Origin of the sequence: Paenibacillus melissococcoides (assembly GCA_944800085.1) — a bacterium.
GTDB classification, from domain to species: Bacteria; Bacillota; Bacilli; order Paenibacillales; family Paenibacillaceae; genus Paenibacillus_B; species Paenibacillus_B melissococcoides.
In genome coordinates, this window is record CALYLO010000001.1 from 645,001 (window position 1) to 875,686 (window position 230,686).

General features: G+C 54.8%; 170 protein-coding genes, 11 tRNA genes, 2 rRNA genes and 9 pseudogenes (2 of these 192 running past the window's edge). 151 read left to right on the forward strand and 41 right to left on the reverse strand.

Annotated features, from left to right (window positions below; translation table 11 throughout):
• The 14 genes from OCY70_RS03005 to OCY70_RS03070 all read left to right on the forward strand — a co-directional run.
• Positions 1 to 1,720: ribosomal RNA gene (locus OCY70_RS03005) — 23S ribosomal RNA — on the forward strand (it extends 1,206 nt beyond the left edge of the window).
• A gap of 62 nt (positions 1,721 to 1,782) precedes the next feature.
• Positions 1,783 to 1,899: ribosomal RNA gene (gene rrf, locus OCY70_RS03010) — 5S ribosomal RNA — on the forward strand.
• Between the two features lie 48 nt (positions 1,900 to 1,947).
• Positions 1,948 to 2,023, forward strand: a tRNA-Asn gene (locus OCY70_RS03015).
• 3 nt (positions 2,024 to 2,026) lie between these two features.
• A tRNA-Ser gene (locus OCY70_RS03020) sits at positions 2,027 to 2,118 on the forward strand.
• Positions 2,119 to 2,122: 4 nt separating this feature from the next.
• Positions 2,123 to 2,197: transfer RNA gene (locus OCY70_RS03025), tRNA-Glu, on the forward strand.
• A gap of 12 nt (positions 2,198 to 2,209) precedes the next feature.
• Positions 2,210 to 2,285 (forward strand) — tRNA-Val (locus tag OCY70_RS03030).
• 6 nt (positions 2,286 to 2,291) lie between these two features.
• Positions 2,292 to 2,365: transfer RNA gene (locus OCY70_RS03035), tRNA-Met, on the forward strand.
• 56 nt (positions 2,366 to 2,421) lie between these two features.
• Positions 2,422 to 2,498, forward strand: a tRNA-Asp gene (locus OCY70_RS03040).
• Positions 2,499 to 2,515: 17 nt separating this feature from the next.
• Positions 2,516 to 2,590 (forward strand) — tRNA-Glu (locus OCY70_RS03045).
• A gap of 3 nt (positions 2,591 to 2,593) precedes the next feature.
• Positions 2,594 to 2,669 (forward strand) — tRNA-Lys (locus OCY70_RS03050).
• Positions 2,670 to 2,908: 239 nt separating this feature from the next.
• Positions 2,909 to 4,027, forward strand: a complete 1,119-nt coding sequence (locus OCY70_RS03055; protein ID WP_213429167.1) for an ROK family transcriptional regulator — start codon at positions 2,909 to 2,911, stop codon at positions 4,025 to 4,027.
• A 197-nt stretch (positions 4,028 to 4,224) separates the two neighbouring features.
• Entirely contained in the window at positions 4,225 to 5,334 is a 1,110-nt protein-coding gene (locus OCY70_RS03060) for an MDR/zinc-dependent alcohol dehydrogenase-like family protein (protein WP_213429168.1), read from the forward strand.
• 15 nt (positions 5,335 to 5,349) lie between these two features.
• On the forward strand, positions 5,350 to 7,038 hold the full coding sequence (gene araB, locus OCY70_RS03065; RefSeq protein WP_213429169.1) for a ribulokinase: 1,689 nt from the start codon (positions 5,350 to 5,352) through the stop codon (positions 7,036 to 7,038).
• A gap of 54 nt (positions 7,039 to 7,092) precedes the next feature.
• On the forward strand, positions 7,093 to 7,785 hold the full coding sequence (locus OCY70_RS03070) for an MFS transporter (RefSeq protein ID WP_213429170.1): 693 nt from the start codon (positions 7,093 to 7,095) through the stop codon (positions 7,783 to 7,785).
• 61 nt (positions 7,786 to 7,846) lie between these two features.
• Here the strand turns inward: OCY70_RS03070 and OCY70_RS03075 are convergent, their stop codons facing one another.
• Entirely contained in the window at positions 7,847 to 8,719 is an 873-nt protein-coding gene (locus tag OCY70_RS03075; RefSeq protein WP_213429171.1) for a helix-turn-helix domain-containing protein, read from the reverse strand.
• A 117-nt stretch (positions 8,720 to 8,836) separates the two neighbouring features.
• Here OCY70_RS03075 and OCY70_RS03080 point away from each other — a divergent pair.
• The 6 genes and pseudogenes from OCY70_RS03080 to OCY70_RS03105 all read left to right on the forward strand — a co-directional run bounded on the left by OCY70_RS03080 (position 8,837) and on the right by OCY70_RS03105 (position 13,292).
• Positions 8,837 to 10,818: pseudogene (locus tag OCY70_RS03080) on the forward strand (beta-galactosidase trimerization domain-containing protein).
• A 40-nt stretch (positions 10,819 to 10,858) separates the two neighbouring features.
• Positions 10,859 to 11,878 (forward strand): asparaginase, encoded by a 1,020-nt coding sequence (locus OCY70_RS03085; protein ID WP_213429172.1) that lies wholly within the window; start codon positions 10,859 to 10,861, stop codon positions 11,876 to 11,878.
• A gap of 231 nt (positions 11,879 to 12,109) precedes the next feature.
• Positions 12,110 to 12,184, forward strand: a tRNA-Gly gene (locus tag OCY70_RS03090).
• 6 nt (positions 12,185 to 12,190) lie between these two features.
• A tRNA-Arg gene (locus tag OCY70_RS03095) sits at positions 12,191 to 12,267 on the forward strand.
• Positions 12,268 to 12,281: 14 nt separating this feature from the next.
• Positions 12,282 to 12,363, forward strand: a tRNA-Leu gene (locus tag OCY70_RS03100).
• 764 nt (positions 12,364 to 13,127) lie between these two features.
• Complete coding sequence (locus OCY70_RS03105) at positions 13,128 to 13,292, forward strand: hypothetical protein (RefSeq protein WP_306433952.1); 165 nt, start codon at positions 13,128 to 13,130, stop codon at positions 13,290 to 13,292.
• A 429-nt stretch (positions 13,293 to 13,721) separates the two neighbouring features.
• Here OCY70_RS03105 and OCY70_RS03110 read toward each other — a convergent pair whose 3' ends face one another.
• A complete protein-coding gene (locus OCY70_RS03110; protein WP_213429173.1) occupies positions 13,722 to 14,459 on the reverse strand; it encodes a LytR/AlgR family response regulator transcription factor in 738 nt (245 codons plus the stop codon).
• Between the two features lie 255 nt (positions 14,460 to 14,714).
• Between OCY70_RS03110 and OCY70_RS03115 the strand changes: the two genes are divergently transcribed.
• The 9 genes from OCY70_RS03115 to OCY70_RS03155 all read left to right on the forward strand — a co-directional run bounded on the left by OCY70_RS03115 (position 14,715) and on the right by OCY70_RS03155 (position 32,781).
• Positions 14,715 to 17,225, forward strand: coding sequence for a non-ribosomal peptide synthetase (locus OCY70_RS03115; protein ID WP_213429174.1), 2,511 nt, complete (start codon positions 14,715 to 14,717; stop codon positions 17,223 to 17,225).
• A 2-nt stretch (positions 17,226 to 17,227) separates the two neighbouring features.
• Positions 17,228 to 18,472 (forward strand): ACP S-malonyltransferase, encoded by a 1,245-nt coding sequence (fabD, locus tag OCY70_RS03120; RefSeq protein ID WP_213429175.1) that lies wholly within the window; start codon positions 17,228 to 17,230, stop codon positions 18,470 to 18,472.
• A gap of 4 nt (positions 18,473 to 18,476) precedes the next feature.
• The gene (locus OCY70_RS03125) at positions 18,477 to 22,097 is read left to right on the forward strand and encodes a condensation domain-containing protein (protein ID WP_213429176.1); all 3,621 of its coding nucleotides are present in this window, start codon (positions 18,477 to 18,479) and stop codon (positions 22,095 to 22,097) included.
• A gap of 36 nt (positions 22,098 to 22,133) precedes the next feature.
• Positions 22,134 to 26,756 (forward strand): thioester reductase domain-containing protein, encoded by a 4,623-nt coding sequence (locus tag OCY70_RS03130; protein ID WP_213429177.1) that lies wholly within the window; start codon positions 22,134 to 22,136, stop codon positions 26,754 to 26,756.
• Between the two features lie 116 nt (positions 26,757 to 26,872).
• Positions 26,873 to 27,301 (forward strand): cupin domain-containing protein, encoded by a 429-nt coding sequence (locus OCY70_RS03135; RefSeq protein WP_261944569.1) that lies wholly within the window; start codon positions 26,873 to 26,875, stop codon positions 27,299 to 27,301.
• A gap of 16 nt (positions 27,302 to 27,317) precedes the next feature.
• Positions 27,318 to 28,229, forward strand: coding sequence for an alpha/beta hydrolase (locus OCY70_RS03140; RefSeq protein WP_213429179.1), 912 nt, complete (start codon positions 27,318 to 27,320; stop codon positions 28,227 to 28,229).
• A complete protein-coding gene (locus tag OCY70_RS03145; RefSeq protein WP_213429180.1) occupies positions 28,226 to 29,611 on the forward strand; it encodes an MFS transporter in 1,386 nt (461 codons plus the stop codon). The genes OCY70_RS03140 and OCY70_RS03145 overlap by 4 nt, the downstream gene beginning before the upstream one ends.
• Positions 29,612 to 29,632: 21 nt before the next feature.
• A complete protein-coding gene (locus OCY70_RS03150) occupies positions 29,633 to 32,185 on the forward strand; it encodes a PEP/pyruvate-binding domain-containing protein (protein ID WP_213429181.1) in 2,553 nt (850 codons plus the stop codon).
• The gene (locus OCY70_RS03155; protein WP_249725305.1) at positions 32,095 to 32,781 is read left to right on the forward strand and encodes an ABC transporter substrate-binding protein; all 687 of its coding nucleotides are present in this window, start codon (positions 32,095 to 32,097) and stop codon (positions 32,779 to 32,781) included. Before OCY70_RS03150 ends, OCY70_RS03155 begins: the two co-directional genes overlap by 91 nt.
• A gap of 52 nt (positions 32,782 to 32,833) precedes the next feature.
• Here the strand turns inward: OCY70_RS03155 and OCY70_RS03160 are convergent, their stop codons facing one another.
• The 3 genes from OCY70_RS03160 to OCY70_RS03170 all read right to left on the reverse strand — a co-directional run bounded on the left by OCY70_RS03160 (position 32,834) and on the right by OCY70_RS03170 (position 34,422).
• Positions 32,834 to 33,049: a helix-turn-helix domain-containing protein gene (locus tag OCY70_RS03160; RefSeq protein WP_133380206.1), complete on the reverse strand. Its 216-nt coding sequence runs from the start codon at positions 33,047 to 33,049 to the stop codon at positions 32,834 to 32,836.
• A 22-nt stretch (positions 33,050 to 33,071) separates the two neighbouring features.
• Positions 33,072 to 33,533, reverse strand: a complete 462-nt coding sequence (locus OCY70_RS03165; RefSeq protein ID WP_249725307.1) for a DUF2975 domain-containing protein — start codon at positions 33,531 to 33,533, stop codon at positions 33,072 to 33,074.
• A gap of 91 nt (positions 33,534 to 33,624) precedes the next feature.
• The gene (locus tag OCY70_RS03170) at positions 33,625 to 34,422 is read right to left on the reverse strand and encodes a DUF817 domain-containing protein (protein WP_213429182.1); all 798 of its coding nucleotides are present in this window, start codon (positions 34,420 to 34,422) and stop codon (positions 33,625 to 33,627) included.
• Between the two features lie 260 nt (positions 34,423 to 34,682).
• Here OCY70_RS03170 and OCY70_RS03175 point away from each other — a divergent pair, with 260 nt between their 5' ends.
• Entirely contained in the window at positions 34,683 to 34,991 is a 309-nt protein-coding gene (locus OCY70_RS03175) for a hypothetical protein (protein ID WP_213429183.1), read from the forward strand.
• Between the two features lie 15 nt (positions 34,992 to 35,006).
• Entirely contained in the window at positions 35,007 to 35,723 is a 717-nt protein-coding gene (locus tag OCY70_RS03180; protein ID WP_213429184.1) for a type 1 glutamine amidotransferase, read from the forward strand.
• A gap of 90 nt (positions 35,724 to 35,813) precedes the next feature.
• On the opposite strand, the gene OCY70_RS03185 is transcribed toward OCY70_RS03180, so the two are convergent.
• Positions 35,814 to 36,389 carry an RNA polymerase sigma factor gene (locus tag OCY70_RS03185; protein WP_213429185.1) on the reverse strand — a complete coding sequence of 192 codons (576 nt, stop codon included), beginning with the start codon at positions 36,387 to 36,389 and terminating at the stop codon, positions 35,814 to 35,816.
• Positions 36,390 to 36,697: 308 nt separating this feature from the next.
• Positions 36,698 to 37,461 (reverse strand): IS5 family transposase gene (locus tag OCY70_RS03190; RefSeq protein ID WP_390905211.1). Its coding sequence is split into 2 segments (ribosomal slippage): positions 36,698 to 37,125 and positions 37,125 to 37,461, totalling 765 coding nucleotides; the frame shifts between segments, so codons are not numbered across the junction.
• 287 nt (positions 37,462 to 37,748) lie between these two features.
• Here OCY70_RS03190 and sigY point away from each other — a divergent pair.
• The 5 genes from sigY (at position 37,749) to OCY70_RS03215 (ending at position 40,224) form a co-directional block, all read left to right on the forward strand.
• Positions 37,749 to 38,291, forward strand: a complete 543-nt coding sequence (gene sigY / locus OCY70_RS03195) for an RNA polymerase sigma factor SigY (RefSeq protein ID WP_213431400.1) — start codon at positions 37,749 to 37,751, stop codon at positions 38,289 to 38,291.
• Complete coding sequence (locus OCY70_RS03200) at positions 38,275 to 38,685, forward strand: YxlC family protein (protein WP_213431401.1); 411 nt, start codon at positions 38,275 to 38,277, stop codon at positions 38,683 to 38,685. Before sigY ends, OCY70_RS03200 begins: the two co-directional genes overlap by 17 nt.
• A complete protein-coding gene (locus OCY70_RS03205) occupies positions 38,682 to 38,915 on the forward strand; it encodes a sigmaY antisigma factor component (RefSeq protein WP_213431402.1) in 234 nt (77 codons plus the stop codon). The genes OCY70_RS03200 and OCY70_RS03205 overlap by 4 nt, the downstream gene beginning before the upstream one ends.
• Positions 38,916 to 39,069: 154 nt before the next feature.
• The gene (locus OCY70_RS03210; protein WP_213431403.1) at positions 39,070 to 39,801 is read left to right on the forward strand and encodes a BofC C-terminal domain-containing protein; all 732 of its coding nucleotides are present in this window, start codon (positions 39,070 to 39,072) and stop codon (positions 39,799 to 39,801) included.
• Between the two features lie 267 nt (positions 39,802 to 40,068).
• Positions 40,069 to 40,224 carry a hypothetical protein gene (locus OCY70_RS03215; protein ID WP_213431404.1) on the forward strand — a complete coding sequence of 52 codons (156 nt, stop codon included), beginning with the start codon at positions 40,069 to 40,071 and terminating at the stop codon, positions 40,222 to 40,224.
• A 336-nt stretch (positions 40,225 to 40,560) separates the two neighbouring features.
• Here the strand turns inward: OCY70_RS03215 and OCY70_RS03220 are convergent, their stop codons facing one another.
• Positions 40,561 to 41,919: an IS1182 family transposase gene (locus OCY70_RS03220; RefSeq protein ID WP_261944512.1), complete on the reverse strand. Its 1,359-nt coding sequence runs from the start codon at positions 41,917 to 41,919 to the stop codon at positions 40,561 to 40,563.
• Between the two features lie 347 nt (positions 41,920 to 42,266).
• On the opposite strand from OCY70_RS03220, the gene OCY70_RS03225 reads away from it, so the two are divergent.
• The 9 genes from OCY70_RS03225 to OCY70_RS03265 all read left to right on the forward strand — a co-directional run bounded on the left by OCY70_RS03225 (position 42,267) and on the right by OCY70_RS03265 (position 51,347).
• Positions 42,267 to 43,418: a cation:proton antiporter gene (locus OCY70_RS03225; protein WP_213425874.1), complete on the forward strand. Its 1,152-nt coding sequence runs from the start codon at positions 42,267 to 42,269 to the stop codon at positions 43,416 to 43,418.
• A 177-nt stretch (positions 43,419 to 43,595) separates the two neighbouring features.
• Positions 43,596 to 44,099, forward strand: a complete 504-nt coding sequence (ruvC, locus tag OCY70_RS03230) for a crossover junction endodeoxyribonuclease RuvC (RefSeq protein ID WP_213425873.1) — start codon at positions 43,596 to 43,598, stop codon at positions 44,097 to 44,099.
• Positions 44,096 to 44,716 carry a Holliday junction branch migration protein RuvA gene (gene ruvA / locus OCY70_RS03235; RefSeq protein ID WP_213425872.1) on the forward strand — a complete coding sequence of 207 codons (621 nt, stop codon included), beginning with the start codon at positions 44,096 to 44,098 and terminating at the stop codon, positions 44,714 to 44,716. Before ruvC ends, ruvA begins: the two co-directional genes overlap by 4 nt.
• Positions 44,717 to 44,731: 15 nt before the next feature.
• Positions 44,732 to 45,733, forward strand: a complete 1,002-nt coding sequence (gene ruvB, locus OCY70_RS03240; protein ID WP_213425871.1) for a Holliday junction branch migration DNA helicase RuvB — start codon at positions 44,732 to 44,734, stop codon at positions 45,731 to 45,733.
• A gap of 103 nt (positions 45,734 to 45,836) precedes the next feature.
• Positions 45,837 to 47,978 carry a SpoIID/LytB domain-containing protein gene (locus OCY70_RS03245; RefSeq protein ID WP_213425870.1) on the forward strand — a complete coding sequence of 714 codons (2,142 nt, stop codon included), beginning with the start codon at positions 45,837 to 45,839 and terminating at the stop codon, positions 47,976 to 47,978.
• A 12-nt stretch (positions 47,979 to 47,990) separates the two neighbouring features.
• Positions 47,991 to 49,028: a tRNA preQ1(34) S-adenosylmethionine ribosyltransferase-isomerase QueA gene (gene queA / locus OCY70_RS03250; RefSeq protein ID WP_213425869.1), complete on the forward strand. Its 1,038-nt coding sequence runs from the start codon at positions 47,991 to 47,993 to the stop codon at positions 49,026 to 49,028.
• Between the two features lie 26 nt (positions 49,029 to 49,054).
• A complete protein-coding gene (gene tgt, locus OCY70_RS03255; RefSeq protein ID WP_213425868.1) occupies positions 49,055 to 50,194 on the forward strand; it encodes a tRNA guanosine(34) transglycosylase Tgt in 1,140 nt (379 codons plus the stop codon).
• A gap of 93 nt (positions 50,195 to 50,287) precedes the next feature.
• The gene (yajC, locus tag OCY70_RS03260) at positions 50,288 to 50,608 is read left to right on the forward strand and encodes a preprotein translocase subunit YajC (protein ID WP_213425867.1); all 321 of its coding nucleotides are present in this window, start codon (positions 50,288 to 50,290) and stop codon (positions 50,606 to 50,608) included.
• A gap of 520 nt (positions 50,609 to 51,128) precedes the next feature.
• Positions 51,129 to 51,347, forward strand: coding sequence for a hypothetical protein (locus tag OCY70_RS03265; RefSeq protein WP_213425866.1), 219 nt, complete (start codon positions 51,129 to 51,131; stop codon positions 51,345 to 51,347).
• Positions 51,348 to 51,586: 239 nt separating this feature from the next.
• On the opposite strand, the gene OCY70_RS03270 is transcribed toward OCY70_RS03265, so the two are convergent.
• On the reverse strand, positions 51,587 to 52,447 hold the full coding sequence (locus OCY70_RS03270; protein WP_213425865.1) for a phosphatase PAP2 family protein: 861 nt from the start codon (positions 52,445 to 52,447) through the stop codon (positions 51,587 to 51,589).
• 114 nt (positions 52,448 to 52,561) lie between these two features.
• The gene (locus OCY70_RS03275) at positions 52,562 to 52,957 is read right to left on the reverse strand and encodes a TIGR04086 family membrane protein (protein WP_213425864.1); all 396 of its coding nucleotides are present in this window, start codon (positions 52,955 to 52,957) and stop codon (positions 52,562 to 52,564) included.
• A 213-nt stretch (positions 52,958 to 53,170) separates the two neighbouring features.
• On the opposite strand from OCY70_RS03275, the gene OCY70_RS03280 reads away from it, so the two are divergent.
• Positions 53,171 to 54,484: an ArsB/NhaD family transporter gene (locus OCY70_RS03280; protein ID WP_213425863.1), complete on the forward strand. Its 1,314-nt coding sequence runs from the start codon at positions 53,171 to 53,173 to the stop codon at positions 54,482 to 54,484.
• A gap of 161 nt (positions 54,485 to 54,645) precedes the next feature.
• Positions 54,646 to 55,473, forward strand: a complete 828-nt coding sequence (locus OCY70_RS03285) for a DUF421 domain-containing protein (protein WP_213425862.1) — start codon at positions 54,646 to 54,648, stop codon at positions 55,471 to 55,473.
• Between the two features lie 15 nt (positions 55,474 to 55,488).
• Here the strand turns inward: OCY70_RS03285 and spoVB are convergent, their stop codons facing one another.
• The gene (gene spoVB / locus OCY70_RS03290) at positions 55,489 to 57,087 is read right to left on the reverse strand and encodes a stage V sporulation protein B (RefSeq protein WP_213425861.1); all 1,599 of its coding nucleotides are present in this window, start codon (positions 57,085 to 57,087) and stop codon (positions 55,489 to 55,491) included.
• Positions 57,088 to 57,329: 242 nt separating this feature from the next.
• Here spoVB and OCY70_RS03295 point away from each other — a divergent pair, with 242 nt between their 5' ends.
• The 6 genes from OCY70_RS03295 to OCY70_RS03320 all read left to right on the forward strand — a co-directional run bounded on the left by OCY70_RS03295 (position 57,330) and on the right by OCY70_RS03320 (position 63,942).
• Complete coding sequence (locus OCY70_RS03295) at positions 57,330 to 57,542, forward strand: post-transcriptional regulator (RefSeq protein WP_213425884.1); 213 nt, start codon at positions 57,330 to 57,332, stop codon at positions 57,540 to 57,542.
• Between the two features lie 96 nt (positions 57,543 to 57,638).
• Positions 57,639 to 58,919 carry a protein translocase subunit SecD gene (gene secD / locus OCY70_RS03300; protein ID WP_213425860.1) on the forward strand — a complete coding sequence of 427 codons (1,281 nt, stop codon included), beginning with the start codon at positions 57,639 to 57,641 and terminating at the stop codon, positions 58,917 to 58,919.
• Positions 58,909 to 59,817 (forward strand): protein translocase subunit SecF, encoded by a 909-nt coding sequence (gene secF / locus OCY70_RS03305; RefSeq protein WP_213425859.1) that lies wholly within the window; start codon positions 58,909 to 58,911, stop codon positions 59,815 to 59,817. The genes secD and secF overlap by 11 nt, the downstream gene beginning before the upstream one ends.
• Before the next feature lie 200 nt (positions 59,818 to 60,017).
• Positions 60,018 to 60,962, forward strand: a complete 945-nt coding sequence (locus OCY70_RS03310; protein WP_213425858.1) for a cation diffusion facilitator family transporter — start codon at positions 60,018 to 60,020, stop codon at positions 60,960 to 60,962.
• Between the two features lie 21 nt (positions 60,963 to 60,983).
• Complete coding sequence (gene recJ, locus OCY70_RS03315; RefSeq protein WP_213425857.1) at positions 60,984 to 63,437, forward strand: single-stranded-DNA-specific exonuclease RecJ; 2,454 nt, start codon at positions 60,984 to 60,986, stop codon at positions 63,435 to 63,437.
• Positions 63,427 to 63,942, forward strand: coding sequence for an adenine phosphoribosyltransferase (locus tag OCY70_RS03320; RefSeq protein WP_213425856.1), 516 nt, complete (start codon positions 63,427 to 63,429; stop codon positions 63,940 to 63,942). Before recJ ends, OCY70_RS03320 begins: the two co-directional genes overlap by 11 nt.
• Before the next feature lie 61 nt (positions 63,943 to 64,003).
• Here the strand turns inward: OCY70_RS03320 and uraA are convergent, their stop codons facing one another.
• Entirely contained in the window at positions 64,004 to 65,272 is a 1,269-nt protein-coding gene (gene uraA, locus OCY70_RS03325; RefSeq protein ID WP_213425855.1) for a uracil permease, read from the reverse strand.
• A 313-nt stretch (positions 65,273 to 65,585) separates the two neighbouring features.
• Here uraA and OCY70_RS03330 point away from each other — a divergent pair, with 313 nt between their 5' ends.
• The 14 genes from OCY70_RS03330 to OCY70_RS03395 all read left to right on the forward strand — a co-directional run bounded on the left by OCY70_RS03330 (position 65,586) and on the right by OCY70_RS03395 (position 80,325).
• On the forward strand, positions 65,586 to 67,763 hold the full coding sequence (locus OCY70_RS03330; protein WP_213425854.1) for a RelA/SpoT family protein: 2,178 nt from the start codon (positions 65,586 to 65,588) through the stop codon (positions 67,761 to 67,763).
• A gap of 64 nt (positions 67,764 to 67,827) precedes the next feature.
• A complete protein-coding gene (dtd, locus tag OCY70_RS03335; protein ID WP_213425853.1) occupies positions 67,828 to 68,271 on the forward strand; it encodes a D-aminoacyl-tRNA deacylase in 444 nt (147 codons plus the stop codon).
• A 178-nt stretch (positions 68,272 to 68,449) separates the two neighbouring features.
• On the forward strand, positions 68,450 to 68,593 hold the full coding sequence (locus OCY70_RS03340; RefSeq protein ID WP_213425852.1) for a hypothetical protein: 144 nt from the start codon (positions 68,450 to 68,452) through the stop codon (positions 68,591 to 68,593).
• A gap of 203 nt (positions 68,594 to 68,796) precedes the next feature.
• Positions 68,797 to 69,228: a flagellar basal body rod protein gene (locus tag OCY70_RS03345; RefSeq protein WP_213425851.1), complete on the forward strand. Its 432-nt coding sequence runs from the start codon at positions 68,797 to 68,799 to the stop codon at positions 69,226 to 69,228.
• Between the two features lie 119 nt (positions 69,229 to 69,347).
• Complete coding sequence (locus tag OCY70_RS03350; RefSeq protein WP_213425850.1) at positions 69,348 to 70,916, forward strand: coproporphyrinogen III oxidase; 1,569 nt, start codon at positions 69,348 to 69,350, stop codon at positions 70,914 to 70,916.
• Positions 70,917 to 71,457: 541 nt separating this feature from the next.
• Entirely contained in the window at positions 71,458 to 72,708 is a 1,251-nt protein-coding gene (gene hisS, locus OCY70_RS03355) for a histidine--tRNA ligase (RefSeq protein ID WP_213425849.1), read from the forward strand.
• 86 nt (positions 72,709 to 72,794) lie between these two features.
• Positions 72,795 to 74,582: an aspartate--tRNA ligase gene (gene aspS / locus OCY70_RS03360; RefSeq protein ID WP_213425848.1), complete on the forward strand. Its 1,788-nt coding sequence runs from the start codon at positions 72,795 to 72,797 to the stop codon at positions 74,580 to 74,582.
• Between the two features lie 117 nt (positions 74,583 to 74,699).
• Entirely contained in the window at positions 74,700 to 75,452 is a 753-nt protein-coding gene (locus OCY70_RS03365) for a tRNA threonylcarbamoyladenosine dehydratase (protein ID WP_197255707.1), read from the forward strand.
• Between the two features lie 5 nt (positions 75,453 to 75,457).
• Positions 75,458 to 76,783, forward strand: coding sequence for a replication-associated recombination protein A (locus tag OCY70_RS03370; RefSeq protein ID WP_213425883.1), 1,326 nt, complete (start codon positions 75,458 to 75,460; stop codon positions 76,781 to 76,783).
• An 80-nt stretch (positions 76,784 to 76,863) separates the two neighbouring features.
• Positions 76,864 to 77,316, forward strand: coding sequence for a fluoride efflux transporter CrcB (crcB, locus tag OCY70_RS03375; RefSeq protein ID WP_249724357.1), 453 nt, complete (start codon positions 76,864 to 76,866; stop codon positions 77,314 to 77,316).
• A complete protein-coding gene (gene crcB, locus OCY70_RS03380; RefSeq protein ID WP_213425847.1) occupies positions 77,313 to 77,678 on the forward strand; it encodes a fluoride efflux transporter CrcB in 366 nt (121 codons plus the stop codon). The genes crcB (OCY70_RS03375) and crcB (OCY70_RS03380) overlap by 4 nt, the downstream gene beginning before the upstream one ends.
• Positions 77,679 to 77,737: 59 nt before the next feature.
• Positions 77,738 to 78,280: a PCYCGC motif-containing (lipo)protein gene (locus OCY70_RS03385; RefSeq protein WP_213425846.1), complete on the forward strand. Its 543-nt coding sequence runs from the start codon at positions 77,738 to 77,740 to the stop codon at positions 78,278 to 78,280.
• Positions 78,281 to 78,452: 172 nt separating this feature from the next.
• On the forward strand, positions 78,453 to 78,761 hold the full coding sequence (locus OCY70_RS03390; RefSeq protein WP_261944571.1) for an ArsR/SmtB family transcription factor: 309 nt from the start codon (positions 78,453 to 78,455) through the stop codon (positions 78,759 to 78,761).
• Positions 78,762 to 78,981: 220 nt separating this feature from the next.
• Complete coding sequence (locus OCY70_RS03395) at positions 78,982 to 80,325, forward strand: hemolysin family protein (protein ID WP_261944572.1); 1,344 nt, start codon at positions 78,982 to 78,984, stop codon at positions 80,323 to 80,325.
• Between the two features lie 79 nt (positions 80,326 to 80,404).
• On the opposite strand, the gene mnmA is transcribed toward OCY70_RS03395, so the two are convergent.
• Positions 80,405 to 81,508 (reverse strand): tRNA 2-thiouridine(34) synthase MnmA, encoded by a 1,104-nt coding sequence (gene mnmA / locus OCY70_RS03400; RefSeq protein ID WP_213425844.1) that lies wholly within the window; start codon positions 81,506 to 81,508, stop codon positions 80,405 to 80,407.
• 672 nt (positions 81,509 to 82,180) lie between these two features.
• Here mnmA and OCY70_RS03405 point away from each other — a divergent pair.
• The 8 genes from OCY70_RS03405 to msrB all read left to right on the forward strand — a co-directional run bounded on the left by OCY70_RS03405 (position 82,181) and on the right by msrB (position 88,486).
• Positions 82,181 to 83,293 carry a DM13 domain-containing protein gene (locus OCY70_RS03405; RefSeq protein WP_249724355.1) on the forward strand — a complete coding sequence of 371 codons (1,113 nt, stop codon included), beginning with the start codon at positions 82,181 to 82,183 and terminating at the stop codon, positions 83,291 to 83,293.
• A gap of 66 nt (positions 83,294 to 83,359) precedes the next feature.
• Positions 83,360 to 83,827, forward strand: coding sequence for a DoxX family membrane protein (locus OCY70_RS03410; RefSeq protein WP_213425843.1), 468 nt, complete (start codon positions 83,360 to 83,362; stop codon positions 83,825 to 83,827).
• A gap of 6 nt (positions 83,828 to 83,833) precedes the next feature.
• Positions 83,834 to 84,535 carry a response regulator transcription factor gene (locus OCY70_RS03415; protein WP_213425842.1) on the forward strand — a complete coding sequence of 234 codons (702 nt, stop codon included), beginning with the start codon at positions 83,834 to 83,836 and terminating at the stop codon, positions 84,533 to 84,535.
• Positions 84,532 to 85,608 (forward strand): sensor histidine kinase, encoded by a 1,077-nt coding sequence (locus OCY70_RS03420; protein WP_213425841.1) that lies wholly within the window; start codon positions 84,532 to 84,534, stop codon positions 85,606 to 85,608. The genes OCY70_RS03415 and OCY70_RS03420 overlap by 4 nt, the downstream gene beginning before the upstream one ends.
• A gap of 486 nt (positions 85,609 to 86,094) precedes the next feature.
• Entirely contained in the window at positions 86,095 to 86,811 is a 717-nt protein-coding gene (locus OCY70_RS03425; RefSeq protein WP_261944574.1) for a cytochrome c biogenesis CcdA family protein, read from the forward strand.
• Between the two features lie 14 nt (positions 86,812 to 86,825).
• Positions 86,826 to 87,086, forward strand: a complete 261-nt coding sequence (locus tag OCY70_RS03430; RefSeq protein ID WP_261944575.1) for a hypothetical protein — start codon at positions 86,826 to 86,828, stop codon at positions 87,084 to 87,086.
• On the forward strand, positions 87,061 to 87,357 hold the full coding sequence (locus OCY70_RS03435) for a hypothetical protein (RefSeq protein ID WP_261948743.1): 297 nt from the start codon (positions 87,061 to 87,063) through the stop codon (positions 87,355 to 87,357). The genes OCY70_RS03430 and OCY70_RS03435 overlap by 26 nt, the downstream gene beginning before the upstream one ends.
• A gap of 19 nt (positions 87,358 to 87,376) precedes the next feature.
• Positions 87,377 to 88,486 carry a peptide-methionine (R)-S-oxide reductase MsrB gene (gene msrB, locus OCY70_RS03440; protein ID WP_213425836.1) on the forward strand — a complete coding sequence of 370 codons (1,110 nt, stop codon included), beginning with the start codon at positions 87,377 to 87,379 and terminating at the stop codon, positions 88,484 to 88,486.
• Between the two features lie 35 nt (positions 88,487 to 88,521).
• Here the strand turns inward: msrB and OCY70_RS36515 are convergent.
• The 5 genes and pseudogenes from OCY70_RS36515 to OCY70_RS03465 all read right to left on the reverse strand — a co-directional run.
• Positions 88,522 to 88,922, reverse strand: a pseudogene (locus OCY70_RS36515) (helix-turn-helix domain-containing protein); the annotation flags it as partial.
• Between the two features lie 358 nt (positions 88,923 to 89,280).
• Positions 89,281 to 90,276: a hypothetical protein gene (locus OCY70_RS03450; RefSeq protein ID WP_213425835.1), complete on the reverse strand. Its 996-nt coding sequence runs from the start codon at positions 90,274 to 90,276 to the stop codon at positions 89,281 to 89,283.
• A gap of 56 nt (positions 90,277 to 90,332) precedes the next feature.
• Positions 90,333 to 91,136, reverse strand: a complete 804-nt coding sequence (locus OCY70_RS03455; protein WP_213425834.1) for a hypothetical protein — start codon at positions 91,134 to 91,136, stop codon at positions 90,333 to 90,335.
• Between the two features lie 533 nt (positions 91,137 to 91,669).
• Positions 91,670 to 91,894, reverse strand: a complete 225-nt coding sequence (locus OCY70_RS03460; protein ID WP_213425833.1) for an aspartyl-phosphate phosphatase Spo0E family protein — start codon at positions 91,892 to 91,894, stop codon at positions 91,670 to 91,672.
• A 472-nt stretch (positions 91,895 to 92,366) separates the two neighbouring features.
• Entirely contained in the window at positions 92,367 to 93,629 is a 1,263-nt protein-coding gene (locus OCY70_RS03465) for a helix-turn-helix transcriptional regulator (protein WP_213425832.1), read from the reverse strand.
• 231 nt (positions 93,630 to 93,860) lie between these two features.
• Between OCY70_RS03465 and cymR the strand changes: the two genes are divergently transcribed.
• From cymR to OCY70_RS03560, 19 genes are all read left to right on the forward strand, one after another.
• A complete protein-coding gene (gene cymR, locus OCY70_RS03470) occupies positions 93,861 to 94,280 on the forward strand; it encodes a cysteine metabolism transcriptional regulator CymR (protein WP_006679671.1) in 420 nt (139 codons plus the stop codon).
• A 19-nt stretch (positions 94,281 to 94,299) separates the two neighbouring features.
• Entirely contained in the window at positions 94,300 to 95,463 is a 1,164-nt protein-coding gene (locus OCY70_RS03475) for a cysteine desulfurase family protein (protein WP_213425831.1), read from the forward strand.
• Positions 95,464 to 95,579: 116 nt separating this feature from the next.
• The gene (locus OCY70_RS03480) at positions 95,580 to 96,077 is read left to right on the forward strand and encodes a PRC-barrel domain-containing protein (RefSeq protein ID WP_213425830.1); all 498 of its coding nucleotides are present in this window, start codon (positions 95,580 to 95,582) and stop codon (positions 96,075 to 96,077) included.
• 26 nt (positions 96,078 to 96,103) lie between these two features.
• Positions 96,104 to 96,319 carry a hypothetical protein gene (locus tag OCY70_RS03485; RefSeq protein WP_213425829.1) on the forward strand — a complete coding sequence of 72 codons (216 nt, stop codon included), beginning with the start codon at positions 96,104 to 96,106 and terminating at the stop codon, positions 96,317 to 96,319.
• A 232-nt stretch (positions 96,320 to 96,551) separates the two neighbouring features.
• On the forward strand, positions 96,552 to 98,510 hold the full coding sequence (locus tag OCY70_RS03490) for an anaerobic ribonucleoside triphosphate reductase (RefSeq protein ID WP_213425828.1): 1,959 nt from the start codon (positions 96,552 to 96,554) through the stop codon (positions 98,508 to 98,510).
• Positions 98,507 to 98,992 (forward strand): anaerobic ribonucleoside-triphosphate reductase activating protein, encoded by a 486-nt coding sequence (nrdG, locus tag OCY70_RS03495; RefSeq protein WP_213425827.1) that lies wholly within the window; start codon positions 98,507 to 98,509, stop codon positions 98,990 to 98,992. The genes OCY70_RS03490 and nrdG overlap by 4 nt, the downstream gene beginning before the upstream one ends.
• Before the next feature lie 50 nt (positions 98,993 to 99,042).
• A complete protein-coding gene (locus tag OCY70_RS03500; RefSeq protein ID WP_213425826.1) occupies positions 99,043 to 100,113 on the forward strand; it encodes an AI-2E family transporter in 1,071 nt (356 codons plus the stop codon).
• Positions 100,114 to 100,343: 230 nt separating this feature from the next.
• Positions 100,344 to 103,658: a SwmB domain-containing protein gene (locus OCY70_RS03505; RefSeq protein WP_213425825.1), complete on the forward strand. Its 3,315-nt coding sequence runs from the start codon at positions 100,344 to 100,346 to the stop codon at positions 103,656 to 103,658.
• Positions 103,659 to 104,614: 956 nt separating this feature from the next.
• Positions 104,615 to 107,257, forward strand: coding sequence for an alanine--tRNA ligase (gene alaS / locus OCY70_RS03510; protein WP_213425824.1), 2,643 nt, complete (start codon positions 104,615 to 104,617; stop codon positions 107,255 to 107,257).
• Positions 107,258 to 107,415: 158 nt separating this feature from the next.
• Positions 107,416 to 107,676: an IreB family regulatory phosphoprotein gene (locus tag OCY70_RS03515; RefSeq protein WP_006287029.1), complete on the forward strand. Its 261-nt coding sequence runs from the start codon at positions 107,416 to 107,418 to the stop codon at positions 107,674 to 107,676.
• A gap of 49 nt (positions 107,677 to 107,725) precedes the next feature.
• A complete protein-coding gene (gene ruvX, locus OCY70_RS03520; RefSeq protein WP_213425823.1) occupies positions 107,726 to 108,142 on the forward strand; it encodes a Holliday junction resolvase RuvX in 417 nt (138 codons plus the stop codon).
• A 9-nt stretch (positions 108,143 to 108,151) separates the two neighbouring features.
• Complete coding sequence (locus tag OCY70_RS03525; protein ID WP_168182241.1) at positions 108,152 to 108,448, forward strand: DUF1292 domain-containing protein; 297 nt, start codon at positions 108,152 to 108,154, stop codon at positions 108,446 to 108,448.
• Positions 108,445 to 108,744 carry a DUF1292 domain-containing protein gene (locus OCY70_RS03530; RefSeq protein WP_213425822.1) on the forward strand — a complete coding sequence of 100 codons (300 nt, stop codon included), beginning with the start codon at positions 108,445 to 108,447 and terminating at the stop codon, positions 108,742 to 108,744. The genes OCY70_RS03525 and OCY70_RS03530 overlap by 4 nt, the downstream gene beginning before the upstream one ends.
• 81 nt (positions 108,745 to 108,825) lie before the next feature.
• A complete protein-coding gene (gene mltG, locus OCY70_RS03535) occupies positions 108,826 to 109,887 on the forward strand; it encodes an endolytic transglycosylase MltG (RefSeq protein WP_213425821.1) in 1,062 nt (353 codons plus the stop codon).
• Positions 109,888 to 109,904: 17 nt separating this feature from the next.
• Positions 109,905 to 110,864: a peptidase U32 family protein gene (locus OCY70_RS03540; RefSeq protein WP_213425820.1), complete on the forward strand. Its 960-nt coding sequence runs from the start codon at positions 109,905 to 109,907 to the stop codon at positions 110,862 to 110,864.
• A 17-nt stretch (positions 110,865 to 110,881) separates the two neighbouring features.
• The gene (locus OCY70_RS03545) at positions 110,882 to 112,225 is read left to right on the forward strand and encodes a peptidase U32 family protein (RefSeq protein WP_213425819.1); all 1,344 of its coding nucleotides are present in this window, start codon (positions 110,882 to 110,884) and stop codon (positions 112,223 to 112,225) included.
• Positions 112,226 to 112,686: 461 nt separating this feature from the next.
• Positions 112,687 to 112,983, forward strand: a complete 297-nt coding sequence (locus OCY70_RS03550; RefSeq protein ID WP_213425818.1) for a DUF5316 family protein — start codon at positions 112,687 to 112,689, stop codon at positions 112,981 to 112,983.
• A 905-nt stretch (positions 112,984 to 113,888) separates the two neighbouring features.
• The gene (locus OCY70_RS03555) at positions 113,889 to 115,997 is read left to right on the forward strand and encodes a methyl-accepting chemotaxis protein (RefSeq protein ID WP_249724353.1); all 2,109 of its coding nucleotides are present in this window, start codon (positions 113,889 to 113,891) and stop codon (positions 115,995 to 115,997) included.
• A gap of 117 nt (positions 115,998 to 116,114) precedes the next feature.
• Positions 116,115 to 117,953 carry a peptidoglycan D,D-transpeptidase FtsI family protein gene (locus OCY70_RS03560; RefSeq protein WP_213425817.1) on the forward strand — a complete coding sequence of 613 codons (1,839 nt, stop codon included), beginning with the start codon at positions 116,115 to 116,117 and terminating at the stop codon, positions 117,951 to 117,953.
• Positions 117,954 to 118,005: 52 nt separating this feature from the next.
• Here the strand turns inward: OCY70_RS03560 and OCY70_RS03565 are convergent, their stop codons facing one another.
• Positions 118,006 to 119,154, reverse strand: coding sequence for an AI-2E family transporter (locus OCY70_RS03565; RefSeq protein WP_213425816.1), 1,149 nt, complete (start codon positions 119,152 to 119,154; stop codon positions 118,006 to 118,008).
• Between the two features lie 143 nt (positions 119,155 to 119,297).
• On the opposite strand from OCY70_RS03565, the gene OCY70_RS03570 reads away from it, so the two are divergent.
• The 6 genes from OCY70_RS03570 (at position 119,298) to OCY70_RS03595 (ending at position 126,897) form a co-directional block, all read left to right on the forward strand.
• Positions 119,298 to 120,662 carry a polysaccharide deacetylase family protein gene (locus tag OCY70_RS03570; RefSeq protein ID WP_213425815.1) on the forward strand — a complete coding sequence of 455 codons (1,365 nt, stop codon included), beginning with the start codon at positions 119,298 to 119,300 and terminating at the stop codon, positions 120,660 to 120,662.
• Positions 120,663 to 121,204: 542 nt separating this feature from the next.
• Positions 121,205 to 122,959: an ABC transporter substrate-binding protein gene (locus OCY70_RS03575; RefSeq protein ID WP_213425814.1), complete on the forward strand. Its 1,755-nt coding sequence runs from the start codon at positions 121,205 to 121,207 to the stop codon at positions 122,957 to 122,959.
• An 80-nt stretch (positions 122,960 to 123,039) separates the two neighbouring features.
• Positions 123,040 to 123,996, forward strand: a complete 957-nt coding sequence (locus OCY70_RS03580) for an ABC transporter permease (protein ID WP_213425813.1) — start codon at positions 123,040 to 123,042, stop codon at positions 123,994 to 123,996.
• A 15-nt stretch (positions 123,997 to 124,011) separates the two neighbouring features.
• Positions 124,012 to 124,935: an oligopeptide ABC transporter permease gene (opp4C, locus tag OCY70_RS03585; RefSeq protein ID WP_213425812.1), complete on the forward strand. Its 924-nt coding sequence runs from the start codon at positions 124,012 to 124,014 to the stop codon at positions 124,933 to 124,935.
• A 10-nt stretch (positions 124,936 to 124,945) separates the two neighbouring features.
• Positions 124,946 to 125,929, forward strand: coding sequence for an ABC transporter ATP-binding protein (locus tag OCY70_RS03590; protein WP_213425811.1), 984 nt, complete (start codon positions 124,946 to 124,948; stop codon positions 125,927 to 125,929).
• On the forward strand, positions 125,926 to 126,897 hold the full coding sequence (locus OCY70_RS03595) for an ABC transporter ATP-binding protein (RefSeq protein WP_213425810.1): 972 nt from the start codon (positions 125,926 to 125,928) through the stop codon (positions 126,895 to 126,897). The genes OCY70_RS03590 and OCY70_RS03595 overlap by 4 nt, the downstream gene beginning before the upstream one ends.
• A 158-nt stretch (positions 126,898 to 127,055) precedes the next feature.
• On the opposite strand, the gene OCY70_RS03600 is transcribed toward OCY70_RS03595, so the two are convergent.
• Entirely contained in the window at positions 127,056 to 127,583 is a 528-nt protein-coding gene (locus OCY70_RS03600; RefSeq protein ID WP_213425809.1) for an S-layer homology domain-containing protein, read from the reverse strand.
• Between the two features lie 77 nt (positions 127,584 to 127,660).
• Between OCY70_RS03600 and OCY70_RS03605 the strand changes: the two genes are divergently transcribed.
• Positions 127,661 to 127,795 carry a hypothetical protein gene (locus OCY70_RS03605; protein WP_261944577.1) on the forward strand — a complete coding sequence of 45 codons (135 nt, stop codon included), beginning with the start codon at positions 127,661 to 127,663 and terminating at the stop codon, positions 127,793 to 127,795.
• 27 nt (positions 127,796 to 127,822) lie between these two features.
• On the opposite strand, the pseudogene OCY70_RS03610 reads toward OCY70_RS03605, so the two are convergent.
• From OCY70_RS03610 to ilvD, 6 genes and pseudogenes are all read right to left on the reverse strand, one after another.
• Positions 127,823 to 128,095, reverse strand: a pseudogene (locus OCY70_RS03610) (serine hydrolase); the annotation flags it as partial.
• A gap of 112 nt (positions 128,096 to 128,207) precedes the next feature.
• A complete protein-coding gene (locus OCY70_RS03615) occupies positions 128,208 to 129,227 on the reverse strand; it encodes a ferrochelatase (RefSeq protein WP_213425808.1) in 1,020 nt (339 codons plus the stop codon).
• Complete coding sequence (locus tag OCY70_RS03620; RefSeq protein WP_213425807.1) at positions 129,220 to 130,212, reverse strand: ABC transporter substrate-binding protein; 993 nt, start codon at positions 130,210 to 130,212, stop codon at positions 129,220 to 129,222. Before OCY70_RS03620 ends, OCY70_RS03615 begins: the two co-directional genes overlap by 8 nt.
• Positions 130,213 to 130,231: 19 nt before the next feature.
• Positions 130,232 to 131,083, reverse strand: coding sequence for an ABC transporter ATP-binding protein (locus OCY70_RS03625; RefSeq protein WP_261944578.1), 852 nt, complete (start codon positions 131,081 to 131,083; stop codon positions 130,232 to 130,234).
• Positions 130,989 to 132,173, reverse strand: a complete 1,185-nt coding sequence (locus tag OCY70_RS03630; RefSeq protein ID WP_249724351.1) for a FecCD family ABC transporter permease — start codon at positions 132,171 to 132,173, stop codon at positions 130,989 to 130,991. The genes OCY70_RS03625 and OCY70_RS03630 overlap by 95 nt, the downstream gene beginning before the upstream one ends.
• A 764-nt stretch (positions 132,174 to 132,937) precedes the next feature.
• A complete protein-coding gene (gene ilvD, locus OCY70_RS03635) occupies positions 132,938 to 134,626 on the reverse strand; it encodes a dihydroxy-acid dehydratase (RefSeq protein ID WP_213425804.1) in 1,689 nt (562 codons plus the stop codon).
• 293 nt (positions 134,627 to 134,919) lie between these two features.
• Between ilvD and OCY70_RS03640 the strand changes: the two genes are divergently transcribed.
• Both OCY70_RS03640 and OCY70_RS03645 read left to right on the forward strand, forming a co-directional pair.
• Positions 134,920 to 136,137 carry an amino acid deaminase/aldolase gene (locus OCY70_RS03640; protein WP_249724349.1) on the forward strand — a complete coding sequence of 406 codons (1,218 nt, stop codon included), beginning with the start codon at positions 134,920 to 134,922 and terminating at the stop codon, positions 136,135 to 136,137.
• On the forward strand, positions 136,134 to 137,444 hold the full coding sequence (locus OCY70_RS03645; protein WP_261948744.1) for a D-arabinono-1,4-lactone oxidase: 1,311 nt from the start codon (positions 136,134 to 136,136) through the stop codon (positions 137,442 to 137,444). The genes OCY70_RS03640 and OCY70_RS03645 overlap by 4 nt, the downstream gene beginning before the upstream one ends.
• Positions 137,445 to 137,491: 47 nt before the next feature.
• Here OCY70_RS03645 and OCY70_RS03650 read toward each other — a convergent pair whose 3' ends face one another.
• Complete coding sequence (locus OCY70_RS03650) at positions 137,492 to 138,586, reverse strand: acyltransferase family protein (RefSeq protein WP_213425802.1); 1,095 nt, start codon at positions 138,584 to 138,586, stop codon at positions 137,492 to 137,494.
• Between the two features lie 260 nt (positions 138,587 to 138,846).
• Here OCY70_RS03650 and OCY70_RS03655 point away from each other — a divergent pair, with 260 nt between their 5' ends.
• From OCY70_RS03655 to OCY70_RS03685, 7 genes are all read left to right on the forward strand, one after another.
• Entirely contained in the window at positions 138,847 to 139,602 is a 756-nt protein-coding gene (locus OCY70_RS03655; protein WP_213425801.1) for a YwiC-like family protein, read from the forward strand.
• Positions 139,603 to 139,726: 124 nt separating this feature from the next.
• A complete protein-coding gene (locus OCY70_RS03660; protein WP_213425800.1) occupies positions 139,727 to 140,692 on the forward strand; it encodes a sugar kinase in 966 nt (321 codons plus the stop codon).
• A 96-nt stretch (positions 140,693 to 140,788) separates the two neighbouring features.
• Complete coding sequence (locus OCY70_RS03665; RefSeq protein ID WP_213425799.1) at positions 140,789 to 141,466, forward strand: bifunctional 2-keto-4-hydroxyglutarate aldolase/2-keto-3-deoxy-6-phosphogluconate aldolase; 678 nt, start codon at positions 140,789 to 140,791, stop codon at positions 141,464 to 141,466.
• Between the two features lie 457 nt (positions 141,467 to 141,923).
• Positions 141,924 to 142,940 carry a 2-oxoacid:acceptor oxidoreductase family protein gene (locus tag OCY70_RS03670; protein WP_213425798.1) on the forward strand — a complete coding sequence of 339 codons (1,017 nt, stop codon included), beginning with the start codon at positions 141,924 to 141,926 and terminating at the stop codon, positions 142,938 to 142,940.
• A gap of 145 nt (positions 142,941 to 143,085) precedes the next feature.
• Positions 143,086 to 145,392: a thiamine pyrophosphate-dependent enzyme gene (locus tag OCY70_RS03675; protein ID WP_373871397.1), complete on the forward strand. Its 2,307-nt coding sequence runs from the start codon at positions 143,086 to 143,088 to the stop codon at positions 145,390 to 145,392.
• Positions 145,393 to 145,620: 228 nt separating this feature from the next.
• Entirely contained in the window at positions 145,621 to 146,409 is a 789-nt protein-coding gene (locus tag OCY70_RS03680) for an NAD-dependent protein deacylase (protein ID WP_213425797.1), read from the forward strand.
• A 6-nt stretch (positions 146,410 to 146,415) separates the two neighbouring features.
• Positions 146,416 to 147,906 carry an FGGY-family carbohydrate kinase gene (locus OCY70_RS03685; RefSeq protein WP_213425796.1) on the forward strand — a complete coding sequence of 497 codons (1,491 nt, stop codon included), beginning with the start codon at positions 146,416 to 146,418 and terminating at the stop codon, positions 147,904 to 147,906.
• A 433-nt stretch (positions 147,907 to 148,339) separates the two neighbouring features.
• On the opposite strand, the gene OCY70_RS03690 is transcribed toward OCY70_RS03685, so the two are convergent.
• Positions 148,340 to 149,269 (reverse strand): AraC family transcriptional regulator, encoded by a 930-nt coding sequence (locus tag OCY70_RS03690; RefSeq protein ID WP_213425795.1) that lies wholly within the window; start codon positions 149,267 to 149,269, stop codon positions 148,340 to 148,342.
• A 240-nt stretch (positions 149,270 to 149,509) separates the two neighbouring features.
• Here OCY70_RS03690 and OCY70_RS03695 point away from each other — a divergent pair, with 240 nt between their 5' ends.
• The 11 genes and pseudogenes from OCY70_RS03695 to OCY70_RS03745 all read left to right on the forward strand — a co-directional run bounded on the left by OCY70_RS03695 (position 149,510) and on the right by OCY70_RS03745 (position 159,196).
• Positions 149,510 to 150,709 carry a galactokinase gene (locus OCY70_RS03695; protein ID WP_213425794.1) on the forward strand — a complete coding sequence of 400 codons (1,200 nt, stop codon included), beginning with the start codon at positions 149,510 to 149,512 and terminating at the stop codon, positions 150,707 to 150,709.
• A gap of 3 nt (positions 150,710 to 150,712) precedes the next feature.
• Complete coding sequence (gene galE, locus OCY70_RS03700; RefSeq protein WP_213425793.1) at positions 150,713 to 151,699, forward strand: UDP-glucose 4-epimerase GalE; 987 nt, start codon at positions 150,713 to 150,715, stop codon at positions 151,697 to 151,699.
• Between the two features lie 15 nt (positions 151,700 to 151,714).
• Complete coding sequence (locus tag OCY70_RS03705) at positions 151,715 to 153,448, forward strand: UDP-glucose--hexose-1-phosphate uridylyltransferase (RefSeq protein ID WP_261944580.1); 1,734 nt, start codon at positions 151,715 to 151,717, stop codon at positions 153,446 to 153,448.
• 116 nt (positions 153,449 to 153,564) lie between these two features.
• Positions 153,565 to 154,482: a hypothetical protein gene (locus tag OCY70_RS03710; protein WP_213425792.1), complete on the forward strand. Its 918-nt coding sequence runs from the start codon at positions 153,565 to 153,567 to the stop codon at positions 154,480 to 154,482.
• A 354-nt stretch (positions 154,483 to 154,836) separates the two neighbouring features.
• Positions 154,837 to 156,270, forward strand: coding sequence for an NAD-dependent malic enzyme (locus OCY70_RS03715; RefSeq protein ID WP_213425791.1), 1,434 nt, complete (start codon positions 154,837 to 154,839; stop codon positions 156,268 to 156,270).
• Positions 156,271 to 156,473: 203 nt separating this feature from the next.
• Positions 156,474 to 156,620, forward strand: coding sequence for a hypothetical protein (locus OCY70_RS03720; RefSeq protein ID WP_249724341.1), 147 nt, complete (start codon positions 156,474 to 156,476; stop codon positions 156,618 to 156,620).
• On the forward strand, positions 156,617 to 156,724 hold the full coding sequence (locus OCY70_RS03725; RefSeq protein WP_261944581.1) for an ABC transporter substrate binding protein: 108 nt from the start codon (positions 156,617 to 156,619) through the stop codon (positions 156,722 to 156,724). The genes OCY70_RS03720 and OCY70_RS03725 overlap by 4 nt, the downstream gene beginning before the upstream one ends.
• Positions 156,725 to 156,795: 71 nt before the next feature.
• A pseudogene (locus OCY70_RS03730) lies at positions 156,796 to 156,841 on the forward strand (hypothetical protein); the annotation flags it as partial.
• Between the two features lie 48 nt (positions 156,842 to 156,889).
• Positions 156,890 to 157,057, forward strand: a complete 168-nt coding sequence (locus OCY70_RS03735; protein ID WP_261944647.1) for an ABC transporter substrate binding protein — start codon at positions 156,890 to 156,892, stop codon at positions 157,055 to 157,057.
• 173 nt (positions 157,058 to 157,230) lie between these two features.
• Positions 157,231 to 159,000 (forward strand): methyl-accepting chemotaxis protein, encoded by a 1,770-nt coding sequence (locus OCY70_RS03740; protein WP_261944582.1) that lies wholly within the window; start codon positions 157,231 to 157,233, stop codon positions 158,998 to 159,000.
• Between the two features lie 67 nt (positions 159,001 to 159,067).
• Positions 159,068 to 159,196 (forward strand): hypothetical protein, encoded by a 129-nt coding sequence (locus tag OCY70_RS03745; RefSeq protein WP_261944583.1) that lies wholly within the window; start codon positions 159,068 to 159,070, stop codon positions 159,194 to 159,196.
• Between the two features lie 230 nt (positions 159,197 to 159,426).
• Here the strand turns inward: OCY70_RS03745 and OCY70_RS03750 are convergent, their stop codons facing one another.
• The 3 genes from OCY70_RS03750 to OCY70_RS03760 all read right to left on the reverse strand — a co-directional run bounded on the left by OCY70_RS03750 (position 159,427) and on the right by OCY70_RS03760 (position 164,429).
• Positions 159,427 to 161,550 carry an ABC transporter ATP-binding protein gene (locus OCY70_RS03750; protein WP_261944584.1) on the reverse strand — a complete coding sequence of 708 codons (2,124 nt, stop codon included), beginning with the start codon at positions 161,548 to 161,550 and terminating at the stop codon, positions 159,427 to 159,429.
• Positions 161,551 to 161,605: 55 nt separating this feature from the next.
• On the reverse strand, positions 161,606 to 163,342 hold the full coding sequence (locus OCY70_RS03755; protein ID WP_261944648.1) for an ABC transporter ATP-binding protein: 1,737 nt from the start codon (positions 163,340 to 163,342) through the stop codon (positions 161,606 to 161,608).
• 634 nt (positions 163,343 to 163,976) lie between these two features.
• Complete coding sequence (locus OCY70_RS03760) at positions 163,977 to 164,429, reverse strand: DUF441 domain-containing protein (protein ID WP_213425789.1); 453 nt, start codon at positions 164,427 to 164,429, stop codon at positions 163,977 to 163,979.
• Between the two features lie 81 nt (positions 164,430 to 164,510).
• On the opposite strand from OCY70_RS03760, the gene pcp reads away from it, so the two are divergent.
• Positions 164,511 to 165,167 (forward strand): pyroglutamyl-peptidase I, encoded by a 657-nt coding sequence (gene pcp, locus OCY70_RS03765; RefSeq protein ID WP_213425788.1) that lies wholly within the window; start codon positions 164,511 to 164,513, stop codon positions 165,165 to 165,167.
• Between the two features lie 113 nt (positions 165,168 to 165,280).
• Here pcp and OCY70_RS03770 read toward each other — a convergent pair whose 3' ends face one another.
• Genes OCY70_RS03770 through OCY70_RS03780 form a run of 3 tightly spaced genes read right to left on the reverse strand, consistent with a single transcriptional unit; the run spans position 165,281 to position 168,298 of the window.
• Positions 165,281 to 166,210, reverse strand: a complete 930-nt coding sequence (locus OCY70_RS03770; RefSeq protein ID WP_213425787.1) for a glycine betaine ABC transporter substrate-binding protein — start codon at positions 166,208 to 166,210, stop codon at positions 165,281 to 165,283.
• A gap of 5 nt (positions 166,211 to 166,215) precedes the next feature.
• On the reverse strand, positions 166,216 to 167,055 hold the full coding sequence (locus tag OCY70_RS03775; RefSeq protein ID WP_213425786.1) for an ABC transporter permease: 840 nt from the start codon (positions 167,053 to 167,055) through the stop codon (positions 166,216 to 166,218).
• Positions 167,036 to 168,298, reverse strand: a complete 1,263-nt coding sequence (locus OCY70_RS03780) for a quaternary amine ABC transporter ATP-binding protein (protein ID WP_213425785.1) — start codon at positions 168,296 to 168,298, stop codon at positions 167,036 to 167,038. The genes OCY70_RS03775 and OCY70_RS03780 overlap by 20 nt, the downstream gene beginning before the upstream one ends.
• 356 nt (positions 168,299 to 168,654) lie before the next feature.
• Between OCY70_RS03780 and OCY70_RS03785 the strand changes: the two are divergent.
• From OCY70_RS03785 to OCY70_RS03800, 4 genes and pseudogenes are all read left to right on the forward strand, one after another.
• A pseudogene (locus OCY70_RS03785) lies at positions 168,655 to 169,217 on the forward strand (GbsR/MarR family transcriptional regulator).
• Positions 169,218 to 169,465: 248 nt separating this feature from the next.
• Positions 169,466 to 169,810: pseudogene (locus OCY70_RS03790) on the forward strand (amidohydrolase family protein); the annotation flags it as partial.
• A gap of 26 nt (positions 169,811 to 169,836) precedes the next feature.
• A complete protein-coding gene (locus OCY70_RS03795) occupies positions 169,837 to 170,193 on the forward strand; it encodes a Rieske (2Fe-2S) protein (RefSeq protein WP_213425784.1) in 357 nt (118 codons plus the stop codon).
• A gap of 102 nt (positions 170,194 to 170,295) precedes the next feature.
• The gene (locus OCY70_RS03800) at positions 170,296 to 171,480 is read left to right on the forward strand and encodes a GntR family transcriptional regulator (protein ID WP_213425783.1); all 1,185 of its coding nucleotides are present in this window, start codon (positions 170,296 to 170,298) and stop codon (positions 171,478 to 171,480) included.
• Positions 171,481 to 171,557: 77 nt separating this feature from the next.
• Here OCY70_RS03800 and trhA read toward each other — a convergent pair whose 3' ends face one another.
• Complete coding sequence (trhA, locus tag OCY70_RS03805; protein WP_213425782.1) at positions 171,558 to 172,199, reverse strand: PAQR family membrane homeostasis protein TrhA; 642 nt, start codon at positions 172,197 to 172,199, stop codon at positions 171,558 to 171,560.
• A 175-nt stretch (positions 172,200 to 172,374) separates the two neighbouring features.
• On the opposite strand from trhA, the gene OCY70_RS03810 reads away from it, so the two are divergent.
• Positions 172,375 to 172,617: a hypothetical protein gene (locus OCY70_RS03810; protein WP_213425781.1), complete on the forward strand. Its 243-nt coding sequence runs from the start codon at positions 172,375 to 172,377 to the stop codon at positions 172,615 to 172,617.
• Here OCY70_RS03810 and OCY70_RS03815 read toward each other — a convergent pair.
• On the reverse strand, positions 172,545 to 172,781 hold the full coding sequence (locus OCY70_RS03815; protein WP_197258881.1) for a hypothetical protein: 237 nt from the start codon (positions 172,779 to 172,781) through the stop codon (positions 172,545 to 172,547). The two genes, OCY70_RS03810 and OCY70_RS03815, sit on opposite strands and share 73 nt — an antisense overlap.
• Positions 172,782 to 172,911: 130 nt before the next feature.
• Between OCY70_RS03815 and OCY70_RS03820 the strand changes: the two genes are divergently transcribed.
• On the forward strand, positions 172,912 to 173,676 hold the full coding sequence (locus tag OCY70_RS03820; RefSeq protein WP_213425780.1) for a DUF3891 family protein: 765 nt from the start codon (positions 172,912 to 172,914) through the stop codon (positions 173,674 to 173,676).
• A gap of 68 nt (positions 173,677 to 173,744) precedes the next feature.
• Here OCY70_RS03820 and OCY70_RS03825 read toward each other — a convergent pair whose 3' ends face one another.
• The gene (locus tag OCY70_RS03825; protein ID WP_213425779.1) at positions 173,745 to 174,449 is read right to left on the reverse strand and encodes a hypothetical protein; all 705 of its coding nucleotides are present in this window, start codon (positions 174,447 to 174,449) and stop codon (positions 173,745 to 173,747) included.
• A 464-nt stretch (positions 174,450 to 174,913) separates the two neighbouring features.
• Between OCY70_RS03825 and OCY70_RS03830 the strand changes: the two genes are divergently transcribed.
• The 3 genes from OCY70_RS03830 (at position 174,914) to pckA (ending at position 177,992) form a co-directional block, all read left to right on the forward strand.
• On the forward strand, positions 174,914 to 175,801 hold the full coding sequence (locus tag OCY70_RS03830) for a fructose bisphosphate aldolase (protein ID WP_213425778.1): 888 nt from the start codon (positions 174,914 to 174,916) through the stop codon (positions 175,799 to 175,801).
• Positions 175,802 to 175,996: 195 nt separating this feature from the next.
• Positions 175,997 to 176,254: a hypothetical protein gene (locus OCY70_RS03835; protein ID WP_213425777.1), complete on the forward strand. Its 258-nt coding sequence runs from the start codon at positions 175,997 to 175,999 to the stop codon at positions 176,252 to 176,254.
• Between the two features lie 142 nt (positions 176,255 to 176,396).
• Positions 176,397 to 177,992, forward strand: a complete 1,596-nt coding sequence (pckA, locus tag OCY70_RS03840) for a phosphoenolpyruvate carboxykinase (ATP) (protein WP_373871400.1) — start codon at positions 176,397 to 176,399, stop codon at positions 177,990 to 177,992.
• Positions 177,993 to 178,029: 37 nt separating this feature from the next.
• Here pckA and OCY70_RS03845 read toward each other — a convergent pair whose 3' ends face one another.
• The gene (locus OCY70_RS03845; protein WP_213425885.1) at positions 178,030 to 178,350 is read right to left on the reverse strand and encodes an aminotransferase class I/II-fold pyridoxal phosphate-dependent enzyme; all 321 of its coding nucleotides are present in this window, start codon (positions 178,348 to 178,350) and stop codon (positions 178,030 to 178,032) included.
• On the opposite strand from OCY70_RS03845, the gene OCY70_RS03850 reads away from it, so the two are divergent.
• The 10 genes and pseudogenes from OCY70_RS03850 to OCY70_RS03895 all read left to right on the forward strand — a co-directional run bounded on the left by OCY70_RS03850 (position 178,261) and on the right by OCY70_RS03895 (position 188,687).
• Entirely contained in the window at positions 178,261 to 178,716 is a 456-nt protein-coding gene (locus tag OCY70_RS03850; RefSeq protein WP_249724361.1) for a pyridoxamine 5'-phosphate oxidase family protein, read from the forward strand. The genes OCY70_RS03845 and OCY70_RS03850 overlap by 90 nt on opposite strands.
• 367 nt (positions 178,717 to 179,083) lie before the next feature.
• Positions 179,084 to 180,184, forward strand: a complete 1,101-nt coding sequence (locus OCY70_RS03855; RefSeq protein ID WP_213425775.1) for a HAMP domain-containing sensor histidine kinase — start codon at positions 179,084 to 179,086, stop codon at positions 180,182 to 180,184.
• A gap of 286 nt (positions 180,185 to 180,470) precedes the next feature.
• Positions 180,471 to 180,959, forward strand: coding sequence for a hypothetical protein (locus tag OCY70_RS03860; RefSeq protein WP_249724337.1), 489 nt, complete (start codon positions 180,471 to 180,473; stop codon positions 180,957 to 180,959).
• 25 nt (positions 180,960 to 180,984) lie between these two features.
• Positions 180,985 to 182,424, forward strand: coding sequence for a HelD family protein (locus OCY70_RS03865; protein ID WP_261944585.1), 1,440 nt, complete (start codon positions 180,985 to 180,987; stop codon positions 182,422 to 182,424).
• A 117-nt stretch (positions 182,425 to 182,541) separates the two neighbouring features.
• Complete coding sequence (locus OCY70_RS03870; protein WP_213425774.1) at positions 182,542 to 183,066, forward strand: hypothetical protein; 525 nt, start codon at positions 182,542 to 182,544, stop codon at positions 183,064 to 183,066.
• A gap of 109 nt (positions 183,067 to 183,175) precedes the next feature.
• Positions 183,176 to 183,616 (forward strand): Rrf2 family transcriptional regulator, encoded by a 441-nt coding sequence (locus tag OCY70_RS03875; RefSeq protein WP_213425773.1) that lies wholly within the window; start codon positions 183,176 to 183,178, stop codon positions 183,614 to 183,616.
• 293 nt (positions 183,617 to 183,909) lie between these two features.
• Positions 183,910 to 185,655, forward strand: coding sequence for a methyl-accepting chemotaxis protein (locus OCY70_RS03880; protein WP_213425772.1), 1,746 nt, complete (start codon positions 183,910 to 183,912; stop codon positions 185,653 to 185,655).
• A 206-nt stretch (positions 185,656 to 185,861) separates the two neighbouring features.
• Entirely contained in the window at positions 185,862 to 186,650 is a 789-nt protein-coding gene (locus OCY70_RS03885; protein WP_213425771.1) for an alpha/beta hydrolase, read from the forward strand.
• 650 nt (positions 186,651 to 187,300) lie between these two features.
• Positions 187,301 to 187,546, forward strand: a complete 246-nt coding sequence (locus tag OCY70_RS03890; RefSeq protein WP_249724334.1) for a protoglobin domain-containing protein — start codon at positions 187,301 to 187,303, stop codon at positions 187,544 to 187,546.
• Positions 187,547 to 187,707: 161 nt separating this feature from the next.
• Positions 187,708 to 188,687, forward strand: a pseudogene (locus OCY70_RS03895) (putative bifunctional diguanylate cyclase/phosphodiesterase).
• Between the two features lie 106 nt (positions 188,688 to 188,793).
• Here OCY70_RS03895 and OCY70_RS03900 read toward each other — a convergent pair.
• Positions 188,794 to 191,676, reverse strand: a complete 2,883-nt coding sequence (locus OCY70_RS03900) for a TPM domain-containing protein (RefSeq protein ID WP_261944586.1) — start codon at positions 191,674 to 191,676, stop codon at positions 188,794 to 188,796.
• 195 nt (positions 191,677 to 191,871) lie between these two features.
• Here OCY70_RS03900 and OCY70_RS03905 point away from each other — a divergent pair, with 195 nt between their 5' ends.
• The 4 genes from OCY70_RS03905 to OCY70_RS03920 all read left to right on the forward strand — a co-directional run bounded on the left by OCY70_RS03905 (position 191,872) and on the right by OCY70_RS03920 (position 195,231).
• A complete protein-coding gene (locus OCY70_RS03905) occupies positions 191,872 to 192,870 on the forward strand; it encodes a C45 family autoproteolytic acyltransferase/hydolase (RefSeq protein ID WP_249724329.1) in 999 nt (332 codons plus the stop codon).
• A 397-nt stretch (positions 192,871 to 193,267) separates the two neighbouring features.
• Complete coding sequence (locus OCY70_RS03910) at positions 193,268 to 194,224, forward strand: 3'-5' exoribonuclease YhaM family protein (protein WP_213425769.1); 957 nt, start codon at positions 193,268 to 193,270, stop codon at positions 194,222 to 194,224.
• A 187-nt stretch (positions 194,225 to 194,411) separates the two neighbouring features.
• Positions 194,412 to 194,969 carry a hypothetical protein gene (locus tag OCY70_RS03915; RefSeq protein ID WP_249724323.1) on the forward strand — a complete coding sequence of 186 codons (558 nt, stop codon included), beginning with the start codon at positions 194,412 to 194,414 and terminating at the stop codon, positions 194,967 to 194,969.
• Complete coding sequence (locus OCY70_RS03920; protein WP_249724359.1) at positions 194,890 to 195,231, forward strand: divalent metal cation transporter; 342 nt, start codon at positions 194,890 to 194,892, stop codon at positions 195,229 to 195,231. Before OCY70_RS03915 ends, OCY70_RS03920 begins: the two co-directional genes overlap by 80 nt.
• A gap of 504 nt (positions 195,232 to 195,735) precedes the next feature.
• Here the strand turns inward: OCY70_RS03920 and OCY70_RS03925 are convergent.
• Positions 195,736 to 196,044, reverse strand: a complete 309-nt coding sequence (locus OCY70_RS03925) for a hypothetical protein (protein WP_261944654.1) — start codon at positions 196,042 to 196,044, stop codon at positions 195,736 to 195,738.
• Between OCY70_RS03925 and OCY70_RS03930 the strand changes: the two are divergent.
• The 4 genes and pseudogenes from OCY70_RS03930 to OCY70_RS03945 all read left to right on the forward strand — a co-directional run.
• Positions 196,007 to 196,420 (forward strand): annotated as a pseudogene (locus OCY70_RS03930) (ABC transporter permease); the annotation flags it as partial. The gene OCY70_RS03925 and the pseudogene OCY70_RS03930 overlap by 38 nt on opposite strands.
• Positions 196,417 to 197,276: pseudogene (locus OCY70_RS03935) on the forward strand (M20/M25/M40 family metallo-hydrolase). The pseudogenes OCY70_RS03930 and OCY70_RS03935, both read left to right, overlap by 4 nt.
• 412 nt (positions 197,277 to 197,688) lie before the next feature.
• The gene (locus tag OCY70_RS03940; protein ID WP_213425768.1) at positions 197,689 to 198,744 is read left to right on the forward strand and encodes a monodechloroaminopyrrolnitrin synthase PrnB family protein; all 1,056 of its coding nucleotides are present in this window, start codon (positions 197,689 to 197,691) and stop codon (positions 198,742 to 198,744) included.
• Between the two features lie 201 nt (positions 198,745 to 198,945).
• Complete coding sequence (locus OCY70_RS03945; RefSeq protein WP_261944649.1) at positions 198,946 to 203,025, forward strand: amino acid adenylation domain-containing protein; 4,080 nt, start codon at positions 198,946 to 198,948, stop codon at positions 203,023 to 203,025.
• A 138-nt stretch (positions 203,026 to 203,163) separates the two neighbouring features.
• Here OCY70_RS03945 and OCY70_RS03950 read toward each other — a convergent pair whose 3' ends face one another.
• Entirely contained in the window at positions 203,164 to 204,354 is a 1,191-nt protein-coding gene (locus tag OCY70_RS03950) for an IS4 family transposase (RefSeq protein ID WP_261944587.1), read from the reverse strand.
• 184 nt (positions 204,355 to 204,538) lie between these two features.
• Here OCY70_RS03950 and OCY70_RS03955 point away from each other — a divergent pair, with 184 nt between their 5' ends.
• Both OCY70_RS03955 and OCY70_RS03965 read left to right on the forward strand, forming a co-directional pair.
• Positions 204,539 to 214,720, forward strand: a complete 10,182-nt coding sequence (locus OCY70_RS03955) for a non-ribosomal peptide synthetase (RefSeq protein WP_390905216.1) — start codon at positions 204,539 to 204,541, stop codon at positions 214,718 to 214,720.
• A protein-coding gene (locus tag OCY70_RS03965) for a non-ribosomal peptide synthetase (RefSeq protein ID WP_261944651.1) crosses the window boundary here: on the forward strand, positions 214,632 to 230,686 show its 5' portion. The gene runs 3,196 nt beyond the window's last position; 16,055 of the gene's 19,251 nt are visible here — the first part of the coding sequence; its start codon is at positions 214,632 to 214,634; its stop codon lies beyond the right edge, outside the window. Before OCY70_RS03955 ends, OCY70_RS03965 begins: the two co-directional genes overlap by 89 nt.

Here is a 230,686-nt window from a genome sequence, read left to right on the forward strand (position 1 = left end):
CTATGGATTACCGTAAGGTAGTGGTAGGGGAGCGTTGTGTACCGGGTTGAAGGCAGACCGGAAGGACTGCTGGACTGTACACAAGTGAGAATGCCGGTATGAGTAACGAAAAGACTGGTGAGAATCCAGTCCGCCGAAAGCCTAAGGGTTCCTGGGGAAGGCTCGTCCGCCCAGGGTAAGTCGGGACCTAAGGCGAGGCCGAAAGGCGTAGTCGAAGGACAACAGGTTGAAATTCCTGTACCACCGTAGCCGTTATGAGCAATGGGGGGACGCAGAAGGATAGGGACGCGAGCTGATGGATGCTCGTCCAAGCAGTGAGGCTGGTCAGTAGGCAAATCCGCTGACCGTAAGGCTGGGCTGTGACGGGGAGGGAAAATGACAGTACCGAAGGTCTTGATTTCATGCTGCCAAGAAAAGCCTCTAGCCAGGTGAAGGTGCCCGTACCGCAAACCGACACAGGTAGGCGAGAAGAGAATTCTAAGGCGCGCGGAAGAACTCTCGTTAAGGAACTCGGCAAAATGACCCCGTAACTTTGGGAGAAGGGGTGCCCCGGTAGGGTGAATAGCCCGAGGGGGCCGCAGTGAATAGGCCCGAGCGACTGTTTAGCAAAAACACAGGTCTGTGCGAAGCCGTAAGGCGAAGTATACGGGCTGACGCCTGCCCGGTGCTGGAAGGTTAAGGGGAGTGGTTAGCCGTAAGGCGAAGCTATGAACCGAAGCCCCAGTAAACGGCGGCCGTAACTATAACGGTCCTAAGGTAGCGAAATTCCTTGTCAGGTAAATTCTGACCCGCACGAATGGCGTAACGACTTGGGCGCTGTCTCAACGAGAGATCCGGTGAAATTTTAATACCTGTGAAGATGCAGGTTACCCGCGACAAGACGGAAAGACCCCATGGAGCTTTACTGCAGCTTGATATTGGACTTTGGTACGGTCTGTACAGGATAGGTGGGAGCCTGGGAAGCCGGAGCGCCAGCTTCGGTGGAGGCGCCGTTGGGATACCACCCTGATCGTATCGGAGTTCTAACCTGGGACCATGAAGCCGGTTCGGGGACAGTGTCAGGCGGGCAGTTTGACTGGGGCGGTCGCCTCCTAAAGAGTAACGGAGGCGCCCCAAGGTTCCCTCAGAATGGTTGGAAATCATTCGAAGAGTGCAAAGGCAGAAGGGAGCTTGACTGCGAGACCTACAAGTCGAGCAGGGACGAAAGTCGGGCTTAGTGATCCGGTGGTACCGCATGGAAGGGCCATCGCTCAACGGATAAAAGCTACCCTGGGGATAACAGGCTTATCTCCCCCAAGAGTCCACATCGACGGGGAGGTTTGGCACCTCGATGTCGGCTCATCGCATCCTGGGGCTGAAGTAGGTCCCAAGGGTTGGGCTGTTCGCCCATTAAAGCGGTACGCGAGCTGGGTTCAGAACGTCGTGAGACAGTTCGGTCCCTATCTGTCGCGGGCGTAGGAAATTTGAGAGGAGCTGTCCTTAGTACGAGAGGACCGGGATGGACGTACCGCTGGTGTACCAGTTGTCTCGCCAGAGGCATAGCTGGGTAGCCAAGTACGGAAGGGATAAGCGCTGAAAGCATCTAAGCGTGAAGCCCCCCTCAAGATGAGATTTCCCGCATTGGTAAGACCCCTTGAAGACGACGAGGTAGATAGGTTGGAGGTGGAAGTGCAGCAATGCATGGAGCTGACCAATACTAATCGGTCGAGGGCTTATCCTAACTAAGATGATTTGATGATTTTTACTTTCGCATTCAGTTTTTAAGGTACAATACCTTATCTGTTTGGTGGCGATGGCGGAGGGGTTCCACGCGTTCCCATCCCGAACACGGCCGTTAAGCCCTCCAGCGCCGATGGTACTTGGACCGCAGGGTCCTGGGAGAGTAGGACGCTGCCAAGCAGAGGCTGTACATATCGGTCTCTGGTGAATTCTGCGAGATCGTTACATTCCCCGATAGCTCAGTCGGTAGAGCACTCGGCTGTTAACCGAGTTGTCACAGGTTCGAGTCCTGTTCGGGGAGCCATACGGAGAGATGTCCGAGCTGGCCGAAGGAGCACGATTGGAAATCGTGTAGGCGTCACAAGCGTCTCGAGGGTTCAAATCCCTCTCTCTCCGCCAGCGTGGCCCGTTGGTCAAGCGGTTAAGACACCGCCCTTTCACGGCGGTAACACGGGTTCGAATCCCGTACGGGTCACCATTTCATGTATATGGACACTTAGCTCAGTTGGGAGAGCACCATCTTGACAGGGTGGGGGTCAGCGGTTCGAACCCGTTAGTGTCCACCATATTATCGCGGGGTGGAGCAGTTCGGTAGCTCGTCGGGCTCATAACCCGAAGGTCGCAGGTTCAAATCCTGTCCCCGCAATACTTTTTCCATCGGCGGTTGATACATAACTTCGATGCGGAAGATGAATCGCATATGGAGCTGTGGTGTAGAGGCCTAACATGCCTGCCTGTCACGCAGGAGAACGCGGGTTCGAATCCCGTCAGCTCCGCCATCCTTATCCAATGCTGGGGCCCGTTGGTCAAGCGGTTAAGACACCGCCCTTTCACGGCGGTAACACGGGTTCGAATCCCGTACGGGTCACCATGCGAGCCATTAGCTCAGTTGGTAGAGCACCTGACTTTTAATCAGGGTGTCGAAGGTTCGAGTCCTTCATGGCTCACCAGCATGTATTCAACAAGTCTGCGCTGCCGCGCAGGCTTTTTTGGTATTTTGGCGTGATGCCGCGCCCTCAAGTGATAGACCTTCTGCAGCTATATTCCCCTTTATTGCCGTAATTTATTCCCGTTCTGTATGAGGCTTGCTGGCCCCCTATTGATGTTTTTGCATAAAGGCATTATGATTAATTGGAAATTGCTAATTAACTGCTTTTATAAAAGGGGTTCAATAAGGTGGGATCGTGGCATGGAGGAAAAAACCATAAATATTAAAGAGTTTAATCGAAATCGAATTTATAAGCTGCTCCGACAACAACAACATTTATCGAAGCAGGATATTGTCCACCATTTGCAGATTAGTCTTCCGACCGTTACGCAAAACTTGAATTATTTATTGAAACAAAAGTTGATTGCGAATACCGGCACCATCGGAAATACCGGGGGACGGAACGCGCAGCTCTTTTCATATATCAGCGATGCCAAGGTCGCCATTGGCTTGGACATCACGAGAAATCATATCACCACCGTGGTCGTCGACTTAAATGGAGATATTATGAATATTAACCGGAGAAGACAAAAGTTTGAGGTTTCGGACACCTATTTCCGTCTATTGGGGGACATCATTCAGGAGAACATCCGGGAGTTGAACATAGATGAATCCAAAATATTGGGCGTCGGCATCGGTGTACCCGGCTTGATCACGGAAGACCATCAGACCGTTTTTTATGGGAAAATTCTTAATTTTACCGGGGAAACGCTGGAGCGGTTCGCCAAGTACATTCCCTATCCAGCCATCCTGATAAATGATGCGAATGCAGCGGGCTTTTCGGAAATATGGGCGACTCCGGACACGGAAAATGCCTTCTATATTTCGTTGAGCAACAATATCGGGGGCGCTGTCTATATCGGCGATAAAGTGTTCCCGGGCGAAAATCAGAAGAGCGGCGAAATTGGGCATATTACGATTATTCCGGACGGGCTGCCTTGTTATTGCGGGCAAAAAGGCTGTCTGGAGGCTTACTGTTCGGCTTCCTTATTGTCCGATACGGCGGATGCCAGTTTGGCTCAATTTTTTGAACAGGTCACACAGGGGGACCCGGAGAAGCTGAAGCTGTGGGAGAAATATTTGTGGCATCTGTCGATCGCCATTAATAATATTCGCATGCTGTTCGACTGCGATATTATTCTTGGCGGTTATGTCGGCGCGTACATGGAGGATCATATCGATACATTGAAAAAGCTGGTGGCCGCCAGAAATACGTTTGAGGATCATGCTGACTTTCTGCGCATCTGCAACTATAAAACGGAAGCGATCGCGGCCGGGGCGGCTCTGCCGTTTATCGATCAGTTTATCAATCAAATCTAAAATAAACGAAGCTTGCCTCTTAACGCATGGGGTTAGGCAGGAGGAATCATTCGTTCCTTTTCCGCCGGCTCCATGCGTTTTTTGTGCTGCAGCTTTTTGCATATTGACAAGGTTGCCCAGAGGGGCTATTCTTGCGTTAAGTACTTTTTTAAAACACATTAATAAAAGTAATTTATTATCGAAGGGTGGAGGCATCAATGAATCAACTGTCCTCTAGCTTGGAAGCCGCGAAGAGAAAGGTACCGACAACGATGAAAGCGCTTGTAGCGTATGGGAAACATGATTATCGCTTTGAAGCGAACTACCCTACGCCCGAATGCGGTCCAGACGACATCATCATTAAAACCGAGGCATGCGGCATTTGTGCAGGGGATTTGAAATGTCTGCACGGAGCAGCCATGTTCTGGGGCGATGAGACTCAGCCGGAGTGGGTCAAGCCTCCCTTTATTCCCGGTCATGAATTTCTGGGAACTATTGTGGAAGTTGGAGAAAATGTAACCGATTTCGCCGCAGGCGATCGGGTCACGGCGGATCAGATTGTGCCATGCCGGGAATGCAGATATTGCAAGCGAGGGGACTATTGGATGTGCCAGCCCCACAATATTTTCTGGTTCCAGGGGGAGAACAACGGCGGAATGGCTGAATATGTCCGCTATCCGAAGACGGCCGTCGTTCACAAGGTGCCTGCCGGTATGGACCTGGCGTCCGCGCTATTGATTGAGCCTTATGCCTGCTCTAAGCACGCGGTCGACCGGGCGCAAATCGGGTGCGAGGATATGGTTGTCATTTCCGGGGCAGGTCCGCTTGGCTTAGGAATGATTACGTATGCGCGCATGCAAAATCCGAAAAGATTGATTGTGCTCGACTTGATTGAAAATCGTCTCGAAAAAGCGAAGGAGTTTGGCGCCGATATCGTCTTGAATCCGAAAGAAACGGATGTTGTTCAAGCCATTCTGGATATGACGGACGGATACGGATGCGATATTTATATCGAGGCGACAGGGCATCCTTCGAGCGTGACGCAAGGATTGAGCATGATCAGAAAGCTGGGCCGCTTCGTGGAGTTCAGCGTGTTCGGCGAGCCTACGACCGTCGATTGGTCTATCATTGGCGACCGCAAAGAATTGGACGTATTGGGAGCTCATTTAAGTCCGTATTGCTTCCCGTTCGTCATTGAAAATATGGCCAACGGCAATCTGAAAACAAACGGCATCGTTACCCGCAAGTTCCCAATCGAGCAATGGGAGGAAGCGTTCGAATATGCGTCTGGCAAACACGGCGATTTCAAGGTGGCAATCACGTTCTAAAAAGGGTGAACAAAGATGGAAAAATATGTGGTAGGAATCGATTTCGGAACGTTGAGCGCCCGCACTATACTCGTTCATGCGGCTACGGGAGAGATTCGGTCCGTTGCCGAGATGGAGTATCCCCATGGCGTGATGGAGCACACCTTGCCTGACGGGGTGACGAGGCTGGGACCGGATTGGGCGCTGCAGCATCCGCTGGACTATATCGAGTGCGCTTCCAAAACGCTGGCGGAGATATTCGCAACGACTGGGGTGGAGCCGCAGCAGATTATCGGGGTAGGAACCGATTTTACGGAATGCACGATGCTGCCGGTTAAATCGGATGGAACGCCTCTATGCGTGCTGGATGCCTATAAGAGCCATCCGCATGCTTATGTGAAGCTGTGGAAGCATCATGCGGCTGCGGAGGAGGCCAACAGGCTGAATACGATCGCCAAAGCGCGGGGGGAATCCTTTCTAGACTATTACGGCGGCAAATTATCATCGGAGTGGATGTTCCCGAAAATATGGCAAATCTTAAATGAAGCGCCTGAAATTTACGAAGCCGCCGATCGATTTATGGAGCTGGCCGATTGGATTACGCTCCAGCTTACGGGCGAAGAAAAACGAAACAGCTGCACGGCCGGATATAAGGCGATATGGCATAAGCAGCACGGCTATCCTTCGAAAGCCTTTTTCAAAGCGCTCGATCCAAGACTGGAGCATGTCGTTGACGACAAAATGTCGAGAACCATCTTTCCTGTTGGCACCAAGGCAGGGGCCATCACCGAAGACAGCGCCACATGGACCGGCTTGGCGCCAGGCACTGCCGTAGCCGTGGGGATAGGCGACGCTCATTCCGCCGTCATCGGCTGCGGGATCACGACTCCCGATATTTTGTTGATGGTGATGGGGACATCCGGCTGCGATATGTTGGTCAGCGAGATGGCGGTGAAGGTGCCAGGCATCAGCGGTCTCTGCGAAGACGGCATTGTGCCGGGATACTACGGCTATGAAGCCGGACAGTCCTGTCTGGGCGATCATTTCTCCTGGTTCGCCAACCATTGCGTGCCCGAGCGCTTGGAGCGCGAGGCGAGAGCGGCGAACAAAAAAGCGCTGGAGCTCCTGAATGAGAAAGCGGCGCAGATCAAGCCGGGAGCCAGCGGCTTACTCGCTCTCGATTGGTGGAACGGGAACCGTTCCGTGCTGGTCGACGCGGATCTGACAGGCTCGATGTTCGGAATGACTACGGCCACCACGGCTGAGGAAATGTATAAGGCGCTTGTCGAGGCCGTCGCTTTTGGCAAACGCATGATTATTGAGAACTTCGTGCGGCATGGCGTTCCGATCCGGAAAATCGTGGCGACGGGCGGCATTGCGGAAAAAAGCCCGTTCATTATGCAGACTTTTGCGGATATTATCGGCATGCCGATTCATGTCGCGGCGACCCAACAGGGGACGGCGATGGGAGCGGCGATGCTGGGAGCGGTGGCGGCCGGCAGCCAACACGGAGGCTATGACTCGATCCAGCAGGCCGGGCAAGCGATGGGCGGAGGCATCAAAAAGACGTATGAGCCGAACGGCGAGCATCGGGACATTTATGATCAGCTCTATGCCCAATATGTCCAACTGCACGACTACTTCGGCCGCAATGAAGATAGTCCAATCAAAAGATTGAAAGCGATTAAATTGGAAGTCATGAGGGGAAATGCGGCCAAGCCTTGAACATCGGAAAAGCCGCAGCACGGGCAATAAGAAAATGATAATAGGAAAGAAGTGATGCACTTGAAGGGGTCGAATTTTCTGGACAAAGCAGGCATTCCTGCATCCCTTGCTTGGGGCTATCTCGGCGTTCTTATTTTTATGATGGGGGATGGACTGGAGCAGGGCTGGTTAAGTCCTTATCTGGTAGAGCAGGGGCTTACGGTACAGCAATCAGGCATTTTATTTACGGTATACGGGGTTACGATTGCCTTGTCTTCTTTCCTGTCCGGCTTATTCGTGGATGCGATGGGGCCGAAAAAAGCGATGCTGACCGGCTTAATTGGCGACAAATTCGGCTGGAGAAATACGGTCATGTGGTTCGGGTGCGCAGGTTCGGCCTTCTTTACGCTTTTCCTGTTTTATGTTCCCCAGCTTGCAGCCGGCAACATCATGCTGACGCAAGTGATCGGGATTTTGTGGGGAGGATGCCTCGCGGGCTTCGTGCCATTGTCGGCCATCGCTCCTTCTCTCGTGAAGGAGGAAAAAGGCGCGGCCATGTCCATCTTGAATTTGGGAGCGGGTTTAAGCGCTTTCGTAGGCCCGGCTCTTGTTGCCTTGTTCATTGGAAGTCTTGGTTACGCCGGACTAACATGGCTCTTTGCAGGCCTGTTTGTCGCGGCTGGCATTATGATGATCTTTGTTACGCTTCCGGATGAGAAAAAAACGAAGACCGATCCGAACCTAAACAGCGAAATCGTAAGCGCTTAAGTTATGGTCCGGCGTGAAAAAGCAGCTCTTCGCCTTGCGGGCGAAGGGCTGCTTCGATCATTTATGACCAGCGATCCGGCTTTTGAAAGCCTTTGCCCATCCGGTAAGATGACGGGCTGATTCCGTAGACGGAGGAGAATTGGTTGGAGAAATAATGTATGGAATCGTATCCGAGCATCAGCGCGATGTCCGTAATCGATTGGCGGCTTTCCATCAACAGGACGGCCGCTTTTTTCATGCGGGCCTGCAGGGCGTACGCTTTGGGCGACATGCCGGTCTCCTGCTTGAACAGCCGATAGAATTGCGATTTCTCCAGTCCGCACTCGCTGCACCAGTAATCTACGGAGAACCGCCGCTCCGGACAGGCCTCCATCTGCTCCAGGATGCGGGTAATCCGGTAATCCGCGGTCTGGGTCAGGCTGCCGGCTTCATGCCACTGCAGTATCCACGAGTAAAAGCAGGCGGAGACCGCTTGGGCCGTATATTTGCCGGAACGGTTGAACGCGGCCAGCGTTTGCTTGATCAGCTCGATCAGATGCGGGTAGGGACGGAGCGACATACTTGTCGGCAGCGCATCCAATTCGGAGCAGGGCGCCTCTTCCGTCAGCCACCGGGGATCATAGTCATCCCATTGATATGCAAAGGTCGGCTGCTTGGGCTGGGGCACGCACCACAGGTCGCAGTAAATATTGCAGGCATCCATCGTGTCTCCCGGGGCCGGCACGAAATAATGTCCTTCTCCCGGACGCACGAAAATCAGGCTCCCGCTCGCCACGGGGTAGACCTGCTCATTGACAATCATATGTCCGTGGCCTTCCGTGAAGAGATGGAAGGCATAGCTGTAGCCTCTGCGCCGCTGCTCCTCGGGAGCCCCGCGATAGTTGTACATATGCGCCGCGCGGATATGGGGCTTTACCTCACTGAGCGGTTTCATCTTGTATCCTCCCACATGACCGGAATTTTGTATAAATGACAGGAACCTGTCTTAAATACGTACGCCTACGTAGATGATACAATGATCTCAAGAAAATGTCATGTATAGGAGGATATTATGCGCTACAGACAGGTTCACCTCGATTTCCATACGTCGGAGCATATTTCTGAGATCGGGAGAAATTTTTCTAAAGAGAATTTTCAAGAAATGCTGAAGCTGGGACATGTGGACTCGATCACCGTGTTCGCCAAATGCCATCACGGCTGGGCCTACTTCCCTTCGGAAACGAATGAAATCCATCCGGGGCTTGAATTTGACCTGTTGGGCGCCCAGATTGAAGCGGCGCATGAGATCGGCGTCAAGGTGCCGATTTATTTGTCCGTCGGCTTCGATGAGAAGCTCGCCTGGGAGAAGCCGCAATGGCTGATGCGGGACGAGGCCGACCGGATGAACTGGGTCGACTCCTTCATGAAGCCGGGATATCATCAATTTTGTCTGAATACGCCATATCTTGATCTCGTCATTGAACAGGTGCAGGAAGTGGTGCGCAAATATGACGGCGACGGCATTTTCCTCGATATTGTAGGCAAGCGGATATGCTACTGTACTACCTGTCTGAAGCAAATGCAAGCGGACGGTCTGGATCCGGATAACAAGGAAGATGTCATCGCGAACGGCCGCCGCATTTACGCGAACTACACGGCGCGCATCCGGGAAGCGATCGACGCGATCAAGCCGGGCTTGCCGGTCTTCCATAACGCGGGCCATATTCATCAAGGGCGCCGCGATCTGATGGGCATGAACTCTCATCTTGAGCTGGAGTCGCTGCCGACCGGCGGCTGGGGGTATGATCACTTCCCGCTGTCTGCCCGCTATGCGCAGCCAACCGGGTTCCACTTCCTCGGCATGACCGGGAAGTTCCATACCTTCTGGGGCGAATTCGGCGGTTACAAGCATCCGAACGCCTTGCGCTATGAGACCGCGCTAAGCTTGGCGAACGGCGCCCGCTGCTCGATCGGAGACCAGCTCCACCCCGGGGGACAGATGGACCGGGCGACTTATGAGCTGATCGGGAAGGCGTACGCGGAAGTGGAGGCCAAGGAAGCATGGTGCGTGAACGCGGTCAACCATGCCGATGTCGCGCTGCTTACGGTAGAGGCCGCCGGCGTGCAGCAGGAGAGCGGAGCCATGTATTCCGGCAAAGTCGATATGGGCGCGGCCCGCATGCTGCTGGAAGGCAACATCTTGTTCGATATCGTCGACCTCGAAAGCGACTGGAGCGGCTATAAGGTGCTCATTCTCCCGGACTCGATCGTGATGAAGGATGTGATTCTGCCGAAGTGGAAGCGTTCCTGGCTGCAGGGGGCAAAGTGCTGGCGTCCGGGCGTTCCGGCCTGAATGTCGAACTAACCCGGCAGATGCTGCCTCTCGGCTTCACCGATATCGGGCCGAATCCGTTCCGTCCGGATTATTTCCGTCCGCTCTGCGATGGCATGGCCAATCTCGGAGAAGCGGCGTATGTCATGTACGGAGAAGGCCGCCGCATCGAGCTGACGGACGGTACCGAGCTCGGCAGAAGAGAGGACCCGTACTTCAACCGCCAGGCGTTCCGCTTCTGCTCCCACCAGCATGCGCCGAGTTCCGGGCAGGATGGCGGTCCGGGCATGGTCGAATCCGCGCAAGGGATTTATATCGCCTGGAACGTGTTTGAAGATTATGCGACGAAGGGCAGTCTCATTTTGAAGGAAATGGTTCTGTTCGCGCTCCGCCGCCTGCTCGGCGATCGGATTACGTTGAAGACGACGCTGCCCGCCCAGGGCGTGACGACGCTCCAGCACCAAGCGGCGGAGCGCCGCTATATCAATCACTTGCTCTACGCTTCTCCGGTGAAGCGCGGCGAACGGGTCGAAATCATTGAAGACATTATCCCGCTCCAACAGATCGAGGTGCAGCTTCGGCTGCCGGTGACGGAAGTGAAGCGGGTCTATCTGGCTCCGCAAATGACCGCTATCGGATTCAAGGTGTCCGGGGGCAATGTGCAATTTACCGTGCCGCAATTGGAATGCCACCAAATGGTCGTCGTAGAGTATAATGAGTAGCAGCAGGACAGACATCCCGGAGTTACGAGGAGGAACCAACGTGGTAGACTTGGGTAAAGTGTTAGTAGAAGAATATCGTGGCAATTGGTTGGAATGCGCGTACACCGGCCATATGGTTGGCGTGAACGAACAGGGGGAGACGTTATTCACGGTAGGGGACGAGAACTATGTCAGCTTCATGCGTTCGTCGTCGAAGCCGGTTCAGGCGCTGCCTGCGCTTATGGCGGGAGTGCCGGAGCGTTACGGGCTGAGCGACGAGGAGATCGTGCTTATGACGGCATCGCACCGGGCGCAGAAATTCCATGTGGAAGCCCTGGAATCGTTCATGCGCAAGACCGGCATCTCGGAGACGCAGTTCGTATGCAAGCCGACGTATCCGCTGAACGGAGCGGCCCGCGATGAGCTGATCGCCCATGGCGAGCCTGCGCGCTCCATCTACCACAATTGCTCGGGCAAGCATCTCGGGGTGCTGGCGCTCTGCAAAATGAAGGGCTGGCCGACGGACAACTATGCCGAGCCGGACCATCCGGTTCAGCAGCAGGTGCTGTCTCTGATGTCCGCGTTCTCGGATGTCCCTGTCGAGAAGATCCGGCTGGGGACGGACGGCTGCGGCTTCCCGGTCTATGCGCTCCCGATTCGCAATATTGCGACGCTGTACTTGCGGCTTGCTTGTCCGGATCTGATTCCGGATGAGACGGTCCGAGCGGCTGTCATCCGCCTGACGACGTTGATGAACCGGTACCCGTTCTACGTATCCGGCACGCAGCTCATTTGCCCGACGCTTCTGCAGGACGACAACATCGTCGCCAAAGGCGGCGCCAAAGGAATCTACTGCTTCGGCCTGCGGAAAGAGCGCATGGGGATCGCCTTCAAAGTAATGGATGGCTCCGAGGATCAATGGCCGCTCATCGTGGCCCATATTTTGAAGGAGATTCAATATCCGAACGCGGAGACGATCGAGCGTCTGCAGCAGCTCAGTCCGCCAGAGACGAAGAATGACAATGGCCGGGTCGTCGGCATGCGGGAAGCAAAGTTCAAATTGCAGTGGGTAAAAAAATAAGAAGAAAGTATAAGTCTATACCGTCTTGTTCGAAGGGATAACCTGAAGACAAGGCGGTTTTTTCCATTCTTGTTCGTATATTGAAGTACGGAAAGCTAAGAAAAAAACATCGTTTTCAGCAAAAAACAATTGATTTTCGATATCTGGTCTGTTATATTAATAAATGTCCTTCTTGAAGCATGCTCCGACGGCAAGCGATGGAAGGACATGGACAGGCTGCACAGCCGATGCGCGGACATAGCTCAGTGGTAGAGTATCGCCTTGCCAAGGCGAGGGTCGCGGGTTCGAATCCCGTTGTCCGCTCCAGAAGATGCGCCCTTAGCTCAGCCGGATAGAGCGTTTGACTACGAATCAAAAGGTCGGGAGTTCGAATCTCTCAGGGCGCGCCAGATTAACTTTATAGGCCGGTGTGGCGGAATGGCAGACGCGCGCGACTCAAAATCGTGAGGGAAACCGTGGAGGTTCGAGTCCTCTCACCGGCACCAGCACAAGCGATGATGTTCTTCGGGATCAAAAAACCTGAAGGACCTTTTTTTGATTTTAACGCACTCTATGCCTTTCGAGAGCGATGGGAAAATGCTGTGTAATGTATCCAGGTTTGATTCGCTTCCCCAGCTTGTCAAAATAAATGTAAATCGAGGTAATAGGTATAGCAGGAGTCTTTAAGTATAGGCGTTTATCATGATCCTGTTGTTCCTTTAACCGCAAAAGAACTCTTCAAATGATGTGGCCAGGGGAAGGGAGCGATGGCTTGATTTGTTTTTGGTGTGGTCCTTTTCCACGATTATAAGTTTCTCTTCCACGGATGTTTCAATCATGGTATATTTGAATGGTAATGGTCTTATTTTTGAAATCAATCGCATCTCACTTTAACCCTGCCACTTCGCTTCGACGTAACCCGTAAAATGCGGCGAGCGCTTCGAACAGCTTGTTCATTTCCTCTTTGTCGTAAAAACTCCCAACAAGGGAAGAATCGATTGGAGTGGATACGATTGCATTCCGATGAACGCCAGGAAACTATACACCAGCGTCACGATACGTCGTATCGCTTCCAGCTTTCCAGCAAGAAACTGTTTGTGGAATTGCTCCGTTCTTTTGTTAATAAAGGATGGGTACAAAGTATAGACGAAACCAATGTTCAAGAAATTCCCCATTCGTTGTTCTCCAAGATTTTAAACGCAAGGAAGCGGATCTGGTTTAGCGAGTACAGTTAAATGGGCAGGAAGTCGTGTTTTATTTGCTGCTGGAAATGCAGTCGAATGTGGACTTCCAGATGCCATATCGCTTGTTGATATACCAAGTGGAGATTTGGCGGTACTTGTTAAAAGACGAAAAGAAGACCGTTCGTCTCTTTATGGCTCGTCCATCACGCTTTCTTGCGTTTACACTTCCTCAAACTCCAGGGCCGAATTGATTTCGGACTGCCGCGCTACCATTTGTTGCAATTTCTCATCGAATTCAAACAGTTTACCCACTTCGTTTTGAGCTCCAATGAGTTGCTCGTGCATCCTTTTTTCTTTTGGATAGCTTCCTGCAATAAGGAAGGGATTTTTTCAATCGCATTTTTTATACGAGAAAAATTGACCTAATTTCGTTATCCACGTGCATCTTTTCAGCGAGCATCGGATTGCCGATAGCCACTGCTTTGACTTTGGCAGCCGACAGCACCGTTTCATCCGCATCCTCGCAGGAGCGGGAGATGCTTTTCTCCGTCATCACCTGGGAAATGTAGCGTTCTTTGGGATGAAGTCCTATAGAACTTTTTTACTTTTGATTGAAAAGGGGCGTCCTCCGTCATGTTTGATCACGGTTGGGCGCCCTTTTTCGTGCATGTGCCCGGATCTTATAAATGGGCGATTGTATATCGAGCAAAGGCATTTTGAATCTTTTTGGCCTGTGATCGTCCAACCGGGTATTCCTCCTGATTGGACATCAGTACGGACACGCTGGAAAACTTGCGAATATGCTCCAAATTCACGATAACGGATCGATGAATGAGCAAAAAAGGATAGGCAAGCTTGTCCGAATATTCATGCAATGTCCCTGTAACGACATATTGCTCCTGCGTTGCAATAATTTTGAGCTTATTTTTATTGACGGAATGCTTGAGCTTAATAATCGCAATAATATCCGATTTACGGAGTACAAACTGCTCGTCTTCTATTTTCACGATTAAAAATCGAGGTACGGATTCCGTCAAATAATTGCACAGGCTTATCACTTTCAACTTAAACAATTCGCATGGGACGGGCTTGACCAAGCATTGGAACGCCTGTACGTCAAAGCAGTCTATTATCGATGTCGGGTTGCTGATTAAAAATATGATCTGCACATCCCGATCAGGCAGCGAGCGGATGATTCTCGCGGTTTCAATTCCATTCCCGCTCTCTGGTTCTGTCCCCAGAATCAGAAAATGAAACGGGAACGGATTATGGTTCTTATAATATTGGATCAATTCGTTCCCATCCGTAAAGAATGTGAGATGAAAGGTATAAGGTGTACTTAAAGCAAGTTGGTGAAACAAGTGTTCGAACTTCGAATGTTCTTCTTTATCTTTGCTGCATACCGCCACGTTGAACATAGAACTTCCTCCTCCGCTTCCCTTCTTCTATCAAGCAGCAGACTTTCTAAACATTTGTTTTTATTAATTGGTAAAACCTAACATAAAATGTTGTTGGATCGCGTTTTATGACAGTTTGCAACCATTTTACACCAATTTTATCCGATTATGATATAGTTTATTTTACAAACATGTAAATAATCAGGAGGTATCGAAGCAGATATTATTAATAAGCGTGAAAGGAATGTACCTATGAAATGTAAGAGCTTAGTCGACATGATTATGAATCCTCTGAACCGCCGGGGCGGGATTACATATATATCGGGACGAGACCGCGAGTATACTGTAACCTACGCCGAATTGTTGAACCGGGCGCTTCATGTCTTGAACTTGCTCCGGTCAAAAGGCATAAAGACGGGAGAAGAGCTGCTCATGCAAGTCGAGGACAATGACATGTTCATCACGGTATTCTGGGCATGCATTTTGGGGGGGATTATCCCAGTGCCCGTAACGGTAGGGCATAATAATGAGCATAAGCTCAAGATTTTCAATATTTGGAGCGTGCTGCAGCGGCCTCATCTTATCGGAACCGACAAGGTCATTTCTTCACTGGAGAGCTATGCTCAGAATAACGGACTAATGGAGACCGCGGACGTAATGCGCGAGCGCGCGATTGATATCGGGTTCGATCTGGAGGAATGGACAGGCGAAGATACGATATCCACAGAGTCCGGCATTCATTATCCCAATCCGGACGATATCGCCTTTATTCAATTTTCTTCAGGATCGACAGGCAATCCGAAGGGGGTTGTTCTCACTCATCGCAACTTGATCGCCAATTTGGAAGCCATCACGGCCGGAGCAGAAATTGTGCGGGAGGACAAAGCATTAAGCTGGCTGCCTTTGACTCACGACATGGGGTTAATCGGCTTCCACTTGGGCGCTCTCGCCAATAGGGTGGATTTGTATCTTATTCCGACTGATCTTTTTATTAGGAGACCTGTATTATGGTTTGACAAAATCAACGAGCACCGGATTACGATTACCTGCTCTCCTAATTTCGGGTATAAATATTTTTTGCAAGCGCTTAGAAGGGGGCAAGAGAAGCAGTGGGACTTGAGCTGCGTCCGCCTTATTTTTAATGGCGCAGAGCCGATATCAACCGAAGTTTGCCGGGAATTTTTTGAACAAATGGAGCAGTACCATTTACATCCTTCCAGCTTATTTAATGTGTACGGGTTAGCAGAGGCAAGTCTTGCAGTTACGTTCTGCCCCGTCAATGAGGGTCTTACCAGTATTGCGTTGGATCGAAGCCGGCTGTCTATCGGCGACGAAATAAGGGAAGTTACGAAGGACGAAGAGCATTGGAGTCTGGTCGATCTCGGATATCCTGTACTCCATTGCCAAGTTCGAATATGCGGCGAAGACAACGAGGCGTTGCCGGAACGCCGGGTAGGCTTCGTTCACATTCGTGGAGATAATGTAACATCCGGCTACTATAACAATCCGGACAGCAGCGCGGAGATCATGGACCGCGACGGGTGGCTGAATACAGGGGATATCGGCTTCATGCTGCATGGCCGGCTTATTATTACGGGAAGAGCCAAGGAAATTTTGTTCGTAAATGGACGAAATTATTATCCTGCTGACGTAGAAACGGTAGCGATGCAAATAAAAGGGATAGAATTGGGGAAAATCGCGGCATGCGGCGTATGGAACCAAGATTTGCAAAGAGATGAGCTGCTTATTTTCATATGGCATAAACGAAGTGTGGAGGAATTCGCTGAAATTGCGGCCAAGGTGAGAAAGAGAATAAGCGGCATCATGGGGCTGCAAATCGACTATGTGCTCCCTGTTACAGAGATGCCGAAGACGACTAGCGGCAAGATTCAACGATATGCGCTTGGACAAATGTACAGAGAGGGATCTTTCAACTCCTCCATCGAGCAATTGAACAATTTGTTCGTTTCTTCAGAACCGCACGCCCTGCGAGAACCGGCTGTCGAAGAGATGGAAGCAGAATTGCTCGCCATTTGGCAGACGTTCTGTCCGGATATTCATCTGGGCGTGCACGACAATTTTTTTGAAGCGGGCATGACCTCCCTTATGATTAGCCAGATAGCGGAACATATGGAGGGCAAGTATTCCCGCCACATCAAAGTTGCCGATCTTTTCGCCCATCCAACGATAGCGAAGATGGCAAAGTTCATTTCCAGCCCAAAGAGTCTCGGCATTCCTTGCATAGAGCTGTCTCCGCATTTCTTCATCGATCGCGGCGCTGTGATCAAGGAGTGCGTTAAGGAGTACCGCTTCGTCATTGAGGGTGAATCATTGCAAAAAATAAAAGAGCTTTGCAAGTCTCAGCACACGACGTTCGGTGAATACATCGTCTTTTGTTATGGCATGATCCTTGCCCAGCTTAACGATAGCGAGAACGTACTTCTTAATACAATGCTGGAGCGGGAAAATCTTGTGGAACTGTCGATGGTCGACATTGCCCGGATGGAGATCCAAAAAGGAGAGAACGCCTTTCAGCTGGAGGAGCTGGATCAGCTAAAGCTGAAGAAGGACCAGAGAGAGGCGGCTGTTTTGATTTACGAAAAGGCGCTGAAAAGCATCCCTCTATCCTTGACATCCTATTTTGACATCGTTGTGGAATTGGAAGATATGGTTGACGAGGTATCCGTTGTTTTCTCTTTTCAAGCGCAACGAATGCGGGAGAAGGTAATGAGAGATTCATTTGATCATTTGGCCGGCATGGCCTTGCATTCCGTCGTGGAGGTGTGAAGATGAAGAAATTGGCCTTCTTATTTCCGGGACAGGGGTCGCAATTTGCGGGGATGGGAAAAGAGCTTTATAAGAGATCCAATCTTGTGAGAAGCATATACGAGGAAGCCTCCGAGACGGTAGGATACAATCTGGCCCAAGTAAGCTTTGAAGATGACGGGAACAGGCTAAACCGTACAGAGTTTGCGCAACCGGCTTTGTTGACATTGAGTTACAGTATGTTTCGGGTATATATGGACGAGATTGGCGAAGAGCCGTGCTATATGGCCGGTCATAGCTTGGGAGAGTATTCGGCCTTGGCTTGCAGTGGAGCGATATCCTTCGCGAACGCAGTGCGGTTGGCGAGTCAGCGGGGGCAAATCATGCAGAACGCGGTGCCGCCGGGAGCGGGGGCGATGTCAGCCGTGAGGGGATTGTCGTATAGAGAAGTGCTTCACATATGCAATACGAGTTCAGTGGAGGATGCGAGGAGCCCTGACATTGCATGCTTCAACTCGCCGATGCAATTTGTCGTGTCAGGGGAGGCGAAGGCTGTCCGCCAGGTAGAGCACCGGGTCGAGCATGCGGGGGGATTATGCACTCGCCTAAAGGTTAGCGGCGCATTTCATAGCTATATGATGAATCAGGCTGCAGTTGAATTACAACACGTGATAAAGCAGTACTTATTTCACGATTTGCGGTATCCTGTCGTTTCTAATGTCACTTCCAAGCCTTACCGATCCACGGCAGATATTGTGCCGGCATTAACGAAGCAAATGACAAGTACTGTGCGCTGGTACGAAACGATGGTCTTTCTCCATGCGCAGGGCGTCCGGCACTATGTGGAGCTTGGTCCCGGACGCGTACTTGAGCAATTGGCGAAGCAAGCTTTCAAGCGCTCCTCTGTGCTTGGCATAGATAGTATGGATAAGAAGGGAAACTGGAGGAAGGCGGATGATATGCCGGTTACCGTACAACATATCTGCGCTCGTATTGTGGACGGTTGCCTGGCTGTGGCGGCAAGCGCGGAAAATCGCAATGAGGACGAGCATGAATTCGAGCATACCATCCATCCTGCTTATAAGGAGCTTAAGAGGATAAAGGAGTCATTGGTTGCTTTAGGGGAGATGGCCAAGCCCATCATGCACGCCAGTACAGCGATTGAGCGGGCAGAAGTGATTTTAACCGCCAAGAAATTGGACAAGTTGGAGGTTGAAGCAAGATTGAGTCCCCTCCAGAAGCTCTTCTCTCAATTGCAAAAGGGGTGATATCATGTCTACGAAAAATTTCTCATTTCTGCATAAAGTGCAGGTGCCTGAAGCCGCTAAGATCGATGGCGAGTATGTTCGGACTGAAGAGAGCGGCGACATTGCTATCATCGGAATATCCTGCCGGTTGCCAATGGCGGATAATTATCGGGAATTTTGTGACTTATTAGCTGCCGGCGCAAGCGCAGTCCGTCCGTTTCCCGAAGCGAGAAGGCATGATGCCGAGAAATACTTGCAATATACCCGTCCCTCCGAGACGAAGTTCGAATTTATGGAAGGAGCCTATTTGGAGCGGGTCGATCATTTCGATTTTGAACTATTTCGAATTACGCCGCGAGAAGCGAGTCTGATGAATCCGAATCAGCGCATATTTCTGGAAACCGCCTTAGAATGCTTGGAAGATGCGGGGTATGCCGGCGATAAAATAAGCGGTACAAATACAGGGGTGTATGCAGGCTATATCGGAGACTTCGACGGCAACCAATACCGCCAAATGCTGACGGATACGAATACGCCGCATAAAGAAGCGGCCGTTACGGGGAATATGGCATCTATTATTCCGGGCCGAATATCTTATCTGCTGGACTTGAAGGGGCCCAGCATGCTGGTAGATACCGCCTGCTCCTCCTCTCTGGTCGCCGTCCATCTGGCATGCGGCGCTATACGGAACGGCGATTGCGATATGGCGCTAGCCGGGGGCGTGAAGACGAATTTGCTGCCTCTGGATGCCAAGGTGAAAATCGGGATTGAATCATCCGCCGGGATTACGAGAGCGTTCGATGATGAAGCTGACGGAACCGGCATCGGAGAAGGAGCGGCAGCGCTGCTGTTGAAACCATTACATGCAGCAGTAAGAGATCGGGATTATGTGTATGCGGTAATTAAGGGATCGGCAGTGAATCAGGACGGCAGTTCGATCGGAATAACGGCTCCGAACGTTGCCGCGCAAACAAACGTCATCATCAAAGCATGGCAGAATGCGGGGATTGATCCCGAAACGATATCTTATATCGAAGCGCACGGAACCGGGACGAAGCTCGGTGATCCTATTGAAATGGAAGGGGTTGCGGCAGCATTCAAAAAATATACGGGGAAAAGGCAATTTTGCGGCATAGGCTCCGTGAAATCGAATATCGGCCATTTGTATGACTGCGCAGGCATCGCGAGCATGATCAAGCTGGTGCTTGCCTTACAGCATCGTGAAATTCCCGCAAGCATTCATTTTACATCTCCCAATAAAAATATCGATTTTCTGGATTCTCCGGTATATGTCGTAAAAGACAGGCAGCCATGGAGGAAGCCATTTCCGTTAAGGGCGGGGATCAGCTCCTTCGGATTCAGCGGCACGAATTGCCACGTTGTATTGGAAGAAGCGCCAAAGCAACAGGATACGTCTTCGAGTGAGGATGATCTCGAGATCTTTACGGTGTCAGCCCATTCCAAAAGGGCCTTGATTCGGTATATCGATCGCTATTATCAATATTTGACGGATTACGAGAATATCCATTTTAAAAATTTGTGCTACACCGCGAATACCGGCAGAAAGCATTATGCATTCCGCATTGCGATTATTGCCAAAAACGCGGAGGAACTGAAAATAGGCTTGAACCGGCTGCTGGATGGAAGCTTCGAGCAATATCGCGGCGATTATGGCCCCATATACTATGGGCACAAGCCGAACAATTACGGATTGTCAAAGCCGCATGGGGGCCATGAGGCGGGCTATGCATTAAGGGGTTCCAGCGCTGACGAAGCGGCCGAGCTTGCGCGTTCGTATGCCGGAGGCCGTTCCTTGAACTGGCGAAGAATTTACGGCAACGAGAAGCGCTTTACGATCCCGCTGCCGACGTACCCCTTTGAGAAGGAACGCTGCTGGTTAGAGATTCCTCCCATTCGGGCGCTTGGATCGCATAAGGCCCCTCACGAGTATGCTGAGGGATCCGAATCGGAGGTTCAGCATCCCAGTGATCCTTTCCTGCTTCATGGAAGAGCGGAAAATGAACCGTACACCGCCATGGAAAGGCTATTGGGGCAAATTTGGTGCGAGGAGCTTGGGTATCGAACGGTAAATATCCATCGTTCCTTTTACGATATGGGGGGAGACTCCATCCTCGCTACGAAGATTGTGAACCGGTTGAATCAACAGGCTCCCGTGCCCATCACGATAGCGGATGTTTTGAAGCGGCAAACGATATGTGAGCTTGCTTCCTTTATGGAAGCGGGGAGTCGATCGGAGGAGATGAAGAGAAACATTGAATATCATATAGAGCCATTAGCAGTACAGGATCATTATGCACTATCGTCCGCGCAGAAGCGAATTTATATTCTTCACCAAATGAATGCTGGCGAAACGACTTACAATATGCCGTTTTCCATCCAAGTTGAGGGGATGCTGGATTATGACAGGCTTGAACGCGCGATGCTTCTCTTAGTAGAGAGGCATGAGGCATTCAGGACGACCTTTCACCATTTGGAGCAGGAACAAGAACCGGTACAGCGCGTTTCCGAAAAGAATGACTTTGCTCTTCAGCATCGATCTGCCACCCTGGAACAACTGCCTGGACTCATTGACGACTTCATCGTCCCGTTTGATTTATCCAAAGCGCCGTTACTGCGGGCCATTCTTTTTCACATCAGCGCAGAACATCACGTGTTGCTTATTGATATGCACCATATTATTTCGGATGGAGCCTCTTTATCCATCTTTATGCGTGATTTTATGGAACTATATGCTGGCATGGAACCGGAGCCGCTGCTCATTCAATATAAGGATTTTGCGGCATGGCAGAACAAGCTGCTCCAATCCCCAGAGATGGAGAAGCCGCGGGCATATTGGTTGAATCAGTACAGTGGCGACGTTCCCAAATTGCAGCTGCCCACAGACTTCGTACGGCCTGTCGAGAAAAGCTACGAGGGGCATGTTATCGAATTTCGGGCGGATCACCGCGTTCGCGGGAATATTGCCGAGCTGTGTGCCGCAACGCAATCCACGCTCTTCATGACGCTATTATCGGCTTATTTCGTATTGCTCTTCAAATATTCGGGTCAGGAGGATATTGTGGTCGGATCTCCTATTTCGGGAAGGAGGAATGGAGATGCCGATCAAGTTATCGGCATGTTTGTCAATATGTTGCCTATACGCAACTTTCCGTCCGGCAGCAAATCGGTCGTCCAGTTCCTGAGCGAGGTGAAAGAGAGCGCTTTATCTTCGTATGAACGCCAGGATTTCCAGTTTGAGCAGTTGATTGAGCAATTGGCTTTGCCGCGTGAAGCAAGCCGGCATCCGCTGTTTGATACCGTATTTGCGCTTCAGGACGGGAGCATGGCCAACGTTCAATTCGAAGGCTTAAAGCTGCAGCCGTTCAGTATCAACAGGCGTGCTAAATTTGATTTGACGCTGCAGGCTTTTGAGCGGGAGGACGAGATATTCTTCACGTTCGAATACTGTACCCGATTATTTCGAGAAGAGACGATCAGAACAATGGCCCAAAATTATTTGCTGATCTTAGAGCAAATGTCGGCCAACAAGGAACTTGCCTTGCAGGATTTGAAAATAGAGATGCCGGAACGAGCAGAAATAGCAGAATTAGCTGCCGGTTGGAAGACCGTGGAATTTGACTTTTAACTTTCGAAGCGAATAACTCATACAGGAGTGCTTGCCATGACAAATAAAATCTCTGACATTCCGTTAATTGACGATCGCGGACGGCCTGAGCAGGAAATGCAGTATTGGATGAACAAGCTGGAGGGCGAATTGCACATGAGCGGGTTCGATTTCAACCTAGAATGTCCCTCCGGTCAAGCAAGTCGACAGCAGCATTATGAATACAGCTTGGAGGCGGGCGAAGCCCTTCAGCTCCTGACGCAATGCAAGCATAATCCGTATGCTGTATTTATCGCGCTGCTGGCGACCCTCCAATTATTGATAAGCCGATATTCAGCCACTGATGTTGTCCTGCTCGGCATTCCACAGCTTAAGGGGAATCCGGATCAACCGCAGCCTGTGAAATCCGAAGGGCCGGGCTTGCTGCCGATTCGGAGCCATACGGACTGGAGCATGAGCTTCAGGCAATACGCAGGAATGATACAGCAAACGGTGCTGGAAGCCTATCGGCACCAGCATATTCCGTTCGCAAACTTCCTTCCGGAACGTTCTGATGCGGGAAGCAACATATTTAAAACGGCGGTACTGCTAACCAACATCCATGGCAGTCCGGCGATTGAGAATGTATCTGCAGATATATTGTTCGGCTTCCGACTGGATCATGATACCTTGGTTCTGACTGTGTCCTTCGATGCCGGGCTGCATTCCCTTGACATGATTCAGCAATATGCGGGTCATTTTCGGAATTTACTAACCTGGCTAACAACGCATCCGGACGAAGCGATGTGCAAGGCCGAAATGCTGACTTCCTCGGAGCAACTCCGATATTTGCACGAGTTCGGCCATGTGGCGAACAAGGCTGATCCAGATGCCACCGTGGTGGAATGGTTTGAGGCGAGGGTGAAGCAATTCCCCGATCATCCTGCTGTAATCGACGGAGAATGTTCATATACGTATGCGGAGTTGAATGCGCGTTCCAACCAATTGGCTCGCTTCCTGATGTTGCAGGGCGTCAACGTGGAAGAGGCGGTAGGAATCCTGCTTCACAGCTCGGTCGCGCAAGCTGTAGCTGTGCTGGGTGTCTTGAAAGCGGGCGCCGCTTTCGTTCCGATAGATGCCGATATTCCCGAAGAACGCATTCGGTCGATAGTGAATGATGCGGGGATAAAGCTGATCATTTCGTCGAAGCTGTTCATCCGAACGCTGAATCGGCTGCAGTGGGAGTGCCCTGCGCTGGTCCGGTATCTATGCTTGGATAGTAACCGTGTCCTTGAGGAGGAAGAAGGGGAGTCCAACAGCTTGATGAACGAGGAACTGTGGGAATACACGGGGAGCGTAGCCGGTGATGAGATTGCAGGCGGAGGATGGGTGAACAGCTACACCGGTGAACACTTCAGCAAGCAGGAAATGGATGAATACGGGGACAACGTGCTGGCCAAGCTGAGGCCCTATCTGAACAAGCGGCAGAAGGTGCTGGAAATCGGCTGTGCTTCCGGAATTACGATGTACCGGATTGCGCCTATGGTCAAGGAGTATTACGGAACCGATTTGTCCGCCGTAATCATCGCCAAAAACCAAATGCGAAATGAGCAGGAGGGAATACAGAATATCACATTGCAGAAGCTTGCCGCTCACGAGATCGGTTCGGTCCCCGGGACATTCGATCTGATTATTCTGAACAGCGTCGTCCAATGCTTCCACGGCCATAATTATTTCAGGAGCGTGCTTCGCCAGGCCATTGCGAAATTAGACACGGAAGGCCTCATTTTTATAGGAGACGTGATGGATCAGGATCGCAAGGAGGAATTTATCGAATCGCTGCGGGAATTTGCAGCACAGCGCCCGGATAAGCGCTCTGCTGCGAAATTGGACTGGGACGAAGAATTATTTTTATCTCAATCCTTTTTCCTGGATTTGCAGCAGGACATGAAAGAGATTCGGCGCATTGAATTTTCCAATAAGTTAGGCTCGATTCGCTACGAGCTTACCGAATACCGTTATGATGTGCTGCTCCGAATCAACAAGGCTGTACCGCCAATCAAGTCCTCTGAAGGGAAGAGGCAAAAATATCAGTTGGGCGCCCGTGAATTGGAGGCGGTTACGGATACTTCCAATCTGCCTCAGAGAGCTGGTATAGACAATATAGCCTATGTCATCTATACCTCGGGAACGACGGGCAGGCCGAAAGGGGTCATGATCGAGCATCGAGGGCTTGCCAACTTATGCGCTTGGCATAATGATTGCTTTGAAGTAACCTCGAACGACCGTGCGACAAGGTATGCCGGCTTCGGGTTTGATGCTTCGATATGGGAGCTCTTTCCGTATTTGGTGCAAGGAGCGACCGTTTATTTTGTGGACCAGGAGATGAAGCTGGATGTTCACAAATTAAATGAATTTTACGAGAACAATCGCATTACGATAAGCTTCCTGCCGACACAGATGTGCGAGCAGTTTTTGGAAGCCGGCAATCGCTCCCTGCGATATTTGCTGACAGGGGGAGACAAGCTCAGGCATTGGAAGCCTGCTTCCTGTCAGGTGGTCAACAATTACGGCCCAACGGAAAATACGGTGGTTACGACCAGCGGCGTACTAAATGGAAATAGCCCGATCATTCCGATCGGGAAGCCGATCTCCAATGTGGGCGTCATGATATTGGATCCGTATGCCAGGCTTCAGCCTGTAGGCGCGCCGGGTGAAATCTGCATATCGGGGACGGGATTGTCCAGAGGATATGTGGATCAGCAAGGACTTATGGAAGAAAAATATATAGATCATCCGTTCGTTCCCGGCGAGAAAATGTATAAGAGCGGCGACTTGGGGAGATGGATGCCGGACGGCAGCATCGAATTCCTGGGCAGATTAGACTGCCAGGTCAAAATCAGGGGGTACCGGATTGAACTGGCGGAGGTAGAGAACCAATTACTAAAGCTCACCAATATGAAAGAAGCCGTTGTTATCGATAGGCAAGATGATGAGGGCACTCGTTATTTATGTGCTTATTATGTGACGAAGTCTCCTGGAATGGAAGCAGCAGATGTCAAGCAGGCTCTGGCGAAGGAGCTCCCCGATTACATGATCCCGCCTTATTTCGTGGAGATGCCCTCCATTCCCCTTATGCCGAGCGGCAAGGTGAATCGCAAGCTTCTTCCGGAGCCGGATGAACGACTATGTTTGAAAAAGAAAGGATACAAAGCACCGAACAATGAGATGCAACGAATGCTTTGCGGCATGTGGCAAGAGGTATTGGGTGCAGCGAAGATTGGAATCCGGGACAACTTCTTTGATATCGGGGGCAATTCGCTGAAAGCTGTCCGCGCTGTCTCCAAAATGTCTCAGCAGTTCGAGGTCGATATCAACCAACTGTTCCAAAATCCGACGATCGAGCAGTTGTCTCGGCATATTCAATTCAAGAAAATATCGTTGGAGGAAAAAATAGAGCGCGCGAAGCAACTGATCAGTCTGCCTCGGAAGGAGATGTCGGAGATTGCCGAGTTCGCGGGCAAATTGGAGGCTTATAAAGAGAAAGGCCGGCACTTGTTAACCTCCATCGAATTATCCGATAATAGCTTCTTTCCTGCGAATATTTTTCTGACCGGTGCGACCGGCTACTTGGGCATTCATCTCTTATTCGAATTGCTGGAGTCGTCGCACGCCCACATCTATGTGCTGAAGCGGGCGGGGGATCAACCGGAAGCGGAAACATTGCTGATGCGAAAAGCGGCCTATTCCTTCGGGGACGATGCATACGGGCGGTTCCGGCATAGAATACATGTGATATGCGGCGATATCGCGAAGGAACGATTCGGCTTGGAGCCAATCGAATACCGACAATTGGCCGAACGGATCGACACGGTCATCCACGCTGCCGCCAATGTGAAGCACTATGGCGCATACGACGATTTCTATCAAGCCAATGTATTGGGCACGGAGCATGTTATTCGCTTTGCTCTTGAGACTCGCGGCAAGAGCCTGCATTACATTTCTACGGTCGGAGTAGCGAGCGGAACAATCAACAATGCAGAGAAGTTTTTGTTTACGGAAGATGACCATGATGTTGGGCAGCAGTCTGGCAATTTTTATACGAAGACGAAAATCGAAGCCGAAATGAAAGTATGGAAATCACGGCAAGACGGGCTGGCAGCTTCGATTTACCGAGTCGGTAATCTGGTATGTCATTCGGAGTCGGGAAAATTTCAGGAGAATATTTCGGATAACGGATTTTATCGAATGTTGAGGTCCTTCATCGGCTTGGAGCGAATGCCCGAACAAAGCCTGCATGCGATTGATTTTTCCTTTGTGGATGATGTCAGCAAAGCGATTGTCCTGTTGATGAAGCGGCAAGATAAGCAGAGCGAAACCTATCATGTATATAACCATAAGCATGTAAGTCTGCGGAAGCTGAGCCAATGGCTGAATGAGGCCGGATATGCCGTCGAGGCGATGCCGCCGGCTGTTTTTCTGGATTATTTGAATGCGAACCGCAACGAGCAGGCGGCAGAAGAGCATGTAGAAAATATATTATTGCATTCGAGAATTCTGGATATGGACGCAACATTCTATTATATGACCTCGGATAGAACCGTGAAGGTGCTGGCAGAACTGGGATTCGAATGGCCGGAAGTGAATGCGGGACATATTCGGAAGATGATGGATTACTGCGCTGAAGTGAGCTTTGTATAGGAGGGGTGTTCATTGTGTCCGCATGAAACAATCGAAAATCCTGTGACGGGCGAACGCCTGACGATATTGGAGTCAGCGGCGGATAATGGGGGGAGGCTTTTTGCTTATGAATATTCATGCCTTCCGACAACGCCTGTCGCCCCGAGCATGTTCATCCGTTGGCGGAAGAATCGTTCGAAGTCGTTAAGGGAGTCATGGTATCCCGAATCAATGGAATGGAGCGCACGGTCACTTGCGGCGAAACGGTCGTCATTCCGGCGGGAGCCAGGCATACGGGGTGGAATAGCGGAGAAGGAGAATTGGTTTTAAGGGCCCGAATTACCCCGGGCATGCAATTTGAAGAGTATTACAGAACGGTATTTCATTTATCCCAGATGAACAAGACGAACAAGAAGGGAGTGCCAGGGCCGCTGTACTTGGCGGCGATGAGTCATGAGATGAAAAACCAAACCTTTTTGCCCAGATTCATTGCGCTGCAAAAAATCTATATCGCCCTCGCAGGGCCGCTTGCAAAATGGCTTGGCTATAAACCTTATTATAAATGAAAGGAAAAATACGAGCATGAACGAACAAACGGGACAACAAGATCCGGTTACGGAATATGAAGAGGTTACGATCCAATCCAACCAGGCTCCCATCGTTCTATCCATCTGGAAAAGCAAAAAAGAGCACCCATGTATCATCTTCTTTCCAGGGACCGCAACCCATCCGTTATTTTATGCGGAGTTTTTGAGCTCCTTGGCTCAACATCAATATAATGTTATCGGCGTTCATCCGGTCTGTCATGGGAAAAGTCCGCGGGTAAAGAAAATATTCAGCTTCGAGGAGCTCGTGCAAAATGGAAAGGACGCAGTGTCCTATGCCATCCAGAACTTTAACGATCGCGTCATCGTCATGGGTTCCAGCCAAGGGGGGATTGTCGCAATCGCTCTGGCGGGCAAGGATGAGCGGATACAAGCGGCGTTTCCCCATAATATTCTCATTCCGGACGTGCCCGAATCGATCATCGTTACCCGGTTCCCGGAATTTCTGAAGCACGGGTATTCATTTGTCATTTCGGCCGTGAAATGTCTTGCTAAAGTATGGCCCGCAATGCCCATCCCAGTCAGCTTGTATCTTGATTTACATAAAGTATCGAAGAACAAAGCCATCATTCAGCAATTTTACGACGATCCCTATGGGTTCATGAGTTATCCGCTCTATTTTTTGGCCAGTCTTTTCAGCGCCGATCTGAGCTCCCTTCGGGACGGAAGCATCAAGTGCCCGGTTTATGTGCTGGCTGCCAAGGGGGATCCGTTGTTCCCGGAGGAATATACCCGAAGCATATTCCATATGATCAAGGCTCCATATAAGGAAATGATCCTGTTCGACGAGGATGTGCATCTCATTTTAAATGAATGCTTGCCGCAAGTGCTTCAGCCTATCGTCACGAAGCTGAACGGAATACCGGGGAGCGAAAAGGTGATGTCATGAGAAAAAGATGGCTGACATTCGCAGGGATTCTGATCGGGATGAGCATTTCCGGTCTGATGCAGACCTTCCTGGCGACCGCCTTGCCCACGATTACGAAGGAATTGGGAGGGATGGAGCTGTACAGCTGGGTATTCGGCGGCTATATGCTCGCTTCTACCGTCACGCTTCCTTTATTCGGCAAGATCGCTGATATATTTGGCAGACGCCAACTTTATTTATTCGGCATGGCGCTTTTTGTGCTAGGGACTCTCGGGGCCGGTATGGCGAACACGATGTCGCTGCTTGTTGCGTTCAGAGTCATGATGGGGCTGGGGGCCGGAGCTATCGTTCCGGCGGCATTGGGCTCCATCGGAGATTTGTTCGACGAGCGGGAATCGCCTCGGCTGTTTGGTTATATAGGACTCAATCAGGTCATGGCTAACCTCGTCGGCCCCGTTGCAGGGGGAGTGATTACGGACGTTTTATCATGGCGATGGGGATTTTATCTCCTGATTCCGCTCGGAATCCTGTCTGCCATCCTGGTGGCGGTCGGTCTTCAGGAGCAGGAGCGGGCACGGCAAGAGGGCGGCGCTCGAGCGGGCCGCTCCTCTCTGCTATGGCAATTGGACTGGCTGGGAGCCGGTATGGTGTCGGCAGGGTTATGCTTGCTTATTTTTGGGGTGCAATTCGTGGGGGAGGCTCATTTTATTGGCGGGGCAGCTCTGCTCATTACAGGAGGGGCTGCATTATATGTGCTCGTCAGAATTGAAAAGAAGCATCAAGACCCCATACTTCCCATGAATTTTCTAAGCAACACGCGCCTTTCGCTTACGCTGTGCAGTACTTTTCTGTTAGGCATGATTAGCAACTGTGCGATTAGCTACGTTCCGTTATTTATTCAAGATGCTCAGGGAGTCAATGCTTCGGAGGGCGGCATGCTCCTGCTCCCGATGATGGTCGTTACCGGCATCTCTAGCGCTGTGTCGGGGAGAATCGCCAATCAGCGCTTGGCCATGATCATCACCTGGCTTCTCATGCTGTTGTCCTTCGCAGGTTTGGCGTCGTTCGGCTATCTGGGAAGCAAGTACTTGGCCGTTATCGCGACATTGCCGTTAGGGATTGGCATGGGCTTGCTTCTTCCCATGTACATGAGCATTGCGAGAAATTTATCGGATTACTCGAATCGTGCCACCATTGCCAGCATGGTTCAATTGTCAAGAAATCTTGGCGGAGCGGCAGGCGTCCCTGTTTTGGGGATTTGGCTGGCCCAAAGTTCAGGCTTGCAGGCGGGCCTGCAAGGTATTTTCATTTGTCTCGGCGTGGTTGCATTCATCGGCTGGAGCGCGGCTTTCTATCCTGCCATGCATACGGGGACTCCGATTGTGAAGAGAGAATTGGACTAAATCTGATTGGAGGGTTCAACCATGATATTGTGGTTTGACGAGGTGAAACGCGGTGATATCGCACGAGTGGGAGGAAAAGGCGCCAATCTTGGGGAGATGTCTGCGGCAGGTTTGCCTGTCCCGGAGGGGTTCTGCATCGATGTGGAAGCGTATAAGACACATCTTCGGTCAGGCAGCCTATGGCCCAAAATTGAAGCGATGCTGCAGGAGATAACAACGGAGGATGTCGTGTCCCTTGACAGCACGGCTGTGCAAATCAGGCAAATCATTGAGACAGCGCCTATGCCAAGCGATTTGCAGCACAAGATTAAAGAGGCTTATATGCGGTTGCTTCGCCTTGGCTATGAAAGAGTTGCCGTACGTTCTTCGGCCACGGCGGAAGATTTGCCGGAAGCGAGCTTCGCCGGGCAACAAGAAACGTTTTTGTCCATAATCGGAGAAGAGGACGTTCTTCAGCACGTCAAAAAATGCTGGTCCTCACTGTGGACGGCACGATCGATTTCTTACCGCACACATAATCAGTTCAATCATGAGGAGGTATATTTGTCGGTTGTGGTGCAGGGGCAAATTGAATCCCGGAAATCTGGAGTTCTCTTCACCATGAATCCGCTGAATGGGAGCAAAGATCAGATGCTCATCAATGCCTCTTATGGACTGGGCGAGATGGTCGTGTCCGGGAAGGTAACGCCGGATACTTACATTGTCTCCAAGCGAAAACGATATAACATCGCGGTTCATCGGAAGCTGGGCACTAAGGAGATGTGCCTGGAATCGCATCCGATTCACGGGACGATAACGAAGGAAGTCCCTGAGCCGGACAGGGACAAGTATTGCTTAAGCTATGGGGAGCTTCGCCAGCTGCAGCGTCTTGGCCGGGAGCTGGAACAGTATTACGGAGCTCCGCAGGATATTGAATGGGCCTTCTCTGGCGGCAAGCTGTATGCATTGCAAACCCGGCCGATTACCAGTTTGTATTTGCCTGAATATCCGCAGACGAAGCTTGGCAAAATTGAGAAAAAGGAATTGGATAATTTCAAGGAGCATTTGCCTACGCCGCCATATCCGTTAGAGTATGAGACGATGATGGCGCTTCTCGAAGAAAAGCATCATGCATACCGGTCGCTGGGCTTGTCGATTCCGGCTGCTGAACAGGTGATACGGATCGATCGCAACGGAGTTCTGTCTATTCATCCTGTGTCTCCCAGGCCGACTCTGTCTTTCTTGAAGCTTCCTTCTCATGTCCGACGCATGCTTCGGGACAGTTCTGCACGTATCTCCGTGGAAGAAGAACAGAGCAATGCGAAGCGCCTCCAGCAGCTAATGAACGTGCAGATAAGCGGCCTTAACGATAGGGAGCTCGTGCAGCAAATTGAAAGCATTGTAAAGATTAGTAAAAATTATGGACAAATTCGATTCCACATCTATGTGTTTCCGATGGTACTGCTCGGATTCAAGCTGAAGCTGCTGATTCGCATGTCGCGCTTGAAACGGCCGGTAAGCGAATATGAGCTGTTATCGAATCTCGACTATAAAACGGCGGTTATCGAAAAAGCGCTCAACGCTTTGGCGGTGTCCGCTGACTTGAATCCTGTGCTCCGAGCCGTATTTCTCGAATGCCCGGCGGGGGAAGTGCAGCACAGATTAAAGCTGGAGTCTGGAGGACAAGCATTTCTCAAGGAAGTCGAAACATTTCTTCAAGAACACGGGGCTCGGACGATGAAAGCGTATATGCCATTTTCCAATGAGGCTTCCTGGTCGGAGAATGTGAGCTCCTTATATGGGACGATTGCTGCGATGCTCCGGTCAGGTAGCATACATAACTTCGATAAACGCCAGGAAGACATCAATCTTCAATTTTATAAGCTTACAGAGGAGATTCGAAAGGGGCTTCCTCGTTTTTTGGCGGATTCTTTTAGCCGAACGCTGGAACAATTCCGCGCTGCCTTTAAGGGAAGGGAATGGACGCTGTACGCAATTGAAGAATGTTATGTTGCCTTGCGCAAAGCGATGCAGGAAGCGGCGGATAGATTAAAGCACAGAGGCTTCCTCACTGCGCCGGAAGACATTCTCTACTTGAAATTGTCCGAAGTGTATCGATTGCTTGATCGTTCAAGCGGCGAAGTCGGAATGGAGGATGCAGCCGGGAAGATTAGGGAACGCCGAATAAATCGCGAATTCTCTCTCGCCGTATGGAATGTGAATGAACATGAACTGGATCAGCAAAATCAGGATCATATCAAGGGACTGCCGGGCAGCGGCGGGCTGGCCGAAGGTAATGTGAAGGTCATCAGCGGAGCCGCGGAATTCGGCAAGCTGGAGAAGGGAGATGTACTGGTGTGCTCCTTTACGGATCCGGCCTGGACGCCTTTGTTCCTGCTCGCCAGCGCCGTTGTGTCCGATACCGGCGGTCCTTTGTCGCACGCGGCTATTGTTGCCCGGGAATATCGAATTCCAGCCGTATTGGGAACCAAGGTAGCGACCTCTTGCTTACAAGATGGAGACCGGGTGATGGTGGATGGCTTCAAAGGCACAGTAACGGTGCTGAAGGATCAATTGGCGGCCAGCGCAACATGAATTGTGGTTGCATCAGTAAGTTCACAAATATACCGGGTGTCGCCCAATCGACTATCTCATTAATTATCGTATGGAAAGAGCGAGCGAATTGCTTAAAGCCGGCAAAGCCGGAGCGCATAGCCGTGCTTCACCCCTTGTATTTGGATTACTTTTTCGCGTTGGACACGCCGCCGATCGCCTCGAGCAGCGCCGTGAGCGCGATGGAGGAATTCGCTACGTTGCAGCCCTACGCGGGAACGGCGGAGATTGCGGATTTGGGCAGCGGAAGGAACTTGAATCTGGAAGCGATTATTGCGTCGAATCCGGATGTGATCGTAACCTTTAAAGGTCATATTGACGCAAATGATGAGGAGTTGAGCAAAATTGCTCCTGTCCTGGAAGCTCTGTCGGAAATGAATCCCGATTATATCATTTTCCAGCATAATCTTGATGCTGCCAAGGCCTCAGTCCAGGAAAAGGAATCTTCCGCCGTCTGGCAATCGTTGAAATCGGTAAAAAACAATCATGTTCTATTTTTCGATAATTCTCTTAATACGGGAAGCGTCCTGGCGATCAGGCTGGCTGCAGAGAATTTTATGGAACTGGCGGTTCAGTAGGGAAGAATGAAAAACAGCCCCGGCTTGGATGAAGCGCGGGGCGGGTTCACGTTCAGGACGAATCCTCTTTCACATATTCCAATATATCGCCTGGCTGACAGTCCAGCACTTCGCATATTTTCTCCAAGGTGGAAAAGCGGACCGCCTTCGCTTTTCCATTCTTCAGGATGGACAGGTTCGCCATCGTAATTCCGACCTTCTCTGACAGCTCGGTAACGCTCATTTTTCGTCTTGCCAACATAACATCGAGATTGATGATGATCGCCATATGGACACCTCAGACTGTCAAATCATTTTCGGTTGATTTCAAGTGCGTGGGTTAGCAGCTCTTGAAGCACTGCCGCAAAAATCGCTACCGTGGAAGCGGCAAAAATGATGACTCCTCCTATCACGGCGATGGAAGTAAACAGGACGCCCTGCATACCAAGGAATATGCCGGCTATAACATAGACGATCGCGATCGCGCCGGCGCACTGCTTGATATGTCTCAACGATGCTACCGCGCATTCGGAAAACGCATTTCGCCGTTCAATATAGTGAAGCAGCTTCAGCGCGTGATAGAGCGCAATATAAAACGGGATTGCCGTCGTATATACAATGATGAGCGCCGAATATTTCAAAGGAACATAATCGGGGTTCTTCGCCGCATGGCTTGTCACGAATCCGGGCAGCCAGAATAGACACAGAATCAAAGCCGCAAACCCAATCATGGCGATCGCCAGCTTGAGGAAGGCAGTTTTACTTCGGAGCATATAGCACCTCGCATCAAATGAATGGCAATAGCATATCACTGCATTTATCGTTTATCAATATGTTTTTCATGTTTCTTGGTAAACCTCAATATTATTGCATTGAAAGCGGACGTTCCTTGCTCTGGGAGCGGCCTTCCTTCACATGCTTCAACTGGGCGACGATCATGAACGACACGATAACCAGCAAGAACCACGAGCTGAATTTTCCCCACTGAACGAGATTCCAACCGTTGGCTTGATGCGGATAGCGCCAAGCGCCCAGGAATGTCCCGATATTTTCCGCTATCCAAATAAAGAAACCGATTAACGCAAACGACAGCACGAGCGGCATGCGCCGCGTCACGCCCAGCACCGTATACTCGACATACGACCGAAAGAAGACGGCGAACAGCAGAATGGTCAACACCCAGCGCAGATCGTATATGAAATGGTGGGTTATGAAATTGAGGTAAATCGCCGCGCCGAGCGGGACGGTGCACCACGGCTTCGGATACTTGTGCAGCTTCACCTGCAGGCGGCGCCACGCCTGGCATAAGTAACTGGCGACACTCGCATACATAAATCCGCTGTAGAGCGGCACGCCGAACACCTTGGTCCATCCGTCGAGCGGGTATGCCCATGATCCCATGTGAACCTTGTAAATTTCGAGCACGAGCCCGATCAGATGGAAGACGCAAATGACCTTCAGCTCGTCAGCCGTTTCCAGACCGGAACGGAGCATGATGATTTGAACCGCGATACAGACAAGTAGCATAAAGTCGTAAGCGGGCATGAACGGGATGTCGATCGCCCGCGTGAGCGCAAGCGCCGCGAAAATAATGGCCGGAAACAGGCAGGACAGCGCCTGCTGCCAGCCGAACTCGGCAAATGATCTAAGCTTGAAAGCCATACAATCCTCCTGCGTTGGAATCCGCCTGCCGGGACGCCGCGCCCCTCCGCAGGCGGTGCCTTGAATGAATCGCCATAGCGGCTCGATAGGTACTATCATAAGCGGCGGCTTTCTCTTGGTCAATAAAAAATTATTGTTTTTCGATAAATATTTATTGTTTAATATATCCATGTTCAGATTTTGTCTAGTTTTCAGGGTGTCGCTGCTTGATGAAGTCGTTTATAATAAAAATCGGAAAGAAACGCGCGGGAGGATCGTGAATGGCCGGTATGTTTGTGCTGCTGCACGTGATTGGCGGCATCAGTATTCCGAGCATTGACATGAATTTGCCGATAGGAGAAGGCGTATCTCCGTATACGTTGGCGCTCACGGCGGGAACGATGAAGGCTTTTGAAGCAAATCCAGTCCCGGCGACGGAAGCAGCAATTGTCCCGGGGGCAATGGCCGGCCGTTATATGTGGATCGCCTGGTCAAGCAGCTGCTGCCATATGGGCCTGTCATCATTGCGATCGATGGTCAGCATTTCGAACACCTCCGGCTCATACACGGGGAAAAATATGGATTGGTGAAAAATTGGAGTGAACATGAACATTCATTACTTGCAGCACGTTCCTTTTGAAGGACCTGAACAAGTGTCTGCCTGGGCAGAGCAAAAAGGTCATCAGCTCAGGGGCAGCTTATTGTATGAGAACGGGCGGTTACCGTCTACTTCGGAATTCGATATGCTTGTCATTCTTGGCGGTCCGATGGGGGCGTATGACGAAGAGCGCTTTCTATGGCTGGGGCAGGAAAAGAAATTAATCCAGGAGTCTGTCCGGCGGAACAAGCTGGTGCTGGGCATTTGCCTCGGCGCGCAGCTGCTTGCGGAGGCGCTTGGGGGAAGAGTATACAGAAATGAAGAGAAAGAGATTGGCTGGTACCCCGTCACTTTGACGGAGGAGAGCCGGGAATCCTCGTTTTTTCAGGAGTTGCCGGACATATTCGTGCCGTTCCACTGGCATGGGGACACCTTCGCATTGCCTCCCGGAGCGAAGCATATCGCTAGGAGCGCAGGCTGCGTGCATCAGGCCTTCGAATATGCGGACTGCGCGATCGGGCTGCAGTTCCATCTGGAATCGAGCGAATCAAGCATCAGAAGATTAATTCAGCATTGTCCCGGCGACATTGGGCAGGGCAGGTTCATCCAGCGTCCGGAGGACATGGTTGGCCAGGCTGAGCTGTTGGATGCGTCCAACGCGATTTTATTTCTATTGCTTGATGCATTGGAGAAAAAATATGGCATAATGGACAAATCGCTTTGAAGCGGCGGCCGCTTCCCGGGATGCAGCCGGGGAACGGCTGGTCATTGGGAGGCTGCCGCCGCCTTTCGCTATCATCGGGAACGGCATCCATCATCCTTCCTCGCGATCGACCCATTTTTTGCAAAAATAATAGCGTAATTTTTTGCGCGCTCTAACCAATAATTGCGCGGAAGCCTGCTCGCTGATCCCTAACTCCCGAGCCAGCTCTCGATGCGATTTATCTTCCACATAATACCGGAACAGCACATTGCGGTATCTGGCATTGAGCTGGTCAAGGGCTTCATGAAGCGTTTCATCTCGGATTTGCTCCTCCACTTGATCGGCTACGGCCGTTTCCGCTGCCGAAGTGAAGAGATCCTCTTCATCCATGCTTTCCAAATGGGATAGATATTGATAATTTTTATTTTTCCTTAAGTAATCATAGGCTGTATTCCGCGAGATTTTTTTGAGCCACGCCTTCATCTTTGCAGGCTTTTTCGATTTAGGTGATGAGGCAATGACTTTCAGGAAGGATTCCTGAATCACGTCTTCCGTCAGATCATGATTTTGGAGCAAGAAGTAAATATCGCGGTAGATGAATTCTCGGTAGGATTGATAAGTCAATTGTTGGGATGCTCGGTCCAGGTGTCGGAAATCGCCGCGCAAAAAAGATAACCACTGTTCCATAATGCCCCCTCCACATCGTTGGATCATGTATTATCCGTCTTTTTAATTCCCTATATATACTAATATATACTTATATCGTATATAGTTCCATATTTGATATGTGTCGATAAATTGAGCAAAACTTCTATTTTATGAAATTGAGTGAATATTTCGTCATATTTTGGAAGATCAAGCCGTCTAAACATGTAGAAAGGGCAATCATCATGAAGCTGCATCTCTTCTCTTACGGGGAGGAGGTCTATGTTCGGCAGATCGGAACGTTTTTTTGGAGAAGAGGCACAAAAAGTTCTAGGGCGTGTATGCAAACCTTAAGCCAACCAGATCATGGAAGAGGCCAGCTTTAAGAAGGCAACAAAAGTACAGGCCAATTTATCGTACCGAGTTGCCAGCCGACGATTATGTTTGAGTTTGTTGAACAGGCATTCGACCAGATGACGCTCTTTATACAACCACCAGTCGGTTGTACGTTGGATCGTGCGATTCTTCTTACTGGGAATGACGGAATGGGCCAGTTTCTCTTCCAAAAGCGCAATGATTTTATCGGTATCGTATCCGCGATCCGCCAAAACATGTTTACCTTGTATGTCTTGGGTTTGCAGGATCTCATAACCCGTTACACAATCATTGATGTTGCCTGCGGTTACTTCGAAGCGTAGCGGATTGCCAAGGCCGTCTACAACGGCATGAATCTTGCTGGTTAATCCTCCGCGTGATCGTCCGATGGCTTGGAATTGCTGCCCCCTTTTGCCCCCGCGCCGTGTTGGTGAACACGAACGATGGAAGCATCGAGCATAACACTTTCGTCATCGGGATTGGCAGCCAGAACGTCTAGCATTCGATCAAAGATGCCTGCTTTCTCCCAGCGGCGGAAACGACTGTAGACACTGCTCCAGGAGCCATAATGCTCTGGCAAGTCTCGCCAAGGCGCACCAGAACGAATCACCCAAAGCATGGCATTGAACATTTTTCGGTTATCGATTGCCGGACGTCCACCCTGTGGTTTCCGTTCCGGTGGCAAGAGGTCTTTGAGTCGTTCCCATTGGTCATCTCGTATCTCATATCGTCTTCTCATAGGATAAGTTTACCAGATATTTGGCTATTTCGATAGTTTGCGTACACGCCCTAGCAGGAAATCACGGGTTGGCGATCAAGGCCATTTTGGATTGGCTCAAATAACGAACTTCCATCGATACGAAGCGGCAGGCTCTTAGGAGACCATTTACACTGGTTCTTAAGAGTTTTTTTGCATCCAGCGGATCATTTGTGGTCCATTCGTAATCACCGATTGAACGATCGGACAGACTGAAACGTAATATAAGTACTTTACCTGCTGCAAGGCGAGAAGGGGGCGGGGGACACGTGGATCAGGAGCAGGAATGGATTCGGCAGGCCGTTCGCGGCGATACCGATGCGTTGGCCCATTTATTGCATAAGCACTATTCCTTTTTACACAAATATATGCTGAAGCTGACGATGAACCCGAGCGTGGCGGAAGAAGTCGTGCAGGACACGATGGTCCGCTGTCTTGAGAAAATACACACCTATAACGGGAAAATGAAGTTTTCGTCGTGGCTCATCATGATCGGCTCGCGGCTGTATATCGACATGCTGCGAAGGAGAAAGGTCGAGCAGCGTTGGCAGGAAGCGGAGCAGAAGCAGGCGGCGCGCCAGCTTCGCTATTATATGGAATCGAGCGATGTCGAATGGTCGTTGCTGCTTGAACAGTTGGGAGCATTGCCGGCCGAACAGCGCGCCCCGATTGTGCTCAAGCATTATTACGGATATGCGATTCCCGAGATCGCGGTCATGCTTAACGTGAATGAAGGCACCGTCAAATCCCGAATTCATTACGGATTGGAGAAGCTGCGGAAGGAGTGGAGCAAGGATGAACAAGCGCAATAAGAAGAAGCTGGATATCGCGATGACTGCCGAGCCGGGGCGGAACAAGCCGCACCCGACGCCTGCGGAACGGGAGGCGGACGCCGAATCGCTGGGCAGGCTGCATCAAGCGTGGGCCAGCCTTGATCAGGCCAGCGAGCGGAATGTGGAGATTCCGGATGTGGAACAGCTGCAGCGCATGCTGCACAGCCGCTCCCGGCGCAAGCGCAGCCGGCTGTGGAAGGAGCTGCTGCTGCTCTGGGGAGCGGCCTGCATTCTCGTCGGCGGGGGCTTGACGCTGGCCGCCACAGATTGGCGCGCCTTTGCCGGCTTCCAGGCGGCGGCTCTGGCGGGCGGGATTATGTTCTGTCTCTTCAAGTCGCCGATTCGTGCTGCGGAGGAAGGTGAGAGGGAATGAAACGGAATTATACGTTCCACGAAGTCGAGTGGTGGGTATGGGCCCTTATCGCGATTGTGTTGGTTGCGCAAGGCACATGGCTGTTCCTGGATGCCCGTAAGCGCGGGAAATATCCGTGGTTCTGGGGAATTTGGGGCTTCACGGGCACGCCGACGCCCCTATTGTGCTACTTACTGTTCGTCGTGAAGCCTTGGCGGAAAAAGCGCGATCGGAATCATCCGGACAGATGAAACGCCGGATGCGCGGCATGGGCCGCCATCCTGCTGCAGAACCGGAGCAGCCTTCTCCCGGATGGCCGTTGACGCGTTCGGGGAACGCTTCTGTTGGTATAACATCCCCCTCTATTGGGCCACACTATGGTTAAAAAAGTAAGAGGGGATTGTCATGACTCGAGAACATCGTTCCCATTCCCGGTTCTCTTATCGGGTAAAGCAATGGAAACAGGATATTCGCCGCATGAAAGGCCCGATCTGGTGGCTCGCCGCTATTGTATTATTTTTTGGTGCCCTGACCTTAGGAATCCGCATGTCGATGGAGATCCGTCAGCTCATTTACGAGCGGGAGACGCCCATCTCGATCGAAACATTCGCGGCGATGCAGGACGATGAGTTCGCCAAGCTGCATGATTCTTCCCGGCTCGTGCTTAATGAGCTGCTTCAGCAGGACGACCGGAAGCGCGAAGTCATTCATCGCCAGCAGTTTATTTGCGGCCAGCGGGAAGAGACGATGGGCAAGCATACTTCGGCTGCTATCATTCAATTGATGCTGAATCATCCGGATTGGGGCGCCACGATGGATGACGCGGGCCGGGTCATTATGGAGGAACAGATCGAGGAAATATCCGAACGCTGCAAGGATGCCCGCATCAGTCTCGACGAGGACGGGAATCTGACGCTGTACGAAGGCCCGCCCGAGCAGAAAAAAGTGATTCGGACCTTTTTCCAAATCGATGTCGAATCGATGGAGAGCACGCTCCCGCCCAATGTGCTCCAGCAGCTGTATGACGGCATTCTGATTACGGATACCGATGAATATCACAGCGTCCTGTCCACCTTCAGCGATTATGCGGTGGAAGCCTCGCAGAAAGTGATGAAGCAGGCGGAGGAGGCCAATTGACAGCCGGATCAGATACGAATGAGGACGTCCCTTCGGGCGTCCTTATTTAAGACTGTCGACAATGCTTTTGGCGAGCTGGGCCGCCTTATCCACGTTGTCATTCGTCAATTCCCTCATAGACGGTCGAATTCCAATCCGTAAGAATCAATTCCTTGTCAGGCAGCCCTTGCTCGGTCAGCAGCCTCATCTCCTGCACAAGCATGTCCCCGCAAATAACCCGGATTCGGAAGAAATTCCCATGAACTCCTCCAATATTTGGCGGTACGGATGCAACGGGAGCCGCGGCGGAGCGGCCGCTTCGGCGTGAAGCACCTCCTCGATATGGTCATGCGGATAGAAATGAAGCGGTATGAAGTCCGGCAAAAGACGGATTGCTGCGCAGAACGCAAAAAAATTCATCATTCGGCCGCGGGGAGCGGATGAGGATCCGTCCGGGCAATCTCTCCCGCGGCTCTAGTCATCTGCTCCGCCAAGACTGCAAGAATGCAGCAATTTCAATGATCTGAGGTGGCGAAAATAGGCTTGCTGCAAAAATACAGCAATTACCCTACGGCAAGGCATAAATGGCATTCAAAATGGCGAAATAATGTAATTTTGCAGGATTTTCTCGGAATTTGACCTCTTGAGGTAAAAAATGCTGCGCCTGTCAGGCTGTTGGAAAACCCCTGTTTTTTACGAAGTAATATCATTGTAATATCATTTTGCTGGGAAAAAGTGGTGTTTGGTGAGAGAGAATGGAGGGGGGATGGGGTCTTTGCTTTACCCCACCCTTCTGGCGAGATGTGTGGCTATCTTTTTTATGTTCTGTGCAGTGGCTGTCATTAGCACTTGCTCCTGCACCTTGTCTCTTCCCCGAAACCGGCAATAGCGAAGTCCATGGAGCACTTTGGCATCCGCGAAACTTCGCTCAATGGTTTGGGCGCGTAGGGCATAAACGGCTTTTCCGCTCTCACTCTGGAAGTTTTGAACTACTTTCTCTTTGTGTTCTTCCCAGATATGCCGTTGTATGGTGCGTTGTTTATTTTTGTTCTCGTTACACTTGCTCAATAATGGACAGGCAGCGCATTGTTTGGGATCGGATTTATAATCTCTGAATCCTTTTCGTGTTGTGGTGCGGTACGTGAGTTCTTGCTGGTTTGGACAGATAAAAACATTCTTTTCTGCATCATAATGAAATTTCTCTTTGGGAAATACACCGTGTTCACGGGTCGAACGCTCTGGAATAACTGCCGTGATGTTTAATTTGTTCGTACGGTAACAAACATAGGCCGTCATGTAACCAGAGTCGAGTGCAACGGCCTCCAGCGACTTTTCCCAGCCAAACTTCTCTATTTGATGTAGTAGACGATCCACATAAACAACCGAATCATTCACATTTCCAGGCGTAACGTAGCAGTCCGTAATCACGTTGTATTTATGATCTACGGTGCGGTGATCTAAATAATGAAACCCTTCCGGTTTTCCATCCCGATTCAGGTTTCCGCTATCCGGATCTGTTAAGCTAACTTTTTGTTCCTTGGTTTCGGCCTCCTCTTTGGGAGGCAGTGGCTTTTTTCCAAAAGCGACCCGATCCTCATTCACGGCTTGCTCCAGCTCTTGGAGATATTCATAAGGCGTACAAGTGACTTCTCGTTTCTCGTACCGTCCGTTATTGGCATTTGCCTTGATATGCGTGGAGTCGGTAAAGAGCAGCCGCCCTCCCACCATGTTGTGCTGAATCGCCTGCTGAACGATATTATCGAAGATATCTTGGAAGACGGTAGTATCCTTAAACCGATTTTTCCGGTTCCAGCTAAAGATCGAATGGTCAGGCGCTTTGCCGGAAAGCCCGAGCCGTAAGAACCACCGAAAAGCCAGGGAATCGTTGACGACTCGCTCCAGTTCTCGCTCTGAGCGAATGTTATACAAGTAGCCGATCAGCAGCATTTTAAAGAACACAATGGGATCCACAGATGGTCGGCCGTTCGACTCGCTGTAGTAAGGACGCACAAGGTCCAAAATAAAGGTAAAATCAATATGTTTATCGATATGACGAAGCAAGTGATCAGGGGCAACCATATGCTCAAGACAAACCAGTTCATAGTCCAGTTGTGGGTTGGGATCATTCGTGTAAAGCATACAAACACCGCGCTTTCCATGGATTATGATAAGAACATTATACCAAATTAACGCGGTGAATGGGTAATTAACATAGACTTTCTCAACACTCTGGCCTGTGCAGCAATTTCATGCGGGGACCAGCTTGCCCTAACCTGCTCTGCCTTCCCCGGCTCCGCCCTTCCTAAAAAAATAACTGTCGACAGGACTTTGTCGACAGTCTGGAATAAGGATGTCCCTTGGGGCGTCCTCATTTTTTGTCCGCTGCGGTGGAATGATAAGAATCGGCTGATTCCAATGCCGCAACTGGCCGGTTCTCGACACCGGAAGTAAATGGGGTTAACCGCCTCTAAGGAAGGAGGATGCGCATGGATATCGTGCTGATGCTCCTCATCGTGCTGACGGCGACCAAGCTGGCCGGAGATTTGACGGTAAGGCTGGGCCAGCCCTCCGTGCTGGGGAAGCTGATCGTCGGCATCATTGTCGGCCCTGCGGTCTTGGGCTGGGTGACCAACGGGGAGATCGTCCGCGACATGGCCGAGGTCGGCGTCATTCTGCTCATGTTCATCGCGGGTCTGGAGACTGACCTGGACCAGTTGAAGCAGAACTGGAAAGCTTCGGTTGCCGTCGCTCTCGGCGGCATTATTTTGCCCTTCATCGGCGGGTATCTCGGAGGGATTGCTCTCGGTTTGGATCAAGGACAGTCGCTGTTCATCGGGCTGCTGCTGTGTGCCACTTCCGTCAGCATCTCGGTTCAGACGCTGAAGGATCTCGGACAGCTCAGCTCCAGGGAAGGAACGACGATTCTCGGAGCCGCCGTCGTCGATGATGTTGTCGTCGTCATCCTGCTGGCCTTCATGCTGAGTCTTCTCGGAGCGGGAACGGATCAGGCTTCCCTTGGATGGATCGTCGGCAAGAAGGTCATTTTCTTCGCCGGGGCGATTGCCGCGGGCATCTACGCCGTGCCCCTCCTGATGAGATGGCTTGCTCCATTGAAGGTAAGCGAAGCGGTGATCAGCGCGGCGCTCATCATCTGCTTCGCCTTCTCTTATGCCGCGGAGCAATTGGGCGTAGCCGGCATTATCGGCGCGTTTGCCGCCGGTATCGCCATCTCGCAGACCGACTTCAAGCAGGAGGTGGAGCATCGGCTGGAGCCGATCGCTTACGGAATTTTCGTGCCGGTCTTCTTCGTCAGCGTCGGACTGGAGGTCACCTTCGCAGGGTTGGGTCAGCATGTTGGATTTATGCTGCTATTTTCGGTGCTCGCGATTGCCACCAAGCTGTTCGGCTGCATGCTGGGCGCGCGCATGACGGGCTTCGGCCGCCGGAGCGCGTTCGGCATCGGATCGGGGATGGTATCCCGCGGCGAGGTCGCCCTCATCATCGCCACAGCAGGCCTGGAGGGGGCGCTGTTCGACCCGGCCCTGTTCACTCCTCTCGTCATCATCATCATCGTGACGACGCTCGTCACGCCGCCGATGCTCAAATTGGCTTTTCGCCACGGCGGAAACCGTTCCTGAAGCCACTCGCCGCGGCCATCCGGCGTTTGGCCAGGCTTCGGACGCGGCCTTTTCATCCCCGTTCAAGCCTGCCAATTGCGGCGGAAAGACTCATTCTCTTCCTTACGATCTGTGTTATAATGGAGTGAACACATATGTTCGCTAGACACACACGGAATCGTTAGGGAGAGATTTTTTTTGCGAATATTAGGAATTGACCCGGGCATTGCCATTGTCGGCTTCGGATTTGTGGATAAAATCGGCAACAAGGTCATTCCCGTACAATATGGCTGTATCCAGACCGATTCGGCTACCGCTTCGGAGATTCGGCTGCTGCAGGTGTTCGAAGCGGCGGAGGAATTGCTGGACCGGTATAAGCCGGACGCGATGGCGATCGAGAAGTTGTTCTTCAACCGCAACGTAACGAATGCCTTCAGCGTAGGACAAGCCCGCGGCGTCGTCATTCTCGCGGCCGCGAAGCGGGGCATTCCGATCGGGGAGTACACCCCGATGCAGGTGAAGCAGGCGGTAGTCGGTTACGGCAACGCCGAGAAGAGACAGGTGCAGGAGATGGTGCGGCTGCTGCTGAAGCTGAAGGCGATACCGAAGCCGGACGATGTGGCGGACGCCTTGGCCGTGGCGCTATGCCACGCCCATTCCAGCGGATTACATAACAAATTGAACGGAGTATTGCGTCCATGATTGATTTTGTTCGCGGACCGGTGGTCCATTGGGAAGCCGATTATGTGGTATTGGATGTTCAAGGGATCGGATATCGCATCTATACGCCGAACCCGTACGCGTTTGCGAAGTCGGAGGCGGCCGTTACGGTATATACGCATCATCATGTGCGGGAGGACGCGATTCTGCTGTTCGGGTTCGCGTCGCGGCAGGAGCAGAAGCTGTTCCGCCGCCTGATCGAGGTCAGCGGCGTCGGACCGAAGGTGGCGCTCGGCATTTTAAGCGCGGGGAATCCGGATTCGGTCGTGGCGGCGATTCAGCAGGAGAACTATTCGTTCCTGACGAAGCTGCCCGGAATCGGGAAGAAGACGGCTCAGCGCATCGTGCTTGATTTGAAGGACAAGCTGGACGGCATGGGCTGGGATATCGACCCGGGAGCGCTGTTCGCAGAGGTGCAGACGATCGAGGGCGATCGGGAAGACGGCGCGTGGGACGAAGCCCGCGAAGCGCTGAAGGCGCTTGGGTACAAGGACGTGGAACTGGAACGGGTCTGGAACGATCTGCAGCATCGCGTCCATGCGGACGAGTCGGTCGACTCGCTCATGAAGAAGGCGCTGCAATTGCTGTTCACAGGGTAAGGAGAGGCGGTACAGATGGAAGAACGCATCATTTCAGCCAATTATATGATGGAGGATCAGGCGGTCGAGTTGAGCCTGCGTCCGCGTTATTTGTCTGAATACATAGGGCAGAACCAGGTGAAGGACAATCTGAAAATATTCATCGAAGCGGCCAAAATGCGCAAGGAAGCGCTCGATCACGTGCTGCTGTACGGTCCGCCCGGATTGGGCAAGACGACGCTGTCCAACATTATCGCCAACGAGATGGGCGTGAACATCCGCACGACCTCGGGTCCGGCTATCGAGCGGCCGGGAGACTTGGCGGCCTTGCTGACCAATCTGCAGGAAGGCGATGTGTTGTTCATCGATGAGATCCACCGGCTTCACCGGACGGTGGAGGAAGTATTGTATCCGGCGATGGAGGATTTCGCGCTCGACATCATTATCGGCAAAGGCCCGAGCGCGCGCTCCGTCCGCCTCGATCTGCCCCGCTTTACTCTTATCGGGGCAACGACGCGGGCAGGCCTGCTCTCGGCGCCGCTTCGCGATCGCTTCGGCGTCGTCAGCAGGCTGGAATATTACAGCAAGGATGAGCTTAGCTTCATCGTGAGCCGCGCCGCCGATATTTTGGATGTCCCGATTACAGGCGAGGCAAGCGACGAGATCGCGATCCGCTCGCGGGGCACGCCGCGGATTGCGAACCGGCTGCTGAAGCGTGTGCGCGACTTCGCTCAAGTGCGCGGCGACGGGATTATCACGCCGGCCTTGGCGGGGGAAGCGCTGCACTTGATCCAGGTCGATGCGCTCGGCCTCGACGCGATCGATCACAAGATGCTTCAGGCGATGATCTCCCATTTCCGCGGCGGTCCGGTCGGGCTGGATACGATTGCCGCGACGATCGGGGAGGAGAGCCAGACAATCGAAGATGTATATGAACCTTATCTGCTGCAGATCGGATTTCTGCAGCGGACGCCCCGAGGGCGCATGGTTACGCATCAGGCATACCACCATCTAGGATTGCCCATTCCAGAGAAATAAATTCATCCGCTATCGATAGTAATTATTTGTCCCGACAGACCTTTGAAAAGACAGCACATCAACATCAACTAGACAGGACAAGCAGGAAGGGGAACTGAAGAATATGACAACCACCTACCGGAATGTGATTCGAAGAACCGTCACCGGCGCCGTAGCGGGCACGCTGCTGCTCGGGGGAGCCGCGATGCTGCCTGCAGGAGGCTTCCCTGCGGCGCCGGCGGTTGCTTTTGCAGACAATGGACAAGCGGCCAAGGCGGGAGCCAAGTCACCGGAGCAGATCGTATCGGAGCCGATTCGTGTCGCCTTATTCGCCGATTTGGGCAGCCGCTCGCCGGGCCAGACGCCTCAGGTGACCTTGAATTCAACCGTCGGGCTTCAGATCGGAGCCCGCGGAGCCGGAGCGTCAGGAACGTTGAAGGCGGAGGGGACGATCCGCTTCAGTGCCGATGATTACAAAATCAAGCTGTACGAATCGAAGAACAAGGCGGCCGCTCTGGCGGTCCTGAAGCAAGCGGATGCGAAGGACACCGCCGTCATGATTGAATTCAGCCGCCGCGGCGCCGCATTCTATGCGGTCTATGCGGGCAGCTACACGACCGAGAAGGCGGCCGGTCAGGCGCTTGACCGGATGAAGGACGATCAAGCCTTGATGGAACTGGTGCAGGACTACAAGCCCAGAGTAGCAGGTCCGAATTATGTGCAGGCCGGAACCTATTCGTCCGAGAAGGAGGCGGCATCAACGCTGAAGACGCTGCTGGATGCCGATATCGACGCCTATCTCGTGACGATACCGGACAACGGGAAGAACCGGGCAGCGGTATGGGCCGGACAAGCGGCGTCCGCAGCCGATCTGGCCGACATTAAGAAGAAAATGGCCCAGGCCTCCTTGACAGCCTCAACTCCGCAGGCGGAAGGCGCACTTATACATATGAAGGAAGCCGGCGAAGACCAGCCGATTACGCATTACCGCGTGAACGGCGACGCCAAATGGATGGTGTCAACGAGCACGCCGAGCACGATGCAGGTCACAGAGCGCTACGGCCGGGCCTATCGCGGCGATATGGAGGTCAGTCTTCACAAGGATAAGCTGGCGCTCGTCAATGAGGTTCCGCTTGAGCAATATTTGGTCTCTGTGGTAGGAGGCGAGGTGTATGCCGAATGGCCGCAGGAAGCGCTGAAGGCTCAGGCGGTCGCGGCGCGGACGTTCGCGCTCTACCAGAATGACAAGTTCGAGATTGCCAATGTGGTCGATACGACGTTAAGCCAGGCGTACTTCGGGGTAGAGAAGGAGCATGCCAACATCCGCAAAGCGGTCGAAGCGACGGCAGGGGAAGTGCTCATGCAGGACGGGAAGCTGATCGAAGCCATCTACCATTCCAATGCCGGAGGGAAGACCGCCGATCCGAGCGAGATCTGGGGCGGAGACTATGGCTATTTCCAGGTGGTTGACAGCCCGGACGAAGGGGTGCTGGAGGGCAAAAAATCATGGTTCCAGGTGATCCTGCCGGACGGAAAGAGCGGTTATGTGCGGGAAGATGTCGTTCGTCCGGTGAACCGCAACAATGAAGCCGGCTTCGAGCAGGTCACCGCGATTGAGGACGGAACGAACGTAAGACCGATCCCCGCGATTCAATCGAACGTCGCTCCCGTAGCGAAGGTGAACGAGGGGACGGAGATGACCGTCATCGATACGGTGCCGGAATCGACCGAGATGAATTGGGTCCGCGGGCCATATACCTCTTCCCAGATTACCGCCTGGCTCAAGGAGCGGACCAAGACGGAGCTGAACGGACCGGTAACGAGCTTGAAGATTACCGAGCGCGGACCTTCGGGGCGCGTGACCAAGATCGAAGCGAACGGCGTTCCTGTCGGGGTGAGCTATCCGGACAATTTCCGCAGCGCGTTCGGCGGCTTGCCGAGCACGCTATTCGATATCGTGCCGGCCGGGACCGCCGCTGTGATCGGCGCGGACGGCAAGGTGAAGGACACGAAGCTGGCGGGTTCGGCAGCCCAAGGCTCCGGCGACGCCAGCGGATCGCCTCTGCCATCGGACTCGGTGGCCGTTGACGGCAAGGGCAAGGCGGAAGTGCTGTCGAAGGAGCCATCCTTCCTGTTCGTCGGACACGGCAACGGCCATGGCGTCGGCATGTCGCAATGGGGGGCGAAGGGTCTGGCCGACCTAGGGTATGACTATGAAGCGATCTTGAAATACTACTATAAAAATGTAGATTTAGTGAAACGGTAGGGCATAAACAACATGGATGTAAATTTATTTGATTTTCACTTGCCGGAACGCCTCATCGCTCAGACGCCGCTGCCGGATCGAACGGCATCGCGCCTGTTGGCATTGAACCGGCGGACCGGAGAAGTGGAGCACCGGACTTTTCCCGATATTATTGAATACTTGAAGCCGGGGGATCTGCTGGTTCTGAACGATACGCGGGTCATCCCGGCCCGCCTGTACGGCGTCAAGCCGGACACGGGCGGGCATGTCGAGGTGCTGCTGCTGAAGCAGGAGCAGGATGATGTATGGGAAGTGCTGGTGAAGCCGGCCAAGCGGTTGAAGAAGGGGGCAACCGTCCACTTCGGGGACGAGCTGACGGGGACCGTCATCGAGGAGCGCGACATGGGCGGGCGGCTCATCCGCTTCGAGTATGCGGGCATCTTCAATGAGATTCTCGATCGGTTGGGGCAGATGCCGCTTCCTCCATACATTAAGGAACAGTTGGAAGACCGGGAGCGTTATCAGACGGTATACGCGAAGCGCGAAGGCTCGGCTGCGGCTCCGACAGCGGGTCTTCATTTTACGGACCGCATCCTGGAGCAGATTCGGGCCAAAGGGGTGCGCATCGCCATGATCACGCTTCATGTCGGTCTCGGCACGTTCCGGCCGATGTCGGCGGACGTGGTCGAGGAGCATGTGATGCACGCCGAATATTATGAGATGTCCGAGGAGACGGCGGCGCTCATTAACGAGACGAGAAGCTCGGGCGGCCGGATCATCGCGGCCGGCACCACTTCATGCCGGACGCTGGAGACGGTAGCCGGCCGTTACGGTGCAGAGCCGGTGGCGGCATGCTCGGGCTGGACGGATATTTTTATCTACCCGGGATACGAATTCCGGCTTGTCGACTCCCTGCTGACGAACTTCCATCTGCCGAAGTCGACCCTGGTGATGCTCGTCAGCGCCTTCGCCGGCCGGGAGCATATTATGGCGGCTTACCGGGAAGCGATAGAACAAGAATACCGGTTCTTCAGCTTCGGCGATGCGATGTTTATCTTCACAGACGACTAACCTACTTACGACAAGGATGATGAACGATGGCAGCAGCAGTAACCTATGAATTGATTAAGACATGCAAGCAGACCGGCGCGCGCCTGGGCATCGTCCATACGCCGCACGGTTCGTTCGAGACGCCAACCTTCATGCCGGTCGGCACCCAGGCGACGGTCAAGACGATGAGCCCGGAAGAATTGAAGGAGATGAACGCGAAAATTATTTTGAGCAATACGTATCATCTTTTTCTGCGGCCGGGACATGAGATCGTACGGGAAGCGGGCGGCTTGCATAAATTCATGAACTGGGACCGCGCGATCTTGACGGACAGCGGCGGATTCCAGGTTTTCAGCTTAAGCGATATGCGCAATATTGAAGAGGAAGGCGTTCATTTCCGTTCCCATCTGAACGGAGACAAGCTGTTCATCTCCCCGGAGAAAGCGATGGAGATTCAGAACGCGCTCGGTTCCGACATTATGATGGCGTTCGACGAGTGCGCTCCGTATCCTGCCGAGCGCAGCTACGTAAAGCATTCGCTGGAGCGGACGACCCGCTGGGCGGAACGATGCCTGAACAGTCATGCGAGACCGCATGATCAGGCGCTGTTCGCTATCGTGCAGGGCGGAATGTATGAAGATCTGCGCATACAGAGCGCCAAGGATTTGACTTCGATGGATTTCCCGGGGTATGCTATTGGAGGACTCAGTGTGGGCGAGCCGAAGCCGTTGATGTATGAGGTATTGGAGACGACGGTGCCCCTCTTGCCTGACAGCAAGCCGCGATACTTGATGGGCGTCGGATCGCCGGATGCATTGGTGGAAGGATCGATGCGCGGAATCGACATGTTCGATTGCGTCCTGCCTACCCGTATCGCGCGCAACGGGACAACGATGACGAGCCAAGGCCGTCTCGTCGTGCGGAATGCCAAGTTCACAAGGGATTTCGGACCGCTTGATCCGAACTGCGATTGTTATACGTGCCGCAATTATTCGCGGGCGTATCTCCGCCATTTGATTAAGGCGGATGAGACGTTTGGCTTGCGCCTGACGACGTATCACAATTTGTACTTCCTGTTGAATCTGATGCGTCAAGTTCGTGAAGCCATTCGCGAAGATCGGTTGCGTGACTTCCGGGATGAATTTTTTGAAGCTTACGGAATGGATCGCAACGAGAGCGGCTTTTAATGGACCGCCGATGGCTGAGTGCGCAGATAGACAAGGGCATTGGCAGGAGGAGTCCATACATAGGTTAACCATTTGGAGAAAGGGGGATTGTCCATGTTTTTAGCCGGAGCAGCTGATCCGGGCGCTGGCGGCGGGTTGTTGACGATGCTGCTGCCATTCGTTTTGATGTTTGCGGTGTTCTATTTCCTGTTGATCCGCCCGCAGCAGAAGAAGCAGAAGCAGCGCAATGCGATGCTGAACCAGTTGAAAAAAGGGGACAAAATCGTGACGATTGGCGGCCTTCATGGCACGATTATGGAGATTACCGACGACATCGTCGTTCTTCGCGTCAATGATGTTACGAAGATGACATTTGACCGCAATGCGATTAGCACGGTGGTCAAGAGCGAGGAAGCCGCAAGCGCGTCATCATAATCTTGTCGCCTTTTACCGAACACGATTTTTATCGCATCATGCATACAGTGATGTCTCGTCAGAGACATCGCTTCAGACTGTCGACAAAGTCCTGTCGACAGTCTTTTTTCTTATGAAGGGCGGGGCCGGGGGAGGCAGGACAGCTTAGGTTAGGGCAAGCTGGTCCGCGCATGAAGCAAGCTAGTCCCCGTATGAAATTGCTGTACAGGCGCAGCATTTTTAACCTCAAGAGGCTAAATTCCGAGAAAATCCTGCAAAATTACATTATTTCGCCATTTTGAACGCTATTTATGCCTTGCCGTAGGCTAATTGCTGTATTTTTGCAGCAATCTTATTTTCGCAACCTCGTGTCAATGAAATTGCTGCATTCTTGCAGTATTGGCGGAGCAAATGACTAGAGTGGCGGGAGATTCTGCAGCTTTAGTGGAGCGGGATGAATTAGAGCGGCGGGATTAACGCAGCTTCTGCCTCTGTCGGAACGGGTTTGTACTCGGGGTTAAAGTAACACTTGGAAATGTTCATGACAGCCAAGTCCTCGAAGATGTTCTCCAAGAGGCTGCTCATCTGGTTCCGGCTCCACAAGCGGTTGCTGGCGGATGCAGACTACAAGATGCCAGCTATTTACAAAACGCTGCAAGAACGAGAGATTCGTCCTGTCCTGCCCTATGTCCGTCCTCAAACGAAAGAAGGCTTCTTTAAAAAGCATGAATCCGTGTACAATGAGCATTATGACTGTTAATTATGTCAAGGAAATCCGGCACTGTCTTACGAAACAACGAACCATGATGGTTATAAAATGTATCGCTCGAACCCGGCTATCTGTAAAAAGGCGACCAGGCTCTGGAAGACCGGTCGCCCTCTCCTAACTTGTAATATGGATAAAAACGTAAAGAACTCTCGCAACTGCAGTATTACGCGGGAGTTGGTCTTCAATCTGAAGCGATGCCTCGTCAGAGACATCGCTTTTTTTGCCCATTTTCAGATTTTCGAATCCTCACACGATTTGGTATACGCCTTGCCGCCGCGCTGGGACAGCTCCGTCTTCCACGAAGCGCGGACCCCCGCCCATTTCATGCCGAGCCAGGAGGCAGTTACGGCCAGTATCGTTCCCGCGATCATGTCTGTCAGCCAATGAATGCCGAGGTAGAAGATCGAGAAGATGACGATCAGGGCGCTAATCGAGGTGAAGATCGCCCAACGGCGGTTGCCGGATTGCGACGCGAGCAGCGCGACCGTCACCGATATCGACGTATGCAAGCTCGGGAAGCAGTTATCCAGTCCGGATAATTGCCGATAGTTCTCTTCGAAGGACGGAAATACGTCCAGCATGCGGAACTCGACGGCGGCCGGCGGATAGGACCATACTTCGTTCACCGGGAAGAACAGATAGAACGGGATGGCTACCGCATAATTGATGATGACCGCGTAGCATACCGCGCGCGCCATGGGAAGATTATCCTTGGCGATATAGATGGCGATGGATCCGACAATGAGCGACTGGAAGACAACAATATAAAAAAAAGCGACAACCTGGGTAAGAAGCGGATGATGGAACAGCTTCTGAATGGTGTGCACGAATTGGCCTTCCAGCTGATGAATATGGGAGGTAAAATCCCAGTTGACGGCCAGCGCTTTTTCGATGGTCAGTTCAAAATTGTTCACGAGCAAGATAAGGATGAGACCAATAAAAGCGAACAGGAAAGAGCGGGTATGCCGCAAAGCCTTATAAAATGCAGCGACGACAGCCAGCGGCTGCTTGCCTGATCCGAACCATAGCAGCAGGATAACGACCGCGATAGTCCAGAAGGTGACCGTCTGCATGGAGTGAAATAATACCACATCTATCCCCCTATATATTTCCGGTAAACGGTTATTTAATTCATATAGTATACCATAAGTAGCAGGGGGAACCTATGAACCCAAGCGACCATTTCTTGCTGCCGGTTCGGAGCCTTATTTGTTGCGGCTCATATTGACGCCGAATATGCCGCCGAGCGCGCCGCAAGCGCATGCCGCGGCAACGAGCATCAGCTTCTGCAAGGTGATGCCGGCATCCATGGCGAGAAAGCCGATAACAAGCACAAGCATAGCGTAGCAAAAACCGGTGATGCCGCCATAGTACCAGCCTTTGCGCCCGCTGCGCCGCCCTGCCGTCCAGCCCCCGATAAAAAGAGCGATGATATGGACAAGATAAATATAGCCGAGCGTCTTGTCCTCATTGGCAGAACTGGAGTAGAGCAGCACGGATAAAGCCAAGGCCCCCATGGCCATCCAGATAAATGAATTGACGACGCCGGCCAGAATGGGGTGATTCGGCTTCCATTGAGATACACGATGCAATGCATTCATGATGGAATTCTCCTTTCGGTTGAATTATCGTTCCCGGGCGGGGATGGACAAATATATGCGTAGTACAGATCGTATGGGCAAGCAGATAGAAATAGTACAAGGCATAGACGAAAAATATAGAACGGGGTTATAATGTGTGAGCAAAAATATCGAATCCGTCATGCAATGCCCGGATCCGGTTTGAAGCTACTACGCAGAAAGGGATGGAATGACATGGGACATGATGCTTCGACATGGCAGGTTACGATTGCGGTGATCGTGTTTTTGGTGACTTACGCTATCATCATTTCAGAAAAAATTAACCGGGCCATCATCGCCCTGCTTGGAGCGGCGGCGATGCTCGTGCTGCAAATCGTAGATGTGCACCGCGCCTTCACCGAGCATATCGAATGGAACACGATTTTCCTGCTGGTCGGGATGATGATACTGGTCGGGATTACGAATAAGAGCGGCATCTTTCAATATGCAGCCGTGAAGGCGGCGCAGCGAACCCAAGGAAGGCCGATCCGGATCCTGGTGATTCTGGCGGCCTTGACGGCGGTCGGGTCGGCTTTTCTGGATAATGTGACGACCGTGCTGCTGGTGGTGCCGATTACGTTTTCGATAACCCGGATGCTCAATATCAATCCGGTTCCGTTTTTGATCACGGAAGTTATCGCTTCCAATGTGGGCGGCACCGCCACTTTGATCGGCGACCCGCCGAACATTATGATCGGGTCTGCGAACCCGCATTTGACCTTTAATATGTTCTTGATCTATTTGGCGCCGGTCATCGTGGTGATCATGGCGGTGCTGCTTGCGGTGCTCGTCTTCATATACCGGAAGCAGTTGAAGGTAACGGACAGTCAGCGCCATGCCCTGATGCAGTTGTCGGCGGAATCGTATATTTCGGACAAGCGGCTCGTAAGGAAATCGGTCACGATCCTCGTATTGACGATCTTGGGCTTCGTGCTTCACTCGGCCATTCATGTGGAGCCGGCAGTCATCGCGATGGCGGGAGCTACGCTGCTGATGCTGATCGGCCTGAAGGGCGAAGAAGAGCTGGAGGAAGCGCTGCATCGGGTGGAATGGGTGACCATCTTGTTCTTCATCGGCCTGTTCATTCTCGTGGGAGGCCTGATTGAAGTCGGCGTCATCAATCAATTGGCCCAATGGATGTTGAGCGTCACGAGCGGCGATATGACGCGAACCGCCATGTTCGTGCTCTGGGGCTCGGGCATCGCGTCCGCGACGATTGACAATATCCCTTTTGTGGCGACGATGATTCCGCTCCTGCAGGATGTCGGGAGCCAGATGGGCATTGCCGATCCGAACCAGTTGAATCCGCTCTGGTGGTCACTGGCGCTGGGCGCTTGCCTGGGGGGGAACGGCACCTTGATCGGCGCATCGGCGAACGTGATTGTGGCAGGAATGGCGCAGCGCGAGGGAAATGGGTTCGGCTATATGGACTTTCTCAAAATCGGGGCTCCGCTCACGCTGCTGTCGCTGGCGATTTCCACCGTTTACATTTTCCTCTTCATTCTCTAACCGTTCGGGCTCAAAAGGGGACTTTTTGGAACAACGGCTCAACCGGATTGTAAGATGCAGGATGGGAACATTTCGATAAGAAAAAGCTGCATGCCTCTCGAATTACGGGGCCAGAATACACGTTACTGGCACACCGAAAATGGCACCGGGAGGCGTTGCTAATGGAAGTCTGGACTCTCATATTGCGCACGATCCTGATGTATATTGTTGTCTTCGTCGTGCTTCGTCTGATGGGCAAAAGAGAGATCGGCAAGCTGTCCGTCTTCGATGTCGTCATCTCCATCATGATTGCGGAGATTGCGGTCTTTGTCATCGAAGACGGCAATAAGGCGCTATGGCAAGGGCTTGTCCCGATCGTCGTTCTTATTATCATTCAGATCAGCGTGGCTTACATAGCCTTGAAGAGCCAATGGATAAGGCATTTGTTCGATGGCAAGCCAAGCGTTATCATCAAGAACGGCCAGCTTGACCGCCCGGAGATGGCGCGGCAGCGGTACAATCTCGACGACCTGATGCAGCAGCTCCGCGAGCAGGGCGTGGACAATATCGGGGATGTTCGCTATGCGATACTGGAGGCGAACGGCAAGCTGACCGTGTTCCTAAAACAGGACTCAGACACCCCGACCGCCGAGGAAGCCCAGAACGGCGCCCAGCAATCGGGCGGCATTCTGGAGGAGGATTATACGGGGGATACGAAAGGTCCCGGCCCGGTTACCCCCGGCAGCTCATCCTCCCCGCCGGGCGGCCGCAAGAAGGCCAAAAAGGAACGTCCCGTCTTGCGCAAGCCGGAGCGTTACCATTTCACGACATTGCCGCTGCCGCTTATTATGGATGGCAAGGTGCAGGATCATAACCTGTCGACCATCAATAAGACGCGCTTCTGGCTGAAAAACCAGCTTACGCTGAAAGGCGTCAACGAATTTAAAGACGTTTTTTTCTGTTCTATCGATCATCGGGGCCACTTATTCGTGGATCGGAAGCATAAGTAACGGGAACCGGGATGATTATTTGCGATGCGGCTTCGGCGGCAGCCAATCCCGGACCAGCGGAAGCCGCGTCACGTCATCGCGGTTGATGAGGCCCATAATAATGAGCAGCAGCAGATAGACAAGGACCCCCGTAGCACCGGCAGCGATAAAGCGCAGCAGACCGTAGCCTTCCGGCAGCGGAGAGCGCACATAGACCGCCTGAATGCAGCCTGCCATAATCACCATGGCAGACCCTACCTTGATGAAGTCGAGCCATGGCATTGTCAGTTGAAGATGGCGGATGACGCTCGCCGCATGGAGCAGCGTGACGACGACAATATTGATGCATATCGCGATAATGGCTCCATAAATGCCCAATTGCGGCTGAGAAGCCAACTGAATAATGAGCAAAAGCTTCAGGGCAGCTCCGATAAATGTGTTGACGAGGGCGGTTCCCGGGCGTTCCAGGGCCTGCAGCGCAGCCTGCAGCGGCGCCTGCAAGTAGATGAAGACCGCGATCGGAGCCATCCACCGCAGCATCGGCGCGACGCTGGCGTCGTTATAGAGCAGGACGCAGAGCGGCAGCGCGAGGACGAACATCATGACGGCGAACGGAGCGCCGCATACGAGCGCCAGCCGGATCGCCTGGTGTATCCGCTTGTGAATCGTGAGCATGTCATTGCGGCCGAGCGCCTCGGATAACGAAGGCACGAGAGAGACGGCGAGAGAGTAGGTCAGCGCCCCGGGCAGAGTCAATATCGGGATAATCATGCCCTGCAGAGCCCCGTACTGCGCCGTCGCGATCGCGGTGAGAACGCCGGCCGCCGCCAGGCTGCGGGCGATCGCAATCGACTCCAGCAGGTAGGAGAGCGAGCCGATAAGCTTGCCTCCCGTTACGGGCAGCGCGATGCGGAGCAGGCGGGGAGCCACCTTGTGCGCAGCCCCTTGCTGCGGCGGCTCTGGCGAATCCGGAACATCGTCTCCGGCGCCGCTCTCCTTCGGCTTGCGTGCGGACCGCATCAGGAAGACGAGGACGAGCAGCCCTCCGAGCTCGCCCACGACGACGCCGACCATGGCCCCCGCAGCCGCCCATTCCAGCCCGTAAGGGAGGAACAGATAGGCGAAGCCGATGACGGCCACGATGCGGATGAACGTCTCCGTCACTTGGGAGACGGCGGTCGGCACCATATTTTGCATGCCTTGGAAGTAGCCGCGCAACACCGCGGAGATGGCGACCATGACGATGATAGGCGTCATGACGAGGAAGGTATAGTACACCCGGCTATCCGTCAGAACGCGGGTCGTAATCCATGGCGCGAGCAAGAGACAGGCGGCGGAGAAGACGATGCCCGCGCTGACGGTCAGCTTCATGGCGACCGATAAAATGCGCCGCACGCGGGCACGGTCCCCGACAGAGTCCGCCTCCGCGATCAGCTTCGCTACGGCGAGCGGAACGCCGCCTGTAATCAACGTAATGATGACGAGCAGGAAGGGATAGCCAAGCTGGTAGATTCCAACCCCTTCCGCTCCGATGATGCGCGGAAGAGTAACGCGCGGAATGAACCCGAGTATGCGATTCACAATGCCTGCGGCCAATAAAATCAGCGTTCCCTGTATGAATGACTGCTTCTTCACGTTCCGATCATCCCTCTTCCCCTGAAGACTTGTCTACCTGATATAACCATAAATATGCGGTTGTCCCTATTCCATGACGATTGGCTTGTACCGATGGAAACGAAAAGTCAGGGGAGGCAATGATTGCTACGGGATGCGAAGCAGGAATTGCGTGAAGAAGCGCGAATAATAGAGAGACACGGAAAGGAGTGAGCGGCGTGTCGGAGCCATGCACGGAACAGGAGCGGGTCGAGGCGATCGAAATGTGCTGTGATAGCAAGGCGGAAGAACTGAGGCTGCTCGGCTACGAGCAGGTAACGGGGAAGGATGTATGGGAATGCGTCAGCGCCAAGTATAAAAAAGAGGATGCTGAGCCGGCCATGCATCAGGTCGTCAATGATATTTTGTCATTGAAAGCAACGCAATTCATGAACTTTATGACGATGGCGGCTTATCGCGGGTCTCCCTTTTTATAAGGCGAGATTTTTTTATGCCATGATCACAAAAATTGACTCGAAAAATGACGGTCGATATAATAGGAATAATGAATATGAAAGGGGAATAGGGACGATATGAAAAGGGTGTTAGCATTTCTGCTCATCGTTGTCGTATCGCTAGGTGTCATTGGCTGGACTAGCCCTTCGATCGTCAACAACATACGTCTCGGACTCGATCTCAAGGGCGGCTTCGAGATTCTGTACCAAGCCTCTCCGCTGGAATCGGGCGGGAAAGTGACTAACGACGCGCTTAAACAGACCGCCAAAAGTCTGGATAAACGGATTAACGCCACCGGTACGAGCGAACCGGAGATTACGATTGAAGGTTCCGACCGGATCCGCGTCAAGATTGCGGACGTTCAGAACGAGGAAGAGGTGCGGAAGAAGCTCAAAGAGCCTGCCGTGCTTACGTTCCGGAGCTCTGAAGGCTGCAAGGCCGCGTCCGATTACTGCAAGATTGAACTGAAAGGAACGGACTTCGTCGAAGGCGGAGCGAGCGTCGTATATGACGAGCTGCAGCGTCCGATTGTCGCTATCAAGCTGAAGGATGCGAGCAAATTCGCCGAGATTACAAAGCGGCTTGCGGGATTGTACGATCCGGATGAATCCAAGGCGCGCAATCGTTTGGCGATTTTTATGGATGAGACGCTTATCTCCGCTCCTTCGGTTCACAATGAGATTCCAGGCGGGGAAGCGACGATTACCGGCCAGCGCACGAAGGAAGAAGCGAATGAGCTGAAGGACACGATCAATCTCGGCTCCTTGCCGCTCAAGCTGACCGAGAAGTATTCGCAGACTGTTACGGCTACGCTTGGCAAAATGTCGCTGGAGCAGACAGTGAAGGCCGGAATTATCGGCACGGCGCTGATTCTGTTATTTATGCTTGTCATCTACCGGCTGCCTGGCGTTATTGCCAGCGTCTCGCTGATTCTGTTTACCTGGATTCTGCTGATTGTCTTCTGGCTGTCCGAGATTACGCTAACGCTGCCGGGCATTGCGGCCTTCATTCTCGGTCTCGGCATGGCCGTCGACGCGAATATTATTACGTATGAACGGATTAAGGAGGAGCTGCGCAGCGGCAAGTCGATCAAGTCCGCGATGAAGGCAGGCTCCAAGAACTCGTTCCGGACGATTATGGACGCGAACATTACGACGATTATTGCCGGCGTCGTCATGTATATTTTGGGCGAGAGCCAAGTCAAAGGCTTTGCGCTTATTCTGATGATGACCGTCGTCGTCAGCATATTGACGAACATATTCCTCTCCCGCGTCATGCTGCATGCGCTGGTCAAATCGAATGTGCTGGCCAAACCGGGATACTTCGGCGTGAAGGAGAGTGAAATCCGTGCGCTTTAAAGGAACGTTCAACTTTGTTCATTCCAGCAAATACTTCTTTATTTTCTCGATCATCATTACGATTGTCGGCGTAATCTCGCTCGGTGTGCTCGGTTTGAACTACGGGGTAGACTTCAGCTCGGGCACGAACGTGGACGTTACGCTCTCGAAGCCGGTGGAGAAAGCCCAGGTCGAGCAGATGCTCGATCCGTACCAATTGAAGAAGGACCCGACCATTACGATCGGCAGCGACCGGATGACGATCCGGTTCACGGAAGTGCTGACCGAGCAGATGGAGAACCAGTTCAAGGCCGATTTCAAAAAGCTGGACGCGGGCGCTTCGTTCGAAATCAGTACGGTCGATGTCGAGATTGCGCGCGAGCTGCAGCGCAATGCCTTGCTCGCGGTTCTGATTGCGAGCATCGGCATCATTATTTATGTCAGCATCCGCTTCGAATGGCGCTTCGCCATCTCGGCCGTCGTCGCGCTGCTGCATGATGCGTTTATGGTTATCAGCATTTTCTCGATATTCCGGCTCGAGGTCAATCTGCCGTTCATTATCGCGGTGCTGACCATCATCGGGTATTCCATCAACGATACGATCGTTATCTTTGACCGGATACGCGAGAATATGAGATTCGCCAAGATCAAAAATATTCATGACTTGTCCCATCTCGTGAACGACAGTATCTACCAGACGCTGACTCGTTCTATCAATACGGTGCTGACCGTTCTCGTGGCGGCCCTCTGTCTGTTTATTTTCGGAAGCGAGTCGATCCGCATGTTCTCGCTGGCCATTCTGGTCGGCTTGGGATTCGGCGCTTATTCCTCCATCTTCATCGCGAGTCCGCTGTGGGTCGTATTGAAGAGCAAGGAGAAGAGCAAGCCCAAGTCTCCGGCGAAGCCGAAGCAGGCGTAACCGCCAATTTCAAGCCGAAGGATGCGGCGGCAAGGGGGCGGGGCCCCGGCTTGGCTTCCCTGCCGCAGCCTGCGGCGCAAGCATAAAGATGAAGCCGCGTCAGTATGCTGACGCGGCTTTGATGTTGCAAGCAAGAACAGACTCATGCGAAGTCGAAGTCCACAACAGGAATGAAAAAAATGGATTGCGAGGGTTGCGACATGACGACCGATCGGTTTGCAAGGGCCGAGGCAGGGGCATGGTTGGGGATTATCGGCAACCTGCTGCTCGCGCTGCTCAAAGGCATCGCCGGCTTCTTTGCGGGCAGCCAGGCGCTCATCGCGGACGCTTGGCACTCCGCCTCGGATGTGGCGGGCTCCGGCGCCGTCCTTGTCGGCTTGAAGGCTGCGAAGCGCCCTCCGGACAGGGATCATCCGTATGGACACGGCAAAGCGGAATCCATCGCGGCCATCATCGTCTCGGTGCTGCTGCTCGTCGTCGGGCTGGAGCTCGCCGTCGCGGCTGTGAAGTCGGTATGGCAAGGGCGGGTGGACATTCCAAAATGGTACGCACTCGCCGCGATTATGGTGTCTATCGTGGTGAAGGAAGCGATGTTCCAGTACAAGTTCCGGCTGGGCAAGCGCTTATCGTCGCAAGCTTTGATCGCGAATGCCTGGGAGCATCGTTCCGATGTCTATTCCTCCATCGCGGCGCTGATCGGGGTGGGCGCCGCGATGCTCGGCGGGATGTATCATATCGAATGGCTGCTGTATCTCGATCCGGCGGCCGGATTTATCGTGGCGCTTCTTGTCCTGCATATGGGAACAAGATTGGTGAAGGAAGCGATTCACTCGACGATGGACCACGTGCTTCATGATGAAGAGGCGAATCCGCTCATCCGGGCCGCGCAGTCGGTCAACGGCGTCATTACCGTCGACAATCTGCGGGCGCGTGAGCATGGGCATTATGTTATCGTCGATGTTAAAATCAGTGTAAACCCCCGCATATCGGTGGCGGAAGGCCATGCGATTGCGAAGCGGGTCAAAAATCATTTAATGCAGCGTTTTTTGCATGTGGCAGACGTATTTGTCCATGTGAACCCGTTCGATACCGGCAATCCGTACCGGATACCGGAGAATGACGGAGAGTCGACGCTGCTGCAATGAGGAAGTTAAAGGAGTGGGAGGATGCTTCATCCACGCTCCCGGTGGATCTGCTCTGACGTGCCGGATACCGGCATCGAGCAGTTGGCCCAGGAAGCCCGGGTCTCGAAGCTGGTCGCCCGTATGCTGGCCGTACGGGGGATTGCAGATGCAGAGCAGGCACACCGGTTTTTGCATGCGGATATTGATGAGATGCACGATCCATATTTATTGGCGGGAATGGAAGACGCGGTGGCCCGAATCCGGATCGCGCTCGCGAACCGCGAGCGCATTCGCATTTATGGCGATTACGATGCGGACGGAGTCTCGAGCACATCGCTTATGATTTATTTGATGCGGCACCTGGAAGCGGATTTCGATTACTATATCCCGCACCGGGCCAACGAAGGGTACGGGCTGAACAAAGCGGCGCTGGAAGATGCGAAGGCTTGCGGCGTCACCCTCGTCGTAACGGTCGATACGGGGATTAGCGCCGTGGAGGAAATCGCCTATGCCCGCGAGCTCGGAATCGACATCGTGGTGACCGATCACCATGAGCCTCCGGAGCAGCTTCCGGACGCCTGCGCCCTGGTCAATCCGAAGCTGCCTTATTGCCCTTATCCGTTCAAAGGGCTGGCCGGTGTCGGCGTAGCCTTCAAGCTGGCGCACGCGCTGCTCGGACGGATTCCGGAGGAGTGGCTGGAGCTGGCCGCCATCGGCACCGTCGCCGATCTGATGCCGCTGCTGGATGAGAACCGCATTCTCGTGCGGGCGGCTCTGCAGCGGATGAAGCGTTCCCGCTATGCCGGGATTCGGGCGCTGCTTCAAGTGTGCAGCATCGATCCGAAGGAAGTGACCTCGACGCATATCGCCTTCTCGATGGCTCCGCGAATCAATGCCAGCGGCCGCCTCCATCATGCCGACATCGCGGTCCAGCTGCTGACGGCGGAAGACGACGCGGCGGCCGAGGCGTTCGCCTGGGAGCTGGATCGGTTGAATAAGGAGCGGCAGAAGATCGTCGACGGCATCGTCAAGGAGGCGGAAGCGCAGCTCGTGGAGAAGATGGAGGATACGGGGGAGCCTCCTCATGTCATCGTCTTGGCCGCGGAGGGCTGGAATGTCGGCGTTATCGGCATCGTCGCTTCCAAAATCCTCGAAAAATATTACCGCCCGACCTTCGTGCTCGGAATCGACGGCGAGACGGGATTATGCAAGGGCTCGGCCCGTTCGATCCCGGGCTTCGATCTGTACGAGGCGATGCAGTCGTGCGGCGAGCTGTTCGAGCATTATGGCGGACATCAGGCCGCGGCAGGCATGACGATTCAGGCGGACAAGCTCGCGGAGCTTGAGCGGCGCTTCCAAGAGATTGCTGAGGGAATACTGACAGAGGAGCACTTCGTTCCTTGCGTCGAAGTGGACGCGGAATGCGGCTTGCATGAGATTCCGCTGGAAGTGATAGACCAGCTGGAGCAATTGGCCCCGTTCGGCATGGGCAATCCGAGCCCCCGGGTCGTCATCCGCAACGCGCGGGTGCGCGAGATCCGGACGATGGGCAAGGAAGGCCAACATTTGAAGTTGATGTTGAGCCAAGACCGTGCTACATTGGATGCGGTAGCTTTTCACCGGGGAAGCTTGGCCCGAAGGATTGCGAGTGACGTGAAGGCGGATGTGCTGGGCGAGCTGTCCGTCAATGAATGGAACGGCCGGCGCAGGCCGCAGCTGTTCATGCAGGATATCCGCATCCAGGAACGGCAGTTGTTCGATTTGCGGGGGATCCCGGATGCTTGGGAGACCGCCGTGCAGCTGGCGCGCATATTGGATCAGGACGGAGACGGCGCAAGCGTGCTCGTCACGACCCGTGAGCAGGCGGGCGTGCATGCCGCGGAAACCTTCGCGTGGCTGTACAGCGACGAGGAGGACGGACCGGTCGTCGTTCCGGGCGCGTGGCGGGGAGACGAGCCGTTCATCGCCGCGATGTCGGAGCGCGTTCGCGAGATGGTGCTGTTCGGGATGCCGCCCTCGGAGCAGGATATGAGGCGGTTAACCCGCCAGCTTCGCCATATGGAACGGCTGCATGTCGTGCTGCCCCGCGAACCGATCGGAGGACGGCTTCATATGCCGACCCGCGATCGAATCAAGCGGGCTTATGCGGAATTGAGACGGGTACATACATGGACCAATGAACCCGAGCCGATGCGGTCGCTGGCCAAGCGCGTCAATCTGTCCCTGCGGGAATTCATGCTGCTGCTCGATATGTTCAAGGAGCTGCAATTTTTAACTTGCACTCATCATAGACATACAACGACATTCGAAATGGCGGCACAGCCGGCGAAGACCTCGTTGGAAGCTTCCCAACGTTACCGGGACTGGGCAGCCGCAGCCGCCTGGGAGCAGCGCTGGTATGATCCGGCGACAGACGCGTTCGCGGCATGGCTGTGGTCGTGCTGGGACGAAGACCGCGATGTTTCATTACTTAGGAGGAGTTCAGATGGATTTTAAATCGTATATTCGGGTCATTCCCGATTTTCCTCAGCCGGGAATCAGCTTCAAAGATATTACGACCTTGCTGAAGGACGGCTCGGCTTATCAAGCCGCAATCGCCGCCATGAAGCAGATGGTCGAGGATAAGCAGATTGATCTGATTGCCGGTCCGGAGGCGCGCGGCTTCGTCGTGGGCGCTCCGCTCGCCTTGGCGATCGGGGCCGGATTCGTTCCGATTCGCAAGAGCGGCAAGCTGCCGGGCGAGACGATCGAAGCGGGCTATGCGCTGGAATACGGCAGCGACAAGCTGGCTATGCACAAGGACGCGATCAAGCCGGGGCAGAAGGTGCTGATTGCCGACGATCTGCTGGCGACCGGCGGCACGATCTCGACGGCCGTCAATCTGGTGCGCCAGCTTGGCGGAGAAGTGGTCGGGGCATTGTTCCTGATCGAGCTGAGCGACCTGAACGGACGCGGCAAGCTGCCGGATATTGACGTGCGTTCCCTGGTGACTTACGAATAGGCGAATGTCAAAAACCCCCTGAATCGGGCTGATGCCCGTTCCAGGGGGTTTTCTGCATGCATCAGGCTTGCTCGTTAGACCAGCCCAGCTTGTCAATGATGATGAAGAACAGATTGAGCACGATGCCGAGCACCGTGGCCAGCGCCATGCCCTTCAGCTCGACAGCGCCCAGCTTCAAAGTGGCGCCGCTGATGCCGATGACGACGATAAGTGTCGTCAGCAGCAGATTTTTCGGCTTGCCGTAATCGACCTTGGCATCGACGAGCACCCGCAGTCCGGATGCCGCGATAACCCCGAACAGCAGCAGGGATACGCCGCCCATGACGGGAACCGGGATGTTGGCGATGAGGGCCGAGACTTTGCCGAAGAAGGACATGATGATGGCAATGACCGCCGCGCCGCCGATGACATATACAGAATAGACGCGGGTAAGCGCCATGACGCCGATGTTCTCTCCGTATGTGGTGTTCGGCGTGGAGCCGAAGAAGCCGGAGAAGACAGTCGAGAGCCCGTTGCCGAGCAGGGAGCGGTGAAGCCCCGGATTTTTCGACAGATCGTTGCCTACAATATTGCTGGTTACCATCAAATGGCCGATATGCTCAACGACGACGACCAGTGCCGCAGGCACGATAATCGCGATCGCCGTCCAGTTGAATTCAGGGAATGTGAACGTCGGCACTTTGAACAGCGCGGCCTCCCGCACCGGATCCATGCTGACGACGCCCATGAAGTAAGCGACGACGTAGCCGGTAATGATTCCGATAAGAACGGGAATGATTTTGAAGAAACCGCGGAAGAGCACGTTGCCGAGGACGGTCACTCCGAGCGTGACGCAGGCGAGCGTAATGGCCGTCGTATCGAGCGCGGCATCCGGAGCGGACGGAATGAACCCCGACATCCCGGCAGCGACCGGAACAAGCTCGAGGCCGATGACCGCGACGATGGCTCCCATGGCGGCCGGCGGGAAGAGCACGTCCAGCCAGCGAGTGCCGACCCACTTCACGATAAGCGCAACGGCGACGAAGATGAGTCCGCAGACGATAAAGCCGGACAGCGCCTGGGCATAGCTGCCGCCATTGCCGGTGAGAACGACCGTAACCGGAGAAATAAACGCAAAGCTCGAACCGAGAAAGGCAGGGATCAGCCCCCGGCACAGCACAAGATAGAAGATGGTGCCCAATCCGTTCATGAGCAGTACGATGCCCGGATCGACGTGGAACAGGTTCGGCACCAGCACGTTCGATCCGAACATGGCGAACATATGTTGGATGCTTAGCAGCAGACCGGGCCCGAAAGCCGGTTTTTCCTGCACTTGAATTTCGCGTTGCAAGTCGAATGCACTCCTTTAATATGAAATTGTCGTGTTCCGTTACTGGATAGTATCCCTTAGACCCAACTATATAATTTACATGCTATTCGGTCTAATTTTCAACAACATTTTTGTGATGGGGCTTTAAAATGGCGGAAGATTCGTGTTATTTCGAATGAAAAACCTAATTTTCGACAAAAAAGACAAGGCTGATCGTGAAAGCCCAGGGAGACCATTGACGGGAGACACCGAATAAAGGCATAATTAAAGGATATAAATCTGTAGTCTGGGAGATTATGATCCCCGGCAGAAGAAAGGAACCGAAACGACTCCAATGGGCATCGAGCATTTATTAGAGAAGGCCTCGGCGTACATGAAAGAATCGGATCTGGATCGCGTCCGCGAAGCCTATCTGTTCGCGGAGCAGGCTCATTCGGGGCAGGTCCGGAAATCCGGCGAACCCTATATATTGCACCCTCTGGCTGTGGCCGACATCGTGGTGGGCATGCAGATGGATCCGACTTCCGTCGTAGCGGCGCTGCTGCATGATGTCGTGGAGGACACGTCCGTCTCCCTGGAGGAAGTGCGCACCAAATTCGGCAACACATGCGCGATGCTGGTCGATGGATTAACGAAGCTCGAGCGGATTCAGTTCCGGTCCAAGGAAGAGCAGCAGAACGAGAATTACCGGAAAATGTTCGTGGCCATGGCCAATGATATCCGCGTTATCGTCATCAAGCTGGCCGACCGGCTTCACAATATGCGGACGCTGAAGTACCAATCGGAAGAGAGTCAACGGCGGATCGCCTACGAGACATTGGAAATCTTCTGTCCCATCGCTCACCGGCTCGGAATCTCGGCCATCAAGTGGGAGATGGAGGACATTGCGCTTCGCTATTTGAATCCGCAGCAGTATTACCGCATCGCCAACCTCATGCACAAGAAGCGCGCCGAACGGGAGCAGTACATTGCCGACGTCATCGCGCGCATTCAGGAGAAGCTGGAGGAGATGGGCATCACCGCCGATCTGTCCGGCCGACCGAAGCACATATACAGCGTCTATAAAAAAATGACGGCCAAGAGCAAGCAGTTCAATGAAATTTACGATCTGCTGGCGATTCGCATCATCGTCGACAATATCAAAGACTGCTATGCCACCCTCGGCATTATCCACACGCTCTGGAAGCCGATGCCGGGCCGGTTCAAGGACTACATTGCGATGCCGAAGACGAATATGTACCAGTCGCTCCATACGACCGTCATCGGTCCGACGGGGGAACCGACCGAGGTGCAGATTCGGACCTGGGAGATGCACCGCACGGCCGAGTACGGGATTGCGGCCCACTGGGCGTACAAAGAGGGCGGAACCAATTCGGGCAGCTTCGAAGAGAAGATGACGTTCCTGCGCGAAATTCTCGATTTGCAGCAGGAGACGAACGACGCTCAAGAATTCGTCGAATCGCTCAAAATGGATTTTTTCTCGGATTTGGTGTTTGTATTCACGCCCAAAGGAGAAGTCATCGAGCTTCCGGCCGGCTCCGTGCCGCTTGATTTTGCTTACCGCATCCATACGGAGGTCGGGAACCGGACGATCGGGGCGAAGGTGAACGGCCGCATCGTGCCGCTCGATCATCAACTGAAGACCGGCGATATCGTCGAGATTTTGACGTCGAAGCATTCTTACGGGCCAAGCGCGGACTGGGTCAAAATCGCGCAGTCTTCGCATGCGCGCTCCAAGATCAAGCAGTGGTTCAAAAAAGAGAAGCGCGAAGAGAACGTGCAAAAGGGACGCGAAGGGATCGAACGGGAATTGAAGCGGCTGGGGCTGGAGCCGTCGGCCTGGATGACCGACGACAAGCTGCTTGAGGTCGCCAAGAAATTCACCTTCAACGATATCGAGGACATGATGTCCGCCATCGGCTTCGGCGGCATTACCGCCTCCCAGATCGTGACCCGCTTGACGGAAAAGCTGCGCAAGGAAACGGAAGAGGCCAATCAGATCGAATTGACTCACGAGGTCAAGGAAGTCAAGAAGGAGCCGGAGCGCAAAGCCCGTCCCGCCCATGGCGTCAGAGTGGAAGGCATCGACAATCTGCTCGTTCGCTTCGCCCGCTGCTGCAATCCGGTGCCTGGCGACGAGATTGTCGGATATGTCACCCGCGGACGGGGCGTCTCGATTCACCGGGCCGACTGCCTGAACATCCCGACGACGATCGACGGCGAAGAGGCGGAACGGATTATCGATGTGCAGTGGGGCGATTCCTCCGAGGCGAATTACAGCGTCGACATCGAGATTACCGGCATGGATCGGAGAGGCTTTCTCAACGAGGTGCTGCAGGCCGTCTCCGAGAGCAAGACGAATATCGCCGCTGTCTCGGGCCGTTCGGATCGCAACCGGCTGGCGATGATTCATATGACGATTCTTATCCGCAATACCGACCATCTCCATTCGGTGGTCGAGAAGATTAAGCGTGTCAAGGACGTGTATACGGTGCAGCGGATCATGCAATGAGCTCGCTGCACTTTTTTGGCATGTTAAGAGGTAGTTCAACTGCAGGAAGGGATGATAAGTTAGCATGCGAATCGTGGTTCAGCGGTGCAAGGAAGCCGCGGTAACGGTTGAGGGAGAGACGGTCGGGAGCATCGGCCAGGGCTTGATGCTGCTCGTCGGCGTGACCCATGAGGATACGGAGCAGGACGTAATCTGGGCGGCCGACAAAATTGCCGGGCTGCGGATCTTCGAGGATGAATCCGAAAAGATGAATCTGTCGGTCCAGGATATCGGCGGCGCGATCTTGTCCGTCTCGCAGTTCACCCTCTACGGCGACTGCCGCAAAGGGCGGCGTCCCAACTTCATGGCTGCCGCGCGGCCCGAACAGGCGGAGCGGCTCTACGACAGCTTCAATGAGCGGCTGCGCGGGCTGGGGCTCGCCGTGGAGACCGGCCGCTTCGGAGCGATGATGGATGTGCGGCTCGTGAACTGGGGGCCGGTCACGCTCATCGTGGACAGCCGGGAGTAGTCTCGCGCCGGACAAGCCTGGTCCCGCCAGCTTGAGGAGAAGGCGGCGTGGAAGCGCGGAATAATTGATCGCGGGCGCGGCCCATACTAGGGAGGAACCCTGCGCGTGCTGCCCTGCCCGGCCGGATGCTTCGCATGGCGTCCGGACCGGACGGCAGCTAGCGGAAAGGAGCCGTATCGTGCGACAATCTTTGCAGCAGCTCGCGATCCAGTACAGCACCTGGGCAGCCGTTCAATCCGTCAAGGAAGCGGCTGCGCTCATGCGGGAGGAGCAGGCCGAGCAGGACGCCCTTCGCCGCCAAGGTGCCCATGTAAAGCGATAGCCGCGGTCCTTCGATGCCCGGTCTTCTTCCATCAGGAAGGGGCCGGGCATTGCTGTCTGTTTCGCCGGCTCGGGCGCAGGGGTATAAAGTCGTACGGAAGGACTTCCGCAAGCAATCCGCCTTCTCGTCTTGTGGCGCATTATCGCGCCGGATGAGCAGAGGGTGACAAAATACGATTCCAGAAGACGGCGAGGTGACGGAAGATGAAACGAATTCAGGCATACACGCGGACGGAGGACGATGCCGAGACGATGCGCACACGGCTTACCGCGGCCGGCGCGGCAAATATCGAGGTCGGGGAACTGGGCGGCCCGTTCGTCAGCAAGCAGATGCTGTTCGCACCGTTCATAACCGGCAATGCGAATGGGTCCGCTTATAACGGCGGCATCTCCGCCGTAGGTCCGGGCGGCCTCGTGACGACCCGCGACGACGGGCAGGAGGCGCTCACGACGACCCCCGCCACCGAGTTGACCGATAACGAAGGAGGAGCCGATACTGCATCCTCCGAACGGAGGGAGCCCCCGGACGGGCTGCGCTATGTCGTTACCGCCACGGTGGAGGAAGGGGACTATGATGCTATTGTCCGGCTCATCCGCGAGAACAACGGATATTTCGAGCCGGGAGAAGAGGGCTAATCTCTTCCCTTTATTTCGGAAAGTCAATATGATAGGATAAGGACTGGCGCCCGCATGGATGGGCGCCTTTTTGGGACGAAGAGCCAACTTGGGCCGTATGAGGGGGAGCTTGCAGGAAAATGCGCATTACAGTAATCGCCAATGAAGCGGCGTTTGAACGTTCGCTTATTCATATTGTTCAATTGTTCATCGAGCAGCCGGAGGTCACGTATCAGGTCAGCCTCCAGCCGGAGGGCGAGCGGGCGGAGGAAGCCGAGGCGGTCATCCGTCTCGCGCAGACCGAGCCGGAGGGCGGGCTCGCGCCCGAATCGTTCCCGCTCGCGGCAGCGGGGCGGGTTCGCGTCCGCGCTTCGCTGGAGCGGAAGGACGGCTCTCCCCTGGAATCCGTCAATGAACGTCCAGTGCCTGCGGAAGCGACCTATGAGCAGTACCGCAAGCAGGTGAAGAATGCATTCTCCCATGCGCTGCTCCAGGTGCTGACCGCATGGACCGGCATCGAGCAGCCGTGGGGCATTCTGACCGGCGTCCGCCCGACGAAGCTGATGCATGATGCGCGGCGGCGCGGGCTGTCGCAGGACGAAGCGAAGAAGATGCTTCGCGAGGAATATTTGATAACGGACAGCAAGATCGCGCTGATGGAACAGATTGTGGAACGCCAGTTGACGGCGCTGCCCGATTTGGATCAGCTTCAGCGCCAGTTAAGTATTTATATCGGAATCCCGTTCTGTCCGACCAAATGCGCCTATTGCACGTTCCCGGCGTACGACATCAACGGGCGTCAAGGCTCCGTCGACTCGTTCCTTGGCGGGCTTCACTATGAAATGCGCGAGATCGGACGCTTCCTGAAGGAGCGGAATATTCCGATCACGACGATATACTATGGGGGCGGAACCCCGACCAGCATCACGGCGGAAGAGATGGACATGCTGTATGAGGAAATGATGACCTCCTTCCCGAATGTGGAGCAGGTGCGGGAAATTACCGTCGAGGCGGGACGCCCGGATACGATCACGCCGGAGAAGCTGGAGGTGCTGCGCAAGTGGAATATCGACCGCATCAGCATCAATCCGCAGTCTTACATTCAGGAGACGCTTAATATTATCGGCCGCCATCACAGCGTGGAAGAGACCGTGGAGAAATACAAGCTGGCGCGCGAGCTCGGCATGAAGAATATCAATATGGATCTCATTATCGGACTGCCGGGAGAAGGGACGGCCGAGTTCGCCCATACGCTGCGGGAGACGGAACGGCTCATGCCGGAATCGGTGACGGTTCATACGCTGTCGTTCAAGCGCGCCTCCGAGATGACCCGCCACCGCGGCGAGGAGAAATTCAAGGTGGCCGACCGGGAAGAGGTCGAGCGGATGATGACGATGGCGGCGGAATGGACGGGGGCGCACGGCTATGTTCCGTATTATTTGTACCGTCAGAAAAATATCCTCGGCAACCTGGAAAATGTCGGCTATGCGCTGCCGGGCACCGAGAGTCTGTACAATATCCTCATTATCGAAGAAATTCAATCGATTCTGGGATTGGGCTGCGGCGCATCCTCCAAATGGGTGCATCCGCAAACCGGAGCGATTACGCGCTTCGCCAACCCGAAGGAACCGAAAGTATACAATGACAATTATGTCGAAGTAACGCGCAAAAAAATAGAAATGATGAAGGAATTGTTCAAAGAAGCCTAAAGGAAACGCTTGCTTTTTTGTAATCTGTTTGTAATCTTTGCTTCATGTTCCTTTAATATTTGCGCCCTATACTGAATGCATGACCCCCTTTTTAATATATTCTTTTGCTGGACCTACATCTGATGTAGGTTTTTTTTCTTGACTTTAGCGTGTTACATCCTTACAATGTTCATTATATTTGACATACCAACCGATTCAATGACGGGAACAAGTAACCCGCCCCACATGCGCAGAGAGAGGTTCCTTGGCTGGAAGAACCTTGATGATGGACGGGCGAAGGACATCCCCGAGAACCGGCGGCGAACTCCATTCGGAACGGAATGGATGGGTAGCCGTTCGGCGCCTGGCGTGCGTTATACGTAAATGAAGCGCGGGAAGCGATCCGGAAGGCTGAAGTGCCGGCGAGGGAGAGCGGACAGCGGAATGTGGGTGGCACCACGGGTGATTGGAATCGACAACCAACTCTCGTCCCTTAGCAAATGTTACATTTGCAGGGCGGGAGTTTTTTTATTTTCAGGAAGCAGGCAGGAGGAGGAAGAACATGGCTTACCAGAAGCCGACAGGCACGCAGGATTTGCTGCCGGGCACCGTCGAGATATGGCAGACGGTCGAGCGCAAAGCCCGCGATCTGTGCCGTCGATTCAACTACAAGGAAATCCGGACCCCGATATTCGAACAGACCGAGCTATTCGAGCGCGGCGTCGGCGAGACGACGGATATCGTGGAGAAAGAAATGTATACGTTCAAGGACAAGGGCGATCGCAGCATGACGCTGCGTCCGGAAAATACGGCAGGCGTCGTTCGCTCCTATGTGGAGAACAAGCTGTACGGCGAGCCGGATGTGACCAAGCTCTATTATATCGGGCCGATGTTCCGTTATGAGCGGCCGCAAGCGGGACGCTACCGCCAGTTCCATCAATTCGGCGTGGAGGCGTTCGGGGCTGTCGATCCGAGCCTGGATGCGGAGATTATCGCGCTCGGGTATGAATTCATGAAGCAGGTCGGGCTGACCGGCGTGCGCGTGGAGATCAATTCGGTCGGCAACGCGCCGAGCCGCGCGGCTTACCGGGAGCGTCTGCTGCAATTTTTGGAGCCGATGAAGGAATCGCTGTGCAAGGACTGCCAGTCCCGAATGGAACGCAATCCGCTGCGCGTGCTCGACTGCAAGGTCGATCAGGACAAATTCGGCGATGCGCCTTCGATTCTGGACAGCCTGGATGAAGAGTGCGCGACCCATTTTGCCAAGGTCAAGCAGTATTTGTCGGCGATGGGGGTCGACTATGAAGTGAACCACCGCCTCGTGCGCGGACTCGATTATTATACGCATACGGCATTCGAGTACAAGGCGCAGGGCATCGGCGCCATCGATACGGTCGGCGGCGGCGGCCGCTACAACGGCCTGGTGGCGGATATCGGCGGTCCGGATCAGCCCGGCATCGGCTTCGGCATCGGGCTGGAACGAATCGCGCTATTGCTGGAAAAGCAGGGCGTCGACTGCAACGAGGCGTCCCCGCTCGATATTTATCTGATCGGACTCGGCGAGCAGGCGGAGGCCGAGGTGACGAAGCTGCTGAACGATCTGCGGCGTGAAGGACTGGCTGCCGAGAAGGATTACCAGGGCCGCAAGATGAAGGCGCAGATGAAATCGGCCGACCGCATGCAGGCGCGTTACGCCGGGATACTGGGCGATGACGAGCTGTCCCGGGGCGAGATTGCGCTGAAGGAACTGGCCAGCGGGGAGCAGCGGTTCGTGCCGCTGTCCGAATTGGCGCGGCAATTGAAGCAGGCTTGACCTGCTGAGACGCCAGTATGCCGGCAAGAGGCAGACGATGCAAGAACATAGATGAAGAACGATCGATGATGAGGAGAGTGGAGTTCATGATGTATAAAACGCATTCCTGCGGAGACATAACGAAGGCCCGCATCGGAGAGACCGTCACTTTGAACGGATGGGTGCAGCGCCGGCGGGATTTGGGAGGCGTATTGTTCGTCGATCTGCGCGACCGTACCGGTCTCGTGCAAATCGTATTCAACCCGGAATTTTCAAGCCAAGCCCATGAGATTGCCGATCGCTTGCGCAATGAATTCGTCGTGGCGGTGAGCGGACAAGTCGTCCTGCGCGACGCGGAGACGGTCAATCCGAACCTGCCGACAGGCGATGTCGAAGTTCGTGTGACGGAGATAGAAATATTGAACGGGGCCAAAAACCCGCCGTTCTTCATTGAAGACGGCATCGAAATCGACGAGTCGCTTCGTCTGCGCTACCGTTACCTGGACCTTCGCCGTCCGGAAATGCAGCGCACGCTGAAGCTGCGCTCCAAAGCGTCGAAAGTGATTCGCGATTTCCTCGACGAGCAGGACTTCGTCGAAGTGGAGACGCCGATTCTGACGAAGAGCACGCCGGAAGGGGCGCGGGATTATCTCGTGCCGAGCCGCGTGCATCCGGGCGAATTTTTCGCGCTGCCGCAATCCCCGCAGCTGTTCAAGCAGCTGCTGATGGTATCGGGTCTGGAGCGCTACTACCAGATCGCCCGCTGCTTCCGCGACGAGGATCTGCGCGCCGATCGCCAGCCGGAGTTCACGCAGGTCGACATCGAGACCTCCTTCCTGTCCGAGGAACAGCTCCAGACTATGATGGAGCAACTGATGGTCCGCCTGTTCAAGTCGACGATCGGCGTCGACATTCCGGCGCCGTTCCAGCGCATTACGTATCAGGAAGCGATGGAGAAGTACGGCTCGGATAAGCCGGACCTGCGCTTCGGCCTGGAGCTGGTCGACGTCTGCGATCTCGTGGCGAACAGCGGCGTCAAAGTATTCGCTTCCGTCATCGAGAAGGGCGGCGTCGTCAAAGTGCTGAACGCCAAAGGCTGCGGCACGTGGAGCCGCAAGGATATCGATGATCTGGGGCCGTACGCGGCGCGCTACGGGGCGAAGGGCCTGGCGTGGATTCAAGTGAAGGACGGCGAGTTCCGCGGTCCGATCGTCAAGTTCATGAGCGAGGAAGAGATCGCCGCTCTGCGCGAGCGCACAGGCGCCGAGGACGGAGACCTGCTGCTCTTCTCCGCCGATACGCGCAAGGTCGTCTACGATGTGCTGGGCAACCTGCGCCTCTACATCGGCCGCAGACTGAATCTTATAGACGAGAGCGTGTTCAAGTTCGCCTGGGTCGTCGACTTCCCGCTGCTGGACTATGATGAGGACGAGAAGCGCTATGTGGCGGCACACCATCCGTTCACCCGTCCAAAAGACGAAGACCTGCATCTGTTCGATTCGAATCCGGGCCAAATCCGGGCTCAGGCGTACGACCTCGTGCTGAACGGCTACGAAGTCGGCGGCGGCTCGCTGCGGATCTACAAGCGCGACGTGCAGGAGAAAATGTTCACGGCGCTCGGCTTCTCTCCGGAAGAGGCGCAAGAGAAGTTCGGCTTCCTGCTGAACGCGTTCGAATACGGCACGCCGCCGCACGGCGGGATCGCCCTAGGTCTCGATCGTCTGATTATGCTGCTGGCAGGCCGCACGAATCTTCGCGAGACGATCGCGTTCCCGAAAACGGCCAGCGCGGTCGATCTGATGATGGACGCGCCGAACCTCGTAGAGCCGGCTCAATTGGAGCAGCTTCATATCAAATCGACCTTCAAGAAGAAGGACAAGAAAGAAGAGCAATAACACGCCCGCTGCTTCGAGCAGCTTGAACGAACGCCCCTTGCCGATCTATGCTATATAGCAGGCGGCCAGGGGCGTTGCCATTATACTCGGGCGGTAGGCCCGCAGGAGGAATAGCTGATGTTGCATCAATTTTCGCGTACAGAATTAGCCATCGGCCCGGAAGGGCTGGACAAGCTGAAGAACAGCACCGTCGCCGTGCTCGGCATCGGCGGCGTCGGCGGCATCGCTGCGGAAGCGCTGGCGCGCACGGGCATCGGGCGCATCATCATGATCGATAAGGATGTCGTCGACATCACGAATGTGAACCGCCAGATTCACGCCTTGACGACGACGGTCGGGCAGAAGAAGGCGGAGCTGATGCGGGAGCGGATCAAGCTCATTAATCCGGAGTGCGACGCCATCGCCTTGAATATGTTCTATACGGAAGAGACGTACGAGGAGCTGTTCGCCTACGATCTCGATTATGTCGTGGACGCTTCGGACACGATCTCTTATAAAATTCACCTCATTAAGGAATGCTTGCGCCGCAACATCCCGATTATCTCAAGCATGGGAGCGGCCAACAAAATGGACCCGACGCGCTTCCAGGTGGCGGACATCTCGAAGACGACGGTCGATCCGATCGCGCGCGTCATCCGGCAGAAGCTGCGCAAGGACGGCATCAAAAAAGGAGTCAAGGTCGTCTTCTCGACCGAGGAGCCGTTGAAGCCGCGCGTTGACGTGACCGAGAAGATCGTTCCGGAGACGGCGCCGGATATCCGCAAGGCGAAGCAGCCGCCGGCCAGCAACTCCTTCGTGCCGCCGGTGGCGGGGCTGATCATGGTAAGCGTCGTCGTCCGCGATCTGCTTACTACGTTAGAATCACGGTGATGAACATGGATTTATTCTCCTATCAGGAAGAGCGGGAGCCGGGCATGCGGCTGCTCGCCGATCGGATGCGCCCGCACAATCTTGACGAATATATCGGCCAGGAGCATATCGTCGGTCCGGGCCGTCTGCTGCGGCGGGCGATCGAAGGCGATCGCATTTCTTCGATTTTGCTGTACGGGCCGCCGGGATGCGGGAAGACGACGCTGGCCAATATTATTTCGGAGCGCACGCAGGGCGAGTTCGTCCGTCTCAATGCGGTCGACGCCTCGGTCAAAGACGTGCGGGCGGTCATCGAGCAGGCGGAGAACAACCGCAATCTGTATAATACAAAGACGATTTTGTTCCTGGACGAGGTGCACCGCTTCAACCGGTCGCAGCAGGACGCGCTGCTGCCCGCCGTCGAGAAGGGAACGATCATCTTCGTCGGCGCCACGACGGAGAATCCGTTCCACCACGTCAACGGGGCGTTGATGAGCCGGTCGACGCTGTTCCAGCTCAAGCCGCTGACGAAGGAGCATTCGCTGATCGCGATGCGGCGCGCGCTGGCCGATGCGGAACGGGGTCTCGGCTTCATGAAGGTGGAAGCGGAGCCGGGAACGCTGGAGCATATCGCCGCGATGGCGAACGGCGATATTCGCCGGGCGCTCAACGCGCTGGAGCTGGCGGTCATGACGACCTCGCCGGAGGCGGACGGAACGGTCCGCATCACGATGGAGGTTGCGGAGGAGTCTGTCCGCAGGCCGCTCGTGCAGGCGGACGAATCGGTGCAATACGATGTGCTGTCCGCCTTCCACAAGAGCATCCGCGGCTCCAGCGATGCGGCGCTCTACTGGTTCCTCTACGCGGTGGAGAAGCTCGGCATGGATCCGATGACCTTCATCCGCCGCCTGACGGTCGCCTGCAGCGAGGATATCGGCTTGGCCAATCCGCAGGCGATGGTTCAGGCGGTCAGCGCGATGGAGGCGTACCACCGCATCGGGTGGCCGGAATCGAAGTATATTGTCGCCCAGGCGATACTCTTCGCCGTCGAGAGTCCGAAGTCGAATTCGATTCCGGCGGCCATCGCCCGCGTCATGGCGGCCTTCGACGACTATCCGTCGGCTCCCGTGCCGCTCCATCTTCGCGACGCGCATTATAAGGGAGCCGAGAAGCTCGGGCACAAGGGCTACAAATATCCGCATGATTATCCCGGACATTACGTTGAACAGCAATATTTGCCGGATTCGATCCGCAATCGGATCTTCTTCATGGCGAGCGAGCAAGGGACCGAGGCGAAGATGCGCCTGAATCAGGAACGGAGACGCCAAGCAAAGCCGGACAACGGGGACTAAGGGCAGCGCAGGTTTCCGCGGCGGACCGGCTCCAAGCATCCAGAGGCCGAACAGACAGCATTCGGAAGGGAGAGGAAAGTATGATGGCGAAGCATACAGACAGAGCGGAGGCCGCAGCGATGCGGAGAGCGGCGGGAGCCGCCGTCGCGGCAGGGGGAAGCGCAGGAGCCTGTCTCCGCTATGGCATCGGCCTGCTGGTCCCGTTCGACCCGCCGGCAGGCTTCCCCTGGGCGACATTGGCCGTCAACCTGGCCGGCTGTCTCTTTCTCGGCTGGTTCTTCACCTGGCTGCAGGAGCGACCCGGCCTGTCACCGCTATGGAAGCCGCTGCTCGGAACCGGGCTGACGGGGGCAACGACGACGTTTTCGACGTTCGCGGTCGAAGCGCTGGACCTGTTCGCGGCCCAGCGGTATGCCGCCGCGATGATCTATTTGACGGCCAGCATCGGCCTCGGACTGGGGCTGGCCTGGCTCGGCATGCGCTGGGCGGGGCTGTCCAAGCCGGCAGGCGCATGCGAGGAGGGACGGCGATGAATATGCTGTGGGTAGCCATTGGCGGGGCATTTGGCGCTTGGAGCCGTTATGAATTGGGCGCTTATATTGCAAGGCGGGCAGGCAGCCGCTTTCCGTGGGGGACGCTGCTTGTCAATTGGGGAGGCTGCTTCCTGCTCGGCCTGTTGGCCGGGATGCGCGAGGCGCTGCCCGCTCCCCTGTACGTCTTCGCCGCGGTCGGATGGTGCGGCGCGTTTACGACATTTTCAACTTTCAGCTTCGAAGCATTGACGTTATGGAAGGACAAGCAGCGCGGCCGCTGCGCGCTGTACCTGTTCCTGACGGCGGCCGTCGGGCTCGCCGCTGCGGCGGGAGGACGATGGCTGGCCGGACTGCCAGGGTAGCGCGGGCCGCATGGTCAAGCGAAGTATCGATGAAATGTGAAGAAAATGGAGGAGTCGACATGTTCGAAGCGAGGCAATGCTTAACGGGACGGTATAAGCTTCAAAAGCTTATCGGAGCGGTTATTGTAACGGTATCGGTGCTCGGAGCCGCCGGATGCAGCGGCGGCGAAGCCGGACATGCCGTGACGGGGAAGCCGGAAGCGGCCGAGCGGCTGATGCCGAATGGGGATCTGCGGCAAACGACCGCGTCCGCGGATCAGCTTCCGTCTTTTATGGACGATAAGAGCGAGGAGATGCAATTGATATACAAGCTGGCGGCCGCCAACCATGAACTGCTCGCCTCGATGCCTTGCTATTGCGGCTGCGGAGAATCGGCAGGACATCAGAGCAATCTGAACTGCTTCGTGGCGGAGATCGAAGAAGACGGAGCCGTCGTATGGGACGATCACGGCACCCGCTGCGGCGTATGCCTTAATATCGCGGTCGAGGCTTCCAAGCTGAAGAGCGAAGGGATGAGCGACATCGACATCCGCAACGCCATCGACGAGAAATACAAAGAAGGATATGCGGAGCCTACGCCTACCCCGATGCCGGCCGTATAAGCCGGGATGCGCCGATTCGCGTGCCGTCAATTTCCTTGAAACGCCATGTTTAAATTGAGCCGCTTTGTCATATCCTACAGGCAACAGCTTGCCAACATATGAGGATATGTTCATTCCCCGTCCGGAGCCGGAATATACAGGGGGTGGACCAAAGGACAAAGGAGAGACAATGATGGAATATTTCCTGGGAAAAGATCTGGATCCTGAAGTGCTCGAGCATGTATCGCAAACCTTCAAGGCACTGGGAGATCCGACGCGGATACGGATATTGTCCATGCTGGCCAAGGAAGAATGCTCCGTGAACCAGCTTGCGGAGACGCTGCAGCTGTCCCAATCGGCGGTATCCCACCAGTTGAAGACGCTGCGGGCCTACCGGTTTGTCCGTTACCGGCGGGAAGGACAAAATATTTTATACATTTGCGACGATGACTATATAATCGGATTGCTGAATGAAGCGGTGCGGTATGCTTCCAAATTATAAAAAAGGCCCGTTTCCGAGCAAAACGGGTGATAGGACGCCGTAGAGGCGGAATATACTTAATGTCAACCGGGCGCACGGCAAGGGGATGCCATTTCATCGGTTTTTCGGGCCGTGCCGCCATTTGACGGTTATGTACTTTCTTATATAATGTTCTTAATGCAATTATTTTCTGATGGGGAGGTGTACCTGTCTGTTCCGATGACGGGAAGACAGGGAAGGTTTGGATGATCCGTTACCGATAGGCTTTGGCATTTTTTCGGTTCTATTTCTTGTATTTTTGAACGGTTTCTTTGTCGCTGCCGAATTCGCCATGGTGAAGGTTCGCGGCAGCCGGATTGATACGCTGGTGCAGGAAGGCAATGCGAAGGCGCGGTTCGCGCAGCATGTGACCGAGCATCTGGACGCGTATTTATCCGCCTGCCAGTTGGGCATTACGCTGGCTTCTCTCGGCCTGGGCTGGATTGGGGAGAAGACGGTGGCCCAGCTTCTGAAACAGCCGCTGGAGGCCATCGGCCTCGGCGAGGTCGTCTTGCATACCGTATCCACGGTGATTGCGTTCATCATCATTACCGTGCTTCATATCGTGCTTGGCGAGCTGGCTCCGAAGTCTCTGGCCATTCGCAAAGCCGAGACGATTACGTTGCTGACGGCGGCGCCGCTCCGTTACTTTTACAAGATAATGTATCCGTTCATCTGGCTGTTGAACGGAACCGCGAACTGGCTGCTGAAGTTATTCGGTATTCAGCCTGCTTCCGAGCATGAGTCGGCTCATACGGAAGAAGAAATACGCATTTTGATGAAAGAAAGCTACAAGAGCGGTCTGATTGACAATACCGAGCTTGCCTTGGTCGATAACATTTTTGACTTCACGGAGACGCATGCGCGCGATATTATGATTCCGCGCACGGATATGGTCTGCCTCTATGCGCAAAATTCATTCGAGGAGAACAAAGAAAAAGCAATCACGGAAATGCATACACGCTATCCGGTGTGCGACGAGGACAAGGACAATATTATCGGCTTTATCCATATCAAGGATTTGGTGAAGGCGCCGCCGGGGATTGAAGATATACGCCAAGTGATGAGACCGATGATGAGCGTGCCGGAATTGATCTCCATCAGCGCGCTGATGAAGATGATGCAGAAGAACAAGGTGCAGATCGCCCTGCTCATCGATGAGTTCGGCGGAACGGCAGGTCTGGTCACATTGGAAGACATTATGGAGGAGATCGTAGGCGAGATTCAGGATGAATTCGACGAGGAACGGCCGCAGATCGAGAAGCGGGACGAGTCGAATTATTCGATTGACGGCCGCCTGCTGATCGAGGAAGTGAATTCGTATTTCGGCACCGATATCGTGTCAGACGATTACGATACCATCGGAGGCTGGATCTACGCCCAGGTGGAAGTGCCGCCGCGGGTAGGCCAAAGCATTGCCGTCGAGTCTCAGTTCGAGTTCATCGTGGAGGAGACCGATCATCTTCGTATCGCGCGGCTGCATGTCCGCAAGCTGGATGCGCCCGCCCGCGACGACATCGATTCTTCGGCCTCGACGACCGTATAGAATGAACAAATCCCCCCTCGCTCCCGGAGCGAGGGGGGATTTGCTGTCTACCGGGCTTCCGAGCGGAACCCGCTTGCGATTAGTACTCGAGCTTATGAACGGCGTCGATCGTTCCGCCGCCCAGGCAGACCTCGCCGTCATAGAACACGACGGCTTGTCCCGGCGTAACCGCCTTCTGCTGGGCGGCGAACGTCACTTCATACGTCCCGTCGCCGATTCGCTCGACCGTGACCTCCTGATCCGGCTGCCGGTAACGGAACTTGGCCGTGCAATGCAGCTTGTCCGGCGCCTCGCCCGCGATCCAGCTGACGCCGGACGCCCGAAGCCCGGTCGAATACAGGCTTGGATGGGATTCGCCCTGGACGACATACAAAATATTGCGGTCGAGATCCTTCTCGGCTACGAACCAAGGCTCGCCGGTGCCCGAACCGCCGATGCCGAGGCCTTGGCGCTGTCCGAGCGTATAGTACATCAAGCCGTCATGCCGGCCCTTGACTTCTCCGCTGCGGATGTCGATCATGTCCCCGGGCTGCGCCGGCAAATATTGGCTCAAAAACTCCTTGAAATTGCGCTCGCCGATGAAGCAGACGCCGGTGCTGTCCTTTTTCTTCGCGGTGGCGAGTCCGGCTTCTTCCGCAATCCGGCGCACTTCCGGCTTCGGCAGATGGCCGATCGGGAACATGGCGCGCGCGAGCTGCTCCTGATTCAAGGCATTCAGGAAATAGGTCTGATCCTTGTTACGGTCGATGCCGCGAAGAAGCTTGGCTTGGCCGTCCTCCCGCACGACGCGGGCATAATGGCCCGTGGCCACGTAATCGGCGCCGAGATCGAGCGCTTTTTGCAGGAACTCTCCGAATTTGATCTCCCGGTTGCACATGACGTCAGGGTTGGGTGTCCGTCCCCGCCGGTACTCCTCCAGGAAGTAGGAGAACACTTTGTCATAATATTGGCGCTCGAAGTTGACCGTATAATAAGGGATGCCGATCTGCTCGCAGACCCGGCGCACGTCTTCGGCATCGTCCTCGGCGGTGCAATGTCCGAATTCGTCGGTATCATCCCAGTTTTTCATAAAAATGCCGATTACATCGTACCCCTGCTGCTTGAGCAGCAAGGCCGTTACGGAGGAATCGACGCCCCCCGACATGCCGACGACGACACGGGTATGGGCATTCGCAGTTGTCATGATATCACCGTCTTTGCTGCGGGCCGGCCGGTCTGAGCGCTGAAGGCCGCTGGCTGGCCGTGACCCGTCGATTTATAGTATCACTTTATTGTAACATATCCGGCTGAAACTGGATGGGGAAAATAACGATCTGCCAAGGTCACCCGGCTTGCTACTAGTATGGGCCGCTTTGCCGTGAATCTTTCCCCTTCCGCTAGTTTAGCGTATTTTCCTCGAATTGAAAAATCCGCTACATGTAGCCTACATCCTTTTTTTGGATGACTAAACATCTTAACGCCAGGAACCGATATAGAGAATAATTGTAATCCGGGAAAAGAGGATGACTGCATTAAACAATTCTATTAAAAATTGAGTTGCTCTTGGTAAGAGAATGGCTTAACGATAATAAAAAGTTATCGAACTTCAATGTTCTTTAAAAGTCAAAAATTTGAGTGTACTCCTTTAAATATTTACTTAAGTAAAGAATCAAATAGGTGAGTGTTAGCGGCGATTATTACCGGTGTTAAGGGAAATAGGTCGCCGCTCTTTTTTTTGGAATTATTGTAACTGAAGACTTAATGATTAGTTAAGAAAGTTGTAAGAGGTGATTAATTTCAATTAGAAAACGATTGTTTTAGAATTCAAATGTAAGCACAAGTGCTGAAGAATAAGAACTTGGAGGAGATGACGAATATGAAGTTTCTTGGAACTGCAACAGTAATACTGGCCGTATCAGCAGCTTTGGCGGGTTGCGGTGCAGCTAACACAACAACTACTGGAAGTACGAATGGGTCACAAACTAACATGCCCAAATCAGATTCACCTGACAAAGTAACTGCTATTGTCGACGAAGGAACAAAGCAGCAAACAAGTACAATGATGGTGAAGTATGGTATCTTGACAGGTACAGGAAATGAGAAATCAGAAGGTAATGTAGAAATTAAGGACGGCAAGGTAATGCTTACGAATTTTAAAACGGCTAAGGGACCGGACTTGCATATCTATCTGACAAAGGGCAAGGATGTGCAGACTGGCAAAAAGCTAGGCAAGATCGATGTAGACAAGAGTGAACAAACATTTGATTTAGCTGGAGCCAACTTGGATGATTATGACTCGGTTATTGTTTACTGCGATAAAGCACATGTTACGTTTGGTGCGGCAGATTTGACCGATAATAAAATGGATAATATGCCAGTATCTTCGGCTATGGGAGAGAAGGAAGGTATTCTGACTGGAAACGGAAATGAGAAATCCGAAGGCAATGTGCAGATCAAAGATGGCAAGGTAATGCTAACGAATTTCAAAACCGCAAAAGGTCCGGATCTCCATATCTACCTGACAAAGGGGAAGGATGTGCAGACTGGCAAAAAATTAGGCAAAATCGATGTGGATAAGAGCGAACAAACATTTGATCTGGGTGACGCTAACTTGAGTGATTACGATTCGGTTATTATTTACTGCGATAAAGCACATGTTACGTTTGGCGCAGCAGATCTGAAAGATAAACAAATGGACGCGAAAAAAGGTGTGCTAACTGGTACTGGAAATGAGAAATCCGAGGGCGATGTGGAAATCAAAGATGGTAAAGTCATGCTAACGAATTTCAAAACAACGAAAGGTCCAGACCTCCATATATATTTGACAAAGGGCAAGGATGTGCAGACAGGCAAAAAGCTAGGGAAGATCGATGTGGACAAGAGCGAACAAACATTTGATCTGAACGGAGCTGATCTTAGTGAATATAACTCCGTCGTTATTTATTGCGACAAGGCTCATGTGATATTTGGTGCAGCTGATATTAGTTAAATTAAAAGAATTATTGGTACCGTGCTGATTTTGAGGATGGTACCTTTTTTTTAAGGAGATTATATAATGATGAAAGTAACTCAACAAATAGGTGGTTGGGCATTAAGTGTGATTCGTATTCTGTTTGGATGGATATGGCTTAAATCTGGGTATGACAAGTTATCAGGTGGTTTTGGTGTTGAAAGTTTAATCCCGGTCATCGCGGAAAACCGTGATTCTCCTGAATGGTATAAAACTTTTTTTAGTCACGTGGTAAGTCCGTTTTCAGGAGTTTTTGACGTTGTAATTCCTTGGGGAGAGATCCTTATAGGATTAGGACTTATTATAGGATTACTCATTGTACCTGCACTAGTTATGTCGGTGTTCGTGAATGCCAATTATATATTGGCCGATATGATATTCACATATCCAACGGATATACTAATTGCAACAATACTTCTTACCGGGAAGAGGTTCACATCGTATGTGAGTGTGGAACGATGGCTTTATTCGAAGTGGCGGAAAAGCTGGAAAGGTGCAGAAAAAAGGATGTGACAATAATTGCTATCCATATTGATTGTTGATGACGAACAGCCGATTGTAGATGTTTGTCAGCTATATTTGCAAAATGATGGCTATAGGGTATATACAGCGAGCAACGGAGAAGAAGCGGAGCATTTAGTTCATAACCAGGTTATCGATTTTATAATTATTGATGTGATGATGCCTAAAATGAATGGCTACGAGTTCATAGAATCGATCCGAAATCAAGGATTTGATATTCCATTCTTATTTTTGACCGCGCTAAATCAGGAGAAGGATACCTTATACGGTTTGGCATTAGGAGCAGATGATTATATGACCAAGCCATTTAGCCCACGAGAGCTTGTTTTCCGAATCAAAAATATTATCAAGCGATCACAAAAATCGAAGCCTCGAATTTCATCCCTAAATGATGGAGAATTGTATTTGAATCGGGAGGAGCGGGTGGCAAAACTTCACGGGGAGCTGCTAGATCTCACAAATAAAGAATTCGATCTGTTGTGGTTCCTTGTTCAGGAGAAGCACCGAGTTATCCCAAAGTCCGAATTGCTAAAAGAAGTATGGGGATATGATTACTATGAGGATGCCAACACCGTAAATGTTCATATCCATCATTTAAGGGAGAAAATAGCTTCAAAGGCCGGACAGGAGTCTATATTTATTAAAACTGTGTGGGGACTTGGGTATCAGTTCAAGAGGGAAGGAGACACAGTGTCATGAAACTTCGCACCTTGGTGTTGCTTTCGTATCTAATTAGTTTAATTATCGTGACACTGATTCTATTTGTTGCTTATAAACAGATGTTTTTAGACTATGACAGATTGAGGATAGCAATGATGATCACGGTATCCTCCAGTGTATTGTCGTTTTTGATAAATTCACTGTTTATTTTCCCTATGGCGCGGCATATAACACGGTTGAATAAGCAAAGTCAAGATATTGCCAGAGGACACTACGATCAGCTTTTAAACAAAAGTCGTGTTGTGGAATTGCGTGAGCTTGCTGAATCCATGCACAAAATGGGACTTGGAATTAAAGCGAAAATCAAAATGCTTCAAGACGAAGAGCGTCGTCGAAACGAATTGATTGCTAATTTATCGCATGACATAAAAACACCAATTGCCTCCATAAAATCTTATTGGGAGGCCTTGGTCGATGAAGTAGTAACTGATCCAACAGAAGTTCAAAATTATTTGCTTGGTATTGGTAAGCAAACCGAACGGGTGGTATCGTTTGCTAATGAGCTATTGGCCATCGCATCCATAGATGATAAGGAAATTGCTTTCAAGCCGGAAGTTGTTTGGATTGATGAGTTGATATTGGATACCCTGCAAGGATTTGAAGCTCAAATCTCGCGAGAAAATCGAGTCATTGATGTTAATATTAGCGAGGACTGTGTATCTGTTCGAACAGACAAGGTTTGTATTCAACGAATTTTATATAATTTGGTAGGGAACGCTATCAAATTCTCCAAACCAGGAACCAGTATCAGGCTTCACATTCATTGTGATGATACCTACACGTATATAGAGGTTAAAGATGAGGGAATTGGAATTCCTCAAGATGAAATGGATAAAATTTTTGAACGGTTTTATCGAGTTGAAAAATCACGGAATCAGCAGTATGGCGGATCTGGATTAGGACTTGCAATTGCCAAGGAACTCACGGAATTTATCCACGGTAGACTGACCGTGACATCGGGTCAAGGGATAGGAAGTATTTTTATTATTCGAATCCCAAATGAATTTGGCAGTGAATTCGAATTGAACGAGAATTCCTATTTTACTAAATAGTTATGATCTTGTGTATATTATTCCATCTAGTAAAATTCGTCTATATTCTTCGTTTATCTTCTTTTTATCAATTATCTCCCAACCTGGCTGTGAAAAAGTAGGGCAATTGTCAGGCTGTTGAGTTGAAATGGTAATTAATTGTACGCCAAATGTTTAAATTTCATTTATTGCTTGACGATAACTGTGTAACTGAATACTACTGTATGGACATAATTTTCCCCTGTAGAAAAGTAATATTATGGGTGCATTTGTGAGTAACTTATATAACTCTATTGGATTTCCGAATGTATCGTTTAGTAAAAAATTAGCTGCTTTTTCATTCTTCTTCAATCCAAATATGGTGCCTAATCGTTGTTGTTCTTTAACTTGTTCGAATATTCTTGATTTTATTCCTAATGGTGCTGTAACTGTAAAATCATTTTTCTTTTGATTTAATGAAACACTAGTATTTGATTTTCTTTTTGAAAAATGTAGGAGGTGTCTTGATTGCCAATTGAACAGTTAGTATGGGGTTCAGTTTTTGTTGCAGGCTTATTGTCTTTTTTTTCTCCATGCATATTGCCATTAATGCCTGTTTATATTTCAATTTTATCAACCAATAATCAGGAGCCAGTGGAACATAAAAAACTTTTAGGTAAGATCATGATCAATCCACATTTAATTGTAAAGACGATTATTTTTATTATAGGACTATCTACTAGTTTTGTTTTATTAGGGTTTGGTGCTGGGATTCTGGGATCCGTAATTAATACTCAGTGGTTTATTGTAATTTGTGGAAGTATAGTGATTTTGCTTGGTTTACATCAAGTAGGTCTTTTCCCTATAACCTTTTTAAATCGGGAAAAAAAGCTCCATACAGGTCGCAGCGGTAAGGGGGATTTGATTGGCACCTACTTGCTGGGCTTTACATTTAGTATTGGTTGGACCCCATGCATCGGACCAATTTTAGGGGCAGTTTTAGGATTATCAGCAAGTGAAGGTCAAGCAACATATGGGGCTTTCCTTATGTTTTTATATGCACTTGGTTTACTCATCCCTTTTTTAATAATAGCATTTTTTTCAGATATTGTGTTACGAAGGTTGAAAAAAATTAATCGACATTTAGAAAAATTAAAGATTGCAGGAGGAGTAATCATTATTATCATGGGTTTGTTTTTGATGACTAATAATTTGAACTGGTTTACCACACTTATTTCACAGTAAAGGGGTACGATTTTATGAAAAAAAATGTGTTAGTTACCCTTGGAATTATTTTTGCTTTCGTTCTTTCCGCTTGCTCATCGAATAGTACGGCAGGAAATAGAGAAAGTGCACCCACAATAAATGCAAAAAGTGCACCGAACTTTATGTTGAAGGATGTTCACGGAAATTCACATAGCTTAAAGGATTATTCTGGAAAAAAAGGTGTATGTGAAGTTTTGGGCTTCATGGTGTCCTATTTGCTTAGCTGGATTGGAAGAAATAAACAACTTAAGTAAAGAGGAAAAAGACTTTATAGTATTAACTATTGTAGCTCCGGGCTATAAGAATGAAAAAGATACAGAAGCATTTAAAAAGTGGTTTAGCGGAGTAGAGGAGGCCCCCGATCTGATTGTAATGTTAGATGAAGGTGGAAAAATTGCCGAACAATTTCAAGTGAGAGGATATCCAACATCCTCTTACATTGACTCTAACGGAATGATAGTGAAAACAGTTCCTGGCCATGTTGATAATAAACAAATTAGAGAAAGTTTTGCAACAATTAAATAAGGAAAGGTCATGAAGAATAATGAAAAAATTGGTATTGTTTTTACTTTTTGGTTTGGCTTTAGTTTTAGTGGGATGTGGGACTATAACAGAAACTAGCGGCCAAATGACGACTAAAAAAGTACAATCTAAATATCCGGAGAATCCAAATAAGGGATTATCCTTTGATGAGAGTAAGCTAAAAGAAATATGGCTTGCCGGTGGCTGCTTCTGGGGAGTAGAAGCATATATGTCGAAAGTATATGGCGTATACGATGTAACATCAGGCTATGCAAATGGAAATATTGAAAACCCAACCTATGAAAAAGTGGTTCGTGGAAATACAGGTTACGCCGAAACAGTACACGTCAAATTTGATCCTGAGCGAGTTAATTTAGAGAAGCTGCTTACGTATTATTTTAAAATTATTGATCCAACCCTGCTTAATCAGCAAGGAAATGATCGAGGAGAGCAATACCGTACAGGTATTTTTTACAAAAATGAAGAAGATAAACAGATCATAGATCAGATTATTGCAAAGGAACAGCAACGTTATGATGCTCCAATTGTAACTGAGGTAGAGCCGTTAAAAAACTATACACTAGCAGAGGAGTATCATCAGGATTATTTGGAGAAAAATCCGAATGGCTATTGTCACGTGCAATTTGATTCATTAAAAGATCAGGAAATCCCTTCATTAATTGACCCTGCACTTTATCCTAAGCCGAGTGATGCAGAAATTAAAGCAAAATTAACGAAAGAGCAGTATGAGGTTACCCAAGGTAAAGGAACAGAAAGAGCTTTTTCGAATGAATATTGGGATAATGAAGAACCAGGCATTTATGCAGATGTTGTTACAGGGGAGCCCTTATTCTCCTCCACGGATAAATACGACTCTATGTGCGGCTGGCCTAGCTTCACCAAACCGATAGATCCGGCCGTTGTATTGGAATATGAGGATACAAGCTATAACATGATACGAACAGAAGTAAGAAGCCGAGCAGGAGACAGCCATTTGGGGCATGTATTTAATGATGGTCCGGTCGATAAAGGAGGCTTGCGATATTGTATTAATAGTGCAGCTATTACCTTTATTCCCAAAGCGGAAATGAAAGCAGCTGGCTATGGATATCTGGAGTTTTTAGTAAAATAAAAATCTTGAGGGATTCGTTCGTGTGTTGAATGTATTGCAATAGCTTTATCGTCGTAGTGATGCAAAATTCGCCATAAGCGAGTGTCGTGCTCACCGACAAATCGCCTCACGGCATTCATCAGCATATCTTTAGCCGGCGTAATAACAAGCGCATCGAAGTGCAGGGTGAAATAGTGCTTCGGCTTGTCCAAGGCCCAGGGTACGCTTACTCGGGTGATGGTATTGCACTTTCCACAATTCGTTCTAGGAAGCTAGGCATGAATGTAACTCGGATATCGAAGAAATTGAGATGACGCCATGTACGATCCGGATTGGCGCTATCCCGAACGGGTTGGTCTGGCGTCCCACAATTCAAGCAAGGGAACAGGGCTCTTTTACGAAACTTCACATACACGTCTAACTGTTTGGTTTCCAGACTGAAATCGACGCGATCGATATACCACGGCTACGGAATGTGAAGTAGTTCTTCGAGTTGGCCTTCCTTTAAATTTGCTGCAAACATATGAAAACACCTCAACCTCTACTAGTCTTTTAATTTTCCAGTCTTTATAGGTGTTTTCATTTATAACGGCGAAGAAATATTTTAAATAGATGTTGGTGTGGTGCGCCGTATATAGTACATGTCAAAAATACCCAATGTATTTTCATGAGAAGTATCATTTTTCGTTTTTTCACCAGTCGTACTTGTAATTGACGATGAAGAAACAGGGGGAGTCGGTGAAGCAGATACCATTGTTGCAACTACAGAAGAGGCCAGAATTGAGAAAAAAGATTTTTTCCGTACATTTTCGGCCTTATTCCGCCATAATCGTAAAGTTGTTAATGGCCCCGTTCTTCACCGGCTCCTCCAGCCGCAGTTCCACGTTACCTGTCGGGCGATCATACCGATATACACCGCGCTTATCTTTATATATACCTAAGACGAGAAGCACATTTGAATTACCTGGCTCAAAAAAGGCATCGCTTATCGCTTCAAACACAGTGAACAATTGTACTTGTCCTGTGGAAAGGTCAATAATTGTATAGTGTCTCGGGGTGTTCACATAGGGAGCGCTTCCGTATATAGCCGTTTTCCCATCATGAGCTAAGGAAAAGAAGACTAATTCCTCTTTCTTTGTATGAAACAATTCCTTGATCTTATTCCCCTGCACGTCATATTCTTTTACGGTGAAAAGGGGAGGTTCAGGTTTGATGTGTAGCTTATTTGCCTTCTCTACCTTTTTGAATCTTTCTTTCCAAGAATAAGTTGCCGCATAAATCGTCCCGGTCGCTCCATTGTATTTTAAATCCCATACGGTCGTGTCGTCTTTGTTTAGATCCCACCAGGGTTTCAATTCTTTCGTCTGCGGATGATACGATACGATAGGCTTTATATGATTATCGTAGCTGTCTTTAAAAGAAGCATCCATAATGACCATACCATCTACAACAACAATATGGTTAATAGCATACAGTTCTGTCGTCAATTGCTCGATTTTGCCGGTTTTCAAATCCATGGAAAATAACTGATCCGACTTGCCATCGCTTGTTCGTGAAGAATAATAAATGATCTCGTTGCCTGCATCATAGGCTCCAAGCGGATATTGTGACGTATACGGAACTTCCCCGGCTAACTTCACTTTCTGTTTCCCGATTTCATATTGATATATTTGCGAAACCACCTGATCCTCTTTGGAGGTCGTTAACGTAATGGATAAGTAAGGAGTACTCTTCGAAGTGCACGCAGAAAGTGCGATACTAACGATTAGACATATTGCACAAAGCGAAAATGTTTTACGTTTTCTTCTCATGTGATCCACATCTCCTATCCACGAATGATAAAAAAGGAGGGACGCCCCTCCTTATTCTATTTCCAGTAGTGGTATCTTCCCGGGAAACTCGTATTTTTGTCCTCTTTCTCGCCGAACTCTTCCAATGTTGTCCGAAATACGTCTAGAACCGCATCGGGGAGACTGCCAATATCATTTTTATAACAAGTTACTACAAGATCATTATTGAAATTTCTAACATTAATCACTGTATCAGCTTTAGGATTGTCATAGATACCCTTTGTGGCCACATCAAATTTTTTCAATTCATTATCATGGTCCCCAATTTTATCGAAGAAGTTCGTGATGCGTCCCGTCCCTTCAACTTGCTTATCCGTCGCAACGATCTGATTTTTGTGGTTGCCCCATGGTCCGTAAGTGCCCTTTTCAGCGGGTCCCTTTGCCCAATTTGATGCAAGAACTTTACTGCCATTCAGGTAAATGGATTGGATGTCGCCCTCGAAATTATAATGAATGATCATTCCTTCTTCTGCTTTGGGCCAGATCATCTGTACTTCCGGATGGTGCGGAAGGTTCTTTAACTCCTCATCTGTCACAATATCCGAATGCTTCATTTTTTGAAGAATCTCTTCCGGCCAGTCGGGGGCAGTGGTATCATTGAAGGTTGCATGTTCTTCTTGGTTGCCTGGAACTTCTTCTTGGATGACCACAAATTCCCCGTTTTTGTATTCCAATACAGCGTTAGGTTTGGCTTTCACAGGTACATCGTGAACGGCCACGGTTTCAACCATTGTGGAGCTTGTTTCGGCAAATGCACCTGAAGCCATAAGTAAAGAAGCGCCTCCAAGTACACAAACGGCAAACATTATCATTTTTTTCATTACTTGCTAACCTCCAGTTTGGAATGTGAACATCGCTTGCATAAAATCGATTGAACTCTTCGACAGACTATCAACAATTGTTCTGCCTCTCTAGATATGCGCGAATTCTGGATGAGTTAACAACAACAAAAGGGCATCCCTCCTTATAATGTGGGCTACCCTTTCCTTCGCTTTGTACAAAGACCCTGTTGTGTTATAATTAGTTAAGCTGTTCTCTTTGCACTGCAAAGGAAAGAGCGCTCGGAGTCGATTCCCGGTACTGCCCGCCTAAGCTTATCAGGAATCGGCTCTATTTATTGCAACAAGAAGACGAGAAGGTCTTCCTGGTACAATCTAAAGGATTGGGGAACACTAGAATATTATATTTGAATATCTTAATTGGTTATATTTCCCTTACATTATATACATTCTGTACCACTAGTGAAAGTCTTTTTCAAATACAAGTATGTAATCTATTATCTCCTCTCAATTCTTTCTTGATTTTGCATCTCTTTGATGCAATTTTGATGTTTCAAGAAAATTATAGAGTTCAACTATCTGCCCCCAGTTATTTTTGCTCTTTTTTCCGCGTCCTTAGTCTTTACTTGGTTGAAGTAATTCTTTTTTTGAAGCTGCAGTATGTAACAATCAAGTTCCTGACTAAGCTTAACTACACGTTCATCACTTAAGCTTTTCATAATACCCACCGTTCTTTTCAAGCGTACACGTAACTCTTCAACCTTCTGTAAAATAATTAACTCTTCATCATGAGTAGCCATTAAGAGTGGACTGCCCCCTTTCTCAATATCAATATAATTCAGGTTTCAACATCCATCTAAATTTTTCAAATTTAAAAACTTTTCGACTTAAATTGTCACGATCTGAAAATTCGAATGTTACCTTAAGAAAGAGAGATGAAGTTATTTTCCATAGACATAAAAAAGATGTAAAAACGTAAAAAGGATCGTTTTTACATCTTTCAGATTATGTGTATAGAAAAAAGACTAAATACGTTTTTCTCGGAGCGCTGGTATTAGACGTATATATCTTCGGCTACTTGGAGCTAAATACGATTACCAGCCGCCGGGTTCCCCAGTATTAGACCAAGATAAAAAATGATATCGACTATTATCTTCAAAAGTACTATTTAAATCTTTATTTGAGAAAGTTGGTACACCAAACAGTAGAACAGAAATTATTAGCCCCACACGTAAGGCTTTCTGGTACATGAAATCACCACCATCATAATAATTATGATTTGCGTAATATATTATATGCTTCTCTTAATTGATCATTTACTGGTGGATTAACTCTCTCGCTCGATAACATTTTAAACAATAAATAAAAGCACTCATTTGAATCTTTAAAGGCACTAATTTCTGAGTAAAGTATTGCACTTTTTATATAACAGTCAATCGCATCTTCATATTCCTTCAGCACTATGTAATAGCCCGCCTTCAATTTAAAATATAGGGCTAATTCAGATTTTTTAAATGGTGTGTTGTAGTCTGCATTCAAAATTCGGGATTCATCGTCAATTAATTGTTCTATAGCGTCAATATTTTGCTCTTGGAGGTATAACTCGAGAAGCTCATTCACGACATGGATCGCATGATTGGGCGAGGACTGTTCCAAGCAGATGAGGAGTTGCGATATGGCCTGTTTGCTGTTTCCTTTTCGACCCGCTATACAAGCTTCAGTCAGCGTAACATTTTCTTGAATCTCTGCGAAAGGGTACTTTTTACATTCATATAGATACTGCTCCGCCAAAAAGTAATCGCCTAAATAGTAATAGGAATTGCAAATCAGGAGCAGGGCACGCGCCTGCGTAAGGTGATCGCACTTATACTTTTTGCCGACAGGGATACACAGTTCGATACACTTCTCATAAAGCTGCAGCGCGTAGGCATGGAACCCCAGCTTGAAGTGCAGCAACGCCTTGTCCTCTTCCGAGAAAAAATTGATGTAATTCAGCAGGTAGGTTCCGGTATGAAAAGTGAGATCCAGCTTGCTGAAATCATTTCGTTGAATCAAGTACGTCTGGAATAAAGCTTTGGCCAAATAAGGCTGTATGCCATGCTCTCTGGCGTAGGTTGTGATAAGTTCGAACAATCCGAGTCTGGCCGTGGCATCGGCTACGGACTCGGCCATGCGGTATAGCTCCGCGGTTAGGTCATAGCTGTCCGCGCCGTCGCATTCCAGGAACCGGGCGGCAATCTTCACCATTACCTGGATGTCACCTGTCCGAATCGCTTCCTGAAGCATAGGTTGCAGAACACTTTTGCGCCTCTCCGTCACAAGGTAATGACTCACGACATCCGCATATGGAATGGACAAGGGGGATGTCAGCGCGAGAACGGTAGCCAATTCGGGGCGCTTCGTTTCCCCTCTCTCGATTTTCGATATCGTTCCTTTGGGAATGCCAGATAAGGCCGACAACTGACGAAGCGTGTACCTTGCCTTCTTCCGATACTCGTATATTAATTCGCCGACGAGTCTTTGTTCCGAACGCACAGAATCACCTTCTTTCGAACTGCGAATTGCATGAATACGCTATTATCACATATATCAACAACTTACCATATATACCCTATTATGTAAACATCCATCGATCGATGCCGAACTTTATCCGAATAGCCTGTCAGATTATTGTCCATAACGGAGATAGTTATGTTACGATATACGGGGTGCCTTAATCGGAATACATTGAATTGAACAGGAACAACCAATAAATGAGGTGTAATCATGAAAATATCCACGAAAGGCCGTTACGGGCTGACGATTATGATGGAGCTGGCCAGGAGCTACGGCGAAGGCCCGACTTCCTTGAAGAGCATTGCCGAGAAGAACAATCTCTCCGAGCATTATCTTGAACAATTGATTGCGCCGCTCCGCAACGCGGGCCTGGTCAAGAGCATACGGGGAGCCTACGGGGGATATATATTGCCGGAGAGCCCGGAGCAGGTCACGGCAGGCGAGATTATCCGCGTGCTCGAAGGCCCGATTTCTCCGGTCGATTTCACGGAAGAGGATGATCCGGCCAAGCGCGATCTGTGGCTGCGCATTCGCGACAGCATCGCTCAGGTGCTTGATTCGACAACGCTTGCGGATCTGATCTCGTACAAGGATGAGAACGTGCAGGAAAGCTATATGTTCTATATTTGACGATCGCGAGGGAACCGAAATGGAACGAATTTATTTCGATCATGCCGCGACGACGCCGCTTCACCCGGAGGCGGCGGAAGCGATGATCGCCGTCATGCGGGACGTGTACGGCAACGCCTCCAGCGTTCATGCCGCCGGCCGCGAAGCGACCGCGGCCTTGACCCGGGCGCGGGACGGCATCGCGGATCGGCTCGGCTGCCGGCCGCAGGATCTCGTCTTTACAAGCGGCGGGACGGAGAGCGATAACGCGGCCCTGTTCGGCGTGGTCCATGCTGCCTGGCGGAAGCACGGACGGGAACGTCCGCCTCATGTCGTGACGACGGAAGTGGAGCATCATGCGGTGCTCCACGCTTGCCGTTATTTGGAGCAATTCGGAGTGGAAGTGACCTGCGTCGCGCCGGACGAGACGGGCCTTGTTGCGCCGGAGCGCATTCAGGAGGCGCTGCGGCCGAATACTTGCCTGGTGAGCGTCATGACGGGCAACAACGAGGTGGGCACGCTGCAGCCGATTCGCGAGATCGGCGAGCTGGTCCGCGAGCGGGGGATTGTGATGCATACCGACGCCGTTCAGGCGCTGGGATTGCTGCCGTTCCAACTGAAGGATTGGCCGGTCGACATGGCCAGCTTCTCGGCCCACAAGATCAACGGACCGAAGGGCGTCGGCTGCCTGTATATTCGCCAAGGGACGGATTGGGAGCCGATGCTTCACGGGGGCAATCAGGAGCGGAAGCGCCGGGCGGGGACGGAAAATGTGGCCGGAATCGCGGGCTTCGCGGCGGCGCTTCGCGCCGCGGAGGACGAACGGGAGGACAAGGTGCGCCAGACCAAGCAAGTGAGAGCTGCGCTCTGGTCGAAGCTCGTGGACGGATTGGGAGATCGGGTCGCGTATAATGGGCATCCGGAGCGGCATCTGCCTCACATTCTCAATGTGAGCGTGCTGGACGTTCCGACAGAGACGCTGCTGATGAATCTCGATCTTGCGGGTATTATGGCGGCCAGCGGCTCCGCCTGCACTTCCGGTTCCCTGGAAGTATCGCATGTGCTCGAAGCGATGAAGCTGTCCGAGCTTCGCAAGAGCACCGCCGTTAGATTCAGCTTCGGATTGGGCAATACTATAGAGCAAGCCGATATTGTGTCGCAACAAATTGCAACCATCGCCAATCGCGTCCGTAATAGAAATTAAGAAGTCCTTCAGACCGCATCGAGGGGCGGGACCCGCGGCGAATGGAGCGCTATCGGCGGAGAGGCGCGCCTGCGCGGCGCAGCCGCATGTGCCATGAACCGAAGGAGGGCCCCTGAATGAAGTTGCTGGAGCTGATCGGCCTGCCTGTGTTCGATATCGGCACGGGCAAGCAAATTTCCAAAGTAAAAGATATCTGCATCACTCCCGAATGGGAGATTACCCATCTCCAGCTTGTGAGCCGCGTCCGCAAGCAGGACATGCTGGTACGGTGGGAGGATGTGACCGCCTGCGGGGATGACGCGGTCATGATTGCGAGCGGCGAAGCCGTGCAGATGACGGACACCGCCTCGCTGGAACGGGCATTTCTGTCTGGAGAGGCGGCATTGAAGGGATTGCCGGTCATGACTTCGGAAGGATCCCAGCTCGGTTGGGTCGCCGACGTTTATTTTCAGCCCAATATGGGTAACCAGATAACAGGCCTGGAAATTTCAGACGGCCTGCTTGCGGACCTTCTGGAAGGAAGACGGCAGATTGAAGGAATGAGCCGCTTGAAATGGGGCACCGATGTAATCGTCGTGGAAGAGAGCGGAAGCGCAAGCGCACAATCAAATTAGTCTAATGGACGGAATGGTGAAGAACGATGATGCGATGCCCGAATTGCAATTCCAAAGATATCGGGAAAATTGGCGCCCACCAGTTCTACTGCTGGGGATGCTTTATCGAGTTGACCGTTAACGGCGATAAAATGTCGGCGTTCCAGGTGGAAGAAGACGGGACGTTGAGCTCGCTCGACGATTTATTTTTTGGCGATGAATTTATGACACCTCCCTATCCGGAAGCGCATGCTTCTTCATAACGGAATGGACACAAGTCAGAATAAAGCGATCAAAAGCGTTCATGCTGCCCTCGGGCGGTGCATGGGCGCTTTTTGCCGTTCCGGCGTCTGCCTGGCTGTGACCGATCTCATATTGCGAGCTTCCTCATTTGTAGATAATACATATTGTGTCTTTTTCGAAATACTAATACTACATATAGTGTTTTTGAGTGTTTAAATATCAATAGAGACGATATGGAAGGGTGGAGTAGCGATGACGATTATGCCGCGATTGCGCGATGCGAACGTTGCCGAAGAGAGTGCGGGAGACGCCGGTCCGATGCCTTGGGCATCATGGGGGAGCGCCCGAAAGGGGGATGGCGGCGCTGTTCAGGACCATCATCCGCTGACAGCGTCGCTGCACGAAATTGTACGGAACGCCGATTCGGATCTGATGCGCGAAAATGCGAATGTGGACGGCCGCTCTCCGATGGGCATCATGAGCAAGATGGCCAGCGAATGCTCGCGCTGGTATGCGATGAATTTTTTGCTTGCCCCGGAAGCGCTGGAGGCCGTGGAGGACAATCTGCTGTATCCTCACGATCTTGATTTCTACGCATATGGAACGACGACCTGCTGCCAGATTCCGCTCGGACAGCTCCTGAAGCGGGGCTTCAATACCGGTCATGGCCATATGCGTGAGCCGCAGGATATCAAGAGCGCGCTCGCTCTCGCCTCGATCATTTTGCAGGCGAATCAGAACCAGCAGCATGGCGGGCAAGCGTATCCCGCCTTCGATTACGATCTGGCTCCGTATGTAGGCAAGACGTTCCGGCGCCACCTGGCCTATCTGGAATCGTTGCCGCTGCAGCCGGAGCTGGACCGGGAGCAGGAAGCATGGCGATTGACCGAGCGCGACGTGTACCAGGCCTGCGAAGCCTTCATCCATAATGCCAATTCGATGCATTCGCGCGGCGGGGGGCAAGTTCCGTTCATCTCGATCAATTACGGCACCGACACGTCGCGGGAAGGGCGCATGCTTATCAGACAGCTGCTGCTGGCGACAAGAGCGGGTCTCGGCCAGGGAGAGACGCCGATCTTCCCGATCCAGATTTTCAAAGTAAAAACCGGCGTCAACTTCGCGGAGCAGGATCCGAACCGCGATCTGTACGAGCTGGCGCTGGCCACGACGGCCGAGCGGCTGTTCCCGAACTTCGCCTTCCTGGATGCTCCCTTCAACAAGGAGCATGACGACGGAACGCCGGAGAGCGAGGTCTGTTACATGGGCTGCCGCACGCGGGTCATGGCTAATGTGAACGGCCCGTCGACGCCGCAGGGACGCGGCAATCTGTCCTTCACGTCGCTGAATCTGGTGCGGATCGCGCTGCTGGCCCGCACGAAGGAAGCTTTTTTCACCCTGCTGGACGATATGCTCGCCATTGCCGTGAGACAGCTTGCCGCGCGCTATGAATATCAAGGGCGGAAGCGGGTCCGCGATTTCGCCTTCCTGATGCAGCAGGGCGTCTGGCGCGGCAGCGAGCGGCTTCAGGCGGAGGACGAGCTGCGCGACGTCTTGAAGCAGGGCACGCTCAGCGTCGGCTTCATCGGGCTGGCCGAAGCGCTGGTCGCCCTGACCGGATGCCATCACGGCGAATCCGAGGAGGCGCGCCGGCTCGGTCTTGAGATTGTCGGCCATATGCGCCGGCGGATGGACGAAGCCGTGGCGGCCACCGGGATGAACTATTCGCTTCTCGCGACCCCGGCAGAAGGGCTGTCCGGCAAATTCACGAAGCGCGATCGGGAAGATTTCGGCCGCATTCCTGGCATTACCGATCGCGATTACTATACGAATTCATTTCATGTTCCGGTCTATCATCCGATCAAGGCGTATGACAAAATCCGCATCGAAGGGCCGTACCATGCCTTGTGCAACGCCGGTCACATTACCTATGTCGAGCTGGATGGCAGCGCCAAAGCGAATCCGCAAGCGCTCGATCGGATTGTGCGCGCGATGGCAGCGTACGGAATCGGCTACGGATCGATGAACCATCCGGTCGACCGCTGCCGCCGCTGCGGCCACCAGGACATGATCGAGGATGCATGCCCCGTATGCGGCGGGACCGAAGAGGACATTGAGCGCATTCGCCGCATTACCGGTTATCTGGTCGGCGATATGAGCAAATGGAATTCGGCCAAGCGGAGCGAGGAGAGCGAGCGGGTGAAGCATCGATGAGCTTGCGCGTGATGTCGATACTCCATGACAGTGTCGTGGACGGAGAGGGGCTCAGGACGGTCGTGTTCGTCAGCGGCTGTCCCCACCGCTGTCCGGGGTGCCACAATCCAAGCTCCTGGCCCAGCGATGGCGGCACGCTGATGAGCGTCGAGGCGGTGGCGGCCGATGTGCTCTCCAATCCGCTTACCGATCTCACCTTGTCGGGGGGCGAGCCGTTCCTCCAGGCCCGGGGGCTGGCCGAGCTGGCCCGCATCGCGAAGGAGGCGGGCCGAACGGTCTGGTGCTACACCGGCTATACGGTGGAGGAGCTGCTGCAGGACGGAACCCGGCATCAGCGTGAGCTGCTGCGGCTGACGGATGTGCTCGTGGACGGGCGGTTCCTGATCGATCGCCGCCGTCCCGGCCTTCGCTTCCGCGGCAGCGACAACCAGCGCATCTGGAAGATGAGGAACGGCCAGCCGGATGAGTTAATTTTCACTTAGCTACACATACTTTACTGTATGATGCTCGTCCGAACGGAGTGTGGAATACAGTGGAGCGTTTTTGGAAAAACAAGCTGTTCGTCTATGGCGTATATGTGCTGCTCGCTTTGTTCATCCTGTATTACTTGTACATGTTGAAGCCGCTTCTCGGCAATGTATACGGGATTGTAAAGTCGGTGGTTGCCCCTTTCCTCATCGCGATGATTATCGCTTATGTGCTCAATCCGGTCGTCAATATGCTGTCCGAGCGCAAAGTTCCCCGGCCGATCGCGGTGCTGCTCATTTATGCGGTATTCATCGCCTGCGTCACCGTGCTGCTTATCAATATGATTCCGATGATTATGGAGCAGTTGGAGGAATTGAACGAGCAGATGCCTCACTTGAATGCGAAGGCGGCGGAGCTGATGGATGGGCTTAGCGAGTCGTCACTCATGCCGACGTCGGTCCGGAGCAGTCTGAACGACTGGATTTACGGCATGGAGCAGCGGGTGGGCAAGGTGATCACGGAATTTATGAACAACCTCGGCGATATGCTCAACGTCCTTATGATGGCGCTTATCGTTCCTTTTTTGATTTTCTATATTTTAAAAGACTTCAATGTGTTCGAACGAACGGTTATCGCCTATGTTCCCAAAACGCACCGCAAGCATATGGTGATGATGCTCAAGGAAATCGATAATGCGCTCGGCAGCTATATCCGGGGGCAAGTGCTCGTCTGCGCCATTATCGGGGTGCTGGCTTATGTCGGCTACTGGCTGATCGGACTGCCTTATCCGCTTCTGCTGGCGCTGTTCGTCGCCATTTTCAACATCATTCCGTATCTCGGGCCGTATTTCGGAGCGGCTCCCGCCCTGATCGTCGCTTCGACCATGTCTTTGAAAATGATGATTTTCGTCATTGCCGTCAATACGGTCTGCCAAATTCTCGAAGGGAACATTATTTCGCCCCAGGTGGTTGGACGGACGCTGCATATGCATCCGCTCTCGATTATATTTGCCCTGCTCGTCGGAGAACAGCTCGCCGGCATCATCGGAATGATTTTGGCCGTGCCGGTGTTTGCGGCGCTGAAAGTCGTCTTGTCCCATGTGTTCACTTATTATGTGCGGCGCAAAACGGTGTGACCGAAGTCGGGATGACTATAGCAGCATTCGAAGAGCAGCGCCGGAAATGAACAAGCCCCAACCGAACTTTTGGCCCCCTACCTAAGATGTGATTTGTTGACGCCTCTCGCTGGCGAACAACAAATCGTGCCCCGCTTGCGTTAAAAACAGTGGGTGCGGCGAAGGAGCACCGCCTTACGGCATATCCGCAAGGATACATCGGCCGGTTCGACCAAAGGAGGGGTTCACACGTGAAAAGAGCAGTGGCCGTCTTACTCACGGCGGCAATGGCGATGGAGCTGTCCATCAGCACGGCCTTGGCGCAGTCACCCGACGAAGTTGCTCGCGCAGATCAAGGCTGGCACATCATTACGGTTGATTCCGTCACGCCGCGTTCCGGCTCGGAAGACATCGAGATTCAGCCGCAGCTGACCATGGAGTTCCGCGAGGCGGTAAGCAAGGGCAAGGGACATATTACGATCAAAAAACGGAGCGGCGAAGCCGTCGAGACGATTGCGGTGGAAAGCGATCAGGTCCGGCTCGACGACAAGCAGACCAAGGCGGTCATTACGCCTTCGGTCAAGCTGGATTATCGCACAACGTATACGGTGCAGGTCGACTACGGCGCCTTCACGAACGACAAGGGGGCATTCCTTGGCATTGATGATCCCGCGGTCTGGTCGTTCACGACGAAGGCGGAGCAGGGCATTCCGGTGCTGGAGCAGCTGTCGCCCGCCCGCGGGCAGAAGGATGTGCGCGCCGATGCGAATCTCGTGCTGACGTTCAATGAACCGGTATGGAAAACGGAAGGCAGCGTCCTTATCAAAACGGCCAAGGACGGCAAGGTGCATGAGGCGATCTCCGCTTCATCGAACCGGATTAGCGGGGATGGCACGAAGACGATTACGATTGATCCGGTGCTGGACCTGAAGCCGGATACGGAATATATCGTGGAAATTACGGCGGGCGCCTTGCGCAATGGCAACAAACAGGCCTATCCCGGGCTGCAGGGCGACAACGCCTGGCGGTTCGCCACGGGCAAGCAGGACGTGACGGCGCCGGTGCTGCTGTCGGCTTCGATGCAAAATGCCGATACAATCCGGCTGAGCTACAACGAGCCGCTGGACCCCGCATCGGTTCCGCCGCAATCCCGCTTCTCCGTCACGGTCAACGGAGACTCGCGGAGCATCGCGAATGTGGCGGTAGCGGGAAGCGCCGTCGACGTGAAGCTGAAGAGCGGGATCGCCTACGGCCAAGACGTGCGTATCAGCTATACGCCGGGCAAGGACCGGAATATTCAGGACGCTGCCGGCAATGCCGCGGCCGCGCTTGACCGGACGCCGGTCAGCGATACGACGGATGCGACGCTGCCGAAGCTGCAGCAGGTGACGGCCAAGGGGACGCAGATCGTCTTCGAGTTCAACAAAGAGCTTGATGTTGTCTCGTCCAAGGCCGCAGAACAGTTCACCGTGTGGGTGGACGGCAAGACGAGAGCCATTGCCCGCATTTCCCAGGACGGGCGCAAGGTGACGCTGTCGCTGCTTCACCTCATTGCGAACGGCCAGGTCGTCAAGATCCGCTATGCGCCTGACCGGTATCCGCTGCAGGATCGGGCCGGCCATCCGGTGCCCGCGATAAGCGAGCAGTATGTGCGCAATCTGAACGATACGAAGCCGCCGGTGCTGGAAGCGGCCGAAGTGAACGGGAGCCTGCTGCGGCTTGTGTATAACGAAGGGCTGGCGGCGAATCAAGTGCCGCATCGCAGCCATTATTCGGTGCTCGTGAACCGGACGGCACGCTATGTTCATGCTGTTCAGATCCGGGGGAACGTCGTGGAGCTGGCGCTCGATTCCAGCGTCTCCGAACATGACGAGGTGACCGTATCCTATGCCCCGGCCGATCCCCGGTTGACGGATTTGTCGGGCAATGCCGCCGCCGCCTTCACGCTGGCGAAGGTCGCGAACAAGACGGACAACGAGGCGCCGGTGCTGCGCAGCGCCTCGGTCAAAGGCGCGGCCGTGACGCTGACCTTCTCGGAGAAGCTGCGGGAATCGCCGGCTCCGGCGTCATCCCAGTTCTCCGTTCAGGCGGACCATGCCGGCGTGCGGGTGAAGAGCGCTTCCGTCCAGGGCGACAAGGTGACGCTCACGCTCGATGAGAGCGTGAATCCGTACAGCGCCGTGACCGTCTCCTATGCGCCGGGCACGAATCCGCTGCGGGATCTGAACGGCAATGCGGTCTCCTCGTTCGCCAACGCGGCGGCCGCGAATGAGACGGACGGTTCGGCCCGGCCCGGCGACATTCAGCCTGCTTCGTATGACTGGTTCCTGGACAGCGGCTGGTATGTGCTGTCGAGCTCGGCGGCGGATACGGCCTCCGATCGCTCGCGCTACGGCCAGTCCGTCAAGCGGTATACGCTGCCGGCCAGCAAGTTGAAGTCCTCATTCGACTATGTCATGCATAACGGCACGCGGAATCATCTGGCATTCGAGGTGCCGGTGTCCGAGCCTGCGGCGATGGTGGCCGTTCCGCTGTCCGCGCTGAAGGAGGTATTCAATAAAGCGAGCGATGCCGTCTTCTCGATCCGGTACGGCGACATCCTGTACTCGGTGCCGCTTCGCGAGCTCGACTTCGGCCGGCTTGAGCGCGAATGGGGCGGCAGCGCGGCCTATCTGCTGCTGCAGGTCGAGAAGGCGGCCGGGGCGGACGCGGCTGCGCTCACGAGCTATCTCCAGGCGACAGGGGCGAACATCCGCGTGCAGCCGATTGACTTCTACGCTTCGACCTACGCCGGCTCGGCCGGCCCGCGGGCGCTTGAAGCGCAGCTCGAGTACAAGGTGCGCACGACCGGATATGTCGATAGCGGCAACGCTTCGGCTGTCCGATACGACGCCGCTCTGGCGAAGGCGGGCTTCGTGCCGACCGTGATGAAGCAGGGAGCCGGAGTGACGGTGTTCGGCTTCCAATTCAAAGGCAATCAAGCGGTCGCGATGATGGACCGCAGCAAGGATTTCCAAGATATTCGAAGCCATTGGGCGCGGGAAGCGATCCGCGAGTTGGCTTCCAAATATATTATTGAAGGCGTCAGCTCCACCGCCTTCGCGCCGAACGCGAACATTACGCGCGCCCAGTTCGCGACGCTGCTCGCCCGCTCGCTCGGGCTGCAGGGCGATGCGGGCGCAGCCGCCGGCTACCGTGACGTGAGCACGTCCGGCAAGCTGGCGCCGTATATCGGCGCCGCGACGAAGGCCGGCATTATCGGCGGCTTCGAGGATCGGACCTTCCGGCCGAACGAGTCGATCACCCGCGAGCAGATGGCCGTCATGCTGGTGCGCGCCATGGATTATGCCGGCTATGCCGTCACCGCCGATCCGGCGGCCCTGAACCGGTTCAAGGACCGCAACCAGATCGGGCGCTATGCCGTGACCGGGGTCGGCAAGGCGGTGACGAGCGGCATCGTGCAGGGCATGACGTCGACCACCTTCGATCCGAAGGGAACGGCGACTCGGGCGCAGGCGGCGGCGATGCTGAAGCGGATGCTGCAGCAGATTAAGTATTTGGGCTAGCGGGCGCTTTTGTTGCAGTGCGCGTGGCTATGGCGCCCTTGGGGGCCGTCGGCCCCTTGCCGAGGAGAGAAGTCTTCGGCAGGGGGCTTTTTTCATGTAGGGGAGCGACGGCGGGAGCAAATGAACCGGCTCCGGGCTAGATGTGGAGCACGGATTCCGAAGTCGCGCTGGTGATTTCCCGTCTCGAATGCGCATCGGGGCACACCCAATTGAAAAAAAGCTGCACGGGTCGGGTGCAGTTTTTTTATCACTTGCGTGATGAATTCCCTAGAATTGCTGCAAAACTGCATCCTTTCGCCGGATTCTGCCTAAAACAAGCGAGAAAAATGTGAAATTGATGCATCCTGGCAGGATTTTTCTTTTCGGCGGGGGGAAGCGGGGAAAAGCTGTAATTTTGCAGGTCTTTTCGGCCGCCGTATGCAAGTCCCCATAGCCGATCTGGCAGGGCGAATGACACTCGCCCGGGACGGCGCCCGCCATCACTTCAGAAGCGGATTCGGACGACGGACATAGCGGTGTCATTGACAAGCGCCGCCGGTTTATTTATACTATGTTATCGGATAAATAGGAACAAATAGGTATAAAGCGAAGACAAAACCTATAGTAGGCTGCAGCCCTTGATCCAGAGAGAAGATTCCGGCCTCGATATGAGGAACCGGGTGGAAGAATCTTCATCGAGAAGAACAGCTGAACGCTAGTTTTGGAGCGTGAACGAACTTCACCGGGTCGAACCCGTTATCAACGCTAAGGCGATCGCCCGCTGGACGGCCGCCGGACACCGCGGCATGACTGAACGATGAGCCGCCCGTCCGGGGACGGTCTCTTGCCGGGGGATAACCAGGGTGGTACCGCGATGGATTCAATCGTCCCTGATTTATCAGGGGCGATTTATTTGTATAAGGGGTAGGTAACCCGAACTCAAGAATAACTTTGTGACAAATGGAGGCGTCATACGCATGAAAGCCAGTGAGATTCGCGCAAAATGGTTGGAATTTTTCGAGAGCAAAGGCCATCATATCGAGCCGAGCGCTTCGCTCGTCCCGCATAACGATCCGTCCTTGTTATGGATCAATGCCGGCATGGCCCCGTTGAAGCCCTATTTCGACGGCCGCGTCAAGCCGGACAACCCGCGGATAGCGAATTCGCAGAAGTGCATCCGCACGAACGATATCGAGAATGTCGGCAAGACCCGCCGTCACCATACGTTTTTCGAGATGCTCGGCAACTTCTCCATCGGCGATTATTTCAAGGAAGAAGCGATCACCTGGGCATGGGAGTTCCTGACCGACAAGCGCTGGATCGGGTTCGATCCGTCCCGGCTGTATGTCACGGTCTACAATGAGGACGAAGAGGCATACAAGCTGTGGAATGAGAAAATCGGGCTGCCGGCGGATCATATTATCAAGACCGGCGACGACAACTTCTGGGATATCGGGGAAGGGCCTTGCGGTCCTTGCACGGAGATTTTCTACGATCGCGGCGAGAAATACGGCACGCTGGAGAACGATCCGGAATGCTATCCAAGCGGCGAGAACGAGCGCTATCTGGAAGTATGGAACCTCGTATTCTCGCAATTCAATCACAATAAGGACGGCAGCTACACTCCGCTGCCCAACAAAAATATCGATACCGGCGCAGGGCTCGAGCGGTTCGCTTCCATCCTGCAGGATGTCGATTCGAACTTCGATACCGACTTGTTCCAGCCGATTATTCAGGCTACCGCCCGCATTGCCGGCGTTGCTTACAAGGACAATGAGAAGCATGACATTGCGTTGAAGGTAATTGCCGACCATGTCCGCACGGTGGTGTTCGCTGTCGCCGACGGCGTACTGCCTTCCAATGAGGGCCGCGGCTACGTCATCCGCCGCTTGCTGCGCCGGGCGGTCCGCTATGGCAAAGTGCTCGGAATCGACCGGCCGTTCCTCGTCGAACTCGTTGCGCATGTCGGCGACGTGATGGGAGGATACTATCCGGACATTGTCGAGAAGCGCGAATTCATAGAGAAGGTCATTCGCAATGAAGAGGAGCGCTTCCATGAGACGCTGGCCGACGGATTGGCCATTCTCGGGGAGATGGCGGAAGCCGCCCGCGCGGAAGGCCGGACGCAGATTACCGGCGCGGAAGCGTTCAAGCTGTACGACACATACGGCTTCCCGCTTGATCTGACGGAGGACTATGCCTCCGAGCATGGGCTGACCGTCGACCATGAAGGCTTCGATGAAGCGATGCAGGCGCAGCGCGAACGGGCCCGTGCCGCGAGACAGGACGGGGCAAGCATGAAGATTCAGGGCGGGCCGCTGTCGGAGTTGACGATTAAAAGCGAGTTCGTTGGTTATAATGAGTTGGTAACCCAATCCAAGATTGCCGCGATGTTCGCCGGCAATGAAGCCGTCGAGGAAGTGAAGGCGGGAGATACAGCCCAGATCGTGCTCGATCGCACGCCGTTCTACGCCGAGAGCGGCGGACAGGTGAGCGATGGCGGCATGTTGACCGCGCCGGGGACAGCAGCCGTCGTGGAAGAGGCGTTCAAGGCGCCTCACGGACAGCATGTGCTTGTCGTCCGGGTAACCGAAGGCTCGCTCCGCACGGGCATGACCGTGCAGGCGGCGATCGCCCGTGCCGAACGGGAAGACATCGTGAAGAACCATACCGCAACCCATTTGCTGCACAAAGCGTTGAAGCAGGTGCTCGGCGAGCATGTCAATCAGGCCGGCTCCCTTGTGGAGGCGGAGCGGCTTCGCTTCGACTTCACGCATCTGGGCGCTATCCAGCCGGACGAGCTGCAAGAGATCGAGCGCCGTGTCAACGAGCAGATTTGGAACGGCATCGGCGTCGTTATCGAGTCCAAGCCGATTGACGAGGCGAAGGCGATGGGCGCGATGGCGCTGTTCGGCGAGAAATACGGCGATATCGTGCGCGTGGTTCAGGTTGGCGATTACAGCATCGAGCTGTGCGGCGGATGCCATGTCCGCAACACGTCGGAGATCGGATTGTTCAAAGTGGTGAGCGAGAGCGGGATCGGCTCCGGCGTCCGCCGTCTGGAAGCCGTTACGGGCCGCCACGCATATCAATATATGGAATCCCAATTGGAGCTGCTGAAGCAGGCGGCCGGCCTGTTGAAGGCGAGCGCAGCCGACGTGCCGAAGCGGGTCGAGGCGATGTTCGCACGCGAGAAGGAGCTGGCGCGCGAGAATGAATCGCTCAAGGCGAAGCTGAGCAGCCTCGAAGCGGGTCAACTGACCGACCGGGTCCGCTCGGTGGCGGGGATTCCGGTGCTGGCGGCGCAAGTAGACGCCGGCGGCATGGACGCGCTGCGCACGACGGCCGACGAGCTGAAGGCGAAGCTTCCAGGCTCCGTCATCGCGCTGGCATCCGCAGCCGACGGCAAGGTGAACCTGGTCGTCGCCGTTGCTCCGGAGCTGGTGAAGCAAGGGTTGCATGCCGGCAAGCTGATCAAGGAGCTGGCTTCCGTCTGCGGAGGAGGCGGCGGCGGCCGTCCGGACATGGCCCAGGCCGGAGGCAAAGATCCATCCAAGATTGATGATGCGCTTCGTCTGCTGGACGATCTGGTGGCCAAGCAGGCGGAAAGCGGCAAATAGAGCTGTTGATCCAGCAGGCTGGAAAATAGTAAAATAAGAACAAACCTGCCGCTTCATCGTTTCGACAAAAATTTATTGAATAAGACAGGCTATGAAGCGGAATATTTTCGCGTTTGTTCGGGTATGTGTTATGATAAGAGTAAAGCGAGGTGTCGGCGATGAATTCCATGGATAAGACGATGAAGTTCAATGTGAAGGCAGAGGAACAGGAGGCATCCAGTCAAGATATATTGCTGTCTGTCTACGATGCCCTTGTCGAGAAGGAATACAATCCCATCAACCAAATCGTCGGTTACCTACTATCCGGGGATCCCGCTTATATCCCGCGGCATAACAATGCTCGAAGCCTGGTACGGAAGAAGGAGCGGGATGAATTGATCGAGGAGCTGGTCCGCTTCTATCTCAATCATCACCGCTAATAAGCGTGCGGGCTCCCGAGTTCATCGGAAGCAGACATAGGAGACGATAATGAAGATTCTCGGCTTGGATTACGGGGACCGCAAGATCGGGGTCGCGGTCAGCGACGCGTTCGGCTGGACGGCGCAAGGCATCGAAGTCATCGTTCGGCGGAAGCCCGAAGACGACCTGCGCCGGATTGGCGACATCATCAAGGAGCACGGCGTCGAGGAAATTGTTATCGGATTGCCGAAGAACATGAACGGAACGATTGGACCGCGGGGCGAATTAAGTATGACATATGCTGAAGTCTTGAAGCAGTCGTTCGGATTGCCCGTTCACCTGTGGGATGAGCGCTTGAGTACGGTATCGGCGGAGCGCGCTTTGCTCGAAGCGGATGTAAGCCGGAAGAAGCGCCGACAAGTCATTGATAAGATGGCGGCAACCATAATTTTGCAGACGTATCTTGACTATCAATCAAGAAGGTGAGGGGTTACCATGACACAGGACAATTATTTGCAAGAGGAACCGGAAATTATTTATATCCCGGACGATGAGGGCAATGAAGAAGAATTTGAGGTCATCATGAAATTCGAAGTGGATGGTTCTGATCGGAAATATATGATGGTAGTTCCTGTTGATTCCGAAGACGAAGAGACCGATGAAGTATATGCGTTCCGTTATGAAGAAGACGGTGATGATCTGAAGCTGTACATCATCGAAGATGAAGAAGAATGGAATATCGTAGAAGAGACATTCAATACGCTGGTCAGCTCCGAGGAGGATGAAGCGTGAGCACCGAACAGGGCATCCGGTTCATTGATCGGTTGAAGAGCGTCTATGGCGAAGCGGTGGAGATGACGGACGAGCGCGGGAAGAGCCGAACCTGGTCTCTTGTCGCGGAGTTCGAATACCGCGGACGGGCGTACGCCGTGCTGCAACCGGGCGAAGGCAAGGACGCGGAGCCGGATCTGTTCCGCATCGTGCCGGAAGGCGATAACGGCTGGCAGCTTGAGACGATAGACGATGACGAAGAATGGGAAGACGTGATGGAGCGCTACGACGAGATCGCGTTCGCCGATCGATTCTAGCCGCTTCATCGCAGACAGTGATAATGAACTCGTGAAAAAGGGCGGAATATCCGCTCTTTTTCCATGTAGGAGCGTGGATGAATGAAGACTGGAACGAAGGTGATGACCGCTTTCCTCATTCTGATTATCGTGGCGGGAGCCGGCGTAATCGCTTATGTGTGGAACGGCATGCAGCCCCTGCCGACCGAGGATTGCGAGATTACAGTCACGATCGAGCCGGGCACGGGAACGTCAAGCATCGCTTCCCGCCTGGAGGCAGAGGGCGTGATTAAGAATGCACTTATTTTTAAAGGCTATTTGAGATATAAAAATGAAGGCTCCCGCTTTCAGGCCGGCACATATGCTTTCTACCCGGGTGTTACGTATGAAGAGATTATTGCCCGTATGAATCAGGGCGATGTCGTTCCGGATAAAATGATCCGCTTTACGATTCCCGAGGGCTATACGATCGCGCAAATTGCCGACAAGCTGGCTGATGAAGGGTATGTGAACAAGGAAACCTTCCTCAAGCTGACGGATGACATCGCATGGTTGTCAGGGCAATCTGATTTGGCGGCGCATATTCCGACCGACGATGACATCAAGCATCCGCTGGAAGGTTATTTATTCCCGGAGACGTATGAGATGAAGGAGGGCAGCAGCGAGGAAGAGATCATCGTCCGCATGCTGGAGGAGATGCAGCAGCGGCTCGCGGATATCTCTCCGAACTGGGAGGCCGAGCTGCAAAAGCAAAATTTAACGCTTCATCAATGGCTGACGGCCGCGTCGCTCATCGAACGGGAGGTCGTCGTCGATGAGGAGCGTCCGCTTGTGGCGGGGGTCATCTTCAACCGCATGAAGCAGAGCATGAAGCTGCAGATCGACGCTACGGTCCAGTACGCGCTGGACAAGCCGAAGGAACGGCTGTATTATAAGGACTTGGATATTCAGAGCCCTTATAATACGTATCAGATTGACGGCTTGCCGCCGGGTCCGATCGCGAGTCCGAGCAGCGCGTCGCTGGAGGCGGCGCTGCATCCGGAGGCTTCCGACTATTTGTTCTATGTCACGAAAAAAGACGGCAGCTTCACTCATTTGTTCGCCAAAACGTATGAAGAGCATCTAAAAAATATCGAGAAAAGCAAACAGACAGCAGGGGAATAGAAAGTGGGGAAGGAACGATGACGTATCAACCCGAATTGCTCGTCACCGCCGGCAGCACGGAAGAGGTCGCGCGTCTGCTTGAAGCCGGCGCGAATGCGGTCGTGGTAGGGGAAGAGAAGTACGGAGTGCGTCTGCCGGGCAATATGACGCCCGATCGCATTGAAGCAAGCTTGCTGCATGCCCGCGCCCGTGAGGCGAAGCTGTATGTGGCAGTGAACAATATATTTCACAACGACCGGCTTCAAGATTTGGCCGACTATTTGCGCTGCCTGGAGAAGTTGAAGGTGGATGCGATCGTCTTCGGCGATCCTGCCGTGCTGATGACCGCACGCTCTGCCGCGCTGATGACCGCACGCTCTGCCGCGCCTTCGTTGAAGCTGCACTGGAATGCCGAGATGACGTCCACCAACTACAAGACGGCGAAATACTGGCAGAAGCGTGGTGCGAGCCGCATCGTCGCGGCGCGCGAGCTGAATATGGAACAGTTGCTGGAAATGAAGCAGCAGCTGCCGGACATGGATGTGGAGATTCAAGTGCATGGCATGACGAATATTTATCATTCCAAGCGGCATCTGGTGAATCATTACTTCGCGCATATCGGGGAGCATGACGAGATCGGCCGTGCCGATATGAGCCGGAAGCTGTTCCTTATTGAGCAGGAACGTCGCGAAGAGAAATATCCGATCTTCGAGGATGCGAACGGCACGCATATTATGAGCTCGGATGACATCTGTGTGCTGGAGGATCTGAAGCCGCTGCTGGATGCGCGGGTGGACAGCTTCAAGATTGAAGGGCTGTTGAAATCCGTATCCTATAATGAGACGGTCGTAAAGGTCTACCGGGAAGCGATTGACAGCTATCTTCGCGATCCGGAGCAGTACCGTTTCAAGGAAGAGTGGATGGATCGCATCCGGGCCGTACAGGATCCGGAGCGCGAGCTGTCGTTTGGGTTTTTCTATAAAGATCAGGTGTATTGAGAAGGGAGCGAACAGCGATGACAACCGAAGCGAAGCCTGACAAATGGAAAGGCAAGCGGTATCGACTGGATAAGCCCGAATTGCTCGCTCCCGCCGGGAACCTGGAGAAGCTGAAGTTCGCGATTCATTATGGCGCAGACGCCGTCTATATCGGCGGACAGAAATACGGTCTGCGCTCGAATGCGGACAATTTCAGCTTCGAGGAAATGCGGGAAGGCGTAGAGTTCGCCCGGAAGTACGGAGCGAAAGTATTCGTGGCGACGAACATTTATGCGCATAATGAAGATCTGGAAGGCATCGAGGACTATCTTCGCCAGTTGGAGCAGGTCGGCATCAGCGCCATCATTGCCGCGGATCCGATTATTATCGAGACGGCACAGCGCGTGACGCCGGGGCTGGAGGTGCATGTCAGCACCCAGCAGTCGATTGCCAATTGGCAGACGGTCCAATTCTGGAAGGAAGAAGGCGCGCCGCGCGTCGTCCTGGCCCGGGAGACGAGCCTGGAAGAGATCGTGGAGATCAAGCAGCATGTTGACATCGAAATCGAGGCGTTCATCCATGGCGCGATGTGCTCCTCTTATTCGGGACGCTGCGTGCTGTCCAATCACTTCACGAACCGGGATTCCAACCGGGGCGGCTGCTGCCAATCGTGCCGCTGGAAATATGACCTGTTCGAAGACGGGCGGCCGGATCCGGATCGGGTTGTCACTCCGGAGGAGGCTGCAGGCACTCCGGTGCTGGAGCAATTCCGGCTCGGCGTGAATCAACTTGCCCTTGCGGATGTGGAGGATCATGCCTTCTCGATGAGCTCGAAGGATCTGTGCATGATTGAACATCTGCCCGATCTGATCGATGCCGGCGTCGACAGCTTCAAAATTGAAGGCCGGATGAAGTCGATTCACTATGTGGCTACGGTCGTGAACGTGTACCGCCAAGTCATCGACAGCTATATGGCCGATCCGGACAATTACGAATTGAAGCAGGAATGGCTGGACGAGATTCGCAAGGCGGCGAACCGTCCCGTCAATACGGGCTTCTTCTATGACGAGCCGGATCACGAGGATCATATCTATGAACCGGAAGAGAAGGCGGCGCCGTATGACTTCGCAGGCCTGGTCATGGACTACGATCCGGAGACGGGCATGGCGACGATCCAGCAGCGGAACCACTTCAAGCCGGGGGCGGAAGTCGAGTTTTTCGGCCCGAACGGCACCTTCTTCAAGCAGACGATCGACAAGCTGTGGGATACCGAGGGCAACGAACTGGATGCCGCGCGCCACCCGCTGCAGCTCGTGCGGATAAAGGTGAACGAACCGGTTCGCTACTTCGATATGATGCGGAAAAAGACAGCAAAGGCATAAGTTCTGAAGTGCCATAATCAGTCCGCTCCCGGTTGGGGCGGACTTTTCTGATCTCATTGGATACTGGGAGTATTGGAGTCCTCTTTGTACTGTATGAAGACTAACCTCATAACGAAGGACATTTTAAAGTCTTATTTTTCCAAGGGAGAGGAGTAAATCATTGACAATCCATTATTATGTAGTTTATCATATAGATGAAAATATTAGAAAAGGAAAGGAAATATGAAAAAAATTTGGTGGTTCTCTCTGTTGTTTCTGTGATAGCTGCTGGTTTTTATTTTTTTCCAAGCAAAATGTCGGCTATTGATGTATGTGGTGTAATGAAAGATTGTGATGTTCCAAACCCCGTATGCTTGCCTACGAACCCCCTTGCAACATGCCCATGGAGCTATGAGAATAGCACTCGGTAACTATCGTCTTGGCACCCTCTGTACAATACTTCGGTTTGATGGGGGACATACATGATTAAACGGCTAGTCTTTGGCATTCTTATCGTTGGCCTAGCCGCCGTTTACGCTCTCATGCAGAAAGATGTCCGGCAACTGTTTATTGTATCCGGTTCCATCGGACTTGGTTTATGGGCATTGGCAGGCCTGCTATCGGGGGCATTTAGCGATCAGGACAAACAACGCTTTAATCATCAGCATAATACGGAAGAGGATGAGAAACGGCGGTTGCGTTTGAATACAACGTTGTGGCTGTTAGGTCTGCCAAGTATAATTACATCGCTCGCAATGTATATTTTTCTTTACCGCTGATGAATAGCAAATCCGATGCTTCGACAATATGTGGGAAAATACGGCAAAAGCGTAATGGAATCCTAGCCTGCTCCCATTCAGGGGGCAGTTTTTTTATTCCTCGCTTGAAAAAACATCAGGCACCCGGGAAGACCATCCATTTTGCTGCTTGAGAATAGATAGGCCGAATGCGGTTTTGCATTCTGCTAAGTAAAGTGTTTGGGTATGCATTGAATGCTCGTTATGAGCTGTATCCCCGTTAGGGAGGCAGTTCCACTGAGCCTCGAATGTTCCTTATGGGCAATATCCCCGTTAGGCAGGAAGAACAATTATGTATGGGATGTGTCTTATGTGCAATCTTCCCTCTGCTCAATAAATGTGTTCAATCAAGTCTCGGCTGCTTCAAGAGCGCTATCCCCGTGGGGCAGGAAGTTAACTAAGCATTATTTAGTTTGTGAACCAACTTCTCTTGGGCGGGTGGCAGATCCTCTTAAGACTTGTGCAGGAATCTGACTGGTTGGGAGACTCACCAAAATGACCGGTAGGGAGAATGAACGAAAGACGTCCGGAACACTTGACCGGTAGGGAGAATGAAGGAAAGGCGTGCGGAACACTTGACCGGTAGGGAGAATGAACGAAAGACATGCGGAACACCTGAACGGTTGGGAGAATATGCATAAGATCTGCCAGGACATCCTTGGAAGGGCAACCATAGGGCAGGAACCCGGGGAAAAGCGATTTAGCTGCTTCCTTTATTGAGCGTTTTGTTCTATGCAGTTTCATTTTGTTACACATTTAGTCACAAAATCGTGGAGGCGCTTCCAACTATGCGAAAGGGATTCCGTGCGGAGCTGTCGAAGTAGCACATAAGACATAATTGTAGGTCGAATGACCTTGATATTGTTGATGGAGGAGAGGTGCTGTCCATGCGTACACGATTACGCGGATCCGAACCGCTTCATGCCGGGGAACAACGTGCTTCTAGGGTTAGACATTCTTTCCATCCGCTGCGTTCGGTCGGGATGAAGCTGTTTCTCATCTTTTTCGTAAGTATTGCGCTTCTTGTCGGTTCTGTGGGGCTTTTCTCGTTTTTTCAAGCGCGAAGCATCATCCAGAGCCAGATCGCCCACGCCCAGGAACAGACGCTGATTCAAGTGGGGGAGAAGCTGGATTTGTTGTTCGCCAACTACTCCGAATTATCGACGCAAATCCTGTTCAACCAAGATATACAGGCCGCTTTTTTGGAAGCGGCGCTTCAACGTGAAGGCAATGAATATGAGAAGCTGCAAAATCGGGTTCGGGTCGAGAACCACTTGAAATCCTATGTGATCGGCAATCCGACTCTGCACGGAATCTACTTGCTTCCCGTGAATGAGAAGGAGCCTTCCTTCACATCCGGCGCATCGGCGGAAGGGCTTAAGGAGCTGCGCCAGGAGAAGTGGTTTACGGAGGCGCAGGGTCGGCCGGGAGAGGTGCTGTGGCTGTCTACGAAGGCGGCGGGAATCTCCGGCGACAGCCCGGATGCGGCGTTCGGGCTCGCCCGAGCCGTTAAAAATACATATACGGGAAAAACGCAATATGTTGTATTGGTGGAAATCTATTTGTCGGGACTGAAGGAGCAGATCGGTTGGAAGACGGAGGAGGGCGCTTTTGCCCAGATCGTCGATGCCGATGGCAAGCTGGTCTTCTCGGAGCAGACAGAAGCCGTTAGCGAGCCCCCGGTCATCCGGCTTGCTGCCGAGCCGGACAGTGCGAGCGGGCGGGGACGGACTTCCGATTCGAACGGGAGCGAGCTTCTTGGCGCTTATTACCGTTCCCCGGTGACCGGCTGGACGTTGAACGGCTTCACGCCGTCCAGTGTGTTGCTGCAAGATACGATAACGATTCGGAATATTTCGTGGGCGGCGATCGCCATCTCGCTTGGCGTTGCGCTGCTTATCGGCTGGTATGTCATCCGGAGCATCGGCTACCCGCTTGAACGGCTGAGCCATCTGATGGAGGAGGGAGCGAGGGGCCGGCTCGGCCTGCAGATGAAGCGCCGCTCCCAGGATGATATCGGGCGGGTTGCGGCCAGCTTCAATGCGATGATGGCCCGAATCGGCGAACTGGTCGGGCGGACGGAGGAGTCGGCCCAGGCCGTGCTGGCGACGGCCGGGAAGCTGACGGAGGCATCCCGCGCGACCTCCCAGTCCGCCGAGGAGATTGCGCTGGCGACGGAAGAGATTGCGCACGGTTCGACGATGCTGGCCGCCGAAGCGGAGCGGGGCAATGAATGGACCGGCCGCACGTCGGCACAGATGCTGCATGTTATCGATTTGAACGTGGAGATGTACAGTGCGGCTACGGAAGTGGAGGCGGCCGGACAGCGCGGCTCCGCTTATATGGAAGAGCTCGGGCGCAAAACCGGGCTAACCGAGCGACGCATTCACGCCCTTGTCGGCAAGGTCGATGCGCTGAAGAGCGGGTCGGGGGCGATCCGCCATATTCTTGACCTGCTGACGCAGATTGCGAAGCAGACGAATATTTTGTCGTTGAACGCCGCGATCGAGGCGGCGCGGGCAGGTTCCGCGGGACGCGGATTCCTGGTCGTCGCGGATGAGATCCGCAGCCTGGCGGATGAGTCGGCGCGGGCGATTGAGCATGTCAGGGAGCGAACGGAAGCGATTGAACGGGAAATGTCAGAGACGATTGAAATGCTGAGCGGGATCCGGCCGGTGTTCGAGGAGCAGCTCGCTGCTGTGCATGGAGCAGATTCGCTCTTCCAGGAAGTTCAGCAGCATATGGGCCTGTTCATGGCGAAGCTGGATCAGGCGACGGAAGCGGTCAACGAGCTGGATGAGACGCAGCGCATGCTGACGGAAGCGATGACGAATGTCGGGGCAGTGGCCGAGGAGTCGGCAGCGACGACGGAGGAAGTCGCTTCCTTGAGCGGGGAGCAGAAGTCGGTATCCGAGCAGCTTGTCTCGTTGTCGCAAGAGCTGGAAGCCGTCTCGAAGCATCTGATGGAGCGGCTTGCCCAATTTCAACGAAATTAATGCAATGCCGGTCTTGTACTGCCCTCTGCTTGAAGGGGGCGGTTTTTTTGTATGCGTTTCCGTCGATACTGGACGTAGAAGCATATTCGACAGGATATCATTGGAAGGAGGATTGCCATGAAGGGAAGCAACTGGAAAATCGGCATGGCGCAGCTCGCCGGGCTGCTGTCGCTTGGCCGGGGACGGATAGCGGCGGCCAGCGTCTTGATTGCCGCCGTGCTCGGCGTCTACGTTATGCGGCTCGGCTGGCTGCAGGTTATCGAGCCGCATCGTGCCGTGCAGGGGGGGGCGCATACGCTTCTGCAGCGTTCCATTATACAGCGGGAACGAGGCGTTGTGCTGGACGACGGCCGGGGGCCGATTCTGGATCGCAGCGGCCGTCCCTATACCGGAGCGGCCGTGCAGGCCGCCGTCCTGTTCCCCGTTCATCGCGATTCGATATCATCCGAAGCGGTGCGCACGCTCGCGCTCTGGTTCCATACGACGGAACGGGACGTGCGGTCGCGCTGGGAGAGCGCCGCCGAACCGCTCGTATGGCCTTCGTCCCGCGACGGCAAGCTGCCCTATCCGCTCACGCCGGAGCAGTCCCGGCGGCTGAATGCTTCCGGCTGGGACGGGGTGCGCTCCCTTCCGATCACGGTCCGGTATCCGCTCGGCAAGGATACGCCGCAATGGATCGGCTTTGTCGCGCAATCCGCCGGGGAGCAAGAGGCCGGCGTGTCCGGGACGAGCGGAATGTCAGGATTGGAGCGGTCGTTCGAGCCGGTGTTGCGGAGTCTCGGACCGACGATTCTCGTCCATTATACCGATGCGGATCAGCGTCCGCTGTATGGTCTCGATGTCCGGATTCGCCGTCCGGATAATCCGTATTATCCGCTGCAGCTTGTCACGACGGCGGATCGCGAGATCGAGGCTGCTATCGGGCGAGCCGCGGAGGAAGCGGGGATGAAGAAGGGCTCTGTCGTCGTGCTCGATGCGGCGACGCGCGATGTCATAGCGATGGTGTCCCGGCCGGCCGCCGACCCGAATCATGTGGCGCCGGAGGAGGAGAACTGGAATAACCGTGCGGTCAAGGCGCTGCCCCCGGGTTCCGTGTATAAGCTGTTCATCGCCGCTGCCGCGCTTGAAGCTCAAGTCACGGATCCGCAGGAGCAATTCCATTGCAGCGGCGACTATGGCAAATACGGCCTATCCTGCTGGGTTAAGGACGGGCACGGAACATTGACGCTGCGCGAAGCGTTGGCGGAATCCTGCAATGTCGTCTTCGCCGAGCTTGCCGAGGGAATGATCGCCGCCGATCTGGAGGCGTATGCCAAGCGGACAGGGCTGGCGGGCACCGTCGGCATGAGCTCCTCCGATGGACGCGGGCATAACGGGTTGAAGCATTTTGATGGAGAGGAGACGAGCCGGATTTTTGCGGCGGGAGAGGATAACGGGACGATTGACGGGGGAGAGCGGGCGCAGCTTGGCATCGGTCAGCGCAATGTGCGGCTGACGCCCTTGGCGGCTGCCAATTATGTCGTCACTCTGCTTCAGGACGGAGCCGCAGGGGAGCCTCGTCTCGTTCAGGAGCTCCGCTATGCCAACGGGCTTTCCTTCACCCGCTTCGATGCCGGAGCGGGAAGCGAACGGGTGATGAAGCCGCAGACGGCGAGACAGATACGTCGTTGGATGGAGGATACCGTCGCCTACGGGACGGGGAGGTCGCTTCGCCAAGCGGCTTGGCGGCTGGCGGGCAAGAGCGGAACCGCACAGGCGGATGCCTACGGAAGCGGACGGCTGCATACGTGGTTCGTTGGCTATGGTTCGGTTGAGAAGCCCAAATACGCGGTCAGCGTCGTCTTTGAGGATGAGCCTGCCGGGACGTCCCACCGGGCAACCGCCTTGTTCGGCAAAGTGATGGATGTGCTCGCGGCCCATGAGAATTCCGGCTTGCCGCGCCGCAGCACGCGGTAACCGCCTTGTTCAGGCTTGTCCTCCGGGCTGCGGCTTCGTGCCGGCAGGAAAATTATTTATTGTCCGCATCCCGCGCGGTTCCGTCATTCGCCGCCGGTCCTTCCGGGAATGGGGAGGCATCGAACTCTTCTTTTGGCATACGAATCCATTTGTTCAAATACCCTTGATCATAGAGAGCCTTGACCAAAATAAGAAGAATAGGCGACAGCACGACCCCGACGACACCAAATAACGACAAAGACAATATCATAAAGGAGAGCATCGTAAACGCAGACACGCCCAACGTATTGCCCGTAATTTTTGGATCCAGGATTTGCCGAGTGATCAGCGTGACGCCCAGAACGACGGTGAGCCATATGGCGAGCCAGCTATTCCCCGCGATAAACAGGTATACGATCCACGGAATAAAGATGACCGGGACGCCGAGCAGCGGCAGCAGATCGAACAAAGCGGACAAGAGGCCGATAAGAAACGCATTGCTCACGCCAAGGAGCAGCAGCGAGATGAAAATAATGCCGAACGTAATCGAGATCAGCTTCAGCTGCGCTTTCAAATAGGCGGCGATCCCTTTGATGACATTTTCCTTCAGGAACGTATAGGCATGTCGAAATGTTTTGGGCGTATGGGTGCGCGCGGCTCTTCTCCACGTATCGATCTCGATGCTGAGGAAGTAAGCCAGGATAATCGCGATGCCGAAATTGACGGTGAACGCCGAGAAGGAGGAAATATTATTGATAATCCAGCTCAAAAAATCGAGCGCGATTTGCGAGCCTTTTTTCGCTATCGTGCCGACGTATTCATTCAGGCGCACGGTCACGTCTTCGGGAAGCGCCTCATATTTCTGATGAAGGAACGCGGTAATATTCGCAAATTCCTTTTGCAGAACTTCAATATATTTGGGCATTCTCTCCTGGAGCTCGATCGCCTGCTTCATCACAATGAAGCCAAGACCGAAAATGGCGGCCAGAATGAGCAGAATAAACAGCCCTACCGACAGGGCGGAAGCGATCGCCTTGTTGACGCCGCGTCGATGGAGAAATCCGGCTAGCGGTTCAATAAGCATGAACACGATGAAGGCAAGGAAAATAGGCTTGGCGATGGAATACAGATAACTGAAGCTATACATGATTAGGTAGATCGTCAGTACAAGCAGTCCAATGTCAAAAGCCGTTCTCCAATATTTGCGGTAAAACGCGATCATGAAACTAACTCCTTTGCTCCCTATTCTTTTCTTGGATCCCATTGTACACGAAAATGAATTCCAGTGCCTATTCTTTCATGATATGTTACAATAATCTTATCGCCTCGCAGGGGTATAGATAAGAATGAAACGGGGAAATTGGGATGGAAATCATTTTATTATGGTGCTTTTACATCCTGACGTTTTATGCGTTTCTACCAGGTGTCATCAGCCGATTATTCGGTTTCCGCGTGTTCCAAAAAGGCAGATCGGATTCGAAGCTGGCGCTGACGTTCGATGACGGGCCAGATCCGGAATATACGCCGCAGCTGCTGGATCTATTGAAGAAATACAACGCCAAGGCAACCTTCTTTGTCGTTGGCGTCCATGCGGAGAAGCACCCCGAATTGCTGAAGCGAATGAGCGATGAGGGGCATTTGATCGGCATCCACAACTACGTCCATAAATCCAACTGGCTGATGCGTCCGAAAACGGTGAAACAGCAAATTCGCAAAACGTCGGATATTATTATGTCCGCTACCGGACAACGCTCACACTATTATCGTCCTCCCTGGGGGATTGTCAATTTATTCGATTATGGCAATCTCGGTCATCTTCAAATTATTCTCTGGTCCGGCATGTTCAATGATTGGCGGAAGAAGGTCGGCGAGGAACGGCTGTTCCGGCGCATGATGAAGCGGTGCCGGGGCGGAGAGGTTCTGCTCCTGCATGACTGCGGCCATACGCTTGGCGCCGATGAGGAAGCTCCGGGCATTATGCTGAAGGCATTGGAGCGGTTTTTGAAGGAAGCGGCGGAGCGCGAGCTGTCCTGTGTTCGAATAGATGAGCTGATTAAGCAGACCGAGAAGGAGAAGATCAGCAACCCTTCCTGGTTGAAGCGCGCCATCATCAGCGGCTGGCTTCTCTATGAGAAGGCGTTCCACGTGCTTTATGGCCTCCAGACGACCAATCGGCAAGATCCCGTGTTTCATTTCCGGGTCCGCCCGTATCATGGGCAGACAATTCAATTGGATGACGGCATCGAATTGAAGCGGGACGATGAGATACTGGAGCTTCATTTCGATAACAAGATGCTGTACGAGATAGGCCGGCGCTCGCGGTCGCCCGTCCAGCTTGCGATACAGATGATCCGCGCCGTCGAGAAATCGCTGCCGGAGCTTGCGGATTATATTATGGATCATCCGGAGCTGAAGGCGAACGTGAAGGCGTTGTACGGCGTAAGCATGATCCATCGGGGGCCGGAGCAATTCGGGTTCACCGTGCGGGAGATGCCGCGAGGACTGTTCTCCTGGTGTACGCGCCGCTATTTGCGCCTGCTGATGAGCGTCATTCATCCTCAAGGGAAGATGAGACTGAGAGAACATTCGGAACAGATGGTTCCCAAAGTGATGGCCATGTCCGTCCAGACGCTGCTTACCCGCTACGGCAAATCGCGGAAGCCGGTGATGGAGCCGCAGCCGCTGATTATCTTAGATAAAGGAATGGAAAAAGCGACGCACTATTTGTAAATTATTTAAAATCAGATAACTGCTATGCCGCCCCAGTCTATTGGAATTACATAACAATAATGGGGCTTCTTTTTTTCTTTCTTTTTTTGCCCGTTGAATGCAAGGTTTATGCAAAAAAATGAAAAAACATGCAAATGCACACCAGTGGTGGATTTTCGGATATTTTGTCTTTTACATAATGGACATTTTGACGAAAAATGCGACTATCCTCCGTATTCGCCATTCCGAAAACCGCGCTTTTCCCGGACTTTTCTACTATGGATGATAAAAAAAAGTTATCGTCATAAAACCACAAACTTTCAAATTAAAAAGCAGAAAGGGATTTACAAAACCGAAATTATAAAGTAGTATTATGAAAAAATATTCGTTTCCAGCTTATGAAATGGAGGGTTTTTGCAAACTTATTTGACCAATGTTCTATAAAGCGTTAACGAACGTTACTTACTCATCGCGATGATTTTTTATGTATACAACTTTATAACTACTTCAAGTTACAAAGGTTACAAAAAACATCAGAAATTGAACATCAGGGGGAGAATGTTGTGAAGAAAAGATTCAGCATCATCATGTGCCTGCTCCTGTCCTTGTCGCTTGTACTGTCCGCTTGCGGCGGAAGCGATAGCGGCAACGGCGATTCCGCAGGACAAGCTAATCAAGAGTCATCCAACAATGGCGGCGCAGATAACGGTACAGACGGCGAGTTGGTCTCTGACGGCTTGATTCCGGCAACGGACAAGAGCAAGTCTCCAGCAACGGCGACAAACCGGACAGATACAGCTATCATTGGAATCACGGCACCGAGCGGTATCTTCAATCCGATCTTTGCTGAATCTGCATACGATGTATTCGTGACAGAATCTTTGTTCAACGGCCTGCTTCAAATTAACAAAGACGGCACATATTCCACGGATTTGGCGGAGGATTACACCATCTCCGACGACAAGCTTACTTACACATTCAAGCTGAAAGACGGCTTGAAGTTCAGCGACGGTTCCCCATTGACGGCGGAAGACGTAGCATTTACATTGACCCTGCTGCATGACAAGTCTTACGACGGTCCGACTGATATTATCAAGGACGCAGCCATCAAGGGGGGACAAGAATACAAAGACGGCAAAGCGACTTCCATCGAAGGGATCAAGGTTATCGATCCGAAAACAATCGAAGTCACTACGCTGGAACCGCGTGCGCTTGCCCTGTCCGCAATCGGCAGCGGCGGCGTTCTGTCCAAAGCATATTATGGCAAGGACTACAAGCAAGGCGACCTGTCTTATATGAAAGATTTGTTCACCAAGCCGCTCGGCAACGGCGCTTATAAGCTGGACAAGTTCGTTCCGGGACAGGAAGCGGTATTGTCCGCGAACGAGAACTTCCATCTCGGAGCACCGAAGATTCCGCACCTGATCTACAAATTTACTACGGATGAGACGAACGTGCAGTTGCTGCAGACCGGTGAAACCGATATGGACATGGTAACCGTATCGAAAGACCAAGTAGAGCAGCTTCAGGAGCTGGGCTTCCTGGATATCAACCTGTTCCGCACGAACGGTTACGGTTATATCGCCTTCAACCATAACAAAGAAATGTTCAAAGATAAGCGCGTGCGCCAGGCGTTGACTTACGGCTTGGATCGCCAGCAAATCGTAGACGCGGTCTACCAAGGCTATGCGGATGTCATCGACATTCCGCAATCGAAAGACTCCTGGTCTTACACGGATGAAGTAACGAAGTACGATTTCAATCTGGAAAAAGCGAAGCAACTGTTGGATGAGGCGGGCTGGACGGTAGGAGCCGACGGCATCCGCGAGAAGGACGGACAGAAGTTCAAGATTACGTTCACCGCTTCTTCTCCGAACCCGGTCAATGATGCGATCATTCCGGTCGCTCAAGCGAACTGGAAAGAGCTTGGCATCGAGCTTACCGCAGAGCAGATGGACTTCAATGCCGTTGTCGAAAAACGTAAAAAAGGCGACTTCGACATGATGTTCCTGGCTTGGTCCTTGACTCCGGATCCGCAATCGAGCGAGAATGTATTCAAGACGGGCGGTTCCCAAAACGACATCGGATATTCCAATCCGAAGCTGGACGAGCTGTTCGAAAAGGCCGGCAGAGAGGTCGACGTAGAGAAGCGCAAGCCAATCTTCAAAGAAATCTACCAAGAGCTGAATGAAGACTTGCCTTATATCTATATGTACCAACGCCGCGATATGTGGGCAACGAACGCGCGGATTCAAGGCTTCGATATGTCGCCATACCGCAAGTTTACGGCAGATTTGAGCACTATCCAAATTCAATAACGACTTCAAAGTGCTGCATACCGAATGCTCAGCCGTCAGGCTGGGCATTCGGGCTTATTTCATGCTAGGAGGAATAAATTATGAAACAATACGCCTTGCGGCGGCTGTTGCAGCTGATTCCGACCCTTATCGGCGTGTCGATTCTGCTGTTCGCGGTCTTTGCGCTGGCGCCGGGGAACTTCATCGATTCCAACCCGACGCTGTCGAAGGAGCGCGCAGCCGAGCTCAAAGCGATCCATGGCTTGGACAAGCCGCTCGTTGAACGTTATTTCACTTGGGCTGAAAATACGCTCAAAGGTGATCTCGGATTGTCATTGCAGCACAAACAGCCAGTCACCACGGTCCTCAACCGTTATATGTGGAACTCCTTCTTGATTGCCGCTATCGTGCTTGTGCTCAGTTGGGCCATTGCGATTGTAGTCGGCGTTTTTGCCGCGATCAAGCAGCACTCTTTCTTTGACGGGATGGTTACGCTGCTCGTCTTTGCGCTGATGTCGCTCCCGTCGTTTTTTGTCGGGTTGTACGCCATCAAAGTGTTTGCCGTCGATTTGGGATGGGCGCCGGTCGGCGGGATGTATACGTCAGGCAGCAATGCGACAGGATTCGCGCGCTTCTGGGATCTGCTGCAGCACTTGGCGCTGCCTGTTGCCGTGCTGACGGCCTTGAGCGTCGGCAGCTTGACCCGTTATTTCCGGACAAGCATGCTCGACGTTATCCGTCAGGACTTCATTCGGACCGCCCGCGCCAAAGGGCTGAAAGAACGCACCGTCATCTTCAAGCACGCCTTGCGGAACGCTCTGCTTCCTGCGATTACGCTGCTGGGGATCGAATTGCCAGGATTGTTCTCCGGGGCCATTATTACGGAGAAAATCTTCAACTGGCCTGGTATCGGCCGCATTAACTTGGACGCAATCAATGCCCGTGACTACTTCCTGTTGATGGGCTTCACGATGTTCCTGGCTCTGCTGACGATGCTGGGGAATTTCTTAGCAGATTTACTTTACAGAGTCGCCGACCCTCGCGTCCGGATGAAGTAGAAAGGGGAGTTATTTGTGTCTCAAACGGTAGCTGAATCCGTTAAAGGAGCTAATGTGCGCCAGGCCAAACCGGCTTCCCCGTGGAAGCTGGCATTTAAGCAACTGCTGAAAAACAAATTCGCGGTAACGGGAGCAATCGTCGTTGTACTTATGTTTGTCGTCTGCTTCCTTGGACCGGTTGTGTCTCCTTATACGCTGGAGACGATGAATATCCGCAACGGCAACAAGCCGCCAAGCGCCGCACACTGGCTCGGGACGGACAATCTGGGCCGCGACATTCTGCTGCGCGTCATGCTGGCAGGCCGAGTCTCTCTTCTCGTCGGCCTCGTCGCCATGGCGATCTCGGTAACGCTGGGCAGCTTGATGGGCGCGCTCGCCGGTTACTATCGCGGATGGGTAGATACAGTCATTATGCGTCTTGCCGACATTATGATGTCGATTCCAAGCTTGCCATTGCTTATTATTCTCGGCGCGATCTTGTCGGATATGAAGGTTCCGCCGGAGCAGCGGATTTATCTCGTCATGTTTTTGCTCGGATTTATGGCGTGGCCGAACTTGTCCCGTCTCGTGCGCGGGCAAATACTGATGCTGCGCGAGCAAGAATTTATGCAAGCCGCCGAAGTGCTTGGCCTGCGCGACCGACGCAAAATTTTCCGCCACTTGCTGCCAAATACGGTGCCGATCATTATCGTCGTGGCAACCTTGCTGGTAGGCAGCTCCATCTTGTACGAATCGGTATTGAGTTATTTGGGTCTCGGGGTCGTTCCGCCGACGCCTTCATGGGGCAATATGATTTCAGCCGCGAACAATATGATAGAATTCAAGAAGCGGCCGTGGCTGTGGATACCGCCAGGTGTGTGTATTTTCTTGACGGTTATTGCCATCAACATCATCGGGGATGCCCTGCGTGACGTGCTCGATCCGAAAATGAAGAGGTAGGAGATACGATATGGCAAACAATTTGATCGAATTTCGCAATCTGCGGACGAATTTCTATACCAGTGGCGGCGTCGTGAAAGCGGTCAATGATGTCAGCTTCTCGATCAGAGAAGGCGAGACGCTGTGCGTCGTAGGCGAATCCGGCTGCGGCAAGAGCGTTACAGCCATGTCATTGATGCGGCTCGTCGCGCCTCCGGGGAAAATCGAAGGCGGAGAGATTATTTATAAAGGGCAAGACCTGTTGAAGCTCAAAGAGCGTGAAATGCGTCAGATTCGGGGCAATGAAATTTCGATGATCTTCCAGGAACCGATGACGTCGCTCAACCCGGTATTGAAAATCGGGGAGCAATTGGTCGAGCCGATTTTGCTGCACCGGGGCGGAACGAAGAAGGAAGCGCGCAAGCGGGCGATCGATCTGATCGAGCTCGTGGGCATTCCGCGCGCGGAGCAAATTTTCGACGCGTATCCGCATGAGCTGAGCGGCGGCATGCGGCAGCGGATTATGATCGCGATGGCCTTGACCTGCGATCCGAAGCTGCTCATCGCCGACGAACCGACGACGGCGCTGGACGTTACGATCCAGGCGCAGATTCTCGACCTGATGCGCAACATTAAGAGCGAGTTCAATACGGCGATTATGCTGATCACCCACGATCTCGGCGTCGTGGCGGAAATGGCCGATCATGTTGTCGTTATGTATGCCGGCAAAGTCATTGAAGAGGCGCCGGTCATCGAATTGTTCCAAAATCCGAAGCATCCGTATACCCAAGGGCTGCTGAAGGCGAAGCCGATTATCAATGAGCGCCGGGAACGGCTCTATACGATTCCCGGGCAAGTGCCGAACCCGGTTGAACTGGGCGACAATTGCTATTTCAATGACCGTTGCGAGCATTGCATGGCGGTGTGCACGGAGAAGCAGCCGATGCTCAAGACCTATGAGAAAGGACATAAGGCGTCATGCTGGCTGTATGAGAAGGAGGGGAAAGCACAATGAGCCAACAAGCGTTACTCGAAGTTGATAATCTAAAAAAATATTTCCCCATCCAGGGCGGTCTCTTCTCGCGGACGGTCGGACATGTGCGTGCGGTTGACGGAGTCAGCTTCACCCTGCAAAAAGGGGAAGCGCTCGGCTTGGTCGGCGAGTCCGGCTGCGGCAAGTCGACCACGGGACGGACGATTCTTCGCCTGCTGGACAAGACGGAAGGGAAAGTCATTTTTAAAGGCACTGATATTCATGCATTAAATAAAAAGCAATTGCGCGGCATGAGACCGCAAATGCAGCTTGTATTCCAGGATCCGTACAGTTCCTTGAATCCCCGCATCAAGATCGGGGATGCGATTGGCGAACCGTTGCTCGATCACGGGCTCGCCAGCAAAAGCGACATTCGCGACCGCGTCAAAGAGATTTTGACGATTTGCGGCTTGGCTCCTTACCATATCGATCGCTATCCGCATGAATTTTCCGGCGGCCAGCGCCAGCGCATCGGAATTGCGCGGGCGCTCATCATGAATCCGGATTTCATCGTGGCGGACGAACCGGTATCTGCCCTGGACGTATCGATTCAGGCGCAGATCATTAACCTGCTGAGCGATTTGCAGGAACAAAAAGACTTGACTTACTTATTTATTTCGCATGATTTGTCCGTTGTCGAACATTTGTGCAACCGAATTGGCGTTATGTACTTGGGTTCGCTTGTTGAATTGGCTCCGCGTGACGAGCTGTTCAAACGCCCGCTCCATCCATACACGCAAGCGCTGCTGTCGGCCATCCCGATTCCGGATCCGACGCGCAAGTCGGAGCGGATCGTGCTTCAGGGCGACATTCCGAGCCCGGCCAACCCGCCAGCCGGATGCAAGTTCCATACGCGCTGCCCGTTTGCCAAAGATATTTGCAAGCAAGCCGTACCGGAATTCCGGGAAGTGGCCAGCGGACACCACGTGGCATGTCATCTGGTGGAGTAGTCAAGTTCCAGTCATCATGGCATACACCCAACTTAGAAAGCAAAAGCGCGGATCAACTCCGCGCTTTTATTGCGTTATTCGGTTACGGAACGAGGCTCCATTTCGACGCCAAATATAACAGCGCGGCAGCCTCTGGACGCGTCATCGCTTGTCTGGATTTATAATCTGCCGCTCCGTCGGCTGACAGGGATACCTCCGGGCCGTAAAATTTCATGCCCACAATCAAGTTGACCGCATCTTCCGCCCAGGCATCTGGTCTTCCCCATTGTTTTGCCTTCGACCGGCTTGGCTCTCATGGACAGCATCACCCTGGACAGGATGGCCGCCGCCTCTTGCCGGGTTATGTTCTCCTTCGGCCTGAATAATTGATCCGCAAGCGCTGCAATAAAGCCGTATTCCACAGCGCTTTGAAGCCATCCCGCTTGCGGGACCGCATCGATATCTTTGAGCTGCGCGGGATTTTTGGAAGCAGGAATCCCGATCCATCTCATCACCTGTTCCACAAGTTCCGCCCTGGCCAGCGGCTCTTCCGCGCCGAAGGTTCCATCGGCTTTGCTCTTGACGATGCCGAGCTGATGCAAGCCATGAATATATTCCGCATAAGGGTGCGTGTCACCGATATCGGTCAAGCGCTCAGGCGTGCCGAGCTTTTCTGCCCAGGCGGTCGGGTCGGCATTGGAGAACATGTACGCAATCGATCCGTCCGGATTGGCTTTGAAGGCAATCTTGCTGTCATGCTCATCTTCGAATAAGAGAGGATCGATTGGTTTGGCCGTTTGCCCAACATATTTTCAAGGACAAGCTGTCCATCCGGGGCCGCATCAATACGGGTAATGAGGTAGCTTATCCGCAAATCGCGATAGACGCCTTCAAACCGTCGCAATTGGTCTGGCGTTAGCGTAAGATAGGCTTGCTATTATCGTATTTATACACTTCCCCCCGGTGTGCGGGTGACGGTAGGCATCCACTTTTTCACATAGTCTTCGAGCATCACTTCTGCAGCCAGATCATACAATATCGAATCTCCGACAGGAGGATCGACGATATCGAACTCGTTCTTCATTCGGATGTCCCCCAAATAATGCTGAACATCGCGATGTGACTCGATTTTCCCCTGTTCGACAAGCTGCATTACCGCCGCCGCCGTAATGACTTTGGAGACCGATGCGATGCGGAATAAGGTTTTCTCGGCTACAGCGAGTTGCTGTTTTAATTTAAAAAGGAATAAAGAGAAAGCGCGGAATAAATCCGCGCTTGAATGGTGTTATAGGGTTTCTGCAGGCAAGGAAGAGCCCGCCGGGAACGGCGTGTCAGACTGAATATTGTCCGGCGAGGAGATGACGGGATACAATATCTGATATGAATTTGATGAAGTCCCAGGCATCATTGACAGGCTCCGTCCGCACGAACTGCATGCCGCATGCTTCGGCCAGCCGCTTCGCGTCCTCGCCGAGATCGTGATAGACCTCGACATTGTCTGTCAGCGAGGTCAGCTCGCAGAGCACGACCGCTTGGCAGCCATGAGCGGCCGCTTGCCGGATGACATCCTTCACATCCGGGCCGAGCCAGCGCTGGGGCGCGGGCAAGCCGCTCCGATAGGCGATGTCCCAGCGTCCGATCTCCGCTTCCTTCGCGATGAGACGGGCGAGGCGGCAATATTGGGCGATAAACGCAGTATGCGCCGACGGCAAGCCGGGCTTGCTGTGGACGGTGAAGATGACCCGTGCCGAAGGCAAGCTGGCGGCAGGGAGCCAGCGGTAAGCATCGCGCAGACGGCGGGCGAGCAGCCCAATGAAGGCGGGATGCTCCTGCCAATTCGCCACGGCGGTTAGCCGGATAGGCGGCTCCGCTCCATCGGCCGCCCGCGCGGCTTCGTGCATATACATTCCGGTTCCGCCGCCGAAGGGGGAAAGATGCAGCACCGCCAGCCGGGAGATGCGATCGGCTGCCGCTTGCCGCACCGCATCGGAGATGAAGGAAGGCGAGTGCTTGTAGCCGATATAGACGGGAACCGGGGCGCTGCATAGCTGCCCGAGCCGCTGCGATATCGCTTCCGCCTGTCTCGCGGTAACCGCAAAGAGCGGATCGCACGCCGCCGTCTGCCGATAACGGCTCACGCCTTGGGCCAAGGCGTGGGGGGAACAGCGGCCGCGCATAATATGCTCATAGAGCTGCGGCACATCATCGATCGAGCGGCAGGCGCCATAGGCGGCCAACAGGACGGCCTGCGCCGGCTGGCCCGCATCCGTTGCAGCCGGCGCTGCAGCCCCCGCCCCCGCCACTTCGGGTAAAGGCGAATCAGCCCCCCGGCCGCGATCCATCTCAATCATGATCGGCCTCACCGTCCTTCCACAAGTCCGGGTGAAGCCATGCCGACATATGCAGCATGCCGTCGACGGTATAACGATTCGGCGCGAGCAGAGCTTTTGCCTTCATCGTCGTGATGCGGCCTTGCCGTACGGCAGTCAACGTATTCCACTGCGGATCGGATTTCAAGCCCGACAGCCATTCTTCTCCGGTGCCGTCCCAATCGCCGAGAACGATGTAATCCGGATCAATCTTGATCAGATCTTCGATCGACGCTTTGATTGAATTGGCGATGCCCAGCGCATCCGCTGCAGGCTCCGCTCCGGCAAGACGGATCATATCGTAAGCGATATTGCCCGGCCCGATGACATAAGGGCCCGTATTCGGACCGACGGGGGAGAGCGCCAGCATGGACGGCTTGGCCGTCAGCTTCGCTGTGCGCGCCGCGGCCTGCTGCAATTTGGCCTCGATTTCCTCCGCGATAAGCACTCCCTTTTCGGCTTCTCCCACCGCTTCGCCAATTTTCCGATAGTTCCCCATCACGGCTTCAAAGGTACCCCACTGATCAAACGTAATGACGTTGACCCCGGCTTGGCGAAGCAATTCCTCGGCATCGCTCTCGGTATGATGAACCTTCGTCAGCAGCACGAGGTCCGGCTGGAAGGACAGGATCGCCTCGGGATCCAGTCCGGTCGCCCCGCTAATCGGGTTGGCAACCTGCTTCCCCATGTCCGCGTTGACAGCGAGATAGGGATTGGAAATGCTCTTCGGAATCGCGACCACCTGTGCGGGATCGATGAATTCCAAGACGGCGTCCGCCGTATCCAGCGATACGGGAGCGACCTTCAGCTTCTCATTCGCTTCTGCCGCAGCGGCGGGGGCGGATTCCGGCACCGTGGTCGAAGCGCCGGACATTCGGTTGGCCAGGATCGCCGCCAAGCCGATGACGACGATGACCACCGCCAGCCCGATGATCATGTTCCGCTTCGACTTATCATGTTGTCTCATCTAAATGAATTCCTCCTGGTTAGCTAATGATGTTGCACATCGATGATTCGAACTCGGGGTCCGCCTCATGAAAGGCCATAATCGACAAGCCTCTCGTCCCGTGCTCGCGTCGGATGACGGCGCGAATGCCGTATACCGTATCGAGATGCTCCGCGGTCAGCACTTCCTCCGGCGGGCCGAACGCCCGAATGCGGCCCTCGTGAAGCAGCAGCATCCGGTCGCAATAGCGGGAAGCCAGCGACAGATCGTGCAGGGAGGCGGCTACCGCCAAGCCTTCGCGGGCCAATCCGCGCAGCAGCGACAGCGTGCGAAGCTGATGGCGGATATCGAGCGCGGAGATCGGCTCATCCAGCAGCAGCAGGTGCGGCTCCTGCGCCAGCGCCTTGGCGATGAACGTGAGCTGGCGCTGGCCGCCGGAGCAGGCATGGATATAACGATCGCGCAACGGCTCGATCCCGCATTGGCGCATGGCCTGCTCGGCGCAGCCGATATCCGCGGCGGACAAGCTGCGGAAGAGCGAACGATGGGGATGGCGCCCCATCGCGACAATCTGCCCGACCGTGAAATCGGCGTCCAGCGAGCAGTCCTGCGGTACATAGCCGATGAGCCGGGCCCGCGCCGAGGCGGAGTAGGCGGCATGCGGCCGGCCGTCGAGCAGCAGCCTCCCCCGCGCCGGGCGGATCAGTCCGCACAGCATGCGGATGAGAGTCGATTTTCCGCTGCCGTTGGGGCCGATAATGCCGACGAAGGAGCCGCGCCGAAGCTCGAACGAGATATCATGGATAATGGCTCGGCCCTCGATGGAGCAGGACAGCCGCTCCGCTTGCAGCAGCTTGTCCGTGCCGGGCTCCGTCCACCGGTTTTCCTTCATGCGAGATTTCCTTTCTTCGGCGCAGCAGCATCATGATGAACAGAGGGGCGCCGATGCAGGCGCAGACGACGCCGACCTGAAGGGTTACGGGCTGCAGGATCATTCGCGACGCGAGATCCGCCAGCACGAGGAAGGACGCCCCGAACAGCGCGCTGAGCGGGAGCAGGTACCTGTGGTCCGCTCCGGCCAGCAGCCGGATCAGATGCGGGATGACCAATCCGACGAAGCCGATGATCCCGCTGACGGAGACGGCGGTTCCCGTCAGGAAGGAGGCGAGCAGAAGGATGGCGTAACGCGCGCCCTGCACGGGAACGCCGGATGCCTGCGCATGCTCGTCTCCCAACAGCAGCAGATTCAGCGTGCGGCTGAACAACGCGATAAGGATGACCGCTGTCGCAACCGGGAGCGCGATCAGCTCCACATGCTCCCAAGTTCGCGCCTCCAGCCCGCCCTGAAGCCAGAAGACGATGCTGCGCAGCTGCTGCTCATGGGGCGCGCTCGCAATCACGACATTGATGACCGCGGACAGGAGCGCGTTGATGCCGATGCCAAGCAGCAGCAGCTTCGTCACATTCGGCTTGCCACTGGCCTGCCAGATGGCGAGGATAAGGACGACGGCAGCCAAGGCGCCGGCGAAGGCCGCCAGCGGCAGCGCGTAGGAAGCTTGCTGCGCGAAGCCGGAAGCAATCACGAGGACGGCCCCGGCCGCCGCTCCCGAGGAGACGCCGAGATAGCCGGGCTCAACCAGCGGATTACGGAACACGCTCTGCATGGCGGTGCCCGCCACGGAGAGAGCGGCTCCGACCAAGACGCCAACCAAGACGCGGGGGAGGCGGATCGCCGTGACAATCGTCAGATCGCGCTCGGGAATGCCGGCATGATCCAGCCATCCGAAGGCGTGCAGGATGGCCTGCAGCGTATCCGCGAACCGGATGGAGACGGGGCCGATGGAGCAGCCGGCGATGACAGATAATAGCAATGCCGCCAAGCCTGCGGCGCCAAACAGCGCGATGCGCGCATGTCCGCGGGCCGGACGGCGGCGAAGGACCGGGGGATGTCTTGGGCGGCTTGCTTCAGTCTTGGAGTACATAGATACCACCTTTCCCGTTCACAACAAAAATAGTCGAATACAAATAAGTTGGATTAGGTAAACATTTATTACTATAGCGCATGCCTGGAAAGCCGTCAATGGATGAATAGAATCGTGCGAACTCATGTTCGTCCCCGTATCTCCATCCGGACTGGGTTCAACGTATTTACGTGTTCGGCATGGCGATGTAGGGAAATACAAATTGGCGGATAGGGGAGAAATAAGCAAAGAAATAGGGCGGATACGGTAAAAAAAGAGGGGGCGCATAAGTCTCATAGGCATTGCAAAATGAGTGGGGGCGGCGGTTGGGGTCGACGGGTCAACAGAGAATGTGGAGGCGGGAAAAGGCGAGAATAAGGAGAAAATAAAGAAAAGCGAGAAAAGGATAGAAAAGGCGAGAAAAGACGGGGGAAAGCGGGAAAAGGCGGTAAGTACGGCGCGGGCAAAGTGGCAGCGGGCAAGCGGGGATGATGGGGAAGGCAGCGAAATCCTGCGTGAGTGAATGCAGCAATTTTCGCGATTTTAGCGGCGATCTGATGAAATTCCTGCAAAAGTACATTATTTTCAGCGATTCTTATCTTTAATCTATTGGAAAGTCTGAAATTGATGCAGTTTTGCAGGAACTCGAGTAACGGAGTCCACGTCAGAAAGGAAAACTGCATATTTACAGTATTTTCACAAGGCGATGGTGTTAGAAGCAGGGGAGGGGCGGTCTCGCTGCAGCTAAAAAACTGCTTACGGGACAGCCCCTCGATTTCTGGGGATTAAATTTTGAGAATGCCGCCTTGGCTGGCATTCGTTACGAGCTTGGAGTAGCGGGCAAGATAGCCGGTCTTGACCTTCGGCTCGAACGGCTTCCACGCCGCGCGCCGCTGCTCGAGCACCTCGTCCGGCACCTGCAGCTCGATTTTGCGGTTCGTCAGATCGAGCTCAATGATGTCGCCGTCTTCCACGAACGCAATCGGTCCGCCTTCGGCCGCTTCCGGCGAGATATGGCCGATGCTGATGCCGCGGGACGCTCCGGAGAAGCGGCCGTCGGTAATGAGGCCGACCTTGGCTCCGAGACCCATGCCGACGATCTGGGACGTCGGGGCGAGCATCTCCGGCATGCCGGGACCGCCCTTCGGCCCTTCGTAGCGGATGACGACGACATGGCCTTCCTTCACCTTGCCGTTCGCGATTCCGGCCAAGGCCTCGTCCTGGGAATCGAAGCAGATCGCCGGGCCGACATGGCGTCCGCCGACCGACGGATCGACGGCGCCGACCTTGACGATCGCGCCTTCCGGCGCCAGGTTGCCGAACAATACGGCCAGGCCGCCCTGCTCGCTGTGTGGATTGTCCAGAGTGTGGATGACATCGGTATCCACGATATCGCAGCCGGCGACATTTTCGCGCAGCGTCCGGCCGGTCACGGTGATGCACTCGCCATGAAGGGCGGCTTCCTTCTTGAACAGTTCATTCAAAATCGCGCTGACGCCGCCTGCATTGTGCACATCTTCAATATGATAATCGGAAGCCGGCGCTACCTTGGCCAGATGAGGCACCCGGGCCGCCACTTCGTTAATCCGCTCGATCGGGTATTCGAATCCGGCTTCGCGCGCGATAGCGAGCGTATGCAGGACCGTATTGGTCGATCCGCCCATCGCCATGTCGAGCGCGAAGGCGTTATCGATAGCTTCCATCGTGACGATATCGCGCGGCTTGATATCCTGCTCGATAATGCTCATCAGCTGTCGGGCCGACTTGCGGACGAATTCCCGGCGTTCCGGGGATACGGCGAGAATGGTGCCGTTGCCCGGCAAGGCGATGCCGAGCGCTTCCGCCAGGCAGTTCATCGAGTTCGCGGTGAACATGCCCGAACAGGAGCCGCAGGTAGGGCAGCCGTACTGCTCCAGCTCCATCAATCCCTTGTCGTCGATCTTGCCTGCTTGATAGGCGCCGACGCCCTCGAACACGCTGGACAAGGAGATCGAACGTCCGGAGGAATCCTTGCCCGCCTTCATCGGACCGCCGCTGACGAAGATCGTCGGAATGTTGACGCGCAGCGCGCCCATAATCATGCCCGGCGTAATCTTGTCGCAGTTCGGAATGCAGACCATTCCGTCGAACCAGTGGGCGGAGACGACCGTCTCTACCGAATCGGCGATAATCTCGCGGCTTGGCAGCGAGTACCGCATTCCGATATGGCCCATCGCAATCCCGTCGTCGACCCCGATTGTATTGAATTCGAACGGCACGCCGCCCGCTTCCCGAATCGCTTCCTTGATAATCTTGCCGAATTCCTGCAAATGGACGTGGCCGGGAATGATATCGATATACGAGTTGCATACCGCAATGAACGGCTTGTCAAAATCCTCTTCCTTCACGCCCGCTGCACGCAGCAGACTGCGGTGAGGCGCACGATCGAAGCCCTTCTTAATCATGTCTGAACGCATTTTCTTTTTGGCTGTCATTCTGTGTGAACCTCCATCTCTTGCTACCCGACTGCCGGGATTGGAATGATACCTCTCATAAGTGCTTGAGTATTTCTATAGAGTCTATCACACCTGCCTTTCTTTTTCTAGCGGTTTAAAGCGTCACTGAGCGCTTGCGGCCAAGCCGGAGCGGGTTCGAATGAAGGGCTGCCGCCGCCGGGGCGCCTCCTAAAAAGAGAGCAAATAAGAGAGAATCGTTCGCCCTTCCCCGGAATATATTAGCGGTAACTTGAGCCGGCACGGCGGCAAGCTGACGAAAAGGGGGAGAGAGCATGGACTGTTCCGCGCGCGCCGGAAGCTATCGGGACGCGAACCGGGAAGCGGCCAAAGCGGCCGCCGCCGGCACGCCGTTCGCCTGCCTCGATCTGGATGCGCTGGAGCATAATGCGGGCCAGGTGCTTCGGCTGAGCGGGCAGAAGCCGGTGCGTCTGGCGACCAAATCGCTGCGCTGCGTCCAGGCGGTCAAGCATCTGCTGGCGCTGCATCCCCGCTTCCAGGGCGTCATGTGCTATCATCCGCAGGAAGCCGCCGCTCTCCTGGAGGCGGGCGTCTCCGACGTGCTGATGGGCTATCCGACGCTGGATCAGCCTGCCTTGGCCCGCTTGGCCGGATTGCGCCGCCAGGGGAAGGAGATCATCCTGATGGCGGATGACGGCAGCCAGCTGCGGGCCGCGGAGCAAGCCGCGCGCGAGCAGCAGGTCTGTTTCGATATTTGTCTCGATATCGACATGTCCTCCGCGTTCGGCGGCCTGCACTTCGGCGTGCGCCGTTCGCCGCTGCGCAGCGAAGCTTCCGCGGTGGAGCTGGCGGACGCGATCCGCCGCTCCCCGCATCTGCGGCTGGCCGGCGTGATGGGCTATGAAGCGCAGCTGGCGGGCGTTCCCGACGCGAAGCCCGGGCAGAGGCTGACGAGCGCCGCCATCCGTTATTTGAAGCGGCGCTCCCAGGCCGAGGTGGCGGAACGCCGGGCGGCGATCGTCCGCGCGCTGCGCCGCGAAGGCCACCGGCTCCGCTTCGTGAACGGCGGCGGCAGCGGCAGCCTGCGCTTCACGGCGTCCGACGAGTCCGTCACGGAGCTGACGGCCGGGTCGGCGTTCTATGCGCCGGCGCTGTTCGACGGCTACGCGGATCTGCCGCTGCGGCCGGCGGCCGTCTTCGCCCTGCCGGTGGTTCGGGTGGCCGCGCCCGGCATCTATACCTGCTTCGGCGGAGGTTATATCGCTTCCGGCGAAGCGGGGGCGGACCGGCTGCCGCAGCCGATCTGGCCTCCCGGCGGGCAGCTCCTGCCGCGGGAAGGCGCGGGGGAGGTGCAGACGCCGGTCCGCTACCCGGACGGTGCAGAGCCGCTGCGGCCGGGCGAGCTGATCTGGTTCCGGCATGCGAAGGCCGGGGAGCTGGCGGAGCGGTTCCGCGAGTTCGTCGCCGTCAAGCAGGGAGCCTGCGTCGGGAGATGGGCTACGTATCGCGGAGAAGGGTGGTGCTTCGGATGAAGCAGTGGCGCAATTGGGCGGGAAATGTCCGCTGCGAGCCGGAACGGTGGTGGGAGCCGGAGGGAGAAGCGGACGTGGCGGAGCTGCTGCGGGAAGCGCAGCGGCAAGGCCGCAAGGTGCGCATCGCCGGCTCCGGCCATTCGTTCACTCCTCTCGGGGAGACGGAGGAATGGCTGGTGCGGCTGCCGCGGATGTCCGGTCTGGTGAAGCTGGACGAGGACGAGCGCAAGGTGACGGTGCGGGCCGGCACGACGCTGCGCGAATTGGGCGGGCGGCTGCTTGAACGGGGCTGGGCGATGGAGAATCTGTGCGACATCGACCGGCAGACGATTGGGGGCGCGGTCGGAACGGGGACGCATGGCACAGGGAGCGGCTTCGGCAGCCTGTCCACCCAGGTGACCGCGATCCGCGCCGTCCTGGGGGACGGCAGCATCGCCGAAGTTAGCGAAGAAGATACGGGAGAGAAGCGGGAGCTGTTCAAGGCACTGCAGGTCTCCTTCGGGACGATCGGCATCATGACCGAGCTGACGCTGCGGATCGTTCCCGCGGAGCGGATGCGGCTCGCCAGCTTCCGCTCGACCTTGGAGGATACGCTGGAGAGGCTGGAGGAATACCGGAGCGGGAACCGTCATTTTGAATTTTTCTGGTTCCCTTATTCCAACGGGACGCAGGTGAAGACGATTAATCCGACCGACGCGCCGGCATCGAAGCGCGGCAGATGGAAGGAGTGGAGCGCCTACGCGGTGGAGAACGGCTTGTTCTGGGGGATGTCGGAAGCATGCCGCATCGCTCCGCGGCTCAGCGGCGGCATCAGCCGCTTGTCGGCGCGCTTCGTTCCGGTCGGCGGCGAGGTCGGCCGGGGACCTCGCTTGTTCGTTACGCCCAGGCATGTCAAGTTCATGGAAATGGAGTACAGCGTGCCGGCCGCCGCGATGCGGCCCGTCCTTCTGGAGATAAAGCGCCTGTTGGAGCGGCGGCGGCATTCCACCCATTTCCCGATCGAGTGCCGGTATGTCAAGGGGGATGATATTTGGCTGTCTCCTGCCTATGGCCGGGACTCGGCTTACCTCGCGCTTCATACGTATAAGGGGATGCCTTACGAGCCGTATTTCCGCGATATGGAGCAGATTCTGCTCGCCTATGACGGGCGGCCGCATTGGGGCAAATGGCATTCCCGGACAGCTTCGCAGTTGGCCGCGATGTACCCGAAATGGAAGGATGCCGCCCGCGTCAGGGAAGCGGCGGATCCGCGCGGCGTCCTGCTGAACCGGTATGTGGCGCGCCTGATCTCGCCAAGCGCCCGGTAAATGAGAACAGCGCCCCGCGTCAAGCGTACGGGGCGCTATTGATAAGGTTAACCCTGCTTCATGCCGCGATGGAATGCCGACATGCGGTGCCAGCCGCCGATGCCGTTCCATTGCGGCTCGATAATCGGGCGGCACAGCGACCGTACGGCCGGCTGCGCGAGCAGCACGGTGCAGGCAACCGACGCCGCAATCAACAGAACGGCCTGCGGGCCGGTCGTAATATAATGGTAGAATCCGGAGACGACAAGCAGCCGGATAATAAGGCCATGGAGCAAGAACACGTACAGCGTCCGCCGCCCCAATCCGGTAATCCAACCGGCATGGAGGGGCACCCAGGCCAAGAACGCGACCGATGCGATAATCTCCAGCGCGTAGATGAACAGGCGCATCCCGATGGCGTACCATGGGGATTGCTCCAGCCAACCGAGCTCGCGGAACGTCATATGATTCATCAGCCATTCCGGATGGAGCGCGTTCGGCCACAGAAGAAGCGCCATCAGCAATCCGACGGACAAGCCTGCGGCCAGCGGCCGGAAGCGGGAAGCGGCGAACCGCTGGAATGCGCCGTCGCGGAACAGATACCCGAATGCGAAAAACGGCAAATAGACCAATGTCCGGGACAGTCCGAGCCACGCTCCGTCGATCGGCAGAAATCCCGCGGCAATGCCGATGATGACCGACAGGATGACCGGATGGCGAACCCGCCAACGGGTGAATAGCATCAGGATGGCGCGCCAGATCAAATGTCCGATCAGGAACCACAGCAGCAGGTACGGAATGAAGAACGAGTGCTTCATTCCCGGAACATGGAACAGCGTAACGTCAAGCAGCGAATATAACGACTGAAAAATGACATACTGGATGCCGATTTGCTTCATTACGGCCCAGCCCGCCCGGCCGTTCAGATTGCTGCGGGCGAAATAGCCCGTGACGAACACGAACAACGGCATATGAAACGTAAAAATCCAAACGAACAAACCTTTCAGCGCGGGCATGGTGCCGATGAGCGGTTCAATCGCATTGGCGACAAACACGCACACAATGAGCATGAACCGCAAATTCAATCCGAAGGTCTCTCCACTCCTTAAGGACACGGCCGGCTTCAACCCGGAGGAGGCTTGATTCCACCTGCGCTCCTGCATTGTCCTTCCCTCCTACAACTCCTGCCGCGCATCGATTTTGTCTATATTGGCTGCGGCTTTATGTTTACGATGTTAACGTACCATAGCCCCGTTTTCGGAATTGTGATTTACATCACATAAAACGGGATGAAAGCGTCGTCCACTTTTGACAGAATGGCGAAAGTTCCTGCGCAAGCTTAGACAGCGCCCCGCAATTCAAGTAACATACAGAAGAGATGCCAGATGGAAGCAACATTTCATTCAAAGGGGAGACAGGAACGATGTCGAAGGAACATCCCAACCGCAGATCGAAGCTTCTGCGGGCCTATATTCCGAATCAGCACGGAGCATGGGCGATGCTCATTATTCCGTTCGCGGCGGGCATGTTCGCCAGCAAGCCGCAAGCCATTCATGCCTGGCTCGGAATCGCCTGGCTGGCCGCCTATTGCGGATCGTTCGCCGGCCTGCAGTGGATCAAGACCGGACGGGCCAGCGTCTATCGGGGCCCGGTGATTGTATATGGCGCCGCATGCGCGCTCGCCGGGACGGCCGTCTTGGTGATGCGGCCGGATCTATGGTGGATGGGCGCGGTCATGCTGCCGCAGCTGCTGCTGAACGCGGCGTTCGCCAAGCGGAACCGGGAACGCCATCTCCTCAATGATTTTTTGGCCGTTCTCCAATTTTGCTGGATGCTCCCGATTGCTTTCGAAGCAGGCGGGGGAACGGATTGGAGCGTGGCGTGGCGGGCCTTTGCCGCTTGCCTGCTCTATTTTGCCGGAACGATATTTTATGTGAAGACGATGATTCGCGAGAAAGGGAGCCGGCTGTACTACGGCTTGTCGGTCGGCGTCCATATCGTGGCCGCGGCAGCCGTGGGCCTCATGCTTCCCCTCTGGGCGGCACTTCCGTTCGTGGCGCTGTTCCTGCGCGCGGTCTGGATGCCTGGCCGGAAGGTCACGATCAAGCAGGTCGGCATTGCCGAGATCGTCTTCAGCATCGTGACGGCGATTCCGCTCATCGCTGTTATCACTCCGTAGCCTGCCGCAACCGTTCCTTAATCGACGACAGGCCTGCCATACCGTCGACCGTTGACGGTATGGCAAAAAACGGATTATGATAGAGGACAAAGCCTCATGGCATACAGAAGGAGGAAACGGCATTATGAAAGCGCTGTCAGGAAATGCCCCGGAGGTTGTCACGTTCGGCGAAGCGATGGCCTTGTTCAGCTCCGCGGACACGAGGGGCTTGGAATATGCGCAGACGGTGATGAAATCGTTCGGGGGAGCGGAGAGCAATGCGGCCATCGGGCTGGCCCGGCTCGGACACCGGGTCGGCTGGTGCGGCCGCCTGGGCCGGGATCCGCTCGGCCGGCACATCGTCAAGGCGATTCGCGGCGAAGGAGTGGATGCCTCTCGCGCCGAGATGGCGCCGGATGCGCCTACGGGACTGATGATGAGGGAACGGGTCGCCGGGAAATCATCCGTCTATTATTACCGCGCGGGCACCGCGGCGAGCCGCATGACGCCGGGGCATCTGGACAAGGACTATATCCGCTCGGCCCGGCTGCTTCATGTAACCGGGATTACTTGCGCCTTGAGCGAGAGCTGCGCCGAGACGGTCTATGAAGCGGTCTCCGCCGCGAAGGCTGCCGGCGTGAAGGTAAGCTTCGATCCGAATCTGCGGCTGAAGCTGTGGACGATTGAAGCCGCCCGGGAGAAGCTGCTGCCGCTGGCGCGCGAGGCGGACTACTTCCTGCCGGGACTGGACGAATTGAAGCTGCTGTACGGAACCGATGATGAGCAGGGCATCTTCCGGCGCCTGTCCGAGCTGCCCGGCGTCAGCATCGTCAAAGGCGGGCCGGGCATGAATTATGTCGTGCAGGGCAGCCGCATCGACGAGGTGCCGTACGAGTTGGCGGAGCATGTCGTCGATGCAGTTGGCGCCGGCGATGCCTTTTGCGCCGGATTCCTTTCCGGCATGTTGCAGGGGGCCGATGTGGTGGAGGCGGTTCGTCTCGGCAATATTACCGGCGCGATGGTCGTGCAGGCGTTCGGAGATTGGGAGGCTCTGCCGACGGCCGAGCAGGTGCAGGCGGTCTTGAACCGGGCGGTGCATATCGAACGGTAGGAGGCCGCCGCGTGCCCGCGGGCCCGCGATGGCCCGGCGGGCGCATGGCACGGAAGCATAGACGCCGTAGAGGGCGAAGAAGGGAGAATCATCACGATGGATAAGATTAGAGTGATTCAGCAAATTCAAGAGCATGGCGTCGTCGCCGTACTGCGGGGAGACTCCCCGGATGAAGTGGTGGAGATGGCCGGACAAGCCATCGAGGGCGGCATCCGCATTATCGAGGTGACGATGACCGTTCCCCATGCCCTCCATGCGATAGAGCAGCTCCGGAGAATGTATTCCTCGAAATCCTCCGGCAGCGACCGCTTCGCGGTCATCGGCGCCGGCACCGTGCTGGAGCCGGTTACGGCCCGTTCCAGCATTTTGGCGGGGGCCGAGTTCGTCGTCGGCCCATCGCTCCATCCCGAGACGATCGCGATGTGCAATCTGTACCGCGTGCCCGTACTGCCGGGCGTCATGACGATCGCGGAGGTGCAGCGCGCCCTCGAGCTGGGGGTTGACGTGATGAAGCTGTTCCCGGGCAATCTGTATGATCCGTCCATCATCAAGACGATCAAAGGCCCGCTGCCGCAGGCTAACCTGATGCCGACCGGCGGCGTCGATGTCCATAATCTGGGCGATTGGATTCGGGCGGGCGCGTTTGCCGTCGGGATCGGCTCGGATTTGACCAAGGAAGCGAAGGCGTCCGGCGATCTTTCTCTCATCCGCCGCAAGGCGGAACAGTATATGGAAGCGTTCCTCCGCGCGAAGGAGCAGATCGCCCGCGGATAAGCGAATCCCCTGTCTGTCCGGTACGTTGGAATCCGGGCGGAGAGGGGTTTGCCCCTTGGCGAGTCCCTCTCTTCCCGCCCGTTCATAAAACGTTCTCCGCCCGGAGGCATATGGCAACTGTCTGCCGCATACAATATGTCACCCGCGATATAGAAGTCTGCATGTACATACGGAAGTGGGCATCACTGTGCCGGATGCGCCGCTCTCCTGTGTACTTTTTTCCTGTCACAAGATGTCCATTCGGCTTCCGGCCGCCTATGATCAATGTCATACCTGCCGGCCGGCTTCCCATATAACCTGTATTCAACCACGTCATATTCAGACCGGTTACGAGATTAGCGTGCTGGAGGTCTGTTCCGCGAGCCGCGCGACAGGCCGTCCTCATCCGAATCTGGCCCCGTCTCCTGGCGTGCTTCGCCTTCCTGCGGGAGCGGGGGAAAGGAGATGAAGCATTTCAATGGTCAACCTGCCCAAAGTCAATGAGCTCGGATTTTATGAAATTCGCTTGGAATCGATTGGAGGACTGGGCGCGAACCTGGCCGGCAAAATGCTGGCCGAAGCCGGCGTCACGGGAAGCGGATTGAATGGCGTCAGCTTTTCCTCCTACGGCTCCGAGAAGAAAGGATCTCCCGTTAAAGCGCATATCCGCTTCTGTCAGCCCGAGACCCGCATCCGGGATACGACTCCGGTCGAACGGCCCCATATTGTCGGCATATTCCATGAAGCCCTGGCGAAAACGGTCCATGTCACGAACGGAATCTACCCGGACAGCCTGGTGCTGGTCAATTCCTCGTCCGACCCGGCCCGTCTGAAGGATAAACTGCGCCTGCCCTGCGGCACGATCGCGGTAGTCGACGCGATCGGCATCGCTTTGGATGAAGGGAACCGGGTCAACATGGCGATGCTGGGCGCCCTGTTCCGCCTGTGCGACTTCCTGGACGCGGAGCATATGAAGGGCGTCATCCGCAAGTCGCTGGAATCGAAGTACCCGCAAGCCGTCCAGCCGGCGCTGAACACGTTCCAGCGCGGTTACGACGAGGTCGTCTTCCAGACGTTCGCGCTGCCGGAGGGAGAGACTCTCCCCGGACCGGTGCGTTGGGATACGCCCACGCTGGGATATGAGACCCAGCCGATCGGCGGGACGGTCATCAATCCCGGCAACTCCGTGCTGAAGGATCTGAGCATTTCCCGCGCCGGCATGATGCCGCATTTCTTCGAAGATAAATGCATTCATTGCGCGGCCTGCGACAATGTATGCCCCGACTTCTGCTTCGTCTGGGAGGAGAAGCCGGACAAAAAAGGCCGGCTCCATATGTTCCTCCAGGGAATCGATTATCAATATTGCAAGGGCTGCCTGAAATGCGTCTACGCCTGTCCGACCGAAGCGCTGTCGAGCGAACGGGAAGAGGAAGGGTATGCGGATGCCCATCGGATGCCGCATCGGTTCGCGTTCGCCAATCCAGCGCAGCAGTAACCGGCGGGAAGCTTGCAGGCAAGCGATGCGCACCCGCGCACGCCTGCTTCCGCCGGAGCGGGCGGCTTCCGGAACGGCATTGCCGATGGCAGGCGCTTGATGGAGCCGCCCATGACAGTATGAATGGCAAGGGGGAAGAGAATCCGTGGCAATCGAGTATGATAAGGAAGCCATGCCGTCCCGCGTGGAGCAGCGCATGGTATACGAATCGGGCAATGAGATGGCGGCCTATGCCGCCCATCAGATCAACTATCACATTATGGGATATTATCCGATCTCGCCGTCTACGGAGGTCGCCCAATTCCTGGACTTGATGAAGGCGGGCGGAAAGCATGACATTAAGCTGATTCCGGCCGACGGCGAGCACGGCTCCGCCGGGATCTGCTATGGCGCCTCGACGGCGGGCGGACGGGTGTTCAACGCGACGAGCGCCAACGGCTACCTGTATATGCTGGAGCAGATGCCCGTCCAATCGGGAACGCGCTTCCCGATGGTATTGAACCTGGTCTGCCGCTCGGTCTCGGGGCCGCTCAACATCCACGGCGACCATTCCGATCTGTATTTCGCCCTCAATACGGGTTGGCCGATTCTGCTCTGCCGGGATCCGCAGGCCGTCTATGATATGAACATTATGGCGATTAAGCTGGCCGAGGATCCGGAGGTGCGGCTGCCGGTGATGGTCGCGTTCGACGGCTATTTCACTTCGCATCAGAAGCGGCGCGTTCAGACGTTCGCCCGCCGCGAGGACGTGCAGCGGTTCATCGGCGAGCAGCCGGTGAGAGGGTTCGCGGATACGCTGGATCGGAACAATCCGATCACGGTCGGCCCATACATGAACGAGCCGGATTACATCAACAACTGCTATCAGCAGTCGATGGCGATGTACAAGGCCGGAGAGGTGTTCGATCGCATCCGCCGGGAATATGCGGAGCTGACCGGACGCGATTATCCGGTGCTCGATCTGTACCGGATGGAAGACGCGGAGGTGGCCGTCTTCCTGCTGAATTCCGCGGCCGAGATTATTAAGGACGTCGTCGATCAGCTGCGGGAGCAGGGCATCAAGGCGGGCGCCGTCTCGCCGAATATGATCCGCCCGTTCCCGGCGAAGGAGATCGCCGCCGCGCTGGCCGGCGTCAAGGCGGTGACCGTCGGCGACCGCGCCGATTCGTACGGCGGCCATGGCGGCAATATGGTGAACGAGGTGAAGGCGGCGCTCTTCACGCACGGCAACCGCGGCACGCTTGTCATCAGCCGCATCTACGGCCTGGGCGGCAAAGATTTCTATGCCGAGGACGGCCACGAGATGTTCCGGTGCGCGCTGGAGGCGGCTGCTGCCGGCGCGGTGGCGCGGCCGTTCGACTATATCGGCCATACGCCGGGGGACCCGGCCGCCGCGCCGAAGCGCGTGCTGGAGCCGATGAAGGTTGAGGATCTGAATTCCGGCCTCATTACGGTGAAGCAGGACGAGGAGACGGGCAAGCTGAACGTGCGGATTCCGCCGCTGCGGCAGTTGACGAAGAAGCCGAAGCGGATTGCGCCGGGTCACGGGGCATGTCCGGGCTGCGGCATCTTTTCGGGGCTGGAGCTCTTTTTCAAAGGGATCGAGGGGGACATCGTCGCTCTCTTCCATACCGGCTGCGCGATGGTCGTGACGACGGGATATCCGTACTCCTCGCATAAAGCGACCTATATTCACAATCTGTTCCAGAACGGGGCGGCCACGCTGTCCGGGGTCGTCGAGATGTTCTGGGAGCGCAAGCGCCGCGGCGAGCTGGACGAACTGAATCTGCCGGATGACTTCACGTTCGTCATGATTACCGGGGACGGCGGGATGGATATCGGCATGGGGCCGGCCATCGGGGCCGCGCTGCGCAATCACAAAATGATCATTCTCGAATATGACAATGAAGGCTATATGAATACGGGAGCCCAGTTGTCCTATTCGACGCCGATCGGGCACCGGACCTCTACCTCCAATGTGGGCAAGGCGCAGACGGGGAAAATGTTCCACCACAAAGATACGGCGCAAATCATGGCGGCGACCCACATTCCTTATGTGTTCACGGGAAGCGAGGCATTTCCTCAGGACCTGTTGAAGAAAGCGGCCAAGGCCCAGTGGTACGCCCGCAACGAGGGGCTCGTCTACGGGAAGATTCTCATCACGTGCCCGCTCAACTGGCTGTCCGAGGATCGGATGGGCACGCAGATCGTCCAGGCGGCCGTCGACTCCTGCTTCTTCCCGCTGTATGAAGTGGAGCGCGGCGTCACGACGATAACGTACGACCCGGAAGAGAAGAACAAAAAAATTCCGCTGCTCGACTGGCTTACGCTGATGGGCAAGACGAAGCATCTGGCGAAGCCGGAGAACGCGGATCTGCTGGGCGTGTTCGAGCGGGAGGTCGAACGGCGCTGGAGCGTGCTGCGGGCGAAGCATGCGCATCCTGATTTGTAATCAGGCCAAGAAGGTTAGGTTAGGGCGAAAGAAATATAGAGACAGATATACACAGGGACAGGGCGGGCTTCCGGAAGGAGGCTTCGCCCTGTTGCGTTTTATCCGCCTCTCTCGTGTCCGGAAGGGCGGAGGCCTCTCTGGGTTGGGGGAGGACCGTTTCCTTTTCCTCCCGTCCTCGTTCGGCTATACTGGAGAGGACGAAGAAACTTGAGGGGGGCCGATGCAAAAATGAAGATGGACATGTTGGATGCGGACGGCCAAGCCCATGCCGCCGAGCTGGCAGACCGGCTGGGCCGCAGCCGTTATACTGTATTTTTTGGCGGGGCCGGGACATCGACGGAGAGCGGAATCCCTGATTTTCGCTCTGACCGGGGGCTGTTCTCGGCAGGAGAGGCGGAAGCGTTCGCGTATCCGCCGGAGATGATATTAAGCCGATCCTTTTTCGAGCGGGATCCGGTGACCTTTTACTGCTATTACCGGACGAAGATGCTGCATCCCGGCGCGCAGCCGAGCGGCGCGCACCGGACGCTGGCCAAGCTGGAAGAGGACGGTATCGTGAAGGCGGTCGTCACGCAAAATATTGACGGGCTTCACCAAGCGGCAGGCAGCCGCGAGGTGCTCGAGCTGCATGGCTCGGTGCACCGGAACCGCTGCATGGCATGCGGGGCGGAGCATGAACTCTCCCTTGTCGCGGAGAGCCAGGATCCGATTCCGCATTGTCCGGGATGCGGGGGCATGGTGAAGCCGGATGTGGTGCTGTACGAGGAGGCGCTGGATGAGGAGGTTATCAACCGCGCCGTGGAGCATATCCGGCGGGCCGACCTGTTGATCGTGGGCGGCACCTCGCTGAATGTGATGCCGGCGGCCAGCTTCGTCCGGCTCGCCGCCGGTGCGGATATCGTGATTGCGAACCGGACGCCGACGAGCATGGACTACCGCGCGGCCGCCGTATACCGGGAGCCGATGGGCGCGCTGTTCGAGGCCGCATACGAGATCATGGCGCAACGAAAGGGGTAAGGCATCATGTGGATGATGGGAATCGACCTGGGCACGACGAACCGCAAGGTCGGCTTATACGAAGATAACGGCCGGCTTGTCGCCAAGACGAGCCGGCCGACCCTGACGGAGGACAGCGGGGAAGGCTATGTCGTCTATCGGCCGGAGGCTATGTGGAACGATATCGCGGCGATGATTCGCGAGCTGACGGACGCCCATCCGGACAAGCCGGTGTCCTGCATCGGCATCACGAGCATGGCGGAGAGCGGCCTGCTCGTCAACCGCCGCACCGGGGAGGTGCAATCCCCGCTGCTGCCTTGGTTCGAGACCTGCTCGGCGCCGCAGGCGGAGCGGATCCGGAAGGAGGGCACCCCGTTGGAGCTGTTCCAGCGCACCGGTCTGCACCTGTCGTTCAAGCACGGTCTCGCGAAGCTGCTCTGGCTCCAGGACCGGGACCCGGCGATGCTGCGGGACGCGGTCTGGCTGTCCGTCTCCGGCTACGTCGCTTACCGGCTGACCGGGGCGATGGCCTTCGATCCGTCGCTCGCCACGCGCACCTTCGCCTACGATATGCGGCAGCACGGCTGGGATGAGCCCTGGATCCGCGGCTTCGGCCTCGATCCGGCCATCTTCCCCGACGTGCTGCCGAGCGGCGCGACGCTCGGGACGGTCCATCCGGAGCTGGCGGACCGGCTCGGGCTGAGCGGCGGCACGAAGGTCGCCATCGGCGGCCATGACCATGTCTGCGCAGCCCTGGCGGTGGGCGCCATCGAGCCGGGCGATGTCTATGTCTCGATGGGGACGGCCGAGACGCTCGTCGGCACGATGGCGATGCAGCCGCTCGGCCAGGCCGAGTTCGAGACGGGCCTCTCGTACGGCTATCACGTCGTGCCGGGCTGCGGCTTCTGGATGGGCGGCAACGCCTCCTCCGGCGGGGCGGTCGAATGGATTCGCCGCCTGCTGGCCGATGAGGCCCTTGCCTATGAGCAGATACAGGAGTTGACCGCCGGCATCAACGACGGGCCGGGCGAGGTCATGTTCTTCCCGTATTTGTCGGGCAGCGGCGCGCCGCATCCGAATTCGAAGACGCGGGCCGCCTTCATCGGCCTGGAGAAATCGCATGGCAAGGCGGAGCTGCTGCGGGCGGTGCTGGAAGGGACGGCCTATCAGCTCGAAATGATCCGGCAGAGCGCCGAGCGCACTTCCGCCCATCCGATTCGGCGCATGAACGCGGTCGGCGGCGGCACGCAGCTGGCGGCCTGGCTGCAGATGAAGGCGGATATCGCGAACAGCACGCTGCTCGTGCCGCCGATTGAGGAAGCGACGATGCTGGGGGCGGCCTGCGCGGCCGCGCTCGGCGGGGGGCACTTCGGGAGCGCGGCCGAGGTGCGCCAGGCGCTGCAGAGCCGCGGCGTACAGGCGTATGAGCCGGACGCGGAGCGGCATGAGCGGTACCGCCAGGCCTATGAAGAGGTGTACGTGCCGATGGCGGCGCATTTGCGCGGCCTGAAGAAATAATGCAATGCGGAACGAGAGCCGCAGCCGCGGAGGTTGATTTTGCCGCGGGCTGCGGCGTTTTTGCGCGTGGATAAGCGCCGGGGAGCAGGTTGGGCTTGTGGAGAAGGTTAGATGGGAAAGGCGAACGGGAGGAGGGGAGACGCGGGGATTGGGGGATAGGTGTGAGGCAGACAACCCTTTACGGCATTCTCCCCTTCCGTCAGGCAAGCAGGCACAGGGTTGCTGCTCCTTGCATGACTCTCCCCTCTGGTCAGGGAGCGCGAGTAGAGGGGCGGCCGCAGGCTGGCCAATGGATTCCTGACGGAGCGGGAGAATGAGGATAGGCCGCGGGAAAGGCAGTGCAACCAGGCCCGGGGAACATGGTGTTGCGCGGTGTCAGGGACAAAGCGGAGCCGGCGGGCTTACGGCTTGTCCCTGTAAGCATTGACGGGGCCTATCCCCGGGAGCCGCTGCCGGAGCCTCCCGGCGGAGAGAACTTGGACCGGTACGCCGTAGGCGATTGATGATAGAAACGGCGGAACTGCCGGGAAAAATATAGCGCATCCGGAATGCCGACCGAGGCGGCGATCTGTTCGATGGTCAGATCCGTCCGCTCGCGCAGGAGCTGGCGCCCTTTGTCAATCCGCAGCTTCAGCAGGTAGGTGACTGGCGTCATCTCGGTCACCCGCTTGAAGATGCGGGACAGATACGCCCGGCTGTAGCCGAGGCTGTCCGCAATCTGCTCGATGGACAGCGGATAGGCGTATTGGGTGGACATCATGTGAATCATCTGCCGCACGGTGTGCTCGATCTCGGACTCGGGCTTCAGCCGCTGCCCGGCTTCCGGTTCGGCCTGGCGGTCTGCATAATCGGACAGGATGAGATGCAGGCAGCCGAGGGCCGTCAGATGGGCGGAGGACCGCCGGAGCTGGAATGCGGCGCGGATCCGCTCCATCCATTCCGGCGCCTCCGACTCAGGCCCGGCCTGAACGACCGGACTTCCCGAGGCGAAGCCGGCGGCGCTAACCAGATCGGCTGCCCCTTCTCCCTGGAACGCAATCCAGCGGTAGTGCCAAGGCTTGTCCGCATCGGAAGCGTAGCTGACGAGGCAGTTCGGCGTGATGAGGAACGCGTCGCCCGGTCCCAGCTCGTAGGTGACGCCTTCGCTCGTGAACGTTCCGTACCCGCCCATCACGTGATGAAGCAAATAGTAATCGACCAGCTTCGGGCCGAGCTTATGTGACGGCCGCGTCTGGCTCTCGCCGGAAAACAAGACATGAAGGCCCCGGCAGCCGGCCAGCATCGGATTGGAGGCGACGGTGTATGTCTCCGGCGCGGCCGTGACCGGTTGGTCCGGCTGTCCTGGGGCAGCATGGTCTGTCATGACATGTCCTCCTTCTTGTCGTTCACGCTACCTGTTCGGCGGTGAATTCCGTTCTTTTTGAAACGCGTATTATCAGCATTATACCATAGACCTTAATGAAGGTCATATTTGTCCATATCATGCGCACATCATTGTATTACATGCCCGGCTCGGATTGAGTATGCTTGTAGCAGAACGGCATACGGTGCAAACGCAAAGCAATCGCAAATAAAATGCAAATAATTGGAGGAGGTCATCGTCATGGATGCTCGGCAGTTGGCGGATCGTTTTGAGGAACAATATGGGAGCGGTGAAGGAGAGGTCCGTTTTTTCCATGCTCCAGGCCGTGTGAACCTCATCGGCGAGCATATTGATTATAACGGGGGGTATGTGCTTCCGGCAGCGCTGGAGTTCGGCACGACACTGTTGATTCGTCCGCGGTCCGACCGCATGCTCCGGCTGTCTTCGACGAATTTCCCCTATCCATTGACGGTGGCGGTCGACGAGACGGCAGACGCCAAGACCGGGGAATGGACCGATTATCCCGTCGGGGTCGTCGTGGAGCTGGCGAAGTCGGGACGGGAGTTGAGCCGGGGCTATGATATTTTGGTGCATGGCGACATTCCGAACGGAGCGGGGTTGTCCTCTTCGGCATCGCTCGAGGTCGCCGTGGCCTATGCGCTGCTGACGCTGGAAGGCCATCCGATCGACCGGACGGATATCGCGCAGCTGTCCCAGCGGGCGGAGAACCGGTTCGCCGGCGTCAACTGCGGCATTATGGACCAGTTCGCCGTCGCGAACGGCAAGCGGGATCATGCCATTCTGCTGATGTGCGACACGCTCGAATTCAAGCATGTTCCATTCCGGACGGAAGGCTACAAGCTTGTGATCGGCAATACGAACAAGCGGCGCGGGCTGTTCGATTCCAAATATAACGAACGCCGGGCCCAATGCGACGAGGCCGTGCGGGAGCTGCGGCAGGCGTTCCCGGAGCTGGAGCTGCTCGCTCAGCTGGATGCCGCGCGCTATGAAGCGAACAAGCATCTCATTCGGGATGAGACGGTGCGCAAGCGGGCCGCGCATGTCATCGCGGAGAACGGGCGGGTGCTGCAGTCGGTCGAGGCGCTGCAGCGGCATGATCTGGAGCGGTTCGGCCAGCTAATGATCGCATCGCATGAATCATTGCGCGATCTGTACGAGGTCAGCTGCGAGGAACTGGATGTGATGGTCGAGGAGGCGCTTCGCATCGAAGGCACGGCCGGCTCGCGGATGACGGGGGCCGGATTCGGCGGCTGCACCGTCTCGCTCGTGAAGGAGAGCGCTGTCCCGCGCTTCATCGAGCATGTCGGGGAGGCGTATCAGCGGCGCACCGGCTTGGCGGCCGAATTCTATGTATGCAGCGTCGGCGACGGCGTGAAGGAACAGGACTGCGGCGACAAGCTTGCAGCGGAGGGGGAATAAGCAATGGCAGTACTGGTTACAGGCGGGGCAGGCTATATCGGCTCTCATACGGTGGCGGAATTGCTGGATCGCGGCGAAGAGGTCGTCGTCGTCGATTCGTTGGAGACGGGGCATGCGGACGCGGTTCTTGGCGGCACGCTCCATGTCGGGGATATACGCGACAAGACGTTCTTGGAGGGCGTGTTCCGGCAGCATAAGTTCGATGCGGTCATTCATTTCGCCGCGTACTCGCTTGTGGGAGAGAGCATGAGCAATCCGGCCAAATATTATGACAACAATGTGCACGGCACGCAGGTGCTGCTGGAGGTCATGCAGCAGTTCGGCGTGAAGCGGATTGTCTTTTCTTCCACGGCCGCCACGTATGGCGAGCCGGAACGGACGCCGATCGAGGAGACCTTCGTGACGAATCCGACGAATGTGTACGGAGAGACGAAGCTGACGATGGAGCGAATGATGCGCTGGTTCGACCGGGTGCACGGCATCCGCTACGTCTCGCTGCGCTACTTCAATGCCGCCGGCGCGCACGAGAGCGGCCGCATCGGGGAAGACCACCAGCCGGAGACGCATCTCGTGCCGATCGTGCTGGAGACGGCGCTGGGCAAGCGCAGCGAGATCGCGGTCTTCGGCAGCGACTATCCGACGCACGACGGCACATGCATTCGCGACTATATTCATGTCAGCGACTTGGCGGACGCGCATTTGCTTGCTGTCGACTATTTGCGCAAGGACGGGGCGAGCGAGATTTTCAATCTGGGCAGCGGCAACGGCTGCTCGGTTCTCGAGGTGATCCGGACGGCGGAGCGGGTGACCGGCCTGACGATTCCAACGGCGCTGCGCGAACGCCGGGCAGGCGATCCGGCTGTCTTGATCGCTTCCGCGGATAAGGCGAAGGCCGTGCTCGGCTGGCAGCCCAAGCGGGACAATATGGAGAAGATTATCGAGAGCGCCTGGCGCTGGCATCAAGCCCATCCGGACGGATACGCCAAATAAAAGGGGGAGGACATCATGGCGAACGAGCAACGGGCAGGAACGCAAGCATCGGAGCAGCCGGATGGAGGACGGGCGGCGCAACGGCCGGAAGCACCGACACAGCCGGATGGAAGTGACACGGCGCTGCGGCCGGAAGCGTCGGCACATCCGGATGGAGTGCGAACGGCGGAACGCACGAATACGGCGCGGATGGCGGAGCTGATCGAGAAGCTGGTTCGCTACGCGCGGAACCGGAATATGATCGGAACGCTGGACATGCCGTATGCGCGCAATCAGTTGCTGGAGCTGTTCCGGTTAGACGAGCCATGTGAAGGATATTTAGCCCCGGAGTGGAGCGATGTTCCGGATGCACCCCAGGAGCTGCTGGAGGCGCTGCTGGATGGGGCCGCCGCGAGCGGGCTGCTGCCGGACAATACGACGACCTGGCGGGATCTGCTCGACGCCAAGGTGATGGGGCTGCTTATGCCGCGCCCGTCGGAGACGGAGGCCCGCTTCCGGACGCTGTCGGCGGAGCAGGGGATTGCCGCCGCGACGGACGACTTCTATGCCTTGAACAAGAACAGCAATTATATCCGGATGGATCGCATTCGGAAAAATAAATATTGGCTGCACCCGAGCGAATTCGGCGAGATGGAGATGACGATCAATCTGTCCAAGCCGGAGAAGACTCCCCAGGAGATCGCCCAGGCCGGACAGGCCGCGGCCGCCGATTATCCCCAATGTCTGCTGTGCCCGGACAATGTCGGCTATGCGGGCCGGGTCAATCATCCGGCGCGCCAAAATTTGCGCATCATTCCGCTGGAATTGAACGGAGAAGCGTGGTTTTTCCAATACTCTCCTTATGTCTATTATAATGAGCATAGCATCGTGTTCCGGAAGGAGCATGTGCCGATGAAGCTGACCCGGGACACGTTCGCGCGGCTGCTGGCGTTCACCGAGCAGTTCCCGCATTATTTCATCGGCTCGAACGCCGACCTTCCGATCGTGGGCGGATCGATATTGAGCCATGATCATTTCCAGGCGGGGCGGCATACGTTCCCGATCGAGAAGGCGCCGGCAGGGCAAGCGCATGTTCATGCGGCGCATCCAGGCGTCCGCGTCGGGGTGGTCGACTGGCCGATGTCCGTTCTCCGCCTGACGGCGGACGAACAAGAAGCGCTGCTGAATGCGGCTGACGATCTGTACCGGTTCTGGCAGGACTACAGCGATGAGGCAGCCGGGATCCTCGCCTGTACGGAAGGCCCCGGCGGGCCGACGCGGCATAATACGGTTACGCCGATCGTCCGGCGCCGGGGGGAACGGTATGAGATGGATCTCGTGCTGCGCAATAACCGGACCGATGAGGCGCATCCGGAAGGCATTTTCCATCCGCATCGCCATCTTCACCATATCAAGAAAGAAAATATCGGCCTGATTGAAGTGATGGGACTGGCTATTCTTCCCGGACGTCTGCTGGCGGAGACCGGAGCGATTGCCAAGCTGTTGGCCGGGCAGAGAGATTGGGAGACGGCGCGCGCAAGCTTGACGGATGAGGATCCGCTCAAGCCGCATGCCGCCTGGATTGACGAGCTGGCCGAGCGTTATGGAACCCGGCTGGACGAAGCGGAGGCGAACCGGGTCATCCGCCAGGATATCGGCTGCAAGTTCGTCGAAATTCTCGGCCATGCCGGCGTCTTCAAGCGGGATCGCGCGGGACGCGAAGCTTGCGCCCGCTTCCTGGCGCAAGCCGGGTTCAAGGCGCAGGGCTGAGCCGGCTCTGCTGGCTGGAACGGAGCGCGCTACCGTACGTGCCGGAAGATTTGCGGGATGTGCGGAAAGATGCGATATATTTTCGAGAGATATGTAACAGGACAGGAGGTCCATCGATGACACAAGTGCAGATCGGCGTCATTTCCCATGAGCGGTGGGGAGAGAGCTTGAAGCTGGAGAACGGGATGTATACCGTTATCGTTCCGCTCGGCTTCGGCATCCGGATTATGCATCTGAGCCTTAAGGGCGGCGAAAACGTCTTTTTCGAGGATACGGAAGGAGCGGTCATGCATCAGGGCGAGGAATTCGCGGCGCTGGGCGGGGAAGGCTGGAAGCTGCGCGGCGGGCATCGGCTGTGGGCAAGCCCGGAGGTATACCCGCGCACATATGGCCCGGATGACAAGCCGATTCAATATGTCCTTGCCGGGCACGGAGTGAAACTGATCGCTCCCGTGGAGCCGTGGACGCAGACAGCCAAGGAGGTCGAGCTCCAATTCCGGGACGATCGGATTGAGGTCATCCACCGGATAACCAATCATGGGCCATGGCCGATTGAACTGGCGCCGTGGGCGCTGTCTGTCATGGCGCCGGGGGGAACGGCCATCGTGCCGCAGACGAAGCGGGAGACCGGGTTTCTCCCGAACCGAATCTTCGCGCTGTGGCCCTACACGAAGATGAATGACGAGCGTGTCGATTGGGGCGATGATGTCATTCAGGTCCGCCAATGCGCCGAGATCGAGCGGGCGTTCAAATTCGGCACGCACAACGAGGAAGGCTGGGCGGCATATGTCGTGAACGGCACCCTGTTCGAAAAAAGCTATGAACCGCAGCAAGAAGCCGCCTATCCCGACTTCGGATGCTCCTTCGAGCTGTATACGAACGACAAAATTTTGGAGCTGGAGACGCTTGGCCCGCTCGCGGCGTTGGCCTCTGGCGGACAGGCCGTTCACAAGGAGATATGGAAGCTTGCTCCTTGCACGGATATCGGACAATATCTCAAGACGAAATTGAATTTGATAGAATCGAAATCTTAAATTTTCATAATCTTCACGGTCTATGGAAAAAGACAACCCTGTCCCGCATGGCTCGAAGCCGCTGCGGGGCAGGGTTTTTGCCTGTTTAGGAACGGCTAACGGCCATTTCGCGTCCGGCGATGGAAAGGGTTTCACAAGTAGGCTGGTTTATGTTATTAATAGAGAGGGACGAAAAAATGGAAAACCCTCTCATTGCGGCGAAATGCCGACGGGGGCCGATTTTGGACGTTCCGGGGGACGGTGCGCGGTCCGGCGGGGCTGGGCGGAATAGGGATTTTGCCTTGCCCGGACGCCTGTTGGGACAGGCTGCATAGGAACCCGCCAATAACGCAGCACTTTCAGGGAGTGTGGATAATGGCTAAATCGTTAGGATCGAGTACGAACATTATTATTCGCTTGGAAATCGACAAAAATGTGTGCACCTTCGCCCAAATTGCAGCCGCCATCGGCGAGAGCGGGGGCGATATCGTGGCCATCGACGTCATTCGCGGCACGCCGGTATCCACAGTCCGAGATATTACAGTCAACGTATATGACGGCAGTGTAGGGGATCGGGTCGTGAAGCGTCTGAAGCAGCTTCGAGGCGTGAAGGTCGTGAACGTCTCCGATCAGACGTTCCTGCTTCACCTCGGGGGCAAGATCGAGATGCAGCCCAAGGTTCCGATTCGGAACCGCGACGACTTGTCCCGCGTCTATACGCCGGGCGTGGCCCGGGTGTGCATGGCGATCCATGAGGATCCGTCCAGCGCGTTCACGCTGACGATCAAGCGGGATACGGTGGCGGTCGTCTCCGACGGCACCGCGGTGCTCGGCCTGGGCGATATCGGCCCGATGGCGGCGATGCCGGTCATGGAAGGCAAGGCGATGCTGTTCAAGCAATTGGCGAACGTCGACGCGTTCCCGATCTGCCTGGACACGCAGGATACGGATGAGATCGTGCGGACGATTCAGGCGATTGCCCCGGCCTTCGGCGGCATTAATCTGGAGGACATCTCGGCGCCGCGCTGCTTCGAGATTGAGCAGCGGCTGAAGGAGAACCTCGATATTCCGGTCTTCCATGACGATCAGCATGGAACCGCTGTCGTCCTGCTCGCGGGCCTGCTTAATGCATTGAAAATTGTGGACAAGAAGCTGGAGGATTGCAAAATCGTCCTGTGCGGGATCGGCGCGGCGGGCATGGCGTGCACCGATATATTGCTCGCGGCGGGCGCAAAGAATATTATCGGCGTCGATCGCCACGGAGCGCTGGTCCGCGGCGTGCAGTACGAGAACGAGGCATGGAATAGCTACGCCGCCAAGACGAATCCGAACGGCGAGGAGGGCGGCATTCAGGACGTCATCAAGGGGGCGGATGTGTTCATCGGCGTCTCGGGTCCTGGCGTGCTGAAGCGGGAGCATGTGGAGACGATGAACGCGGATCCCATCATCTTCGCGATGGCGAACCCGATGCCGGAGATCGATCCGGACGAGATCGAGGATATGGCCCGCATCATTGCGACGGGCCGTTCCGATTATCCGAACCAGATTAACAACGTGCTCTGCTTCCCGGGCCTGTTCCGCGGCCTGCTGGATTGCCGCGCGTCCAAAGTGACTTATAACATGAAGCTGGCGGCGGCCCAGGCGATAGCCGAGGTCGTCTCCGAAGAAGAACTGAATGAAATGTATATTATTCCGAGCGTATTCAACCCGCTTGTCGTGACGAAGGTGCGGGACGCCGTCGTCAATGCGGCCTATGAGGACGGCGTGGCGCGCCGCCGCGATTATCGGGAAAACACGGGCAAGCAGTAGCTGCTGACAGACAATGGCGAGCTGGGGCGCCATGGTGTCTCATTCAACCGTCTGTGCTCGCAAGCGTGCCAGACAGCCATCTTCTCTTCACTATGAGGGAAGGTGGCTTTTTTCGATCGAATCGATAAAAAGGTTTCCATACGGCGTTTTTATTGCGAAAAGTATTGACGTCGGCGAAGAAAAAATGAGAGGGGCTCGAACAGATGAGAGCAAAACGTCATGTCATCCTGGCATCCGCGCTGGTCATGGCGCTGCTGATATTGAACGCATGCGGAAGCCAGACGCCGGGAGAAGGAACGGCGGAGCAAGGAGACACGGGCAACGGGGGGAAAAGGTTAAAATCGGGGTGACGCAGGTCGTGAACCACGCCTCGCTCGATGAAGCGTACAAAGGCTTCGTCCAGGCGTTGAAGGACAATGGCTATACGGAAGGGGACAACCTGGTCATCGATTAACAGAATGCCTAGGGCGATCCTACGAACGCGCGACTATCGCGCAGAAGTTCGCCCCGGGCGGGGTTGATCTCGTGCTGGGCATCGGGACGTCCGTCTCCCAGGCTGCGGCGAAGGAAGTGAAGGACGTGCCCGTCCTCTTCACCGCGGTCACCGATCCGGTCGGAGCTGGTCTGGTGCAAGGATTCGGTCAAGAACGGCGGCGTCGCTTCCTTCGGGTTCGAATATTACGCTCTCGGCTACACGACGGGCAAAATGGCCGTCGATATGCTGAAGCACGGCAAGAAGCCGGAAGACACGCCGGTGCAAATTCCGGAATCTCTTGATCTCGGTTGACAAGCTGCTGCGGGAGTTTGAACGTCCGCGGCGAGAAATTTGTCGATGATCGTGTGGTTTTGGGAGGATAATTTCCGGATATTTTATCACGAAATGCCAAAAATGTGATACAATCCATGAAGGTTACTTAGAAACGACAACAGGAACAAATTGTCGAAAAGAGGGGGACGCTCATGAATTGGTTCAATCGCAGTATGATTCCGAGAATGATCGCTGTATTGTTCATATTAATTATGGCAATCAGCGGCTTTTTCATTTTCCGCGAGTATGACAGCGAGAAGTCGCTCTATATGAATTTCCTGCATGAACGGCAGGAGCTCATCGCGGAAATGAAGCTCGATGACATGATGGGCGCGATCAAGCAGGCAGCGAGCATGGTCCAAAACAAACCGATCAACGAAGAAATGACAGACTCACTTTTCCGCATGCTGCGCGGCCGCATGAATAAGATCGTGGGCGACGACGCGGTGAATGCTTTTCTTATCGTTAAGGAGAACGAGGCGAAGGACGGAGCGCCGGCCTTCCGCATTCTTCAAGCCAACGACAACCTGGAGTCGCTGGGCTTCAAGCCGAATACGGCATATGACATTCCTGCGGCCATGCAGGATGCTTTCCTTAAGCTGACCAAGGCAGACAATACGATGATGACCGATGAATTCGAAATCGGCGATGCGGTGTATATTAGCGGCTTAACGGAGATTCGAGACGATCTCGGGCATAGCATGGCCTACCTGGTTACCGATTATGATTATTCCATCGTTAAAGGAATGTTGACGAGCTTCCTGACCGAAGCGATTCTCATCGGGGCGGTCATCGGATTAATCGGCGTCATTTTGGTGGGCTTGTATGTGCAGCGCCGCCTGAAGCCCTTGAACGATATCCATAAGCTGGCGGAACAAGCGGCGAACGGAGACTTGACCGTGAAGCTCGCTTCGAAGCGGCAGGATGAGATCGGGCGGCTGGCCGGCGTGTTCAACCGGATGACGGAGCGGCTGAGCGGGCTGCTGGGGGAAGTGCAGCGGGCCGCGAAGGATGTCTCTTCGTCGTCGCTTGAGCTGCAGCGCGGCGCCGAGGAGACGGCGATTGCCGCGCAGGAAGTGGCGAGCGCGATGTCCGAGGTGGCGAACGGCGCGCTGGAGCAGCAGCAAAGCGCCGAGCGGACGAAGTCGGCCATGAGCGAGATTACGGCCGGCGCCCAGCAGATCGCCAGCACCTCGGAGCAGGTCGCCGAATGGATGCGGGAAGCGGCCGCTCAAGCGGGGGAAGGCCGTACCATTGTCGATGAGACGGTCGTGCAGATGGAGCGCATCGACGCGGCTTCCGCCGACACCAATCAGGCTATCGCGGATTGGACGGAGGCGGTGCAGCAGATTTCGGGCGCGGTCGTGTTCATCCAGAATACGGTGAAGCAGACGGAATTGCTGGCGCTGAACGCCTCGATCGAAGCGTCGCGCGCGGGAGAGCATGGACGCGGCTTCCAGGTCGTCGCGACGGAAATCCGCAAATTGGCCGAGCATTCGAGACAATCATTACAGTCTATTATGCAGCTTATTGATGTCATTCATACGAAGCGCGAACTGACCGAACGGGCCACCTCGCATCAGCAGGAGGCCGTACAGAAAGGCCTGGCTGCGGTAAAAACGGCGGACGAGACGTTCACGGTGATCGCCGGCGCGATCGGACAAGCCAGCTCCCGCATGGAGGAATACCGCAGCATCGCTCAGCAGATGTCGGCCTCGTGCGAAGAAGTATTCGAGCTGATTCGCCAATTGAACGAGATTGCGGAGCAATCCAATGATCATACGGCGCGCGTCGCGGCCACGACGGAACAGCAGTCGGCGTTGACCGAAGAGATTGCGGCTTCCGTCGACAGTCTGCTGGCATTAAGCCGCGATTTGCAGACGATGCTGGAGCAATTCAAGCTGAGTGGGAAGGAACAGTAATTACCTGTGGCCGGGTATGATGGAAGGAAAGGCGTCGGGGCAAGCTAATGATCGGGAGGTGAGCGGCATGCCGCATAATAAAGCAGAGCGTATTCACCAACAGCAGAACCGTTCCCGCATCATGGAGAAGATTACGCCGCTGCGGCCCGAGAAAGAGGCCGAACGCGCGCCGAGTCTGAACCGAATTCCGAAATAGAACGGCTAACCCCAACCAACCGGATTTATCTCCACTCATATCTTCACAGGAAGGAAGTGTTCACATTATGGCACACAAGCAGCAGGGACATTCCAGACAAAATACGACGACCCGGACGTCCGACGCCAACAACGCAAAAGGCAAAAAGAAATAACGGCTTGCCAGCATCATACCCACAATGAAGCGCCGCTTCCCGTGACAGGGATAGCGGCGCTTGCCGTTGAATTGCATTATGGCATCGATGGGATGGCCGCGGCCGTCTGGTTCTGCGGCGATGCAGCCTGTGCTTCGTGTGCTTCGGATGGAGCCTGGCCCGGCGCGCCCGAGCCTTGCTGCAGCTGGTACATCTTGAAGTAGCGGCCCTTCAGCCGCATCAATTCGTCATGCGTTCCTTGCTCGACAATCTCGCCGCGATGCAGCACGAGAATCAGGTCGGCGCTGCGAATCGTCGACAGCCGGTGCGCGATAATGAAGGTCGTCCGTCCCCGCTTCAGCACCTCCAGCGCTTCTTGAATAAGGGCTTCCGTCTCCGTATCGATATTGGCCGTCGCTTCATCCAGAATCAGTATCGCCGGCTCGAAGGCGAGAGCCCGGGCGAAGGAAATCAACTGTCTCTGCCCGGCAGACAAAGTGCTTCCTTTTTCAATCACCGGCTCGTCGATGCCTAACGGCAAATGCTTGAGCACCCGATCGGCGCCCACCGCATTCAGCGCTTGCTCCACCTTCTCCCGCGTGATGCGCGGATCGTTCAGGCTGACGTTGCTTGCAATCGTTCCGGTGAACAGGTAAGGATCCTGCAGCACGATACCCATATGCTCCCTAATCGATTGCTTCGGCACCGAGGCCGTCGGCGTGCCGTCGATTCGAATCTGGCCCTGCTGCGGGTCATAGAACCGGAACAGCAGGTTCATAATCGAGCTCTTCCCGGAACCGGTATGGCCCACGAGAGCAACCGTCTGGCCCGGCTTCGCCTCGAACGAGATGTCGCGCAGCACGTAATCTTCCTTGTAGGCGAAGGAGACCCGATCGAACTCGACATGTCCCTTGTACCGGGGCATCGAGCCTTCGTCCAGCGGCTCGCCCGGTTCGTCCATCAGATCGAATACGCGTCCTGCGGATACGATGGAGGAGTCGAGATTCGCCAATTGGTTCACCATGCCGGTAATCGGCTGGAAGAGACGGTTCAGCAGGTCGGCAAAGGCATACAGCACGCCGAGCGTGATGACGCCGCTGCCGCTCAGCGACGCACCGCCAAAAAACCAGAGCACGACCGCGAAAGCGATATTCCGCAGCACGTTCACCAGGTTATGGGACGTGAACGCGTTCAAATTAAGCATTTTGTTCTGATAGGATAAGTACTCCTCGTTCAGCTCCTCGAATTCATTCATCGTATCCTTCTGGCGGCGGAAGGAGCGAATGACCGGAATCCCTTGGATGGATTCGTTGATCATGGCATTGATGGAGCTCAGGCGCGAACGTATCTTTTTGTTGTATTTCGTCGCGAATTTACGATACAGCACAACCCACAAATAGATGAGCGGCAAAATGAACATGCAGATCAGTGCGAGCTTCACGTCCAAAATGAATAAGGCGACATAAATTCCGGTAATGGTAATGATCCCGGACGTGAAGCTTTCCAGCACGGACAAGAACAGATCTTTGACCGCTTCGGTATCATTGGTGACCCGGGACACGACTTTGCCGGCAGGCAAATTATCGAAGTACGGAATCGGCAGACGCTGCACATGGGCATACACATCGCCGCGCAGCTTGCGGATGACCCGGTTCGCCGCTGTCTGCAGCCCCATAATCTGGCCGTAGCTCGCGGCTACGCTGACCAGCAGCAGCCCGATATAGAGGGCCATATTTTGAATAATGCTGATGATCTCCGGCTTATAGAACGTGAGCAGTTGGCTCAAGCTCATGGGTGAAGCCGGCACGGACCAAGTGTCCGCTCCGTTCCGAATCGTCAGCATGCCGCCTTCGAATTGGCGTTCTCCCGTCTCGGAAGGGATCGGTCCATCCACGAACACGAACTGCGTTCCTATCTGAAGAATGCGGACCTGGTCTCCCTTCGCTTCCCCCTCCGAGAAGCGATCCTCCCGCTTAAAGTGGCGCCCTTCATACAGAATGGCGCCGTTCGCTTCCGCGGATGTCTCGTAGTACGGCTTCTCGATGCCGAGGATATGCTTATCGATTATATTTTTCGCAATGAACGGCCCGGACAGCTCGGCGGCGACGGCCACCGTAAGCATAAGCAGTCCGATGATAAAGCTCGTTTTGAACTGCAGGGCGTACAGCCACAGGCGCCTGCCGACATGTCTCGGATTCGCCGTCTGTTGTTCTGCTTCCATATATGAAATCCTCCCGTAATCGTAATGCCAGTTCGCAGGGACGGCCGGGCAAGTTCTATAGCCCGGATTCCAGCTGCTGGCGCTCGTACTGCTCCTTGTACCAGCCGTCCTGCTTCAGCAAGTCGTCATGCGTGCCCTCTTCGACAATCTTGCCGTCATCCAGCACGATGATCCAATCGGCGTGCTCAACGGCCGATAACCGATGCGTCGTAATCAGGGTCGTCTTGCCCGCGCGCTGCTCGCGAATGTTGCTGATAATATTCGCTTCGGTGCGCGCATCGACGGCAGAGAGGGCATCGTCGAGAATCAATATTTCCGGATCCTTGATGAAGGCCCGCGCCAGGGAGACCCTCTGCTTCTGGCCTCCGGACAGAGCGACGCCCCGTTCCCCGACCAATGTCTCCACCCCGTGCACAAGCGTCGGCACATCATGGGTGAAGGAGGCGGTCTCGATCGCATTCATGACGTCGTCGTCACCCGTGCCGGAGCGGCCGAATAAAATATTTTGCTTAACGGTCTTGGAAAACAAAATCTGTTCCTGCGGCACATACCCGATCCAGCTGTGCAGCCGATCGATCGGAATCTGCTCCGCCGGGATGCCATTAATGCGGAAGTCGCCTTCCCCGACCGGATATTCCCGCAGCAGCTGCTTGACGAAGGTCGACTTGCCGCTTCCGGTCCGGCCGACGATGCCGAGCGTCTGCCCTTTGCGCAGCGTCAGAGCGCCGAGATTCAGGTTGTCTGTCGTCGAACTCGGGTAGCGGAACTTGTAGTTGCTCCATGTCAGCGTCTCCGGCACGGCGACATCCTTCGTATGCTCGCCGTCCTGCACGTCCGGCGTATAGTTCAGCACCTCGTTGACCCGATCGAGCGAGGAGTTGCCGCGCTGCATCACGTTAATCAGGTTGCCGATGGCGAACATCGGCCAGATCATCATTCCAAGGTACATATTGAACGCGAGCAGCTCCCCGAGGGACAGCTCGTTATGAATAATGAGATAGGCTCCGTAGCCGAGCCCGATCACGTAGCTCAGACCGATGAATAGCCGGATCGTCGGATCGAACAGAGCGTCCACCCGGGCGACGGCAAGGTTCTTGTCATAGACGTCCTGGGTAATGTCGCGGAAGCGGGCTTCATCCGAAGTCTCCTGCACGTAGGCGCGGATGACGCGCACGCCGCCGACCGATTCCAGCACTTGATCGTTCATATTTCCGAACGCATCTTGGGCGATCATGTAGCGTTCATGAATCTTCTTGCCGAACACATTCATGGCGATGGCGATGAACGGGAGCGGCAGCAAGGCGGCCAGCGTCAGCTTCCATTGAATCATGAACATCGCGAACAGCACGATGAGCAGGAACGCTGTCGAGTCCGTCAAGGTGAGCATGCCGAATCCGGCCGTCTGCGCTACGGAACGGAGATCATTGGTCGCTCGGGCCATCAGGTCTCCGGTGCGGTTTTTCTCGAAGAACGGCGGCGTCATTTTGAGAAAATGTCGCATCAGCTTGGAGCGAAGCTTGCGCTCTACCAGGTTCGCTCCGCCGAAAATCTGATACATCCACACATATGTGATGGCGTAAATGACGACCATCGTACCCAGTATGAGGAGAAGATAGGAGGTCAATTTGTTCCATGTAATGTCCCCGCGTACGATGGAATCGATGGCTTCCCCCAGGATGCGAGGGGGGACGAGCTCGATGATGCCGACCACGATCAGCATCACGACACCTACAATATACCTCGTCTTATGTTCTTTGAAGAACCAGCCGAGCTTGAATAAAACCGATAGCATCATGTCACTTCCTTGTCTTTTGGCAAAATGGGAAAAACAAAAAAGGCATATCGTTCGTGAACGATATACCTTGGGTTGCGTAAGGTGATATGTACGAGCGATGTGGCGCCCGCATGACGAGGAAGCAGCATCGGCTTGCTCATTGTCGGCAAGTTCGATGGGACAGCGAGTGATCCGATCATTCGCCGCGCTTCCCGCTTCAGAATTGCGCTCTTCTCCTCAACAAGGAGGAACGCAGCTTCCGGCAGGGCTCCTGCGATATGAAGTTCGAGGCCGCGCCGCAAGCGCCGCATGTGCCAAAACAATTGCATTACGCATTGGATTTACCTGCCTTTCTGAAGTAGTGTGGATAGGCTGCGCATCACCGCGCTACCGTATCTGTTTGTAGATTCTAGCATCGAGCTTCCGGCATTGTCAACCATTTTTTTGAAATGAACGCCGCGTGCCGTGTTCCCGTATGTCCCGGAGCCCTCTCCATTGCCGGATCGTCCGCTTTCGTCGTATGATGGATGGTGGCGAAGCAAGCGGACGATGTCTCATTCGGTCAAGGACGAGCAGACGCTTCCTGACGATGGGCCGAAGGGCCCGAATGACCATCCGGGAACGGAACGGGGGATGGTCCGAGCCGGTCTATTCAAGAGCGGCCGAGCAGCAGCGACAAGATGCCCGCCGCGATCAGCGGCCCGACCGGAACGCCGCGGAACAGCGCGACGCCGAGCACGGTCCCGATGAGCAATCCGGCGACGACGGTCGGCGATTGCGTCATCAGATGAGCGCCACGGCCGCCCAGGTAAGCGACCAGCATCCCGACCGCGACGGCCAGGAGCGACTTCCAATGCAGGAACGATTGCAAAATCGTCTCGATGGACATGGAGCCGCTCGCGATCGGGGACATAACCCCGACGGTAAGAATGATAATTCCGATCGTGAGGCCGTATTTCTCTATCCAGGGGAACAGGGTCTGCAAATGGGTGACGCGCAGCAGCAGCAGGATCACCATCGCGATCGTGACGGTCGAGTTGCCGCTGATGATGCCCAGTCCGGCCAGCCCCAATAAAATAAGCGAAGAAATATCTAATTGCGTCATTCGAATCGCAGCTCCTTTCATGACAGCACAAGGATAGCATATTTAAACCAAACTTGAAAATGAGCCATCGGAGGTGGAGGTATGAGCAACACATTATTGCTGACCGGCTTCGATCCGTTCGGAGGCGAGTCGATCAATCCGTCCTGGGAGGCGGTGCGCGCGCTTGACGGCGCGGCGCTGGGACGGTATCGGGTGCAGGCGGCGCAGCTGCCGACTTCCTTCGCGCGGGCCGGGGCGACGCTGCGCGAAGCGATGGCCGGCTGCAATCCCGCGGCCGTCATCTGTGTCGGACAAGCCGGCGGTCGCCCGGACATTACGCTGGAGCGCGTAGCGATCAATCTGGCGGATGCCCGGATTAAGGACAATGACGGCGATCAGCCGACGGATGATGAGGTCGTGCCGGGAGGCCCAGCCGCCTATTGGACGACGCTGCCGGTGAAGGCGCTGCGGCGCGCCGTGCTGGAAGCGGGCATTCCGTGCTCGGTGTCGTATACGGCCGGGACGTTTGTCTGCAACGCCATTTTCTATACGCTAATGCATGAGCTGGCCGGCCGCCGGGAAGCGGAGCGCATCCCGGCGGGATTCATCCATATCCCATTCTTGCCACAACAGGCAGCCGCTTATCCCGGCAAGCCGAGCATGTCGCTGGAGTCGATCGTGCAAGCGCTGCGCACCGTCGTCCTTCACGCGGATGCGGAGGAGGAGCGGGGCAGCAGCGCAGGGACTTTGCACGGCTGAGCCCGTACGGGAAGCGGAGCGTCACGCCCTGCATTCCCGCGTTGACGGAATAGGCACGCGCGCATCGTTGGCGGAACAGGCAAGCCAAAAGGGGCCCAAGCGGGCCCCTTTTCTTATTTCAGATCTTCGATAGAGTTGATGTCCATGTAAGCCGGGACAACGAGACCGATTTTCGTGCCGTCCAGGTTCGGACCGAGATCATCGATTTGATCCTTGAATTTGTCATAATAGTCTTTGTGCGTCGTCGGGAGCCATGCAGCTACAATTGCATCGACATCCCCATTGGCGACGCCCGTCCACATTGGACCGGCTTCGACCTGGAGCAGATCGACTTTATAGCCGAGCTTTTCCTGCAGCACATACGCGATGACGTTCGTGCTTGCAATCTCCGAATCCCAGGCCACATAGCCGAGCTTCAGCTTTTTGCCGTCTGCAGGCTGTGCGCCTTCGATCCACTTGTCCACCTTGTCCGCATTCGCGTCGACCCATTCTTTGGCGGCTTCTTCCGGGTTCTTGCCGTCATGAACGGCAACCATGACCTGCGCCATGTCGTCTGCCGTCCATTCGAACTGATCGAGCACCTTATGCGCGTTCGGATCGTCTTCCTTCAAGCCTTTCCGGGCGATCGTATGGATCTGCTCATCTCCGCCGTAGACCCCTTTCGGATCCTCCAAATATTTCAGATCATATTTGGCGAATTTCCAATGCGGCGTCCAGCCCGTAATAATAATCGGCTCCTGCTTCTTGATCGCTTTGTCCAAGGCCGCGGTCATAGCGGCGCCAGATCCCTCGACGAGCTTCCATTTGTCGAGGCCGTATTCCTGGAGCGCTTTTTCCGTTGACTGCATAATCCCCGCACCGGCGTCGATGCCGACGATTTTGTAATCGACGGACTCGCCAACGCTTGCCGTCTGATTGTCGCCGGCAGAAGAGCCGTCCGCTCCTCCAGATGGGCTGGAAGAACCCGAACAGCCTGCAAGCGTCCACCCGATCATCGCGATAAGTCCCAACAGCATCCAACGTCTCGTTCGATTATGCTTCATGCACATCACGCTCCTTGTTTTTTGGATTTATTTTTTTTGAAACTATGCTGAGAGAACCGGTCCAAAATAATGGCCAGCAGCACGACAGCGAGGCCCGCCTCGAAGCCTTGGCCGATTTTCAGCTGAGTAACGGAACGATAGACTTCGGCCCCAATCCCTTGGGCGCCGATCATGGAGGCGATGACGACCATGGACAGCGACAGCATAATCGTCTGGTTCACGCCCGCCATCAAGGTCGGCATGGCGACCGGAAGCTGTACCTTCCATAAGGTCTGCATCGGCGTGGAGCCGAAGGCGGAAGCGGCCTCCATCATGTCTTCAGGCACTTGGCGAATGCCGAGCTCGGTCAGCCGGATCGTCGGCGGCACGGCAAAGATGACGGATGCAATGACGCCAGGCACGATGCCGAGCCCGAACAGAAAGACAGCCGGAAGCAAATAGACGAAGGCAGGCATCGTCTGCATGAAGTCAAGCACCGGCCGCACAATTCGGGATACATTGTCCGAACGTCCGCAGGCGATTCCAAGCGGAATGCCGATCACAATAGACAACATAGTCGATACGATGACGAGGGCCAGCGTGCTCATCGTCGGCTCCCAATAGCCGAGGGCTTCGATGATGAACAGTCCGATCAAGGTCAGTAAGGATAGGGACCAACGTCCGATCAGAAAGGCGAGCACGGTAAAGATCGCAATTAAAATGTAAGCAGACGGCCAGGTAAGCAGATCGGTGATGCTTTCGACGCTGCGTTCAATTAATTTGGATAGAAATTGGAAAAATCCGTCGGCGTTCGTTCCGAGCCAGTTCACTCCCTCTTCGACCCAATTACCTATCGGCAGTCGCATGCGACATCACCATCCCTTCCGTGTCTGTTGCGGTTGCATCCGCTCCAGTCGCTTCGTTCGTTCCATTCGGAACATTGCCGGCCAGCGCGCCGAGGACCGCTCCGCGCACAATCGCGCCCATCAGCCTGCCGTCCGGCTGGACGACTGCGATTGGAAGCTTGGCTTCGCCCGACAACGCGAACAAGTCGTTCAGCAGCACATCCGGCGATACGGTAGGGACGTCGGTGAACATGACTTCCTGCAACGACTTGCCGCCGCGTGCTGCCTCACTGGCCTGCTCGGCTGTAACGACCCCTTGAAGTGACTTATCTTTGCCCACGACGAACAGGGTTGAGATGCCGATATCCCGCATCAGCTGCAGGGCGACGCGTGGTCCCCGGTCAAGGGATACCGTCTCGGGCCGGCGCATGATGTGCGCTGCCGTCAGCACCTTCGATAAGTCCACTCCTTCAACGAATCGCTCCACGTATTCGTCTGCCGGATCCATCAGCATTTGTTCCGGGGTCCCGATCTGGATCAGCTTCCCGTCTTTTAACAACGCGATTCGATCTCCGATGCGGAGAGCTTCGTCCAAATCATGGGTAATAAAAATGATTGTTTTATGCATTTTTTGCTGCAATTCGAGGAGTTCGTCCTGCATATCCCGCCGGATAAGCGGATCGAGCGCACTGAATGCTTCATCCATCAGGAGAACATCCGGATCGTTGGCCAGCGCTCTGGCCAGTCCAACCCGCTGCTGCATGCCGCCGCTCAACTCGTCGGGATATTTCTGCTCCCAGCCTTCGAGTCCGACCAATCCGAGAGCTTCCCGCGCCTTGCGGTAGCGTTCTTCCTTCGCCATACCTTGAATTTCGAGGCCATATGCGGCATTGTCGAGGACGGTCCGATGAGGGAAGAGTGCGAACTTCTGGAATACCATGCCGATCGTCTTGCGGCGAACTTCCCGCAGCTCCGACTCGCTCAGCTTGGAGATGTTCCGATCTTTCAACCAGATATCTCCGTCCGTCGGCTCGATTAGACGATTGAGCATTCGCACCAGCGTGGACTTTCCGCTGCCGGAGAGGCCCATGATAACAAAGATTTCGCCTGGCTCGACGGAGAAAGAGACCTGATTGACGGCAACGGTCGCTTGTTTTTCTGTGGCGAGCCGTTCCCGGGACCACCCTTGCTTCAGCAGAGTGAGCGCGCGCTGCGCTTGCGGACCGAATATTTTGGTCACTCCGTTGACTTTAATGATAGACAATCGTTTCACCTCTCTAGTCTTGCCCGAATTCGTTTTACCAACGCTTTCTATTGTAACCTTTGAAAATTTTCAATAACAACCTTTAAAACCGTTTGTAAATTACGTTCAGTAAAAACTGTACAAACTTATGCTGTCATATGCTCAGCTTTCCTAAAGAATGCTGACCTATCCGGTGCTTTACTTTTGAATCTATCTCTCATACAATGTTCGATGACGCCTTGTACCGTTAGGAGATGCGGGATTGCCGAGCCGTCCCGAGTTGACCTTATCTTCCTCTATAATCAATGACTACGGTATCATGTATAAGGAGTCGAATAACTAGCAGCAGCCAGGTTCGGCACAGGAGGAATTAGCACATGGCAACGTTCGCGCAGTTGACGCAGGAACAACAAGGGGCGGTGGAAAAAGCTCGCAATCGTGTCATAGAAGCGATCGGTCAAAATATGGACCTATACGGAATGACCCAATCCACAGGCCATTTGTACGGTTTGTTATTTTTCAGCGATCATCCGATGACGCTGGATGAGATGGGCAAGGAAATGGCAATGAGCAAGACGAGCATGAGCACTGGGGTCCGTACGCTGGTGGATATGAAGATGGTGCACAAGGTATGGGGCAAAGGCACGCGAAAAGACTTGTATGAAGTGGAGCCGGACTGGTACCAGACCTTCGCCGATTACTTCGGCATTGGCGCAAGGCCATCGAAGTGAACTTATCCGCCATTCGGCGTTCCAAGCGAGAACTGGAGAACCTGCTCGCAGCGCATGGCGAGGACGAGACGCTGCGCGGCATTGTTCAGGCGGATATTGCCAAGATGCAGGAAGCGGAGCAGTATTACCACTGGCTGGATCAATTAATAGACGCACTGGAGAGCGGCGAGATTTTTTCTTTTATCCCGAAGCCGGGAGCTCCAGAATAAACATAATATTCGCAGAAAAAGACGGCCGAGAAACCGTCTTTTTTTAATGAATGGTCTCCTTCTGCCTCTTATGAACGCTATCCCCGTCGCGCAGGAGAGGTTGGTGTCCTCGTTCGCGCTTATGCTCGTTATCCCCGCTGGGCAGGAGGTGGTATATCCTCGTTCGTACTTATGGCCGCTATCCCTATTGCGCAGGAGAATGGAAATATCCTCGTTGGTGCTTATGGTCGTTATCCCCGCCGCACAGGAAATTCCCCCGGCTGAAGGTGGTGCTTGTCGAGGGCGGCATTGCCTGGCTGCCGCCGCTGATGTGGCGGCTCGACAAAAATTACAAGGCGCTCCGCTCCACCGTGCCGTGGCTGACGAAGATGCCGAGCCGGTATGTCGCGGAGCATTGCTTCCTGACGACGCAGCCGATCGAGGAGCCGGACAACCCGCAGCATCTGGTTGGCCTGTTCAATATGTTCGATGCGGAGAACATGATTATCTGCTCCAGCGATTATCCGCATTGGGATTTCGATGCGCCGGACAGGATTCTGCGCAAGCTGAAGCCGGAAGCCCGGCGCAAAATCTTTTACGAGAACGCGATATAACTTACCGTAAACGGAGGCCATTTATTATGGCGGTTCATTATGTGCTGGATGCGGCGGATGTTCCCGAAGGCGGTCATGCCGTCGTTGAAGTGGAAGGGCGTGAAATCGGAATTTTCCGGATCAACGGGGAGTTCTATGCGCTCCATAATTATTGTCCGCATCAAGGCGCGCCGATGTGCGCCGGTCATGTCTCCGGCACGAATCTTCCATCGGGCGTCTATGAGTATGAATACAGCCGGAAGGGCGAGATTTTGCGCTGTCCGTGGCATGGGTGGGGGTTCGATATCAAGACCGGAAAGTCGCTATTCAGCGACCGGACGCGGGTGAAGAAGTATGAGCTGGAGGTGGCGAACGGAAAAATCGGCGTCGTGTTGGGCAAGTAAGCAGGCATGGATGAGGTCTCGGGCGCACCGCAGGCACTCATTGCCAGACGGTTACAAATGATATAACATATATGTTATATCAACAAGTAAGGATGGATTGGAATGGGCTATGATTCTCGCTCCCCCTTGTATGTGCAGGTACATCGGTACATCGAAGATCGAATTCGCCAAGGCGTGTTGAAGCCGAATGACCGGATTCCGACGGAAAAGGAACTGATGGAGCAATTCAAGGTCAGCCGGATCACGGTGGTGAATGCGCTATCGGCTCTGGTGAAGGATGGCTGGATCTACCGCGTTCCCGGCCGAGGAAGCTTTGTCGCCAATGACCTGCCGGCCGATCTGAACGGGGAAGCGTCCGAACCGGCGGCCTGTGCCGTCCCGGCGGCGGGGCAGCCGAACCGGACAGAGCCTGTTCCGGGCCGTACGATCGGCTTAGTGATGCCGACGTTGGAGGATTATTTCGCGATGCGTCTCATCAATGCGATTCAAGATACGCTGCGGGCCTATGGCTATTCGCTGGTGATCGCGTTCAGCGGCGGCTCCAAGGAGCGGGAGGAGCAGCAGATCCGCGATTTTATCGCGATGGGCGTCAGAGGTCTGCTGCTGTTCCCGGCCGATGAAGAAACTTATAATGAAGAAATTTTGTCGTTGAAGGTCAACGGATTTCCGTTTGTGCTGATCGATCGGTATTTGCGGGGCGTCGAGACGCATTTTGTCTGCTCGGACAATCGGGCCGGAGCCCGGATGGCGGTCGATCATCTGTGGGAGAACGGCCATCGCCATATTGCGATCTGCACGAATGCGTATCGGGAATGCGTCAGCGTTCATGATCGGATCTCCGGTTATATGAGCGCCTTTGAACGGCATGGCGGCATGATCAACCCGTCGCTTATCGTGACCGGCTTCTCGCTCCCCGCCGGGGAGGAAGGGGACGATTCGGAGCTGGCGCGCCATATGAAGAGCGGGATCGCGAGCGCGTATATCGCGCTGGACGGGAAGCTGGGCATGCGGATGACACAGATGGCGAAGCGGTTCGGCTTGCGGGTGCCTGAAGATATTTCGATCCTCACCTTCGACAATCCGGAGAACGATGAAGATGAGGAGAGCTTTTTCACTTATATTTACCAAAATGAAATGGAAATCGGGCGGCAGGCAGCGACGATTCTGACTGAGATCATCGAGCGGCGGGAGACGGACGGCGAGTACCGCAAAGTCATTCTCCAGCCTGAGCTGATCATCGGCCGTTCGACCGGGCCTTGCTTGCGTCCGAATCATGCGCGCCCCTAGAAAAATCGCCAATCCCGTGAACGGAGATTTGGCGAATCTTGCTTTTTGCCATCGTATCCATGGCCTTTAAGCGGTCTTCATATTTGCACCAAGGTGAGTACGGCGAAGAAATGAGCGACCGAGCCGGCTAGCACGAATAAACGCCAAATCATATGATGAAACGGAAAGCCCCGCCACACATAAAATACGGTTCCTGCCGTATAAAGCAGCCCTCCCGCAACGAGCAAGATTAACCCGGTTCCGGGCATTGCCGCCGACAGCGGGTTCCATGCCATTACGATAAGCCAGCCCATGGCGATATAGAGGAAGGTCGACAGGAAGAGAAAGCGCTTCGTGAAGAAGGCCTTGAACACGATCCCGGCCACGGCCAGCGTCCAGACGACCGCGAACAGGCTCCAGCCCAGCATCTTCGGCAATGCGATGAGGACAAACGGAGTGTACGTTCCGGCGATAAAGACATAGATCGAGGCGTGATCGAACGTCTCGAACAGATCCTTCACCCGGCCTTCGGGGAAGCTGTGCACCAAGGTCGACGATGTATAGAGCAGCAGCATGGAAATGCCGTAAATCGTAAAGCTGACGACGTGAATCGGTTCGCCATACAATGCGGCGAAGACGATAAGCAGGGTCAAGGCGGCAACGCTGAGAATCGCGCCGATGCCATGGGTGATGGCGTTGGCGATCTCTTCACCCCGCGTATAGGTATGGGTATTGGCCATAAGCGAATCTTCCTCTCTTCCGGCTGGAATTCTATACCTTCATTGTATAAGACGATGGGGGCCTCTGCAAATCCTTGCGAACGGCTTTACTTATTTTTAACTGTCCAAAGACGGTTATGTATGTTGTTAGCGGAAACAAGCGTTCAGGCTGGATACTCTGGAGAGGGGGACAGGGATGAGCAGACTGGTTATAGGAACGGCAATCGGTTGTGCCGCGGCCGCGGCGTTGATGCTTCTCTATGCGTATATCGGAGAGTTCGCTTACTTCATCGGCATCGGAGCGGTGATTGGAATGATGAGCGTGGCGCTGATGAATCAGCGGGGGCAGGTCAATGCGAAGCAGCGTCAAGCGATGCGGCGGCAGGAGTGGATGGAACGGAACCGGAGCCGCGTGGAGCAGGAATCGGCAGAAAAATAAGGAACAGCGCCCCCGCCCTTCCGGCAGGCCATTCGGCGCTGTTCGGCTTTCTTATTCGGCACAATCTGGGTGTGCGGCTTGCGTGTCCAGGTGTTGCGGACGATGTCGGGGTTGATGCCGCCGGAACGCTCGATTTTGCGGCGTTGGCGTTTGGCTTTGCTCATGGGAGCAGCCTCCTTTACAATATACATAGAATAGGAAGAGCGAAAAAGATCCTCCATACATCAGAGTAACTCACCTTGAACGGCAATTCAAGCGAAATGGCATTCAGATTCGCAAAAGGAGCGTTAGGCCATGATTATGCGTACACGGAATGGGGAACGGGTTCTTATTCAACAGCATGACCACGGATTTCTTTCCGGAGAAGCGGCAAAGCATTTCGATCCTGCTCTGGCCGGAGGAACGGAGCGCTGGGAGGAGGTCGTATTGGCCGCCTACGAGCATGACCGCAGTTGGATCGGTCTCGATCATACGCCGATATGGAACGATGCGGATGCGGACCCATTTACGTTTATGGATTACCCGATTGTGCCGAAGCTGGCCTTTTATCGGATTGGGCTGGATGAGATCGAACAGATGAATGCGTATGCGGCGCTGCTCTGCAGCCTGCATTTCGTGTCCTTCTTCCCTACGGAGGAGCAGCCCGAGATCATCCAGTTTTTGCGGCATGAACGGGCGCGTCAGGCGCGGATTCGCGAGCAGCTGGGAGGTCTTGACGATCAAGCGGTTAAGGAGCATTTTCGGCTGCTGCAGTTCTGCGACGATCTCTCCTTATATGTCTGCCTGAATGAGCCCGGGGCAGCCAAGGAAGACGAATTTCCGTGGTACCAGGACGGCTTCGAGCGAACGGAGGCCTTCAATCCGGAGACGGGCGCCCAGCTCGTCGCGGAGTGGGCCAGCGAGACGGAGGTGCGGGTTACGCCGTTCCCGTTCATAGAGCCATTCACGACGAAGCTGCGTTCCAAGGTGGTGCCGGACGCGCTGGTTGAAGCGATAGGCATCGGCAAGGCTTACCGTCAGACCGAATGGACCGAGCAGACGTTGACTTTTATCAGGTAACAGGGAAGTCTTTTAACGGAATGATCATTTCCTTATGAATACGCCTTCATGACGGAAAGAACCCGCTGCTATGGAAGGACGGCAGAGGGTTCTTTGTGTTCCTTTTCACTGTCTGCCATGAGGGGATCATACCAATCTATTCTGTTCGCATCTATGTGATATAATCCGCGTGTGTGTAAAGCATTAAGCCCCGGGTTACCGGGTGTTATTGGCGGGCTAAAGCCCAAGTAATTAACTGCCGTGAAGGAGACAATAATACCAGATTGACCTCCTGAAGGAAGAAGGCTGCTTTGCTTATGATAGATGCGAATATTTTGCCAGTTATAGGGAAAAGTCTCAACCAGGCTGGTATTGGCATCCAAGCTGCCATCCGTAAGTACGGGAGGAGTCAGGGTTTCGACAAAAGTAAGGGAGGGACCTGAAAAATCGTAGATATCGATACGCGCGATACGGGCGTTATCTGAGAAAACCGTGAGATTTACGCTCATTCTTACCTGACTGCCCAAACTGCCGAGCGCACCGCTTCTGGCGGCAAAGGCTCTGACCTGATTGTCGGTTGTCGTTGAGTCCCATATATACTGCGGGAGTATAGCCGGAAACGTTCCATTATCATTGGTATATTTCGTGATGCTGGGCCATACGGGATAACGCGGAATGACGGTAGCCTTATTGCCCGGGGCATTGGTGACAGCCAGATTAATGGCTGTCAACTGGTCGGCTGCAACATAAGTATTGGAGCCGCTGACAACGACGGACTGTCCTAAAAAGGGCATGAATGACACCTCCCTGTAGCAAATGTGGCATCTTCATCTTAGGATATGCCAACGGGTATGGAGCGGTTTTTGTGAGTATACAGAGCAGTTGTGAATTTAACAGGCAGAGGCAGAGCAGGATGACATGCCAACGTTCAACCAGCGGCTTATGTATAGATGGATGAGTTAAAGATAAGCATAGATGAATATCGAAGCTTCAGCAGTTTATACTTGTGGCGTAGTCGTCCGGCGCGACTTCGCCCGATCACCGTGCTTCGATCGCGAATTTATTGTACAATAAAGGAAACTCTACCTGACGCACGGACATGCTTAACCTGATCGCCGGATACTCTTGTCTTCGGCACGATACGGGTAGCGCGTCCGAGGCTAGTGTGAAGCGTCAAGTTCTGTTTCTATGTGACCCGGCCGGTGTGGCTTACCGGGTTCGAGGTCATCCATTCCACGGAAAGGAAGGAGAAACACCGATGAACAAAGAACAATTGGAGCGAATTCATACGGGAAAGGGTTTTATTGCAGCGTTGGACCAGAGCGGCGGAAGCACGCCAAAGGCGCTGCTCCAGTATGGCATTAAGGAAGACAGCTACTCGAATGACGAAGAAATGTTCGAGCTGGTTCATGCCATGAGAACGCGGATTATTAAAAGTCCGGCATTTGATTCGAAGTATATTTTGGGCGCTATCTTGTTCGAGAATACGATGGATCGCAAGATTGATGATCAATTTACCGCCGATTATCTGTGGGAAGAGAAAGGCATTGTCCCCTTTTTGAAGGTCGATAAGGGACTGGCCGAGCTGGAGAATGGCGTTCAGTTAATGAAGCCGATCCCGGATTTGAACGACCTGTTGAAGCGGGCGGTGGATAAACATATTTTTGGCACAAAAATGCGTTCGGTAATTAAAGAAGCCAACGCGGATGGAATTCGTAACGTCGTCGAGCAGCAGTTCGACATCGGCAAACAAATCTTGTCGACGGGGCTCGTTCCGATTATTGAGCCAGAGGTCGATATTTACAGCAAGGATAAGCAGCAATCGGAGCAAATCTTGAAAGATGAGCTTCTCAAGCAATTGTCCGCTCTCGATAAGGACGTACGCGTGATGCTGAAGCTGTCCATACCGACCGAAGATAATTTTTATCGCGAGCTGATCGAGGAGCCGCATGTGCTCCGGGTTGTCGCTTTGTCGGGCGGATACGATCAAAGGGAAGCGAATGAAAAACTGGCCCGGAATCACGGCTTGATTGCCAGCTTCTCGCGCGCCTTGTCGGAGGGATTGACAGCCCAGCAGACCGACGAAGAATTCAATGCGACGCTGTCCCGCTCCATTGAATCCATTTACGAAGCATCCATAAGCTAAGCTTGCCAGAGGTTATCCTATCAAGTGTAGTAAACACGCCGCCTATCAAGGCGTGTTCAGACTGTCGACAAAGTCCTGTCGACAGTCTTTTTTTATGAGAGAACTTCAATCATTCACCGCATTAATATGGTTTACTGTAGAAAAATAATTAGTGCGGGAGTGGTTGAATATGTTGCGAAAAACGGGTTACGAAGGATGTTCTCAAATCTCCATGGTTTCCTTGAATCTGACCCGGAGTGTGGCTTGTTCGTCAAGGGGGAGAAAGAGCGTGTTTTCACCTATAGCGTTGCGGCGGATGCAGGTTACAAGACGCCAGCTATTTGCAAAACGCTTCAAGAACAAGAAAGAGCGGTCGCTTTCTATCGCGATGGGCTCGGTTTGCCGACACAAGGAATTATGGGCCAACAAACGCCCTTTTTATATGTGACAATTATGAAAACAATTTCAAAATGACGTCATAAATAAATAGATGCCGCCAATATGCTTTTATATATTGCGTATTATATATTTATATTATACATTAATTCGTAAGGATAAAATATACATCTTTGTTTTTGGGGGAGTCGAGATGAATCAAGAGCTGGGTAGTAGCGGAATGGGGAGGATAACCGTGATCACGAAAAACAAGGAAAAAACTCAATTAACCAGTGTGCATGTAGATGAATCTCACCGAAATATGGCGGTTGCCAAGCTGGTGGAGTCCGCTCTCCTGAACGGAGAAGGACATCTCACCTCGACGGGCGCGCTGCAGGTGACGACAGGCAAATATACGGGACGTTCTCCGAAGGATAAGTTCATCGTCAGGGAGCCGAGCACGGCTGACCATGTTGCTTGGGGAGAAGTGAATCAGGCTCTCACCCCCGAGCAGTTCGATTCGCTGTATAACAAAACGATCAACTATATGAAGAGCCGCAAGCTCTTCGTGTTCGACGGCTTTGCAGGGGCAGACCGGGCCTATCGCCTGCCTGTCCGCTTTATCAACGAATACGCGTGGCAAAATTTATTCGTTCGCCAGTTGTTTATTCGTCCAACGGCAGAGGAATTGCTGTCCCATGAACCTGAATTTACCGTGATTGCGATGCCTGGCATGAAGGCGGATCCGGTTGCGGACGGCACGAATTCCGAGACGTTCATTGCCATTTCCTTCGAAAGAAAGACGGTTCTCATCGGCGGAACGCACTATGCGGGCGAGATGAAGAAGTCGATTTTCAGCGTGCTGAACTATTTGCTTCCCTTCAGAGGTGTCATGCCGATGCACTGTTCGGCGAATGTAGGGGAGGCTGGAGATACGGCGTTGTTTTTCGGATTATCGGGAACGGGGAAGACGACGCTGTCGGCCGATCCGGATCGCCGCTTAATCGGCGATGACGAGCATGGCTGGTCCGATACCGGCGTATTCAACTTCGAAGGCGGCTGCTATGCCAAATGCATCGGGCTGTCGCAGGAGAAAGAGCCGCAAATCTGGAATGCGATCCGATTCGGTTCTGTCCTGGAAAACGTGTGGATTGAGGCCGGAACCGGCGAGGCGGACTACAAGAATAATGCACTGACGGAGAACACGCGGGCCGCTTATCCGATCGATTATATTCAAGGCTCGATCATACCCGGAACGGCCGGCCATCCGAATGTCATTATCTTTTTGACCGCGGATGCCTTCGGCGTGCTGCCTCCGGTGTCCAAGCTGACGAAGGAGCAGGCGATGTATCACTTCCTGTCCGGCTATACTTCCAAGCTGGCGGGTACGGAACGCGGCGTAGCCGAACCGGAAGCGACCTTCTCGACCTGCTTTGGAGGCCCCTTCCTTCCGTTGAGACCGAATGTGTACGCCGAGATGCTCGGCGACAAAATCACGAAGCACGGCGTGAAGGTTTATTTGGTCAATACCGGGTGGAGCGGCGGTCCTTACGGAATTGGCGAGCGGATGAATCTGTCGTACACCAGAGCGATGGTCAAGGCGATTATAAATGGAAGCATCGAGAAGGCGTCCTTCGCCCCTCATCCTGTATTCGGCCTCCTTATCCCTGATGCGGTTCCGTTCGTTCCCCATGAACTGCTCGATCCGAGGAACGTATGGGCGGATAAAGCGGCCTATGATCAACAAGCGAAGCAGTTGGCGCGGCTCTTTGTCCACAATTTCGAAAAATTCAGCGGCGCAGCGGATGCCATCAAGCATGCCGGCCCGCGGCTGTAACTTGGAGCGCGTTCTCGCGGGGTTGTCTCCATCGTCATCATGATGGCGTGGGGGCAGCCCCGCCGATTTTCTCCATCCTGCTCACCCCGCAGATCATCTCATCCTCCGACAGGCGAGGGAAATAAAAGTATGCGCCCGGGTTCTCCATCACAACCTGGTCCGCGGGATTGAGCAGCAGTTGGGCGGCCAGGGCGATCGCCTGCTTGGAGCCGTTGAAGACCGCAATCGGGCCCGCATCGGCCGCGATGCCCCGGGCCCGGCTTACATATTGGGCAATGCTTTCCTGGAGCCCGGCATCCTGGGAACGATTAATTCGGACGGCTGGCCGGAGCTGACTCCGCTGAATTTTGTATACCATAACGATTGCTTGTACTTTCACGGCAGCGTGGCCGGACAAAAAATGAAAAATATGAAAGCCGACCACAGAGTGACGTTTGCCGTAGCCAAGGAATACGCCATCGTTCCGTCGTCTTTTACGAATCCGGAGCTGGCCTGCCCGGCGACCGCTTTTTTTAAGTCCGTACTTATTAAGGGGGATGCCGAAGTATTGACCGATCTTACGGAAAAAGCGGAGGCGCTTTCGGCGTTTATGCGAAAGCTTCAGCCGGAAGGGGGTTATGATCCGATTGAGCCGGAGAACCCGGCTTATACCGGACAGATCAAAAGCACCTCGGTTGTCCGGATTACGGTTCATGAGCTGTCGGCCAAGTATAAATTCGGCTAAAATATGAAGCCGTCCGCTTTCGAAAAGGTGACTGCCGGCTTGCTTGATCGGGATAAGGGGCTGGACCGGGACACTGTGGCTCTGATGGAAGCCTTGTGTCCTCATCTTCGAAGAAATGGCGGCGAAGAAAACTAAGCAAGGCGAGAATAGCGGATAGCGCGATAGAAGGACGTATAGTACCCGGCAGGGAATCCGATTGGGAGGGATTGCTCTTGCCGGGTATGTGCGTTGCACAGTCATCCATATCCGAGTCCGCAGGAGCACGTATACCAAATCTTAAATATGCAGTCCGTCGAACCAGAAAGAGATTCGATCTGATACAATAGTAGTATTGTTAAAGTTATACAGGGAGTGGGATACATATTAAATGGCTACTGTAATCCGGAGTTTTAGGTTTAAAATGGTTTTATTTTTTGGGTTGAGCATGCTTTTATCCGGCGTGCTTTCCTTTATGCTCTATAAAATGCTTCAACTCTATTATCTTTCGATCAAATATGAATACCCGCGTTTGACCCGAATTCGATACAATATGAGAGAGATTGGGGATATGAACTGCTTTCTGCTTGTTTTTATTCCGCTCTCGTTTTTGTTGTTCTTTCTCCTGACCCGACGCTATGCAGCTAATTTTCGCGTCATTTCCAACGGGATCAATCAGCTTGCGAAGGGCGACTTCAACAGCCGCATCGAGATTTCTTCCAAGGATGAGCTCGGGGACCTTGCGAGAGACGTCAATCTGGCAAGCGAAAAGCTGCAGCAAGCTTTGGAAAGGGGAGATTTCGGGGAAAACGGCAAGGAGCAAGCGGTTTTGAATTTGATCAATAATTTGCGTACGCCGCTGAACTCCGCGATGAGTCAGTTGGACATGATTCTTCAGGACGGACAGATGTCTGCCGCACAAATGAGACATTATGCGAGCAATGCGATGACAAAGTCGCAACGGCTGGAAAAGCTGATTGATGAATTAGACGAAATTATGAGATTGACTTACGGCAAGGTTATAATCGACAAAAAAACCGTCGATCTGAGCGAGCTTCTCATCCGGTTAAATGAGCAATTATCCCCCTTGTTCGAGAAAAACCGGCTCAAAATGCGCATGAATGTGACTCCGCATGTCACGGTGCAGGGCGATGGCGAGCTGTTGGCACGCGTATTTGAAAATTTGCTGACGAATGCCGCCCGCTATGGCAAAAAGGGCGTGTTCATCGATATTCATTGCGGTAGTGATGCAAGCGATGCTGTCGTTCAAGCGGTCACTTATGGAGACGGCATTCCCCCGGAGGAGCTGCCTTATATTTTCGAGATCTCTTACAATGGCGATAAAGCGCGGCCGGATCAGGAGGAGAGTACCGGTCTTGGCTTGTTCATTGCAAAAAATCTTGTGACGCAGCATCAAGGCACCATTTCAGCGCAAAGCAATGTCATTCGCACGCTCATTGAAGTCCGGCTTCCGCTGAAAGATGCGTCGTAGAGCTATCGTTAACGTTTGTGCAAGTCCGTGTCGATTTACGCGGAGCTTAAAAGAGTAGAAAAGAAAGCAGCTCGCAAAGTGGGCTGCTTTTTTCGGGAAACAAAAAAACCAAGCCCTGAAGATCAGCAGCTTGGTTGGTTCAATCACAGGTAAAAATTAGGTGATTCGTATGGCCTTTTTTGGACCCACGATAAAGATATAATACTACAAAGAAAAGGTTAAGTCTATATTTTTTTAGGTTTTTCTCTATACTTATCGGTATTCTCATATAGAAAAGAGGGAGCCTATGTTTACGAATCAAACGGAAGCGGAAGAAAGGGAGCATTTACGCAGGACGTTGACCCGAATCCGGACGGCGCTGCAGGCGATCGATCACAAGATTAGCGCTGCCCGGCAAGACATCATCGAAGCGAAAAAATATGTGTGGAGCAACCTGTCTCAGCTTGATCCGGCCGAAAGGGCGGCGAACCGGGTGGACATATCGCTAACCATTGATCACGGGGAGAAGGCCGTTGAAAAACAAAGAAGACTCCGAAAATTGCTGGATGACCCTTATTTCGGCAGAGTTGACTTCGTTGCTGACGACTTGGCGGAAAGCGGCACGTATTATATCGGGGGGTCCATTCTTTCAGTGACGAAGACAGCCAGCAGAATGTCATTTATGATTGGCGTTCCCCGATCGCCGGGATGTTTTATGATTTTCAGATCGGCAGGGCCGGTTATTCCGCTCCCGCAGGAGACATCGAGGGGAAATTCAGGTCAAGAGGCAGTATAAAATCAAAGACGGCGCAATGGAGTATATGCTCGAAAGCGATATGAACATCCGTGACGAGGTGCTGCAAAAAGAACTCAGCCGCGCTTCGGATGAGCGGATGAAAAATATTGCGGCCACCATTCAAAAGGAGCAAAATGCAATCATTCGAAATGAGCATTCCCATGAGCTGATCATTCAAGGCGTTGCCGGCTCGGGGAAAACCTCTGTCGCCCTGCATCGGATTGCCTTCCTTTTGTATCGATATAAAGGAACGTTAACGTCTCAAAATATATTGATTCTTTCTCCGAATAAAGTGTTTTCCGACTATATTTCCAATGTGCTGCCGGAGCTGGGGGAAGAAAACATCATGGAGATGGGCTTTGATGAGCTGGCAGCCAGGGAGCTGAAGGGGATATGTGATTTCCAGACCTTCAACGAGCAGGTGGCGGAGCTTGCGGCATCGTCTGAGGAAGCGGTGGTTGAGCGTATCCGAAGCAAAGCCCGCATCGATTTTGTGCATGAACTGGAACGGTTTGCGGCGCATGTGGGCGAGACCTATTTCGTCCCACACGATATATCATTTGACAACGTGCAAGTAGCCAAAGAGGAGATACAAAGCGCTTATCGCGCGGCCGGCAAGGTGCCTTTCACCCAAAGAATGGCAAAAACGGCGGAGACGATTGCAGGAAGCGCCCGGGATGAATTCGGACAAAAGCTAAATCCCTCGGCGGTCAATAAAATCAAAACGGCGATAAAAAAGATGTGCAAAACGCAAAATATGCTTGTCATTTATAAAGATTTCTATCATTATATGGGCAAGCCGGAATGGTTCAAGCCAAAAAAACCGAAGATGCTTGAGTTTTCGGATGTATTTCCACTCGTTTATTTGAAGCTCCTCTTGGAAGGGCCAACCGATTATCATGATATCAAGCATGTCGTCGTAGATGAGATGCAGGACTATACCGCTGTGCAGTATGCTGTGCTCTCGCGCCTGTTCCCCTGCAAGAAGACGATTCTGGGAGACAGCAACCAATCCGTTAATCCCTACTCGTCGTCATCGCTAACCGGGATCAGACAGGTATTTCCCGAAGCCGATACGGTTGAACTCTTAAAAAGCTACCGCTCGACGCTGGAGATCATCCGCTTCGCCCAGCGCATCAACCCTAATAGCAACATGATACCGATTGAGCGCCATGGCGCCTTCCCTCAGATCAAAAAATCCGATAGCCGGGATGGCGAACGGTCTCATAGTAAACAAACGATGATCGAGTTTCTGAAATCGGAGCACGAAGGGATTATCGTGGCTTCCTCGCACATGGCCAAAGGATTGGAGTTCGATCACGTGCTTGTGCCTTTTTGCGACGCGGATAATTATAGGACAGAGATGGATCGGGGCTTGCTGTATATCGCCTGCACGAGAGCCATGCATATGCTTACGCTCACTTATTCCGGGGAAGCTTCTCCGTTGTTGCCGGAAATGACGTAGATAATTCGATAGGAAAGAATGAAGGAGTATCCCCGGAAGCCATCGTCTAATCCGGCGTAAAAGCTGCGTTTCAATATGGAAGATATAAAAATAGATGAAGGAAAGTAGGGGATCGCATTGCAAAAACAAACCTTCGGCGGCATACTGCTCATTGCCGCAGGGTCGCTGATCATTCTGATGCATCTGCTGCAGAACGGAGAAATGAGGCTCAGTGATCCGGGATATGTGTTCGGGTATTTCTGGCCCGCCATTTTTGTCATTCCGCTTGGCATTTTATTTCATGTCATGTATTTCGGCATGACCCGGGGCAGGGCGCCAGGACTGCTTATTCCTGGCGGCATTCTGTGCATGGCCGGAGTCGTCTGCCAGATCTCGATGCTGTTCGACGCTTGGTCTTGGATGTGGCCGGGCTTCCCGTTAGCCGTAGCCTTCGGCCTGTTCGAGTTCTATCTGTTCAGCGGCCGCAATAAATGGCTGCTTATCCCTATTTATATTTTGGGCAGCATGTCTGTGATCTTCTTCCTTCTGTTCAGCATCGGGACGGTGCTCGGGGCTGCCGGCGGCGGTTCTCTCGCGGCGATGCTGCTTATCGGAGCGGGATTGTATGTCATGTTGCGCCGCAATAACAGCGTGCTTGAATGACGCGCCGAAGGGCCGCCTCGCCAAGGCGGCCTTTGGCATGCCTGCAAGGGGTTGCATTGACAATGGACATCAGTTGTAACTATAATGGTTGCATGAAAGGGTGAGCCAGATGAAGATAAGCAGCCGGTTTAGTGTAGCCGTTCATATATTGTCCCTGCTGACGTTGGAGCCGCAAGCTCATCATACCTCCGAATGGCTGGCCGGTAGCGTGAACACGAATCCGGTGGTCATTCGCAGAGTGACCTCCCAGTTGAAGAAGGCCGGTCTCGTGGCGGTCCGTCCCGGAACGGGCGGGGCTACTTTGGTGCGTCCGGCGGGCGAGATTACGCTGCTCGATGTGTACCGCGCCGTAGAAGCGGTAGAGGAAGGGGAATTGTTCGGCATGCATGAGCATCCGAATCCGGAGTGTCCGGTCGGCGCCAATATCGAAGCGGTGCTGCAGCTCATCACGGCCCAGGCGCAGAACGCGATGGAGCGCGTGCTGGAAGGGATTACGCTGGAGCAGGTCGCCCTGAATCTGAAAATGCACATCAATGCGGAAGAAGAATAAAGTGTTAAGACATGTATAAGGCACGTATAGGTAACGGACATGCATGGAGGCATAGGCTGCCCCCATGCATGTTTTTGTTTTCGTTGTGTGCTTGCAAATCATAGGTCCAAATACCCATTTCTTAGGTCTCCGACCTCTTGAGCTAAAATGTATGTCGAATTATCACGATATATATTTATGGACTTTTTCACTAGGAAGAAATACGGAAGCAGCAAAAACGGTTATCAAACCGGAGGTTCGTCATGGATGAAGACGCCCGTATTTTTCCTGCTTAGATCTAAGGGGGAGAATGCATGAGAAACAAGAGTCTAGTATTTAAATCGGTGTTGGTGTTATCCGCGCTGATTACGGTCATGTCGGTGGTGTTTACCGGCTTTTCCTATATGTCTGAACGAAGCATCTATTATGATGCGATGTTAAATATACATACTTCGCTTGAACAGCAAATTAGCGTGGAAATAGAAGGAATTGCCAAGGCGGAGGAAAAAATGAAAACGATGAGCTATGACGAGTATATGGAAGATGAAGAAATGGTCTGGATTTATGAAAATTTGCAGGGCATGACGCGCGAGGGGTATATTTCTAACAGCTATCTGATTAAGCCGGAGCTGATCGAAAAAGACGGAAAAGTGTTTATGTCGGTCATTCAGGCGAACAAGAATATGATTGACCATGGCAGCAAGCCGATGGACGACGTGGAGATGACGGAAGAGTTCCGACAGGCTTATTATGACATGAAGAAGGATGGTATCGGTATCTCTGCGATGTTTGCCGATTCGATGGGTGAATGGATTACGACATTGTCTCCGATTCAAGATGATCAAAATCAAACGATCGCGCTCTTGGGCATCGATTTTAACTATGAGAAAATAAACAACGATCTGAACCGGATGATGTGGAGAACTATAGCCGTCGGCGCCGTGACCGGCATTGCTTTTATCCTTCTCATCCTATGGCTCATCCGCAAGACAATCCGTCCGTTGAATGAGTTGGCGAGGTTGGCCAAGCGGGCGGCCAAGGGCGATTTGACGGTCCAGATTCCCGTCAATTCGCGGGATGAAATCGGCGCGCTGTCAACCAGCTTCAATGAGATGATAACCGATATCCGCGAGCTGATCGGCAGCATGAAGGAGACGACAAGCCATGTGACAGAGGCTTCGAACCATCTGACCGTGATCTCGCAGCAGACGGCGCAATCGACACATGAGATCTCCAGCGCCATTCAAGAGGTGGCGTCCGGTTCGGAGACGCAGTTGACGGGAACCGAAGAAAGCAAGATTGCGATGGGCGAGATGGCCGTCGGCATCCAGCGGATTGCGGAATCGGCATCGAACGTGTCCGAATACAGCGTAGCGGCCGCTGAAGCCGCGAAGCAGGGGAATGATGTCGTTCAGCAGACGATCGAGCAGATGAACAGCATTCACTCCTCCGTCAACGAGTCGGTAACGATGGTGCGGAAGCTGGCCGAGCAATCGAATGAGATCGAGCAAATCGTCTCGGTCATCGGCAACATCGCCACCCAGACGAATCTGCTGGCATTGAACGCCTCCATCGAAGCGGCGCGCGCCGGCGAGCATGGCCGGGGCTTCGGGGTCGTCGCGAAGGAAGTGCGTTCGCTAGCCGAGCAAGCGAAGGTATCGACGGAGCAGATCGCGGAGCTGCTGCAATCCGTCGTGGCGAGCACAAGGCATATGGCCGGCGCGATGGAGTCGACGGCCGAGGAAGTGCAGGAAGGGACGCAGATCGTGCAGGTGGCCGGGGAGACCTTCCAGAAGTTATGGAATTCGATCCAGGAAGTATCCGATCAGATTCAAGAAGTGTCGGCGGCTTCGGAAGAAATGTCTGCCGGCAGCGAACAGGTAGCCGCTGTGCTCGATAACCTGGCCGAGATCGCGAAAAACGCCTCCGAGAGCTCGCAGAGCGTGGCCGCTTCCTCCGAGGAGCAGTTGGCCATTGTGGAGGAGATTGCCGATTCCGCGGCGGTGATGAGCGGCAAAATGAAAGAACTGGATCAGGATATGAAGAAATTTATCATCTAATTCAGACAACTCGCAATAAGGAAGCAAATGAACCCAAACCTCCGTAAAAGAAGAAATTGCCTTGCGGAGGTTTGGGTTCTATTGTCAAATTAGGATTACAGCCGCTTGCAAAGAACTCCGCCTCGTGACATGCTCATACTAGCGCATCGCTCGTCATCCTTGGCGCAGGATGCGAAATTCGAGAGGCAGCATAAGGAGGACGAACGATGAATCGGATGTTGCTATGGCCGCAAGGCGCGCCATTATCTATGGGGGAGCCGGCGGAAGCGGGACCGGCGCTTCACCTCTTCCCGGCAGGAGGCCCGGAGCCTGCCGGAGCCGTTATTGTCTGCCCCGGCGGCGGATACGGCTTCAGGGCGGAGCATGAAGGGGCCCCGGTCGCGGAATGGCTGAACTCGCTAGGGATTCACGCCTTCGTGCTCGACTATCGGGTGAACCCTTACCGCCATCCGGCGCCGCTGCTCGACGCCCAGCGCGCCATTCGCCTCGTGCGCAGCCAAGCCCGGGCGTGGAATGTCCGGCCGGACCGGGTCGGCATTCTCGGCTTCTCGGCGGGCGGGCATCTTGCCTCTACGGCGGGAACGCGCTACGACCTGGGCTCGCCGCATGCCGCTGACCCGATCGACCGGGAGAGCTGCCGCCCCGATGCGCTGGTGCTCTGCTACCCGGTCATTACGATGGGAGAGAGCGGGCACCTCCATTCGCGCGAGAATCTGCTCGGCCCCGATGCGGATCCGCAGCTTATCGAGGCGCTGTCCAGCGAGCGCCATGTGACGGAGGATACGCCGCCGGCCTTCTTGTGGCATACGTCGGAGGATGATGTGAAGGTGGAGCACAGTCTCCAGTTCGCCTTGTCGCTCAGCCGCAAGGCGGTCCCCTTCGATCTGCATGTCTACGACAAGGGGCCGCATGGATTAGGTTTGGCCACGTCCGACCCGTACGTCGGCGGGTGGACAACCCAATGCGGCAAGTGGCTGAAGAAACTCGGCTTCTAATCGGCCGGGAATCGGGCAAGGGCAGGGACAGAAGATCCTCCAGCACGGCGCGGGCGCGCGGGTTGGAGGCACGAATAGGAGAGAGGGAGGCTATCCTATAGGCAGTGCGCAAGGATGCGAGGCAAGACGGGATGTACAGATAATATAGTGGCAGGAAGACGGCGGAAGGAAAAGCGGCGGAGTATGGACGGGTTGAGACAAGGCTGTGAGACGGAGCTGGTGAAATGAAATCCTGCGTGAATGCAGGAATTTACGCTATTTGTGCCCGTATTTGATTAAATTCCTGTAAAAGTGCATTATTTTCTCCGATTTTTACTTCTATATATGGAAAATCCTGAAATTTCTGCAGTTTTGCAGGATTCCCTCTAACGGGCGACACCTCATAATGGAAACCTGTATTTTTGTATTATTTCGGCAAGCCGAGCTTGGAGAATGAGGGGGTTGTCTCATCACTGCAGCGAAACACTGCTGATGGGACAGCCCCTTTCCATACTTATATGACAGGTTGCGGCGCTATGCGACAAAACGATGGACAAGGGAGCCGGTAAAGGGTATAAAGAGAAAAAAGAAACGATGCAAGCAGATCGGACTTATGATGACGAGATGGGATGACCCGCCTGTCCGTTACCTACAGAAGGAGGCACGCCGTCTTGCAGAATCGCTCCTGTCCCGTCTCCAACGCCAGCGGGTTCTGGCTTGATGAACCTTGGAAGGATTCAGATGACGCCCAGTTGCACTTAGATGAGAAAATAACCGCGCAAATGAACATGATCGAATTGACGGAACAGGATCTGGAGATTGTGCGATCGATTCGCCCGCTCGTGCTGGAGCATATCGACGACATCGTGGATTCTTTCTATGATTCGGTGCTGCGCATAGATATATTAAAAAACTGATCATAGATCACAGCCATATCGAAAAGCTTCGCAAAACGCTGAAGGAGCATCTGATCGAAATGTTCAGCGGCCGGCGAGGAGAGCAGGCTTCATCGCCCGGATGGGGCGGCGATGAATTCGCCGTGCTGTGCCCGGCGGATGCGGAGCATGATCCCGCCGCCATGGCCATGCGCATGATCGAGCAGATCCGGCTTCCGTACCAGTTGAACCAGACCGGGTTTTTTGTGACGACGAGCATCGGCATCGCCATCTATTCGGAGTATGGCCTGACCGCTTCCGAATTGCTGCGCAATGCGGACAAGGCGATGTATGAAGTGAAGAAGGACGGCAAGAACGCCTGCCAGTTCTATTCCGCGGCATTCGACGCCCATTTGCAGGAGAAGATCGAGTTGGAGAATGATCTGCGTAAAGCGGTGGCCCGCCAAGAGCTGGTCGTTCATTACCAGCCTCAAAATACGCTGAAGGAGAATCAATTGATTGGCGTTGAAGCGCTGGTGCGCTGGAATCATCCGCGCAAGGGCCTTCTCGATCCGTCCGTCTTTATTCCGATCGCGGAGGAGACGGGAATGATTTACGAGATGGGCGCCTGGATTTTGCGGAAGCCTGCCGCCAGATGCGGGCCTGGCATGATGCCGGCGGGCCGAAAATCCGCGTGTCGGTCAATCTTTCGACCCAGCAATTCCATCTGTCCAATCTATGCGAGACGATTCGCGGCATTCTGGAAGAGACCGGTTTGCCGCCGGAATATTTGGAGCTGGAGATTACGGAGAGCATGATGATGGACGTCACCCGCTCGACGAAATTTTGCAGGAGCTGACGGAACTCGGCGTATATCAGCATGGACGATTTCGGCACGGGGTACAGCTCCCTCAGCTATTTGAAGCTGTTTCCGATTCGCAAGCTGAAGATCGACCGCTCGTTCATGAAGGATGTGACGAGCAATCCGAATGACAAGGCGATCGTGGCGACGATTATCTCGATGGCCCATCATTTGAATATGCGCGTGATCGCCGAAGGCGTCGAGACGGAGGACCAGCTTCATTACTTAAGCGAGAATGGCTGCGATGACATCCAGGGCTTCTTTTTCAGCCCGCCGGTGACCGCCGAGCAATTGCAGAGGACGATTTTGAGCGGAAAATAGGCCAATGGGAGCGCGTTTCCCTGCATTAAAAAGGCTGTGCATCCGGCCTTGCTGCCGGTGCACAGCCTTGGCTTCCCGTGCGGGCGGCCTGCTGCACGCTCCGCATCTACCAGTTCGAGCCGCCGGAGGAATTATTGTTCTTGCTCCAGCTTGAACCGCCGGAGGAGGAGCTGCCGCTTCCCCAACTTGAGCCACCCGACGAATTCGACGTCCCGCGCTCCTGGGCCCGCCTCGCTTCTTCCGCCCGCCGTTCCTCCCGCAGCACATCGTTATACGCCGATTCCATGGCGGCGATAATTCCGGTCATGGCCGTTGCGGTGCGAGCGACTTCAGCATAGGATCCTCGCCGCATCAGGTCGCTGGCCTCGCTGTGGATCGAAGCGAAGCGGGAATCGAATGGCGAGACGTTGATTTTGCTTCTCGCCCGGGAGCAGGCGCGCCGGTATTGGCTGGCCGCCCGATCAAGCTCCCGTTCCGCATTGCGCTTCTGTACGGCGGCCCGTTCGATGACGCCCAAGTATTGATTGGCTTCGTCAACGAATTCCCCGCTTATTTCATTCATCAGGTCGACATCATAGGGCGGATCGGCGGCGAGGTTCCGAAGCCCGGACTGCAGCCGCTCCAGACGCTGCTCCTGCTCCCCCCATAGCTGAGCGAGATGCTGGCGGGAGAGGATGCGCTGGGCTTTGGCGAAGGCGGCTTCGCCCGCCGCCTGTTTCCGCAGCGCCTCCTTGTGCGCGCTGTCCAGCTCTCTTATCTGGCGCTCATACCGCTCGATGGCATGATCCAGCTCGGCCAGCCGCAGCAGCATCCGATCCAGCTCTTCCCGCGCCAGGCCGTATTCCTGGACATCGATGCCGGACCAATACTCGACCTGGCCCAGCGCCGGCCCGATATCCGCCAGGCACTGGTATTTGTCGCGATACAGATGCCATTGCTGCTCCCAATGCTTCGTCCGGTAGGCGGCCTGGACGCGCACGGTCACCTCGGACAGTTCTTGCTCCTTGCGGAGGTACCCGTCCAGTCTCGACTTGAGCTGGGCGATGTCCTTGGCGTTTTTGACCTGCAAATCCGCCTGCCGCTGCGTCATGTTCACCGCATCGGCCAGCAATTGTCTCATCAGCTCGACGCGCTGGATCGCTGCCGGGATATCCCCATGCCGCAGCAGCTCCTGCATCTGCTCGTTGACCTGTCCCGTCTGCTCGATATTGCCGTACGGATCAATGCGCACGAGCTTCAGACGGAATTCCTGTGCGATGGTCTGAACGCGCTCCCGTCTCTCCGCCATCTGCTGCGGAGTCCGGCGGTAGATCTCCGCCAGCTCGGCGATGCTTGCGATGTCGTTCTCCAGCCGCCGCAGCTCCTCATTCGCGTGCACGACGCGGTGCTCGGCGCCCAGCGGGTCGAAAATCTCCAACTGCTTACTCTCCGCCAGCTCGGCCTGGACCGCATGGTAGCGCCGCCGCAGCTCATCGAGCGGCCAGCCTCGCGCCTGCATTTCCGCTGCGATGCCGCGGTCGGCGGCCTGCAGCCGTTCCTCCGCATCCGCAATCGTCTGCTTCAACGTCCGGTCGAGCTCTTCGATATGGCCGATCGCGGCGACATGCCGTTCCGCCTCCGGCGCACGCTCCTTCAGCTCGGCGGCCGCGGCCGCAACCTGCTTGCGCAGGGACGGCATGAGCCATTGCCGCTTCGGAATGGCCTCAAGCTCCTGCTGCCTGGCGTTCAACCAGATGAGAATGTCCGCCAATTCCCGATCGGCCGTCCTGGCCGCCTGCTGCGTCTCGCCCTGGGACAGATCGAGATAGGTCTTGTTCTTCTCCAGCGCCTGGTTCACCCGCACCATCAATGCAGGCTGGCGCCGGCGGATCAGCCGCAGCCGGATCCACAGCTCCCCGCGCTCGCCGGCGGCAGCGAGGACGAGCAGCCCGCCAGCGCACAGCAGCACAAGCTGCCAGTCGATCGAAAGAGGCATCGCCGACTCCTGTTGCGCCGCATCTTGCTGCGCAGCGTCCGGCTCGGCCTCGGCGGCAGCGGGGGCCAGCGGCTTCAAGGCATGCGTCGCCTTCATCAACGCGATGGATGCCGCAGCGAAATCGCCTTCCTTCGCCTTAGGGATAAAGTGAGCGTCCAGCCATGCCTTCAGGCTGCCCGGCACGTCGCCGCGGATGCCGGTCTCGGCATCGATCTTGTCCTGGAGGGCGGGGTTATTGAAATTCATCTCCACCCGCCGCTCCTTCTTCGAGAGGAGAAGCAGAATATCATCGGCCCCTAATCCGAGCTCCCGGTAAAGCTTGTTCGCGTACGCTTCCGGTGCCGCGCCCTGGAAGCTGTCGACGGTCACCAGGCGGAACGTGTACAGCTTCCCCTGCGCCGCCTTCTTCACCGCTGGCAGCGCCTCCTTCGAGATCATGCGCGCCTTGTCCTGGACGAGGGCGGGCTTCGCGGAGCTCCCTTCGGTCTGATCGGAGCCGGCCGGCTTGCTTCCGGCGGCCGTCTGCGGCTTCAAGGCATGCGTCGCCTTCATGACCGAGACGGAAGCCGCGGCGAAATCGCCCTCCTTCGCCTTCGGAATGAAATGCGTATCCAGCCACGATGTCAGACTGCCCCCCGCGTCGCCGCGAATGCCGACCTTGGCGTTGATCGCGGCCTGGAGGGAAGGATTGTTGAAGTTCATCTCGACCCGCCGCTCCTGCTTGGAGATGAGGAGGAGGATGTCATCCGCTCCCAGTCCCCATTGCTCGTACACGTCGTTGGCATAGTCGGCCGGCGCCGTTCCATTCAAGCTGTCCACGGTCAGGAGGTAGAAGGTGTACAGCTTCCCTTTGGCCGCCTTCTCGATGGAGGCGATTGACTTCTTCGACAGCATCTGCGCCGTATCCTGAACCAGTCCCTCCTTGGCCGGAACTCCCTCCGCCCTCGCCGTTCCCGGAGCGGCGGATATCACAATGACAAGAAAAAGCATAATGATGCGCATCGCATATTGCACGTTGAACCCTCCCGTAGTCTCTCACCGATAGTCTAGTTCCAGTATAACGGAATTACGGCGGACTTGGGGAAAAGTTCCTGCAAAGTTCGCGCCGGGTCTGTCCGGGGAAAAACGCAATAAGTATCAAGTGTGTCCGGCTCCCGGTTGGTAAGATGGATGGGAGCGAATCAGGATACGTAAAGGAGAGGGTAGTGAATGCAAGAGAAAACGGGGTATTTTGCACATCTGGAGGGCACGAGCCGGGAGGCGGGCCGGCAGCAGGGACGGTTCGCGGCGCTGCATCCGGCCTGGATGCCGATGCTCGTCCTTCCGGAGCCGCTGCCGGAAGCGCGGCTGCGGGAGACGATGCGGCTGCTGGACGATTACTGCCCCGGCATCAATGACGAACTGCTCGGAGCGGCCGAGCAGCTTGGCGTCGAGCCGGGCCGGATGGGCTATTACGCGGGGACCGACATTCAGGCGGGCTGCAGCCACTGCGCCGTCCTGCCCGGGAAGACGAGCGACGGGCGGACGTATGTGCTGCGCAATTACGATCTGTCCCCGGAGCTTGCCGACATGCGGCTCTGCGATACCGCGATTCACGGCCGGTACCGGCATATCGGTTTCTCGCCCCTCCTGTTCGGACGAACGGAAGGAATGAATGAACACGGGCTGTGCGTCACCTTCTCGGCCTGCGGCCAGCCGGTGGGGAATGTGGAGGGTATGCGGGCGGCGAAGGCGAGCGGCCTGCAGTTCTGGGCGGTCGTGCGCACGGTGCTCGAACGCTGCCGGACGGCTGCAGAGGCCGTCGCAGCCATACGCGAGATGCCGATTGCATCGAACATGAATCTGATTATCGCGGACGCGTCCGGACATGCCGCGCTGCTGGAGACGTTCGACGGCGAGGTCGCGGTGAAGGAAGCGGACGGAATGGCAGAGCCGTATGTGGCGGCGACGAACCATCCGCTGTTCCCGGAGGTCGCCCGGCTGGAGCCGCGCCGGCTGCATCACTCCGTCGTGCGCCGCGAGCTGTTGAACGAGGCGCTTGGAGGAAGCGCGCCAGTCGGCAAGGAGGAACTGCGCGGGCTGGTCCAGCGGGAATATCCGTATGGATTGACCGTGCACAATTACCGGCAATGGTTCGGCACGCTCTATTGGATGCTGTTCGATCTGAACGAACGCGCGCTGGAGGTCTGCTTCGGCTCGCCAGCGTAGAAAACATGATTCCATAATGCAGAATGCCTAACGGAGAATGCGTAACGCACAACAGAGCGCGCAAACGGGAGAACAGATAACCCAGAAGGCCAAACGTGGGGCGCAACACAGAGAAGGCCGAACGTGAAGCATAACACAGAATGCGGAACACAGACTTCCAGAATGCAGAAGGCAGAAGGCAGAACATAGAATGCAGAACGATGAATGCTAAATGCTAGATCCATAATGCACACGCTGAAAGCAGAAGACGATCTTTTCCGCCACGCGCGGAAGAGGTCGTTTTTTTATTGGAGACGCCCATGCCGCAACGGAGATTGAAGCGTGTTCCATTTGATCCCGCCCGCCGCGGTCAACTCGTTGTATAATATAGGTATCATGGCAAGGAGGAACTTATCACGTGACATTAATCAAGCAACTGACGAATCAGGACGAGTTTATCGGCTTTTATTTGTTGAAGGAGCTGGAGGTCAAGCAGACGAACGGCAATCCGCCGAAGGATTATTTGGATATCGTCCTGTGCGATGCAACCGGGCAGCTCCCGGCCAAATATTGGGATGCTTCCTCGACCGATAAGGAGACATTTTTCCCGATGGGGCTCGTGAAGGTGCGCGGCATCGTGCAGACCTACCGGGAGAGGCTGCAGGTGAAAATCCTGCAAATCCGGCCGGCCAAGGAGGAGGACGGGGTTACATTGACCGATTTCATTCGTTCGGCCCCGATTCGTCCCATCGACCTGATTCATGCGATCAAGCAGGCCATCGCCAGCATTTCCGATAAAGAGATTCGTGCGCTTGTCAGCTTCTGCGTATCGAAGGTGGAGGAGAAGCTGATGCACTACCCGGCGGCGAAAACCCATCACCATGCCTATTTCGCGGGCTTGGCCTACCATATGGTGCGCATGCTGGAAATCGGCGACTTTCTGTGCCGGCAGCGGCCGTTCCTGAATCCGGATCTGCTGAAGGCGGGCATCATTCTTCACGATATCGCGAAGCCGGAGGAAATGGTGGCCCAACTCGGCATCGTATCGGAATACAGCGTTCAGGGCAAGCTGGTCGGCCATATCTCGATGGCATCGAACTGGATTACGGAGGCGGCCCTGCGGCTCGACATCGATCTCGACTCGCCGAAGGTGCTCAGCCTGCAGCATCTCGTCCTGTCGCATCATAATCTGGGCGAATGGGGCAGCCCGGTGCAGCCGCAGACGCCGGAGGCCGTGGCGCTCCATCATATCGACGCGCTCGACGCGAAGCTCCAGATGGTCGAGGATGCGCTGGACACGACGCCGGAGACGGAGGAGTGGACGCCGTTCATCCGCGGCTTGGAGAACAAGGCGATCTATCGGATGAAGCTGTAGTACATAAGGATAAGCCCGCCAAGAGGCCGGAAGGCAGCGGGTTCATGTGCAGTCATGGACCGGCTGCTTTTTTTTGCCTGCTATTTTGTGTAAGGGGACATAATTAGAGACATTTTTAAGTCGGCTGATCGGAAACTCTCCCGAGTATAATGTATGTAAGCGCTTTATATTTTGGGAGGTGGACTTGTTGAGCAACTTCGACACGGAGCTGAATCCAGCACGCAATCCGAGCAGTAACTGGAGGAAAGGCTTGCTGCTTCTAGGACCGGGCTTCATTACCGCCGCAACCATCCTGGGTCCGGGGAGCATTACGGTCAGCAGCAGCGCCGGGGGGCTTATGGAGTACTCGGTGCTGTGGGGGCTGGTCATCGCCATCTCGGCGACAAGCTTCAGCATTGCCGGGGCGGCCGGGCAAGTTTATATGGTCCAGGGAAAGGGGTGGCAGCCGCAAGATCTGCGCAAGAGCAACGCCAGCGCCGTCGCCGGGATCGCGGTCCTCCTGCGGCCTGACCATCATCATTATGATTACGTCGGCCGCCGTGCTCGCCCCCCCAAGGCATTCAGGTGCAGAGCGCCCTTGACATGTCCATTCAACTGGAGCCGCTGCTGGGCTGGGGAAATGGCTGTTCCTCCTCGGTCTATTCGCGGCTTCCTTCTCTTCCTTCATCGCCAACGCCGTCTTGGCGGGAATGCTGCTGTCGGACGGCTTCGGCTGGGGCCGGACGTTGAACGACAAGAGCGTTAAAATATTCACTTCCCTGCTGCTGACGGGGAGCACGCTGATCGCGATATGGGCCGAGGCCAATCCGATTCAATTGATTATTATGGCTCAGGCGACGACGGTTCTCGGAGTGCCGCTCATCGCCATCGTGCTGCTCTTGCTGGGCAACAACAAAAAGGTGCTCGGCAGGCGCATGAACGGCTGGTTCATGAATGTCATCGCGGGACTTGCCGCTCTTTGGCTCCTTTATTTATCCGTGAATCAGTTGCTGACCTTCTTCGAGTGAGCCGGCAGGAGTAGGCGAGTAGGAGAGAGCAATATGGAAGGGCTGTCTCATAAGCATTGCATAATGATTGGAATAACGGCTCACAGAGAATGGGGGGGACCGGAAAAATGGCTACGGGCAAAGCGGTGGAAGATGGAGGAAGACGCCTGCCTTCCAGTGGAAGACGGAGAATAGGCCCCCTGCCTTCCTGTAGCATACGGTCGAGGATGATGTAAGGACGGATGAGGCGGTGAAATCCTGCGTGAATGCAGCAATTTATGTTATTTGAGGCACTATTTGATGAAATTCCTGCAGAAGCACATTATTTTCATCGATTTTTGTCTTTCATCTATTGAAGAGTCTGAAATTGATGCAGTGGTGCAGGAACTCCCGCAACGGAGCACACGTCATCAAGGAAAACTGCATTTTCACAGTTTTTTTAGCTACATCGCTGTGAGAAGCCGGGATGGGGCTGTCCGCTGCAGCTAAAAAACTACTTATGGGACAGCCACTTACGCTGCTACCTTACCCGACGGCGTCACTATCCTGCTTATAACTCATTCCCGTTGACGGAAGCCTCGACATATCCGTTGTCATCCCGGGAATTAAGCTTTCGCTCGCGCTGTCCCCCATAATCGACAAGCTTGTTTCGGCGGAGGAGTTGAGCGGGCTTTCGGCTTTTTTCTTTTTGAGATAGGAGCTGTACATCTCATTCAATGTTTTTATTTCTGAATCGCTTCTGACGGGCAAATACGTCGTATTGTCATAAGTTATCGGCACGATCGCCTTGCCGCTGCTGGGCCTGATCGACAGCCCGCTGCGCCTGCTGTACAACGAGCTCGGCGTCGTTATCGGCTTGGCGGACTCTCTGATCGTCTATATGGTGCTGGCCGTCGCCACTAGCCTCTATGCCGTGGACGCCTCGCTGTATAAAGCGGCCGGCATTCTCGGCGCGTCGCGGCTGCGCATGTTCTTCAGCGTCACGCTGCCGCTCAGCCTGGCGATGAGCGCCTTCGTCACGCCGGCCCTGATGGGCGGCACGTCGGTGAAGGTGATGCCGGTCATCGCCTACGAGCAGATGATGGCTGCTTATGATTGGTCGCTTGGCGCGGCGTTGGCCTTTCTGCTGCTCGGTTCGACGCTCGGGCTGGTGGCGGTATTTACGAAATTGGTTGAGACCAAGCGATATAAGGAGGTGTTCTCGTCATGACGAACCGAACGGGGCGGTTCCGCATTTCCCCGCTGGGCATCATCGCGTTTCTCGTCGTCTTCTTCGTGGTCTCGCTGCTCCTTATTATTGTGCCGACCTCCTTCACGGCGACGGGGGTGCTTCGCTTTCCGCCGGAGGGCTTCTCGCTGCAATGGTATGCGAAAATCCTGGACCGGCCGGAGTTCATCGAATCGTTCTGGGTCAGCTTGAAGCTGGCCGCGGTGACGGCCGTCCTGGCGACGTTTATCGGCACGCTGGCCGCCTTTGCGCTGCACAAATACAAGCCCCCCGGGAGCGGGGCGCTGAACGCGCTGCTCCTGTCGCCGCTTACCGTCCATCGCTCATTATCGGCATCTCGGCGGTGGAGGAGCTCGCCCGGCAGATTATCCGGCTGCACTCGTGGTCCGCTGCGGACCGCGGCATCCAGATCAATGTGGGCAAGATCGCCGGGGGCATCGGCGCCAACGTGATTGCGGATTATGCCGAAGCCGAGATCGATGTGCGCGTGGACACGATGGACGACTTCCGGCGCTTCCCGGGGAGGCTGAACGGGCTGGTTCCCATTCTGCCCGGCACCCGCCTGCGCATCGACGGCGATATGAATCGGCCGCCGATGGAGCGGACCGCGGCCAGCGCCCGGCTGTATGCGATCGCCCGCTTGGCAGCCCGGGAGGAGCTGGAGGAGGCGAGCACCGGCGGCGTCAGCGACGGCAACTTCATTGCCGCCTGCGGCACGCCGACGCTCGACGGGCTCGGCATCGGCGGAGGCGGCGCGCATTCGCCGTCCGAATTCATCTGGGTGCCTGAGCTTGCGCGCCGCACGGCTTTATTATCGGGTATCTTGGAGCGGATCTAGATCCAGCCGCTTCGGGGCACCAGTGCTGGCAATTGGGACACGGCAGTGGAACAGAGCACGCTCAGCGTTAGAATACTCATGAATCTGTTGGCAGTTTCGTATTCAACTAACTTTATAACAAGAGAAGAGGCTGTCCCATATTACCTGTGGGATGACCGTTAGATTCGCAAAAAGGTCGAGTTAGGGTTAACATTTGTTCCCGTACTCGATCTTTTAGCCGGATGGAGCGGAGCTTACTTTTAGTGGAGTGTGGAGATGAAAGAGTCAATCCATAGGTTGAAATTGACTTAATATCCCAAATGTGATATTTTTTATAATTATAGTTTTCCTATCAGCGAAGTCGTTTACTTTCCACAAGAATAATAGGTTGAAATCTTTCTCGTTAATAACTTCGACAGAAGGAGAGAGTACGATGACTACAGTGAATTGCATGTGCGAAGAGTTGCAATATCCATTGGGTGCCTTTAGCCGTTTTGTGGTAAATGAACTTCCTCCCCTAAACAAGACCGGTTCCCAGGCTGACTTATTGAGGTTCGGCCTTTCTCTTTTGCCAGATGATAATCAGCACCTCATCGATTTCGCATATCACCGTCCTTACAATGAAAAGGTGCTGGCAATGGGGGATTTGGGCATCTACCTCATTTCGTGCTTGAAGCAAGGGATTCTTGCTTCCGAGCTGCACAGGGTGTCCTCGATTTTGGACCTTTTTTCCTTGCTGACCGGTTTAATTCCACGGGATACCTATGCTTCGTATATTGCATACAACCCTGCCGATTCTCTGCGAACATTCACAGGGGATGCCAGTGAAGTTGCTTTTATCACCCGGCATCAGCAATCGGAATTAGCGCTCAAGCCGGCGGTTGAGGAATTGGTGAAGCTTCAGTCGGATCCGTGCCTGCCGGAACGCCTGGAAATTCTCAAAGCCGTAAAAGCGGCTATGAGGCAGGTGCGCAAGGAAAACGCAGAGGTGCACAAAGGAGTAGACCCCGTCTTTTTTATAACTTTTTTCAGAGATTATTTTTTCCCCGTTGAGGTGAATGGCATCAATTACAATGCGCCTAGCGGCGTGCACATTGCGAGCGTGATCCTGACCGATCTCATTACGGGCACTGCCGATGATGCCTATATGGAAACGACTCGTGATCTTTTGCCTTATTTGGAGCCATGCGAGCGATTCCGCATCAAAAATGCGATGGCTGCTCCTTCCCTAAAGCAAATCTATTCCGCCGATTTGAAATCCGGGAGAGACCGTTCTTCCGAACTCAACCTTCTTGTCGATATTTACGATGAAATCATCAAATTCCGTAATGTACATCAGGGACTGGTCAGCAGATATATCCGCAATCAAGATGCTTCCGTTTCCAAAGGTACGGGAGGTTTTGCGTTCGATACCTTTTTACAGGAGCGAATTGACGTCGTCGATCAAGCCAAGCGTACCGCTACGGAAAAGATAAAACCCCGAGTATGATCTCGCCAAACCGTAAAAGTCCGATCCGAATCTACAGAAGTAATGGTTATACGTCCCTCACCATGAACGCCGCACTGCTTTTGACATCCCCAGAATCCCAATCAGGTTGTACAGAGTCTTTTCAAGGACGCCCTAGCACACTTAATTTAATTAGGGAGAAGGATGAATATGTCAAATAACAAAAAAGAATCACAATTAATCATGAAAAATACTTGGACATTGACAGAAGCGCAGCGAAGAGTGTGGTATATGGAACTGCTCAATCCCAATACGACCGTTGCCGCTTTGAACAGTTTGCTTACCTTGCAGGGAACGATTATCGAAGAGAAGATCATACGGGCCTTACAGATGCTGGCTTCCCGGCATGATTCCCTTCGGGTGCGCTTAAAACAGATGGATGGTCAGGAGCCGCAAATTTATGTTGTTCCGTTCGAACCGTTCCATATTGATGTCATAGACGTGAGGGGGGAAGAAGCCGAAGCATGGCAAGAGATCGTCGATTTGCGTTCGCGCCAGCCCTTCGCTCTGTTTGATTCTCCATTGTTTGAATTCACGTTGTTCCGGACAGGAGAGCTGGAGGCCCGATTGTTTTTGAAAATTCACCATGTGATTGCTGACGGTTATTCCTTGAACCTGATAGGAAACGAAATTATTCAAACTTATACGTCCTTGTTACGCAATGAGGAGTTTACGATGGAACCAGCGCCCTCTTTTACGAAACTCCTTGCTAGCGAAGACACCTATCTTGCATCATCCCGCTTCCTCAAAGATAAGGCATACTGGGACAAAGAATTCAGTACGCTGCCGCCAATCACAAGCTTGGCTTTTTCCGAACAGGCAGCCCAGACTGCCACCAACGCAGCTTCTTACAGCCAATACCAGCTTCCCTCATCCCTATGCAAAGACATTCATCAATTCTGCGAAAAACATCAAGTCTCTGCCTTCAATTTGTTTGTCACGGCTTTATGCCTGTATCTGGCGCGAATATGCGGAGAAGAAGAAGTTGTGCTGGGAACCATGTATGCCAACAGAACGTCCGTTGATCAGAAAACGATGGTAGGCATGCTCGTCAGCACAACGCCTTTTCGCTTGCGCGTGGATGCTGCTTTGTCTTTCACCGACCTCTTGAAGCAGGTGAAAATGAAGCAGGGCGAGCTGATCCGGCATCAGAAATATCCTTACAATCGAATCATTCCGGAGCTCCGCGAACGATTTGGTTTTACGGGAGCCCTGCTGCCCATTTTTTTTAATTATCATCCGTTGGCATGGGACACGGTTCCGGAAGATGCTCCCGTACAATATGAGACGATGCCTCTCGGAAATGGACATCAGGATAATGAATTAACGGTACATATCCGCGAAAATGTAAAAAGCGGCGAGATGGCTGTTCAAATCGATTATTTAACCGATTTGTTCGCGGCGGAGGATATGGACCGCCTGTTTGCCAGATTGATGCACATCCTTCGGGAAGGAATGGCTGAGCCGATGCAGGCGGTAGAACAATTTCATGTGATGCCGCCGGAAGAACGTCGCGAGATCCTTCAAGCCTTTAGCGCGGGACGAAATATCAACCGGCAGCCTGGCGGTCTGCTGCACGAGCTGTTCGAGGAACAGGCCGCGAAGGCCCCGGAACGGATGGCTGTGCTATCGGGAGTGGACGGATCGTCGCTGACCTACGGCCAATTAAATGAACGCGCAAATAAGCTAGCCCGTACCCTGAACAACCTGGGGATTGAGATGGGACGCCCCGTGGCGATTCTCGGGGAACGGTCGCCGGAAATCGTAACGGCCGTTCTTGCTGTCCTTAAGGCGGGAGGAGCCTTCGTGCCTCTGGATCACTCTTTGCCTTCCGATCGGCTTGCTTATATGTTGGCGGATAGCGGAGCCGGCATTTTGTTGACGGTTGGCTCTGTTGGCTTTGCTCTGCCCGAGGGATGCAGGGTCTTGGATTTGCGGCAGGAGGAATGCTATGCCGGCGACGCCTCGAATTTACGCCTTCACTGCCGCCCGGAGCAGCTTGCTTATCTCATTTATACGTCAGGGACAACGGGAACGCCGAAAGGAGTTATGGTGGAACACCATAGCTGGATGCAGACGGCTTGGGCATGGCGCCAAGAGTACAAGCTCCAAGAGATGGAGATCCGGCTGCTGCAACTGGCCAGCTTCTCGTTTGACGTATTTGCCGGCGATCTGGCCAGAACCCTGCCGAATGGGGGAGTGATGGTTTTCTGCCCGGACGAGGTTCGGCTCCAACTGCCCCGGCTTCATCGGATGATCGTCGAATACGGCATTACGCTGTTGGAGTCGACGCCTGCTCTGCTGGTTCCGCTCATGGACTATATTTACGATCATCGCTTGGATACCGGCAAGTTGGAACTGCTTATCCTGGGCTCGGATCGTCTTGCGGCCGCAGACTTCCGCCGGCTGCACAGCCGCTTTGGGGCCGACATGCGCATCCTCAATAGCTACGGGGTGACGGAGGCATGCATCGATGCGTCTTACTATGAAGTGGAACAGGGGGGGCAGCCGCCTGGAGAAGGGAATGTGCCGATTGGGAAGCCGCTTCCCCATGTCAACCTGTACGTGCTGGGGCGGGGAGGAACCCTCCAGCCTGTAGGCGTACCCGGAGAACTGTGCATCGGAGGAGAAGGAGTAGCCCGGGGCTACCTGAATCGACCGGAGTTGACGAGCGAGCGTTTTGTCACAGATCCTTATGCGGCAGGCGGACGGATTTACCGCACCGGAGACCAGGCCCGCTGGCTGCCGGATGGCAATTTGGAGTTTCTCGGCCGGCTGGACGATCAACTCAGTATTCGCGGATACCGGGTCGAGCCGGGAGAGATTGAAGCACAGTTGATGCAGTTTGGGGGCATTCGCGAGGCAGTGGTTGCCGTAATGCCCGATTTGCAGGGAGAGCCAGTGCTTTGTGCCTATTACACGGGCGACGCTGAACTGGAGATCGCAGAAATGCGGGCATTCCTGTCCTCGAGCCTGCCAGACTACATGGTGCCAGCCATATATATGAAGCTGGAGCGGCTTCCCTTGACGCCAAACAGCAAAGTGGATCGCAAAGCTTTGCCGAGACCCGATGCGATTGCATCCCGACAAGAATACGTTCGTCCAACGACAGAAGCCGAGCAGAAAATGGCGTTACTGTGGCAAGAGGTCTTGAATAAGGACTTCGTGGGACTCCATGATAATTTCTTTGAGCTCGGGGGCCATTCGCTGAAAGCGATGACGCTGTTAACGCGCATTCATCAGGAGTTCCAGTCCGAGATCGGCTTGCGCGACATATTTCAGACAACCAACCTGAAGACATTGACCCAAGCCGTCACTTCGGCAGCCGAACGGGCGTATGAGTCTCTCCTTCCCGCTTCGGAGCAGGATTATTATCCGCTGTCGTCGGCGCAAAAACGATTGTATGTGCTGCACCAATTGGATGAGGCAGGACTTGGTTACAATATGCCCGCCGCGTTCCAAGTGGTAGGCCCATTGGATAAGGAGCGTCTCGAAGCGGCATTACAATCGCTTATTACTCGTCATGAGGCGCTTCGCACCTCGTTTACGGTCGTGGACGGCGAGCCGATGCAGCAGATCCATGACCATGTCTCTTTTTCCGTATCCTGCGAGGACACGGAAGAAGGCCGAGCGGACGAGCAAATCCGGGCTTTTATCCGCCCGTTTGATCTTGGCGTGGCCCCGCTCCTGCGCATGAAGGTGATTCGACTCGGGGAAGAACGCCATCTGCTCTTGTTCGATATGCATCATATTATTTCGGACGGAATTTCCGTTCAAATTCTAACGGAAGAATTGGCCGCCTTGTATGCCGGAGAAGAACTGAATCCGCTGCGGCTGCAGTATAAGGACTATGCGGTCTGGCAGCAAAAATACAGGCAGTCGCAGGCCTATGCGAAGCAGGAAGCGTATTGGCTTAAGGAACTGGCCGGCGAACTGCCGGCGCTGAGCCTGCCGGCTGATTATCCGCGCCCGGCGATGCGCAGCATCGAGGGGGGCCGGGCGGATTTCGAACTGAAAGGCGAGTTGGCGGAGGGTGTCCGCAAGCTGGCACAGGAGAGCGGCACTACGGTGTACATGGTGCTGCTGGCGGCATATAGCACCTTGCTGTCTCGTCTGAGCGGGCAGGAGGAGATCATTGTCGGAACGCCGGTGGCGGGCCGCCCGCATGCCGACCTGGCAAGCATGCTCGGCATGTTTGTAAATACGCTGGCGCTGCGCACGCATCCGGCCGGGGATAACACTAGCGTTGCATCGAGCGGTTAGTTCATAATCTAATTTCAATTAACATCAATATATGATATATATTTACATTTGCGATGTCCGCGCTAAGTCTAAAAAAGTCGAGCTGGAAACAGACCCTACGCGTTATCCATTATATGTAAAAATCGTTTTCGTTTGTCATTACGTCACAATCAGTCTCGGTTTCATCGACTTTGTTGCCTTTTTCGGACGTCTCCCATTTCGCTTTGGTCGACCTCTAGATGTTCGAGTCGGCTTGCGGTTGAGTGCAGCGATCAAATTTTCCCATGGTTTTTCCGCATAGATGCGAATCAACTGGAGGAGGTCCCATGTCGACTTTTTACAGTCCAGTGTTAATTTAATCAGCAAACAGAGAGCATACGCGATTAAAGCAATATACATTTGGTTCCAAATCGCTTCGGCCGTATAACCGTGGGGTTTTACCAATCGAATATGCTGCTTGACCCATTTAAAAAACAACTCAATATGCCAGCGATTTCGATAAATCTCGGCAATTTGATGTGCGGATAAGTCAAATCGATTCGTTACAATTCGATAGGTACGCCCTTGGTCATCGTTAAACTCAATCAAACGCAGAACCGCTGGCAGCTCCGGCATCGTCACATCAGCATCAAGGATAAACCCATTCTGCCTTTTGGGGAGGTCTCTTTTTCTGATGATCGTTAACCGGCTCTTTTGCTTGACGCGGCAAACAAATTTAATCTTATCCTCTACCCATTTCTGAAAATGGTCGTACACCTGGTATCCTCGGTCCATCACGTAGGTCGCATCTTTATCCACTGTAAATTCCAACACGACTTCATGATCGGCTACATCTTTGGTTGAAGCGACGATCTTGTCTGGATACATCGTTTTGGAGTCCGCAACGACCAAGGAGGTGTGCATCTTCACGCCATGGCTACTTTTGGAACAATAGGACCATTTCGCGAGAATGGGAGGTAGTGTAATTCCCGATGAATCGATTAGCTTGAGTTTCCCAATACCAGGCGTAATGCCGCGTTTCCCTTTTGTAAGTTGCTTGATTCGATCAATGAGCGAGAAAAAGAGCGTCTGAAGATACTCCATAGGCAGCCGTTTCAGCTTCCGCGATAGTTGGGAAGCGCTTATGCTCTTGAGTCCAAGCAGTTCTTGAAATTCAGGATTAGCGGCTACATGCTCTGACATGACTTTGTATGAGTCTCGTTGCTGAAGCTGTGCCTCTACAAATAAGAGTGTCGAAGCGCCGACAAACAACTTTTGGGCCCGGTAATCCAATGACTCGTGTCGAGTAGAATGAACATGTAACCATTTTAGGCATTGACAAATGACGTTTTGATTCGGTACGTTATCCATAGAAATCTCCTTTGTTGAGGCGTTTTTATGGATAACGCTTTGGGTAACTCAACAATAGGAGATTTCTTTATTTTTGTCCACGAATATAGTTCAATAAGTTACAAATATAGAGACTTATGGGGTAGAAATTTTCGTAAAAAGATTGATGCAACGCTAGTGCGGGGATAAACGTTTTTCCGTTTATTTGCGGGAGATTCGCCAGACGGCGCTATCCGCTTTTGACCATGGGGATTTTCCGTTCGAGGAGCTTGTAGAACGGGTCGTGCAGCAGCGCGACACGAGCCGCAATCCGATCTTCGACGCGATGCTCGTGCTGCAAAATACCGAACAGGCGGCGTTAGAGCTTCCAGGTCTAAGTCTTTCTTCCTATCCATTTGACTATATTGCGTCCAAGTTCGACTTGACGCTCACCGTTACGGAGCACGCCGGGGGCTTTTCCTTCAGTTGGGAATATGCCGCAGCCTTGTTCAGTCGCGACACGATAGAGCGGTGGAGCGGCTGTTTCCTGGAGCTTCTGCGTCAGGCCATAGAATCTCCGGACTCTCGATTGGGTGAGTATAACCTGGTAACCGGTCAGGAAAGAAAATTATTGCTTGAACAATTTGCCGGAACTAAGGCAGATTATCGCCCTGTGGTAACGGTTCTCACTCTGTTCGAGGAGCAGGTTGCCCGCACTCCTGATCTGCCCGCGGTTATTGTTGGAGACGAGGAGCTAAGTTACCGTGATCTGAACGAGCGGGCGGAGCGGTTGGGAGCAGTGCTTCGCGCGCAAGGGGTAGGGGCGGAGAAGGTTGCCGCCGTCATGATCCATCGGTCTTCCGAAATGGCGGTAGGCATTCTCGCCGTCTTGAAGGCAGGAGGAGCCTACCTCCCGATTGATCCGGAATTCCCGATAGAACGGATTCGTTATATGCTGGGCGACAGTCGTCCCCAAGTTCTGTTGACTTCGATAGAATACCGGTCTCTGGCGGCGGAGGCAGCCAGTCAGATTCCCGTCCAATACTTCGAAGAAGACAATCTGCGCCAAGATGTGGCTGCAGAGAGCCTGAAGAGAACCGTGGCACCCGCGCACTTGGCATACGTTATTTATACATCAGGCACTACGGGGGGCTCGAAGGGCGTAATGATCGAACATGGGAGCCTTGCCAATACCATTCAGTGGAAAGCGAACCGCTACCGGTTTAGCGCCGGCGATAAGGCGTTGATGTTGAATCCTTTTATTTTCGACTCCTTCGTGACTCACTTTTTTGGACCACTCGTGTCGGGAGCGGCGGTTGTCTTGTTGAACGATCGAGACAGCAAAGATCCGTCAGCCATTCGCGAGGCTGTCGTGAAGCGCCGAATTACCCATATGCAGAGTCCGCCGAGCTTCTATTCGGCCTTGCTGGAGAGCATGGATCCCGATGATTGGCATACGGTACGCAGCGCGGTACTGGCTGGCGAAGCCGTCGGAATGGCGCTAATCCGCCGTTTGAAGGCGATGAATCCCAACATGGAACTGATGAATGAGTACGGCCCGACCGAAAATACCGTGGTGACGACCGCGAGTGAGCTCGAGGAAGAGAAGGCTGTTACGATCGGGCGGCCGATCCCCAATGTACGGGTATATATTCTTGCCTCGCAAGGGCTGCTCACTCCGCTCGGCGTACCGGGCGAGCTGTGCATTGCCGGTTCCGGCGTGGCGCGCGGTTATATCAACCAGCCGCAGCTAACGGCAGACAAGTTCACCTCCGATCCGTTCGTGCCGGGCGAACGAATGTATCGAACCGGAGACTGGGCCCGCTGGCTGCCGGATGGAACTTTGGAATATTGGGGAAGAATCGATCATCAGGTCAAAATTCGCGGCAACCGGATCGAGCTAGAGGAGATTGAGGCCCATCTATTGACGCTTCCCGACATTAGAGAGGCAGCCGTTACGGTTGTCGCAGAAGCGGAGGACAACCTTAGTCTCTGCGCTTACTTTGTGGCGGATCGGGATTATCCAATAAAAGAGCTGCGGACGGCGCTTGGCACAACGCTGCCGTCCTATATGATTCCCGCTTATTTTATTCCGATGGAGCAGATGCCGCTCACCGCCAACGGCAAATTGAATCGACGGGCACTGCCTTTGCCGGACGGCCGATTGGAGAAAGACAGCCGTTACATTGCCCCGCGGAATCTTGCCGAACAGGAGATGGCAGAGGTGTGGCAGGAGGTGCTGGGGGTCCGTCCGTTAGGCGTTCGGGATGATTTTTTTGAACGAGGCGGACATTCGTTGAAAGGAGCCGTCTTGGTTTCGCGCATCCAAAAGCGATTGCGGGCCGACATCACGCTCCGGGATCTGTTCCGGTATCCGACCGTGGAGACATTGACCGAAGCTATAGCTTCTCGGAAGAATAAAGCTTTTCAGGGGCTTGAACCGGCTGATTCCCGGGAATATTATCCGCTTACCTCTGCACAGAAGCGAATCTATGTGCTCCAGCAGCTTGAGGGAGCGGAGCTCAGTTACAACATGCCTGCCGTTCTTCGAATGGAAGGCATGCTGAACCGGATGCTTTTGGAAGCGTCCCTGCAGCGGCTGGTCGATCGTCATGAATCGCTGCGCACTTCCTTCACCATGTCAGACGGGGAGCCGGTGCAGAGAATACACGAAAGAGCGAAGCTCGCAGTTGACTATTGTGAAGCGGAAGAAGCGCAGCTTCATTCGATAATCGCAGAATTTATACATCCATTCGATCTCAGTAAAGCGCCGCTGCTGCGCGTGAAGATTGTGCGTGCGGCGAGCAGGCTTCACTATGTTCTGTTGGACATGCACCATATCATCTCGGACGGCGTGTCGATGGATATTTTCGTAGAGGAGTTTACGAAGCTCTATGCCGGGAAAGAACTGTCCCTGCTGAAGCTGCAGTACAAAGACTATGCGGTGTGGCAGCAGGAATACGTGCGCAGCGATGCTTACTGGGAGCAGGAGAAATATTGGCTCGATCAGTTAGCGGGCGAGCTTCCGGTCCTGCAACTGCCAACCGATTTCGCGCGTTCGGCCCTGCGCAGTTTTGCAGGCGACCGGATTGATTTCAAGCTGGGAAGATCATTGTCGGAAGCGGTGCGACAGCTCGCGCTGGACAAAGGGGTAACCGTCTACATGGTGTTCTTGGCCGCGTATAGTACTCTGCTGTCCCGGTTGTCCGGTGACGGGGAGGTTATTGTCGGCTCGCCGGTGGCCGGACGCCCGCATGCGGATCTGTCGGACATGATGGGGATGTTTGTCAACACGCTGGCCTTGCGCACGTTCCCTTCGGGACAAAAAGCTTTTGCCGAATACCTCGAGGAAATCAAGCAGACGGCGCTCGATGCCTTTGAGCATGGCGAGTATCCTTTCGAGGAGCTGGTCGACCGCGTTGTCACCCAGCGGGACATGAGCCGCAATCCGCTCTTCGATGCCGTATTCGTGCTTCAAAACGCGGAGAACTCGCAGCTGGCTCTCCCTGATTTGAAAGTCGAGTCTTATCCGTTTGCCGGTACGCAGGCCAAGTTTGACCTCACCTTGATGATATCCGAGAGCGCGGAGGGCTATCACGGCTCGCTAGAGTTCGCTACAGCCTTATTCACGCGGGCAACCATCGAACGGTGGGCGGGCCACTTGACGGAGCTGCTGGATCATGTGACGTCTGAGCCGGATACAACCCTCGCCGAAGCCAGATTAATAAGCGGGGGCCCCCAACTGAACGAGTTGATGACATACAGCGGCTTGCCGTTCCAAGACAAGCCGCGAACGACGATTCATCAGCGGTTCGGGGAAGTAGCCGGTCTCTATCCGGACCAGACGGCCATCGTGTGCGGCGATCGGCATCTCACTTATGCGGAGCTGCAGCTTCAAGCGAGTCTTGTAGCCGCCAGACTGCGGAGGGAAGGGATGCGGCCGCGGGCAGCCGTTGCCATTCTGGCGGAGCGCTCGATCGAATTCGTCGTTGCGGTTCTGGGAATTCTGCAGGCGGGCGGAGCCTATGTTCCGCTGGATCCGGACGCGCCCGAGGAGCGGCACCTGTATATATTGGGCGACTGCGGCGCGGAGTTCCTGTTGGCTACACAGAAGTCCAAAGTGCCGGCGTCATACCCAGGGACGGTCATCATTCTTGAAAACGGAGATCTTGCGGATGAAGCGTTAGAGGCGTTGGAACGTAGAGAAGCGCATGATTGCAGTTCGGATGATCCGGCATATATCCTGTATACCTCGGGCACCACGGGAAGACCGAAAGGAGTGCTGGTGACGCATGGAAATGTAATTAACCTGGTGAATAACGATGGATATGTTCCGTTCCATGCCGATCACCGCTTCGCGCAGACCGGTTCGGTAAGCTTTGATGCGGCTACATTCGAAATATTCGGAGCCCTTCTGCATGGAAGCTCCTTGCATCCGATCGAAAAAGATGTGCTGTTGGACGCGCGCCGGATGGGGGCGTTTCTGGCAGAGCACGGAATTACCGTCATGTTCTTGACGACATCGCTCTTCCATCATCTGGCCGATGAGGATGCGGGCCTGTTTGCCGGCGTAGAGCATCTCATTATGGGGGGAGAGGTTCTGTCGCCGAAGCATGCTTACGCCGTGAAGGAGGCATGTCCGGGACTTACGATCTGGAACGGCTACGGTCCTACCGAAAACACGACTTTCTCGACTGCATTCGCGGTCAAGGGAACAAACGGCAAAAATAGCATCCCGATTGGCCGGCCGATCGAAGGAACGACAGCCTACGTGCTGAGCGCTCAGGGGCAGCTGCTTCCGGTCGGGGTGCCCGGCGAATTGTGCCTTGGGGGCGCAGGCGTCGCTGCAGGCTATTGGAATCTGCCGGAGCTTACGCAGGAAAAATTCGTGCCGGATCCATTGATTGAAGGCGGACGCATGTACAAAACCGGGGATTTGGCCCGTTGGCTGCCGGACGGCACGCTCGAATATTTGGGAAGAATCGATCAGCAGGTCAAAATACGAGGCTATCGGATTGAGCTCGGCGAGATCGAAGCGCGACTGCTGCTTCATGGGAACATTCGCCAAGCGGCTGTAGTGACTTGGGAAGAGCGGCCGGGAAGCGAGGTTCTGTGCGCCTATTATGTGGGCGGCAAGCGACTGGAAGCGGCTGAATTGAGAAATTATCTGAGTATCGCTTTGCCCGAATATATGGTTCCTGCGTATTTCGTGCATTTGCCGGAACTGCCGCTTACGAGAAATGGCAAGCTGGACCGGACGGCGCTGCCGGAGCCTACAGAGGATATGGCGGCAGCTTCCCGTTATGCAGCTCCCCGAACCGCTACGGAAGCCCAGCTTGCGGAGCTCTGGCAGGAGGTATTGCACGTATCTCAAGTGGGGATCCGCGACAACTTCTTTGAACTCGGAGGCCATTCTCTGAGCGCCATGATACTCGTATCACGCATACATCAGGAGATGAGCATACCCTTCGCCATCCGGGACGTATTCCGGTTCCCGACCGTTGAAGCCATGGCGCTGACCGTGGACGGGAGGGCGGCAGACGCGTATAAAGGCCTGCAACCCGCCGGGCAGCGGGAATACTACCCTCTGTCCTCTGCACAGAGGAGACTATATGTTCTGCAGCAGCTCGAAGGAGCGGAGCGAAGCTATAATATGCCCGCGGCGATGCTCCTCGAGGGACAATTGGATCTGGCAAGATTGGAATTTGCTTTGAAGGAACTGGCGGCCCGTCATGAAGTCCTTCGAACACGTTTTGATTTCGTAAATGGCGAACCCGTGCAGATCATTTGCCCGGAGGTTGAGTTTCCGCTGTCTTTCCGCGATGCCGGGGAGGTTCAGCTTGAAGAGATCATCCAGACTTTCATTCGTCCTTTTGATCTGGGACAAGCGCCGCTTGTGCGCATCCAATTGATAAAGCTGACGGATATGCGGCATCTGTTATTGTTCGATATGCATCATATTATTTCCGACGGCACGTCCATGGGGATTTTCATGAAGGAAATGACAAGTCTGTATATGGGCGAGAGCTTGCCGCCGCTCTCCCTTCAGTACAAGGATTATGCAGTATGGCAGAACGCGAATGAACATTCCGAGGAGTACAACCGGCACAAGGAATACTGGCTGGAACAGCTTGGCGGAGAACTTCCGATCCTTTCCTTGCCGTTTGATTTTGCTCGTCCGCCGGTACAGAGCTTTGAAGGAAGCCACCTGGATTTCAGCATTGATGCGGAGTTGACCGGCAAATTGCGCAAGCTCGCGCAAAACACAGGGACTACCTTATTCATGGTGCTGCTATCTGCCTATAGCGCGTTTCTGTCAAGAATATCCGGACAGGAAGATATTATTGTCGGAACGCCTATTGCCGGCCGTCCTCATGCCGATCTGTCCAATCTTTTGGGAATGTTCGTGAACACATTGGCTATCAGATCTATGCCGTACAGGGAAAAAACATTTGCGGATTATCTGGAAGAAGTCAAACAAATTTCCATCGCAGCGTTTGAACACGCGGAATACCCGTTTGAGGAGCTCGTCGAGCAGGTGGTCCAACAGCGGGATATCAGCCGGAATCCGATTTTTGACGTCATGTTCGCTCTGCAAAACATGGAACAATCCGAGCTGCGGATGCAGGATGTCGAGGTATCTCCCTATGAACTGGAGAATCCTACCGCGAAATTCGACTTGTCCTTGTTTATCAGCGAACGGGGAGAGCAGCTTCACTGCAGCCTGGAATACGCGACAGCCCTGTTTGAACGCGGCACCATCGAACGTTGGCAAGAAAATTTCATCCAGTTGCTGCGGCACGCGGTCGATGAACCGGGTATTGCGCTCGGTAAAGTAAATTTGCTGAGTGAACAGGAACGAAATACGCTGGCAGCATGGCATGAAGGACCTTCCATGGAGCTTCCGGATACGACCATACACCAGTTGTTCAGAGAACAGGCGGTTAAGACTCCGGACGGCATTGCATTGGTATTTGGCGAGACTATGCTGACTTATCAAGAGTTGGATCGGCTATCCGATCAACTCACGTTGGCTTTGCAGCATCGAAACATAGGGGAAGGCAGCATTGTCGGCATCATGGCCGGCCGATCTCCTCATATGATTATCGGATTGTTAGGGATTCTCAAAGCAGGGGCGGCCTTCCTTCCTGTGGATCCGTCCTATCCCGCAGACCGCATTGCTTACATGCTGGAGGATTCCCAGGCAGCCTGCCTGCTCATCGATTCAGCACAGACGGGCAAACGCCCTGCGTATGACGGAGCAACGCTAATCATCAGCGATTTGCTCGCCGCGAACCAAGATGTCGGGGTTCCTCGCGAGCCGGTTGAGGTCTCATTGTACGAAGAGAACGGGCTGCCGATATACGTCATTTATACTTCAGGAACTACGGGTAATCCCAAAGGAGTCATTCTGAAGCATAGCAACCTGATCAACCTTGTGCTTTATCAGCATAAGCATACCTCCGTACCTTTTCACAAGAACGTGCTTCAGTATGCTTCTTACAGCTTTGATGTCAGCTATCAAGAGATTTTCACTACGCTGCTTGCGGGCGGGACGCTCCATGTCGTCGATGAGGAGATGCGCCGGGATCCCTATGCGCTTTTCCGGTATATCGAGGATCGGGGCATAGAGACGATTTATTTGCCTGCTTCTTTTGTAAAGTTCGTGTGGAATGACCCTGCCTATGAGTCCGTATGGCCTAGCAGCGTGCGTCACATCATAACGGCAGGAGAGGCGCTGGTCGTCGGAAAGTCGCTGCAGCGTTATTTGCGCGAGCGAGGGGTGACTCTCCATAATCACTACGGGCCTTCCGAGACGCATGTCGCTACTGCGTACTCGATCGCGCCGAATGACATCACGACCGAACTTCCTCCAATCGGCAGACCTATCGGCAACTCTTCCGTTTATATTTTGGATCCGCTAGGTTGCCCGCAGCCGATAGGTGCCGCAGGCGAGTTGCACATCGGGGGAGCGTGTGTGAAGCAGCCTGAACGAACTCGCGAGAAGTTCATCCCGAATCTATTCTCTTCCGCCGAACGGATGTACAGAACAGGGGATTTGGCCCGCTGGTTGGCAGACGGGAACATCGAGTATCTGGGCCGCATGGATCATCAAGTGAAGATAAGGGGATACAGAATTGAGTTGGGCGAGATCGAAACTCGGCTTCTCGGGGTGAAAGGGATTCGGGAAGCGGCCGTTCTCGTTCATCGGGACGAGTGCGGCAATAATGAGCTGTGCGCCTATATCGCAGGTGAACGCGAGTTTTCTTTTGCTGAACTGCGGGAGGCTCTCGGGACGGTAATGCCGGACTATATGATACCTTCATCCTTCGTTCAGCTCGATCAACTGCCTGTAACGCGGAATGGGAAAGTGGACCGCCGGGCGCTGCCGAAGCCGGACGGAGCCAGGGCAGGCAAAAAATATGAGGCACCGCGAACAAATATGGAAGCCAAGCTCGCGCTGTTGTGGCAGGATGTGCTGGGTATCGAGCGCGTAGGCATCCATGACAATTTCTTTGAATTAGGCGGTCATTCTCTGAGGGCGATGACCCTTGCAGCGCGCATTCACCAGACTCTGGATGTGGAAGTTCCATTGCGGCTGTTATTCCAGTCGCCTACGATCGCAGGCTTGGCAGCGGCTCTGGAAGCCGTAACATGTCAATCGTACGAAGCGCTGCTGCCTGTGGAGAAGCAGGCGTATTACCCGGTGTCCTCAGCTCAAAAACGGCTGTACTTGCTCCAGCAATTGGAGGGTGCGGGACTCAGCTACAATATGCCGGTGGCGCTGCAGCTCGAAGGAACACTGGATAAGGTTCGGCTGGAAGCCGCACTGCAGGCGCTAATCAGCCGCCATGAGTCGCTGCGCACTTCGTTCATTGTCGTGGACGGCGAGCCGGTGCAGCGGGTGGAAGAGAATCCGGTCTTGCGCATGATCTATGAGGAGTCGGAGGAAGTGGACGCCGAGAAGCGAATCCAGGCATTCCTCTGTCCGTTTGACCTTAGCAAGGCCCCGCTGCTGCGCACGACCGTCGTACGTCTCGGCGAAGAGCGGCATCTGCTGCTGTTCGATATGCATCATATTATTTCGGACGGCATGTCGATGAATATTTTTATCGAAGAATTTATGAAGCTGTACGCCGGCGAAGAATTAGAGCCGCTGCGGCTGCAGTACAAAGACTATGCCGTGTGGCAGCGGGAATATATTCAGAAGCCGGCGTACCGCGAGCTGGAAGCTTACTGGCTGGAACAGTTCGCGGGCGACTTGCCGGTGCTGAGCCTGCCGGCCGATCATCCGCGCCGGGCAGTGCGCAGTTTTGAAGGCGGCCAGGTGGACTTCGAACTGGACGGCGAACTTGCGTCGACAGTGCGCGAGTTGGCCCGATCGAACGGGGCTACGATGTACATGGTGCTGCTGGCAGCATACAGCACGCTGCTGTCGCGTCTTAGCGGGCAGGAGGAAATTATCGTCGGTTCGCCGGTGGCGGGACGGCCGCACGCCGATCTGGCAGGCATGCTCGGGATGTTCGTGAATACATTGGCGCTGCGCATGTATCCGGCCAGACACAAAAGCTTCGCAGCCTATTTGCAGGAAGTGAGGCAGACGGCGCTCGGAGCTTTCGAGCACGGGAACTATCCGTTCGAGGAGCTGGTGGAACAGGTCGTTCGCCGGCGAGATACGAGCCGCAATCCGCTCTTCGACGCGATGCTCGTCTTGCAGAACACAGAGCAGGTGAAGCTGGAGCTTCCCGGCCTGCGCCTATCCTCCTGTCCGTTCGACTACAACGCGGCTAAATTCGATCTGACGCTGTCAGTGCGCGAACACGAGAATGGGATACGCTGCTCGCTCGAATACGGTGCAACGCTGTTTGAACGCGAGACGATCGAGCGTTGGGCGAATCACTTTACAGAGCTTCTGCGACAGGTTTCCGCCAATCCGCAGGTCATGCTGGGCAGCGCCGGCTTGCTGGCGGATGCCGAACAGGAGCAGCTATTGGTCCGGTTCAATGACACGAAGGTGACGATTCCTGAACAGGCAAGCGTACCTTTCCTATTCGAGCAGCAGGCGGCGAAGACGCCGGATCGTCCGGCGGTCGTGTGTGCAGAACAGCGTCTGACTTACCGGGAACTGGAGGAACAGGCTAACCGCATTGCCCAATGGCTGCGGGCGCACGGCGTGACGGAGGAAGAGCGCGTCGGCGTGCTGATGAACCGTTCGCCGCAGCTTATCGCCGGACTGCTGGGGATTATAAAAGCCGGTGCCGCTTACGTGCCGATCGACCCTATTCTGCCTAAAGGACGCATGGAGGCCATGATCCGTGATGCAGGTAATGCTGACGGATTCGGCACAGCTGGGGGTAGTGACAGGCCTGCAGGATACATCGCTGCGTCATGTATTGTGCCAGGATGATGCGTTGACGGAAGAACTGGCCGGGTATTGTTCTGCGCCCGTTGGCGTGGAAATAAAACCATCCGGCAGCGCGTACGTCACCTACACCTCCGGAACGACCGGGACGCCGAAAGGGGTCGTCGTGGAGCACCGGAACGTGGTCAATTTCATATCGGGGATGATTCGCGAGCTTCCGTTCGGGACGCATGCTTCGATGCTGTGCGTCACGACGGTATCCTTCGACATCTTCGCCGCGGAGAGCTGGGTGCCGCTTAGCTGCGGCATGCAGATCGTCCTCGCAGGCGAGGAAGCGCAGCAGGATCCGGCCGTGCTGGCGGAACTGCTGGCTCAGAACCCGGTGCAGATGGCGCAGATGACGCCTTCGCGTCTCATGCTGCTGCTTGGCGATGCGCGAAGCGCGGCTCAGCTGCGGAGCATCGGGACGCTGCTGGTCGGCGGGGAAGCCTTCCCTTCCACCCTGTATGGGCAGCTGAGGAAACATACGGAAGCGGCGGTGTACAACATGTACGGGCCGACGGAAACGACCGTTTGGTCCACGTTTGACCGCTTAGAAGGGGAGGAACCGATCAGCATCGGACGTCCGATGGCGAACACGCAGGTGTATGTGCTGAACGAAGCGCTGCAGCCGCAGCCGATTGGCGTGTCAGGAGAGCTGTGCATCGGCGGCGCGGGAGTCGCCCGCGGATATTGGTCGCGTCCGGAACTGACGGCCGAGAAATTTGTGGACAATCCGTTCGTTTCCGGGGAGCGGCTGTACCGAACCGGCGATTTGGCGCGCTGGCTGCCTGACGGACGGCTGGAGCATTTGGGACGGATCGACCATCAGGTGAAGATTCGGGGATACCGGATTGAACTGGGCGAAATCGAAGCCCGGCTGCTGCGCATTCCGGGCGTAAGCGAAGCCGTCGTAACTGCCGTAGAAACGAAAGACCATGGGCCGGACTTGTGCGCATATGTAACGGGCGAGCATCCGCTCGCGGCAGCCGAGCTGCGTACCGCCTTGGCCGCATCGCTGCCGTCGTACATGATGCCGGCACACTACATGCAGCTGAAAGAGCTTCCGCTGACGCCGAACGGCAAGGTGGATCGCCGTGCGTTGCCGAAGCCGTCGGACAGCGGCGTCGAAGCCGGATATACCGCGCCGCGAACCAATGTTGAGGCGAAGCTGGCCCAGTTGTGGCAGGAGGTGCTGGGCGTTGAACGCGTAGGCATCCGCGACAACTTCTTCGAGCTGAACGGCCATTCCTTGAAGGCGATGACGCTCGTATCGAAGATTCATCAGGCACTGGGAGTAGAGTTGCCGCTGAGACAGCTGTTCCTCTCGCCGACAGTCGAAGGGTTAACGGCAGCGCTGAACGCGGCGGACGGCAGCGCGGCATATCAAGCGTTGGCCCCGGCAGGCGAACGGACGCATTACCCGCTATCTTCGGCCCAAAAACGGCTGTACGTCCTGCAGCAGTTAGAGGGAGCCGAACTGAGCTACAACATGCCGATGGCGCTGCGGCTCGAAGGAGTACTGGATCGGGTTCGGCTGGAAGCGGCGCTGCAAGCGCTCATCGCCCGTCATGAATCGCTGCGCACTTCGTTTGCCGTCGTGGACGGCGAGCCGGTGCAGCAGGTGGCGGAGCAGGCAATGTTCGAAGTTTCCTATGAGGAAGCGAAGGAAGAGGAGGCCGAGGAGTTCATCCGGGCATTCCTCCGCCCGTTTGACCTAAGCAAGGCGCCGCTGCTGCGTGCAACCGTTGTTCGTCTCGAAGAAGCGCGCTACTTGCTACTATTCGATATGCACCATATTATCTCGGACGGCATGTCGATCAGCATTTTGGTAGACGAATTTGCGAAGCTGTACACGGGCGAAGCGTTGGAGCCGCTGCCGCTGCAGTACAAAGATTATGCGGTATGGCAGCGGGAACACTACGCCGCCAGCCGGGCGTACGAGCAGTTGGAAGCGTACTGGGTGGAACAGTTTGCGGGCGAATTGCCGGTGCTGAGCCTGCCGGCCGATCATCCGCGTCCGGCTGTACGCAGCTTCGAGGGCGGCCGGGTGGACGTTGAGCTGGACGGCGATCTTGCGTCCGCTGTGCGCGAACTGGCCCGCGCGAGCGGCGCTACGGTATACATGGTGCTGCTAGCCGCCTACAGCGCGCTGCTGGGGCGGCTTGGGGGGCAAGAAGAAGTCATTGTCGGTTCTCCGGTGGCGGGACGGCCGCATGCAGATCTGGAAGGCATGCTGGGAATGTTCGTGAACACCTTGGCACTCCGGACGTACCCGGCTGGGGAAAAGAGCTTTACAGCCTATCTGCAGGAAGTGAAGCAGACGGCGCTCGCTGCCTTCGAGCATGGGGACTATCCGTTCGAGGAACTGGTGGAACGGGTGGTGCGGCAGCGCGACACGAGCCGCAATCCGATCTTCGATGCGATGCTCGTGCTGCAAAACATGGATCAGGCGGAGCTTAAGCTTCCCGATCTTCAGTTGACTCCTTATCTTACGGAGAACACGGCAGCCAAATTTGACCTAACACTGATCGTATCCGAGCAGCGGGAGGGATTCTCTTGCAGCTGGGAATATTCATCGGCTTTATTCACTGAAGAGACGATCAGACGTTGGGCGGAACATTTTGCAGAGCTTTTGCGCCATGTATCGAGAGAGCCTGAGACGGTGTTAGGAGCAGTCTCTCTGCTGACAGCGGCGCAGGAGCGCCGATTGATGCAGGAGTTTAATCCGCCCCGGATCGAACCTGACAGCAGCAAGACAATAATCGAGTTGTTTGAAGAACAAATGTTGCTGAATCCGAACCGTACGGCAGTCGTATTCGACAACCGTGAAATGAGTTATGCCGAGCTGAATGATCGTGCCAACCGTCTTGCTCAGGCACTGAAACAGCGTGGCGCCGGACCCGAGGATATCGTCGGTGTTCTTGTGACTCGTTCCGCTTGGATGGTTGTGGCTGTATTGGCAGTCTGGAAATCGGGCGGTGCCTATTTACCGCTGGATGCCGATTATCCAGCCGAACGGATTGCATATATGCTTGAAGAAAGCGGTGCCCGCCTTCTGGTTGCAGAGCGGGAGTACGGCGAGGAATGGGGGGCGGCCTGCGACGTCTTATACTTGGAAGACGATGCCGCTGCAATTTCAGGCGGAATTTCACTGCAACTGCCTGAGCCCGGACATTTGGCCTATGTTATTTTCACTTCGGGCACCACTGGCAAACCGAAGGGTGTCATGATCGAGCATGGACATGTAATAGAAAGAATTTTTGCTTGGAAACAAGCTTACAGTCTGGACTCACAGGAAGTCCGGCTGCTGCAAATGGCCAGTTTCTCGTTTGATGTATTTGTCGAAGATATGGCCCGTACGCTTCCTTTCGGAGGAACGATGGTCATTTGTCCAAGCGAGTTGCGTTTGCAGCCCGCGGCCGTAGCGGGATTGATCCGCACGCATGCGATAACGCTGCTCAACTCGACACCATCCTTAGTGATGTCCATTATGAAATACATCGATGAGTACAAGGTAGATATCCCGTCGTTACGGTTGTTGATTTTAGGGGGCGACCGTTGTCTCAATCCTGATTTTCACTGGCTGCTTGAACGGTTCGGGCACAGGATGCGGATTATTAACTGCTACGGGGTAACCGAAGCGACCGTTGACTCTACCTTCTATGAGTGGACAGGGGCCCCGGAACCGTATCCGTTAACGCCGTCGGGGCACGTGCCGATCGGAAGACCGCTTCAAAACGTAAGGCTCTATGTCGTGGAGCCTCAATATGGCAAGCTCCAGCCAGTTGGAGTATATGGAGAGCTGTTTATCGGCGGTGCAGGCGTAGGACGCGGATATGTAAACAAACCTCGGCTGTCCGAGGAAAGATTTATTTCAAGTTCCTTTATGGAAGGAGAACGGCTGTATAAAACCGGTGATCTGGTGCGCTGGTTGCCTGATGGCAGTCTGGAATTTGCCGGGCGCAATGACCACCAAGTAAAAATTCGCGGATACCGGATCGAATTGGGAGAGATTGAACAGCACCTTGCCGAGCTTGAAGGGGTTGCGGAGTCGGCAGTCGTCGCTTGCGAGTTGAAGCAGGGAGAGCTTGAATTGTGCGCTTATGTGGTCGCGAGCAAAGAAACGGAGATTTCATCACTGCGTAAGGCCCTGTCCGCACGGCTTCCGGGATTCATGGTTCCATCGCGCTTCGTACAGGTAGAAGAGTTGCCGCTGACGCCGAACGGCAAGGTGGATCGCCGTGCGCTGCCGAAGCCGTCGGGAAGCGAAGCGGCAGCCGGATATACCGCGCCGCGAACCGATGTAGAGGCGAAGCTGGTGAAGTTGTGGCAGGAGGTGCTGGGCGTTGAAAGCGTAGGCATCCGCGATAACTTCTTCGAGCTGGGCGGCCATTCTCTGAAGGCGATGAGGCTCGTATCGAAGATTCACCAAGTGCTGGGAGTAGAGTTGCCGCTGAGACAGCTGTTCCTTTCGCCGACGGTTGAAGGGCTGGCGGCTGCGCTGAACGCGGCGGAGGGCAGCGCGGCATATCAAGCGTTGGCCCCGGCAGGCGAACGGACGCATTACCCGTTATCTTCGGCCCAAAAACGGCTGTACGTCCTGCAGCAGTTAGAGGGAGCCGAACTGAGCTACAACATGCCGATGGCGCTGCAGCTCGAAGGAGTACTGGATCGGGTTCGGCTGGAAGCGGCGCTGCAGGCGCTCATCGCCCGTCATGAATCGCTGCGCACTTCGTTTGCCGTCGTGGACGGCGAGCCGGTGCAGCAGGTACAGGACGAGTGGACCTTCTCTGTGTCCTATGAGGAAGCGAAGGAAGAGAAGGCCGAGGAGTTCATCCGGGCATTCCTCCGCCCGTTTGACCTAAGCAAGGCGCCGCTGCTGCGTGCAACCGTTGTTCGTCTCGAAGAAGCGCGCTACTTGCTGCTATTCGATATGCACCATATTATCTCGGACGGCATGTCGATCAGCATTTTGGTAGACGAATTTGCGAAGCTGTACACGGGCGAAGCGTTGGAGCCGCTGCCGCTGCAGTACAAAGATTATGCGGTATGGCAGGGGGAACACTACGCCGCCAGCCGGGCGTACGAGCAGTTGGAAGCGTACTGGGTGGAGCAGCTTGCAGGCGAATTGCCGGTGCTGAGCTTGCCGGCCGATCATCCGCGTCCGGCTGTACGCAGCTTCGAGGGCGGCCGGGTGGACGTTGAGCTGGACGGCGATCTTGCGTCCGCTGTGCGCGAACTGGCCCGCGCGAGCGGCGCTACGGTATACATGGTGCTGCTAGCCGCCTACAGCGCGCTGCTGGCGCGGCTTGGGGGGCAAGAAGAAGTCATTGTCGGTTCTCCGGTGGCGGGACGGCCGCATGCAGATCTGGAAGGCATGCTGGGAATGTTCGTGAACACCTTGGCACTCCGGACGTACCCGGCTGGGGAAAAGAGCTTTACAGCCTATCTGCAGGAAGTGAAGCAGACGGCGCTCGACGCCTTCGAGCACGGGGACTATCCGTTCGAGGAACTGGTGGAACGAGTGGTTCGGCAGCGCGACACGAGCCGCAATCCGATCTTCGATGCGATGCTTGTGCTGCAAAACATGGATCAGGCGGAGCTTGAGCTTCCTGAGCTTCAGCTCACCTCGTATCCGTTCGATTCCAACGTGGCCAAGTTCGATCTGACGCTGTCGGTGAGCGAACAGGAGAACGGCATGCGCTGCTCCTGGGAATACGCTGCTATGTTGTTTGAGCGATCCACGATAGAACGTTGGGCCGGTCACTTTGCAGAGCTTCTGCGCCAGATTACCCGGGATCCGCAGGTGCCATTGGGAAGCGTCAGCTTCCTGACGGCTGCGGAACAGGAACAATTGTTGACGCAGTGCAATGAGTTGACGCAGTTCAATGAGTTGGGGCAGTTGAAAGATAACGGAACAGACGTCGAGTTGCCGCGGGGCATGACGCTGCACGCGATGTTCGAGGAGCAAGCGGCGAAGACGCCGGAGCGGTTGGCCGTTGTATGCGGTGACGATGCCCTGACGTACCGGGAGCTGAACGAGCGGGCGAACCGGCTTGCCCGAGTCGTGCGCCGTTATGGGGCGGGGCCCGAAAGCCTGGTTGCGGTGCAGTGCGAACGATCCGTGAATATGGCTGTTGCCCTGCTTGCGGTGCTTAAAGCCGGGGCAGCCTACCTGCCGATATCGCCGCAGGATCCGACAGAGCGGTTGAAGTTCCTGCTGGAGGACAGCGGCGCAACTCTGCTGCTGTCCGGCACGATGCAGGGGGCGGTTTCTTGTCCGGTGCTAGGCTTGGACGATGGCCGAATCGAGTTGGAATCGCCGGAAAATCTGGCGAGCTCTGCGAATCGAAACAATCTGGCGTATGTGATCTACACCTCCGGAACTTCCGGTCAGCCGAAAGGCGTCATGGTGGAGCATGGCAGCATCGCTCATACGCTGCAGTGGAAGGCAGAGACCTACGACTTCGACGGCGGACGAGTGCTGCATGCCAGCCTGTTCGTGTTCGACGCGTTCATCTCGCACTTTTTTGGCCCCCTCGTTGCGGGCGCGACCGTCGTGATGCTGCGTGATGAAGAGCTAAGCGATCCGGAGGCCATCATCCGCACGCTTGCCGAGCAGGAGATTACCCACGCGCAATTCCCAACGATTCTGCTCGCGGCACTGCTGGAGATGATCGAGCCGGAACAGCTGATTACCGTACGGAGCGTGGTCACCGGCGGGGAGAAAATCAGTTCGGCGCTGATCGAAAAGATGCTGGCTCACCATCAGATCAAGTTTGTCAGCGAATATGGACCGACGGAAAACAGCGTGGTGACGACCGCTTTGCTGGTGATCGATCCGCGGCAGTCTCATACGCTCGGCAGATCCATTGGCCAGACGAAAGTTTATGTGCTGGATGCGAATGGACAACTGCAGCCGATCGGGGTACCGGGGGAGCTGTGCATCAGCGGGCCGGGATTGGCCCGTGGGTATCTCAATCAGCCGGAGCTGACGGCCGAGCGATTCGTCGCCAGCCCGTTCGAGCCAGATGAGCGGCTCTACCGGACCGGGGACTTGGCGCGCTGGCTGCCGGACGGCAATCTCGAGTACATGGGCCGGATGGACGGACAAGTGAAGATCCGGGGCTACCGGATCGAACCGGGCGAGATCGAAGCCAAGCTGCTGCAGTTGACCGGGGTAAGCGAAGCTGTCGTGGCCGCGCTGCCGGATGCTTCGGGCAGCCTCCAGCTGTGTGCCTATGTCGTTGGCGGCGAACTGGATCTTCCTGAGCTGCGCAGCTTGCTGTCCTCTGCGCTGCCAGCGTATATGGTTCCGTCCTCCTTCGTGCAGCTGGAGCAATTGCCGCTGACCGCCAACGGCAAAATCGATCTCAAAGCGCTGCCGCAACCGGATGCAGCCATGGCCCATGCGCCGTATGCCGCGCCCCGCACGCCGGCGGAGCAGGCGCTGGCGACGGTATGGCAGCAGGTGCTCGGGGTGCCGCGGATCGGCATCCATGACAGCTTCTTCGACCTGGGGGGCGACTCGATCAAGGCGATTCAAGCCGTGTCCAGGATGATGCAGGCCGGCTATAAGCTGGACATGAAGGATTTGTTCCGGTATCCGGCCGCGGCCCAACTGAGCGATCATATCGTCCCGGTTAGCCGCATCGCGGAACAGGGAGAGATTCGCGGGCCGGTGCCGCTTACGCCGATTCAGCACTGGTTTGCCGAGCGGGAGCTGGCCGATGCGCATCACTTCAACCAAGCCGTGATGCTGTACCGGGAAGAACGGTTTGACGTGCACGCGCTGCATCTTGCGATGAAGCGGATCACGGTTCACCATGACGCGCTGCGGATGGTGTTCGTGCCTACAGCGAACGGGAGTTATGCGGCTTGGAATCGGGCTGTAGATGAAGGAGAACGTTACGGCTTGGAAGTATTCGACTTCCGGCAAGAACAGGAATGGAGCCGGTTAGTCGAAGCGAAGGCCCGCGAGCTGCAGGCCGGCATTTCCTTAGAGACAGGTCCGCTCGTGAAGCTGGGCTTATTCCAGTGCGGTGACGGCGATCATTTGCTGATTGTGATTCACCACCTCGTCGTTGATGGCATCTCCTGGCGGATCTTGCTGGAGGATTTCGCCTCAGCGTACGGGCAGGCTGCACAAGGGCAGGATATCCGGTTGCCGCTGAAAAGCGATTCGTTCCAAGTCTGGTCGCAGCAGTTGGCAGCTTATGCCTCAAGCCCGGCTATGGAGGCGGAACGTGAATATTGGAACCAGATGGCGAGTCGGGAACAAATGCCATTGCCGAAGGATAACGATCAAGGCGGAGACGCGGTCGAAAACAGCGAGACGTTGACGCTGCAATGGTCCCGGCGCGAGACGCGGCAGCTGTTAAGCGAAGCGCACCGGGCATATGGAACCGAGATTAACGATCTACTGCTGACCGCGCTTGGGATGGCGATTCAGGAGTGGACGGGCAGCGAGCAGGTTGCCGTCATGCTGGAAGGGCACGGAAGGGAATCCATCCTGCCGGATGTGGACGTCAGCCGGACGGTGGGCTGGTTCACGAGTGCGTATCCGGTCACGCTTGACCTGAAGGCGGGCCTGGAGCTGCCGCGGCGCATCAAGCTGGTCAAGGAAACGCTGCGAAGCATCCCGCACAAAGGCGTCGGCTACGGCATTTTGCGCTATCTGACCTCGTCGCGTGAGGAGGGTATCCGGGCGTTGGCGCCTGAGATTTCGTTTAATTACTTGGGACAGTTCGATCAGGATTTGCAGCGCAGCGAGCTTCAGATCTCGCCGCTTGCGTCCGGGGATGCGGTAAGCCGCAGGCAAAAAAGAGCGGCCACGCTCGATTTCAACGGCATGATCGCCGGAGGAACGTTAACGCTGAATCTGAGCTACAGCGCCGAGCAGTACCGCAAGAAAACGATGCAGCGGTTGGCCAGGCGGCTGAAGCATCATTTGCAGGAAGTGATTCAGCACTGCGTGGCGAAAGAAGGGGTAGAGCTGACGCCAAGCGATGTGCTGCAGCCCGGCATGACGCTTGAGGAGCTGGAAGCGCTGGTTCAGCGGAATCGGCTTATCGGGGACATCGAGAACGTATATGCCCTGACGCCAATGCAGCAGGGGATGCTGTTCCATAGCCGCCTGGATCCGCAGTCGGGCGCTTACGTGAACCAAATGCTCATTTCGCTGCAGGGAGAACTGGATCCCACCGCGTTGGAACGCAGCTGGAATACGGTGATTCAGCGGCATGCGGTACTGCGGACGAGTGTCGACAGCGGGTGGCGGGATCATCCGCTGCAGGTGGTCTATCGCAGCCGTACCTTGCGAATTGCCTATGCGGATCTCTCGATGAAGAGTGCGGCGGAGCAGGAGCTGGAACTGGCTTTCCTCAAGGAAGAAGATCGCAAGAAAGGGTTTGCTGTAGAATCGGATGGCTTAATGCGTGTAGCGGTCGTGCGTACGGGACCGGAGACGCACCAACTGCTGTGGAGCTTCCATCATATTCTCATGGATGGATGGTGCCTGCCGCTGGTGGTCAAGGAAGTCCTCGAAGTGTACACGGCCTTGGGCAAGGAAGAGGAGCCGCAATTGCCGCGCGTGAGCGAGTATAGCGAGTATCTTCGCTGGCTGTCCGAACAGGACATGCAAACGGCCTCGAAGTATTGGGCGGGCATGCTTGCGGGCTTCGAACAAGCGGCAGAGCTTCCGAGACGGCAGCGCCAAGCGCAAGGATATGAAGCAATGCGCGTGACCTGCTCGCTGGATCGGAAACGGACCGAACGGATTGCCCAAGCGGCAAGAGAGCAGGGGGTAACGGTGAACACCTTGCTTCAGACGGCATGGGGAGTGCTGCTGCACAAATACAGCGGGACAAACGATGCGGTATTCGGCAGCGTGGTGTCCGGGAGACCGGCGAGCCTTCCTGGCGTGGAAGGGATGATCGGGCTGTTCATCAATACGATTCCGGTATGGGTGAAGAGCGAGGCTGGAGATACGGTAGCCCGCGTGCTGCAGCAGGTTCAGGAGCAGGCGCTGGCATCCCAAGCCTGCGACTATTTTCCGCTGCATGAAATCCAGGCCCAAAGCGCGAGGAACCGGGAACTGTTCAACCATATTCTAGTGTTCGAGAACTACCCGGTGGAGGAACAAGCTGGTTCGCTGGAAGATGCGGCCGGATTGAAGATTACCGGAATTCAAGCGGAAGAACGGACCAACTATGACTTGAATGTGATGATTTTGCCTGGGAAAGAGATGACGCTTCATTTTGATTACAATGCGCAGGTATATGAACGAGATGGAATGGAGCGTCTGCAAAGGCACCTGATGCAAATTGTAGAACAGATAGTAGAAGATTCGAACATTCCGGTACAGAATCTGGAGCTGCTGACGACGGCCGAGAGGGAGCAATTGCTCGTGCAGTTCAACGATACGAAGGCGGCGATTCCGGAAGAGGCAAGCATCCCTTCCCTGTTCGAGCGGCAGGCGGCGAAGACGCCGGATCGTCCGGCGGTCGTGTGCGCAGAACAGCGGCTGACCTACCGGGAGCTGGAGGAACAGGCCAACCGCATCGCCCAATGGCTGCGGGCGCATGGCGTGACGGCGGAAGAGCGCGTCGGCATCCTGATGAACCGTTCGCCGCAGCTCATCGCCGGACTGCTGGGCATTCTGAAATCCGGTGCCGCTTACGTACCGATCGATCCTCTTCTGCCTGAGGAGCGGATGGAGTCCATGATCCGGGATTCCGGGATGAAGGTGATGCTTACAGATGCAGCATATGTGGAGACATTATCCGTCTTTAAAGAGACATCGCTGCGTCATGCATTATGTGTGGACGACCATGAATTGCTGGCAGGTTATCCTTTCGAACCTGTTGGCTTGAAAATAAAACCAACCGGCAGCGCATACGTCATCTATACCTCCGGAACGACCGGGACGCCGAAAGGGGTCGTCGTGGAGCACCGGAACGTGGTCAATTTCATCTCCGGGATGATTCGCGAGCTTCCGTTCGGGACGCATGCTTCGATGCTGTGCGTCACGACGGTGTCCTTCGACATCTTCGCCGCGGAGAGCTGGGTGCCGCTTAGCTGCGGCATGCAGATCGTCCTCGCAGGCGAGGAAGCGCAGCAGGATCCGGCCGTGCTGGCGGAACTGCTGGCTCAGCACCCGGTGCAGATGGCGCAGATGACGCCTTCGCGTCTCATGCTGCTGCTCGGCGATGCGCGAAGCGCGGCACAGCTGCGGAGCATCGGGACGCTGCTGGTCGGCGGGGAAGCCTTTCCTTCCACCCTGTATGGGCAGCTGAGGGAACATACGGATGCGGCGGTGTACAACATGTACGGGCCGACGGAAACGACCGTTTGGTCCACGTTCGACCGCTTAGAAGGGGAGGAACCGATCAGCATCGGACGTCCGATGGCGAACACGCAGGCGTATGTGCTGAACGAAGCACTGCAGCCGCAGCCGATTGGCGTGTCAGGAGAACTGTGCATCGGCGGTGCGGGAGTCGCCCGCGGATATTGGGCGCGTCCCGAACTGACGGCCGAGAAATTTGTGGACAATCCGTTCGTTTCCGGGGAGCGGCTGTACCGAACCGGCGATTTGGCGCGCTGGCTGCCTGACGGACGGCTGGAGCATCTGGGACGGATCGACCATCAGGTGAAGATTCGGGGATACCGGATTGAACTTGGGGAAATCGAAGCCCGGCTGCTGCGTATTCCGGGCGTAAGTGAAGCTGTCGTAACTGCAGCGGTTATTGAAACGGGCGCGGATAGTCACCATGAATTGTGCGCTTATGTAACAGGCAACCGTACGCTTGCGGCGGCTGAGCTGCGTGCTGCCCTGACTGTCTCGCTGCCGTCGTACATGATGCCGGCGCACTACATGCAGCTGGAAGAGCTTCCGCTGACGCCGAACGGCAAGGTGGATCGCCGTGCGCTGCCGAAGCCGTCGGGAAGCGAAGCGGCAGACGGATATACCGCGCCGCGAACCAATGTTGAGGCGAAGCTGGCGCAGTTGTGGCAGGAGGTGCTGGGCGTTGAACGCGTAGGCATCCGCGACAACTTCTTCGAGCTGGGCGGCCATTCCTTGAAGGCGATGACGCTCGTCTCGAAGATTCATCAGGCGCTGGGAGTAGAGCAGCCGCTCAGACAGCTGTTCCTCTCGCCGACGGTTGAAGGGTTAGCGACTAAGCTGATGGCGGTGGATGGCAGCGCGGCATATCAAGCATTGGCCCCGGCAGGCGAGCGGGTGCATTACCCGTTGTCCTCGGCCCAAAAACGGCTGTATTTCCTGCAGCAGCTGGAGGGAGCCGAGCTGAGCTACAACATGCCGGTGGCGCTGCGGCTCGAAGGAGCGCTGGATCGGGCACGGCTGGAAGCCGCGCTGCAAGTGCTCATCGCCCGCCATGAATCGCTGCGCACTTCGTTTGCGGACGTGGACGGCGAGCCGGTGCAGCGGGTGCAGGAGGAATGGACCTTCTGCGTGTCCTATGCGGAAGCGAAGGAAGGGGAAGTCGAGGAGTTCATCCAGGCATTCCTCCGCCCATTTGACCTAAGCGAAGCGCCGCTGTTGCGTGCAACCGTCTTGTGTCTCGAAGAAACGAAGCACTTGCTGTTGATGGATATCCACCATATCATCTCGGACGGCGCCTCAATGAACATTTTGGTAGCCGAATTTGGGAAGCTGTACGCGGGCGAAGCGTTGGAGCCGCTGAAGCTGCAGTACAAAGACTATGCGGTGTGGCAGCAGGAATACGTGCGCAGCGATGCTTACCGGGAGCAGGAGAAATATTGGCTCGATCAGTTAGCGGGCGAGCTTCCGGTCCTGCAACTGCCAACCGATTTCGCGCGTCCGGCCCTGCGCAGTTTTGCAGGCGACCGGATTGATTTCAAGCTGGGAAGATCATTGTCGGAAGCGGTGCGACAGCTCGCGCTGGACAAAGGGGTAACCGTCTACATGGTGTTCTTGGCCGCGTATAGTACTCTGCTGTCCCGGTTGTCCGGCGACGGGGAGGTTATTGTCGGCTCGCCGGTGGCCGGACGCCCGCATGCGGATCTGTCGGACATGATGGGGATGTTTGTCAACACGCTGGCCTTGCGCACGTTCCCTTCGGGACAAAAAGCTTTTGCCGAATACCTCGAGGAAATCAAGCAGACGGCGCTCGATGCCTTTGAGCATGGCGAGTATCCTTTCGAGGAGCTGGTCGACCGCGTTGTCACCCAGCGGGACATGAGCCGCAATCCGCTCTTCGATGCCGTATTCGTGCTTCAAAACGCGGAGAACTCGCAGCTGGCTCTCCCTGATTTGAAAGTCGAGTCTTATCCGTTTGCCGATACGCAGGCCAAGTTTGACCTTACCTTGATGATATCCGAGAGCGCGGAGGGCTATCACGGCTCGCTAGAGTTCGCTACAGCCTTATTCACGCGGGCAACCATCGAACGGTGGGCGGGCCACTTGACGGAGCTGCTGGATCATGTGACGTCTGAGCCGGATACAACCCTCGCCGAAGCCAGATTAATAAGCGGGGGCCCCCAACTGAACGAGTTGATGACATACAGCGGCTTGCCGTTCCAAGACAAGCCGCGAACGACGATTCATCAGCGGTTCGGGGAAGTAGCCGGTCTCTATCCGGACCAGACGGCCATCGTGTGCGGCGATCGGCATCTCACTTATGCGGAGCTGCAGCTTCAAGCGAGTCTTGTAGCCGCCAGACTGCGGAGGGAAGGGATGCGGCCGCGGGCAGCCGTTGCCATTCTGGCGGAGCGCTCGATCGAATTCGTCGTTGCGGTTCTGGGAATTCTGCAGGCGGGCGGAGCCTATGTTCCGCTGGATCCGGACGCGCCCGAGGAGCGGCACCTGTATATATTGGGCGACTGCGGCGCGGAGTTCCTGTTGGCTACACAGAAGTCCAAAGTGCCGGCGTCATACCCAGGGACGGTCATCATTCTTGAAAACGGAGATCTTGCGGATGAAGCGTTAGAGGCGTTGGAACGTAGAGAAGCGCATGATTGCAGTTCGGATGATCCGGCATATATCCTGTATACCTCGGGCACCACGGGAAGACCGAAAGGAGTGCTGGTGACGCATGGAAATGTAATCAATCTGGTGAATAACGATGGATATGTTCCGTTCCATGCCGATCACCGCTTCGCGCAGACCGGTTCGGTAAGCTTTGATGCGGCTACATTCGAAATATTCGGAGCCCTTCTGCATGGAAGCTCCTTGCATCCGATCGAAAAAGATGTGCTGTTGGACGCGCGCCGGATGGGGGCGTTTCTGGCAGAGCACGGGATTACCGTCATGTTCTTGACGACATCGCTCTTCCATCATCTGGCCGATGAGGATGCGGGCCTGTTTGCCGGCGTAGAGCATCTCATTATGGGGGGAGAGGTTCTGTCGCCGAAGCATGCTTACGCCGTGAAGGAGGCATGTCCGGGACTTACGATCTGGAACGGCTACGGTCCTACCGAAAACACGACTTTCTCGACTGCATTCGCGGTCAAGGGAACAAACGGCAAAAATAGCATCCCGATTGGCCGGCCGATCGAAGGAACGACAGCCTACGTGCTGAGCGCTCAGGGGCAGCTGCTTCCGGTCGGGGTGCCCGGCGAATTGTGCCTTGGGGGCGCAGGCGTCGCTGCAGGCTATTGGAATCTGCCGGAGCTTACGCAGGAAAAATTCGTGCCGGATCCATTGATTGAAGGCGGACGCATGTACAAAACCGGGGATTTGGCCCGTTGGCTGCCGGACGGCACGCTCGAATATTTGGGAAGAATCGATCAGCAGGTCAAAATACGAGGCTATCGGATTGAGCTCGGCGAGATCGAAGCGCGACTGCTGCTTCATGGGAACATTCGCCAAGCGGCTGTAGTGACTTGGGAAGAGCGGCCGGGAAGCGAGGTTCTGTGCGCCTATTATGTGGGCGGCAAGCGACTGGAAGCGGCTGAATTGAGAAATTATCTGAGTATCGCTTTGCCCGAATATATGGTTCCTGCGTATTTCGTGCATTTGCCGGAACTGCCGCTTACGAGAAATGGCAAGCTGGACCGGACGGCGCTGCCGGAGCCGGAAAGAAACGCTGTAACGGGCACCGAGTTCGCAGCACCCCGGACTTTAACGGAAGTGAGGCTTGCGCTGTTGTGGCAGGACGTGTTAGGGGTTCAGCGGGTAGGGTTGAATGATAATTTCTTTGAACTCGGCGGCCATTCCTTACGAGCGATGACGCTGGTTACGCGGATTCACCAAAAGCTGAATGCGCAAATCAAGCTGCACGATGTGTTTCAGTCGCCTACTCTCGAACGGATGAGCCAAGTAATCGAATCATCGGCGGGTTCACCGTATGAAGATTTGCTTCCTGCGCCGAATCAGGATTCCTATCCGTTGTCCTCTGCCCAAAAGCGGATGTATGTGCTGCAGCAGCTTCAAGGAGAAGAACAGACCTACAACATGCCGAACATTTTCCGGTTGGAAGGGCCAGTGAATCGGGAACGCATAAATGATGCGCTTCAGGGCTTGATCAGACGGCATGAGGTGCTCCGTACATCTTTTGAAATGGTAGAAGGCAGTCCCGTTCAGATCATACATGATTCGGTGGAATTTGCCGTTTCATATACCGAAACAAAGGACGAAGAGAATGTGAGCAAAGCGATTCGCGATTTCTACTTCCCGTTCGATCTCACTCGCGCTCCGCTGCTTCGCGCGGGACTGATACGCTTGCAAGAGGAGCAGCACCTGCTGCTGTTCGACATGCATCACATTATTTCGGATGGCGTATCGATGAGTATATTGATTAAGGAGTTCGGGAAGCTGTACTCCGGCGAGTCCATGCCGGCCCCACGACTTCAATACAAAGATTACAGCACTTGGCAAAGCCGCTATGCGACGACGGAAGATTACAAAAAACAGGAAGCGTATTGGTTGAATAAATACGCAGGAGAGCTTCCGGTGCTGGATCTGCCGTTGGACTACCCGAGGCC

Excerpts from the sequence above, each read along its gene's own strand:
- fabD (WP_213429175.1), top strand. The coding sequence starts at position 17,228 with ATGAAGAAATTGGCCTTCTTATTTCCGGGACAGGGGTCGCAATTTGCG.
- OCY70_RS03845 (WP_213425885.1), bottom strand. The coding sequence starts at position 178,350 with ATGGTATACAAAATTCAGCGGAGTCAGCTCCGGCCAGCCGTCCGAATT.
- pckA (WP_373871400.1), top strand. The coding sequence starts at position 176,397 with ATGGGGAGGATAACCGTGATCACGAAAAACAAGGAAAAAACTCAATTA.
- OCY70_RS03950 (WP_261944587.1), bottom strand. The coding sequence starts at position 204,354 with ATGGATAACGTACCGAATCAAAACGTCATTTGTCAATGCCTAAAATGG.
- OCY70_RS03815 (WP_197258881.1), bottom strand. The coding sequence starts at position 172,781 with ATGAGCAAAGCCAAACGCCAACGCCGCAAAATCGAGCGTTCCGGCGGC.
- OCY70_RS03880 (WP_213425772.1), top strand. The coding sequence starts at position 183,910 with ATGAGAAACAAGAGTCTAGTATTTAAATCGGTGTTGGTGTTATCCGCG.
- OCY70_RS03720 (WP_249724341.1), top strand. The coding sequence starts at position 156,474 with ATGAGAGCAAAACGTCATGTCATCCTGGCATCCGCGCTGGTCATGGCG.
- OCY70_RS03855 (WP_213425775.1), top strand. The coding sequence starts at position 179,084 with ATGGCTACTGTAATCCGGAGTTTTAGGTTTAAAATGGTTTTATTTTTT.
- OCY70_RS03515 (WP_006287029.1), top strand. The coding sequence starts at position 107,416 with ATGAATTCCATGGATAAGACGATGAAGTTCAATGTGAAGGCAGAGGAA.
- OCY70_RS03590 (WP_213425811.1), top strand. The coding sequence starts at position 124,946 with ATGGCAAACAATTTGATCGAATTTCGCAATCTGCGGACGAATTTCTAT.
- OCY70_RS03135 (WP_261944569.1), top strand. The coding sequence starts at position 26,873 with ATGCCTTCCGACAACGCCTGTCGCCCCGAGCATGTTCATCCGTTGGCG.
- OCY70_RS03625 (WP_261944578.1), bottom strand. The coding sequence starts at position 131,083 with ATGAAGGAAAACCGGTGGACGGAGCCCGGCACGGACAAGCTGCTGCAA.
- OCY70_RS03760 (WP_213425789.1), bottom strand. The coding sequence starts at position 164,429 with ATGACGCAATTAGATATTTCTTCGCTTATTTTATTGGGGCTGGCCGGA.
- OCY70_RS03385 (WP_213425846.1), top strand. The coding sequence starts at position 77,738 with ATGTTCGAAGCGAGGCAATGCTTAACGGGACGGTATAAGCTTCAAAAG.
- OCY70_RS03940 (WP_213425768.1), top strand. The coding sequence starts at position 197,689 with ATGACTACAGTGAATTGCATGTGCGAAGAGTTGCAATATCCATTGGGT.
- OCY70_RS03125 (WP_213429176.1), top strand. The coding sequence starts at position 18,477 with ATGTCTACGAAAAATTTCTCATTTCTGCATAAAGTGCAGGTGCCTGAA.
- OCY70_RS03165 (WP_249725307.1), bottom strand. The coding sequence starts at position 33,533 with ATGCTCCGAAGTAAAACTGCCTTCCTCAAGCTGGCGATCGCCATGATT.
- OCY70_RS03905 (WP_249724329.1), top strand. The coding sequence starts at position 191,872 with ATGCAAGAGAAAACGGGGTATTTTGCACATCTGGAGGGCACGAGCCGG.
- OCY70_RS03485 (WP_213425829.1), top strand. The coding sequence starts at position 96,104 with ATGATGCGATGCCCGAATTGCAATTCCAAAGATATCGGGAAAATTGGC.
- OCY70_RS03525 (WP_168182241.1), top strand. The coding sequence starts at position 108,152 with ATGACACAGGACAATTATTTGCAAGAGGAACCGGAAATTATTTATATC.
- ruvB (WP_213425871.1), top strand. The coding sequence starts at position 44,732 with ATGGAAGAACGCATCATTTCAGCCAATTATATGATGGAGGATCAGGCG.
- OCY70_RS03480 (WP_213425830.1), top strand. The coding sequence starts at position 95,580 with ATGAAGTTGCTGGAGCTGATCGGCCTGCCTGTGTTCGATATCGGCACG.
- OCY70_RS03945 (WP_261944649.1), top strand. The coding sequence starts at position 198,946 with ATGAAAAATACTTGGACATTGACAGAAGCGCAGCGAAGAGTGTGGTAT.
- OCY70_RS03825 (WP_213425779.1), bottom strand. The coding sequence starts at position 174,449 with ATGCCCTTTTTAGGACAGTCCGTCGTTGTCAGCGGCTCCAATACTTAT.
- OCY70_RS03830 (WP_213425778.1), top strand. The coding sequence starts at position 174,914 with ATGAACAAAGAACAATTGGAGCGAATTCATACGGGAAAGGGTTTTATT.
- OCY70_RS03460 (WP_213425833.1), bottom strand. The coding sequence starts at position 91,894 with ATGGCTACTCATGATGAAGAGTTAATTATTTTACAGAAGGTTGAAGAG.
- OCY70_RS03660 (WP_213425800.1), top strand. The coding sequence starts at position 139,727 with ATGAAAGCGCTGTCAGGAAATGCCCCGGAGGTTGTCACGTTCGGCGAA.
- secD (WP_213425860.1), top strand. The coding sequence starts at position 57,639 with ATGAAAAGGGTGTTAGCATTTCTGCTCATCGTTGTCGTATCGCTAGGT.
- OCY70_RS03600 (WP_213425809.1), bottom strand. The coding sequence starts at position 127,583 with ATGTTCTCCAATGCCGACCCGACCGCCTGGGCAGAAAAGCTCGGCACG.
- OCY70_RS03370 (WP_213425883.1), top strand. The coding sequence starts at position 75,458 with ATGGATTTATTCTCCTATCAGGAAGAGCGGGAGCCGGGCATGCGGCTG.
- OCY70_RS03800 (WP_213425783.1), top strand. The coding sequence starts at position 170,296 with ATGGGCTATGATTCTCGCTCCCCCTTGTATGTGCAGGTACATCGGTAC.
- araB (WP_213429169.1), top strand. The coding sequence starts at position 5,350 with ATGGAAAAATATGTGGTAGGAATCGATTTCGGAACGTTGAGCGCCCGC.
- OCY70_RS03075 (WP_213429171.1), bottom strand. The coding sequence starts at position 8,719 with ATGAAACCGCTCAGTGAGGTAAAGCCCCATATCCGCGCGGCGCATATG.
- mnmA (WP_213425844.1), bottom strand. The coding sequence starts at position 81,508 with ATGACAACTGCGAATGCCCATACCCGTGTCGTCGTCGGCATGTCGGGG.
- recJ (WP_213425857.1), top strand. The coding sequence starts at position 60,984 with ATGCTTCATCCACGCTCCCGGTGGATCTGCTCTGACGTGCCGGATACC.
- OCY70_RS03275 (WP_213425864.1), bottom strand. The coding sequence starts at position 52,957 with ATGAATGCATTGCATCGTGTATCTCAATGGAAGCCGAATCACCCCATT.
- OCY70_RS03570 (WP_213425815.1), top strand. The coding sequence starts at position 119,298 with ATGGAAATCATTTTATTATGGTGCTTTTACATCCTGACGTTTTATGCG.
- OCY70_RS03285 (WP_213425862.1), top strand. The coding sequence starts at position 54,646 with ATGGAAGTCTGGACTCTCATATTGCGCACGATCCTGATGTATATTGTT.
- ilvD (WP_213425804.1), bottom strand. The coding sequence starts at position 134,626 with ATGACAGCCAAAAAGAAAATGCGTTCAGACATGATTAAGAAGGGCTTC.
- mltG (WP_213425821.1), top strand. The coding sequence starts at position 108,826 with ATGAAGACTGGAACGAAGGTGATGACCGCTTTCCTCATTCTGATTATC.
- OCY70_RS03145 (WP_213429180.1), top strand. The coding sequence starts at position 28,226 with ATGAGAAAAAGATGGCTGACATTCGCAGGGATTCTGATCGGGATGAGC.
- OCY70_RS03650 (WP_213425802.1), bottom strand. The coding sequence starts at position 138,586 with ATGCAGGAGCGCAGGTGGAATCAAGCCTCCTCCGGGTTGAAGCCGGCC.
- trhA (WP_213425782.1), bottom strand. The coding sequence starts at position 172,199 with ATGGCCAATACCCATACCTATACGCGGGGTGAAGAGATCGCCAACGCC.
- OCY70_RS03680 (WP_213425797.1), top strand. The coding sequence starts at position 145,621 with ATGAAGATGGACATGTTGGATGCGGACGGCCAAGCCCATGCCGCCGAG.
- alaS (WP_213425824.1), top strand. The coding sequence starts at position 104,615 with ATGAAAGCCAGTGAGATTCGCGCAAAATGGTTGGAATTTTTCGAGAGC.
- OCY70_RS03595 (WP_213425810.1), top strand. The coding sequence starts at position 125,926 with ATGAGCCAACAAGCGTTACTCGAAGTTGATAATCTAAAAAAATATTTC.
- OCY70_RS03130 (WP_213429177.1), top strand. The coding sequence starts at position 22,134 with ATGACAAATAAAATCTCTGACATTCCGTTAATTGACGATCGCGGACGG.
- OCY70_RS03350 (WP_213425850.1), top strand. The coding sequence starts at position 69,348 with ATGCGCATTACAGTAATCGCCAATGAAGCGGCGTTTGAACGTTCGCTT.
- OCY70_RS03175 (WP_213429183.1), top strand. The coding sequence starts at position 34,683 with ATGGCCGGTATGTTTGTGCTGCTGCACGTGATTGGCGGCATCAGTATT.
- OCY70_RS03655 (WP_213425801.1), top strand. The coding sequence starts at position 138,847 with ATGTCGAAGGAACATCCCAACCGCAGATCGAAGCTTCTGCGGGCCTAT.
- OCY70_RS03865 (WP_261944585.1), top strand. The coding sequence starts at position 180,985 with ATGCTCGAAAGCGATATGAACATCCGTGACGAGGTGCTGCAAAAAGAA.
- OCY70_RS03810 (WP_213425781.1), top strand. The coding sequence starts at position 172,375 with ATGAGCAGACTGGTTATAGGAACGGCAATCGGTTGTGCCGCGGCCGCG.
- OCY70_RS03110 (WP_213429173.1), bottom strand. The coding sequence starts at position 14,459 with ATGTTCAACGTGGCGGTATGCAGCAAAGATAAAGAAGAACATTCGAAG.
- OCY70_RS03345 (WP_213425851.1), top strand. The coding sequence starts at position 68,797 with ATGAAACGAATTCAGGCATACACGCGGACGGAGGACGATGCCGAGACG.
- OCY70_RS03685 (WP_213425796.1), top strand. The coding sequence starts at position 146,416 with ATGTGGATGATGGGAATCGACCTGGGCACGACGAACCGCAAGGTCGGC.
- OCY70_RS03565 (WP_213425816.1), bottom strand. The coding sequence starts at position 119,154 with ATGATCGCGTTTTACCGCAAATATTGGAGAACGGCTTTTGACATTGGA.
- OCY70_RS03140 (WP_213429179.1), top strand. The coding sequence starts at position 27,318 with ATGAACGAACAAACGGGACAACAAGATCCGGTTACGGAATATGAAGAG.
- OCY70_RS03310 (WP_213425858.1), top strand. The coding sequence starts at position 60,018 with ATGACGACCGATCGGTTTGCAAGGGCCGAGGCAGGGGCATGGTTGGGG.
- OCY70_RS03115 (WP_213429174.1), top strand. The coding sequence starts at position 14,715 with ATGATTATGAATCCTCTGAACCGCCGGGGCGGGATTACATATATATCG.
- cymR (WP_006679671.1), top strand. The coding sequence starts at position 93,861 with ATGAAAATATCCACGAAAGGCCGTTACGGGCTGACGATTATGATGGAG.
- OCY70_RS03200 (WP_213431401.1), top strand. The coding sequence starts at position 38,275 with ATGAACAAGCGCAATAAGAAGAAGCTGGATATCGCGATGACTGCCGAG.
- OCY70_RS03580 (WP_213425813.1), top strand. The coding sequence starts at position 123,040 with ATGAAACAATACGCCTTGCGGCGGCTGTTGCAGCTGATTCCGACCCTT.
- OCY70_RS03860 (WP_249724337.1), top strand. The coding sequence starts at position 180,471 with ATGTTTACGAATCAAACGGAAGCGGAAGAAAGGGAGCATTTACGCAGG.
- OCY70_RS03490 (WP_213425828.1), top strand. The coding sequence starts at position 96,552 with ATGACGATTATGCCGCGATTGCGCGATGCGAACGTTGCCGAAGAGAGT.
- crcB (WP_249724357.1), top strand. The coding sequence starts at position 76,864 with ATGATGGCGAAGCATACAGACAGAGCGGAGGCCGCAGCGATGCGGAGA.
- OCY70_RS03205 (WP_213431402.1), top strand. The coding sequence starts at position 38,682 with ATGAAACGGAATTATACGTTCCACGAAGTCGAGTGGTGGGTATGGGCC.
- OCY70_RS03320 (WP_213425856.1), top strand. The coding sequence starts at position 63,427 with ATGGATTTTAAATCGTATATTCGGGTCATTCCCGATTTTCCTCAGCCG.
- OCY70_RS03265 (WP_213425866.1), top strand. The coding sequence starts at position 51,129 with ATGACAGCCAAGTCCTCGAAGATGTTCTCCAAGAGGCTGCTCATCTGG.
- OCY70_RS03665 (WP_213425799.1), top strand. The coding sequence starts at position 140,789 with ATGGATAAGATTAGAGTGATTCAGCAAATTCAAGAGCATGGCGTCGTC.
- OCY70_RS03645 (WP_261948744.1), top strand. The coding sequence starts at position 136,134 with ATGAAGCAGTGGCGCAATTGGGCGGGAAATGTCCGCTGCGAGCCGGAA.
- OCY70_RS03745 (WP_261944583.1), top strand. The coding sequence starts at position 159,068 with ATGCCGCATAATAAAGCAGAGCGTATTCACCAACAGCAGAACCGTTCC.
- OCY70_RS03550 (WP_213425818.1), top strand. The coding sequence starts at position 112,687 with ATGATTAAACGGCTAGTCTTTGGCATTCTTATCGTTGGCCTAGCCGCC.
- OCY70_RS03555 (WP_249724353.1), top strand. The coding sequence starts at position 113,889 with ATGCGTACACGATTACGCGGATCCGAACCGCTTCATGCCGGGGAACAA.
- aspS (WP_213425848.1), top strand. The coding sequence starts at position 72,795 with ATGATGTATAAAACGCATTCCTGCGGAGACATAACGAAGGCCCGCATC.
- OCY70_RS03820 (WP_213425780.1), top strand. The coding sequence starts at position 172,912 with ATGATTATGCGTACACGGAATGGGGAACGGGTTCTTATTCAACAGCAT.
- OCY70_RS03630 (WP_249724351.1), bottom strand. The coding sequence starts at position 132,173 with ATGTACTCCAAGACTGAAGCAAGCCGCCCAAGACATCCCCCGGTCCTT.
- OCY70_RS03070 (WP_213429170.1), top strand. The coding sequence starts at position 7,093 with ATGCACTTGAAGGGGTCGAATTTTCTGGACAAAGCAGGCATTCCTGCA.
- OCY70_RS03150 (WP_213429181.1), top strand. The coding sequence starts at position 29,633 with ATGATATTGTGGTTTGACGAGGTGAAACGCGGTGATATCGCACGAGTG.
- OCY70_RS03105 (WP_306433952.1), top strand. The coding sequence starts at position 13,128 with ATGCAGTCGAATGTGGACTTCCAGATGCCATATCGCTTGTTGATATAC.
- OCY70_RS03710 (WP_213425792.1), top strand. The coding sequence starts at position 153,565 with ATGACACAAGTGCAGATCGGCGTCATTTCCCATGAGCGGTGGGGAGAG.
- OCY70_RS03885 (WP_213425771.1), top strand. The coding sequence starts at position 185,862 with ATGAATCGGATGTTGCTATGGCCGCAAGGCGCGCCATTATCTATGGGG.
- OCY70_RS03330 (WP_213425854.1), top strand. The coding sequence starts at position 65,586 with ATGGGCATCGAGCATTTATTAGAGAAGGCCTCGGCGTACATGAAAGAA.
- OCY70_RS03225 (WP_213425874.1), top strand. The coding sequence starts at position 42,267 with ATGGATATCGTGCTGATGCTCCTCATCGTGCTGACGGCGACCAAGCTG.
- OCY70_RS03220 (WP_261944512.1), bottom strand. The coding sequence starts at position 41,919 with ATGCTTTACACGAATGATCCCAACCCACAACTGGACTATGAACTGGTT.
- OCY70_RS03770 (WP_213425787.1), bottom strand. The coding sequence starts at position 166,210 with ATGAAGCATAATCGAACGAGACGTTGGATGCTGTTGGGACTTATCGCG.
- OCY70_RS03775 (WP_213425786.1), bottom strand. The coding sequence starts at position 167,055 with ATGCGACTGCCGATAGGTAATTGGGTCGAAGAGGGAGTGAACTGGCTC.
- crcB (WP_213425847.1), top strand. The coding sequence starts at position 77,313 with ATGAATATGCTGTGGGTAGCCATTGGCGGGGCATTTGGCGCTTGGAGC.
- OCY70_RS03640 (WP_249724349.1), top strand. The coding sequence starts at position 134,920 with ATGGACTGTTCCGCGCGCGCCGGAAGCTATCGGGACGCGAACCGGGAA.
- OCY70_RS03715 (WP_213425791.1), top strand. The coding sequence starts at position 154,837 with ATGGCTAAATCGTTAGGATCGAGTACGAACATTATTATTCGCTTGGAA.
- OCY70_RS03365 (WP_197255707.1), top strand. The coding sequence starts at position 74,700 with ATGTTGCATCAATTTTCGCGTACAGAATTAGCCATCGGCCCGGAAGGG.
- OCY70_RS03695 (WP_213425794.1), top strand. The coding sequence starts at position 149,510 with ATGGATGCTCGGCAGTTGGCGGATCGTTTTGAGGAACAATATGGGAGC.
- ruvX (WP_213425823.1), top strand. The coding sequence starts at position 107,726 with ATGAAGATTCTCGGCTTGGATTACGGGGACCGCAAGATCGGGGTCGCG.
- OCY70_RS03390 (WP_261944571.1), top strand. The coding sequence starts at position 78,453 with ATGGAATATTTCCTGGGAAAAGATCTGGATCCTGAAGTGCTCGAGCAT.
- OCY70_RS03455 (WP_213425834.1), bottom strand. The coding sequence starts at position 91,136 with ATGAAAAAAATGATAATGTTTGCCGTTTGTGTACTTGGAGGCGCTTCT.
- yajC (WP_213425867.1), top strand. The coding sequence starts at position 50,288 with ATGTTTTTAGCCGGAGCAGCTGATCCGGGCGCTGGCGGCGGGTTGTTG.
- OCY70_RS03540 (WP_213425820.1), top strand. The coding sequence starts at position 109,905 with ATGACGTATCAACCCGAATTGCTCGTCACCGCCGGCAGCACGGAAGAG.
- dtd (WP_213425853.1), top strand. The coding sequence starts at position 67,828 with ATGCGAATCGTGGTTCAGCGGTGCAAGGAAGCCGCGGTAACGGTTGAG.
- OCY70_RS03410 (WP_213425843.1), top strand. The coding sequence starts at position 83,360 with ATGATGAAAGTAACTCAACAAATAGGTGGTTGGGCATTAAGTGTGATT.
- pcp (WP_213425788.1), top strand. The coding sequence starts at position 164,511 with ATGAGCAACACATTATTGCTGACCGGCTTCGATCCGTTCGGAGGCGAG.
- OCY70_RS03835 (WP_213425777.1), top strand. The coding sequence starts at position 175,997 with ATGTTCTCAAATCTCCATGGTTTCCTTGAATCTGACCCGGAGTGTGGC.
- OCY70_RS03055 (WP_213429167.1), top strand. The coding sequence starts at position 2,909 with ATGGAGGAAAAAACCATAAATATTAAAGAGTTTAATCGAAATCGAATT.
- OCY70_RS03185 (WP_213429185.1), bottom strand. The coding sequence starts at position 36,389 with ATGGAACAGTGGTTATCTTTTTTGCGCGGCGATTTCCGACACCTGGAC.
- OCY70_RS03280 (WP_213425863.1), top strand. The coding sequence starts at position 53,171 with ATGGGACATGATGCTTCGACATGGCAGGTTACGATTGCGGTGATCGTG.
- OCY70_RS03170 (WP_213429182.1), bottom strand. The coding sequence starts at position 34,422 with ATGGCTTTCAAGCTTAGATCATTTGCCGAGTTCGGCTGGCAGCAGGCG.
- OCY70_RS03215 (WP_213431404.1), top strand. The coding sequence starts at position 40,069 with ATGCAACGGGAGCCGCGGCGGAGCGGCCGCTTCGGCGTGAAGCACCTC.
- OCY70_RS03795 (WP_213425784.1), top strand. The coding sequence starts at position 169,837 with ATGGCGGTTCATTATGTGCTGGATGCGGCGGATGTTCCCGAAGGCGGT.
- OCY70_RS03750 (WP_261944584.1), bottom strand. The coding sequence starts at position 161,550 with ATGGAAGCAGAACAACAGACGGCGAATCCGAGACATGTCGGCAGGCGC.
- OCY70_RS03450 (WP_213425835.1), bottom strand. The coding sequence starts at position 90,276 with ATGAGAAGAAAACGTAAAACATTTTCGCTTTGTGCAATATGTCTAATC.
- OCY70_RS03615 (WP_213425808.1), bottom strand. The coding sequence starts at position 129,227 with ATGATTGAGATGGATCGCGGCCGGGGGGCTGATTCGCCTTTACCCGAA.
- OCY70_RS03690 (WP_213425795.1), bottom strand. The coding sequence starts at position 149,269 with ATGACAGACCATGCTGCCCCAGGACAGCCGGACCAACCGGTCACGGCC.
- OCY70_RS03670 (WP_213425798.1), top strand. The coding sequence starts at position 141,924 with ATGGTCAACCTGCCCAAAGTCAATGAGCTCGGATTTTATGAAATTCGC.
- OCY70_RS03160 (WP_133380206.1), bottom strand. The coding sequence starts at position 33,049 with ATGGCGATCATCATCAATCTCGATGTTATGTTGGCAAGACGAAAAATG.
- tgt (WP_213425868.1), top strand. The coding sequence starts at position 49,055 with ATGGCAGCAGCAGTAACCTATGAATTGATTAAGACATGCAAGCAGACC.
- OCY70_RS03705 (WP_261944580.1), top strand. The coding sequence starts at position 151,715 with ATGGCGAACGAGCAACGGGCAGGAACGCAAGCATCGGAGCAGCCGGAT.
- OCY70_RS03560 (WP_213425817.1), top strand. The coding sequence starts at position 116,115 with ATGAAGGGAAGCAACTGGAAAATCGGCATGGCGCAGCTCGCCGGGCTG.
- OCY70_RS03545 (WP_213425819.1), top strand. The coding sequence starts at position 110,882 with ATGACAACCGAAGCGAAGCCTGACAAATGGAAAGGCAAGCGGTATCGA.
- OCY70_RS03475 (WP_213425831.1), top strand. The coding sequence starts at position 94,300 with ATGGAACGAATTTATTTCGATCATGCCGCGACGACGCCGCTTCACCCG.
- OCY70_RS03405 (WP_249724355.1), top strand. The coding sequence starts at position 82,181 with ATGAAGTTTCTTGGAACTGCAACAGTAATACTGGCCGTATCAGCAGCT.
- OCY70_RS03420 (WP_213425841.1), top strand. The coding sequence starts at position 84,532 with ATGAAACTTCGCACCTTGGTGTTGCTTTCGTATCTAATTAGTTTAATT.
- OCY70_RS03210 (WP_213431403.1), top strand. The coding sequence starts at position 39,070 with ATGACTCGAGAACATCGTTCCCATTCCCGGTTCTCTTATCGGGTAAAG.
- OCY70_RS03060 (WP_213429168.1), top strand. The coding sequence starts at position 4,225 with ATGAATCAACTGTCCTCTAGCTTGGAAGCCGCGAAGAGAAAGGTACCG.
- OCY70_RS03620 (WP_213425807.1), bottom strand. The coding sequence starts at position 130,212 with ATGAGACAACATGATAAGTCGAAGCGGAACATGATCATCGGGCTGGCG.
- OCY70_RS03245 (WP_213425870.1), top strand. The coding sequence starts at position 45,837 with ATGACAACCACCTACCGGAATGTGATTCGAAGAACCGTCACCGGCGCC.
- galE (WP_213425793.1), top strand. The coding sequence starts at position 150,713 with ATGGCAGTACTGGTTACAGGCGGGGCAGGCTATATCGGCTCTCATACG.
- OCY70_RS03875 (WP_213425773.1), top strand. The coding sequence starts at position 183,176 with ATGAAGATAAGCAGCCGGTTTAGTGTAGCCGTTCATATATTGTCCCTG.
- OCY70_RS03740 (WP_261944582.1), top strand. The coding sequence starts at position 157,231 with ATGAATTGGTTCAATCGCAGTATGATTCCGAGAATGATCGCTGTATTG.
- OCY70_RS03755 (WP_261944648.1), bottom strand. The coding sequence starts at position 163,342 with ATGCTATCGGTTTTATTCAAGCTCGGCTGGTTCTTCAAAGAACATAAG.
- OCY70_RS03295 (WP_213425884.1), top strand. The coding sequence starts at position 57,330 with ATGTGCTGTGATAGCAAGGCGGAAGAACTGAGGCTGCTCGGCTACGAG.
- queA (WP_213425869.1), top strand. The coding sequence starts at position 47,991 with ATGGATGTAAATTTATTTGATTTTCACTTGCCGGAACGCCTCATCGCT.
- nrdG (WP_213425827.1), top strand. The coding sequence starts at position 98,507 with ATGAGCTTGCGCGTGATGTCGATACTCCATGACAGTGTCGTGGACGGA.
- msrB (WP_213425836.1), top strand. The coding sequence starts at position 87,377 with ATGAAAAAATTGGTATTGTTTTTACTTTTTGGTTTGGCTTTAGTTTTA.
- hisS (WP_213425849.1), top strand. The coding sequence starts at position 71,458 with ATGGCTTACCAGAAGCCGACAGGCACGCAGGATTTGCTGCCGGGCACC.
- OCY70_RS03430 (WP_261944575.1), top strand. The coding sequence starts at position 86,826 with ATGAAAAAAAATGTGTTAGTTACCCTTGGAATTATTTTTGCTTTCGTT.
- ruvA (WP_213425872.1), top strand. The coding sequence starts at position 44,096 with ATGATTGATTTTGTTCGCGGACCGGTGGTCCATTGGGAAGCCGATTAT.
- OCY70_RS03180 (WP_213429184.1), top strand. The coding sequence starts at position 35,007 with ATGAACATTCATTACTTGCAGCACGTTCCTTTTGAAGGACCTGAACAA.